This window comes from Paraburkholderia bannensis (genome assembly GCF_014200455.1).
GTDB classification, from domain to species: Bacteria; Pseudomonadota; Gammaproteobacteria; order Burkholderiales; family Burkholderiaceae; genus Paraburkholderia; species Paraburkholderia bannensis_A.
In genome coordinates this window covers 1-228,504 of record NZ_JACHBW010000011.1, presented here as the reverse complement: position 1 = coordinate 228,504, position 228,504 = coordinate 1, and the positions used below count along the sequence as shown (strand labels likewise).

206 protein-coding genes and 13 pseudogenes (1 of these 219 only partly in view) are annotated in these 228,504 nt (G+C 63.0%); 134 read left to right on the top strand and 85 right to left on the bottom strand.

Going from position 1 to position 228,504, the window contains the following annotated elements:
* Positions 1-965, bottom strand: the 5' portion of a protein-coding gene (locus tag F4827_RS19860; RefSeq protein ID WP_183726225.1) for a CynX/NimT family MFS transporter. The gene continues 268 nt to the left of window position 1, outside the view; only the first 965 of its 1,233 coding nucleotides appear in the window; its start codon is at positions 963-965; its stop codon lies beyond the left edge, outside the window.
* Positions 966-1,424: 459 nt separating this feature from the next.
* On the opposite strand from F4827_RS19860, the gene F4827_RS19855 reads away from it, so the two are divergent.
* Complete coding sequence (locus F4827_RS19855) at positions 1,425-3,107, top strand: ABC-F family ATP-binding cassette domain-containing protein (RefSeq protein WP_183726223.1); 1,683 nt, start codon at positions 1,425-1,427, stop codon at positions 3,105-3,107.
* A gap of 31 nt (positions 3,108-3,138) precedes the next feature.
* Here the strand turns inward: F4827_RS19855 and F4827_RS19850 are convergent, their stop codons facing one another.
* Positions 3,139-4,212 carry an alkene reductase gene (locus tag F4827_RS19850; RefSeq protein ID WP_183726221.1) on the bottom strand — a complete coding sequence of 358 codons (1,074 nt, stop codon included), beginning with the start codon at positions 4,210-4,212 and terminating at the stop codon, positions 3,139-3,141.
* A gap of 106 nt (positions 4,213-4,318) precedes the next feature.
* On the opposite strand from F4827_RS19850, the gene F4827_RS19845 reads away from it, so the two are divergent.
* The gene (locus F4827_RS19845) at positions 4,319-5,206 is read left to right on the top strand and encodes a LysR family transcriptional regulator (protein WP_183726219.1); all 888 of its coding nucleotides are present in this window, start codon (positions 4,319-4,321) and stop codon (positions 5,204-5,206) included.
* 27 nt (positions 5,207-5,233) lie between these two features.
* Here the strand turns inward: F4827_RS19845 and F4827_RS19840 are convergent, their stop codons facing one another.
* The 4 genes from F4827_RS19840 to F4827_RS19825 form a co-directional block, all read right to left on the bottom strand.
* A complete protein-coding gene (locus F4827_RS19840) occupies positions 5,234-5,992 on the bottom strand; it encodes an amino acid ABC transporter ATP-binding protein (protein WP_183726217.1) in 759 nt (252 codons plus the stop codon).
* The gene (locus F4827_RS19835; protein ID WP_183726215.1) at positions 5,992-6,669 is read right to left on the bottom strand and encodes an amino acid ABC transporter permease; all 678 of its coding nucleotides are present in this window, start codon (positions 6,667-6,669) and stop codon (positions 5,992-5,994) included. The genes F4827_RS19840 and F4827_RS19835 overlap by 1 nt, the downstream gene beginning before the upstream one ends.
* Positions 6,670-6,682: 13 nt before the next feature.
* A complete protein-coding gene (locus F4827_RS19830) occupies positions 6,683-7,462 on the bottom strand; it encodes an amino acid ABC transporter substrate-binding protein (RefSeq protein WP_183726213.1) in 780 nt (259 codons plus the stop codon).
* A gap of 307 nt (positions 7,463-7,769) precedes the next feature.
* Positions 7,770-8,339: a thioredoxin gene (locus F4827_RS19825; RefSeq protein ID WP_183726211.1), complete on the bottom strand. Its 570-nt coding sequence runs from the start codon at positions 8,337-8,339 to the stop codon at positions 7,770-7,772.
* Between the two features lie 489 nt (positions 8,340-8,828).
* Here F4827_RS19825 and F4827_RS19820 point away from each other — a divergent pair, with 489 nt between their 5' ends.
* The 4 genes from F4827_RS19820 (at position 8,829) to katG (ending at position 11,975) form a co-directional block, all read left to right on the top strand.
* The gene (locus F4827_RS19820) at positions 8,829-9,086 is read left to right on the top strand and encodes a hypothetical protein (protein ID WP_233177908.1); all 258 of its coding nucleotides are present in this window, start codon (positions 8,829-8,831) and stop codon (positions 9,084-9,086) included.
* Between the two features lie 97 nt (positions 9,087-9,183).
* Positions 9,184-9,342 carry a hypothetical protein gene (locus F4827_RS19815; RefSeq protein WP_183726209.1) on the top strand — a complete coding sequence of 53 codons (159 nt, stop codon included), beginning with the start codon at positions 9,184-9,186 and terminating at the stop codon, positions 9,340-9,342.
* A gap of 54 nt (positions 9,343-9,396) precedes the next feature.
* On the top strand, positions 9,397-9,699 hold the full coding sequence (locus F4827_RS19810) for a hypothetical protein (protein WP_183726206.1): 303 nt from the start codon (positions 9,397-9,399) through the stop codon (positions 9,697-9,699).
* 101 nt (positions 9,700-9,800) lie between these two features.
* The gene (gene katG / locus F4827_RS19805; RefSeq protein WP_183726204.1) at positions 9,801-11,975 is read left to right on the top strand and encodes a catalase/peroxidase HPI; all 2,175 of its coding nucleotides are present in this window, start codon (positions 9,801-9,803) and stop codon (positions 11,973-11,975) included.
* A 31-nt stretch (positions 11,976-12,006) separates the two neighbouring features.
* On the opposite strand, the gene F4827_RS19800 is transcribed toward katG, so the two are convergent.
* The 4 genes from F4827_RS19800 to F4827_RS19785 all read right to left on the bottom strand — a co-directional run bounded on the left by F4827_RS19800 (position 12,007) and on the right by F4827_RS19785 (position 19,732).
* On the bottom strand, positions 12,007-12,516 hold the full coding sequence (locus tag F4827_RS19800; RefSeq protein ID WP_183726202.1) for a cupin domain-containing protein: 510 nt from the start codon (positions 12,514-12,516) through the stop codon (positions 12,007-12,009).
* 63 nt (positions 12,517-12,579) lie between these two features.
* On the bottom strand, positions 12,580-13,464 hold the full coding sequence (locus tag F4827_RS19795; protein ID WP_183726199.1) for a transglutaminase family protein: 885 nt from the start codon (positions 13,462-13,464) through the stop codon (positions 12,580-12,582).
* Positions 13,461-16,184: a circularly permuted type 2 ATP-grasp protein gene (locus tag F4827_RS19790; protein WP_183726197.1), complete on the bottom strand. Its 2,724-nt coding sequence runs from the start codon at positions 16,182-16,184 to the stop codon at positions 13,461-13,463. Before F4827_RS19790 ends, F4827_RS19795 begins: the two co-directional genes overlap by 4 nt.
* Positions 16,185-16,246: 62 nt before the next feature.
* Positions 16,247-19,732 (bottom strand): DUF2126 domain-containing protein, encoded by a 3,486-nt coding sequence (locus F4827_RS19785; protein WP_183726195.1) that lies wholly within the window; start codon positions 19,730-19,732, stop codon positions 16,247-16,249.
* Positions 19,733-19,926: 194 nt separating this feature from the next.
* Between F4827_RS19785 and F4827_RS19780 the strand changes: the two genes are divergently transcribed.
* The gene (locus F4827_RS19780; RefSeq protein WP_183726193.1) at positions 19,927-21,009 is read left to right on the top strand and encodes a putative zinc-binding metallopeptidase; all 1,083 of its coding nucleotides are present in this window, start codon (positions 19,927-19,929) and stop codon (positions 21,007-21,009) included.
* 17 nt (positions 21,010-21,026) lie between these two features.
* On the opposite strand, the gene F4827_RS19775 is transcribed toward F4827_RS19780, so the two are convergent.
* Both F4827_RS19775 and F4827_RS19770 read right to left on the bottom strand, forming a co-directional pair.
* Positions 21,027-22,004: an alpha-E domain-containing protein gene (locus tag F4827_RS19775; protein ID WP_183726191.1), complete on the bottom strand. Its 978-nt coding sequence runs from the start codon at positions 22,002-22,004 to the stop codon at positions 21,027-21,029.
* Positions 22,005-22,072: 68 nt separating this feature from the next.
* Positions 22,073-23,545, bottom strand: a complete 1,473-nt coding sequence (locus tag F4827_RS19770) for a circularly permuted type 2 ATP-grasp protein (protein WP_183726189.1) — start codon at positions 23,543-23,545, stop codon at positions 22,073-22,075.
* A gap of 451 nt (positions 23,546-23,996) precedes the next feature.
* Here F4827_RS19770 and F4827_RS19765 point away from each other — a divergent pair, with 451 nt between their 5' ends.
* The gene (locus tag F4827_RS19765; RefSeq protein ID WP_183726188.1) at positions 23,997-24,143 is read left to right on the top strand and encodes a hypothetical protein; all 147 of its coding nucleotides are present in this window, start codon (positions 23,997-23,999) and stop codon (positions 24,141-24,143) included.
* 265 nt (positions 24,144-24,408) lie between these two features.
* Here F4827_RS19765 and F4827_RS19760 read toward each other — a convergent pair whose 3' ends face one another.
* The 3 genes from F4827_RS19760 to F4827_RS19750 all read right to left on the bottom strand — a co-directional run bounded on the left by F4827_RS19760 (position 24,409) and on the right by F4827_RS19750 (position 28,692).
* Positions 24,409-24,819 (bottom strand): hypothetical protein, encoded by a 411-nt coding sequence (locus F4827_RS19760; RefSeq protein WP_183726186.1) that lies wholly within the window; start codon positions 24,817-24,819, stop codon positions 24,409-24,411.
* A 42-nt stretch (positions 24,820-24,861) separates the two neighbouring features.
* On the bottom strand, positions 24,862-26,913 hold the full coding sequence (tkt, locus tag F4827_RS19755) for a transketolase (RefSeq protein ID WP_260175310.1): 2,052 nt from the start codon (positions 26,911-26,913) through the stop codon (positions 24,862-24,864).
* Positions 26,914-27,363: 450 nt separating this feature from the next.
* Positions 27,364-28,692, bottom strand: a complete 1,329-nt coding sequence (locus F4827_RS19750; RefSeq protein WP_183726184.1) for a sensor domain-containing diguanylate cyclase — start codon at positions 28,690-28,692, stop codon at positions 27,364-27,366.
* 195 nt (positions 28,693-28,887) lie between these two features.
* On the opposite strand from F4827_RS19750, the gene F4827_RS19745 reads away from it, so the two are divergent.
* The 4 genes from F4827_RS19745 (at position 28,888) to infA (ending at position 31,648) form a co-directional block, all read left to right on the top strand.
* Positions 28,888-29,484, top strand: coding sequence for a TetR/AcrR family transcriptional regulator (locus tag F4827_RS19745; protein ID WP_183726183.1), 597 nt, complete (start codon positions 28,888-28,890; stop codon positions 29,482-29,484).
* Positions 29,485-29,625: 141 nt separating this feature from the next.
* Entirely contained in the window at positions 29,626-30,507 is an 882-nt protein-coding gene (locus F4827_RS19740; RefSeq protein WP_183726181.1) for an NAD(P)H-binding protein, read from the top strand.
* A gap of 222 nt (positions 30,508-30,729) precedes the next feature.
* Positions 30,730-30,933 carry a cold-shock protein gene (locus F4827_RS19735; RefSeq protein WP_167056900.1) on the top strand — a complete coding sequence of 68 codons (204 nt, stop codon included), beginning with the start codon at positions 30,730-30,732 and terminating at the stop codon, positions 30,931-30,933.
* A 454-nt stretch (positions 30,934-31,387) separates the two neighbouring features.
* Positions 31,388-31,648, top strand: coding sequence for a translation initiation factor IF-1 (gene infA / locus F4827_RS19730; protein WP_183726179.1), 261 nt, complete (start codon positions 31,388-31,390; stop codon positions 31,646-31,648).
* 382 nt (positions 31,649-32,030) lie between these two features.
* Here the strand turns inward: infA and F4827_RS19725 are convergent, their stop codons facing one another.
* Positions 32,031-32,942: a LysR family transcriptional regulator gene (locus F4827_RS19725; RefSeq protein ID WP_183726177.1), complete on the bottom strand. Its 912-nt coding sequence runs from the start codon at positions 32,940-32,942 to the stop codon at positions 32,031-32,033.
* Positions 32,943-33,161: 219 nt separating this feature from the next.
* On the opposite strand from F4827_RS19725, the gene F4827_RS19720 reads away from it, so the two are divergent.
* Positions 33,162-33,911 carry an SDR family NAD(P)-dependent oxidoreductase gene (locus tag F4827_RS19720; RefSeq protein WP_183726174.1) on the top strand — a complete coding sequence of 250 codons (750 nt, stop codon included), beginning with the start codon at positions 33,162-33,164 and terminating at the stop codon, positions 33,909-33,911.
* A gap of 292 nt (positions 33,912-34,203) precedes the next feature.
* Here the strand turns inward: F4827_RS19720 and F4827_RS19715 are convergent, their stop codons facing one another.
* Complete coding sequence (locus F4827_RS19715; protein ID WP_183726172.1) at positions 34,204-34,533, bottom strand: hypothetical protein; 330 nt, start codon at positions 34,531-34,533, stop codon at positions 34,204-34,206.
* Positions 34,534-34,871: 338 nt separating this feature from the next.
* Between F4827_RS19715 and F4827_RS19710 the strand changes: the two genes are divergently transcribed.
* The 4 genes from F4827_RS19710 to mhpT all read left to right on the top strand — a co-directional run bounded on the left by F4827_RS19710 (position 34,872) and on the right by mhpT (position 39,524).
* On the top strand, positions 34,872-35,963 hold the full coding sequence (locus tag F4827_RS19710) for a porin (protein ID WP_183726170.1): 1,092 nt from the start codon (positions 34,872-34,874) through the stop codon (positions 35,961-35,963).
* Between the two features lie 127 nt (positions 35,964-36,090).
* Entirely contained in the window at positions 36,091-37,719 is a 1,629-nt protein-coding gene (locus F4827_RS19705) for a tannase/feruloyl esterase family alpha/beta hydrolase (protein ID WP_183726168.1), read from the top strand.
* An 18-nt stretch (positions 37,720-37,737) separates the two neighbouring features.
* Positions 37,738-38,256, top strand: coding sequence for a DUF3237 domain-containing protein (locus F4827_RS19700; protein WP_183726166.1), 519 nt, complete (start codon positions 37,738-37,740; stop codon positions 38,254-38,256).
* 41 nt (positions 38,257-38,297) lie between these two features.
* The gene (gene mhpT, locus F4827_RS19695) at positions 38,298-39,524 is read left to right on the top strand and encodes a 3-(3-hydroxy-phenyl)propionate transporter MhpT (protein ID WP_183726164.1); all 1,227 of its coding nucleotides are present in this window, start codon (positions 38,298-38,300) and stop codon (positions 39,522-39,524) included.
* A 105-nt stretch (positions 39,525-39,629) separates the two neighbouring features.
* Here the strand turns inward: mhpT and F4827_RS19690 are convergent, their stop codons facing one another.
* The 4 genes and pseudogenes from F4827_RS19690 to F4827_RS19675 all read right to left on the bottom strand — a co-directional run bounded on the left by F4827_RS19690 (position 39,630) and on the right by F4827_RS19675 (position 44,279).
* Positions 39,630-40,139 carry a MarR family winged helix-turn-helix transcriptional regulator gene (locus F4827_RS19690; protein WP_183726162.1) on the bottom strand — a complete coding sequence of 170 codons (510 nt, stop codon included), beginning with the start codon at positions 40,137-40,139 and terminating at the stop codon, positions 39,630-39,632.
* A 230-nt stretch (positions 40,140-40,369) separates the two neighbouring features.
* Complete coding sequence (locus tag F4827_RS19685; RefSeq protein ID WP_183726160.1) at positions 40,370-41,686, bottom strand: sigma-54 dependent transcriptional regulator; 1,317 nt, start codon at positions 41,684-41,686, stop codon at positions 40,370-40,372.
* A 202-nt stretch (positions 41,687-41,888) separates the two neighbouring features.
* Positions 41,889-42,947: pseudogene (locus F4827_RS19680) on the bottom strand (glycosyltransferase family 2 protein); the annotation flags it as partial.
* A 75-nt stretch (positions 42,948-43,022) separates the two neighbouring features.
* Entirely contained in the window at positions 43,023-44,279 is a 1,257-nt protein-coding gene (locus tag F4827_RS19675) for a glycosyltransferase family 87 protein (RefSeq protein ID WP_183726155.1), read from the bottom strand.
* Between the two features lie 989 nt (positions 44,280-45,268).
* Here F4827_RS19675 and F4827_RS19670 point away from each other — a divergent pair.
* The 12 genes from F4827_RS19670 to F4827_RS19615 all read left to right on the top strand — a co-directional run bounded on the left by F4827_RS19670 (position 45,269) and on the right by F4827_RS19615 (position 56,119).
* On the top strand, positions 45,269-45,439 hold the full coding sequence (locus F4827_RS19670; RefSeq protein WP_183726153.1) for a Flp family type IVb pilin: 171 nt from the start codon (positions 45,269-45,271) through the stop codon (positions 45,437-45,439).
* Between the two features lie 86 nt (positions 45,440-45,525).
* Entirely contained in the window at positions 45,526-46,068 is a 543-nt protein-coding gene (locus tag F4827_RS19665; protein ID WP_183726151.1) for a prepilin peptidase, read from the top strand.
* A gap of 26 nt (positions 46,069-46,094) precedes the next feature.
* Positions 46,095-46,916 (top strand): Flp pilus assembly protein CpaB, encoded by an 822-nt coding sequence (gene cpaB, locus F4827_RS19660; RefSeq protein ID WP_183726149.1) that lies wholly within the window; start codon positions 46,095-46,097, stop codon positions 46,914-46,916.
* A 115-nt stretch (positions 46,917-47,031) separates the two neighbouring features.
* The gene (locus F4827_RS19655) at positions 47,032-48,714 is read left to right on the top strand and encodes a type II and III secretion system protein family protein (RefSeq protein ID WP_183726147.1); all 1,683 of its coding nucleotides are present in this window, start codon (positions 47,032-47,034) and stop codon (positions 48,712-48,714) included.
* Between the two features lie 18 nt (positions 48,715-48,732).
* Positions 48,733-49,059 (top strand): hypothetical protein, encoded by a 327-nt coding sequence (locus F4827_RS19650; protein ID WP_183726144.1) that lies wholly within the window; start codon positions 48,733-48,735, stop codon positions 49,057-49,059.
* Positions 49,060-49,131: 72 nt separating this feature from the next.
* The gene (locus F4827_RS19645) at positions 49,132-50,343 is read left to right on the top strand and encodes an AAA family ATPase (RefSeq protein WP_183726142.1); all 1,212 of its coding nucleotides are present in this window, start codon (positions 49,132-49,134) and stop codon (positions 50,341-50,343) included.
* The gene (locus tag F4827_RS19640) at positions 50,330-51,694 is read left to right on the top strand and encodes a CpaF family protein (protein ID WP_183726140.1); all 1,365 of its coding nucleotides are present in this window, start codon (positions 50,330-50,332) and stop codon (positions 51,692-51,694) included. Before F4827_RS19645 ends, F4827_RS19640 begins: the two co-directional genes overlap by 14 nt.
* A gap of 45 nt (positions 51,695-51,739) precedes the next feature.
* Complete coding sequence (locus F4827_RS19635; RefSeq protein WP_183726138.1) at positions 51,740-52,717, top strand: type II secretion system F family protein; 978 nt, start codon at positions 51,740-51,742, stop codon at positions 52,715-52,717.
* Between the two features lie 57 nt (positions 52,718-52,774).
* Positions 52,775-53,761 carry a type II secretion system F family protein gene (locus tag F4827_RS19630; protein ID WP_183726136.1) on the top strand — a complete coding sequence of 329 codons (987 nt, stop codon included), beginning with the start codon at positions 52,775-52,777 and terminating at the stop codon, positions 53,759-53,761.
* Between the two features lie 16 nt (positions 53,762-53,777).
* The gene (locus F4827_RS19625) at positions 53,778-54,251 is read left to right on the top strand and encodes a TadE/TadG family type IV pilus assembly protein (protein ID WP_183726134.1); all 474 of its coding nucleotides are present in this window, start codon (positions 53,778-53,780) and stop codon (positions 54,249-54,251) included.
* 32 nt (positions 54,252-54,283) lie between these two features.
* A complete protein-coding gene (locus F4827_RS19620; protein ID WP_183726132.1) occupies positions 54,284-54,721 on the top strand; it encodes a TadE family protein in 438 nt (145 codons plus the stop codon).
* 30 nt (positions 54,722-54,751) lie between these two features.
* Positions 54,752-56,119: a VWA domain-containing protein gene (locus tag F4827_RS19615; RefSeq protein WP_183726130.1), complete on the top strand. Its 1,368-nt coding sequence runs from the start codon at positions 54,752-54,754 to the stop codon at positions 56,117-56,119.
* A gap of 63 nt (positions 56,120-56,182) precedes the next feature.
* Here the strand turns inward: F4827_RS19615 and F4827_RS19610 are convergent, their stop codons facing one another.
* Positions 56,183-57,232, bottom strand: coding sequence for a polyamine ABC transporter substrate-binding protein (locus F4827_RS19610; RefSeq protein ID WP_409258825.1), 1,050 nt, complete (start codon positions 57,230-57,232; stop codon positions 56,183-56,185).
* Positions 57,233-57,901: 669 nt separating this feature from the next.
* Positions 57,902-59,029 (bottom strand): helix-turn-helix domain-containing protein, encoded by a 1,128-nt coding sequence (locus F4827_RS19605; protein WP_311673899.1) that lies wholly within the window; start codon positions 59,027-59,029, stop codon positions 57,902-57,904.
* Between the two features lie 39 nt (positions 59,030-59,068).
* Between F4827_RS19605 and F4827_RS19600 the strand changes: the two genes are divergently transcribed.
* The 3 genes from F4827_RS19600 (at position 59,069) to F4827_RS19590 (ending at position 62,472) form a co-directional block, all read left to right on the top strand.
* Positions 59,069-59,845, top strand: coding sequence for an SDR family NAD(P)-dependent oxidoreductase (locus F4827_RS19600; protein ID WP_183726126.1), 777 nt, complete (start codon positions 59,069-59,071; stop codon positions 59,843-59,845).
* A 66-nt stretch (positions 59,846-59,911) separates the two neighbouring features.
* Entirely contained in the window at positions 59,912-61,459 is a 1,548-nt protein-coding gene (locus tag F4827_RS19595) for an amino acid permease (protein WP_183726124.1), read from the top strand.
* Between the two features lie 218 nt (positions 61,460-61,677).
* Positions 61,678-62,472 (top strand): metallophosphoesterase, encoded by a 795-nt coding sequence (locus F4827_RS19590; RefSeq protein ID WP_260175309.1) that lies wholly within the window; start codon positions 61,678-61,680, stop codon positions 62,470-62,472.
* A gap of 13 nt (positions 62,473-62,485) precedes the next feature.
* Here the strand turns inward: F4827_RS19590 and F4827_RS19585 are convergent, their stop codons facing one another.
* Complete coding sequence (locus F4827_RS19585) at positions 62,486-63,196, bottom strand: FadR/GntR family transcriptional regulator (protein WP_183726122.1); 711 nt, start codon at positions 63,194-63,196, stop codon at positions 62,486-62,488.
* Positions 63,197-63,454: 258 nt separating this feature from the next.
* Here F4827_RS19585 and F4827_RS19580 point away from each other — a divergent pair, with 258 nt between their 5' ends.
* Genes F4827_RS19580 through F4827_RS19570 form a run of 3 tightly spaced genes read left to right on the top strand, consistent with a single transcriptional unit; the run spans position 63,455 to position 66,382 of the window.
* Positions 63,455-64,786 (top strand): C4-dicarboxylate transporter DctA, encoded by a 1,332-nt coding sequence (locus tag F4827_RS19580; protein ID WP_183726120.1) that lies wholly within the window; start codon positions 63,455-63,457, stop codon positions 64,784-64,786.
* Between the two features lie 38 nt (positions 64,787-64,824).
* Positions 64,825-65,844, top strand: a complete 1,020-nt coding sequence (gene alc, locus F4827_RS19575) for an allantoicase (RefSeq protein WP_183726118.1) — start codon at positions 64,825-64,827, stop codon at positions 65,842-65,844.
* Positions 65,845-65,857: 13 nt separating this feature from the next.
* Positions 65,858-66,382 carry an ureidoglycolate lyase gene (locus tag F4827_RS19570; protein ID WP_183726116.1) on the top strand — a complete coding sequence of 175 codons (525 nt, stop codon included), beginning with the start codon at positions 65,858-65,860 and terminating at the stop codon, positions 66,380-66,382.
* Between the two features lie 27 nt (positions 66,383-66,409).
* Here F4827_RS19570 and F4827_RS19565 read toward each other — a convergent pair whose 3' ends face one another.
* Positions 66,410-67,192, bottom strand: coding sequence for a substrate-binding domain-containing protein (locus tag F4827_RS19565; protein WP_183726114.1), 783 nt, complete (start codon positions 67,190-67,192; stop codon positions 66,410-66,412).
* A gap of 260 nt (positions 67,193-67,452) precedes the next feature.
* Between F4827_RS19565 and F4827_RS19560 the strand changes: the two genes are divergently transcribed.
* The 4 genes from F4827_RS19560 to dsdA all read left to right on the top strand — a co-directional run bounded on the left by F4827_RS19560 (position 67,453) and on the right by dsdA (position 72,709).
* Entirely contained in the window at positions 67,453-68,715 is a 1,263-nt protein-coding gene (locus F4827_RS19560) for an MFS transporter (protein ID WP_260175308.1), read from the top strand.
* 61 nt (positions 68,716-68,776) lie between these two features.
* Positions 68,777-69,688: a LysR family transcriptional regulator gene (locus tag F4827_RS19555; protein WP_233177903.1), complete on the top strand. Its 912-nt coding sequence runs from the start codon at positions 68,777-68,779 to the stop codon at positions 69,686-69,688.
* A gap of 115 nt (positions 69,689-69,803) precedes the next feature.
* Positions 69,804-71,333 carry an amidase gene (locus tag F4827_RS19550; protein ID WP_183726110.1) on the top strand — a complete coding sequence of 510 codons (1,530 nt, stop codon included), beginning with the start codon at positions 69,804-69,806 and terminating at the stop codon, positions 71,331-71,333.
* Positions 71,334-71,347: 14 nt separating this feature from the next.
* Complete coding sequence (dsdA, locus tag F4827_RS19545; RefSeq protein WP_183726107.1) at positions 71,348-72,709, top strand: D-serine ammonia-lyase; 1,362 nt, start codon at positions 71,348-71,350, stop codon at positions 72,707-72,709.
* Between the two features lie 24 nt (positions 72,710-72,733).
* Here dsdA and F4827_RS19540 read toward each other — a convergent pair whose 3' ends face one another.
* Positions 72,734-74,284, bottom strand: a complete 1,551-nt coding sequence (locus F4827_RS19540; protein WP_183726105.1) for a methyl-accepting chemotaxis protein — start codon at positions 74,282-74,284, stop codon at positions 72,734-72,736.
* 403 nt (positions 74,285-74,687) lie between these two features.
* On the opposite strand from F4827_RS19540, the gene F4827_RS19535 reads away from it, so the two are divergent.
* The 3 genes from F4827_RS19535 to F4827_RS19525 are packed head-to-tail and all read left to right on the top strand — an operon-like array spanning position 74,688 to position 77,054.
* Positions 74,688-75,290 (top strand): DUF1326 domain-containing protein, encoded by a 603-nt coding sequence (locus F4827_RS19535; protein ID WP_183726103.1) that lies wholly within the window; start codon positions 74,688-74,690, stop codon positions 75,288-75,290.
* A 40-nt stretch (positions 75,291-75,330) separates the two neighbouring features.
* Entirely contained in the window at positions 75,331-76,122 is a 792-nt protein-coding gene (locus tag F4827_RS19530; protein ID WP_183726101.1) for a DUF2182 domain-containing protein, read from the top strand.
* Between the two features lie 17 nt (positions 76,123-76,139).
* Positions 76,140-77,054, top strand: a complete 915-nt coding sequence (locus F4827_RS19525) for a DMT family transporter (RefSeq protein WP_183726099.1) — start codon at positions 76,140-76,142, stop codon at positions 77,052-77,054.
* A 34-nt stretch (positions 77,055-77,088) separates the two neighbouring features.
* Here F4827_RS19525 and F4827_RS35425 read toward each other — a convergent pair.
* From F4827_RS35425 to F4827_RS19500, 6 genes and pseudogenes are all read right to left on the bottom strand, one after another.
* Positions 77,089-77,244, bottom strand: a pseudogene (locus F4827_RS35425) (transposase); the annotation flags it as partial.
* A 178-nt stretch (positions 77,245-77,422) separates the two neighbouring features.
* On the bottom strand, positions 77,423-78,286 hold the full coding sequence (locus tag F4827_RS19520) for a hypothetical protein (protein WP_183726096.1): 864 nt from the start codon (positions 78,284-78,286) through the stop codon (positions 77,423-77,425).
* Positions 78,283-78,765 carry a hypothetical protein gene (locus tag F4827_RS19515; RefSeq protein ID WP_183726094.1) on the bottom strand — a complete coding sequence of 161 codons (483 nt, stop codon included), beginning with the start codon at positions 78,763-78,765 and terminating at the stop codon, positions 78,283-78,285. The genes F4827_RS19520 and F4827_RS19515 overlap by 4 nt, the downstream gene beginning before the upstream one ends.
* 65 nt (positions 78,766-78,830) lie before the next feature.
* Positions 78,831-79,673 carry a type VI secretion system Vgr family protein gene (locus F4827_RS19510; RefSeq protein WP_184123825.1) on the bottom strand — a complete coding sequence of 281 codons (843 nt, stop codon included), beginning with the start codon at positions 79,671-79,673 and terminating at the stop codon, positions 78,831-78,833.
* A gap of 67 nt (positions 79,674-79,740) precedes the next feature.
* Positions 79,741-81,228, bottom strand: a complete 1,488-nt coding sequence (locus F4827_RS19505; RefSeq protein ID WP_183726090.1) for a type VI secretion system Vgr family protein — start codon at positions 81,226-81,228, stop codon at positions 79,741-79,743.
* Positions 81,225-81,437, bottom strand: coding sequence for a PAAR domain-containing protein (locus tag F4827_RS19500; RefSeq protein ID WP_311673948.1), 213 nt, complete (start codon positions 81,435-81,437; stop codon positions 81,225-81,227). Before F4827_RS19500 ends, F4827_RS19505 begins: the two co-directional genes overlap by 4 nt.
* Positions 81,438-82,112: 675 nt before the next feature.
* Between F4827_RS19500 and F4827_RS19495 the strand changes: the two genes are divergently transcribed.
* On the top strand, positions 82,113-82,448 hold the full coding sequence (locus tag F4827_RS19495; RefSeq protein ID WP_183726086.1) for a hypothetical protein: 336 nt from the start codon (positions 82,113-82,115) through the stop codon (positions 82,446-82,448).
* Here F4827_RS19495 and F4827_RS19490 read toward each other — a convergent pair.
* A complete protein-coding gene (locus F4827_RS19490) occupies positions 82,445-85,642 on the bottom strand; it encodes an EAL domain-containing protein (protein ID WP_183726084.1) in 3,198 nt (1,065 codons plus the stop codon). The two genes, F4827_RS19495 and F4827_RS19490, sit on opposite strands and share 4 nt — an antisense overlap.
* A gap of 511 nt (positions 85,643-86,153) precedes the next feature.
* Here F4827_RS19490 and F4827_RS19485 point away from each other — a divergent pair.
* Positions 86,154-86,375: a hypothetical protein gene (locus F4827_RS19485; protein ID WP_183726082.1), complete on the top strand. Its 222-nt coding sequence runs from the start codon at positions 86,154-86,156 to the stop codon at positions 86,373-86,375.
* A gap of 25 nt (positions 86,376-86,400) precedes the next feature.
* Here F4827_RS19485 and F4827_RS19480 read toward each other — a convergent pair whose 3' ends face one another.
* Positions 86,401-87,201, bottom strand: coding sequence for a PhzF family phenazine biosynthesis protein (locus F4827_RS19480; protein WP_183726080.1), 801 nt, complete (start codon positions 87,199-87,201; stop codon positions 86,401-86,403).
* 187 nt (positions 87,202-87,388) lie between these two features.
* Entirely contained in the window at positions 87,389-88,363 is a 975-nt protein-coding gene (locus F4827_RS19475) for an AraC family transcriptional regulator (RefSeq protein ID WP_183726078.1), read from the bottom strand.
* A gap of 111 nt (positions 88,364-88,474) precedes the next feature.
* Between F4827_RS19475 and F4827_RS19470 the strand changes: the two genes are divergently transcribed.
* Both F4827_RS19470 and F4827_RS19465 read left to right on the top strand, forming a co-directional pair.
* Positions 88,475-89,896: a cytochrome P450 gene (locus tag F4827_RS19470; protein ID WP_183726076.1), complete on the top strand. Its 1,422-nt coding sequence runs from the start codon at positions 88,475-88,477 to the stop codon at positions 89,894-89,896.
* A 42-nt stretch (positions 89,897-89,938) separates the two neighbouring features.
* Positions 89,939-91,309: pseudogene (locus F4827_RS19465) on the top strand (NRAMP family divalent metal transporter).
* A 125-nt stretch (positions 91,310-91,434) separates the two neighbouring features.
* On the opposite strand, the gene F4827_RS19460 reads toward F4827_RS19465, so the two are convergent.
* Complete coding sequence (locus F4827_RS19460; RefSeq protein ID WP_260184604.1) at positions 91,435-91,845, bottom strand: DUF4148 domain-containing protein; 411 nt, start codon at positions 91,843-91,845, stop codon at positions 91,435-91,437.
* 271 nt (positions 91,846-92,116) lie between these two features.
* The gene (locus tag F4827_RS19455) at positions 92,117-93,271 is read right to left on the bottom strand and encodes a porin (RefSeq protein WP_183726072.1); all 1,155 of its coding nucleotides are present in this window, start codon (positions 93,269-93,271) and stop codon (positions 92,117-92,119) included.
* Positions 93,272-94,244: 973 nt separating this feature from the next.
* On the opposite strand from F4827_RS19455, the gene F4827_RS19450 reads away from it, so the two are divergent.
* A complete protein-coding gene (locus F4827_RS19450; protein WP_183726331.1) occupies positions 94,245-96,656 on the top strand; it encodes a penicillin acylase family protein in 2,412 nt (803 codons plus the stop codon).
* 27 nt (positions 96,657-96,683) lie between these two features.
* Here F4827_RS19450 and F4827_RS19445 read toward each other — a convergent pair whose 3' ends face one another.
* Positions 96,684-97,658, bottom strand: coding sequence for a pentapeptide repeat-containing protein (locus F4827_RS19445; RefSeq protein WP_311673883.1), 975 nt, complete (start codon positions 97,656-97,658; stop codon positions 96,684-96,686).
* Positions 97,659-97,692: 34 nt separating this feature from the next.
* Between F4827_RS19445 and F4827_RS19440 the strand changes: the two genes are divergently transcribed.
* Together F4827_RS19440 and F4827_RS19435 are read left to right on the top strand one after the other, a co-directional pair.
* Complete coding sequence (locus F4827_RS19440) at positions 97,693-98,121, top strand: hypothetical protein (protein ID WP_183726070.1); 429 nt, start codon at positions 97,693-97,695, stop codon at positions 98,119-98,121.
* Between the two features lie 166 nt (positions 98,122-98,287).
* Positions 98,288-99,415 carry an aminotransferase class V-fold PLP-dependent enzyme gene (locus F4827_RS19435; protein WP_183726068.1) on the top strand — a complete coding sequence of 376 codons (1,128 nt, stop codon included), beginning with the start codon at positions 98,288-98,290 and terminating at the stop codon, positions 99,413-99,415.
* A 97-nt stretch (positions 99,416-99,512) separates the two neighbouring features.
* Here the strand turns inward: F4827_RS19435 and dinB are convergent, their stop codons facing one another.
* On the bottom strand, positions 99,513-100,673 hold the full coding sequence (dinB, locus tag F4827_RS19430) for a DNA polymerase IV (protein WP_183726066.1): 1,161 nt from the start codon (positions 100,671-100,673) through the stop codon (positions 99,513-99,515).
* 325 nt (positions 100,674-100,998) lie between these two features.
* Positions 100,999-102,390: a PLP-dependent aminotransferase family protein gene (locus F4827_RS19425; protein ID WP_183726063.1), complete on the bottom strand. Its 1,392-nt coding sequence runs from the start codon at positions 102,388-102,390 to the stop codon at positions 100,999-101,001.
* Between the two features lie 397 nt (positions 102,391-102,787).
* Here F4827_RS19425 and F4827_RS19420 point away from each other — a divergent pair, with 397 nt between their 5' ends.
* The 8 genes from F4827_RS19420 (at position 102,788) to F4827_RS19385 (ending at position 108,863) form a co-directional block, all read left to right on the top strand.
* Positions 102,788-103,270, top strand: coding sequence for an MSMEG_0572/Sll0783 family nitrogen starvation response protein (locus F4827_RS19420; RefSeq protein ID WP_183726061.1), 483 nt, complete (start codon positions 102,788-102,790; stop codon positions 103,268-103,270).
* Positions 103,271-103,281: 11 nt separating this feature from the next.
* On the top strand, positions 103,282-104,316 hold the full coding sequence (locus F4827_RS19415) for a Nit6803 family nitrilase (protein WP_183726058.1): 1,035 nt from the start codon (positions 103,282-103,284) through the stop codon (positions 104,314-104,316).
* Complete coding sequence (locus tag F4827_RS19410) at positions 104,267-105,388, top strand: MSMEG_0568 family radical SAM protein (RefSeq protein ID WP_183726056.1); 1,122 nt, start codon at positions 104,267-104,269, stop codon at positions 105,386-105,388. The genes F4827_RS19415 and F4827_RS19410 overlap by 50 nt, the downstream gene beginning before the upstream one ends.
* Complete coding sequence (locus tag F4827_RS19405; protein ID WP_260175307.1) at positions 105,385-105,909, top strand: MSMEG_0567/Sll0786 family nitrogen starvation N-acetyltransferase; 525 nt, start codon at positions 105,385-105,387, stop codon at positions 105,907-105,909. Before F4827_RS19410 ends, F4827_RS19405 begins: the two co-directional genes overlap by 4 nt.
* Positions 105,906-106,913 (top strand): sll0787 family AIR synthase-like protein, encoded by a 1,008-nt coding sequence (locus F4827_RS19400; RefSeq protein WP_183726052.1) that lies wholly within the window; start codon positions 105,906-105,908, stop codon positions 106,911-106,913. Before F4827_RS19405 ends, F4827_RS19400 begins: the two co-directional genes overlap by 4 nt.
* A gap of 18 nt (positions 106,914-106,931) precedes the next feature.
* On the top strand, positions 106,932-107,219 hold the full coding sequence (locus tag F4827_RS19395; protein WP_183726050.1) for an MSMEG_0570 family nitrogen starvation response protein: 288 nt from the start codon (positions 106,932-106,934) through the stop codon (positions 107,217-107,219).
* A gap of 31 nt (positions 107,220-107,250) precedes the next feature.
* Positions 107,251-108,555 (top strand): MSMEG_0569 family flavin-dependent oxidoreductase, encoded by a 1,305-nt coding sequence (locus F4827_RS19390; RefSeq protein WP_183726327.1) that lies wholly within the window; start codon positions 107,251-107,253, stop codon positions 108,553-108,555.
* 134 nt (positions 108,556-108,689) lie between these two features.
* Positions 108,690-108,863 (top strand): hypothetical protein, encoded by a 174-nt coding sequence (locus F4827_RS19385; RefSeq protein ID WP_183726048.1) that lies wholly within the window; start codon positions 108,690-108,692, stop codon positions 108,861-108,863.
* A gap of 147 nt (positions 108,864-109,010) precedes the next feature.
* Here the strand turns inward: F4827_RS19385 and F4827_RS19380 are convergent, their stop codons facing one another.
* From F4827_RS19380 to F4827_RS19360, 5 genes are all read right to left on the bottom strand, one after another.
* Positions 109,011-109,598 carry a TetR/AcrR family transcriptional regulator gene (locus F4827_RS19380; RefSeq protein WP_183726046.1) on the bottom strand — a complete coding sequence of 196 codons (588 nt, stop codon included), beginning with the start codon at positions 109,596-109,598 and terminating at the stop codon, positions 109,011-109,013.
* A 210-nt stretch (positions 109,599-109,808) separates the two neighbouring features.
* Positions 109,809-110,846 carry a LysR family transcriptional regulator gene (locus tag F4827_RS19375; RefSeq protein ID WP_183726044.1) on the bottom strand — a complete coding sequence of 346 codons (1,038 nt, stop codon included), beginning with the start codon at positions 110,844-110,846 and terminating at the stop codon, positions 109,809-109,811.
* A 135-nt stretch (positions 110,847-110,981) separates the two neighbouring features.
* The gene (locus F4827_RS19370; RefSeq protein ID WP_183726042.1) at positions 110,982-112,481 is read right to left on the bottom strand and encodes an efflux transporter outer membrane subunit; all 1,500 of its coding nucleotides are present in this window, start codon (positions 112,479-112,481) and stop codon (positions 110,982-110,984) included.
* Positions 112,478-115,654, bottom strand: coding sequence for an efflux RND transporter permease subunit (locus F4827_RS19365; RefSeq protein WP_183726040.1), 3,177 nt, complete (start codon positions 115,652-115,654; stop codon positions 112,478-112,480). Before F4827_RS19365 ends, F4827_RS19370 begins: the two co-directional genes overlap by 4 nt.
* Positions 115,651-116,901 carry an efflux RND transporter periplasmic adaptor subunit gene (locus F4827_RS19360; RefSeq protein WP_183726038.1) on the bottom strand — a complete coding sequence of 417 codons (1,251 nt, stop codon included), beginning with the start codon at positions 116,899-116,901 and terminating at the stop codon, positions 115,651-115,653. The genes F4827_RS19365 and F4827_RS19360 overlap by 4 nt, the downstream gene beginning before the upstream one ends.
* 198 nt (positions 116,902-117,099) lie before the next feature.
* Between F4827_RS19360 and F4827_RS19355 the strand changes: the two genes are divergently transcribed.
* Positions 117,100-117,699: a TetR/AcrR family transcriptional regulator gene (locus tag F4827_RS19355; RefSeq protein WP_311673872.1), complete on the top strand. Its 600-nt coding sequence runs from the start codon at positions 117,100-117,102 to the stop codon at positions 117,697-117,699.
* 10 nt (positions 117,700-117,709) lie between these two features.
* Here F4827_RS19355 and F4827_RS19350 read toward each other — a convergent pair whose 3' ends face one another.
* The 3 genes from F4827_RS19350 to F4827_RS19340 form a co-directional block, all read right to left on the bottom strand.
* Positions 117,710-117,922 carry a hypothetical protein gene (locus F4827_RS19350; protein WP_183726034.1) on the bottom strand — a complete coding sequence of 71 codons (213 nt, stop codon included), beginning with the start codon at positions 117,920-117,922 and terminating at the stop codon, positions 117,710-117,712.
* Between the two features lie 21 nt (positions 117,923-117,943).
* Positions 117,944-118,564, bottom strand: a complete 621-nt coding sequence (locus tag F4827_RS19345; RefSeq protein ID WP_409258824.1) for a DNA-3-methyladenine glycosylase I — start codon at positions 118,562-118,564, stop codon at positions 117,944-117,946.
* A gap of 145 nt (positions 118,565-118,709) precedes the next feature.
* The gene (locus tag F4827_RS19340) at positions 118,710-119,135 is read right to left on the bottom strand and encodes a DUF3331 domain-containing protein (protein ID WP_183726030.1); all 426 of its coding nucleotides are present in this window, start codon (positions 119,133-119,135) and stop codon (positions 118,710-118,712) included.
* A 564-nt stretch (positions 119,136-119,699) separates the two neighbouring features.
* Here F4827_RS19340 and F4827_RS19335 point away from each other — a divergent pair.
* Positions 119,700-119,984: a hypothetical protein gene (locus F4827_RS19335; RefSeq protein ID WP_183726028.1), complete on the top strand. Its 285-nt coding sequence runs from the start codon at positions 119,700-119,702 to the stop codon at positions 119,982-119,984.
* An 85-nt stretch (positions 119,985-120,069) separates the two neighbouring features.
* Here the strand turns inward: F4827_RS19335 and F4827_RS35845 are convergent, their stop codons facing one another.
* Entirely contained in the window at positions 120,070-121,260 is a 1,191-nt protein-coding gene (locus tag F4827_RS35845) for an MFS transporter (protein WP_311673868.1), read from the bottom strand.
* Positions 121,257-121,733: a MarR family winged helix-turn-helix transcriptional regulator gene (locus F4827_RS19325; protein WP_311673866.1), complete on the bottom strand. Its 477-nt coding sequence runs from the start codon at positions 121,731-121,733 to the stop codon at positions 121,257-121,259. The genes F4827_RS35845 and F4827_RS19325 overlap by 4 nt, the downstream gene beginning before the upstream one ends.
* Before the next feature lie 768 nt (positions 121,734-122,501).
* Here F4827_RS19325 and F4827_RS19320 point away from each other — a divergent pair.
* The 16 genes from F4827_RS19320 (at position 122,502) to F4827_RS19245 (ending at position 143,247) form a co-directional block, all read left to right on the top strand.
* Complete coding sequence (locus F4827_RS19320) at positions 122,502-123,200, top strand: energy transducer TonB (protein ID WP_409258823.1); 699 nt, start codon at positions 122,502-122,504, stop codon at positions 123,198-123,200.
* A gap of 79 nt (positions 123,201-123,279) precedes the next feature.
* Positions 123,280-124,221: a MotA/TolQ/ExbB proton channel family protein gene (locus tag F4827_RS19315; protein ID WP_183726020.1), complete on the top strand. Its 942-nt coding sequence runs from the start codon at positions 123,280-123,282 to the stop codon at positions 124,219-124,221.
* A 20-nt stretch (positions 124,222-124,241) separates the two neighbouring features.
* On the top strand, positions 124,242-124,667 hold the full coding sequence (locus F4827_RS19310) for a biopolymer transporter ExbD (RefSeq protein WP_167057183.1): 426 nt from the start codon (positions 124,242-124,244) through the stop codon (positions 124,665-124,667).
* Positions 124,668-124,771: 104 nt separating this feature from the next.
* Entirely contained in the window at positions 124,772-125,200 is a 429-nt protein-coding gene (locus tag F4827_RS19305; RefSeq protein WP_167057186.1) for a biopolymer transporter ExbD, read from the top strand.
* 8 nt (positions 125,201-125,208) lie between these two features.
* Complete coding sequence (locus F4827_RS19300) at positions 125,209-126,402, top strand: hypothetical protein (protein WP_409258818.1); 1,194 nt, start codon at positions 125,209-125,211, stop codon at positions 126,400-126,402.
* 146 nt (positions 126,403-126,548) lie between these two features.
* Positions 126,549-127,124, top strand: coding sequence for a helix-turn-helix domain-containing protein (locus F4827_RS19295; protein WP_183726018.1), 576 nt, complete (start codon positions 126,549-126,551; stop codon positions 127,122-127,124).
* Between the two features lie 380 nt (positions 127,125-127,504).
* Positions 127,505-130,219 carry a TonB-dependent receptor gene (locus F4827_RS19290; protein WP_183726016.1) on the top strand — a complete coding sequence of 905 codons (2,715 nt, stop codon included), beginning with the start codon at positions 127,505-127,507 and terminating at the stop codon, positions 130,217-130,219.
* A 121-nt stretch (positions 130,220-130,340) separates the two neighbouring features.
* Positions 130,341-132,272, top strand: a complete 1,932-nt coding sequence (locus F4827_RS19285) for an extracellular solute-binding protein (RefSeq protein ID WP_409258817.1) — start codon at positions 130,341-130,343, stop codon at positions 132,270-132,272.
* An 8-nt stretch (positions 132,273-132,280) separates the two neighbouring features.
* A complete protein-coding gene (locus tag F4827_RS19280; RefSeq protein WP_183726012.1) occupies positions 132,281-133,336 on the top strand; it encodes a microcin C ABC transporter permease YejB in 1,056 nt (351 codons plus the stop codon).
* Positions 133,290-134,402 carry an ABC transporter permease gene (locus F4827_RS19275; protein WP_183726010.1) on the top strand — a complete coding sequence of 371 codons (1,113 nt, stop codon included), beginning with the start codon at positions 133,290-133,292 and terminating at the stop codon, positions 134,400-134,402. Before F4827_RS19280 ends, F4827_RS19275 begins: the two co-directional genes overlap by 47 nt.
* The gene (locus F4827_RS19270) at positions 134,402-136,033 is read left to right on the top strand and encodes an ABC transporter ATP-binding protein (protein ID WP_183726008.1); all 1,632 of its coding nucleotides are present in this window, start codon (positions 134,402-134,404) and stop codon (positions 136,031-136,033) included. Before F4827_RS19275 ends, F4827_RS19270 begins: the two co-directional genes overlap by 1 nt.
* Positions 136,030-137,466, top strand: a complete 1,437-nt coding sequence (locus F4827_RS19265) for a TldD/PmbA family protein (RefSeq protein ID WP_183726006.1) — start codon at positions 136,030-136,032, stop codon at positions 137,464-137,466. Before F4827_RS19270 ends, F4827_RS19265 begins: the two co-directional genes overlap by 4 nt.
* The gene (locus tag F4827_RS19260) at positions 137,463-138,827 is read left to right on the top strand and encodes a TldD/PmbA family protein (protein ID WP_409258816.1); all 1,365 of its coding nucleotides are present in this window, start codon (positions 137,463-137,465) and stop codon (positions 138,825-138,827) included. Before F4827_RS19265 ends, F4827_RS19260 begins: the two co-directional genes overlap by 4 nt.
* Before the next feature lie 113 nt (positions 138,828-138,940).
* Positions 138,941-139,510 (top strand): GNAT family N-acetyltransferase, encoded by a 570-nt coding sequence (locus F4827_RS19255; protein ID WP_183726004.1) that lies wholly within the window; start codon positions 138,941-138,943, stop codon positions 139,508-139,510.
* Positions 139,507-140,091 carry a GNAT family N-acetyltransferase gene (locus F4827_RS19250; RefSeq protein WP_183726001.1) on the top strand — a complete coding sequence of 195 codons (585 nt, stop codon included), beginning with the start codon at positions 139,507-139,509 and terminating at the stop codon, positions 140,089-140,091. The genes F4827_RS19255 and F4827_RS19250 overlap by 4 nt, the downstream gene beginning before the upstream one ends.
* A gap of 15 nt (positions 140,092-140,106) precedes the next feature.
* Positions 140,107-143,247, top strand: coding sequence for a multidrug efflux RND transporter permease subunit (locus F4827_RS19245; protein WP_183725999.1), 3,141 nt, complete (start codon positions 140,107-140,109; stop codon positions 143,245-143,247).
* Between the two features lie 41 nt (positions 143,248-143,288).
* On the opposite strand, the gene F4827_RS19240 is transcribed toward F4827_RS19245, so the two are convergent.
* Entirely contained in the window at positions 143,289-143,861 is a 573-nt protein-coding gene (locus F4827_RS19240; RefSeq protein WP_183725997.1) for a cupin domain-containing protein, read from the bottom strand.
* A gap of 512 nt (positions 143,862-144,373) precedes the next feature.
* Between F4827_RS19240 and F4827_RS19235 the strand changes: the two genes are divergently transcribed.
* Both F4827_RS19235 and F4827_RS19230 read left to right on the top strand, forming a co-directional pair.
* Positions 144,374-145,441: an SGNH/GDSL hydrolase family protein gene (locus tag F4827_RS19235; protein WP_183725995.1), complete on the top strand. Its 1,068-nt coding sequence runs from the start codon at positions 144,374-144,376 to the stop codon at positions 145,439-145,441.
* Between the two features lie 80 nt (positions 145,442-145,521).
* Positions 145,522-145,851, top strand: coding sequence for a helicase (locus tag F4827_RS19230; RefSeq protein ID WP_183725993.1), 330 nt, complete (start codon positions 145,522-145,524; stop codon positions 145,849-145,851).
* On the opposite strand, the gene F4827_RS19225 is transcribed toward F4827_RS19230, so the two are convergent.
* From F4827_RS19225 to F4827_RS19215, 3 genes are all read right to left on the bottom strand, one after another.
* Positions 145,848-146,501 carry a hypothetical protein gene (locus F4827_RS19225; RefSeq protein WP_183725991.1) on the bottom strand — a complete coding sequence of 218 codons (654 nt, stop codon included), beginning with the start codon at positions 146,499-146,501 and terminating at the stop codon, positions 145,848-145,850. The genes F4827_RS19230 and F4827_RS19225 overlap by 4 nt on opposite strands.
* Before the next feature lie 10 nt (positions 146,502-146,511).
* Positions 146,512-146,874 carry a translation initiation factor Sui1 gene (locus F4827_RS19220; protein ID WP_183725989.1) on the bottom strand — a complete coding sequence of 121 codons (363 nt, stop codon included), beginning with the start codon at positions 146,872-146,874 and terminating at the stop codon, positions 146,512-146,514.
* Between the two features lie 120 nt (positions 146,875-146,994).
* Entirely contained in the window at positions 146,995-147,567 is a 573-nt protein-coding gene (locus F4827_RS19215; RefSeq protein ID WP_183725987.1) for a PadR family transcriptional regulator, read from the bottom strand.
* 146 nt (positions 147,568-147,713) lie between these two features.
* Here F4827_RS19215 and F4827_RS19210 point away from each other — a divergent pair, with 146 nt between their 5' ends.
* Together F4827_RS19210 and F4827_RS19205 are read left to right on the top strand one after the other, a co-directional pair.
* On the top strand, positions 147,714-149,738 hold the full coding sequence (locus F4827_RS19210) for an NADPH-dependent 2,4-dienoyl-CoA reductase (RefSeq protein ID WP_183725985.1): 2,025 nt from the start codon (positions 147,714-147,716) through the stop codon (positions 149,736-149,738).
* Between the two features lie 36 nt (positions 149,739-149,774).
* Complete coding sequence (locus tag F4827_RS19205) at positions 149,775-150,209, top strand: nuclear transport factor 2 family protein (RefSeq protein ID WP_183725983.1); 435 nt, start codon at positions 149,775-149,777, stop codon at positions 150,207-150,209.
* A gap of 21 nt (positions 150,210-150,230) precedes the next feature.
* Here F4827_RS19205 and F4827_RS19200 read toward each other — a convergent pair whose 3' ends face one another.
* Positions 150,231-151,226 carry an Ig-like domain-containing protein gene (locus F4827_RS19200; RefSeq protein ID WP_260175305.1) on the bottom strand — a complete coding sequence of 332 codons (996 nt, stop codon included), beginning with the start codon at positions 151,224-151,226 and terminating at the stop codon, positions 150,231-150,233.
* A gap of 146 nt (positions 151,227-151,372) precedes the next feature.
* Between F4827_RS19200 and F4827_RS19195 the strand changes: the two genes are divergently transcribed.
* Both F4827_RS19195 and F4827_RS35415 read left to right on the top strand, forming a co-directional pair.
* A complete protein-coding gene (locus tag F4827_RS19195; protein WP_183725980.1) occupies positions 151,373-152,851 on the top strand; it encodes an MFS transporter in 1,479 nt (492 codons plus the stop codon).
* Positions 152,852-152,984: 133 nt separating this feature from the next.
* Positions 152,985-153,104, top strand: a pseudogene (locus F4827_RS35415) (DMSO reductase); the annotation flags it as partial.
* A 52-nt stretch (positions 153,105-153,156) separates the two neighbouring features.
* On the opposite strand, the pseudogene F4827_RS19190 reads toward F4827_RS35415, so the two are convergent.
* Positions 153,157-153,984 (bottom strand): annotated as a pseudogene (locus F4827_RS19190) (LysR substrate-binding domain-containing protein); the annotation flags it as partial.
* A 120-nt stretch (positions 153,985-154,104) separates the two neighbouring features.
* On the opposite strand from F4827_RS19190, the gene F4827_RS19185 reads away from it, so the two are divergent.
* The gene (locus F4827_RS19185; RefSeq protein WP_183725976.1) at positions 154,105-154,764 is read left to right on the top strand and encodes an ureidoglycolate lyase; all 660 of its coding nucleotides are present in this window, start codon (positions 154,105-154,107) and stop codon (positions 154,762-154,764) included.
* On the opposite strand, the pseudogene F4827_RS19180 reads toward F4827_RS19185, so the two are convergent.
* Positions 154,745-154,960, bottom strand: a pseudogene (locus F4827_RS19180) (hypothetical protein); the annotation flags it as partial. The gene F4827_RS19185 and the pseudogene F4827_RS19180 overlap by 20 nt on opposite strands.
* A gap of 58 nt (positions 154,961-155,018) precedes the next feature.
* Complete coding sequence (locus F4827_RS19175; RefSeq protein ID WP_183725972.1) at positions 155,019-155,219, bottom strand: hypothetical protein; 201 nt, start codon at positions 155,217-155,219, stop codon at positions 155,019-155,021.
* A gap of 228 nt (positions 155,220-155,447) precedes the next feature.
* On the opposite strand from F4827_RS19175, the gene katE reads away from it, so the two are divergent.
* Complete coding sequence (gene katE, locus F4827_RS19170; RefSeq protein WP_183725970.1) at positions 155,448-157,565, top strand: catalase HPII; 2,118 nt, start codon at positions 155,448-155,450, stop codon at positions 157,563-157,565.
* A 157-nt stretch (positions 157,566-157,722) separates the two neighbouring features.
* On the opposite strand, the gene F4827_RS19165 is transcribed toward katE, so the two are convergent.
* Both F4827_RS19165 and F4827_RS35410 read right to left on the bottom strand, forming a co-directional pair.
* Complete coding sequence (locus F4827_RS19165; protein WP_183725968.1) at positions 157,723-158,769, bottom strand: acyl-CoA dehydrogenase family protein; 1,047 nt, start codon at positions 158,767-158,769, stop codon at positions 157,723-157,725.
* 140 nt (positions 158,770-158,909) lie between these two features.
* Positions 158,910-159,104 (bottom strand): annotated as a pseudogene (locus tag F4827_RS35410) (PRC-barrel domain-containing protein); the annotation flags it as partial.
* Between the two features lie 560 nt (positions 159,105-159,664).
* Here F4827_RS35410 and F4827_RS35985 point away from each other — a divergent pair.
* The 6 genes from F4827_RS35985 to F4827_RS19125 all read left to right on the top strand — a co-directional run bounded on the left by F4827_RS35985 (position 159,665) and on the right by F4827_RS19125 (position 166,164).
* Positions 159,665-159,769 (top strand): hypothetical protein, encoded by a 105-nt coding sequence (locus tag F4827_RS35985; protein WP_409258815.1) that lies wholly within the window; start codon positions 159,665-159,667, stop codon positions 159,767-159,769.
* 470 nt (positions 159,770-160,239) lie between these two features.
* Positions 160,240-161,166, top strand: coding sequence for a LysR family transcriptional regulator (locus F4827_RS19145; protein WP_183725959.1), 927 nt, complete (start codon positions 160,240-160,242; stop codon positions 161,164-161,166).
* A gap of 678 nt (positions 161,167-161,844) precedes the next feature.
* Positions 161,845-162,792, top strand: a complete 948-nt coding sequence (locus tag F4827_RS19140) for a cupin domain-containing protein (protein WP_183725957.1) — start codon at positions 161,845-161,847, stop codon at positions 162,790-162,792.
* Between the two features lie 555 nt (positions 162,793-163,347).
* The gene (locus F4827_RS19130; protein ID WP_183725955.1) at positions 163,348-164,523 is read left to right on the top strand and encodes a porin; all 1,176 of its coding nucleotides are present in this window, start codon (positions 163,348-163,350) and stop codon (positions 164,521-164,523) included.
* Positions 164,524-164,780: 257 nt separating this feature from the next.
* A complete protein-coding gene (locus tag F4827_RS35405; protein WP_260175304.1) occupies positions 164,781-164,909 on the top strand; it encodes a hypothetical protein in 129 nt (42 codons plus the stop codon).
* Positions 164,910-165,192: 283 nt separating this feature from the next.
* On the top strand, positions 165,193-166,164 hold the full coding sequence (locus tag F4827_RS19125) for an FUSC family protein (protein WP_183725953.1): 972 nt from the start codon (positions 165,193-165,195) through the stop codon (positions 166,162-166,164).
* 33 nt (positions 166,165-166,197) lie between these two features.
* On the opposite strand, the gene F4827_RS19120 is transcribed toward F4827_RS19125, so the two are convergent.
* Together F4827_RS19120 and F4827_RS35980 are read right to left on the bottom strand one after the other, a co-directional pair.
* Positions 166,198-166,515, bottom strand: a complete 318-nt coding sequence (locus tag F4827_RS19120; RefSeq protein ID WP_183725951.1) for a DUF4148 domain-containing protein — start codon at positions 166,513-166,515, stop codon at positions 166,198-166,200.
* 631 nt (positions 166,516-167,146) lie between these two features.
* Positions 167,147-167,287: a hypothetical protein gene (locus F4827_RS35980; protein ID WP_183725947.1), complete on the bottom strand. Its 141-nt coding sequence runs from the start codon at positions 167,285-167,287 to the stop codon at positions 167,147-167,149.
* On the opposite strand from F4827_RS35980, the pseudogene F4827_RS35975 reads away from it, so the two are divergent.
* A pseudogene (locus F4827_RS35975) lies at positions 167,274-167,456 on the top strand (PAS domain-containing protein); the annotation flags it as partial. The gene F4827_RS35980 and the pseudogene F4827_RS35975 sit on opposite strands and share 14 nt — an antisense overlap.
* 301 nt (positions 167,457-167,757) lie before the next feature.
* Here the strand turns inward: F4827_RS35975 and F4827_RS19100 are convergent.
* The 4 genes and pseudogenes from F4827_RS19100 to F4827_RS19085 all read right to left on the bottom strand — a co-directional run.
* Positions 167,758-167,856, bottom strand: a pseudogene (locus F4827_RS19100) (IS5/IS1182 family transposase); the annotation flags it as partial.
* A 121-nt stretch (positions 167,857-167,977) separates the two neighbouring features.
* Positions 167,978-168,220, bottom strand: a complete 243-nt coding sequence (locus F4827_RS19095) for a hypothetical protein (protein WP_183725945.1) — start codon at positions 168,218-168,220, stop codon at positions 167,978-167,980.
* Positions 168,221-168,271: 51 nt separating this feature from the next.
* On the bottom strand, positions 168,272-169,276 hold the full coding sequence (locus tag F4827_RS19090; RefSeq protein ID WP_183725943.1) for a hypothetical protein: 1,005 nt from the start codon (positions 169,274-169,276) through the stop codon (positions 168,272-168,274).
* A 49-nt stretch (positions 169,277-169,325) separates the two neighbouring features.
* Positions 169,326-169,919 (bottom strand): YSC84-related protein, encoded by a 594-nt coding sequence (locus F4827_RS19085; RefSeq protein ID WP_183725941.1) that lies wholly within the window; start codon positions 169,917-169,919, stop codon positions 169,326-169,328.
* Between the two features lie 230 nt (positions 169,920-170,149).
* Here F4827_RS19085 and F4827_RS19080 point away from each other — a divergent pair, with 230 nt between their 5' ends.
* Positions 170,150-171,715 (top strand): PAS domain S-box protein, encoded by a 1,566-nt coding sequence (locus F4827_RS19080; RefSeq protein ID WP_183725939.1) that lies wholly within the window; start codon positions 170,150-170,152, stop codon positions 171,713-171,715.
* Positions 171,716-171,859: 144 nt separating this feature from the next.
* The gene (locus F4827_RS19075; protein WP_183725937.1) at positions 171,860-172,042 is read left to right on the top strand and encodes a CsbD family protein; all 183 of its coding nucleotides are present in this window, start codon (positions 171,860-171,862) and stop codon (positions 172,040-172,042) included.
* 309 nt (positions 172,043-172,351) lie between these two features.
* Here the strand turns inward: F4827_RS19075 and F4827_RS19070 are convergent, their stop codons facing one another.
* The 6 genes from F4827_RS19070 to F4827_RS19050 form a co-directional block, all read right to left on the bottom strand.
* Entirely contained in the window at positions 172,352-173,032 is a 681-nt protein-coding gene (locus F4827_RS19070; protein WP_260175328.1) for a hypothetical protein, read from the bottom strand.
* A complete protein-coding gene (locus tag F4827_RS35400) occupies positions 172,930-173,223 on the bottom strand; it encodes a hypothetical protein (protein ID WP_260175303.1) in 294 nt (97 codons plus the stop codon). Before F4827_RS35400 ends, F4827_RS19070 begins: the two co-directional genes overlap by 103 nt.
* A 170-nt stretch (positions 173,224-173,393) precedes the next feature.
* Positions 173,394-173,702 (bottom strand): hypothetical protein, encoded by a 309-nt coding sequence (locus F4827_RS35395; protein WP_260175302.1) that lies wholly within the window; start codon positions 173,700-173,702, stop codon positions 173,394-173,396.
* Positions 173,703-173,807: 105 nt separating this feature from the next.
* A complete protein-coding gene (locus F4827_RS19060) occupies positions 173,808-174,143 on the bottom strand; it encodes a hypothetical protein (RefSeq protein WP_260184602.1) in 336 nt (111 codons plus the stop codon).
* Positions 174,144-174,169: 26 nt separating this feature from the next.
* Entirely contained in the window at positions 174,170-174,583 is a 414-nt protein-coding gene (locus F4827_RS19055) for an Hsp20/alpha crystallin family protein (RefSeq protein WP_183725933.1), read from the bottom strand.
* 39 nt (positions 174,584-174,622) lie between these two features.
* Positions 174,623-175,063, bottom strand: a complete 441-nt coding sequence (locus F4827_RS19050) for an Hsp20/alpha crystallin family protein (RefSeq protein ID WP_183725931.1) — start codon at positions 175,061-175,063, stop codon at positions 174,623-174,625.
* Positions 175,064-175,259: 196 nt separating this feature from the next.
* Between F4827_RS19050 and F4827_RS19045 the strand changes: the two genes are divergently transcribed.
* The 5 genes from F4827_RS19045 to F4827_RS19025 all read left to right on the top strand — a co-directional run bounded on the left by F4827_RS19045 (position 175,260) and on the right by F4827_RS19025 (position 178,884).
* Positions 175,260-175,898 (top strand): diguanylate cyclase, encoded by a 639-nt coding sequence (locus F4827_RS19045; RefSeq protein WP_183725929.1) that lies wholly within the window; start codon positions 175,260-175,262, stop codon positions 175,896-175,898.
* Between the two features lie 171 nt (positions 175,899-176,069).
* The gene (gene groES / locus F4827_RS19040; protein ID WP_183725927.1) at positions 176,070-176,390 is read left to right on the top strand and encodes a co-chaperone GroES; all 321 of its coding nucleotides are present in this window, start codon (positions 176,070-176,072) and stop codon (positions 176,388-176,390) included.
* A 75-nt stretch (positions 176,391-176,465) separates the two neighbouring features.
* Positions 176,466-178,088, top strand: coding sequence for a chaperonin GroEL (gene groL / locus F4827_RS19035; protein WP_183725925.1), 1,623 nt, complete (start codon positions 176,466-176,468; stop codon positions 178,086-178,088).
* Positions 178,089-178,196: 108 nt separating this feature from the next.
* The gene (locus tag F4827_RS19030) at positions 178,197-178,451 is read left to right on the top strand and encodes a hypothetical protein (RefSeq protein ID WP_183725923.1); all 255 of its coding nucleotides are present in this window, start codon (positions 178,197-178,199) and stop codon (positions 178,449-178,451) included.
* A 37-nt stretch (positions 178,452-178,488) separates the two neighbouring features.
* Positions 178,489-178,884 (top strand): hypothetical protein, encoded by a 396-nt coding sequence (locus F4827_RS19025; RefSeq protein ID WP_183725921.1) that lies wholly within the window; start codon positions 178,489-178,491, stop codon positions 178,882-178,884.
* 55 nt (positions 178,885-178,939) lie between these two features.
* On the opposite strand, the gene F4827_RS19020 is transcribed toward F4827_RS19025, so the two are convergent.
* A complete protein-coding gene (locus F4827_RS19020; protein ID WP_260175301.1) occupies positions 178,940-180,022 on the bottom strand; it encodes a diguanylate cyclase in 1,083 nt (360 codons plus the stop codon).
* Between the two features lie 335 nt (positions 180,023-180,357).
* On the opposite strand from F4827_RS19020, the gene F4827_RS19015 reads away from it, so the two are divergent.
* From F4827_RS19015 to F4827_RS19005, 3 genes are all read left to right on the top strand, one after another.
* Entirely contained in the window at positions 180,358-180,795 is a 438-nt protein-coding gene (locus F4827_RS19015) for an Hsp20/alpha crystallin family protein (RefSeq protein ID WP_183725919.1), read from the top strand.
* Positions 180,796-180,824: 29 nt separating this feature from the next.
* Complete coding sequence (locus tag F4827_RS19010) at positions 180,825-181,238, top strand: Hsp20/alpha crystallin family protein (protein WP_183725917.1); 414 nt, start codon at positions 180,825-180,827, stop codon at positions 181,236-181,238.
* 154 nt (positions 181,239-181,392) lie between these two features.
* Positions 181,393-181,962: an Hsp20/alpha crystallin family protein gene (locus F4827_RS19005; RefSeq protein ID WP_183725915.1), complete on the top strand. Its 570-nt coding sequence runs from the start codon at positions 181,393-181,395 to the stop codon at positions 181,960-181,962.
* A 116-nt stretch (positions 181,963-182,078) separates the two neighbouring features.
* Here F4827_RS19005 and F4827_RS19000 read toward each other — a convergent pair whose 3' ends face one another.
* Positions 182,079-182,336, bottom strand: a complete 258-nt coding sequence (locus tag F4827_RS19000; RefSeq protein ID WP_183725913.1) for a hypothetical protein — start codon at positions 182,334-182,336, stop codon at positions 182,079-182,081.
* Positions 182,337-182,372: 36 nt separating this feature from the next.
* Positions 182,373-182,876, bottom strand: coding sequence for a hypothetical protein (locus tag F4827_RS18995; protein ID WP_183725911.1), 504 nt, complete (start codon positions 182,874-182,876; stop codon positions 182,373-182,375).
* Positions 182,877-183,257: 381 nt separating this feature from the next.
* Here F4827_RS18995 and F4827_RS18990 point away from each other — a divergent pair, with 381 nt between their 5' ends.
* Entirely contained in the window at positions 183,258-183,500 is a 243-nt protein-coding gene (locus F4827_RS18990) for a hypothetical protein (RefSeq protein ID WP_183725909.1), read from the top strand.
* Entirely contained in the window at positions 183,497-184,960 is a 1,464-nt protein-coding gene (locus F4827_RS18985) for a UvrD-helicase domain-containing protein (protein ID WP_183725907.1), read from the top strand. Before F4827_RS18990 ends, F4827_RS18985 begins: the two co-directional genes overlap by 4 nt.
* A gap of 311 nt (positions 184,961-185,271) precedes the next feature.
* Here F4827_RS18985 and F4827_RS18980 read toward each other — a convergent pair whose 3' ends face one another.
* The gene (locus F4827_RS18980) at positions 185,272-186,540 is read right to left on the bottom strand and encodes a hypothetical protein (RefSeq protein WP_260184601.1); all 1,269 of its coding nucleotides are present in this window, start codon (positions 186,538-186,540) and stop codon (positions 185,272-185,274) included.
* Positions 186,541-187,021: 481 nt separating this feature from the next.
* On the opposite strand from F4827_RS18980, the gene F4827_RS18975 reads away from it, so the two are divergent.
* From F4827_RS18975 to F4827_RS18940, 8 genes are all read left to right on the top strand, one after another.
* On the top strand, positions 187,022-187,966 hold the full coding sequence (locus F4827_RS18975; protein ID WP_183725903.1) for a dihydrodipicolinate synthase family protein: 945 nt from the start codon (positions 187,022-187,024) through the stop codon (positions 187,964-187,966).
* Between the two features lie 297 nt (positions 187,967-188,263).
* Positions 188,264-189,415, top strand: a complete 1,152-nt coding sequence (locus F4827_RS18970; RefSeq protein WP_183725901.1) for a branched-chain amino acid ABC transporter substrate-binding protein — start codon at positions 188,264-188,266, stop codon at positions 189,413-189,415.
* An 87-nt stretch (positions 189,416-189,502) separates the two neighbouring features.
* Entirely contained in the window at positions 189,503-190,471 is a 969-nt protein-coding gene (locus F4827_RS18965) for a 4-hydroxyproline epimerase (RefSeq protein ID WP_311673944.1), read from the top strand.
* A complete protein-coding gene (locus tag F4827_RS18960) occupies positions 190,453-191,634 on the top strand; it encodes an FAD-binding oxidoreductase (protein WP_183725897.1) in 1,182 nt (393 codons plus the stop codon). Before F4827_RS18965 ends, F4827_RS18960 begins: the two co-directional genes overlap by 19 nt.
* The gene (locus F4827_RS18955; protein WP_183725895.1) at positions 191,627-191,893 is read left to right on the top strand and encodes a 2Fe-2S iron-sulfur cluster-binding protein; all 267 of its coding nucleotides are present in this window, start codon (positions 191,627-191,629) and stop codon (positions 191,891-191,893) included. The genes F4827_RS18960 and F4827_RS18955 overlap by 8 nt, the downstream gene beginning before the upstream one ends.
* The gene (locus tag F4827_RS18950; RefSeq protein WP_183725893.1) at positions 191,890-193,158 is read left to right on the top strand and encodes an FAD-dependent oxidoreductase; all 1,269 of its coding nucleotides are present in this window, start codon (positions 191,890-191,892) and stop codon (positions 193,156-193,158) included. Before F4827_RS18955 ends, F4827_RS18950 begins: the two co-directional genes overlap by 4 nt.
* Positions 193,159-193,266: 108 nt before the next feature.
* Positions 193,267-194,040, top strand: coding sequence for an AraC family transcriptional regulator (locus F4827_RS18945; protein WP_260175299.1), 774 nt, complete (start codon positions 193,267-193,269; stop codon positions 194,038-194,040).
* A 314-nt stretch (positions 194,041-194,354) separates the two neighbouring features.
* Positions 194,355-195,983 (top strand): aldehyde dehydrogenase (NADP(+)), encoded by a 1,629-nt coding sequence (locus F4827_RS18940; RefSeq protein WP_183725891.1) that lies wholly within the window; start codon positions 194,355-194,357, stop codon positions 195,981-195,983.
* A gap of 296 nt (positions 195,984-196,279) precedes the next feature.
* Here F4827_RS18940 and F4827_RS18930 read toward each other — a convergent pair whose 3' ends face one another.
* On the bottom strand, positions 196,280-196,537 hold the full coding sequence (locus F4827_RS18930; protein ID WP_183725889.1) for a hypothetical protein: 258 nt from the start codon (positions 196,535-196,537) through the stop codon (positions 196,280-196,282).
* 265 nt (positions 196,538-196,802) lie between these two features.
* Here F4827_RS18930 and F4827_RS18925 point away from each other — a divergent pair, with 265 nt between their 5' ends.
* The 5 genes from F4827_RS18925 to F4827_RS18905 all read left to right on the top strand — a co-directional run bounded on the left by F4827_RS18925 (position 196,803) and on the right by F4827_RS18905 (position 202,319).
* The gene (locus F4827_RS18925) at positions 196,803-197,621 is read left to right on the top strand and encodes an IclR family transcriptional regulator (RefSeq protein WP_183725887.1); all 819 of its coding nucleotides are present in this window, start codon (positions 196,803-196,805) and stop codon (positions 197,619-197,621) included.
* A gap of 88 nt (positions 197,622-197,709) precedes the next feature.
* Positions 197,710-198,426 carry an amino acid ABC transporter permease gene (locus F4827_RS18920; protein ID WP_183725885.1) on the top strand — a complete coding sequence of 239 codons (717 nt, stop codon included), beginning with the start codon at positions 197,710-197,712 and terminating at the stop codon, positions 198,424-198,426.
* Between the two features lie 131 nt (positions 198,427-198,557).
* Entirely contained in the window at positions 198,558-199,415 is an 858-nt protein-coding gene (locus F4827_RS18915; protein ID WP_183725883.1) for an ABC transporter substrate-binding protein, read from the top strand.
* A gap of 256 nt (positions 199,416-199,671) precedes the next feature.
* The gene (locus F4827_RS18910; protein WP_183725881.1) at positions 199,672-201,777 is read left to right on the top strand and encodes a bifunctional diguanylate cyclase/phosphodiesterase; all 2,106 of its coding nucleotides are present in this window, start codon (positions 199,672-199,674) and stop codon (positions 201,775-201,777) included.
* A 191-nt stretch (positions 201,778-201,968) separates the two neighbouring features.
* Positions 201,969-202,319, top strand: coding sequence for a PilZ domain-containing protein (locus F4827_RS18905; RefSeq protein WP_260175298.1), 351 nt, complete (start codon positions 201,969-201,971; stop codon positions 202,317-202,319).
* A gap of 32 nt (positions 202,320-202,351) precedes the next feature.
* Here F4827_RS18905 and F4827_RS18900 read toward each other — a convergent pair whose 3' ends face one another.
* On the bottom strand, positions 202,352-203,323 hold the full coding sequence (locus tag F4827_RS18900; RefSeq protein ID WP_183725877.1) for a Dyp-type peroxidase: 972 nt from the start codon (positions 203,321-203,323) through the stop codon (positions 202,352-202,354).
* 302 nt (positions 203,324-203,625) lie between these two features.
* On the opposite strand from F4827_RS18900, the gene F4827_RS18895 reads away from it, so the two are divergent.
* The 3 genes from F4827_RS18895 (at position 203,626) to F4827_RS35385 (ending at position 206,618) form a co-directional block, all read left to right on the top strand.
* Positions 203,626-205,086, top strand: coding sequence for an MFS transporter (locus tag F4827_RS18895; protein ID WP_183725875.1), 1,461 nt, complete (start codon positions 203,626-203,628; stop codon positions 205,084-205,086).
* A 69-nt stretch (positions 205,087-205,155) separates the two neighbouring features.
* Positions 205,156-205,977, top strand: coding sequence for an MFS transporter (locus tag F4827_RS35390; RefSeq protein ID WP_260175297.1), 822 nt, complete (start codon positions 205,156-205,158; stop codon positions 205,975-205,977).
* Positions 205,953-206,618: a hypothetical protein gene (locus F4827_RS35385; RefSeq protein ID WP_260175296.1), complete on the top strand. Its 666-nt coding sequence runs from the start codon at positions 205,953-205,955 to the stop codon at positions 206,616-206,618. Before F4827_RS35390 ends, F4827_RS35385 begins: the two co-directional genes overlap by 25 nt.
* A 6-nt stretch (positions 206,619-206,624) precedes the next feature.
* Here F4827_RS35385 and F4827_RS18885 read toward each other — a convergent pair whose 3' ends face one another.
* A complete protein-coding gene (locus F4827_RS18885; RefSeq protein ID WP_183725872.1) occupies positions 206,625-207,533 on the bottom strand; it encodes a LysR family transcriptional regulator in 909 nt (302 codons plus the stop codon).
* Between the two features lie 288 nt (positions 207,534-207,821).
* Between F4827_RS18885 and F4827_RS18880 the strand changes: the two genes are divergently transcribed.
* From F4827_RS18880 to F4827_RS18855, 6 genes are all read left to right on the top strand, one after another.
* Positions 207,822-210,098 carry a TonB-dependent siderophore receptor gene (locus F4827_RS18880; RefSeq protein ID WP_409258822.1) on the top strand — a complete coding sequence of 759 codons (2,277 nt, stop codon included), beginning with the start codon at positions 207,822-207,824 and terminating at the stop codon, positions 210,096-210,098.
* A gap of 22 nt (positions 210,099-210,120) precedes the next feature.
* Entirely contained in the window at positions 210,121-211,086 is a 966-nt protein-coding gene (locus F4827_RS18875) for an ABC transporter substrate-binding protein (RefSeq protein WP_183725870.1), read from the top strand.
* A complete protein-coding gene (gene pnuC, locus F4827_RS18870; RefSeq protein ID WP_183725868.1) occupies positions 211,073-211,720 on the top strand; it encodes a nicotinamide riboside transporter PnuC in 648 nt (215 codons plus the stop codon). Before F4827_RS18875 ends, pnuC begins: the two co-directional genes overlap by 14 nt.
* A gap of 23 nt (positions 211,721-211,743) precedes the next feature.
* Positions 211,744-212,931 carry a phosphotransferase enzyme family protein gene (locus F4827_RS18865; protein ID WP_183725866.1) on the top strand — a complete coding sequence of 396 codons (1,188 nt, stop codon included), beginning with the start codon at positions 211,744-211,746 and terminating at the stop codon, positions 212,929-212,931.
* On the top strand, positions 212,928-213,836 hold the full coding sequence (locus F4827_RS18860) for a sulfurtransferase (protein ID WP_183725865.1): 909 nt from the start codon (positions 212,928-212,930) through the stop codon (positions 213,834-213,836). The genes F4827_RS18865 and F4827_RS18860 overlap by 4 nt, the downstream gene beginning before the upstream one ends.
* A gap of 103 nt (positions 213,837-213,939) precedes the next feature.
* Positions 213,940-214,125: a hypothetical protein gene (locus tag F4827_RS18855; RefSeq protein ID WP_183725864.1), complete on the top strand. Its 186-nt coding sequence runs from the start codon at positions 213,940-213,942 to the stop codon at positions 214,123-214,125.
* Between the two features lie 9 nt (positions 214,126-214,134).
* On the opposite strand, the gene F4827_RS18850 is transcribed toward F4827_RS18855, so the two are convergent.
* Positions 214,135-214,569, bottom strand: a complete 435-nt coding sequence (locus F4827_RS18850) for a DUF6691 family protein (RefSeq protein WP_183725863.1) — start codon at positions 214,567-214,569, stop codon at positions 214,135-214,137.
* The gene (locus tag F4827_RS18845) at positions 214,566-215,012 is read right to left on the bottom strand and encodes a YeeE/YedE family protein (protein ID WP_183725862.1); all 447 of its coding nucleotides are present in this window, start codon (positions 215,010-215,012) and stop codon (positions 214,566-214,568) included. The genes F4827_RS18850 and F4827_RS18845 overlap by 4 nt, the downstream gene beginning before the upstream one ends.
* Positions 215,013-215,262: 250 nt before the next feature.
* Here F4827_RS18845 and F4827_RS18840 point away from each other — a divergent pair, with 250 nt between their 5' ends.
* The 6 genes and pseudogenes from F4827_RS18840 to F4827_RS18815 all read left to right on the top strand — a co-directional run.
* Complete coding sequence (locus F4827_RS18840; protein WP_183725861.1) at positions 215,263-215,730, top strand: rhodanese-like domain-containing protein; 468 nt, start codon at positions 215,263-215,265, stop codon at positions 215,728-215,730.
* A gap of 88 nt (positions 215,731-215,818) precedes the next feature.
* Positions 215,819-216,790 (top strand): serine O-acetyltransferase EpsC, encoded by a 972-nt coding sequence (epsC, locus tag F4827_RS18835; RefSeq protein WP_183725860.1) that lies wholly within the window; start codon positions 215,819-215,821, stop codon positions 216,788-216,790.
* Positions 216,787-217,041 carry a helix-turn-helix domain-containing protein gene (locus F4827_RS18830; protein WP_183725858.1) on the top strand — a complete coding sequence of 85 codons (255 nt, stop codon included), beginning with the start codon at positions 216,787-216,789 and terminating at the stop codon, positions 217,039-217,041. Before epsC ends, F4827_RS18830 begins: the two co-directional genes overlap by 4 nt.
* A gap of 203 nt (positions 217,042-217,244) precedes the next feature.
* Positions 217,245-218,177, top strand: a complete 933-nt coding sequence (locus tag F4827_RS18825; RefSeq protein WP_167057710.1) for a family 2A encapsulin nanocompartment shell protein — start codon at positions 217,245-217,247, stop codon at positions 218,175-218,177.
* Positions 218,152-220,155 carry a family 2A encapsulin nanocompartment cargo protein cysteine desulfurase gene (locus tag F4827_RS18820; protein ID WP_183725856.1) on the top strand — a complete coding sequence of 668 codons (2,004 nt, stop codon included), beginning with the start codon at positions 218,152-218,154 and terminating at the stop codon, positions 220,153-220,155. The genes F4827_RS18825 and F4827_RS18820 overlap by 26 nt, the downstream gene beginning before the upstream one ends.
* A gap of 494 nt (positions 220,156-220,649) precedes the next feature.
* Positions 220,650-220,871: pseudogene (locus F4827_RS18815) on the top strand (transposase); the annotation flags it as partial.
* Positions 220,872-221,048: 177 nt separating this feature from the next.
* Here F4827_RS18815 and F4827_RS18810 read toward each other — a convergent pair.
* The 4 genes and pseudogenes from F4827_RS18810 to F4827_RS18800 all read right to left on the bottom strand — a co-directional run bounded on the left by F4827_RS18810 (position 221,049) and on the right by F4827_RS18800 (position 225,283).
* A complete protein-coding gene (locus tag F4827_RS18810; RefSeq protein ID WP_183725854.1) occupies positions 221,049-221,288 on the bottom strand; it encodes a hypothetical protein in 240 nt (79 codons plus the stop codon).
* Between the two features lie 532 nt (positions 221,289-221,820).
* The gene (locus F4827_RS35380; RefSeq protein ID WP_260175319.1) at positions 221,821-222,156 is read right to left on the bottom strand and encodes an OmpA family protein; all 336 of its coding nucleotides are present in this window, start codon (positions 222,154-222,156) and stop codon (positions 221,821-221,823) included.
* 639 nt (positions 222,157-222,795) lie between these two features.
* Positions 222,796-223,404, bottom strand: a pseudogene (locus F4827_RS18805) (IS110 family transposase); the annotation flags it as partial.
* 163 nt (positions 223,405-223,567) lie between these two features.
* Positions 223,568-225,283: pseudogene (locus F4827_RS18800) on the bottom strand (phage integrase family protein).
* A gap of 257 nt (positions 225,284-225,540) precedes the next feature.
* Between F4827_RS18800 and F4827_RS35375 the strand changes: the two are divergent.
* The 4 genes and pseudogenes from F4827_RS35375 to F4827_RS18785 form a co-directional block, all read left to right on the top strand.
* Positions 225,541-225,762, top strand: a pseudogene (locus F4827_RS35375) (IS66 family transposase); the annotation flags it as partial.
* A gap of 108 nt (positions 225,763-225,870) precedes the next feature.
* On the top strand, positions 225,871-226,110 hold the full coding sequence (locus tag F4827_RS35370) for a hypothetical protein (RefSeq protein ID WP_260175295.1): 240 nt from the start codon (positions 225,871-225,873) through the stop codon (positions 226,108-226,110).
* A gap of 539 nt (positions 226,111-226,649) precedes the next feature.
* Positions 226,650-227,816: a hypothetical protein gene (locus F4827_RS18790; protein WP_183725850.1), complete on the top strand. Its 1,167-nt coding sequence runs from the start codon at positions 226,650-226,652 to the stop codon at positions 227,814-227,816.
* Positions 227,817-227,944: 128 nt separating this feature from the next.
* The gene (locus F4827_RS18785; RefSeq protein WP_221303732.1) at positions 227,945-228,334 is read left to right on the top strand and encodes a hypothetical protein; all 390 of its coding nucleotides are present in this window, start codon (positions 227,945-227,947) and stop codon (positions 228,332-228,334) included.
* The last annotated feature ends 170 nt before the right edge of the window (positions 228,335-228,504 follow it).

Genomic DNA, 228,504 nt, shown 5'->3' with positions numbered 1-228,504 from the left:
CCCAGTCCCGCCGGGATCACCCACAGCAGCGCCAGTTGCGGGCAATACGCAAGGCCCAGCGTGCCAGCCACGGTGCAGGCCGCCGCGACCATCACCACGCGCTCGGGCCGACGCGTCGTGGCGAGCAGATTCGGCACCACGAGGTTGTGCGCGAGCCCGACGAGGCTATACAGCGCGAGCATCGCGCCCGCGTGGGCGGGGGCGACGTGGGCTGTCTGCACCAGCATCGTCGGCAGCCAGGCGAGCAGGGCGTACATCACCCACGCGCCGCCCGCGAACACGACCACCAGCGCCCAGGTTTGCGGCCAGCGCAACGCCAGCCGCGCGAGCCCGCCGTCGCGTGCGCCCCGTACTGCGGTTCGCGGCCGGTGCAGCAGGAGCCAGGGCAGCGCTGCCGCCACGGCCAGCAGCGACCACGCGCCCACCGACACGCGCCAGCCGAACAGATGCGCGACGGGCACCGCGAGCAGCGAGGGCGCCGCCGCGCCGACGGCCGACATGATGCAGTAGGCGGCCGTCATCGCGCCAATGCGTTGCGGCAGATAGCGCTTGATCGTGGCGGGCAGCAGCACGTTGGCCATGCCCATGCCGCCGAGCGCGATCAGCGAAAACATGCCCAGGCTCCAGACCGACCCGGACAGCCACGCGCGGCCCATGTCGCCCGCGCAGACCAGCAGCATGGCCAGCGCGATGCCGCGCTCCAGGCCGAGCCGCCGGTTGATGGCCGGCGCACAGCAGCCGAATACCGAAAACGCCAGCGCCGGCAGCGAACCGAGCACGCCCTGGGCTTGTGGTGAAACCAGATAACTCTTGCAGATGAGATCGTAGATCGGCGAGAGCGCAGCGACGGCCGCGCGCAGATTGGCGGCGACCAGCAGGATGCCGATCAGGGCGAGCAGGCTGTGGGCCGTGCGCCGGGTGGGGACGGCGGTTTGCGCCCGGGGCGGCAGGAGGCGGGTATTCATCGCAGGTCTTGCTTTGCCGCGGCGCGATACCGCGGCTTCCGTACTGAAGCCCGCAGTGTATGGAATTAACCAGGTAGTTACCGATAGGGGTTTACGTGGAGGCTTTTTTTCGGTTTAAATACCGCAATTGAGCATTGCGAAAGCAGTAATAAACGCGATTTTTCAACGGGGTTGGTATTCTCGTTGCGGTGCTCCTTGATTTGCGAATATTAACTATTTGGTGAGAATTAAAATAGAACGGCAAAGCGGGGAGCTGCAGGGAGCCGTTTTTTAGAGGGGGTGGGTTAGCGAAAGGCGGCTGAACCTGTCCCGACCCTTTCGTGACTCTGTCCTGACCCTGCATTCGCAAGGCCTCGCGCGCCGGCGTCCGCGCCCGCTGCAGGCCCGCCGCCCCCACAAAAACCCCAGCCCTCGCCGCCCATTGGGCTATCATGCGTGTCCTCTCCGAAGTAGCCCCTTATGATTTCCGTCCGTAACGTCACCCTGCGCCGCGGCGTCAACGTCGTACTCGACAACGCGTCCGTCACCTTCACCCCCGGCGAAAAAATTGGCCTGGTTGGCCGCAACGGCGCCGGCAAGTCGTCCTTCTTCGGCCTGCTCAACGGCACGCTGCACGAAGACAGCGGCGAGTTCTCGATTCCCGCCGCGTGGAAGATGGGCCAGGTCGCGCAGGACATGCCGGAGACGGAGCAAAGTGCGACCGCGTTCGTCATCGAGGGTGACACCGTCATGCTGGCCGCGCAGGCCGAAGTGGCCGCCGCCGAGGCCAGCGACGACGGCATGCGCATGGCGCACGCCTATATGGCCCTGCACGATGCCGGCGCGCATGACGCCACCGCACGCGCCCAGGCGCTGATCCTGGGGCTGGGCTTCAGCGCCGCGCAGCTCGATCAGCCGGTCAACAGTTTCTCGGGCGGCTGGCGCATGCGGCTGCAACTGGCGCGCGCGCTCATGTGCCCGTCCGACCTGCTGTTGCTCGACGAACCAACCAACCATTTGGACCTCGACGCGCTGGTGTGGCTGGAAGCCTGGCTCAAGCGCTATCAGGGCACCATGGTCGTGATCAGCCACGACCGCGAATTCCTCGACGCGGTGACGCAGGTGACGGTGCACGTCGATAACGCCAAGCTCGTGCGTTACGGCGGCAACTACAGCAAGTTCGAAGAAATGCGCGCCGAGCAGATGGCCTTGCAGCAGGCCTCGATGGCCCGTCAGGCGGACAAGATCGCCCACCTGCAGAAGTTCATCGACCGTTTCAAGGCCACGGCCTCGAAGGCGAAGCAGGCGCAGAGCCGGGTCAAGGCGCTCGAACGCATGGAGAAGATTGCCCCCGTGCTGGCCGATGCGGAGTTCAGCTTCGAGTTCAAGGAGCCGCTCAACACGCCGAACCCGCTGTTGTCGATGCTGGACGCGAGCTTCGGCTACCCGGCGCCAGCCGACGCGCCGGCGGGCACGCCGCCGACGGTCATCGTGCGCGGCATCAACCGGTCCGTGCTGGCGGGGCAGCGCATCGGCATTCTAGGCGCCAACGGTCAGGGCAAGTCGACGCTGGTGAAGACGGTGGCGCACGAGCTGAAGCCGATTGGCGGCGAGATCAGCGAAGGCAAGGGCCTGAACATCGGCTACTTCGCGCAGCAGGAACTCGACGTGTTGCGTCCGCTCGACACGCCGATGGAACACATGATCCGCCTTGCCAAGGACACGCCGCCGGGCATGCGCGCGCCCGGCCAGAGCGGTACGGAGCAATCACTGCGTACCTTCCTGGGCACTTTCAACTTCAGCGGCGACATGGTCCATCAGGCGGTCGGCACCATGAGCGGCGGCGAGAAGGCGCGCCTCGTGCTGTGCATGATCGTGTGGCAGCGTCCTAATCTGCTGGTGCTCGACGAGCCGACCAACCACCTCGACCTGTCCACACGCGAAGCGCTGGGCGTGGCGCTCAACGAGTTCGAAGGCACCGTGCTGCTGGTCAGCCACGACCGCTCCCTGTTGCGCGCGGTATGCGACGAGTTCTGGCTCGTCACCAAAGGCGGCGTCGAACCCTTCGACGGCGACCTCGACGATTACCAGCAGTTTCTGCGCGAAGAAGCCCGTCGCATGCGCGAGGAGGCGGCGGCCGGGGAGCAGAAGGTCTGCGCCTGAGGCCAGCGCCCGCCAGGCGCGAGATGGCGACTCACTCGACAGGGGCTTCGCTCAAGGTCGGATAGTCCGTATAAAACTTTTCCGTGCCGCCAAAAAAGCCTTCCCGGCGCGCTTCGTTCAGCGGCGCATTCGTCTTGATGCGTTCGACGAAATCCGGATTCGCCAGCACCATCGCGCCGTAGGATTCGAGATCCGCAATCTGCGAGGCGATATCCGCGCCCACCTGCTCGCGCGCTTTGCCGGGACGATTCAGCATCAACGTACCGGTCCACAGTCTGCGAATGTCTGCGAGCAGCGGCTCGTCGCCTTGATGGGCGATGTGCAGCCACGCCAGCCCCAGCTTGTTGAGTTCGCTCACGAGGTAACGGTAAAGCGCAGGTCCTTGCGCGCCTTCGTCGATGCCCCACAGCGCCATGCCCGGAGACAGGCGAATCGCGGTGCGATCCGCGCCGATCTCGTGCGCGATCGCCGTTGCGACTTCGATCGCGAAGCGCGCGCGATTCTCGATGGAACCGCCGTATTGATCGGTGCGCGTATTGGCACTCGGGGCAAAGAACTGTTGAACCAGATAGGCGTTGGCGCCGTGAATCTCGACGCCGTCCGCGCCGGCCTCGATCGCGCGGCGTGCGGCGAAGGCAAAATCGGCGACCGTCTGCTGGATCTCCTCGACGCTCATTGCGCGCGGCACCGGAATATCCTGCATGCCCGTCGCCGTGAACATCCCCGCGCCCGGCGCGATGGCCGACGGCGCAACAGCCGCACGGTGATGAGGCGTGTTGTCGGGATGGGACATGCGCCCGGCGTGCATCAACTGGATGAACAGGTGGCCGCCTTTCGCATGCACGGCGTTGGCGATGTTTTTCCAGCCTGCGACGTGTGCGTCGGTGTAGATGCCCGGCGTCGAGAGGTAGCCCTGGCCGTCGGCCGAGGGCTGCGTGCCTTCCGTGATGATCATGCCCATGCTTGCGCGTTGCGCGTAATACTCGACGGCCAGCGCGCCGGGCGTGCCGTCGTACTGGGCGCGCGAGCGGGTCATCGGGGCCATGACCAGGCGGTTCTTCAGGGTATATCGGCCAACATTAACGGGTTCGAATAAGGTGCTCACGATGAGTTCCTCGAATGGAGTGGAGACGCAACCATCATCGTCTGCTTCGCAAAAGAGATAAACCCGGTGTATCGGATATCATTGATCCATCAATGGAGCAATGCAGATGGACGATTACCTCAATGACATGGCCTTGTTCGTGGAGGTCGTCAAAGCCAAAGGCTTTCGCCACGCCGCCGAGGCGGTGGGCATACCGAATTCGACGCTGTCGCGAAGAATTTCCGCGCTGGAGAAAAGCATCGGCTTGCGTCTGCTGCACCGGACCACGCGCAGGATCGAATTGACCGAGGCCGGGCAGCTTTACTTCGAGCGCTGCAAGCGCATCGTCGAAGAAGCGCGGCTTGCGCACGAGCAACTTGGCGAAATGCTTGCGCAGCCTGGCGGCGTGCTGCGCGTGTCGATGCCGGTGGATTTCGGCGTCACCTATCTCGCGCCGCTGCTGGTGGAGTTTGCCGCGATATATCCCGGCATCAGCTTCGATCTCGACCTCACCTCACGGCGTATCGATCTCGTGAGCGAGCGTTTTGACGTGGCGCTGCGGATCGGCGAACCGGAAGACTCGCAATTGATTGCGCGGCCGCTGGCTTCACTCAAGCCGTATCTGTTTGCTTCGCCCGGTTATCTGCAGCGCGCAGGCGAGCCCGCCAAGCCCGCCGATCTCGTCAATCATGAATGTCTGACGATTCTTAAGGCATCCGAATGGACAATGCATGCGGATCAAGCTTCAAACAGGCGTTCGATCACGGTGCCTGTGAGTGGGCGCTTCGCGCTCAACAGCGTCGCCATGATTCGCCGCCTGGCGGTGCTTGATAGAGGCATCGTGCTGATGCCGCAGGATGTCGTTGCCGACGATCTGGCCAGCGGAGCGTTGCGCCCCGTGCTGCCGGGTTGGCACGGCGACGCCGTGCCGATCTACGCGATCACGGAGACCCGGCTTTTACCTGCCAAGGTTCAGCGCTTTATCGAATTTCTGCAAGCGCGCCTGGCGCGGTAGGGCGCGCAGGCGTTCACGACAAAGCGTTCACGAAAGCGTGTTCGTCTGCGTCAGCGTGGAAACGAATCGCGCCGTGCGCGCGTCGCGCGGCCGCGCAAACAGTTCGCTCGATGGCCCGGCTTCGACGATCGCACCATCCTTGAGAAACACGGCATCGTGCGCAATCGACGCCGCGAGGCGCAGATCGTGCGTGGCCATCAGCATCGTCGTGCCTTCCTGCGCCAGTTTCCGCAGCACGTCCACGACTTCGGCGGACAGTTCGGGATCGAGCGCGGAAGTAGGCTCATCGCACAGCAGTACCTGAGGCGAGGGGGCCAGCGCGCGGGCGATGGCCACGCGCTGTTGCTGGCCACCCGAAAGCGTCGAAGGCCATGCATCGGCCTTGCTCGCAATGCCGACTTTGTCCAGCAGCGCTTGCGCCCTTTCGCGCGCCCGCGTGCGGTCCCACTTGAGCACGGTGACGAGCCCCTCCATCACGTTCTCGATCACGGTGAGATGCGGAAAGAGCTGAAAGTTCTGGAACACCATGCCCGTGTGCCGACGCACGGCGGCGATTTCCGCGTGCGAAACGTTACGCCCAGGCGTGAAGTCGATACGCGCATCGCCAATGGCGAGCGAACCCTCATCCGGCATTTCCAGCAGATTGATGCAGCGTAGCAGGGTGCTCTTGCCGCTGCCCGAAGGGCCGATCAACGCCGTGACGCTGCCGGCGTCAAGCGTCAGATCGATTGCGTTGAGCACACGATGCTCGCCGAATGATTTGCCAAGGTGTTCGAGCCGGATCATCAGCGCCCCGCCGAGAACAGGGCATGGCGGCCAAAACGCGCTTCGAGCCGTCCTTGCGCATGCGAGAGTACGGAACTGAAAACCAGGTAGATCAATGCGGCCTCGGAATAAAGAATCAGCGGCTCGTAGGTGACTGCGGCAATGCGCTGCGCAGCCTGAAAGATCTCGGGCACCGTAAGCACTGCCGCAAGCGAGGTGTCCTTCACGAGCGAAATAAACGAATTCGACAGCGCCGGCAGCGCCACGCGCGTGGCCTGAGGAAGAATCACCCGGCGCAGCGCCTGTGCGCGCGTCATGTTCATCGAATAGGCGGCTTCCCATTGTCCGCGCGGTATCGATTCGATCACGCCGCGAATGACCTCGGCGTTATAGGCGCCCACGTTGAGTGAGAAGCCGATGATCGCGGCCGTCAGCGGATCGAGCACAATGCCAACGTTCGGGAGTCCGTAGAAGATGACGAACAACTGAACAAGCAGCGGCGAACCGCGAAACAGCCAGATATAGAACCGCACGATCGCCACGAGCCAGCGCGGCCCGAACAGGCGCGCGAGCGCTGCGAAAAAGGCCAGCACGATCCCGAATGCGAACGATGCCAGGGTAAGCGGGACGGTGAAAACCAGTCCCGCGTAAAGCAGGGGCCATAGCGATTGCCCCATCAGATGCAGCCATGCCGGCATCGCTCAACCCGCCTTATTGCGAAACGTCTTTGCCGAAGTACTTCTGCGAAATGCGCGCATAGGTGCCATCGGCCTTGATGTCGGCGAGCGCCTTGTCGATGGCTTCGCGCAGTTCCGGGTTGCCCTTGCGGATCAGCACGCCCGATTGATCGTCGGCGGAACTGGTGTCGGTGGCGGCGATCTTCAGCTTCGCATCCGGCTTGTGCTTCTGGAAGTCCAGGAAGGACAACGAGTCGTTCACCGTGGCGTCGACGCGGCCCGAAGTCAGCAGATCGATCGATTCGTTGAAGCCCTGCACCGGCACGACATCGGCGCCATGCGAAGCGGCGAGCTTGCCGAAGTTGCTGGTCAACGTATTGGCCGATTTTTTGCCCTTCAGGTCGTCGAAGGAATGAATCGTCGTATTGTCCGAACGCACGATCAGCACGGCATGCGTGGCGATATACGGCGTCGAGAAATCGTATTTGGCCTTGCGCGCGTCGGTGATCGAGACTTCGTTGATGACGGCGTCGTAGCGGTTCACGTCGAGGCCGGCGATCAGGCCGTCCCACTTGCCCTCGACGAATTGCGGCTTGACGCCCAGACGCTGCGCGATGGCGGAAGCGATATCCACATCGAAGCCGGTCAGTTTGCCCGTCTCGTCGTGATAGGTGAAGGGTGCGTAAGTGCCTTCCGTGCCGACACGGAACACGCCGGAAGACTTGATCTGGGCGAGTTCATCGGCGGCGAATGCCGGCGCGGCGGCAACCGCCGACAGGAGTGCGGCGAGCAGTACTGAGCGAATGGCTTTCATGGTCGAAACTCGCGAGTGGGTTGACTTTTTAAACGGTCTTTGACGAGTCTTTGACAGGTCTTCGATACCGGGCTCGTTTAACGAGTCGTCAGATTCTACTGATCGCGCGTCCAGGCACAAAAGCGATGATTCGCTATAGATATACACGGGTGGAATATAACGGAGAAAACGTCGCCCCGGCGAAGGGGCGGCGCGAGAGCGAATGCACGAGTTGCGTGGCGACATGCTGCCGACCTGCTTCTGTGCGATTAAATTCCACTTCGTGCCCGGCGATCGTGCCTGGCGAAATACGCACGTTCACGCGCCTTTAGCGCAAACGCGCGGCCCACGCCGCCACTTCATCGCCGCTGCCGATTTTCGGATCGACAATACCGTCGATCATGAAGTTGGGCGATACATGAATGCCATTCTGGCGCGCGTACTTCGCGTGCCATTTCACTTCGCTGTCGAGACCGGGAATGGCGAACGCTTCGCGCAAGGCGAGGCCGCTATAGCGCTCGATGCGCGCGATGATGTCGTTGGGCGTCGCGTCCATATTGGCGCCGCCGCAATGGCGCTCGAACTCGAATTCCTCGCGATGCGCCGCCACGGCGGCCATCACTGCCTTTGCGCTTTCCTTGCCGCCGGGCAGGGTCGAAGCCGCGAGAATGCAGCGCACGATAACGCCTGAATACATGTGCCACGGTTGCGATTGCAGGCGGATCTTCACAGTGACACGCCCGGCTCCGGCAGTTTCCAGCAGCGCGTCGAGCTTGCCGAAGGCGCGGACCGAGAACGGGCAGGTCGGCTCCAGAAAGACTTCGAAAATGTGCGGGCCGTGGCCCCACGTGAGCGGATCGGCGTGCCAGGCGGGTGGGGTGGAATCGGATTGGGTCATGGTTTTTCCGGTTGTTGTGTCGCTGCGGGTAGGGATTCGGCATTCTCGCTGCTGCGGGCGCAGAACGCCGGGAAGCAGGCTTCTACGCTCTGTTTTTCCGTCCTTTGTGGCGAACCGACGCCCGAACATCCGGTGCTGTTTTGACCGGATTTTTTTCTTTCTGTAGCTAAAACGTGTGCATCAGCCCGTATCTCTCACACGCTCAGGAAGCCCTGACAGAACATTGGGGAAACTCCTGGCTAGGGGGTCATAAAAACCAAGATTTAACAAAGTTAGAATGAAATCTCTAGATCGGCGAAGGTGGCGTTCGGAGATCGGGTAAGCGGGCAGTTAGCAGACACAACGCAGACACAACGCAGATTCCTGCGCTCGCAAACGACGCATGCCGGTCATAGGCCGCAGTGGCAGCGGCCGCGCTTGTTGATGACTCTGATGGAGGCAAGTCATGAGTAATCCTGATCAAAATCACGCTGCCACCTCGCACGATGCATGGCTTTCCATGCACACGATGGCTGGCGCAGCGCGTTCGATGTTGGCGAAGGTGACGCCATGCTGAGCCATCACGAGCTCTCCACTCTGCTGCTGGTCAAGGATGCGACCGAGCATATCGGGCCTGACTGTCTCGAACTGGGCGCGCTGCGCGATCTGCAACTGGTCGAGATCGAACCGCCGGAATCGGGCCAGCCGCTGCTGCGCGTGACCCAGCGTGGTGATGCGGTGCTGCGGGCCTTCGCGCGCGGGGCCTGATCGCGTTGACTGCCGGTCCCTGTCGCGGTGAATGCAGACCGTGGCAGCAGACCCGCATAACCGGCGCATAACCGACGGATAACCCGAGGAGGCTGAAGTGGAACAGTCCTGGCTGGGTATGGGCGTGGGCACGGTCGTGCTCTTCATCGCGACGATCGGCGTGGTCGCGCATTATCGCCGCGAGCGCCGGCGCGCCGATCTTTTACGCAATCTCGACCATCACGAATGGTGGCAGTGGTCGCGCTCGCGTCGTTAGTGCGCGGCGTTGAATCGACACCAGCCAATCGATACCAACAACGGGGAATCCATCGTGAGCTTTGAATTTGCAGAGCGCGATCTGCTGCATATCCGCAATGTTCTCGGCTATCTCGAACGCTCGGCCGATTTCGTGCGCCAGACCGAAGCCAACGCCGTGATCGGTCTGGGCTACTGGCGCGCGCGAGTGCGGGCGATTCAGGTCATGCCGCAATTGCCGATGCATATCGACAAACAGGCGAAGGAACTGCTGCGCCGTCTCGATCAGCTCGACAGCACCCGCAAGGAAAACCAGCCGGCTTCGAAGGAGAAGAGCCGCGCCGCGCCACAGACGCGCTCTCTGGCTTCGATGTATTGAGGCGCTGGCGTGCGCCTATCGCCCGGATACAGACGTTCAATTGGGGTCAATCTGCCGTAACGGATATATTAGGGCGTTTCCCCCACGCGAATGGAGTACACATGAGCACGCCCATCGATACACCCACGCCCGATGAAGCCAAATGCCCGTTCCATGCCGCTGCCAAGCCGATTGCCGGCGGCGGCACTGCAAACCTCGACTGGTGGCCCAACCAGTTGCGCGTCGATTTGCTCAACCAGCATTCCAACCGTTCGAACCCGCTCGGCGAAGATTTCGATTACCGCGCTGAATTCAGGAAGCTCGACTACAGCGCACTGAAGGCCGATCTGCGCCAGCTGCTGACCGACTCGCAGGAGTGGTGGCCGGCCGACTGGGGCAGCTACGCGGGTCTGTTTATCCGCATGGCCTGGCATAGCGCCGGCACCTACCGCATGGCCGATGGCCGTGGCGGCGCGGGCCGTGGCCAGCAGCGCTTCGCGCCGCTCAATTCCTGGCCCGACAACGTCAGCCTCGACAAGGCGCGCCGTCTGCTGTGGCCGCTCAAGCAGAAGTACGGCCAGAAGATTTCCTGGGCCGACCTGATCGTGCTGGCCGGCAACGTTGCACTGGAAAACGCGGGCTTTCGCACCTTCGGCTTCGCGGCAGGCCGCGAAGACGTCTGGGAACCGGACATGGATGTGAACTGGGGCACGGAAAAGAAGTGGCTCACGCACCGCAATCCGGAAACGCTCGCGAAGAGCCCGCTCTCGGCCACGGAAATGGGCCTGATCTATGTGAACCCGGAAGGTCCGAACGCCAGCGGCGACCCGGCATCGGCGGCGCCCGCGATTCGCGCGACTTTCGGCAACATGGCGATGGACGATGAGGAAATCGTCGCGCTGATCGCCGGCGGCCACACGCTGGGCAAGACCCACGGCGCGGGCCCGGCAGAGAACGTCGGCCCGGAACCGGAAGGCTCGCCGCTCGAAGCGCAGGGCCTGGGCTGGCATAGCGGCTATGGTTCGGGTGCAGGCGCGGACGCGATCACCTCGGGTCTGGAAGTGGTCTGGACGCAGACGCCCACGCAGTGGAGCAACTACTTCTTCGAAAACCTCTTCAAGTACGAATGGACGCAGACGCGCAGCCCCGCGGGCGCGATCCAGTTCGAAGCCAAGGACGCGCCGGAGATCATCCCCGATCCGTTCGACCCGTCGAAAAAGCGCAAGCCGACCATGCTGGTCACCGACCTCACGCTGCGCTTCGACCCGGAATTCGAGAAAATCTCGCGCCGTTTCCTCAACGATCCGCAGGCCTTCAGCGAAGCCTTCGCGCGTGCGTGGTTCAAGCTCACGCACCGCGATATGGGCCCGAAGGCGCGTTACCTCGGCCCGGAAGTGCCGTCGGAAGATCTGCTCTGGCAAGATCCGCTGCCCGCGCCGATCCACCACCCGAGCGCGGCCGATATCGCCGATCTGAAGGCGAAGATCGCGCAATCGGGTCTCTCGGTGAGCGAACTGGTCTCGGTCGCGTGGGCGTCGGCGTCGACGTTCCGTGGCGGCGACAAGCGCGGCGGCGCGAATGGCGCACGCATTGCGCTCGCTCCGCAGAAGGACTGGGCCGTCAACAAGGCCGCGGTTGCCGTGCTGCCCACGCTGCAGGCGATCCAGCAGGCGTCGGGCAAGGCGTCGCTGGCTGACGTGATCGTGCTCGCCGGTGTGGTCGGTATCGAGCAGGCTGCGCAGGCGGCGGGCGTGAAGGTGTCGGTGCCGTTCGTGGCGGGCCGCGTGGATGCGCGCCAGGATCAGACCGATGTGGAATCGGTGAACGTGCTCGAACCGAAGGCCGATGGCTTCCGCAACTATCGCGAGGTGCAGGATGGCCCGTCGACGGAATCGCTGCTGATCGACAAGGCCCAGCAACTCACGCTGACGGCCCCGGAACTGACCGTGCTGATCGGCGGCCTGCGCGTGCTGGGTGCGAATGCCGATGGCAGCAAGGACGGCGTGCTGACCGACAAGCCCGGCGTGCTTAGCAACGACTTCTTCGTCAACCTGCTGGATATGGGCACGCAGTGGAAGGCAGTGGATGCCTCCCAGGAGCGCTTCGAAGGACGCGACCGCAAGAGCGGCGAGGTGAAGTACACCGGCACGCGCGCGGATCTGGTGTTTGGTTCGAACGCGGTGCTGCGCGCGCTCGCGGAAGTCTATGCGAGCGCGGATGCGAAGGAGAAGTTCGTGAAGGACTTCGTTGCCGCCTGGACCAAGGTGATGAACGCGGATCGTTTCGATCTGGCGTAAGCGCTCGCTTTGGCGAGGGTCGCAGCCAGCGTTATTCGAGTGGCTCGACCTTCGCCTTGCCATCATGTGGACCGATGGGCCTCTCAGGCCAATCGGTCCATTTATCTTTGCGCGTCGCTTCGTAAGCCGTGTTGAGCGGATAGCGAATGCGGTTCTCCTCCTTCGTGGTTTCGCCGATCACGATCAGGCGCACTTCCTCGCTCGTGTTGTTCAGGAACGTGTGACAGATGCCGGTGCCCGCGGGAAATCCCACGGAGTCGCCGGGCTGAAGGCGGTGCAGATGACCGTCGATCCACACATCGGGCGTGCCCTCGACTACATACGCGAATTCTTCTTCCGCGCTTTCCGCGTGCGGATAGGAAGTTCTGCGGCCCGGCAGCAGCCGCACATGATGAATGCCAATGCGCGTGAGACCAAGCTTTCTGGCCAACGGCGCGCCAAGGCCCATCAATTCCGCGTTGTTCTCCTTATCGTCCTCATAGCGGCCGGCTTGCGGGTTCTCTAGCTCGGTCCAGTGCCTTATAAAGCTGGGGCGTTGCATAGGGTCGTCTCCTGTGGGGGCGTGAGGCAGTATTGCACAGGCTTTGCCGCGCCCTTTTTTGCCTTATTCCGCCTTCACCTGCACCGCCACCTCGACCTGATGTGCGCCGCCGCCCAGAATCACACCGCGCAACAGCGACACATCTGTGTAATCGCGGCCAATCGCCAGCGTCACATGCCCTTGATCGACGAGCACGTCATTGGTCGGATCGAGATCGACCCAGCCGAGCGTCGGCGCAAAGAGCGATACCCAGGCATGCGAGGCATCCGCGCCGATCATCGGCGGCGCGCCCGCTGGCGGATCGTTGCGCAGATAGCCGCTGACATAACGCGCCGCCAGGCCGAGCGAACGCAGACAGCCGATCATCACCTGAGCGAAATCCTGGCACACGCCGTGCCGCAATTCGAAGGCGCGCGCTGCGGGGGTGTCGAAGGCCGTTGCCGTGGGCTTGTAGTCGAAATCCGCGTGAATGCGCTGCATCAGATCGATCGCACCTTCGAGCACACTGGCGCGAGGCGCGAAACTTTCGAGCGCGTATGCCCGCAGCGCTGGCAGCAAGGCAATATTCGGCGACGCAAAACAAAATTCGGACTCCGGATGAAACGCGCCGCCCGCTTCATAACGCAGCGCGTGCGCCACGCTCTCCCATGCGGGCGTAGCGGCGGCGTCCAGCGTCTCATGGCGCGGCCTCAGCAGCACCGTGGTTTCGCTCGTCATCTGCAGATCGCTATGCGGCGCATCGAACGAGAAGTACAAGACTTCGTTGCCGAACGCATCGCTGCGGCTGGTCTGGTATGAGGGCGCGGGCTCGATGGCCGAGCGGTGCGCGAGCACGCTTTGCCACGGCAATTCGAGCGGCGTGATCGTGGCGAGGTGCTGGGCCGTCTCGACCGGCGTGGAATAGCGATAAGTCGTGCGGTGCGTGACCGTCAGGCGCGTGTCGCTCATGACCACACCTGCGCGGCGGCCGGCGTGGCGTGGCTGAACCAGCGCGCGCTGATTTCGTTCGAGGTGGCCGCCATGCGCGCGGCCAGGCTGTCACAAAGCGCGACCAGCGCGGGATAGCGGTCGTCGTCGCCGGGCTCGCAGAGTGCTTCCAGCGTGGGCAGCGCCTCGATGGGCGCGAGCTGCGAAGCGAACGGCTCGCGGCGCGGGCCGCCCGCCGCCTGGGCGATCTCGTCCAGGCGCGTGCGCAGGCGTCCATACACGCCGTAGAGTCCGCGCGGATTGGTGGGATCGGTCACGATCAGGTCGAGCAGGGCGGGCACTTCGAGGCGTCCAGGGTAGAGCGAGCGATAGGTGAGCGTGCTGTCGAATAGTTGCAGCATGACGTCGAAACCGGCCGGCGTGGCGAGCGTGCGCTCCTGCGCGGCGATGCGCAGCATCGTGGCCATGGCGGCGACCCGTTCGATATGGCGGCCTGCAAACAGCAGGCGCCATGCTTCGTCGCGGGTCATGCGGTCGCCCTGGCAGCCGCTGATCGCGCTCAGTTGCGTGCTGAGCGTGTCGAGTGCGCGGATCAGCGCCATGCGGTCGTAGGGCGAAGGGCGGCGCAGCGGCGTGACGGCGTCGGCGCGCGCGGATGTCGATGCCGCTGCGGGCGAAAGCGACAATGCCGCCAGCGCGTCGCGGAAGTCGTTGCGCGAGGCCAGCACGTTGCGCCAGTGGTCGCTCGACAGGCGGCCGCGAATTTCCCCGCACGCGTAGGCCTGGCCCGCGAGTGTCTGGCCGATGCTCGCGTTGCCGCCATGGCCCGCGTTTTCATGCAGATTGGCGACGAGCACGCGCTCGAAGGCGTCGAGGCCGCGTCGCACATCGCCGCTCGCCGATGGCACGAGGCCGCTTGCGGCGGCCAGTTCGATGAAGGTGCCCGACAGCTCGCCCGCGTCGCTGCCTTCCAGCGAGCCGAGGATCAGGCGGCACAGGCGCACGCCGTTTTCCGCGCGCTCGCCGTAGCGGCCCGCCCAGAACAGGTTTTCGGCGGCGCGGCTGGGTACGCGCCGCTGTTCGCGGCGCAGGTCGCCGGGCTTCATGGGTCTCGGCAGCAGCGAGAATGCCGTGCCGGGCTGGCTCGACAGCACCCAGGTATCGACGCTGCTGCCGCCCGCCTGCATCGAGACCGATTCCTGATGCTTGCCCGTCGGTTGCCCGCTCAGTTCCGCCGCGAGGCGCGTGAAGCCGCCCGGCAGCACGCGCCAGCCGCACTCCGGATCGGCGATGGCGTAGACGCGCAGCACGGCGGGCCGCGCGCCCAGCATGCCCGCGCCGCTCTCGTAGCGCGGCGTGTAGCTGTAGCGCAGCGGCTGCTGGATCGTGAAGGCGTCGGGCAACTGCCCGATGCGCTCGCGCCAGGCGTCGAGCGATTGCGGCCCGGCGGCGAGCCCCGGTGCCGTGCTGGTCGCACCCGCTGCGCTCGTTACGCTTGTTACGCTGGCTACGCCCCCCTGGCCGCGCGGCCAGGTCGGCAGCAGCAGGGCCTCGCTCAATTGCGTCTGCGCGTCGCGCCAGGCGGCGTCCTCGCCGCACCACCAGGTCGCCACCCCCGGCAGCGCCAGCGCTTCGCCCAGCAGCGCCTGCGCCATCGCGGGCATGAAGCCGTGCAGCGCGGGCGATTCGGCAAAGCCCGCGCCCGGCACGTTCGACACCATCACGTTGCCCGCGCGCATTACCTGCAGCAGGCCCGGCACGCCGATGGTGGAATCCGCGCGCAATTCGACCGGGTCGCAGAAGGTGTCGTCCAGCCGTCGCAGCACCGCATGCACGCGCTCCAGGCCGCCGAGCGTCTTGAGGTACAGCATGTCGTTGCGAACCGTCAGGTCCTTGCCCTCGACCAGCGTCAGGCCGAGGTAGCGCGCGAGAAAGACGTGCTCGAAATAAGTCTCGCTGTACGGCCCTGGCGTGAGCAGCACGATATGCGGCGAGGCGTTCGCGCCGCGTCCGTCGTCGGGGCCGTTGCGCATGAGCGCGCGCGCCGCCGCCGCGAGCGTGGCGACGAGTTGCGAATACGTGGGCGCGAGCCGGTGCACGCGCATGGCGCGAAACGGCTCGGCGAACAGGCTGGAAACGATCAGGCGGTTTTCGAGCAGATAGCCAAGGCCCGAAGGCGCCTCCGTGCGATGCGACACCACGGTCCACTGGCCCTCGGGCGAGCGCGCCAGATCCAGCGCGACGATCTGCAGATATTGACGGTCGGGCGGCACGAAGCCTTTCACCGCGCGCAGATAGCCGGGATGGCCGAACACCAGCGCGGGCGGCAGCAGGCCGCGCGCGAGCAGGGTTTGCGGCCCATAGACATCGGCGACGATCTCGTTGAGCAGGCGCGCGCGCTGCACCACGCCGCGCTCGATCAGCGCCCATTCGTCCTCGCCGATCAGAAGCGGCAGCACGTCGAGCGCCCACGGACGCGGGCCGCCGCGATCGGCATAGACGTTGTAGGTGATGTCGTTTTCGCGGACCTGGCGCGCCACCGAGGCCGCCGCGCTGTCCAGACCCGCCACGCCCTCCTTGTCGAGCAGACCGAAGAACTGCTGCCACGGCTCGCGCAGCCCGCCGTCCGGGGTGCTCAGTTCGTCCCAGTGGCCGCTGCGCACGGGCAGCGTGCGCAGCGGCGCGCGGCCCTCTTCGTCATGGGCGGCGGCATCGAACGGCAGGGTGGTCTGGATCGGCAAGATGAGGTGACGCGCCCGTCTTCCGGGCGCGTTCGCAGTGGGGCTAAATGGTTGAAGCGGTGTTAAGGCAGCCGCAAATCCAGCGTGAACGGAAATTCGAGGCTGCGCGTGGGCGGCGCGGCATCGAAGGCGCCCGGCGTGTGCCCGCTCGTGAAGAAGCGCGCGCGCCGCCGGCTTTCCGCCTCGTAGGCGTTGACCGGGAGCGTCTCATAACTGCGGCCGCCCGGATGCGCAACATGATACTGGCAACCGCCGATCGCGCGGCCACTCCAGCTATCGACGATATCGATGGTGAGCGGCGCATGCACGCCGATGGTCGGGTGCAGCGACGCCGACTGCTGCCACGCGCGGTAGCGCACGCCCGCCACGCTCTCGCCCGCGCGCCCGGTCGGTTGCAGCGGCAGCGCGTGCCCGTTGACGGTGACGAGATGACGGCTCTCGTTGATGCCCAGCACGCTCACCTCCAGCCGCTCCACCGACGAATCGACATAACGCACCGTGCCGCCCGCCGAGCCTTCCTCGCCCATCACGTGCCACGGTTCGAGCGCGTGGCGCAGCGTGAGCGCGATGCCGCTCGTGTGCAGCTCGCCCACCAGCGGGAAGCGGAATTCGAAGTGCGGCGCGAACCAGGCGGGATCGAGCGCGAAGCCCGCCGCCGTGGTTTCCGCGAGCACATCGTCGAAGTCCATCTTCACGAAGGTCGAGAGCATGAAGCGATCATGAAGGGCGGTGCCCCAGCGCGCGAGGCGCTGCGTATAGGGCCTGGCCCAGAAACGCGCCACCAGCGCGCGCAGCAGCAGTTGCTGAGCGAGGCTCATGCGCGCGTGCGGCGGCATTTCGAAGCCGCGCAGCTCCAGCAGACCCAGGCGGCCCGTGGGGCCATCGGGCGAATAGAGCTTGTCGATGCAGAATTCGGCGCGGTGCGTGTTGCCTGTCACGTCGATGAGGATGTTGCGCAGCGCGCGGTCGATCAGCCAGGGCGGCACGCGTGCGGCGCCGTCGCTGTCACCGCTTCCACCCGCGGCTTCCCCATAGCCGCGCAGCAGATCGACCTGGCGCTGGATTTCGGCGAAGGCGATGTCGAGCTCGTAGACCTGGTCGTTGCGCGCCTCGTCCACGCGCGGCGCCTGGCTGGTCGGGCCGATAAAGAGACCCGAGAACAGGTAGGACAGCGACGGATGGTTGTGCCAGTAGGCCACCAGGCTCGCGAGCAGGTCGGGGCGCCGCAGGAACGGGCTGTCGTCGGGCGTCGCGCCGCCAAGGACCAGGTGATTGCCGCCGCCTGTGCCGGTGTGGCGGCCGTCGATCATGAACTTTTCGGTGGACAGCGCGGTTTCGTGCGCGGCCTGGTAGAGAAATTCGGTGCGCTCGACCAGTTCGTCCCAGCTCGACGACGGGTGAATGTTCACCTCGATCACGCCGGGGTCGGGCGTGACCTGCAGCATTTTCAACCGCGGGTCGCGCGGCGGCGGGTAGCCTTCGATCACGACGGGCAGCGCGAGATCGGCAGCGGTGGCCTCCACGGCGGCGAGCAGGTCGAGGTAGTCGTCGAGCGCGGCGAGCGGCGGCATGAAGACGTGAAGCTGACCTTGCGCCTGGCCGAAGGAGGCGTTTTCCACTTGCGGGCCGGCCGCGCGGGCGGGGTTGCGTACTTCGACGCACACCGCCGTGCGGTGGATCCAGGAGGCCGATTCGCCCCGCGCGGGCAGGCGGGCGGCGTCGGCGCTGTGCGCGTCCGGTGCGTCTGGTGCGTAGGCCTCGGCCAGGGCAGCGGGATCCGCGCAACCTGCCGACCCCGCCTCAGCGCTGACTTCCCGATACTGCATGCGCAATTGCGCAGCGCTGCGCAAGGGCGCGGGCGCGGCGAACGGATCGTGCGCATGCTGCCACGGATAATCGGCCGCCGAGACCCACGGCAGCGAATCGAGCGGCAGCCGGTAACCCATCGGCGAATCGCCGGGGATCAGGTACATGCGATCGTCACGGAAGAACCACGGGCCGCTGACCCAGCGCGGGCCTTGCAGTGCAGGCTGCGGATGATGTTCGCGCGCGAGCGGCAGCACGTAGCCCGTGACCGAGTCGAGCCCCGCGTCGAACACGCGGCGCAGGCGTACGCGCTCCATCTCGTCGTCCAGGCGCGAGTCGAACGGATCGACGTTCACCGGCAGGCGGCGTTCGCGCCACAGGTAGTACCAGGTGTCCTCGTAGCCGGGCTGAACGTGCAGCGGATCGACGGCGAGCTTCGCGGCGAGGTGGGTGAGAAAGCGCTGCGCGTCGGCGGCGGTGTGGTGGGTGCTGCTGCGTTCGTCGGCGAACAGTGACGGATCATGCCAGCACGCCTCGCCATCCGCGCGCCAGTAGAGCGAGAGCGCCCAGCGCGGCAATTGCTCGCCCGGATACCACTTGCCCTGGCCGATATGCAGGAAGCCGTGCGCGCCGTATTGCCTGCGCAGCTTGTCCATCAGCGCGATGGCGTAGCGGCGCTTGGTCGGGCCGAGTGCGTCGGTGTTCCATTCGGGCGCGTCGCGGTCGTTCGCGGCCACGAAGGTGGGCTCGCCGCCCATCGTCAGGCGCACGTCCGACGCTTCGAGCGCGGCGTCCACCTGCGCGCCCATCGCCTGCATCTGCGCCCATTGTGCGTCGGTGTAAGGCAGCGTCACGCGCGGCGTTTCCTGCACGCGCGTAATCGTCATCGAATGCGAGAACTCGACTTCGCAATCGTCCAGCGACCCCGAGATCGGCGCGGCGCTGCCCGGCTCCGGCGTGCAGGCCACGGGAATATGGCCTTCGCCCGCCAGCAGCCCGGAGGTGGGATCGAGGCCGATCCAGCCCGCGCCCGGCAGATAGACCTCGCACCAGGCGTGCAGATCGGTGAAATCGCTCTCGGCGCCCTGAGGGCCGTCGATCGCCTTGACGTCGGGCGTGAGCTGCAGGAGGTAGCCCGAAACGAAGCGGGCTGCCAGGCCCAGTTGCCGCAGCGTCTGCACCAGCAGCCAGCCGGAGTCGCGGCAGGAGCCCGAGCCCGTTTCCAGCGTTTCCTCGGGCGTCTGCACGCCCGGCTCCATGCGGATGAGGTAGCCGATCTCGCGCTGCAGCCGCTGGTTCAGCTCGACCAGAAAATCCACCGTGGCGCGCGGCGAGCGGTCGATACTCTCGACAAAGGCGGCGAAACGCGGCGTCGGCTCGCTGCGTACCCGATACGGCGCGAGTTCGGCGGCCAGGTCCGGTGCGTAGGCGAAGGGGAACTGCTCGGCGCTCGGGTCGAGGAAAAAGTCGAACGGGTTGTAGACCGCCATTTCCGCGACCAGATCGATCGTGACGCGGAATTCGCGCGTCGGCTCCGGAAAGGCGAGCCGCGCCTGATAGTTGGCGAACGGGTCCTGCTGCCAGTTCACAAAATGATCGGCCGGCTCCACGCGCATCGAATACGAGAGGATCGGCGTGCGGCAGTGCGGCGCGGGGCGCAGACGCACCACATGGGGCGCGAGATGCACGAGCCGGTCATAGCGATACTGCGTGACATGGTTTAACGCGACACGGATGGACACACCCGACTCCTCGTTCGACAGGGATGGAATGGAAAACTGTACGCGCGCTCATGATGCGCACGCCGCGAGTGGTGGTGATGACAGCGGATAATGCGATGACGAAGGCGGCCACGGCGGCCACGGCGGCCACGAATGCGCGGCACGGGGCGTGCTGTACTGCGCGAGCCGATCTTGGTAATCACAGGAAAGCGGACATGAAGACGTTTCACTGCGACCACTGCAATCAACTGGTGTTCTTCGAAAACGACCGCTGCGAGCGCTGCGATTCGCGCCTGGGCTATGTGCCGCAAAGCGGCGAGATGCACGCCTTCGAGGACGCGGGCGAGGGGCGCTGGCGCAGTCTGCACGCGCGAGCGAATGGCGCGTTGTTTCGTCAATGTCATAACTACGCGGTCGAGAACGTCTGCAACGGCATGATCCCCGACGACGAGGCGCACGCCGCCGACACACTCTGCCGAGCCTGCCAGTTCACGCGCACCATCCCCAATCTCACGCGGCCCGAAAACCGGCTCTACTGGTATCGGCTGGAAGTGGCGAAGCGGCGTCTGCTCTACACGCTGGGCGCGCTGGGCCTGCCGCTGGCCACCCGCGCGGAAGACCCCGAACACGGCCTGCAATTCGAGTTTCTCGAAGCACTGGACGATGGCCAGCAGGTGCTGACCGGGCACGATCACGGCCTCATCACCATGAACATCGCCGAGGCCGACGACGCGCATCGCGAAAGCACGCGCGTCTGGCTGCACGAGCCGTATCGCACCTTGCTGGGGCATTTCCGGCATGAAGTCGGCCATTATTATTTCGATCTGCTGGTGGCCGAAGCGGGCGCTTGCGCGCGCTGGATCGAGCCCTTTCGCGCCTGCTTCGGCGATGAGCGCGCCGATTACGCCGCCGCGCTCGCCGCGCATTACGCCGACGGTCCCGCTCCCGACTGGGCCGAGCGCCACGTGAGCGCCTACGCGTCGGCGCATCCGTGGGAGGACTGGGCGGAAACCTGGGCGCACTATCTGCATCTGGTCGATACGCTCGATACGGCGGCGGCCTGCGGCGTGTCGCTCCTGCCCGTCAGCCCCGACGAACCGGTGCTGCTCGACCAGACGCCGGTTGACGAAGCGAGCTTCGACAGCCTGATGGCACGCTGGTTTGCGCTGACCTACGCGCTCAACAGCCTGAACCGCAGCCTGGGCATGCCGGACGGTTATCCGTTCACGCTGGCGCCCCCCGTCATCGACAAATTGCGTTTTGTTCATCGCGTGATCTCGGCGGCGGCGCGGCACTGATCGGCTGGGCGCGCGCGTCAGGCGGCGGCCGCGACCGGCTCGGGAATCGCCGGGCGCACCAGATCGCGGCCCACGCGGCGCGCCAGTTCGTTCACGCGTGCGATCAGGGCGTTGAGCCAGGCGCGCAGGACGCTGCTGCCCTGGGCGTTCGCGAACCATTCCTCCAGCGGCGCTTGACGCACTTCTTCGCATAGCTGCTGCGCGAGGCGTTCGGTTTGCGCCGATTGACCGTTGCGCAGCCGCACGCTCAGGCGGCGGATCTCTTCAAGGCTGGCGGCAAGCGAGCCCGTCCACTCCTGGCACTGGATCAGCAATGCGGCAATGCGCGCGGGCGCGATGGCGTCGCGATAGATCTCGCGGTAGGCGTCGTGTGCGCAGACGGCGCGCAGCAGCGCGTTCGCACCGTGGTAGTCGAATCCGTGTGCCGTTCCTAACGTCTCGCAATGTGCTTCGAGCGTGCGCGCCATGTGATCCGCGCGCTCTATGTATCCGCCCAGATGCAGGAAGGCCGCCGGCTCGTTCTGCACGGGCGCGGCCAGTTGCACGCCGCGCGCCAGATGCAGGCGCTGCCTGACCCATTCGAAGAAGGCGTAGGGATCGTGCACGTGCAGATTGTCAGCGACGAGTCGTTGCAGATCGAGCCAGGTGGCGTTGAGCGATTCCCACAACTCGGCGCTCAGGCAGCCGCGCACCGCGCGTGCGTTTTCGCGCGCGAATCGCAGGCTGCTGACGATCGACGCAGGATTCGCCGCGTCGGCGGCAAGAAAGGCGATCACCTCACGCGGCTCGATGTCGTGGTGCGAGAGCCGGTAGTGATCGGCGAGCCCCACGGTCGAGAGGATCGTGAGCCAGCCGTTCGCCGCCGGTCGCGCGGCATCGTCGGGCGCGGGCAGCAGCGAGCGCTGATAACAGGCGTCCAGCAGCCGCGCGAGATGGTCGGCGCGCGCGGTATGACGGGTCATCCAGAACAGATGTTCGGCAGTGCGGCTCAGCATGAGGCCTCCGGTGTGGCGCGTGCGTTCGGACTAGTTTCGGATTGCTGGTCGAGTCGGTCGCCGGGCGCCTAGCGTTCGAGCACCCAGGTGTCCTTGGTGCCGCCGCCCTGCGATGAATTGACGACCAGCGATCCTTCGCGCAGCGCCACGCGGGTGAGGCCGCCCGGCACCATGCGCACTTCCTGGCCCGACAGCACGAAAGGTCGCAGATCGATATGGCGCGGGGCGATGCCGCTCTCGACCCAGGTCGGGCAAGTGGATAGCGAAAGCGTTGGCTGCGCGATGTATTTGTCCGGATGCGCGACCAGCACCGCCCGGAAGTCCTCGATTTCCGCGCGCGTCGCAGCCGGGCCGATCAACATGCCGTAGCCGCCCGCGCCATGCGTTTCCTTGACGACGAGTTCAGGCAGATGGTCGAGCACGTAGCGTAGATCGTCGGGCTTGCGGCACATCCATGTGGGCACGTTGTTCAAGAGCGGCTCTTCGCCCAGATAGAAACGCACCATGTCGGGCACGTAGGGGTAGATCGACTTGTCGTCGGCAACGCCGGTGCCCACCGCATTGCAGAGCGTGACATTGCCCTTGCGATAGACATCCATCAGGCCCGCCGCGCCCAGCGTCGAATCGGCGCGGAAGGCGAGCGGATCGAGAAAATCGTCGTCGACGCGCCGGTAGATCACGTCCACGCGCTGCGGCCCCTGGGTCGTGCGCATGTAGAGATGATCGTTTTCGACGAACAGATCCTGGCCTTCGACGAGTTCAATGCCCATCTGCTGCGCCAGAAACGCGTGCTCGAAATACGCCGAGTTGTACATGCCGGGCGTGAGCAGCACGACCGTGGGATTGTCCGTGCCGCTGGGCGCGGCGGCGCGCAGCGTGTCGAGCAGCAGATCGGGATAGTGAGCGACGGGCGCGATGCGGTTGCGCACGAACAGATCGGGAAAGAGCCGCATCATCATCTTGCGGTTTTCCAGCATGTACGACACGCCCGAGGGCACGCGCAGATTGTCTTCGAGCACGTAGAATTCGCCCTCGCCGGCGCGCACGATATCGATGCCGGCGATGTGGGCGTAGATGTCGCGCGCGACGTTGACGCCCTGCATTTCAGGGCGATATTGCGCGTTGCGCAGGATCTGATCGGCGGGGACGATGCCCGCGCGCACGATGTCCTGGCCGTGATAGATGTCGTGAATGAAGCGATTGAGCGCGTTCACGCGCTGGCGCAAGCCGCTTTCGAGCTTGGTCCATTCCTCACGCTGGAAGATGCGCGGAATCACGTCGAAGGGAATCGTGCGTTCCGTACCCGCGCCGGTGACGTCCTTCTCGCCATAGACGGCGAAGGTGATGCCCACGCGGCGGAAGATCGTATCCGCTTCCGCGCGCTTCTTGTGCATCTGCTGCTCGCTCTGCGCGCGCATCCACGCGAGGAATTCGCGGTAGTGCGCGCGCGGCTCGCCGGTTTCGGCAAAGGCCGTGGCGGCCACGCCCCGCACATCGAATTCCCCGTACTCGAACATCTCGTTGAAGAATGTTTGCGTCATATCCGTCTTCCGTCCGCGGCTCTCGTTCGCCGCGCCCGGCAGGTCTGCGCTGCCAGGCGTCGGCTTGTTGTGCGCAAGCGTGCTGCTCTCGATCGGTGACGCCAGAATTTCGCCGACGTGATGAACGCGTGATTCACGCGTGGTTCACCCACAAGTCGGCAAATTCGCCTGATCGAACTGGGGCGCATGACGTCTCGACAGGCAGGCCATGCGCGTTGCAGCAATCCGCTACGCTGGGTGATCGGGCAGGAAGGGTCAATGCAACTTCCATGCCGATGCGCGACGCATCGAAGCGATTGGCCTCGCGAGCGTTCAGCGCACGCGAAGCACTAAATCGATGCGCGATGAGGCGGCGAGAGCGAGGAGAGCCGGACTGCCATGCGCGAAAATGGTGCGCGCGGTCACGCCGGTGGAGGGGCAGATGGGAAGGTTTGGAATCGCAGGAGCGTTCATGAGTGGCAAAGAAACGAATAAGCGGCGCGATGGCTGGCGCCCGGTGCGCGCGATCGTTGGCCTCGATGCGCGTTTTGTTGTCGACATGATTGAAGCGCGCAATCTGTTTCAGCGTGATGACAGGCGCGTGACTGTGATGTTATAGAGCCGTTTCGGAAAAGGCAGGCGTGGGTTGGTGAGCCCAAGTCCTTTCGTTAACGAAAGCTCTGGTCTTTGGCCTCGCGCTGGACACGCTCGAAACTATGCTGGGGCAGCGGGCTGGCGGGATGAGCGTGCGGATTCTGCGCGGCGCGGGCGTCGAAACCGGCGCTGAAGCGTTCGTAGCATCGCAAGCCGAAGTGGCGGTGCAGGCTGGCGGGCGCATCAAGATGCAGCGACTTATTGATTCGACCGATACAGGGCGATTGCCCTCACCCATCATCCAGCGTCACCGCCAATGTCCCGGCCTCGCCTTGCACCCCGGCATAGAGGTCAACTTCATGCGCCAGTTGCGACTGGATCGTCTCGCGCAGGCGCGCAATGAACGACGCGCCGAATTCTGAGATCGCAGCGGCGCGCGGCCCGTCGTCCAGCGTCGCCAGCTTGCGCAGTTCGTCGGCGGGCAGCGCGACGTAGAGATCGAGCGGGAAGGGCGGTTCCATGGCATCGCCGCCTTTTGAAGGCGATTGCGGGGCGCGAATGCGCAGGCCCGGTTCGAGATGGGTTACCAGTTCGAGCCACAACTCGTAGCGCGGCGCTTCATGCAGCGCCGCGCGCGCCTGATTCAGCAGGACAGGTTCGATCGCCTTGACCTGAGCGATTTCCTTTTCGGTCAGCGGCATCGCTAGCCTCCTGCAGTCGGCACTTCCCGATTCCAGCAACAGTCACACGGCGATATCTTTCAGAATCTCGCGTGCGGCGCGCACGACCGTATCGGTGGTGACGCCGAATTTGTCGTACACGTCCTGGATTTTTCCGGACTCGCCGAAGCTGTGCATGCCGACAAATCTGCCTTCGGGGCCAATATACCTGTCCCAGCCCATTTCCACCGCAGCCTCCACCGCCACCCGTACCGGCGATTCGCCCAATACTGCGCGTTTGTAATCCTTGTCCTGTTCTTCGAACAACAGGCGGCAGGGCATGGAGACGACCGCCGTGGGTATGCCCTCGCCCTGCAAGACCTTGCGCGCCTCGACCGCGAGTTGCAGTTCCGAACCCGTTGCCATCAGCGTGACCTGACGCGGGCCGCCTTCGGCTTCGTGGAGGACGTATGCGCCGCGCGCGCTGCGGTTTTCGCCTTGCGCCTCGTTGCGCAGCAGCGGCAAGGGCTGGCGCGAGAGGGCCAGCAGCGCGGCGCGGCGCGGCTGGTCCAGAATCAGCTCCCAGCACTCCGCGGTTTCGATCGCATCGCCTGGCCGATACACCGCAAGCTGCGGAATCGCGCGCAAGGCGGCCAGATGTTCGACCGGCTGGTGCGTCGGGCCGTCCTCGCCCAGGCCGATCGAGTCGTGGGTCATCACATAGATCGTTCGCACGCGCATCATGGCGCTCAGGCGGATCGCCGGGCGGCAATAGTCGGAAAAGCACAGGAAGGTGCCGCCGTAGGGGATCAGGCCGCCGTGCAGCGCGATGCCGTTCATCGCGGCGGCCATGCCGTGTTCGCGCACGCCGTAATGAACGTAAGAGCCGGCGTATTGGCCCGGTTTGATCTCGACTTGCTGTTTTGTTTTGGTGTTGTTCGACGGCGTGAGGTCGGCGGAGCCGCCCAGTAATTCGGGGATCGCTTCGAACAGATGATCGAGCACATCGCCACTGGCCTTGCGCGTGGCGGTGGCTTTGCCGTCGGCGATAAAGGCTTGCCGTGCCGCCACAATCGCCTTCTTCCAGCCCTCGGGCAGTTTGCCTGAAGTGCGGCGCTCGAATTCGCTGCGCAGTTCCGGCGGGGCCTGTTCGACGCGTTTGGCCCAAGCGAGCCGCGTGTCGCGGCCGCGTGCGCCCACTGCGCGCCACGCGTGCAACAGATCGTCGGGAATTTCAAACGGCGGCGAAGACCAGTCGAGAATCTTGCGCGCGCCCGCGATTTCAGCCTCGCCGGGCGCGTCGCTATGCGCCTTCTGTGTGCCAGCCCTGGTCGGAAAGCCGAAGCCGATAATGGTTTTGCAGGCGATCAGCGTCGGGCGATCGGCCGTGGCGCGCGCGGTTTCGATGGCCTGGCGAATCGCATCGGTGTCGTGGCCGTCGATTTCGAGCACATGCCAGCCCGAAGCGTGAAAGCGCTCGATCTCGTTATCGGAGACCGCGAGACTCGTTGCGCCGTCGATCGATATCGAATTGTTGTCCCAGAACGCGATCAGGCGTCCAAGCTTGAGATGCCCGGCCAGCGAAATGGCTTCCTGGCTGATGCCTTCCATCAGACAGCCGTCGCCAAGAAACACGTAGGTATGGTGATTGACCAGATCGTCGCCAAAATGTGCGTTCATGATGCGCTCGGCCAGCGCCATGCCGACCGATTCCGCAATGCCCTGCCCGAGCGGTCCGGTGGTCAGTTCGATTCCTTCGGAATGCGAATATTCCGGGTGTCCCGCGGTCTTGCTGCCCACCTGGCGAAAGCGCTTGATCTGATCGATCGTCATGTCCTGGTAGCCGGTCAGATAGAGCAGGCTATAGAGCAGCATCGATGCGTGTCCATTCGACAGCACGAAACGATCGCGATCGAGCCAGTGCGGATCGGATGCATCGAATTGCATGAAGTCCTTGAAGAGGACGGTCGCTACATCGGCGAGTCCCATCGGCGCGCCGGGGTGGCCGCTATTGGCTTGCTGTACCGCATCCATCGACAGAAAGCGGATGCAGTTCGCCATCGCGCGCAGATGCGGGTCGCGCGGCGCAGGGACAGGATGCGATGGCGTGGGAGTGGGAGTCGCTTGCTCGGTCATGGGGCTTCCTTGTTGCGGGTTTGCAGACATGTTCGCGGTCGATGCAATGCAGAATCTCGCCGCAATTTCCATACCGTAGCGCAAGGCGCCAATGGCTTCACGCAGCGTGGCATGGCTTTCATTGTCGCGCTGTTTTGTGGAAGCAGCGACAAAGCGGCACATCGATTGCGCAACGCTGGTGAGTAGCGCGAGAAACATGCGTCAGGCGGCGCGCTGCACGGGAATGAAGCGCCTTCATGGCTCTACCGGGTTCGCTGCACATGGGCATGCGCGCGAGTCCCGTGCCTGAGTCGCGATCAAGACGGCAGCACCGCCCCCTACCGTGCAGCTCTTGCTGGGATAGTCTCGATCCCGCCCGCCTGATATGCGCGTGCGCCACCTGGTTCAGTTCCGGGCGATAAAACGGGTACTGATTGCGACCCTGTTCCGAGCCTGTTCACCTTGTCAGTTTCAGCCCGTTTCGACACGATTGCGGCCCGATTTTTTCGCGCGGTAGAGCGCGCGATCCGCGCGTTTCATCAGCGCTTCCACGTCGTGTTCGCCAGCCTCGCGCGTGACCACGCCAATGCTGACGGTGAAAGGAATCGGCTTGACGCGCCAGTCGTGTTCGAAATCCTGGCGCTCGAAGCGCTGGCGCAGTTGCTCCGCGATTGCATGGGCCTGCGCGGCGTCGGCACCGGGTAGCGCGGCGACGAATTCCTCGCCGCCCCAACGCGCGAAGAGGCTGGGTTCACCGGTCTGGTTCACACCCACGTTCGCGAGCACGCACAATACTTCGTCGCCGACGTGGTGACCGTAGTTGTCGTTGATCTCCTTGAAGTAATCGATGTCCAGAATGAAGACCGACAGCGCATCCTGGGTGCGCTGCATTTTTTCGACGAACTCAAGGAATTCGCGGCGATTCGGCAGCCCGGTCAATGCATCGGTGACGGCCTGCTTTTTCAGGCGATCCATCAGTTGTGCGCGATCGGTGATATCGCGCACGACCGCGGTGAATTCGGTGTGGCCGTCGACATCGATTTTGGAGATCGCAATCTCGACCGGGATGATCGATCCGTTGCGATGCCGCCCGAACACGCTATTGCTCGCATCCATGCGCGGCGGGCTCATCTGGCGCAGTTCCGTGAGCGGCGAATCGGCGAATTTGCGGACATTCTGCGAATGGTGCGCGCGCACCGTTTCTGGCAGGAGCGTTTCGATACGCTGGCCCAGTATTTCGGCGGCTGAGTAGCCGAACAGATTCTCCGCCGCGCGATTGAAAAGCGTGATCTTGTGCGATTGATCGATCGTGACGATTGCATCGTAGGCCGAATCAACCACTGCGCGATAGCGCGCGGCGTTGGTGGCGCTTTCAGCCGCGCTGCGGGGCGATGGCGGCGCGATCGCTACGGTGGTGAAGAGTATTTCCAGCGGGGTCGCGCTGTCGTTCGCGCACGCAGGCGGCGTGGGCTGGATGAGCGGGGTGAGCGGCGTGAGCGAATAGCGCCAGCTTTGGGTGCTCGTATGGACGGTGCCGATGTGTTCAGTGCCGCGCATGGCGTCAGAAGCGAAGCACGCCTGGAGTGTGTCGTGAAAGCCTGGCCACAATGCGGGCGGCACGAGCGTTTCGAGCGGAGCCGGGAACGAGCCAGGCCCGGTTTGTTGCGTCAGCAACAGCTTGAAGAAGTGCTGGTTCGCGGTGGTAGCGATCAACTCGCCGCGCCCGTCGCGCCGAACGATGGCGACGCCAACGGCGATGTCTTCCTCCTGTTGAGGCGATGTGAGGGGCGGTTCAGTCATGCGCTAACCCTACAAAAGCGTTACCCGGCATTTATCAGATGTTTCTGGCGCATTGTTGCACAGCCAGGGGGGACGCACCTTTCGCGCCCGAGCGGGCCGCAACTTTTTTCGCGGATTGTCTGAAGGCGGCCCTTGCATTTCAATTAGATGATGACTACCATCTAATTAAGGTTGATCCACGGAGTGTTGCTCGCCATGAGGAAGTCGAAAGTCGAAACCGCCGAAACCCATCGCCGCATCGTCGAGGTTGCGGCCGGGATGTTTCGCGCCAACGGAATCCATGCGACGGGCCTGGCCGACATCATGGCGGCCGCGGGGCTGTCGCACGGTGGTTTCTATCGCCATTTCGAATCGAAGGACCAGTTGGTGGCCGAGGCTTGCGAGGCCGGCACCTCAGGCATTCTGGCGGCGCTCGAAGCGGCCGCTGGGGAGCGGGTGGGGGCTGACGGAGTTCGCGCCATCGTGGATGCCTATCTTTCCCCCGCGCATCGCGATACCGCCGCCAGAGGCTGTCCGCTTGCCGGGATGGGAAGCGAACTCGCGCGCGGCGGCCCCGGCACGCGGGCTGCCGCATCGCGCAGCGCAGACGAACTGATCGCACTAATCGCTGGGCGCATTGGCGGCATGGGAGAGGGCGACGATGCGCAGCGCGAAGCGAGCCGTGCACGCGCCGTTTTCGCGCTCTCGACGATGATCGGCGCGCTCACGCTTGCGCGCATTGCGACCGATCCACAGACATCCGCGACCTTGCTGGCCGACGTTCGCCAGCAACTCGCCGCTATCGAAGTTTAAGAAGAGGGCGGCGTATGCCCTCGTAGTTCGCTCCAGAAAGTGCATATGCACATATTAGCGCGGGACCATGTGGGCGCATGAAATCGCCGCGCCTGACCTACTCGATGCAGCTCTTTTGAACCCCTGTAACGGAGAATCGACATGCAACAGCGCAAGTACCTCATCACCGGCGCCACGGGCAAGACCGGCGTTCATACCGTCAACAATCTGCTCGCAGCCGGGCATGCCGTACGCGCCATGGTGCGCAAGGAAGACGCGCGAAGCGCTGGGCTGCGCGCGGCGGGCGCGGAAGTGGTGGTCGGCGATCTGCTCGATCACGATGACCTGATTCGCGCGACTTCGGGTATGACGGGGGCGTATCTCTGCTATCCGGTGCGGCCCGGTTTCATCCAGGGCACCGCCTATTTCGCCGATGCCGCACGCCGCGCCGGTCTGGAGGTGGTGGTGGAGATGTCGCAGATTTCCGCCCGCGAGCACGCGAAGAGTCATGCCGCGCGCGATCACTGGATCGCGGAACGCGTGCTTGACTGGTCCGGCGTGCCAACCATCCATATCCGCCCCACATTCTTTTCCGAATGGCTGATCTTCCCCTGGGTGCGCGACACCATCGTCAAGGAGGGCAAGATCGCGCTGCCCTATGGCGAAGGGCGTCACGCGCCGATTGCCGCCCAGGATCAGGCGCGCTTCATCGCCGCCGTGCTCACGCAGCCGCAGGGCCATATCGGCAAGGCGTATGAATTGTGCGGCCCGGTCGAAATGGACCATCACGGCATCGCGGACGAACTCGGCAAGGTGATCGGCAGAAAGATCGTGTACAGCCCGGTCACGCTCGATGCCTACCGCGCGCATCTGCAAAAGTACGATCTGCCCGAATTCACCATCCAGCATTTCCTCGAAGTGGCCGTCGACTATCAAAACGGCGTGTTCAAGGGTACGGATCGCGTGATCGGGGAAGTGACGGGCACGCCGCCCCAGACGGTGGCCGAGTTCGTACACGCTCACCGCACGCTTTTTGAGGCATGATTTATGATCTGGAGGGTTGACTGGATGAACGGATACGAGACCCGCTGGAACGAAAGTACTTGACGCGTTGCAAAATAGCGCGTAAGTTCAATCTGCTAATTTTCCAGCTGTGTCTGCTCATCAATTGCCGCTCTTTTCGGCATTCGTTGACCTCTCCCGCTCGATATTTGTATTCGCCCGCTCCTGGGCGCGTGTGTTTTTATTCGTTTTGAGGATTTTTTAGTGGAAACCGGTACCGTCAAATGGTTTAACGACAGCAAGGGCTTTGGCTTTATCACTCCGGACAAGGGTGGCGACGATCTGTTCGCTCACTTCTCGGAAGTGCGCGGCACGGGCTTCAAGACCCTCGCTGAAGGCCAGAAGGTCAGCTACGAAGTCAAGAAGGGCCCGAAGGGTCTGCAGGCTTCGAACATCACCCCGCTGTAAGCTGTTTGCAGCGCTGCCGCCCCCCGGCTAGTTCTCGGACTGGCCCCCTCGGCGGTGCGAATGCTCTGTCTCATACCGTGGCAGTCGTATGCCACGCGTATCTCGTGTGTCCCGCATTGGTGTTCACTGCGCTCGCAGACGGACATCCTGCGGGCATGCGCGTTCGATGTTCGTCTTTGCGGATTGACTCAGGCGAACGCCGACGATCCGTGTCCCCGGTTGGCTCATCAAGAGCACGCATTGTCCTGTGCATTGGCATATTGCTTGTCGCGGTGTCGGATCGTCTGACTCTGGCGCGCCAAGGGCTACGTCGTTTTCTGTTCCCGACTGTCGCGGCTGATGCCGGCCTTCAGGGTCGCCGGCGGTGCGTCAGGATCTGGCCGATGGCGTTTGTACGGGGTCACTATCTGCGCTGCGCGTAAGCGCGGCATTGTGTATTTCAGGAGGATTGGATTTGGCGAAGGAAGAACTGCTTGAACTCGACGGTGTCGTCGACGAAGTGCTGCCGGACAGCAAGTATCGCGTGACGCTGGAGAATGGCGTTGTCGTGAACGCGTATGCATCGGGCCGCATGCGCAAGAACCACATCCGTATTATCGCTGGCGACCGGGTTACGCTTGAGTTGTCGGTCTACGACCTGACCAAGGGCCGTATCAACTTCCGGCACAAGGATGCGAGCGGCTCGGCTCCGCGCCCCGCCATGCGCCGCAGGTAAAAGCTTTCGGCTGGATTGCTCACGGACGCGCCCGGGCGCGCCACTCAGGTGCCACTGCGCACCGCGCACCGTGACCTTCCGCCAGACTGACGCACGAAGCGGATCGCGATGATCCGCATTGCGTGCGCATTGAACATCTTCAGAAAGCAGGTTGCGTCGACCCGATCGGCACGGCCTCGCGTCAATTGCAGCAGAGCGTGCGCAAGCCGCGGTCCTCTTGCTTGTCCTCTCGCTTGTCTTCTTGCTGCCGGCTGTAGTCCCGGAATCGACAGATAGCACGCGTCATCCAGATGCGCGGGCAGGTTGTGCGCCTGAGCGTCCCGGGCAATCGCTTTCTGTCCTGCCCCGGACGTGATCCAGCTCGCAGCGCCATCGTTGCCCGCTAGCCGATACCGCGAACCCGGGCGGGAAAGCATTCGAGCAGCCAGTCGATGAAAACGCGCAGGCGATGCGTCACGTAGCGGTTCTGCGGATACACCACATGAAACGGATAGGGCGATGGTCGCCACTTCTTCAGGATTTCCACGAGCGATCCATCCTGAAGTGCGCCATTGACCGCGTGCGCAAAGGTTTGAACGATGCCTAGCCCGGCGACGCAGGCGGCCAGATGCGCATTGCTTTCATTGATGCCGATACGATACTCGATCTTTATTTCGGTCCGCTCGCCTTTGTGCTCGAATCGCAGCGGCACGGCCCTGCCGGTCTGCGTGGAAATATAGCCAACCAGGCGATGGCCGTTTTTCAGCTCGTCCGGATACGCGGGCACGCCATACTGCTTGAGATAAGCGGGCGTGGCGCACGTCACCATCACGGCCTCGCCGATACTTCGCGCGACCAGCGATGAATTGTCCAGTTGTCCGCCGCGAATGACGCAGTCCACGTTATCGCCGATCAGATCCACGGCGCGATCGGCGACGCCCAGATCGATGCGGATGTCTGGATAGCGGGCCATGAAATCCGGCAGCAGGGGAATCAACACTGCTCGTGCGCTCAGCCCGCCGATATCGATGCGCAGATTGCCACGCGGCTTGCCACGCGCGACGCTGAACGAAGAATCAATGTCTTGGAGGTCGCGCAGCACGCGCGTGGCTTTTGCATAGTAATCCTGACCTTCCGGCGTCACGGTAACTTTGCGCGTGGTGCGCTGGAGCAGCTTGACGCCAAGATGCGCCTCCAGATCCTGCACCAGCTTGCTTATAGTGGCGTTGGGCATATCCAGCGATTCAGCCGCGCGCGTAAAGCTGCCTGCTTCCACCACACGACTGAACGCGCGCATTGCCAGCAACTGATCCATTGCGAAGCCGCTCCCGGAAATCGACGTGAAGAATTCACCGTGGATTATACATGCGTGTGGATAGTCATTTATTTGATTCGATATTTATCAATAAATGCCAGGCCTCTACAGTGCTGTTCATGCGATGCACGACGGGCCGGGCAAGTGCAACCGACAAGCGCTTGCCATCGGGCCCGACGCATGAATGAACCCCTTCACGTAACGAAAACGGAGCAAATCATGAGCAAGCAACTCGATGGCAAGATCGCACTCGTCACTGGCGGCAGCACTGGCATCGGACTCGCCGCGGCGCAGGAACTGGCGAAGCAGGGCGCGCGCGTGTTTATCACCGGCCGCCGTCAGGCAGAACTCGACGCCGCCGTTGAAGCGATTGGCCCGGCAGCAACGGGCATTCGCGCCGACGCCTCTGTGCTGGCGGATCTCGACGAGGTCTATGCGCGGATCGCGCGGACTGCCGGCAAGCTCGACATTCTCTTCGCGAATGCAGGCGGCGGCGACATGTTGCCGCTTGGCGCGATCACCGAAGAGCATTTCGACCGCATCTTCGGCACCAATGTGCGCGGTGTGCTGTTCACCGTGCAGAAGGCGCTGCCGCTGCTGGTCGACGGCGCGTCGATCGTGCTGACCTCGTCCATCACGTCGGTCAAGGGCACGGCCAACTTCAGCGTCTATAGCGCGAGCAAGGCGGCCGTCCGCAATTTCGTGCGCTCGTGGGCGCTCGATCTGAAAGAACGTCGTATTCGCGTAAATGTCGTCAGCCCGGGCCCGATCCGCACACCGGGTCTTGGCGGACTCGTGCCCGATGAAGCGCGCCAGGGTTTGTTCGATGCGCTGGCTGCGCAAGTGCCGCTGGGCCGCATTGGCGAGCCGGAGGAAATCGCCCGGGCCGTGGCGTTCCTGGCCTCCGATGCGGCGAGTTTCATCAATGGCATCGAGCTGTTTGTCGATGGGGGGATGGCACAGGTGTAACGGTGTAACGGCCGGTTAGCGCGTCTAGTGGTTTGGGCCGGTGTCTCACCGGCCAACGAAACCCTATGTCCTCGGCCTCCTCTTTCGTTCCTTTGAAACGCTACTAACGGTCAACGTCACGCAACCCCGCCAATCTTGACACCACGAGTCAAACGCACCACAAACCCGTTTCGCAAAGCGCCGCAGAAGTACCACAACGCCAGGACGGGCCGCTACTCGAAAGCGTAGCGGCCCTTTCATGCTTGCACTGTGACGACAGCGAGGCGCCCGTTTTCAACTCGTCTCGCAAGCCTTAATGCCCCACCGGCGATACCACAGACGGGGTCGCCAGCGTGTTATTCGTCTTCGGCGCAGGTGTCGGCGTCGAGCTATTGTTCGGGCCGTTCTGCTGGCTTGAATTCGGCATTGCGCCGCCCATCCCGGCGTCGGAATTGGTGGCGCCAGGCATGCCATAACCGCTCGACGTGTCGTTCATCTGGTTCATCTGGTTCATCGCCGGGTTCGAGGTGCTGCCGTGGCTCGACCCACCGCTGCTGGTGCCTGCGCTCGTCTGGGCGAACGCGCCGCCCGATACTGCGAGAGCGGCGAGAGCCATGATCAATCTGCTGGTTGCCTTGCTCATGATCTGTTCCTCCATGAATGGACTGGAATATCGACGCAAGCGATTACCGCGTGCTTGACTCAGATAGCGCATCGCGCGTGCCACACGTATTTCCTCATTGCATTGGGCGAACGCTCTGCGAGCGATGGGTAGGTGTTTGCACGTAAACGCAGTTTCGTCGATTGCAAATCAGGTTACCTGATAATAAGATTGCTAAAAACTGAACGCCGACACCCACGCCACGCGTCTCTCAGGATGCCCTTGGCCTGAGTTCACCGTAGCGTGCTCAAGAGGCCAACGAGGACTGGTCATTCCTCGTCATAAAGTAGGAATACTGATTAAAAAAACACGGAGATCCAATGAAGAAGTTTGCCTGTATGGCGGCATGCGCAGTTGGCGCCAGTTTTGCCCACGCCCAAAGCAGCGTTACGCTCTATGGCCTTGTCGATGCAAGTCTCTTGTATCAGAACAAGAACGGCGGCCCTGGGGCCGGCGGCCCCTCGCCGCACAGCAACTTTCTTTTCAGCTCCGGCGGCAATAGCAGTAACCGTTGGGGCTTGCTGGGTCTGGAGGATCTGGGCGGCGGCGTGCGCGCGGGCTTTCAACTCGAAGGGCAATTCAGCATCGGTAGCGGCGCGATGTCGCCGTCCAATACGATCTTCGGGCACTACGCCAATGTGTTCGTGCGTTCGAGTTACGGTCAGATCACCGCGGGTCTCCAGCAGGATCCCGCGTACTACGCATTTGGCCGCGCCGATCCGCGCTCGCTCAAACAGGCCTTCAGCGCGGCGGGTTACTGGAACTTTCTGGAAGGCAAAAGCACAACCTCGGGCGTGACGGTGTATGAAGCCAACTCGGTTGGCTACACCTATAAAACCGATACCGTTTATCTCGGCGCGCTGTATCACTTCGGCAATGAAGCGGGCAGCCTCGCGCAGGGCAGAACCGTTTCGCTCGGCGCAGCATACGAAGACGCACACTTCATCGGCGAGGGTGCATTCGTGCAGAAGAACGATCAGTACGGCAATCGCGATCTGACCGTCTGGTCGCTGGGCGGCGGATACAAGCTCGGGCCGCTCACGTTCAAGGCGGCGTGGACCGATTACAACCAGCCCGAGGGCAACGCAATTACCCAGTTCGGCGTCACGGGTCCTTCCGATATCCGCGTCATTCAGGCCGGCGCGAACTGGTACGTAACACCGGCCAGCATGCTCACTTTCGCCTACTACTGGGCCGAAGATCGCAAGGACACACAAAACGCCACCAGCGCCTATGTGCTGAGCGAAGACTATTTCCTCTCCAAATCCACCGAACTCTATGGATTTGTCGGCCTGATGAACGCGAAGAAAATGGCGAACGGCTTGACCAATCTGATGACTGCGTCGCTCACGGGCGGCATGCCGGACACCAACACGGTGGCGGTCGGTGTGGGCATTTCCCATCGTTTCTAACGCCTGTTTCCAAAGCCTGCTGCTGTTTGATACGAGCGCGCCCGACACGCGCGCATGCATTCCTCTCGCAGGAGACATTCGATTGTCGCCCTTCAATCAACGAAAAATTCGATCTGGCGATTGCGCCGTGGCGTTGCTCTTGGCGCTCGCTGTTTGCCCTCAAGCCCGCGCGGCTGATGCAAATAGCTGTGCGCATCTCGCGCAGATTCATCTACCCGGCGGCGTCGTCACTTCGGCGAAATGGCAGGAAGCCGATGCGGCGTACCCAGGCAAGACGCTGCCCGCGCATTGTCTCGTCGATGGCGTGCTGGACCGACGCACCGGACAGCCTGCGCCGACCAACGGAACGGGTCCCGCAGCATCGAACGACCAATACGCAATCCATTTCGAATTGCGCCTGCCGCAGCAATGGGCGGGGCGCTTCTTCTATCAGGGCGGTGGCGGCAGCGATGGCATCGTCAATCCCGCGACTGGCGTGATCCCCTCATGGCGTGACGGACCGCGCGCTTTGTCGCGCGGCTTCGCCGTCGTCAGTTCGGACGCGGGCCATACGCAGGATCAGAACGCGGGCTTCGGCGTCGATCCCCAGGCACGGATCGACTATGGCTACGCTTCGATCGGCCGGGTTGCGGAAGTTGCGAAGCGTGTGATTCGCGATTTTTACGGCGAGCGGCCTAGATGGTCGTACTTCGCCGGCTGCTCGAAGGGCGGCCAGGAGGCATTGCAGGCGATGCAGCGGTACGGCTCCGAATTCGACGGCATCATTTCCGGCGATCCAGGTTACCGGCTTCCGCACGCTGCAATTGCGCAGGTGGCGGACACGCAGGCCTTTAGCCGTGCAGCACCGAAATCCGCCGACGGACGCGTCCAACTGGCGCGCGCCTTCTCGCAGCAAGACCTCGATCTGGTCGCCAGCGCCGTGCGTCATCAGTGCGGCGCGTCGGACGGTACGGACGATGGTTTCAATTACCGGCCCGACGTCTGCAAATTCGACCCCGTGGTTCTGCAATGCAGAGCGGGCAAGACCGATGAGTGCCTGAGCGCAAACCAGGTGCAGGCGCTGCATGCCGTGTTCGATGGCGCGAGAACGCCGGACGGCCACACGCTCTATACGCCATGGCCCTATGACAGCGGCATCGCGAGCGCGAACTGGCGCGAATGGAAACTCGGCGACGAGCAACATCCATCGCGTGCCGAGACGCTGGGCGCAGGCTCGATGCAGTACGTATTCTCGACGCCGCCGCGCAGCGCGTTCGATATCTACACGGTTTCGACTGCCGATCTCGAACAGTCTATCGACAGAAAGACCGCGGAATACGGCCAGTCTGCGGCCGAGTTCATGGATGCCGATTCGATCGATCTTGCAGCTTTCAGATCGCACGGCGGCAAGCTGCTGATTTACCACGGCGGCAGCGACCCGGTGTTTTCGGTTCTCGACACGATCGATTACTTCAAGCGCCTACAGGGCGCCTACGGCAGACATACCGCCGATTTCGCGCGCCTTTACGTCGTGCCCGGCATGAATCATTGCGCCGGCGGCGACTACGCGCTCGATAGTTTTGATTCGCTCGATGCGATGGTGAAGTGGGTGGAGCACGGCCAGGCGCCGCAAGCCATCGTGGCGCATGCCGGAGCATCGGCGGGATCGAAACTGCCCGCTGGCATGACGCGTCCGCTTTGTCCCTATCCGCAAGGCGCGAAATATCTGAAGGGCGACAGGAACGATGCGGGAAGTTTTGCCTGCGCCCGCCAATAAACTCCACGGAGACGCGTAATGAAGATTAGTCATCCTATGAAGTGTCTTGTGGCAACGTTGCCGCTCGTTCTTGGCTGCGTCGCGGGATCGGCAGCCGAAGCCCCCGCCCAACATGTCCCCACGGCGCAGCTCGTGATGGAAATTACGTGCGATCTTGCGCCGACGATCTCGCTTGGCACGTCGCCGATTGGCGAAAGGCGCATGGTGCCGATCGTGGGCGGGCGCTTTTCCGGTCCCGAAATCCACGGCGTGGTGCTGGCCGGCGGCGCCGACCGTCAACTCGTACGGCAGGACGGCTTCAAACAGTTGAGCGCGACCTATGAGCTGAAGACGGACGATGGCGCGGTCATCAGCGTCTCGAATCATGTGCTGGCGCCCGCACAACGCGCGCCGGGTCAGGCGGTGTTTTCAAATATCGATCTGGTTGCGCCGCAAGGCAAATACGGCTGGATCAATGACAACGTCTACGTCGGTACGCTCGACAGCCTGAGGCCGGAGCGCGATGCAGTCCTGATCCGCATCTACAGGCTGCAGTAGTCCGCTGCGCGTGGCTCGACTATAAAAACCAAGGAGATATCGTGTCGTCATCGACAACTCAGGCGCCGTCCAGCCGGACGGCCGCAACGGCGTGGGTGCTCGGACTCTGTCTGGTGGTCGCCGTGCTGGAAGGCCTCGACCTGCAGTCCACGGGCGTTGCAGCGCCGCGCATGGCGCGTGAATTTGGGCTTTCCGTGCGCCAGTTGGGCATTGCATTCAGCGCGGGCATGTTCGGACTGCTGCCCGGGGCGATGCTGGGCGGGCGTCTTGCCGACCTCGTTGGCCGCAAGCGCGTGCTGCTGATCTCGATGGTGGCCTTTGGCGCGTTCTCGCTGCTCACCGCGCAAACGTCCACCTTCGCGACCTTGCTGATTGCGCGCCTGTTGACGGGCCTGGGGCTGGGCGGCGCGATGCCGAATCTGATCGCGCTTTCGGCGGAAGCGGTGCCGCAGAGATTGCGCAACACGGCCGTGAGCATCATGTATTGCGGCATGCCGCTGGGCGGCGCGCTGGCCGCATTGATCGGCGTGCTCAGCGCGGGCGATACCGAGTGGCGGCATATTTTCTACGCTGGCGGTTTCGGGCCGCTCCTGATCGCGCCGGCTATTCTTGCCTGGCTACCCGAGTCGCGCGCGTACGCTGCCGCCAGTGCGAATGCGCAGGCCATGCATGGCGGACCGCCGTCGACATGGCGCGTGTTGTTCGGGGAAGGGCGTGCCACCGTGACGGCGCAAATCTGGATCAGTTTTTTCTGCACGCTGATTGTGTTGTATTTTCTGCTGAACTGGCTGCCTTCGCTGATCGTGAGTCGCGGCTTGACGCGCAGCCAGGCGGGAGTGACGCAGATTCTATTCAACGTCGGCAGTGTGATTGGCGTACTTGCGACCGGCACGTTGATGGACCGCGTGCGTCCGGTGCGCGTCGTGGGCGCCGTCTACGCCGGCATTGCCGTTTCGCTGTTCATGCTGGCGGGCGCGAGCAATATGCTGTGGCTTTCCTTATCGGTGCTGCTGGCCGGCATGGGCGTGGTGGGCGCGCAATCGATGCTTTACGCGCTGTCCGCCACGAGCTACGACACCGTCATGCGCGGGACGGGCGTGGGCGCGGCGGTCGCGGCGGGACGTATCGGGTCGATTGTCGGCCCGCTCGCGGCAGGGCAGTTGCTGGCGGGGGGAGCCAGCGCAACCACGGTGATCGCAGCGAGTATTCCGGTTACGGTGGCCGCCGCGATTGGAGCATTGCTCGCAGTGCGTCGATCAAAAACTTAGAGATGCAGATGGTTTTGGCGTGAGCGATTGACTTGCTCTTTGTATCGAACACCCATCGCAACGCCTGTCGTGCGATGGGTGTTTCGCATGGATCTCCAGCATCTCCTAGACCGCGCGCAGATTGCGCACGCAGGTATGCAGCAAGGTCTGAAGCGTTTGCGCGGTGGCGGGCGCGACGTCGTCCAGCATCGCGCGCTCCACCTGGTCGACCGCTTGATCGCAGGCGTCCAGCAGCGTCTTGCCCGCCTCGGTCAGCGAGAGCAGCACGACGCGACGGTTCATCGGGTCGGGCTCGCGCGCCACCCAGCCGCTCGCCTCCATCGTCTTCACGACTTCATTGGCGGATTGCGGCGTGATGAACGAACGCTCGGCAATCTGGGCATTCGACGAGCGTCCGCGTGCGCGCAACACCGACAACGCGGTGTATTGCGGCAGCGTCAGACCGTGCAGAACGAGCGCTTCGGTAAGCCGCCGCGAGATGACACGGTCGAGTTGCCCAATCAGATAACTCAGGCGCATCGGCGGTAGGGCGCGCTGCGCGACATCGGCGGCTGGCAATTGCGGCTTATTCGCCGGCGTGGCTGAGGCTTCGACGGTGGAGGATTTTCTGGCCATTGGTGATCAAAGGCAATTCAGGAGCAGGGAGGCGTCACGTCGTATTCTACTTTATATGTCAGGGAGCCTGATCCCCGATTGGATACAGACTGCTGGCGCTGCGGCGTGATATCAATTGGGCACGATTGAGCAGCGAGGGGAACGTGGCGAGGCAGGTGCGAAGGCTGCGAACGCGGCCTGCGTGGCCAGGCGGATGAGCCGCAGGCGAAGGATCAGGCGAAACCCGCTTTCTAGGCGTGGACGGGCTTTTTCGCGTTGCCTGCGCCTTGCGCTGCGGTTGTTGCAGAAGCATGGGTTTGGACGTGGGCCACATGTAAAGCATCGCCCAGCGAGTCTGGCATCGCGTTCAAACCGAGATCGGCTGCGGTAATGACGGGGTTTTCGGCCATGACGAGGGTGCGGCGAATGCAATTGAACAGCTCGCGCACATTCCCGGGCCAGTCGTATTGGCGCAAGGCGGCCAGCGCATCGGCGGAAAAGCCGCGAATCTTGTGCTGCGCTTCTTTTTTGTAGAGCGTGAGCGCGTGCTGGGCGAGCATTTCAATATCGGTTCCGCGCTCGCGCAGCGGCGGCTTGGTAACCTTCAGCACGCAAAGCCGGTGATAAAGATCGGCGCGAAATTTTCCTTGCGCCACGGCCGCTTCCAGATCCACATGCGTCGCCGAGATAATGCGCACGTCCACTTTAATGGGCGTATTGCTGCCAAGACGCTCGAACGTGCCCTCCTGAAGAAAGCGCAGCAGGACCGCCTGGCACGAGTAAGGCATATCGCCGATTTCGTCGAGAAATAGCGTACCGTGCGCGGCCGATTCGATGCGGCCGATTTTCTGCTGCAATGCGCCCGTAAATGCACCGCGTTCGTGGCCGAACAATTCGGCTTGCAGCAGCGTAGTGGGAATCGCCGCACAATTGATCGCCACATAGGGCAGACGCGCACGCGGCGAGCGATTATGAATCGCGCGCGCGGCGAGTTCCTTGCCGGTGCCCGATTCACCGCAGATAAACACCGGCGCAGGCGTGCGTGCGCATTTTTGAATGCCGCGGTAAAGCTCCTGCATGGCATCGCATTCGCCAATCATGTCGAACTGCCCTTGAGCGCGACGGCTGCTGATACGGCGAGGCTCGTCCTGAGGGGCTGACGATGCGTCGCGCAGCGTCGCCAGACCATAGGCGTGGCCGATTGCGAACAGCAGGCTTTGTTCGGGGTAGGGCGAAGTGATGAAGTCGTAGCAGTGGTCGACGATAAATTGCCGGGTGGCGGCGCCATCGGCCTGGCCGGGCTGCACCAGCGCGATCCACGTGACTTTCGCGCGGCGCACGTATTTTTGCAGCGCACCCAGTTGCTCCGGCGTGGCGTCTTGAGGCAGTTCGATCAGGCCGACTCGCGGCGCGGCCTTCGTGGGCGTGTCGGGGGCCGCTTCCGTGTCCGTTGCCACCACAACCTGCCATGCGGCCGCAGTGAGCAATTCGACGATACGGTTTGCCGGATTGCCCGACACATAAAGGACCTGACGTTCCGCCGCCGATTGCGCCGCTGAGGTATTCATGTTTCCTCCCAGAAACATACTTGGCCTGCTCCATCCGGAATCCAACGTGTTTACCCGGTGATAACCCAAATGGTGCGGTGCCACAGAACTACCTTAATGCATGGGGGGCGCACTTTCAATCAGATCAAAACCGTATCAAGTTTTCAGTTTGTATTTTTCGCGGAGCGATTGTTGAGGTGGCACTTAATTCACATGCGAGCTTGCGCCCCGCTGTGCGCACACGCGAGGCCGTGCGCCGGCGCGCGAAATCCAGCTTCACGACCTGTGCGCTACGCGTTCCCGAGCGTCGAACCGGCAGCGCGCTCACCTTATTGCTTGACTGATAGCGCCGCCGCACCAGATACACGGGGCGGCCCTTGGTTTCGTGGTAAATGCGCCCGACGTATTCACCCACCACGCCAATGCCGATCAGCTCGATTCCGCCCATGAACAGCAGCACGGTTAGCAGCGACGCGTAGCCTGGCACCGGATTGCCGAACAGCATGGTGCGTCCGACGATAAAGCCGCCATACAGGAAGGCTCCCGCCGCGATGCTCAGGCCGATATAGGTCCAGCTGCGCAGCGGCACGGTGCTAAAGCTCGTGATGCCTTCCAGCGCGAAATTCCATAGCCGCCAACCGGAGAACTTCGAATGTCCGGCGCTGCGCGCCTCGCGCTCGTAATCGACGATGACGGTGCGGTAACCGAGCCAGGCGAACAGCCCCTTCATGAAGCGCCGGCGTTCGGGAAGCCGCCGCAGGGCGTTGACGACTTCGCGATCCATCAAGCGGAAATCGCCGACGTTCTCGGGCAGCTTGACGTCGGAGAGCGCGTTGTGCACCCGGTAATAAAGCCCGGCGGCCGTGCGCTTGCTCCAGGTATCGCAGGCGCGGTTGGTACGGCGCGCGGCGACGACGTCGGCGCCTGCGCGCCAATGCTCGATCATCACCGGGATGAGGCTGGGCGGATCCTGGAGATCGGCGTCGATTGGAATCACGGCGTCGCCGAAAGCCTCGTCGATACCGGCGGTTAAAGCCGCTTCCTTGCCGAAGTTGCGCGTCAGATCGATCACGCGGATACGGCTGTCGCGGGCGCGCGCGGCCACGAGCCGGTCGAGCGTGTCATCGCTGCTGCCGTCATTGATGCAGACGATTTCGAAATGCGTCGACGCCATGCCTTCCAGCACCGGCACGATCGCTTCAAAAAAGCGCTCGACAGCGTCGCCTTCGTTATAGAAGGGCGCCACGATCGAAACCAATGGCTTGTTGTTGCGTGTGGTCATGACAAGTCCCCCGGTTCAAGCTGCGCGGCGCGAAGCCGCGTCTTTTTGCTTCTGGATACGGATTTTCCAATTCGATCAGGCACCCGCTCGTGACACTGCGAACCCGCCGGGCTCGCGCACGCGGCGCAGAATCATCAGTAACACGAGCAGCAGCACGATCGGACCGATTTGCGGCAACTCCGTAAAGCGATTGAACAGTTCGAAGAGCGGCAACAGCCACGCAAGCACGATGACCGTTTGTTCTCCGCGCAACCATCCCGCCCGCAGGCCGGTGGCCAGCAGCCATGCGAGCGTGATGCCCAGCCAGGCCAGTTCGTAGTGCCACACATACGGGTTGGCGATCAGCGTGGCGAGCGCGAGGGTGGCGGCACGCGCACCGGCGTCGTGCGTCTTGTGCCAGACATGGCAGGCCGATGCGATTGCCAGCGTGGCAACGGCACCCTGAAGCAGATACGCAAGCGGCAGCGGCACGTCGCCCAGGCGCAGCGCAGCGAACGAGGTGGGCGAAGCGAGCCAGAAGGCCGCGCTATGTTCGAGGATGAGACTGCGCGCGAGATCTGCCGCGAGAAAAGAGAGTTTGACCGTATGCAACCCGCACACGGCAATGCTCAGGCCCGCGCAGGTGAGGGCGGTTGCGGCGGCGCTGGCGAACGCGCGCCAGGCGCGCGTCGCGATCAGTACGAACGGAAAAATCATTGCCATCTGCGGCTTGATGCAGAGTAGTCCGATGCAGATGCCGGCGCGCACGGGATAGCGTTCGACCCAGCGCACCGCGAAGGCTGCCAGCGAGGCCGTGAGCAGCGAATTCTGCCCGAACAGCGCGGCGACGAACACGCAGGGGGAGGTGGCCAGCAAGAGCACGGCGAGCCGCGCGTTGCCGCTCCAGCGAGCCAGTCGCGACAGCGCCAGCGCGCCCTTGACATAGGCATACAGGCTCGCACCGACAAAGAGCGCGTACGACAACAGAAACGGCAACAGCGCGAGCGGTGTGACCAGAACCAGGAAAGTGGGCGGATAGAGCCAAGGCAGAAACGAGTCTTTCACAAAGCTGCCGGAAAGCGCTCGCTCCACTGCAGAGAAAGACGTGAAGTTATAGACCTGGGCTGCCGTGCCGTGGAGCATGACGTGCGACGCGCTCCAGAAGACCGCGAAGTCGCCTGCCGGTTTAGCCGTTTCCGCCGCGAGAAAACCGTGCGTGACGCGCGCCCACATGCCAAGAAAAGCGACGTAGAGAATGCAGATCGTCACGCTGTACACGACGAATCGCTCGTGCGTCAGCCAGCCTTGCACGCGATTGCCGGCGCTGCGCGCCGCTTGAATCGGTAAATCCATGGCCCTGCCCCCGAATGGTCTGCCGGCCCGTAGCAACGTGTGCTCTGGCCGTGCGACTTGTTTAGCGTTGCTATTGCTTTATTGACTGATCGTGCCTTCGCAGATGGGCGGTTTCGTCACTCTGAATGGGTAACCGGACCGTCAACCGCTGCGCATGCAAGTGCCCCCGATCGATTATGTGTAGAAACCGAGGCGCCTTTCAAGCGGGCATATTCCAGCAGCTCCAACGCCAGGACCCGGAAAAGCGGCTGTTGGCTCTTTTCGCCTCATTTATCAGTTCAAACCCGGTGCGATGTTTCAGTGTTGTATCAACCGGGTACGGCTTTGCGGGAGGGTGTCCTGGAAGGCTCGAAACGGCAGCGTGAAGAGAGCCCAGGGAATGTCCTGGTCAGCGGTTCGCAAGCCCTTTATTGACAAGGCTGAGCCCGCCTGGAAGCCCAATCATGGATGCCAGGCGCATGTATCAGATGAGTAACACTTTTAGTTGACAGCCTCAGGCATGAAAAAATTACCGATCTACCTCGAAGCTAGTATTGACAGGCTTGGCGGGGAGCTGGCCCGTACCTTGCCTATGACTGGTTACGCAAGTCGAGCGGTATCGAGATCGCAACAGGTTCCACAGGCTTGACGTACAGCACCGGCAAAGACCGGATGACAAGAAAGACGGGGTAAATCGGGGTATAAAAAATGAGCTACGGGGCTTTTATTCGTTTCCTCTTTTCCTGTCGTTGCGCGCCAGCACGTTGGACGCTGGCCGCACGGCGGACCATACACCTTCACACATGCATCGGCGGGGCGCTTCATTGGACGCCCGCCGTTGCGATGTGCGCCATTGCGGCAACCGCGATCGTATCGCCGGGCTGCCAGCACAGGACCGCTCTACCGCGTTAAACCTGCGCGTCCAGGTCCACCCAGTCACTTGAAGTCGTTCATCCCCTCGCGCCAATTCCGGCAAGAGGATTTATGTAGTCATCCTAATGGAGTCAATCATGAAGAACATCATCGCCAAGGCAAGCCAGTTCATCCGTGACGAAGACGGCATCAGCGCCATCGAATACGCACTGCTCGGTTCGCTGATCGCGCTCGCCATCATCGCGGCCGTCACGGGGCTCGCTGGCAAGATCTCGACCGCTTTCAACACGATCGGCGACTCGATCTGAGTTGTGAGGCGGCGGACGAATCGCCGTTCGCGATTCGTCCGCTCCTCCAGCGCTCAACGTCAACACGATACGAGAAGAGGGCCGCGATGTTTGTCGAGCACCTTCCACCGCAACCCATTCCGCTGTGCGTGGTTCTGCTGGTCATCGTGACGGCCAGTACGGATCTCGTCGCGCGGCGCATTCCCAACCGCATCGTTCTGGGCGGCCTGATCGTCGCGCTGCTCGCGCAATTCTGGTTGTTCGGTCTGTACAAGGGCGGGGTAGCCTGGCTCGAAGGCGCGCTTGTGGGTTTCGGGCTGCTTTTACCGTTTTACCTGGTGCGCGGCATGGCCGCGGGCGACGTCAAGCTGATGATGACGATAGGCGCCTGGGTTGGTCCCGTCTTCGCATTGCACATCGTACTTGTCGCGCTTTTGATCGGCGGCCTGTGGTCGGTCGTGGTGATTCTGAAGCGGGGCAGGTCAAGAGATTTGATGCGGTTGATCCGCAACCCATGCGCGCGCTGGCTGCCCGGCGTGGCGTGGACCGGGGGCGCATGGCGCGCGCAGACGGCCCCGCTGGGCACCTTGCCTTATGGCGTGGCGATTGCGGGCGCAACCATCGGCGTGTTGTTCGCCGCCGTCTACTAGCTGGCGAGATAACAAGGAGCTTTGCCATGAAGAACAGTCGCGCAGTGGTCATGTTTGTGGTCGCCCTGGCGGCGGGCCTGGCAGCCGCGCTTTCGGCGTCACGCTGGCTCGTGCAGACCTCGACGAGCGGCGTGACGTCGGTTGCGGTCGCCAACCAGGATTTGAGCCTGGGCGAGCCGATCGAACCGAACATGATCCATACGACCAGCTGGCCGGCTGGCAGCGTGCCGGCCGGGGCCTTCAGCGACGCGAAGCTGCTGGAAGGCCGTGTCGTGCGCACAAGCGTATCGAAGGGCGAACCGGTGATCGAGTCGCAGCTTGCGCCCGCCGGCACCAAGGGCGGTCTGTCCGCCGTCATTGCCGATGGCAAGCGCGCGATCACCGTGCGCGTCAACGATGTGGTCGGCGTGGCGGGATTCGCACTACCAGGTAATTACGTCGATGTGATTGTCAACACGCAGGCGCCAGGCCACACCGATCAACTGAGCATCTCCAAGACGGTGCTCGAAAAGATTCTGGTGCTGGCGGTCGCGCAGCAGGTGAGCCGCGAAGACACCGCGCCGAAGGTGGTGGATGCCGTCACGCTGGAGGTCACGCCGCAACAGGCCGAGAAACTCGATCTGGCGCGCAGCGTGGGCACCCTGTCGCTCGTGTTGCGCAACCAGATCGACGAGAAGCGGCTTACGACGGACGGCGCGACCAAGGATACGTTGCTGGGCATCGCCGCGCCGGTGGCGGCCCCGGCACCCGTAAAGACCACGCGCGTGCGCTACGCCGAACACCACGCGCCCAAGCGCGACTGTATCGGCGTGATTTCCGGCGTCACCAGCACCCAGGAGTGCTTCTGAACGCGGTTGCAGAACAAGACAAAGATCACGACGTGCGACCGGGCACGCCAGCAAGAAGCTCGATAAAAACAGACAAACAGATAAACAAACAGACACGAAGCGGGGGCATTCCGTCATGAATACAGCACTGCAACACCCAACGCGGCGCCGTGCCTTGCGTCGCACACCGCTTGCCATGGCCGTCACGGCCTGGGTGAGCGCCGGGCTGCTGATCGCTCAGCCGGCACGCGCAACGGATGGGGACGAGAACGCCCAGCCCGCGAAGAGCGCCGCCGCGCCCGCAACGCTAGGGCGTGGTCCGATGCAGATGACCATCAGCATGACGCCGGTTGCCGCCAACCCGACGGCGCCCTCGGCTGCACCCTCGGGGCCGCTGCGCGGGCCAAACTGCACTGGCCCGATCCGCGGCGAAAATACCGTGGTGGTGCCGCTGGGTAAATCCGTACTCGTGCCGCTCGACGAACCGGTCCTCAACCGCACGCTGGGCAATCCGAACGTTGCGCAGGCAACCATGCTCTCGCCACGCACGCTCTATCTGGTGGGGCAGTCGGTGGGCACGACCAATATGATCGTGCAGGGCCGGGGCGGCTCGTGTCAGATCATCGATGTCGTCGTCAACGCCGACGCCGGTGGGCTGATGGCGTCGCTCGCGCAATTGCTGCCCAACGAGCACAACGTGCGGGTGTCGACGGCGGGTGACAACCTCGTGCTGTCCGGTCGCGTTTCGACTGCGCAGGCGGCGCAGCAGATCGTCGAGATCGCCAAGGTCTACAGTGCGCACGCCGCGGGCGGCGATAGCAAGAGCGGCGGCGGTGGCGGCGTGCTCAATATGCTGAGCGTCGATTCCCCCCAGCAGGTGATGCTCGAAGTGAAAGTCGCGGAAGTCGACAAGACGCTGATCGATCAGCTCGGCGCGGCGGTCAATATCCAGGGCGGCTTTGGCTCATGGACCGGCGCGCTGGTGAGCAACCTGCTGGCCGGCGTATCGAGCGCCATCGGCCTGAGCAAGGCGAACAACAAACCCTTGTCGATTGCCGTCGATGCGCAAAAGACCGATAGCCTCGTCAAGGTTCTCGCCGAGCCGAACCTGGTCACCATCAGCGGCCAGGAGGCCACTTTCCTCGCGGGCGGCAAGGTGTTCATTCCGGTGCCGCAAAGCTCTGGCGGAACATCCAGTTCCATCATCCTGCAGCAGGAGGAATTCGGTATCGGCCTGAAGTTCACGCCCACCGTGCTGGGCAACGGCAAGATCAATCTGCGCGTTGCGCCGGAAGTCTCCGAACTGTCTTCCACGGGCGTCACGCTAAGCGCCGCCAATGCGGGCAGCGTGTCGATTCTGCCGCTCATCACGACGCGCCGTGCCTCCACCACCGTGCAGATGAACGATGGCGAATCCTTCGCAATCGGCGGTCTCATCAAGAACAACGTGACCGGCTCGCTGAAGGCGGTGCCGGGCTTGGGCGAAGTGCCGGTTCTTGGCGCGCTGTTGCGCAGCACGTCGTTCCAGCAGGACCGCACGGAACTGGTGTTCGTCATCACGCCGCATCTCGTCAAGCCGCTGCCCAACGCGAACCTGCCGCTGCCGACCGATAGCTTCGTGCAGCCCAGTGAAGCCGATGTCTACGCGACCGGCAACATGGAAGGACGTGGCGCCGCGCGCACCAACGCAACGCCTGCCGCTCCCGCCGCACCGGTCACGCCAGCGCCCGCGCAGGGCGCGCAACCGTCCGCCGCCATCGGCGCACCCGCCAACATGGCGGGCGCCGCGGCGCAAGCCGACGCCACCATCAAGCAGTGATGGGAACAGGGGAATCTCATGAAACTCGAAAGCCTTCGCATCGCTCGCTCACTCGCGCCGCTTGCACGCCTCGCACCACTCGCAGCGGCCTGTGGCCTGCTGGGCGGTTGCATGACCAGCACGCCGGTCTGGGACGCGCACTTCGGCGAGGCCGTGCGCACGCTCACGCAGGCGCAGATCATCGACCCGCATGCCGCCGAGCACAACCCCTCGACGCAGGGCGTGGACGGCCAGTCGGCGGTCTCGGCGATGACCCAGTACGACAAACTGTTCTCGGCGCCGCCGGTTTCGTCGAATCCTTACGCGATCGGGGTAAGTAGCGGTGTGGGTTCAACCGGTCAGTAATGCGAATCGATGTGATCGAGATCGCATGATCCGACCGTTGAAGGACGCAGCATCTGAATAAAGGTACATGCCATGATCGACATTCTCACCCTCTCGACGGATGCCGCCAGGCTCGCGCAGATCATGGATCTGGTGGCCGGATGCGGCAACTATCGCACCACGCGCGTCGTGGGCGACGCCTCCGTGTTGCTCGAACGCGGCGACAGCCTGGATCTGTTCGATATGCTGATTGTCGACGCGGCCTCGATCGACGACTATTCGCTCGATTCCACCGCGCGCCTGTGCCGCGAGCACAAACATCTGACCTGCATCCTGATCGCGCCCGACGCATCGCAGGACACCTTGATTGCGGCGATGCGCGCGGGCTTTCGCGACGTGCTCAGCTGGCCGCTCGAACGACGCTCGCTGGAAGAGGCGCTGTTGCGCGCGCAGACGCAGCACAGCCAGCGCAACGCGCGCGAGACGCAGCTCGTATCGTTTGTTTCCTGCAAGGGCGGCGTGGGCACGAGTTTCATCGCCAGCAATGTGGCGCATGCGCTCTCGACCCAGCGCGGCAAGCGCGTGCTGCTGGTCGACCTGTGCCAGCTTTTCGGCGATGCCGCATTCCTCGTGACCGATGAAACGCCGCCTTCCACCCTGCCGCAAATGTGCGCGCAGGTCGAACGCATGGACGGCGCATTCTTCGGCGCAAGCGTCGTGCATGTGAGCGATAGTTTCGACATTCTCGCGGGCGCGGGCGATCCGGTGAAAGCCGCGGATATCAAGCTCGACCGGCTCGAATGGATCCTTGGTCTGGCCGTGCCGCGTTATGACTTCGTGATTGTCGATGTCGGGCAAACGCTCAACCCGCTGTCCATCCTCGCGCTCGATCGCAGTACGCAGATCCACCTCGTCCTGCAGGCCACGATGCCGGGCGTGCGCGCCGCAAGGCGGCTGCAGGAGATGCTGGTTTCGCTGGGTTATACACCGAGCCAGTTGCGCCTGTTGCTGAACCGCTTTACGCGCCAGGACGAACGCACGCGCGCCGCACTCGAACAGATGCTGGGCATGCGGGCGCATCACGTGATTCCGGAAGATGCGCGCGCCGTGCTGGCGGCCGTGAATCAGGGGATGCCGATTGCGAAGGCCGGTGGCGGCGCGGTCGCGCGCGGCATCAAGGAGATCGCGGCGCAGATTGCCGGCAATGGCGCTGCCCCGGCTCGCGAGCAAGCCAAGGCCCGATCGCTGTTCGCGCGTTTGCGCGGCGACGTCGTTCAGACAGGAGCCCGTCATGTCGCTTCGTGATCACATCAGCGCACAACGCGCACCGCACATCGAGCGTAGCGAATCCCACAACGGCTCGGCCGGTCTGCTGCGGGCCGCATATCAGAAGCTCAAGCGCGACATTCATCAGGCGGTGCTGGAGCGCGTCGAACTGGAGCGTCTTGCACGGCTGCCCTCCGATCAGGTGCGCCAGGAAATTGCCACGCTGATCGCGCGCATTCTGGAAGATCAGAAAGCGCCAGCCAACGATCTAGAACGACGCCAGCTCGTCACCGACGTCTACGATGAAATGTTCGGCTTTGGCCCGCTCGAAGTGCTGCTGCGCGATCCCACGATCTCGGACATTCTCGTCAACACCGGCAGCCAGATCTATATCGAGCGCAAAGGGCGGCTTGAATTGAGCGACGTGACCTTCTACGACGATGCGCATTTGATGAAGGTGATCGAAAAAATCGTCTCGCGCGTGGGCCGCCGTATCGACGAATCGAGTCCGATGGTCGATGCGCGGCTGCCCGACGGCTCGCGTCTGAACGCGATCATTCCACCGGCAGCCGTAGACGGTCCGCTCATTTCCATTCGCCGCTTTTCGGCTACGCCCTTGCAGGTTTGCGACCTGATCGCGCTGCAAACGCTCACGCCGCCGATGGCGGAAGTGCTCGACGGACTCGCGCGCGCGAAGATCAATATTCTGGTGTCGGGCGGCACGGGAAGCGGAAAAACAACCTTGCTCAATCTGCTTTCGGGTTTCATTCCCGCCGATGAGCGCATCGTGACGATTGAAGATGCGGCGGAACTGCAATTGCGCCAGCCGCATGTGTTGCGGCTCGAAACGCGTCCCGAGAATATCGAGGGACGCGGCGAGATCACCCAGCGCACGCTCGTCAAGAACGCGCTGCGTATGCGCCCCGACCGCATCATCCTCGGCGAAGTGCGCGGCGCGGAAGCGCTCGACATGCTCAATGCAATGAATACGGGCCACGAGGGGTCGCTCGCCACCATTCACGCGAACACGCCGCGCGACGCGCTCACGCGTCTGGAGAACATGATCGGCATGGGAGGGCTGGCGCTGCCGCCCAGGACGATGCGCCAACAGATTGCCTCGGCGATTACGGTGGTGGTGCAGGTGGCGCGCCTGACCGACGGGCGGCGCAAGATCATCAGCCTTTCGGAGCTGACCGGCATGGAAGGCGACATGATCAATATGCAGGAGATCTTCACCTTCCGGCGCAGCGGTGTCGATACGAACGGCAACGTGCGTGGCGCGTTCCAGGCAACCGGCGTACGGCCCAAGTTTTCAGAGCGGCTGGAAGCGTTTGGCGTGCGTCTGGCCGATGCAACCTACGATCCAACACGGCGCTTCGAAGCCAGCTGAGCGGTATTCCCTGAACCTGTCATGGCCATGTGAGCGGAGACCTGCATGAGTCCGATCTTCTACGCGAGCGTCATTTTGCTCTTCGTCGCCGTCGTGCTGGCGATGGAGGGCGCGTATATCTGGTGGAACAGCCGCCACGGTCCGCTTGCGCGTCGTCTGGAGTCGCGCATCCGCACGATCTCCGCGGGCGCGCTGGCCAGCAGCGAGCGCCTGTCGATCCTCAAGCAGCGCCAGCTTGGCGATGCGACGCCGCTCGAACGCGCGTTGAAACTCTTGCCGCGCGTGCAGGGTATCGACCGGTTCCTGCAGCAGGCGGGCATGCAATGGTCGGTCGCGGGCCTCGTGACGACGTGCGCGGTCATTCCGCCGCTGGTCTTTTCGCTCGCGATGTTCTCGTCGGCGCCGCTGCCCGTGATTGCGATGCTTGCGCTGCTTTCTGCGTCGCTGCCGGTGCTCTATGTGCGCCGCCGGCGGGCGAAGCGGCTGCGCCAGCTCGAAAGGCAGTTGCCGGAAGCGTGCGACATGCTGGCGCGCGCCCTGCGCGCGGGACACGCATTCAGCCTCGCGATCGACATGGTCGGCACTGAATTCGCCGAGCCGATGGGCGGCGAATTTCGCACCACCTTCGACGAGATCAATTACGGCGTCTCGCTCAACGAAGCGCTCGCCAATCTGGCGAAGCGCGTACCGATCCGCGATCTGCGCTATTTCGTGATCGCCGTGCTGATCCAGCGCGAGACGGGCGGCAATCTTGCCGAGGTGCTCGACGGCATCACCGCGCTGATCCGCGAGCGTTTCAAACTGTTCGACAAGGTCCGCGTGCTCTCCGCCGAAGGCAGGTTGTCCGCATGGGTGCTCGGCTTGTTGCCGTTTATCGTCGGCACCTTGATGCTGTTTCTGAATCCCGGCTTTCTGGAGGTGCTCTGGAAGGATCCGATGGGACTGAAGATGACGGTGGCGGCGCTGTCCAGCATGGCGGCAGGCGTGTTGTGGATGTCGCGAGTCGTGGCATTGCGCGTGTAGCAAGGCAGGAAGCCAGACAAGAAACGTGGCAAGAGACCGGCGAACAAGGGAGAGGACATGCAAGTGCTGAACATGAACCAGATCGTGATGCTGACCGGCGTGTTCGCGGTAGTCTTTCTGATCGTGCTGGCGTCGATGCTTGCGTATTCATCGAAGGACGGGCGTCGCCGTATCGAACAGCTTGGCGCTTCGCGGGGCCATCCGGCGAATCCGGCCGGCGACGCAAGCCAGCCCGCGGCCGGACAGGGCAGCAAATGGCTCGAAACGATCGCCGAAATCTCGCAGCCCATTTCGAAGCTGTCCATCCCCAAGGAAGGCTGGGAAGGCTCGGTGGCGCGCCTGAAACTCGTCAATGCAGGCTGGCGCACGTCTAATGCGGTAGCGATATTCTTTGCCGCCAAGACCGTGCTCGCGCTGGTGTTGCCGCTACCTGCGCTCGTCTGGCTCGTCGGCACTTCGCTTGAGACCAACACCACCGTGTTCTGGATGATTCTGGTTGCGCTCGCTACTATCGGCTTCTATCTGCCCAATCTGGTGCTCTCGCGCAGGGTCTCGACGCGGCAGCGCGCGATCTTCGAAGATTTCCCGGACGCGCTCGACCTGCTGACGGTGTGCGTGGAAGCGGGTCTCGGCCTCGATGCCGCGCTGATGCGCGTGGCCAGGGAGATCCAGCTTGGCAGCCCGATAGTTGCGAGCGAACTCGAATTGATGCTGCTGGAATTGCGCTCGGGTTTTGCGAAAGCGACGGCTTTGCGCAATTTCTCGCTTCGCACCGGCGTTGAGGATATCGAATCGTTTAGCACCTTGCTGATTCAGGCCGATCGATTCGGCACGGGAATTGGGGCATCGCTGCGCGTGCTGTCCGACACGCTGCGCACGCGGCGGCGCATGCGGGCCGAGGAGCAGGCCGCAAAAATAGCCCTGAAACTGCTGGTGCCGCTGCTGTTCTGCATATTCCCCGCGCTGATGGTGGTGCTCGCCGGGCCTGCGTTCATCAATATTTATCGCACCTTGCTGCCGAGCCTGCCGGGTGCGGGCGGATAAAGTCGGGGAGCACGACATGAAAGCGAAACGTCAGCGAGGAACGGCGGCTGTGGAGTTCGCGCTCGGCTTGCCGGTGCTGCTGTTCATGATGTTTTCCATCGTGCAGGCCGGATGGTGGATGAGCAACTATGTTGTCCTGAACAATGCGGTTTCGGCAGGAGCACGGTTGCTCGCATCGGAGCGTGGTTTTGCAACGCCCTACACGGATACCGCGGGCGCGGTCGCATCGGCAACAGGAAGTCTGTCGGGCACGCAGACCGTCACGGTCGCGGTGGTCTCGTTGGGCGTTACCACGACGTGCAGCGGCAAAACCGCCGATGTCAGCTGCGCTGCGGCGCTGGGCACGCTCAGCCAGCCGCCGGCGGCGGGAACGCTGGCGAGCGTGTCGATCAGCTATCAATTTGCCGCGCCCTTTGGCGGCTCGCTGTTCAACCTGGGATCGATCATGCCATCGAGTATCAGCGCGAACGCCTCGGTGGTTGTGCAATGAGGCGCGGCCCTGAATGCAGGCGGGAGGGTGCCATGCAACGCAACAGGCAGAAAGGCGTGGTTGCAGTGGAACTGGCGCTTGCAGCGCCGGTGCTGATTGCCATCGTGCTGGGCATCGCGCAGTTCGGCTGGTTGTTAGGGAATTCGGTGATGGTCGCGAGCGCCGCTTCGGCGGCCGCGCAGAACTTTGCATTCCAGCGCGGCACGACCACGCCCTATAGCTCGACGAAAACGCAGATGACCGCGTCGTCGTCATGGCTCAAATCGCAGAATCTCACGCTCACGACGGCGGTCAACGGAACGCCGTGCAGCAGCGATACATCGTGCGCGACGGCGCTGACCAATGGCACGGGGCAAGCCGCCGCCGTCACCGTTGCGTATGCGTTCACGCCCTTGCTGAGCGGTTCGATATTCGGAATTTCCGCGATGCCGGCCACGCTGAGCACCACCGCCGTCGCACGCGTGCAGTAAAACAACAACACATTCATGCCGGGGGACATCATGAACAGAATGCCAGGCCGATATTCGCGGCGTAACGCGCAACGCGGCGCGGTTTCCGTGATGGTTGCGTTGTCATTGATCGTACTGCTGGGGTTCGCCGCGCTGTCGATCGATATCGGCTATATCGCTTTCAGCCAGCGCCGCCTGCAGGCGGGCACCGACGCCGCCGCGATGGCGGGTGCGATGGATTTGTGGAAAAGCGCCTCGTCGACCGCCTTTGCAGACGCCAGGGCCTACGCGGCTGGACAAGGCAACAACACGCTGCCCAATGGCGTGACGGTCACCAGCACCACGATTCAAGGCCTTTCGCTGAGTGCGAGCAGCGTGCCGTTGCCGGCTTCCCAAGCCGTATCGACTTACAACGGCATCCAGGTCACACAACAGGCGAGCGTGCCGCTGTTCTTTGCGCGCCTGTTCGGCATTACCAGCAAGACGATTTCCGCCACCTCGAAGGCGGGCGCGGGCTTTGGCGCCGTACCGTACAACGTCATGATCGTGCTGGACACCACGCGCTCGATGGCTACGACAACCGATAGCAACTGCAAGAATTCGAGCGGTGTGCCGCTGACCCGCCTGGCCTGTGCCCAGGCCGGTGCGCTACAACTGCTGAGCGGGCTTTCGCTTGCGGGTGACAATGTTGGCCTGATGGTGTTCCCGCCGATCAGCCCGTCTGCCTCGGGTTATAGCTTTTCGTGCTCGTCGACGGAGCCGTCGGTGGTCTCGACTGGCCAGAACGGCTATTCGGCCGTGGGCGCCTCTGGTTCCAACGCGACCTACCAGATTTCTCCGCTGGGCGGCGGCTATCTCAGTGGCGGACAGTTGAGCACGAGCTCGGGCGTCGTGCAAGCGCTGGGCGGCGCATCCAGCAAATGCGGCGGCATTAGCGCGCCAGGCGGGCTGGGCACGTTCTACGCGCAGGCCATCACCGCGGCCAATGCGGCGCTGACGACTTTCTCGCAGAGCCAGAGCCCGGCTGGCAAGAACGCCATCGTGCTGCTGAGCGACGGCATCGCAACGGCCGACACGTCGCAGCTCGGCAATGTCTATGGGAAATCCGGCGGATCGAGCTATGTGTACGGCAGCGAGTGCCAGGCCGCGATCAACGCGGCGTCCACCGCCAAGGGTAGCGGTACGACCGTCTACGCCGTGGCCTACCTGGGTGGGGAGGGCGCGAGCGCGCCCTCTTGCAGCGACGGTTCAGATGCGCTCACGGCCTGCGGCACCATGCAGTCGATCGCGACCAGTCAATCCGATTTCTTTTCGGACACCTGCACGAATGCGGGCAGCACGCAAAGCCTGAACCAGATATTTTCGAGTATCGCCTATAGCTTGACCAAGGCGCGGCTGATTCCGCCCAACGCGACGTGATTGCGGCGTCGCGCGGGCGAAAACCAGGCGCGCGAAGGTACGCGAGAGTACACGCCTGGCCGCTCAAACACCCGATTTAAGCTGCGCCCACAAGCGGTTCTGCAAGCGCATGATGGCGGGTGGTTGGGGGCGCATGACCGTCATCTTGTCGAGCGCTTCGTCGGACGGGAACGTGGCAGGATCTTTCGTTATCGCTGCCTGAACCAGCGGCAGCGACGCCCGGTTCGCAGTCGGATAGAACACTTCATTGGTAATGGCCGCGCTCGTTTTGGGATCTTCGATGTAATTGATCCATTTGAGTGCGGCTTCCGGGTGCGGCGCGTCTTTGGGAATGGCCATCATGTCGAACCAGACGAGGCCGCCTTCCTGCGGATTCACGAACTGGATCTGGTAGCTGCGCTTCGCTTCCACCGCGCGTCTGCGCGCGATTCCCGCATCGCCCGAATACGCCACGGCCACGCACATGTCGTTGTTCGCAAGATCGTTGATGTAACCCGACGAATTGAACTGCGTGATGTAGGGCCGCACTTTCTTCAAGACTTCATACGCGGCCATATAGTCGGCGGGATTCGTGCTGTTGGGGTTGCGGTGCAGGTATTGCAGCACGGCTGGAAAGACATCGGATGCGGAATCGAGAAACGACACGCCGCAACTCTTGAGCTTCGATAGATTCTCGGGATCGAACACCAGCGCCCACGAATCGGCCGGCAGCGCCCCGCCCAATGCCTTCTGCACTTCCTGCGTGTTGTATGCGATGCCATCCGTGCCCCATGCCCAGGGCACGCCATATTGATTGCCGGGGTCGGCGTCGCTCACCAGTTTCATGAGGTGAGGGTCGAGATTGGCGAGATTCGGCAATTGAGATTTGTCGAGCTTTCGATAGACACCCGCTTCGATCTGTCTGGCCAGATACGCGGACGAAGGCACCACCACGTCATAACCGGAACTGCCGGAGAGCAGCTTGGCCTGCAGGGTGTCGTCGCTGTCGTAACTGTCGTAGCGCACCTTGATGCCCGTCTGCTTCTCGAAGCTGGGGATGGTGTCGTGCGCAATATAGTCGGACCAGTTATAGACGTTGACCTGGTCGTCCTGCGCGCGCGCGGTTGGCGCCATGAGGGCGGAAAAAATCGAAACGAGCGCGATGCGCTGCATGGTCTGATGGAGTTTCATCCTGCTTCCCATTGAGTTGGTCGGGGACGGCATGCGCGTCCCCGCGCCCGGCGTCTGTCGCAACAGACGAGGCGTACCTGGTTGCCGCTGGACGACAGCGGGCATGCCGCTCGCCGGTCGAGACCGGCGTGACGTGACTTCAAGCGGCGCGAGGTGATGCGCGAGGGGAAAGAAGCAGGCTAGGGCTTGGGCAGCAAGGAGGCGATTTCATCCTTGCGAACGCCGATGACATCGCACGTCATGGCCGAGTTATGGCGGCGCACGGAGCGAATCGAAATGACAGTGTCGATCGAGAAATAACTGCAAGGCCGCGCGGAAATGCACGAACCTGAAGAAATGGCACTGCGCATGGCGAGAAACCCGCCATGTCCTCGATCGTACTGTATCAAGGGGCCACGAAATTTCATGATCTAAGGCGCACGGTATGAAGCGTATGAGCGTCAGACTGTTTGTAGGTTTGCCGACTCAAGCGCGCTGAGGAGGCCTCAGGTAAGCGCAGCGCTTTTATAGCGGCGATTTCATGGTACCCCCACCAATAAAGGTGTCAATGGGGGGCGACCACAACGCTGCGCCCAGGTGATCTTCATTGACTGACTGGGTGCGCCAGCAATACTAGGCCCGATACCTGCGCCACGTTTCACTCGGCAACTCGCCAAATTGCTCGCGATATTCACTGGCGAAATTGCCGAAATGCCAGAAACCCCAGCGCGTCGCGACCTCGGTAACGGTCGCGGCGTGTAGGAGATCCCGGCGAACTCGCGCAAGCCGGATGGCACGCATATAGGCCAATGGGCTGATGCCCGTCGTTTCTTCGAAAGCATATTGCAAGGTGCGGCGGCTCGCGTGCATGCGGGCACACAGCTCGGCGACGGAAAGCGGACAATCGGGCGACCCTTCGACGATGTCCCGCACGCTGCGCACCAGTTGCCAGTTTCTCGCGATGCGCGCTTCGCCGCGCTCGGGCTGCGGGACATGCGCAAAGTCGGCGAGCGCTTCGTTCAGCCCATAAACGATGGACTTTTCGAACGACACGACACTCGCGCGATCGCCAAGCACGTGTGGCGCGCCAGCCACGTGATCGAGCAGGATTCTCAACACCTCGCGAAACGGCTCCAGTTGCGTGGGCGCGATATTCACCACGCCCGATCGCGCGCCGATGCGTGCAACGATCGATTCCAGTTGCGCGCGCGTGATCGGGTCCGCGACGGCTGCGGGTTCGATTTCGAGGTTGACGAAGACGTGCTGATCCGGCGAGAGGAATTCGAAGCCGTCTTTGCCCGAAAAAACATGCAGCGCGTCGAGATGGCTGGTTTGGCCCGACAGCAGCGAATGCCCTTCAAGATGGAAGGGAATGCCCACTGCAAACTTGCGTGTATCGACATGGCCACGCTGGTAGACGCTGCGATTGAGCTTCTCCACCAGCACCTTCACCGCGCCCGCCATGAATGAAGTCACCGAGCCGTCGAAAGGGCCGCGAGAGAGCTGGCAATAGCTCTGGTTCCATGTGTCGAGCAGCGCCGCCTGTTCGTCGACGCTGCGGCAACTTCGAAACTGGATGGCCTCGTGTGGCCAGTGGCCCGCTTCCATTAAGTCTCCCTGGAAAACCTTGAAAGCGCGATTGGACCGTGCGCCTCGCGTTCGTGCATCGCAACACTGCTGCTCGCTATCTTCGCGATTCCTGATTTTTACGGCAATTTTATTTTTTTGCCAAATTTGGATAGTTGCCCTTTTTTGGCGCACCTAACTTGGGCATACGGTGGGAACGCACAGGAGCCAGAGATGAGTGAAAAGGCAGGAAAGCTGGAAGGCAAGGTCGCGATCGTATCGGGCGGCGCGACGGGGGCAGGCGGCGCGTCGTCGTTGCTGTTTGCCCGCGAAGGTGCTCGGGTGGCCGTCGTGGACGTCAATCGCGGCGCTGGCGAGGAGATCGTCGCGCGTATCCGCGCGCAAGGCGGCGTGGCCGAACTGTTCGTCGCGGACGTCTCGCAACGCTCGGCGGTGGAAGACGCGGTGGCAGGCATCATCGCGAAGTTCGGCCGTATCGATACCTTGTTCAATCACGCCGGCAGCATCGTGGTGAAGCCGTTTCTGGACACCAGCGACGAAGAATACGACTGGCTCATGAATGTCAACGTGAAGAGCATGTTCATGATGACGCGAGCGGTGCTGCCGCATATGCTCGCAGCGGGCCACGGCTCGATCGTGTGCACGGCGTCGATTTCATCGGTCGCAGCCACGCCGCTGGAAGTGCTCTATTGCACGACCAAGGGCGCCTGTGCAATGTTCGCGCGCGCGATTGCCGTGGAGTATCGCGATCGCGGCATACGCTGCAACGCCGTGTGCCCAGGCTTTATCAACACGCCTCACGGGCAACGTGAAATCAGTGCGCTCGCCCAGTACGGCTTCGATGCCAGCGAAGCGGCGCTATCGCTGCAACAGGGCCGCTTATGCAAGCCGGAAGAGGTGGCGCAGGCCGCCTTGTTCCTCGCCAGCGACGATGCAAGTTTTGTCAACGGCGCACATCTCTACGTCGACAATTGCTTTACGGCTGCGTGATACGGAATCCTTAGGATAAGGATAACGAGTTCGACGCTTCAACTACCTCGCTTGAAGGAACGTCAAATGGACGCGAATACACTCGAACCAGCGGCTGGGCAATCCGGGCATGCCGACCAGGATGTCTCACTATTGCACAAAATGGGCTACGCCCAGGAGCTCTCGCGCCGTATGGGCGCATTCTCCAACTTTGCAGTGTCGTTTTCGCTAATCTGCATTTTGTCTGGCGGCATTACATCCTTCCAGATGGGTTTCTCCGCGGCGGGCGGCGCATCGATCGGGCTGGGCTGGCCGCTCGGTTCGCTGTTTGCGCTGGTGGTAGCCGCGGCGATGGCACAGATCGCATCGTCATATCCGACCGCAGGCGGTCTCTATCACTGGGGCTCGATTCTGGGCGGCAAAACGTGGGGCTGGCTCACCGCCTGGCTGAATCTGCTAGGCCTGGTCTTCGTGGTCGCGGCGATCAATTACGGTACGTACGATCCGTTCTTTCGCACGCTGATTGCGCCTATGTTCGGCGTTAAACCCGAGTCGCTCGGCTGGTGGGATCAGACGATATTTCTCACGCTCATTACGGCATCCCAGGCGTTTCTGAATCATCGCGGCATTCGCATCACCAGCAAGATCACCGATCTGTCCGGCTATCTGATTTTCGTCGTCACGGTAGTGCTGGTGGTCTCGTTGCTCGCATATTCGCCGGTCAAGATCGATCTTTCGCGTCTCTACACGTTCACAAACTTTACCGGCACCGACGGCGGCGCATGGCCCAAACAGACCATGGCGATGGCGTTTCTTTCCGGCCTGCTGTTGACCGCGTACACGATTACCGGTTTCGACGCGTCCGCGCACACCTCGGAGGAAACTCATCAGGCAGCGCGCAATGTGCCGCGCGGCATCGTTGGTTCGGTTTTCTGGTCGACGACGTTCGGTTATGTGATGGTTTGTGCGTTCGTGCTGGTGATGCCGGATCTGGGTGCCGCGGTCAAGCAGGGTACGGGATTTTTCGAGGCGATTCTCGCGCCGATTCCCACGCCGTTACGCATTGTCATCGAACTGCTGATGTTCTTCATCAACTACGCGTGTGGGCTGGCAGCGGTCACGTCGACCTCACGCATGATGTTTGCCTTCGCACGCGATGGCGGTCTGCCGGGATCGAAGTGGCTTCGCAAGGTCAACCCGGCTCATCGCACGCCGGGCGCGGCAATCTGGACGTCGGCTGTACTCGCCATTGCCGCGACGCTTTATGGCGACGCCTTCACGGTGCTCAGCGCCGGCAGCGCGGTTTTTCTGTTCGTCTCGTACGCCATGCCGATCGCCGCGGGCATCTTTGCGGAAGGCCGCACGTGGACGGAAAAAGGGCCGTTCCAGTTGGGCAAGCTGTCGAAGCCGTTCGCGATTGCGGCCGTTGTGGGCGCGCTGATTCTCGCTTATGTGGGCATCCAGCCGCCGAACGAAAAAGTCCTGTATCTGATCGGCGGGCTGCTGGTCGTGCTGCTGGCGATCTGGTATCTGGGCGGCGTGCGCAACCGCTTTGCCGGTCCGCCGATTGCGCAATCTTCGCGTGAACGCGAACAGCGTTTGAGCCTGGCCGAACGGGAAATCGGCGTGGAATGAGGTCTTGACGCAAACGTTGCGAGGGCGCTGCGATAGCGCTGCATGGTGGAGGTTGATTGTCGTTCAACCATGCAGCGCCAGCGTTGAAATGCAGACGCATGGTGTCCGTAAGCCAATTGCTTGCACGTCCTTACCACTGGTTACACATATAACAAGTTCGCCCTCATTTTCGGGCGGCGGCTGAAATATGATGGTCCGATTGTCGACGAGAGACGAGAATGGGCCCGAACAGTCATCATCAGCCACTCCTGAAGCGCCTCGGCTTGCGCGGCATGCATGCCCTGCAGCAAGGGGTGGCGCGCGCACGCGCAGCGTACGAGGATTCGTGCGAATCCGAGGTCGTGCATCACGAGGCTAACGCGCGCGGCCGCGATTTCGTGGTCGGCGATATTCATGGCTGCATGACGGCGTTCGAACAATTGCTCGCTGAAATCGATTTCGATACGCAACGCGATCGCATGTTTTCCGTCGGCGACCTGATCGATCGCGGCGAACAAAGCGAACGCGCGTTGGGCTTGCTGGAAAACGACTGGTTTTATCCGGTGCTCGGCAATCACGAAGAAGCGTTGTGCGCGGTCGTGGATGGACGCTTGCCGCGCCATCGCTGGTACGAGTTGGGTGGCGAATGGGCGCAAGCGTTGTCCGACGGCGAACTCGCCGGTTACGCCGCGAGGCTGCGCAATCTGCCGCTCGTGCGCATCGTGGGCGAAGGCCCGCAGCGCTTCAACGTCTTGCACGCCGAGTTTCGCGGCAACGACGAACAACTCTCCGCAGGCAATTTCGAAGCCACAGTGCGTCGGCGCATGTTGTGGGGCCGCGATCTGGCCTTTAGCGTCGCGCCGTCGCGGCAGGATCTGTCGATCACGTATTGCGGCCACACGACGATGCGCGAAGTCCGCCAGATTGGCGCGCATAGGTATATCGATACCGGCGCATGCAGCCCCGGCGGCAAACTCACGCTGGTTGAACCCGCTACCGGACGTCTGTGGTCGAGCGTCACGCTCAGCGCGTGATAACCGCAACCCCTCAGACCTGATCCACCACCGCGCGCCCCGGCACCGGAAAATGCACGCCCGCGCGCTGCGCGGCCGCCGTAATATGCGCCTCGATCGCCTCGCCCGCGATCGCCGGATCGCGCGTCCTGAGCGCCGCCACAATGGCGCTGTGCTCCCGATAAGTCGATAAAACCAGCTCACGCCGATAGAACGGCATGCGTTGGCTTTCCTTCATGATGTCTGCGCTGCTGCGCAGGATCGATTCAATCGCCGCGTTGCCCGCGAGCGTCACGATACGCATATGGAAATCGAAGTCGAGCTGTGAGGCTTCGTCGAGCTCGTCATGGCTGAGCGCCGTGTGCAAGGCCTCCACATTCGCTTCGAACCAGGCGAGGTCGGCGTCGCCAATCGCCAGCGCGGCCATGCGTGCGGCAAAGCCTTCGAGCGCGTAGCGCATCTGGTAGGTATCGGGCAACGAAGTCTGGTCGGCGAATCGCCACGGATGCGCGCTGGCGGCCTGGGCGCTCGTCACGTACACGCCTTTGCCCGCGCGGATCGTCAACATGCCGAGCGCTTCGAGCGTCGACAAGGCTTCGCGCAGCGACGCGCGGCTGATCTCCAGTTCCTCGGAAAGCTGGCGCTGGGCCGGCAAGAGGCTGCCGACCGGATACAGGCCGTCTTCAATCCGTGCGCGGATCGTGGCGATGGCGGCGTCGGTGACGGTGTGCGGAACGTTGTTCATTGGTTAGCGGGCGCTCGCGTGGTCTGACCGGTATTGTAGTCCGCCTCAAGACGGTGCATGCGCCGTCCGTCTCATGTTGCCCACCCCGGCGAGGGTAAACACTTTTTTTTGACGCCTTGACTCCACTATATCGGCTTCCTACTATCCGCTATAACAAAACTGGTCAGACCAGTCGGAACAGTTGGCCACTCCCTGCGGCTTTGCATGGGACGGGGCAAGGCGCTCTAACGCCGCGTCCCATCGACAAAGGAGAAAGTCGTGACGAAGTTCTTCAATTCGCTGTTTGGCCGGGTGGTGATAGCGCTCGTCGTCGGTATTGCCGTCGGGGCGATCTTCCCCCATTTCGCCCAGTCGCTTAGACCGCTCGGCGATGGCTTTATCAAGCTCATCAAGATGGTGATCGGGCCGATTGTGTTTTGCGTGGTCGTGAGCGGCATGGCGCACGCGGGCGATCTCAGGAAGGTCGGGCGGGTGGGCCTTAAATCGGTGATTTACTTCGAGGCGATGACGACGATCGCGCTGGTGATCGGCGCGGTGCTCGCGTATGTGACGCGACCGGGCGCGGGCATGAACGTGAATCTGCATTCGCTCGACGCGCAATCGCTGACGACGTACACCGAAAATGCAAAAAGCCTTAAGGATACCGCAGCATTTTTGCTGAAGATCATTCCCGATACGGCATTCGACGCCTTCGCGAAGGGCGATATCCTGCAGATCCTCGTGTTCTCCGTGCTGTTTGGCAGCGCGCTTTCGCTGCTCGGTCCCAAGGCGCAGCGCGTGAACAGCATCATCGACGAACTCGCGCAGGTGTTCTTCCGCATCATGGGCTTCATCATCAAGCTCGCGCCGTTCGGCGTGCTGGGTGCGATTGCCTTCACGACCGGTACCTATGGCGTGGCCTCGCTCAAGCAACTCGGCCTGCTGGTGTTCGTGTTCTACGCCAGCTGCATCGTGTTCGTCGCGGTGGTGCTGGGCGTGGTGATGCGCCTCGCGGGCTTCAACATTTTCAAGCTGATCCGCTACCTGCGCGAGGAACTGTCGATCGTGCTGGGCACGGCATCGTCGGACGCGGTGCTGCCGCAGGTGATGCGCAAGCTCGAATTCATGGGCGTGAAGGACTCCACCGTGGGCCTCGTCATTCCCACCGGCTATTCGTTCAATCTGGACGGCTTTTCGATCTACCTCACGCTGGCCGTGATCTTTATCGCCCAGGCGACCAACACGCCGCTCTCGCTGCATGACCTGATTGTCGTGGTGCTGGTGTCGCTCGTGACCTCGAAGGGCGCGCACGGCATTCCCGGCTCGGCCATCGTGATTCTTGCCGCCACGCTCTCCGCGATTCCCGCGATCCCGGTGCTGGGCCTCGTGCTGATCCTGCCGGTGGACTGGTTCGTTGGCATCGCTCGCGCCATCACCAACCTGATCGGCAACTGCGTCGCCACGATGGTGGTCGCGGTATGGGAGCGCGATATCGATAAGGCGCGCGCCGAGCGGGTGCTCAATTTCGAGGAAGGTTATCTCTACGTGGCGGGCGGCGACGATGCCGCCGCACACGACGGCGTGCTCGGCGGCAATCCCGCTCACGCTTGATTCGAACCCCTGAACATCTCTCTTCGCACTCGACCATCATGGCTATTCCGACACTCGATCCCCATGCACCGGCCTTCACGCGCCGCTATATGAATCTCGCGGATTCGCGTCTGGGCGCGCAGGCACTGCTCGCAAGCGACGAGTTTTTCGCGCCCAAGGAACGCATGCTGGAGCCGCAGGCCGCTGTCTTTATTCCCGGCAAATACGACGATCACGGCAAATGGATGGACGGCTGGGAAACGCGCCGCAAGCGCACCACGGGCCACGACTTCTGCATCGTGCGTCTGGCGCGTCCGGGCGTGATTTACGGCGTCGATCTCGATACGAGCCACTTCACCGGCAACTTTCCGCCGGCCGCCTCCATCGAGGCCTGCTATGCCGATACGGCTGGCGACGATGTACCGCCCGAAAGCGCCGACTGGCAAACCGTTGTTCCCGCAACGACCTTGCAAGGCAACCAGCACCATTACATCGAAGTGAGCGACACGCGCGCCTTCACCCATCTGCGCGTGAATCTCTATCCGGATGGCGGCCTCGCGCGCCTGCGCGTCTATGGCCAGCCCAAACGCGACTGGAGCCGCGTGGAGAAGGGCAGTCTCGTCGATCTCGCGGCGGTCGAAAACGGCGCATACCTGGTGGCGGCTAACAATCAGCACTTCGGCATGGCGTCGACGCTGCTGATGCCGGGCCGTGGCGTCAACATGGGCGACGGCTGGGAAACGCGTCGCCGCCGCGAGCCGGGCAACGACTGGGCCATCGTGGCGCTTGCGCGTCCCGGCATCATTCACAAGATCGAAGTGGATACGGCGCACTTCAAGGGCAATTATCCCGATCGCTGCTCGCTGCAGGCCGCGACCGTGACGGGCGGCACCGACGATTCGCTCGTCACGCAGGCGATGTTCTGGCCCACGCTGCTCGGCGAACAGAAGCTGGAGATGGACAAGCAGCACCTCTTCGAAAGCGGTCTTGCGGCGCTGGGACCGGTCACGCATGTGCGCTTCAATATCTATCCGGACGGCGGCGTCTCGCGCCTGCGCCTGTGGGGCGAACTCGCCTGAACGGAGGATGGCGATGGATACCACGTTAAGCACGGCTTGCCTGACGCTGGAGCCGCTCACGCGCGAAGCGTTCGCGCCGTTCGGCGACGTGATCGAACTTGACGGTGCGCGCCATTTTCCGATCAACGGCGGCACGACCGAGCGCTTTCACGACCTCGCGACCCTCGACGTGTGCGAGGCGGGCGGCAAGCCGCTCGTCAGCGTGTTTCGTGCGCAACCGCGCACGTGGCCCGTGCCGATTGCGATGATGGAGCGCCATCCCTATGGCAGCCAGGCCTTCGTGCCGCTAGGCAGCGCGCGCTATGCCGTGGTGGTCGCGCCCGCGGGTGAATTCGACCCGGCGCGCCTGCGCGCGTTCTGGGTGGACGGCACGCAGGGTGTCAACTATGCGAAGGGCGTCTGGCACCATCCCTTGCTGGCCTTCGATCGCGTGAGCGATTTTCTTGTCATCGATCGCGGCGGCACACAGCCGAATTGCGATGAGATTGACCTGGATATTGCGCTGGAATTGCGCGAACCGCTCGCGCCTGCCCATTGAGGCGCGAGTGGCGGCGCGCGTTTGCGTTCAGTGGGCCGGAACGGAATCGAGGCCCGTCGACTGCACAACGGCTTGAGCACCCGGAGAAGCCATGTAGTCCAGCAGCGCTTTGGCTTCTGCGGGATGCTTCGCCTCGACCGGAATACCGGCGGCATACCGCGTGACCGACTGGACCGACTCGGGAATCTTGCCGACGAAGGTCGCGCCCTTCACCGGCAGCAATTCGCTGACCTGCTGAAAGCCAATTTCGTATTCGCCATTCGCCACCACCGAGGCAACCGGAATGCGCGGCACCATCTTCGCTTTCGGCTTCACCTGATCCTCGACCCCCAGCCGCTCGAACAACTCGCGTTCGATATAGACGCCGCTCGCGCTATCCGAATACGCAATCGACTTGGCGTGCAGCAGCGTTTGCCTGAGCGCATCGACGCTGCCGATATCGGGCTTCGGCGCGCCTTCGCGCACCACCATGCCGATGCGCGAATCCGCGAGTTCGACGCGCGAATCCGCTCGCACCTTACCCTGCTTGATCAGATCGTCGAGCGCGTAGCCGACCATGATCACCACGTCCGCCGACTCGCCGCGCGCGAGCCGTTGGGGAATGGCCTCGGGCGATTTGCCCATGGACGGCCCGAGCGTCGTGTCGAGCGTGTTGCCCGTGCTTGCCGCGAATCTTGGGCCGAGCAGTTTGTAGGCTGCCGTGAAGCCGCCGGAGGTCATGACGTGAAGTTCTTCGCCATAGGCATTGGCCGCAAGCGCGGTGCTGGCGGCAAGGGTCAGCGCAATCAGTTTGGGCAAAAGCGATTTCATGATCGTTCGATGTGATGGCGAGCAAGGGGAGAGAGAGCTTCCAATTATCTGCCAGCATGCGAGCCCGTGGCTAGCGTCATGCTGCCGTTGCCGACGTGCGTGCGCGAGCGCTTCCGATGACTTTTCGCGAACGCTGGCATCGGAATATGTCACTTGTCGCCCCTTTTGTGGCTACTTAGGATCAAACCGACTAGTCGCAGTGGGAGCGCCCGGCATAGCCGACGCGGGCCCGGTCTTTACTCTCTCGGCAGGTGCTCAGCATGATCGACCCCAATAAAAGCAGGCGCGCCAGCTTCGCGGTTTTCGCGCTGCTCTATTTCGGCTACTGCATTTCGTATATCGATCGCTCGGCGATTGCGCTCTCGCTCGTGGCGATCGGCAAGGAATTCCACGTGGGCTCCGCGGCGCTTGGCGTCGTCATGAGCACGTTCTATATCAGCTATGCCGCCATGCAGATTCCGGGCGGCTGGCTCGCGGACCGCTGGGGCAGCAAGAAGGTGATCGTCGTTTCGGTGGCGTTCTGGTCCGTGTTTACGCTGATGACGGGGCTGGCGTGGTCGCTCGTCTCGCTGATCGCGATCCGTTTTATCTTCGGTCTCGGCGAGGGCGGCTATCCGGGCGCGGCGGTCAAGGGCGTGACCGAATCGGTGGCGCGTGCGGATCGTCCGAAAATGACCGCGCTGCTGATGTCCTCGAATTATGTCGGCAGCTTTATTGCGCCGCTTGCGATTGCGCCGCTAATCCTGCTGCTGGGCTGGCGGCATGCATTCGTGGTGGCGGGGTGCGCGGGTCTCGTGTTCGCCCTGTTCTATCTGTTCGCGGTAAAAGACACGCACCAGACGCGCGAATCGACCGGCCGCTCCTCGCGCATCGACGGCGCGGCCACGCGCGCGCTGCTCAAGATGCCGCTCATGTGGAAGATCCTGCTGACCTGGTTCGGCATGGGTATCGTCAATAAAGGCCTCGACGCGTGGATGCCCGCGTATCTGCTCACCGAACGTCATCTCGACCTCAAGGCCGTCGGCATGCTTACGCCGTTGCCCTTCGTCGCGGCGAGCATCTCGACCGCGCTGGGTGGCTGGATTCTCACGCGCTGGTTCGATGGGCGCGAGAAATGGCTGATGGCGGCGTGCTGCGCGATTTCGGGCTTCTTCCTCTACGAGATGTACACGGCGCAAACGGTCACCGGCGTCATCGCCTGTCAGTCGATCGTGTACTTTTTCAAATCCTTCGTGTTTGCAGGGGTGTTTGCGCTGCCGGCGAAATTCCTGCCGCAAAAACTCATCGGCACGGGGGCGGGGATGGTCAACTTCGGCGGTCAGGTGGCGGGATTTGTTGCGCCTGCAGTCATCGGTGTGCTGGTATCGGTGACGGGCAATTACAACGCGGTGTTTGGCTTCCTGATCGTGGCGACGGTGTTCGCGCTCTTGACGAGTCTGTCGATCCGTCTCGTACCGCAAGCCGATACAGCGGATTCCGCGGATTCAGCGGATCCCCGACTGCCCGCGCCGCGCAAAGCCTGAGCGCTTGCTTCGTTGAACAGGCGCTATGATGGAACATTACGCGTCTTCCCATCGACCCATCATGAGCGCCCGTATTCTTCAGGAAGCCGCCGTCCGTTACTTCCTCGAAGTGGTCAACACCGGTTCCGTCGCCGATGCCGCCAGTCGTCTGAATGTGGTGCCATCGGCGGTAAGCCGGCAGATTGCGCGGCTGGAGAGCGAACTCGGCACGCCGCTGTTCGTGCGGCAATCGCGCGGCATGGTGCCCAGTAAAGCGGGCGAAATGCTTGCGGCCTATGCGCGCCGCTCCCAGCTCGACGCCGAACAGATCTCGCTGGAAATCGACGCGCTGCGCGGCGAAGCCGAACGCACGATCGGCATTGCCTGCACGGAAGGATTCGCCGCCACCTTTTTGCCGCGCGCGATGGCGGAGTTTCGCCGGACCGTTGCGCCCGCATCGTTCGAGGTGGTGGTGGATACGGCAGCGGGCGTGACGCAGCGCGTGCGCGAGGCCGAATGTGATATCGGCCTCACGTTCAGCTTCGGGCCCGAAAAAGATATCCATACGGCGTTTTCTGCGCCTTCGCCCATCTTCGCGATCGTCGCGTCGAGCCATCCGCTTGCGCGCTCGGCGCAGGTCTCGTTCCGTGAATTGCTGGCGTTTCCGCTCGCCTTGCCGGGCGTGCATTCGACGCTTTACAAGCTGATCGACATCTATTGCAGCCGTGAAGGCGTGGCCTGCAAGAGCGTGCTGAGCAGCGCCACACTGGAAACGCTGCTGGGTTTTACGCTTGCAAGCGACGCGGTGACCTTCAGCGGCGAACTGTTCGTGCGCCCGCGCCTGGCCGCCGGCGAACTGGTTGCGCTGCCGGTGCCGGAACTCGCGACCAGCGAACGCGCCGTCGAAATCCAGACGCTCGCGCGGCGCGCCTTGCCGCCGCTGCTGCAGTCGTTTATCGGGCGCTTGAGCGCCGAGCTGTCACCGTCCGAATAGCGGTGAGCAAAAGTGCATTCACGCTTCGATAATCATCACTGGTCGTGGCCTTGCTCGTCGTCTACATTGGGCGCACCGTTGCATGTTTGCTGCTTAAAGGACTGAGGACTGCCCGATGAACGACCGTCACGAACTTACCCGTCAGAGTGCCGTTGCGTTGCGCGCGCTATTGCAGGCGCGCGAAATCTCCGCGGTCGAATTGCTCGATGCCTGCATCGCGCGAATCGAAACGCTCAATCCCTACGTCAATGCCATCACGGCAACGAGTTTCGATCGCGCGCGTCTTGAAGCTCGCGCGGCCGATGCGGCGCTCGCACGCGGCGACGCCGTGGGCGTCCTGCACGGCCTGCCCATCGGCATCAAGGACCTGGAAGAGACCGAAGGCCTGCTGACCACCTATGGCTCGCCGCTCTACCGCTCGAACGTGCCGGCGCAGGACAACACGCTGGTGCGCCGCCTGCGCGCGGCGGGCGCGATCGTCGTCGGTAAAACCAATGTGCCGGAAATGGGCGCGGGCGCGAACAGCTTCAACCCCGTGTGGGGCGCGACGGGCAATCCATTCGATCCGCGTCTGAATGCGGGCGGCTCGTCGGGCGGCTCGGCGGCGGCGCTTGCGCTCGATATGGTGCCGCTCGCCAGCGGCTCGGACACCGGCGGCTCGCTGCGCATTCCTGCAGCCAAATGCGGCGTGGTGGGATTGCGCACCTCGCCGGGACTCGTGCCCAGCGATCGCAAGCCACTGGGCTGGACGCCGATTGCGGTGGTCGGCCCGATGGGCCGCAACGTTGAAGACACCTGGCTGCAACTCGCGGCGACGGTGGGCCAATCGGGCAGCGATCCGCTCGGTTATCCGTTCGCCATGAGTGCGACGATGGATGGCCGCGCACCCACGGATCTGTCGACGCTGCGGGTTGGCTACACGGAAGATTTTGGCGTGTGCGAAGTCGATGACGAGATTCGCGCCGTGTTTCGCCGCAAGATCGATTTTCTGCGCGGCCAGGTGGCGCTTTGCGAGCCGATTGAAGTGGACTTCGCCGGCGCGCACGCCTGCTTCGATGTGCTACGCGCCGAAGCCTTCGTCGCGGGCCTGCAAAAGGCCTATGAAACCAATCCCGATCTGCTCGGGCCGAATCCGCGTGCGAACTACGAAATGGGCATCAACCTGGGTCTCGCCGATTGCGTGCGCGCCCATGCCGACCAGACGCGGCTGTTTCGCCGCTTCCAGACGCTGTTCGAGCGCTACGACGTCATTCTTTCGCCCACCACGCCGGTTTCGCCGTTCCCGTGGACGCAGCCGTATCTGAAATCGGTGAATGGCGTGGCGCTGGAGAATTACTATCGCTGGCTCTCGCTGACCTATGTGGTGACGCTCGCCACGAATCCAGCCTTGTCGCTGCCGTGCGGCCTGGATCATCGCGGCATGCCGTTTGGCTTGCAGATGATCGGCGCATTCCGTGGCGATCTTGCGCTGCTCGATGCGGCACGCGCATTCGAAACGCTGTTCGAGGCGTCGGACGAAACGCGCCGCCCGATTCCCGATGCCGCGAAATTGCGCGCATCGAACGTGGACCTCAAGTCCATCGTCACGCATGCGCCGGTGCTCGATGCCGTGTCGTCTCCCCATGCTTGCACTTCCGCTGTCTGACCTGAAAATAGCTAATGACCGATTCCATCTACGGCAAGCCGCTCGAAACGTGGCTGCGCGAATATCCGCTTCTGCGAGCGCTGATGGCGCTCGAACCCGTCGAGTGGTTCAACCCGGCCGTCGCGCCGTTGAGCGTTGCGCGCGATGACATCGAACTCGACGCCACGGATATCGCCGATGCCAGCGCGCGCCTGCAACGCTTTGCACCGCTGCTCGCCGAGTCCTTCGCCGATGTGCGCGAGGCGGGCGGCATCATCGAATCGCCGCTGACCGAAGTGCCCGCATTCGCCGCTGCGCTGAGCCAACGCTACGATGTAGCAACGCCGCAACGCCTGTTGCTCAAGCAGGATAGCCATCTGCCGATCTCCGGTTCGATCAAGGCGCGCGGCGGCATCTATGAAGTGCTGTTTCACGCGGAGCAACTCGCGCTGCGCCACGGCCTGCTCAAAGAGGGCGACGATTACCGCGTGCTCGCCAGCGACGCCTGCCGCGCGCTGTTTCGCGAGCACAGCATCGCAGTGGGATCGACGGGCAATCTGGGCATGTCGATTGGCATCGCGAGCGCGACGCTGGGCTTCACGACCACCGTGCATATGTCCGCCGACGCGCGCCAATGGAAGAAGGACCGCCTGCGCGCGCATGGCGTAACCGTGGTGGAGTACGCGGGCGATTACGGCGAAGCGATCGAAAGCGGGCGACGTCTGGCGGAAAACGATCCGATGTGCCATTTCGTCGACGATGAAAACTCAACCACGCTGTTCCTCGGCTATGCGGTGGCGGGCGAGCGCCTGAAGCGTCAACTCGACGCTGCGAATGTGCGCGTGGACGCGCAGCATCCCTTGTTTGTGTATCTGCCGTGCGGTGTGGGGGGCGGCCCCGGCGGCGTGGCGTTTGGCCTGAAACTGGCATTGGGCGACGCGGTACGCTGCATTTTTGCGGAGCCCACTCACTCGCCGTGCATGCTGATGGGCGTGCTCACCGGACTGCACGAGCAGCTTGCGGTGCAGGACTTCGGGATCGACAACGTCACGGCCGCCGACGGCCTGGCAGTGGGGCGTCCTTCGGGCTTCGTAGGACGCGCGATGCAGCGCATGATCGACGGCTATTACACCGTTGAGGATGCCGAACTTTATGCGCTGCTCGCGCTGATGGCGCAAACCGAGGATATCCGGCTGGAGCCTTCCGCGCTGGCGGGCGCACCGGGCTTCGCGCGCGTCACGAAAGAGCAGCAAGGCTATCGCGCGCGTATGAATCTCGACGATGCAACCTTGCGCAACGCCACGCACGTTATCTGGGCGACGGGCGGGGGCATGGTGCCGCAAGCGGAGATGAGCGCGTATCTGGAAGCGGGCAGGCAGGCGCTGGCGAAGGCCTGATCGCGCTTCCTGCTCCTGAGCGGATCAAGCCGAAAATACCGCCACCGCGCCTTGCAGACGCATCGCCTGTTCGTCGAGCGCATGCGCGGCGGCGGCGGCTTCTTCCACCAGCGCCGCGTTCTGCTGCGTGACCTGATCCATCTGCGAAATGGCCTGATTGACCTGTTCGAGGCCGCGGCTCTGCTCGTTGGAAGCCTGCGCGATGGCCTCGAACACCTGTTTCGCCGAAGCGATATCGGCGCGCAGACGTACCATTGTCGCGCCGACATCATGCGCGCGCGTCACGCCGCCCGAGATCGACGCCGTCGAATGCTCGATCAATTCCTTGATCTCCTTCGCGGCCGTCGAGGAACGCTGCGCGAGCGAGCGCACTTCCGACGCGACCACCGCAAAACCGCGTCCTTCGGTGCCCGCGCGCGCGGCTTCCACGGCGGCGTTGAGCGCGAGAATATTGGTCTGGAACGCGATGCCTTCGATGATCGCCGTGATGGACGCGATTTTCTCCGCGCTGCCGGATGCCTCGTTCATCGTCTCGATCATTTGCGCCGACAGGCTATTGCCCGCATTCACGGCGTCCATCGCGCGCACGATCACCTCGCAGGCGTGGCGCGCGTTGTCGGCATTCTGGCGCACGGCTTCGGTCAGCTCGTGGGTGGTCGCGGAGGTTTCTTCGAGCGCGGCGGCCTGCTGCTCGGTGCGTGAAGAAAGATCCGTATTGCCCGCCGCGATTTGCGCGGCGCCCACCTTCACGGCTTCCACTCCATGTGTGACCGAACCGACGATGGTCTGCAACGACGTCTGCATCGCATCCATGGCGGCCAGCAGGCGGCCGGTTTCATCGGTGCGGTTGCGCTCGATGCGGCTGTCCAGACGACCCGCGGCGATGGCCTGCGCGGTTTCGACTGCGCGCGCGAGCGGATCGCGAATCGCGCCCACCAGCCAGCGGCCGGCCAGCGCCGCGCACAACACGGCCAGTGCCGCCGCGAGCGCAACGCTCGTGTAGATCGTGTGGCGCAGCGAAGCGAGTTCGGCGGTGCGGGTATCGATGCGCTCGCGCTCGGCTTTCTCCAGCGCATCGACGGCGGTAATCATGTCGCCGGTACCCAGGAAACTGCCGAAACCCTCGGTAAGTGCGCTCAATTGCGCGATGGTGGCGCTGCCCTCGTTGACATGCGTGCGCATCGCCAGCATCGGATCGACGACTTTGGCCTCCCACGCGTCGTACTGCGTGACGGCGGTATCGACCAGTTGATTGCGCGTGGCGTCGCTGGCGTCCAGCGCCTTGATCGCATCCATGCGCTTGCGGAAGTCGCCGATGTGATCGACCTTCCACTTCAGGTGGCCGGGCTGGCCGTCGAGGTTATAGGCCAGCAGCGCCCAGATGATGTTGAGGTAATCGGCGCTCGCGTCCTTGACGAGCAATTGCGCCTGCACGGACACGGCGTTTTGCCGCTGCTTCTGGTCGATGGCGTCCAGGCCGTACCAGCACACCGCCGAACTCACGAGAAAGACTGCGATAACGACGCAGAACGCCGTGGTCAACTTCTTGCCGATCGAAAGGTTCTGCATCTTCATGGTGACGTCGAAATCGTGGAAATGCCACGCGCATCCGTCCAGCGGGATTGTTGTTGTAATACGGTATACCATAATAATAGCGTGGACAAGTGCTCTGGCTATATGGAATACCACTATGGTCGGAGGAGGGACTTGGACGCGCGGGCGGCCTCGTCCGACGCGACAGGAGCGTCATGGTGTGCCATAGCCTGGGCACGCATAATGCGCCTTGCATACCCCTGGCCGCTTTCTACAATACAGAGCGACACGCGGCTTTTGCATTGGCAGGGCTTCCCGGGTTTCATCCGATCAGTTCTCCGCACGCCTTATCTCTTCTCGCCACCCATTCGCTATTCAGTTCTGTCCGGCGCTGCCCATTTGAGGGGTAGCCGGACTTGTTCGACCGTGTCCAACGGAGGCAATCATGAGCTACCACCTTGAAGGCCGTCTGCTAGAGGTTTGCAACTGTCGCGTGCTGTGTCCCTGCTGGATCGGCGAAGATCCCGATTTCGGCACCTGCCAGTCCATCGTTTCATGGCACTTCGACAAAGGCACGATCGACGGCGTCGATGTCGCGGGCAACACGATCGCCGCCGTTTGCCAGATCCCCGGCAATGTCCTGCAAGGCGACTGGTCGGTGGCGATCTACATCAGCGAGCACGCCACCGATGACCAGGAGGCGGCGCTCCTTAAGGTCTACACCGGGCAGGCGGGCGGCCCGGTCGCCGATCTCGCGAAGCTGATCGGCAAGGTGGTTTCGGTGGAACGCGTGCCGATCCAGTTCGATGTCGACGGCGGCAAGGGTACGCTCAAGATCGGCCAGGATTACCACGCCGATCTCGTGCCCTACACGGGGCCCAATGGCGCGACCACGACCTTGACCGACACGGTGTTTTCCACGGTTCCCGGCGCGCCGGTGTTCGTCGGCAAGGCGCCGGTCTATCGGTCGATGAACAAGGCCCTCGGTATCGACCTGAGCCTGAAGGATCACAACGCGTTGCAGAGCACGTTCCGCTTCGACGCCTGACGCCGCGCGCACGCTTGCTTCTGGAAAGCACGAGTCGACCATGCCCGCCGCCGCGCGTCATCGACGCATCTTCCTGCCCGTGCTCGGCGCGATGGTGCTGCTCGCGTGGATCACCTTGTGGCTGTGGGCGCGCAGCCCCTACGGCCGCTATCTGGATCATGGCGATGCGCTCTCGTCGGGGCCGGGCGCGGGTTTGTGCCGCGCCATTCCTGGCGGCTCGCCGGTACTGCAAGCGCTGCTCTACGCGCTCTCATGGACGCTCATGATCATGGCGATGATGCTGCCCACCACGCTTTCGCTCTTTGGCGTGGTGGAGCGCATCGTTGCGGGGCGGCCCGACCGTTTGCGCGTGCTGTGCCTGCTGTCTATCGGCTACGTCGCGGTGTGGAGCGCGTTTGGCTTGCTCGCGCATGGGCTGCACACGCTGCTGCTCGACGGTGTGGCGCGACTGCCCGCGATGCTCGGCAATGGCTGGCTGATCGGGGCGGCGACCCTGGCGCTGGCGGGCGCGTTCCAGTTCAGCAAACTCAAGTACCGATGTCTGGAGCAATGCCGCGCGCCGCTGGGCTTCGTGATCGGCCATTGGCGCGGCCGCGCGGCGGGTCGTGAGGCGTTCGTTCTGGGCCTGCATCATGGGCTCTTTTGCGTGGGATGCTGCTGGGCGCTGATGCTGCTGATGTTCGTCGTCGGCGCGGGCAGTCTTGGCTGGATGCTGGTGCTCGCGTGCGTGATGGCCGTCGAGAAGAATATCGCCTGGGGCCAGCGCCTGAGCGCGCCGCTAGGCGCCGCGTTGCTGGTGTGGTCCGCGCTGCTGGTTGCGGCGCACGCCTGAATCGCTTGCGAATTCGAATGAACGCGCGTAGGGACCGTTTGCCGCCTGCCGCCCGTACCGCGTTGCTCACGTGCGTTGCGATGGTGGCGTTCGCATCCAATTCGCTGTTATGCCGGTTGGCCTTGCAGCATGCGAGCATTGACGCGGCGAGTTTCGCCAGCGTCAGGCTGATTTGCGGAGCGGCCATGTTGAGCGTGCTCGCGCATCTGGGTCCAGGCTGCGCGCAGCAGCCGAAGGCGGACTGGCTGGCGGCAACGATGCTGTTCGCCTATGTCGCGTTCTTCTCGTTCGCCTACCTGAGCATGAGCGCGGCGACGGGCGCATTGATCCTGTTCGGCGCGGTCCAGCTGACCATGTTCGCGGCGGGCCTGCGCGCCGGCGAGCAGTTCGCGCCGCTCGCATGGCTGGGTCTCGCGCTGGCGCTCGCGGGGCTGCTCTACCTGGTTTCGCCCGGCCTCACCGCGCCGCGGCCATTGGGCGCGATCCTGATGAGCGCGGCGGGCGCTGCGTGGGGCGTGTATTCGTTGCGCGGGCGAGGCGTTGCCGATCCGCTGGCGGCCACGGCGGGCAACTTCCTGCGCGCGGCTCCGATGGCGCTGATCCTGAGCCTGCTGTTGCATAGCCGCTTTCACGCCGCGCCGGCCGGCGTCGCACTGGCGATGGCGTCGGGTGCTCTCACATCGGGCATGGGTTATGTGATCTGGTATGCGGCGCTCAAGGGTCTTTCTTCGATGCGTGCTGCGACCGTGCAACTGTCCGTGCCCCCGATCGCCGCGTTCGGTGCCGCGGTGTTTTTGTCGGAAGAGATTTCTATGCGGCTGGTGTGTGCATCCATCGCGATTCTTGGCGGCATTGCGCTCGCGCTCGCCGGCCGCACGCAGGCCAGACGCGCAATGCCGGTTGCCGGTGAGCAGCGCAAGCCAGGGCATTAAACTCAATCAATCTGGCGGTGCGCACGCAATAGACGAAACCAGGTTCGCGCGGCAGGTCTTCCCACGGAATTCCCGTTTGCAGGACATACAGGAGGCCTTTCAATGCTGAGCGGTCGTCGACCGTACGTCGGCGATCGCCTTTGGGTGATGGTTCGAGAACAGGCATCGATGGTTCCTGTGCGGCCCACATGGCATTACTGATGTTTCGTCTTGCCCTTTCGCCCGGATAGGGCGTTCATGTTTTAAGGGCAAGGGTGTGTTGGCGACGCTAAATCCATGCGCAATCGTGTAATAAGCGAGAGACCCACTCCCGATCTTTTGGCAATCGCTTCCACGACCTGTGTAACCTTCCTCATTGGTTTGCCTCCTTACCGTTCCCGTATGCCGCGCGCGCTCGCGCCGCTGCTTCGTCGCGTTTCTGCTTGCGCATTTCGGGCGTGAGGTAGGGATAGGCGCGGCGAATCGGCATCCGCCACAGCCTCATTTTGAAACTTATATTCGTCTCCAAAATTTGAAAAAACTGATTTCTCAAATGACGAAAATTTTCCGAATATTTGATAATTTTTACTTAACGGTTTATCGTCACGCAAAATCAACATCGCCTCCTCAAGAATAGCCATGATTGCGCTATTTTTTGATTCGACTTCCTGATTAGCCATTTCCGTTGACTCCGAGTTTTCCGAGGATTTGCTCGTATTTTCTTGTGCATACACCGGGATTGAGAAAAAAGAATGATTAGGATCACGCCAATACTGCTTGACTGCATCCTCAGTCGCATATGCATCCTCTTCATGATAGTGGCTACGGTAGCCGGGTTCGTATTGCCCCATCAACTGCGCCTGTTCTGGAGTCACGCTACGCAGCTTGCAGACCTCGGCCTGCACCTTGTCAGCATCCGCAAACATAGGATCGAATAGCTTAAATCCAGGCGAACTAACTTTCTCGGCGACAATAAACCACCAGTAATAGAAAATTAGCATAGGGTGAACTCCAATCTTGACAAGATTGTCGTTGGGAAACGGTGTTTTCTCTGCAATCACCTTGATCGATTCAAGTGCGGAATATTTGAACATCGTCGAAATACCCGGAAGCTGCACATAATCATCAGGATAGGTGAAGAAAAGCGACATCATCCAAAAGGTCTGCTGACAGTGCCGCGACTCATGGTAGATCGTTGCCGCCAGATCACGTAGTTTGTCGTCAACTGCATTGCGGGCAATCGTCTTCCTCATGTCCCCTTCTGCCTCATCGATTGCACTAACTCCACCAAACAGGCGATCAATTGTCGGTTGCGCAATACCCATGCGCCACTGGCGGGCGACAAATTCGGTGGCTGGCTCTGCGACGTTGCGCCTGTCCCCGGCGTAGAAACTGTCTTGCCACCAACCTGCGTCGTCCGCTTCACGACGGAGGCTGCTGGCAGTGGTGGAGGTTGGCCCGCGTCGCGATAGACGGTTGTATTGACCAGCCCGATTACGTTTTCAGGCTCGCTCTGCGACATCAGTTCGATCACGCCGAACGCCGTCGCGTTACTCGTGACCAACTGCATTTCGCCCAACACATTTGTTACCCCTTGAATAACCTGTCCATTATCCAGCGCTAGCCGGTAAGGCTGGTTGGCTATGGCGAAGCCGCCCTGGTTTTCCAACAAAACATGATGCGCCGCTAGCTTGCCGGGGTTCTCCGGTGTCACAGGAGAATCAATCGGCATGGCTCGTGGGTCGTCAATTGCATGGTTCGCCGCGCGCACAAGAAATTTGCCGTTTGTGTAACCCGTCACGCCCTCGGGCGAAACCGCCACAACGTGCCGTTACATTGGATATCAACGCCTCTTAGGGCCGCTAGCCGTAATATGCCGTCCGTGCTGGTAATCGACATATCTCCCTGTGAAACTTGGGAAAGTGGGCCGTTAAGTGACTCAATATGCACCGGGCCGGGCGTGATGAACGTCAATGCCTTTTGCGCATATAACGCGATTTTCTCCCGCACGGACGCGAAGAACGATCTACCGGCTGCGATAGAGACATGACCGCCAGTCGTCATCGCCGTATGGTGTTCGCTCGCAAAGTGCGTTGAACCCGCCGCCGTAGCGTGCAAGTTGGCGGCGCTTGCAATCGCGATATCCGGGTCATCAAATTCAGGGAAATCGTCCGGTTGCGTAGCGGCGCTACCTTTAAGGCTGGCATTGGCGCTCTTTAGCTTGCTGGAGACTTCCGCTTGATCCTTGAGCGCTTCCTGTGCGCCGTGGCGCTGCGCTTCCTGCGCCGCGCTTTCGTGGATATCGCGCGCCGCCGTCAAGCGTGCGATTGCCTCGCCATTTTCCTTTACCTTGCCTTTCGCGCTGGTGCGCCCAAACGTGGTAAGTAGCAATCCTGGCGCGGCCCAAACGGCACCGTGCTTGTCGGTTCGCAGTTCAAACCCTTCGCCGCGTGCGTCCTGCCGCCCCACGTGACCGTCGATTCGGGTGATATAACCCAGGCTCACACTCGATTTGCCGTGGTCGCTCGCCAGTTGCACCTGCATGCGGTCCTGCGTATCGTCCAGCGCGAGATGGTTGGTCTGTGTCCCCAAACCCAGACTCTTGCTCACCATTCCGCTCAGTGCATGATTGACGGGCATTTCCCACGGCACGGGATTGTTTTCATCGACAACGAATGCAGTGATAACGGCTTATCAGGATCACCATTCACGTAGTCGACCAGCACCTGTTGCCCGCATCGCGCATGGTTGACCGTTCCCATGCCATTGCCATGCCATGCCACGCCGTCGCGAGGCGTACCCAGATGGCCGACTTGCCATCATATTTACCGTCACGGTCCCAGATGAATTGCACCAGCGCGCGGTTATATTTATCCACACACATTTCGGCATGATCCGGACCGATGATGACGGCGTATTCCTGGCCACCAATTACTGGACGCGGTGTCACCTGCGGCATGCGGTACCGCTCACGTAGCGGTTGCATGACGAATGACGCGCTGATGTCATAGACGCGTTCGGTGCTGGACAGGGTGCCCGTCGCGCGTATGTCCATATCGCAACTCAGTACGAGATATTCGCAATTAGCCGCGTGATACAGGTAGTGCGTGACGGAGAGTGTCTTGCCGACCTCGACACCGCGCAACGCGCCTTTAGCGCTCGCGCGCGAACCGACGGAGGTGCGCGATTCGAGTTTGACGCGCGCAAAATGGCGTGCCTCCTCGCGCCAGTTCGTTTCGTCATAGGGCGCGTCACGCCGCGTGGCGGGCTGGGCAAAGTCGGCGTGCGTGTATATCTCATGATCGGCGTTAGCCGTCTTACGCGGTTTATCGTAGGTTTCCCGGAAGGGCGTAGCGTATGGCACAAGGCGCGGCGCGCTGTGGCTGTGATCCTGCACGGTCACGCGGCCCGGCGTCACCGCGCTTGCGTAAGTCATCGCAGTAATAGGTTCTTCGTTGATGTGGCCGCCGCCCGCGTGATACCGCAGAGTTTCATAAGCGCGTTCGTGCTTGCGATACGCGTGCGGATTGTCGGCGATCACCAGCACATGACTTTGCTCGCGGTGTTCGATCCAGACAACGTAGCCCCATTCCTCGCACAGCCGCATGAAGAAGTTCCAGTCGCTCTCCCACGCCTGGCGGATATAGTCGCGTTGCGGGTAGTAGTCCGGATTGATTCGCCATTCGATCTGCCCGTACGGTCTGATGACCTCATGCAGGATATCGGCAATCGAGCCCTTGAAAAACCGTGAATTCTCTTGCAGTGTCGCGAGCCAGAACGAAGGATGGACGATGAATTCGTAGACGGTGTTCGGGCCTTCGTCGCCCAGAACGCGGGCATTCCCGATAATGCCGTTAATATGGCGCACGCCTGCGCCGCTGCTCCACGTCAAGCGATATTTGCCGTCCACAACGCCGATCCGCTCAAGATCAATCGTTAGCCATATCTCCGTGCCAGCAATGCGGTCGAGGTCTATGCGCTCGCGTTCGTCTTCGTCAAAGATTGCGGGCAGCGGGTTTGCAGGTTTGCCCGCTTCGACGCCGTATTCAAAGCGTTGTCCGATGCCGTCGTACCCACTAATACGTTGCGGCGTCAGCACGCATTCTTCGTATTTCCGGCCGCGCGAGTCGAACGTTGGCCGCGTCGGCAATTCGGGCCCGCGCATCGTGAGCATTTGCCAGTACCGCGCGTTCATCTTTGCGCCTCCATGAGCGTGGCACCGCATTCGGTCCTGTCACCGATAAGCGCCACCAGAACGCCGCCATGCGTGCGCGGTCCGCTTGCCCTGATTGAAAAATCGCCGCCGCATTTCGGGCATCGGACCCGATGACCGTCAAGCGCAACGCCGCGCCCCCTATGCGTTAAATTCGGCGCAGCCTCAATGACCGTTCCGCCGTGGTCCATTGTATCGCCCAGGCGCGCGACTTCACGCCCGGTATTCGCGTCTCGCATATCCCGTCTCCTATCAAGAGCGGCAAGGAGTGCCGCGTGCATACGCCAGGATGGGCGCGAAGAGGCTTAAGTCATATCCGAAAAATCCGAAATTGGGGATTCGATTTAAAGATTGATGGATTAAATAAGCAAGAAAATTTATACGATTTGATATTCGGCAAAATCTTGTTTAGTATCGTGATTTATTGTGGGAGCCGTAATTTTTTACCCAAATAGATAAAGTCGTATCAATAAGGATAATGCCGTTCGGTTTCCGGCTTCGACGCTGTGGAGTTCATTGGATACGGCGTGAATTGACGCAGCAGGCGCGCGTAATAGATCGCGTGCTATACGGAAACCGCACTCCCCGGGCCATAAACCCCGTAACCGTGTGTGTTGCCGCTCGCCTTTGGGCGTGTTCACGATTTATGATGGCCGGATTGGCTCTGTCCCCACTGCGCGCAGCCGCGTCTCCACGAAGTCGAGTAGAAGGGGTACGCTTGAGAGTACGCCGCCGAACCCCATTTAACTCTCGTGAACCAGCGAATCCGTCCCCCTTTGCCCCCGACATGGCCATTCCCGCCGAGTCGCGACGTTACAGGTCGCGCCTTTGGCGATCTCGTTGCGCTGCAGTATCGCGGCGCGAACGTGTGGCTCTGGAAGTGCCGCTGCGGGTCGCATCTGAGCGCAGCGCTCGCCGCGGTTGAAAGCGGCCAGACGCGCGATTGCGGCTGCGGCGAGCAGCGCCGCGTCTGGCGCTCCCGGCCCGGCTCGCCGTCGCTCAAGGGCGGCGAGGTCTTCGGGCAGTTGACGACCGAACGCTACGCCGGTGACGGTTTGTGGGTGTGCCGCTGCGAGTGCGGCAGTGAAGTGAGCGTGAGCGCCGGACGCCTGCGCCTCGGCCAGGCGCGTTCGTGCGGCCGCTGCTTTGGTGCTTCGAATGGCGCTTCCAACGGCGCTTCTAACGGCGCTTCCAACGGCTAGACCGCTTCGTCCACACAGGCGTCGGCGCGTGATTTCAGCCAGTCCGCGAGCGCTTCGTGCCGCAACGGCCTTGCAAAGAGAAAGCCCTGCAACTCGTCGCAGCCAATGCGCCTGAGCGCCTCGGCTTCGTGAGCCTGCTCGACGCCTTCGGCCACTACCCGCAAACCCAGTTCGTGGCCAAGCTCGACAATGGCCCGGATCACCGCCAGATCGGCGCTGGCTTCCAGCCGGCCATGCACGAAGGCGCGATCGATCTTGAGCCGGTCGAGCGGGAAGCGATGCAGATAGCTCAGGCTCGAATAGCCCGTGCCGAAGTCGTCGAGCGACAGCTTCACGCCCAGCGCGCGAATTTCGTTGACCACGCCCAGATAGCGATCGACGCTTTCCATCAGCACCGTTTCGGTGATTTCCAGTTCGAGACTGCCTGCTTCGACGCGATGGGCTGCGAGGCTGTCGCGCAGTCGGTTCACCAGTTGTGCATCGTCGCGCAGTTGCACCACGGAAAGATTGATCGACACGCGTATTTCCGGCAATCCGGCCGCGCGCCAGCGCGCGATCTGGCGGCACGCTTCGTCGATCACCCATGCGCCGATCGGCACGATGAGCCGCGTGTCCTCCGCGATCGGAATGAAGTCCGTCGGCGACACCGTTCCCAGATGCGGATGCTCCCAGCGCAGCAGCGCTTCCACGCTCGTCAGTTCGCCGCTCGCGGCATGCACGCAGGGTTGCCAGGCGAGCCATAGCTCGTCGCGCTCGATCGCCGAGCGCAGATGCGTTTCCAGTTCCAGCCGATGGCGCGTGCTTTCCGCCATTTCGCGCGAGAAGAACTTGACCAGATTGCGCCCGGCCGATTTGGCGCGATACATGGCGGCATCGGCGTTCTGCATCAGCGTTTCGATATCGTCGCCGTCCTCCGGATACAGCGCGATGCCGATGCTGCACGCCACCTGCAAGGTGCTGCCGCCGATCATGTGAGGCTCGCGCATCAGCGGCAGAAGACGCTCGTCGATCAATCGCGCGACGTCGGTGGCTTCGCCTGCATCGCCGAGCAGCACTGTGAATTCGTCGCCGCCCAGACGGCTGACCGTATCGCCCGCGCGCACCGATTGCAGCAGCCGCCGCGAGACCGAGCGCAACAGGCCGTCGCCCGCGTGATGGCCAAAGGTGTCGTTGATGTCCTTGAAGCGGTCGAGGTCGATAAAGAGCACCGCAACGCGCCCGCGCGTGAGCCGCGCCTGTTCGATGGCGTTGCCCAGGCGCTTCGTGAAGAGCGCGCGGTTGGGCAACTCGGTGAGCACGTCGTGCTCGGCGAGGAACTGGATGCGCGCTTCGCTTTTCTTGCGGTCGGTGATGTCGATCAGCGTGCAGATGTAATGCGAGACATTGCCGCGCTTGTCGCGCACGGCGCTGATCATGAGCCAGGCGGGATAGTCGCCGCCGGCGCGTCGGCGCACCACGGCTTCGCCATTCCAGACGCTGGCGATATCGACCAGCGCGGTCAGTTGCGCCATCAACGGTTCGCCATTGCCGCTGGCGACGATGAATTGCGGCAGCTTGCCGCTGATGATGCCCGCGCGATAGCCCGTTGCGCGGTAGAACGAGGCGTTGGCGGTCAGCAGGCGGCGCTCGCTGTCGAGAATGAGGATGGCTTCCGAAGACGCTTCGAACACCTTGGCCCACAGTTCCAGACGCTGTTCCATCATCTTGATCTGGTTGATCGGCGTGAAGGCGGTGAGGACGGCGTCGCGGCCCTGGAAGGTGAGGCGGCGAGCGGAGAGCATGGCCCATGTGGGCTCGACGCTGGCCATCCAGCGCACTTCGAATTCGTCGATCGCGCCGCGATCGGAAAGTTGCTGAAAAAAGCGCGCCCGCACGGCGGAATCGAGTCCGTACGCCCACGGGTCGGAGGTGCAGCCGTTGAGCCAGTACAGCGCGGGATGATTGGCGTGCAGCACTTCGTGGCCCGGTACGGCCGTGACCATCATCGGCACCGGCGTGGCTTCCACCAGGGCGTGCTGCGCTTCCGAGGCGCGCGCCGTGGCGGCGAGTTCCTTTTGCACGTCGCGTTCGTGATCGAGCTGCGCCAGCATGTCGTTGAAGCCGCTCACCAGCTGGCCGATTTCATCCTGGCTATGCCATGTTGCGCGCTGGCGGTGATCGCCCGTGCGCCGTACGGTATCCATCACGCGCGCGAGATGGCGTAACGGCCGCGAGATCTGCTGCGCGACCAGATAGACCATCGAGAGAATGCCGCACAACAGGAACAGGGCAGTGCCCAGATGCAGCCACATGCGCGAAAAGAGGCCGCTCACGCGCGTTTGCAGCAGCTTGTCGAGTTCCGCTCCGGTGGCGCGCCAGGCGTCGCCCACGCGCGCGACCAGCGCCTGCTGGGCCGCATCGGCCGCCGCACGTGTGGCATCGTCCGCGCCGCCGTTGGCGACGGCAAGATGCGCCGCGCCACGGTACGTTTCGATTGCAGCGAGCAACTGCGCGACCGGCATGGCGAGCGCGAGCTTCACGTCTTCGTTGGCCGCGCCCGCTTCGGCAAAGTCGGAGCGCAGCCCTTGCGCAACGGCGTCGAGCTGGCCTTCGAGCACGAGATAGCGCGTGCTCAGTTCGCGCTGCTTCTGCGCATCGCGGCTGCCTTCGTGCAGACGATGGCCGATGCCGTCCACGGCGTCGAGCAGGGCGGGGTAGCGCAGGACCGACAGCGACATCGAGTAATAGCTGTCGAGATCCGGGTCGAGAATGAGGTTCGACTGATTGCCCACGCGCGTGATCAGATCGCGGCAGGCTTCGAGCGCATCGCGTACGGCTGCGGAGTCAGCCGCGCGCGGTGCACGCGAGAGCGCGTCGAGCGCGCTGCGCAAGCGTGCATTCAAGTCGTCGCTTTGCATGTTGGCGCCGTACTGCTGTTCGGCGCGAGCGAGCGCGGTGCGGGTTTGCTCGATGTGTGGAGGGTCGAAGCTGCCGCCCGCGCCACGCATGGCGACATCGACGAGCGTTTCTCGCACCGTCGCCAGATAGGTATTGCCGATGATTTCCTTTTGCGAGAAGTCGATCGAAATATATTTTTCGTGAATCAGGATGCTGCTGATATAGACGACCGCGCTCAGATCGAGCAGATAGATCAGCAGCAGCTTGCGGCCCACGCGCAAGCGCCCGAGCAGTCGGATAAACGGATTGTGCTTCATCGCATGCGCCAGGATGACACGAGGGGTTACGCCGCATTCTGAACGGTAAATCGACGTGGTCAATATCAGTGCCATGTTTTAGAGCGCGGCTTACTACTGCGTAACGGCAACTTCGCGCGCGCGCTTGAGCGGGATGAGCTGGATTCACCGTGCTGGCGTGCAGATTCTTCGCGTTGGTGCGCCCATGCACTGACATGACGCGCTATCGAAGGCAAGCGCGGAGGCGATTTGTTGCTTTCGCAACAAGCTGCGATGGTCGGTTGGCGCGTGCAGGCATCGCGCCCAATCGTTGCGCATGCATTAATCTTTCATATAACTTTCATGATTGCCCGCCACACTGCGCGTTTATTACAATGCTTTCATCTGCCGGGCTTTTCATGACAGCTCGACTACAAGGCGCGTCACGGCATCCAGTAAGGCAGGGGGCGATGCCGCCGGGCGATTGCAGGGGCGCCGCGACAGCGGGTGATAGACTTCTGCGATTGAATCAACCGCAAATCGGCAAGACAGGATGGACGAAGCAACAACCGGCGCCCCGGCAGATGGCGAATACCTGGCAATCTGCCGCGAAAACAACCCGCTTTCCGCCGCCGCGAACGGCCACGAGCAGGTCTTCCCGCGCGCGCAAATGACGGTGAAGGATGGCTGGGCGACCTTCCATCGCGATGGCCAGGAAATCTGGAACTGCAACGCGCGCTACGCGGCGGCGAATTTCGTGCTGGAGAAGCTTTAGGGCGCGGCGGCGGAACGCGTCGCGGTTACGCATCCGGGACTTCGATCGTCCCCTCCAGGTATTGAACCGCGCGGCCTGAGATATGCACACGGTCGGCGTCCACGCGACAGTAGAGCAAGCCGCCCCGACGCGACGCCTGCATCGCTACGAGATCGGATTGACCCAGACGCTGCGACCACAACGGTGCGAGCGCGGCATGGATCGAGCCGGTGACGGGATCTTCGTCGCCGCCGTTGGCGGGCCAGAAATAACGCGAGACGAAATCGTGCTCATCGCCGGGAGCGGTGACGACGACATCGAGCGGTCCCAATGCCTTTAGTCGATCGAGTGCGGGCACGACCGATCGCACGTCCTGCTCGCAGGCGTAGATCGCCACATAGGCTTGCTGACTGATCAGCAGTTCCAGCGGCTCGATCGACAATCCTTGCAGCAGCGCAGCCGGGATCTCGGTCAACGGTTCGGGGCATCGCTGCGGGAAACTCATTTCGATCAGGCCGTTTGCGGTGCGGCGGACCGTGAGCCTGCCGACTGCCGCCGCGACGAATTCGACCACTTCCAGATCGGCACAGCGCTTGAAGATCGCGTATGCGCTGGCCAGCGTGGCATGCCCGCAGAATGCGATTTCGGTGAGCGGCGAGAACCAGCGGATCTCGAACTGACCATTGGCATTCCTCAAGAAAAATGCCGTTTCGGAGAGATTGTTTTCTGCCGCGATGGCCTGCATCAAACTGTCGGGCAGCCAGCGTTCGAGCGGCACGACCGCTGCGTAGTTGCCCTTGAAGACCTGATCCGCAAATGCATCAATCTGATAGATCGGCAGTTTCATTTGACGTGCGCCCGTATGACGAAGGAAGAAGCCCGCGGCTGGCAGCGGTGTTCGTCACCCACGATATCAATGCGGCACGCCGTTGCACAGGTACAGTTTGCGATGATCGAAGCCAGCAATTGGCTCGTCGATCATGAGCGTGACGCTGGGCGCGTCGCCGACGCCCGGCTCTGGCGGCTGCGGGCCTTCACACCCACAAGCGATAGACCCAGAACGATTCGTCCTCGGCAAAGCGCCGCGCGAACTCGTTGGGAGAAAAGCCCGTGCTGCGTTTGACGGCACGGCTCAAATGCGCCTGATCGGCAAAGCCTTCGTCGTGCGCGATGGCTGCCCAATCCAGCGCCTCGCCGGCTTCATATTGCGCACGTACGTTGAAGAACAGGCCCTCCGTTTTGACGAGCGCTTGCCATTCGCGCAACGAGCGCCCGCTATACGCCTTGATGCGCCGTTCCACCTGCCGCGGGCTATGCGAGCGCCGCCATTCATGCGCCTGCCAGGCGAGCCGCCTGACCCAATAGCGGCCTGCCTCGCGCAGCGACGGAAGGATCGGACTCGCGCCGCTGAGCGCGCGCCAGCGCGGCGTCAGGTGATGCTGGAGCGCGGCGAGCGCTGCGGCGTCGCTGTCCGAATCGAGCAGCGCGTCGAATAGCGCGTGCCATGTGAGGCCGAGCAAGGCGCGCGCGTCGACGATCGCGTCCTGAATCGCGCCCAGATCGACCCCGAACAGGGCCTGCGCGGCATCCGCCTGGAAGCAGATCATGCCCATGCGGCCGTCGTTGCGCGCCCAGCATGTGCTGGGCCGGGAATGACTGCCCGATAGCACCACGGCCGCGTTGAACGGCGTCCAGATTGGGCCTTCACCTTCGCTTTTACCTTCACCGTCGCCGTAGCCGTCACCTTCGCCGCTCTGCTCGATGCGACCCGCATCGACGCCATGGAACCAGCTCAGGCTCACCATCGGCGTAGCAGGGAAATGCGTCAGACGTTGGGCGTCGCTCAGCTCGAAGCCGCGCGCATCGCGGCACAGCACGGCGACCACCGCGCCCTGCAGGCCGGGCGGCGCGAGATGAAGGCGCGCGTACGGCTGCCGCTCGCCCTGCGATACCCGCGGCGCGCGCGTGAGCGGATCGGGGTAGCCCGAAAGGGTTGGCATTGGATTCATGAGCGCGCAGTATAGGCAGGCGCAGTGAGACTGTCGATGTCGTTTGCGTTCAAGAAAACGCGCGCTTGCCGGTCCAGAATCGGGTCCATGATCATCAGGACTCGTGAAGCCATGACTATGCCCTCTGAGCATCAATGCCCGTTTCATCGCAGTTCGCCGCCGGATGCGGCGCCGGTGGGTTCCCGCCAAACCTGGCCGCCAGGTCCCAGGACGGGCCTCACCGGCTGGCGTCTGTTGATCGCCATGTCGCGCGATTTGCCCGGCACGTTGGCCGCGTGGCAAAAGGCCTACGGAGATATCGTGCATCTGCGTATCTGGCCCGAGCATGAGGTCGTGGTCGCCGATCCGCAACTCGCGCGCGAGCTGCTCGTAACGCATCACGATGCATTGATACGCTGGGAGCGCGGCATCCGCGTATTCTCGCAGGTCCATGGGCATAGCGTGCTGACCGCCGAAGGCGAGGCCTGGCGTAGCCGCCGTCACGCCCTGGTTCCGGGGTTTTTGCCCAAGGCCGTGGAAGGCTTTTCGCCAACGATTGTGACTGCGGCCACGCAGGCGTTTGCGCGGTGGCCGGGCGAAGACGCCAACTGGCCCATTGAGAGCGCGCTCACGATGCTGACCATGGACGTGATCCTCCAGATGGTCTTCTCCAGCCACATCGGCGAGGACGTGCGCGTGGCAGAGCAGGCCATCCGCGTGACCAGCGCGGCCGCCAACGCGGAATTCTACTGGCCGGCGAGCATGCCGGACTGGATGCCGTGGAAACGAAACAAGCGCAAATCGCTAAGGACTCTGAAGGATCTGATCGAGCGGCATTTGCAGCACCGCCTGAAGCTGGCGCGCGAGGCCTGGCCCGACGATCTGCTGACCCGTCTGCTGCAATCGCGCGACGATGGCACGGCTTTATCGATGCAGAACGTGCGCGACGAATGCATGACGATCTTCCTCGCAGGGCACGAAACCACGGCAGCGACGCTGGTGTGGTGGGCGTGGTGCATGGCGTCGAATCCGGATGCGCAACGCAGCGCGCGCGAGGAAGTCCAGCGTGTGCTGCAAGGTCGCGCGCCGAGCGCCGAAACCCTGCCGCAACTGGCTTATCTGGTGCAGACGCTCAAGGAGACCTTGCGGCTCTACCCTGTTGCGCCGCTGCTCATTAGCCGACGCGCCACGCGCGCCGTGCAACTGGGCGAGTGGACCTTGCCTGCGCGTACGCTGTTCATGATCCCCGTGCATCTGATGCATCGCGATCCGCGATGGTTTGCCGATCCCGAAGCGTTCCGTCCCGAGCGTTTCGCGAGCGATGCGCCCGGGGTGCCCGAGCCGCCGCGCGGCGCGTATATCCCGTTTGGCGCGGGGCCGCGTGTGTGCCTGGGGCAGCATCTGGCGATGAACGAGATGACGGTGATTGCCGCCATGCTGCTGCAACGCTTTACGCTGTCCGTGCCTGCTGGCGCAGCACCGCCGCGCCCGGTGCTCAATGTGACGCTGCGGCCCGAACTGCCGATGCATCTGGCGATAATGCAACGGCGCTGATTGCGCAGAGTGGGTGCGTGAGCTGGCGTCCGCGCGCGAGCAATGCGCGAGCCTGCCGGATCAGCGCGCGTTCACTCGGGCGCTACAATCGCCCGACGCCTTGAAGAACCTTCGCATACGCCTGCCGCAACTACATCCTTTCAAAAAAGCATGGCCCGTTTCTCTTTGCACAATGCGAGCCTGGCTGCCGGGCTTACCCGGCTCGCGACATGGGGCCCAGGATTGCTCGTCATGCTGGCGGACTGCGATGCCGGCAATGTCGTGACGGCTGCGCAGGCGGGCGCGCAAGCGGGCCTGCGATTGTTGCCGGTGCTGCTGGCGCTCGTGCCGCTGCTGTACATGGTTCAGGAACTGACCGTGCGGCTGGGCATCTTTACCGGTCGTGGCTTCGGTGAACTGGTGCGCGCGCGGTATGGCCCGCTCTGTGCGGGCCTGGCTGCAGCCGGGCTGATCGTGGCGGTGGTCGGCTCGCTCGTGACCGAGTTCACCGGTGTAGCCGGTGTGGGCGAAATGTTTGGCGTATCGCGCGCCGTTTCACTGCCGCTTGCGGTGGCGGCGCTGTTTGGCATCGTGCTGACGGGCTCGCATCGGCGCGTCGACCGTATCGCCATTGCCATCGGCGTTTTCGATCTGGCGTTTTTCGCCGTCGCGTGGAGCGCTCGCCCGTAATTCCCTCTCATGGTGCGGGAAATGACGCAATTGCCGATTGGCGATCGCGAATTCGGCTACCTCGCGGCGGCGCTGATTGGCGCAACGTTCAATTCCTGGATGGTGTTCTATCAACAGGCCGCGGTGGCGGACACGGCCGGCGTGGCCGCGTCCGGCGCGAAGGATCTCACATCGGCAAGAATCGAAACCGCGGTGGGCGCGGTGCTGACGCAATTGCTGACGGGTGCTGTGCTGGTTGCGGCTGCAGCGACGTTGTCGGCGCATGGGCAGTCGCGCTCGCTGGGCAGCATCGGCGAAATCGGCAATGCGCTGGCGGCCGAACTCGGTCCATTTGCAGGGCGTCTTCTGTTTGGCGTGGGCGTGTTGGGCGCGGCGCTGGTGGCGGCCATCGTGAGTTCGCTGGCGCTTGCCTGGGGGCTTGGCGAAGTATTGGGCTACAAGAGCTCGCTCGAAGCGCGCCCGACGCGCGCGCCGTGGTTTTACGCGGCCTACGCGCTGTCCGTCGCGGGGAGCGCCTGTTTCGTGTGGCTTTCGCCGGATCTGGTCTCGCTGAACGTGGCGGCGCAGGTGGTCAATGCGTTGATGTTGCCGTTCGTGGTGGTGATGCTGGTGGCGCTTGGCGTGACGGTATTGCCCAAACCGCACCGGCCGCGGGGGCTTTATCCGTGGCTCGTGATCGCCGTGGGTTCGATCGTCAGCGCGGCAGGTGTCTGGGGCGCGATTCGGGGATGGCGTCCCATGTAGACTGAGGGCCTGACGCTTGCGCTGGTTCCCGGCATTCGAAATCGATATGACGCAACGCGCGGCATCTTCTGAATGCCGCGCGATGGCTGATGCTGGCGATGCGCCTTATTACACGGCGTACCCGATCAATTGCCGAAGTAGGTCGGCTTCATTCCCGGTGCGCCAGTGTGTGCGGGTTGTGCCGGTCGTGCGGGTTGCACGGGTGCACCCGCTGCGTCGGAACCCGACATCACGCCGCCGTATCCGCTGCTGGCTGGCGGCGTGTACTCGCCGCTGGCGACTTCACGCACCTGTTCCTGACCGACTCGCGCTTCGGCGGCCTGCAACTGGCGCGGATACGAGGCCTGATCGCCCACTGAAGTGTCGTAACCCGAATGCTCCAGACGCGCCTGGTCCTGTTTGACCTGCGCGCGCGTAAGCGCGTCGTTGCCGGCGAGACCGGGTTCGACGATCGGCGTCTGGGCCTGCGCGAGCGCGGCGAGCGGTACGGCAAAGAGTGCCGCGACCGCGGCAAGGTGCTTGATCGACTTCATCATCGTTCTCCTATGGAGTGGCGAAAGGTACGCTCACTAGAGCATGTGCTGTGCCACGACGGCGGCAATCGACGCAATCGACGCAAGCGACGAAACATGCCGCATGAAGATTCGATGCGCGCGCCACGAAATAGGGCGCAAGTATTGAGACATCGATGGATCCAGGCGCTTCGCGCGCGGACCATAAAAAACGCCCGCAGCGCTGGAAGCGTTGCGGGCGTCCTTGCACGTTGCGGCTGGACGAATTCAGCCGCACGCACATTCGAGGCTTCGCTTAGAAGCGGTGACGCAGGCCCAGGTTCACGAGGGTCTGCGAGCCCGTGCCGGCGTAGCCATACGAGCCGATCGACGCCTGCGCCGAGGTCACGAGGCCCGTGTCCGCGTCGCGCGTCGTTCCGCTTGCGTGCTGGTAAGCCGCCGTCACGTAGACATCGGTGCGCTTCGACAGGTTGTAGTCGCCGCCCAGCGAGAACTGATGGTAGTTCGCCGAGGTGTCGCCGCTTGCGTGCGTGTAGCTGTAGCCAGCGCCGACCAGCAGGGCCGGGGTTGCCTGGTATGCGAGGAAACCTTGAGCCGTGTTGTACTTCTGCTTGCTGTCGAACGCCGAGTTTGCGTCTGCAGCGTATTGGGCGTTGCTGTAGCCAGCGCCCAGGATGAACGAGCCGATCGTGTACTGCGCGGCCACGCGTGCGATCTGCAGCGAGTGCGCCGTTGCGTAGCCGTTGTTGATCGGGCCGTCGAACGTGCCGTCCGAGGTGCTCGACCAGGTGGTGCGCTCGCCTGCGCTGTTGGCCGCGTAGTAGTAGCCAGCGGCAACAGCCAGCGGGCCGTTGTTGTACGCGAGCGCTGCCGAGTACGACTGCTTCGAACCCGTCGAACCCGCCACGCCGCCGAACGAGTACATGACTTCAGCCTGCAGGCCGCGATAGATCGGCGATGCGTACTTGACTGCGTTGTTCACGCGGAAGCTGTTGTCGTAGTTGTCGACGTCGCCGGCCGTGGCGAACACCGAGCCGAAGTAGTTGTCGGCGGTGATGCCCTGGATCAGGTCGACCAGCGGGTCATACTGACGGCCCAGCGTAACCGTACCGAACTGGTCGCTGGCAAGACCGACAAACGACTGGCGGCCGAACAGCGCGCCGCCTTGGCCCGAAGCGCCCGTCGACGGGTTGAAGCCGCTTTCGAGCTGGAAGATTGCCTTCAGGCCGCCGCCCAGGTCTTCCGAGCCCTTCACGCCCCAGCGCGAACCGGCCAGGTTGCCGTAGCTGCTGTTGCCCAGCGCCCAGAGGTTCTTGCTGCCGCTTGCGTGGCTGACGTAGGTGAGCGAGGTATCGACAACACCGTAGAGCGTGACGCTCGATTGTGCGTGGGCGACACCGGCGATGCCGAACGCGGCAAACGCTGCGAGAGTAAGGGCGCGTGATTTCATCTGTAACTCCGATTTGTTGTGGAACTGCTTTTGATTCGAGGCCCGAAGGCTATATTGCGCATTGGTATCCATGCAAGACCCAATAAAAAATTCGTAGCAAAATTGTGACACCGCTGATAATCCAGCCCGATTGAAGCGAAGACGTTGCGGGCGCAATTAGTTTTATCGAATCAATGGTTTGAGCGAGAAAGGAGCACGTGCGGCGGGAGAATATTACGCGCCGGGAAGATTTAAGTATGAGCCGTAAGATTTGCGGCCGTTTAGGGCCGGGCCGCTCGGAGATTGCGGGTGTGTCGAGTATGACGAGGCGGCGAAAATGGCCTGAAACAGGGGAAATTTGCGACGAATACGCACAATGAAAAAAAGCCCCGCTGCAAGAGCGGGGCTATAAAGCGTGGATAACTGTTTGAAACAAAAACAGTTGGGCGCATTGTATGGCAAGCGAATCTACGTATAAATTCAATTTCAGCAATAATCTGGTGACGGAAATGCGGTGGTGCGTAATCGTCAATTGTGCGCTCCGCTACTTTCCAGTGTGTTTGGGTGCGGGCTGGCCGATGCCGCGAATTAGTCATCTCATTGCGGTGTCATGCCATGACTTGCCACGCTTGATCGCTATGCGCTGATGGATTGCGAATGTCGAACGCGCCGTAGCGGATGTCCCGTGTGATTTTGCGTATTGGTCATCGATCCGGATGGCGATGTCGAACACGCAAGGCGCGGCAAATGCGTTGCGGGTAACGGCTTAAGCTGCCCGCCGCTTTCGGCTATAGTGAGCCGGCCGTAAGCGTTGAGCGAACGCCGGTCTGCGGGGCGCGATTGCGTAAGTTTCGCGCCGCCACACAACATCGACCCTTCCAAGTAGGCCCAAACCGTGTCGCGCGCCATTCACAAAGATCCTGTCGGGCCTGGCTTCCGCAAGCGGCGCCGAACCTGGCCGAAGGTCGTGCTGGTTGTCGTCATCGTCGTTCTGATGGCTATCGTTCAGGCAGGCTGGCTGATACTGCGTGCCAGCCTGCCTGAGCTGGACGGCACACAGCCCGCGCCGCTTGGCGCAGCGGTGACGATTCAACGCGACGCGCTGGGCGTGCCGACGGTGGAAGGCCTCACGCGCGGCGATGTTGCCTATGCGAGCGGCTTTCTTCATGCGCAGGACCGCTTCTTCCAGATGGATCTGCTGCGGCGGGTGGCGGCCGGCGAGATGGGTGCGCTCATCGGGGCAGCGGCGCTCCCGCTGGACCGGCGTGATCGGCCCTTGCGGTTTCGGGTGCACGCGCAGGCCGCGCTGGCCGCATTGCCTGCGGATCAGCGGCAACTGATCGAACGCTACACGGCGGGTGTCAACGATGGCCTTCGGTCCCTGCGGGCGCGGCCGTTCGAATACTGGTTGCTGCGCACGCAACCGGCGCCCTGGCGCGCCGAGGATACGCTGCTTGTGGTGTACGCGATGTACTTCGATCTGCAATACGAGCAGGTCAGTCGCGAGCTATCGCGAGCGGCGTTGCGCGAGCGCGTTCCCGCCGATCTGCTCGCGTTCCTGCTGCCGCGGACCAGCCACTGGGATGCGCCGCTCGATGGTGCAAGCGGTGCAAGCGGTGAAAGCGGCCCCGCTGAAACCGTCGCCGTGCCGGCATCGCCGCCGTGGCTGCGCGCTGAACGGTCCGCCATGGAAACTGAACCCGACGCTGGGTCGCAGGCATCAACACTGCTGGCTGGCGTGCCGGGTTTCGTCGACGCGGGGGCGGTGAGTTCGATGATCGGCAGCAACAGTTTCGCGGTCGACGGAGCGCACGGCACGCAAGGCGGCGCGCTGGTCGCGAGCGACATGCACCTGGGCCTGTCATTGCCGAACATCTGGTACAGGATCTCGCTGGTGTATCCCGCGCCCGATGGGGGCACGCGGCGCATCACGGGCGTGAGCCTGCCGGGTGCGCCGCTCGTGGTGGCGGGCAGCAACGGCCATATCGCGTGGGCGTTCACGAACAGCTACGGCCGCTTCGTCGATCTGATCGAATTGCAGCGCGATCCCGCCAGGCCGCAGCGCTACCATGTACCTGGCGGCGCGTGGGAGACCGCACAGGTGATCCACGAGCGCCTCGATGTAAAAGGCGGCGTGAGCGTCGATTTGCCGGTTACGCAAACGCGCTGGGGACCGCAACTCGTGGTCGGCAAGCACGCGTATGCGCTGCATTGGGTCGCGCAGGACCCGCAGGCGGTCAATCTGAATCTGGTGAATCTCGAAGGCCTCAAGAACGTGGCCGACGCCATCCACGCCGCCCCAACCTTCGGGCTGCCGACGCAGAACTTCACGGTGGCCGACGCGCAAGCTCATATCGGCTGGACGCTGGCCGGGCCGCTGCCACACTTTGTCGATCCGAACGCGAGCGCCGCAGCATTCGATGGATTGCCATTTAGTTCGGATACCTATGCAGGGTGGCAAGGCTATCTGTCCGTCGACGCCTATCCGGTGCTTCTGAATCCTGCCATCGGCCGTCTCTGGACCGCGAACAATCGCACCTTGCCTCTGAGCGAAGCGGTGCGGATTGGCGATGCGGGCACCGACCTGGGCGCGCGCGCCACGCAGATCCGCAACGACCTGCTGGCACTGTCGCGCGCCAGCGAACGCGACTTGCTGGCGGTGCAGACCGACGACCGCGCCGTCTGGATCGAATACTGGCGACGGGTTGTACTCGAAGCGCTGGACGCACGCGCGCTGGACGGGCATCCGGAGCGTGCGGAATTCCGGCGGCTGGTCGAGGGCTGGAACGGGCATGCGGATGTTGACGCCGTGGGCTACCGCTTGGTGCGAGCGTGCTATTTTTCGCTGTACGAAGCATGGTTCGGCGCGCTCGACAAGGATCTCGGCGCGGTCGCGCCCGAACTCAGCTATCGCGCGGCCAACACCCGCAACGGCGCGACGATGGAAATACTCGCCAGTCATCATGCGTGGATACCCGCTGGTTTTGCGGACTGGCGCGCCTTCATGCTCGACCGCATCGATCACTCGATCGCCCAGTTGCCGAAGGGCACGAGTCTCGCGCAAGCGCGTTGGGGCGAGCACAACCGCTCGACTATCGCACATCCATTCGCGCGCATGCTGCCAACGTGGCTACCCTGGGTGCGCGGCTGGCTCAGCGCACCGCCCGATCCGCTGCCCGGCGACATCAATATGCCGCGCGTGCAGTTACCGGCGTTTGGCGCATCGGAGCGTTTCGTGGTGTCGCCAGGACGTGAAAAGGAGGGCATCTTCGAGATGCCGGGCGGGCAGTCGGGCCATCCCATGTCGCCTTACTTCATCGCGGGGCATGAAGCGTGGGTGCATGGCGCTGCCACGCCCTTTCTGCCGGGCCCGACGGTGCATACTCTGACGCTGCGCGCCGAGTAAGTGCAAATCAGCGCGGAGCCTGGCGGATCACATCACCCGCACGCCGCAGTCGCCAACCAGCGCGACCGCCTGATCGACGGACATTATCGTGCCTTTGAGATGCTGCAGCACGTCGGTCAGGCGCAAACCGCTCAGGTCTACCGAGCGCAGGTCCGCGCCGTCAAAGCGGCTGTTGCGCAGGAGGGCGTTTCGCAGGCTGCCGCCTTCGAAAACCGCATCGCGGAAGTCGCAGTTGGACAGATCGGCATCGGAGAAATTCAATCCTTCGAGCGTCTGTTTGCGAAACGAGAGTCCCCGCAGATCGGCCCCGACCAGCAGCGAATCGTGAAAGACCAGCCCTAGCGTGCGGGCATCGACAAAGCGCGCGCCAGTGAGTTTCACGCCAGTAAATGTCGCCGATGCGAGTTTTGCGCCGGTCCAGTCGCAATTGTTCAGGTCGCTCTGGCAAAAGCGCGCGTCGCTCGCATTGGCGTAGCGCAAGCGGGCTGCGGAGCCTTTGCATGCCAGCCAGCGGCTTCTCGATAGATCGCAATGTTCGAGGATGGTTTGCGCGAAGCTGCAGCGCGTGAATCGCGCGCCCCGGAAGTCTAGCCTGGAGAGGTCTTCGCCGCTGAAATCGCAGTGCTCGAAGATCGGCGCGTCGCCGCATTCGCGAAGCAGGCGGGCGAGGCTGTCGCGCTCGAAGGTCAACTCGCTGAAGCGCTTTCCCTCTGCGGCGGCCGGTTCTGTGGTGTTGCTGCGCATCTGTGCAGACTCCTCATGGCGAGGGGCGCGCGGCGTTATGTCCACAGCGCGTCCCCTCAACTTGGTCAAAGTAAGGTTGACGCCGCGGCGTAGTAAGAACCCAGCAAGAAGCAAGCTAGAAGCAAGCAAGAAGCCAGCAAGGAATCTTGCAACTGGGCGCAGGAGATACCAACCTGCCACTCTATTTTCGGCGGAGAGGATTTTATCGTCCTCGCGCGGCAGGCGACAAGAGCGGGAGTCATCCCATTGCCGCTGCAACAGGCTATGCTGCGGGTTCGCTCAGGAGAAAGACATGGCAGAAAACTGGCAATTCCAGATCCGGATTAAGGTCACGCCCGAACTGGCCGAGCTGCTTCGTTCGAACGCTCCAGGCAAGCAGCGCGATCTACTCGACGCGCTCCTGCGCGAAGGCAACGCCACATTGAAGTGCCAGTACGATGCATTCGCCGATTATGTGGCTGAAGCGGAGCATGCAGGCCGTGAGCACTATCCGCTTTATCAGTGGACCAAAGATACGATCGACAACCCCACGAAAAAAGCCAAATATCTGCAGTCCTTCACGGTGTATGTGGACGGCAGCGAGGTCTATGACAAGGACTGCGCCGACTGGCTGCAGGCGCGCCTTTCAGCACTGGCCGAGGAGGGCGAGGTGGGCATCGAAAGCGTCAGCCGCTACGACACGAACCCGGCCAATAATCCGCAACCGCCCGCGCATGGGTGATTCAGATGGCGCTGCGTTCTGCTGCATCGCATCATCGCCACGGCCTGGCCGGCTTTCGATAGAATCGGTTTTCGTCGGCGCAGAACAAGCAAATTTGCATGGTTGGCGCGGTATCGGTGCACTCGCTGCCGCGGCCCACAATGTTCATCCCATATCGGAGGCGAGCGTGCCAGGTTTACTCCCCAATGTCGATCGCGAGGGGCTCCTCGAATATTCAGTGGTCTACACCGACCGCTCGATCAATCATATGTCGCAGCTGTTCCAGGGCGTCATGCGCGACCTGTCCGCTTCACTGAAAAAAGTCTATAACGCGAAGGCCGTTGCTATCGTGCCGGGCAGCGGGACCTTCGGCATGGAGGCGGTGGCGCGGCAGTTTGCGACCGACAAAAAGTGTCTGGTCATCCGCAATGGCTGGTTCAGTTTCCGCTGGACGCAGATCTTCGACATGGGCAACATCCCGTCGGAATCGATCGTGCTGAAGGCGCGTCCACTCGAAGAGGGCAGGCAGGCCGCCTGGGCGCCGCCGCCCATCGACGAAGTGGTCGCGGCCATCAAGGCAAACAAGCCGGATCTGGTGTTCGCGCCGCACGTCGAAACCGCAGCCGGCATGCTGCTGCCCGACACGTATCTGCGTGCGGTGGCCGATGCCGTGCACGCGGTGGGCGGCATGTTCGTACTCGATTGCATCGCCTCCGGCACGATCTGGGTGGACATGGAAGCCACTGGCGTCGATATCCTGATCAGTGCGCCGCAGAAGGGCTGGAGCGCGTCGCCGTGCTGCGGGCTCGTGATGTTCAGCCCGCTCGCGCGCGAACGAATCGATTCGACCACGAGCACCAGCTTCGCCTGCGATCTGCGCAAATGGCTGCAGATCATGGAGACCTACGAGGGCGGCGGTTTTGCCTATCACGCCACGATGCCCACGGACAGCCTTGCAATATTGCGCGACGTGATGAAGGAAACCGAGGCCTACGGCTTCGAAAAGGTGCGCACGGAGCAACTCGAACTTGGCAGGCGTATTCGTGCGCTGCTGACCGAAAAGGGCTTCAGGAGCGTGGCGGCAGAGGGCTTTCAGGCGCCGGGCGTGGTGGTCAGCTATACCGACGACGACGGCATTCGCTCCGGCAAGAAGTTTGCCGACGCCGGTTTGCAGATCGCGGCCGGCGTTCCCCTGCAATGCGATGAACCGGCAGACTTCAAGACCTTCCGCATTGGGCTTTTCGGCCTGGACAAACTGCACGACATCGAAGGCGCGGTCGCGAGATTTGCCAAGGCGCTGAACAGTTTCGAATGAATCGATTAAAGCGATTAAAGCGATTAAAGCGATTAAAGCGATTAAAGCGATTGGGGCGATTCGATCGATTCAATCGCAATGTGCTGGCGCATGCCGGTTAGCCGTCGAACGGCAACTCGCATTGCGTCGGCACTTTCGCCGGTGTCTCGCCCGTGGCAGGTTCGAGAGAACCGATGCGCACCCCGATAAGGCGAATACGCCGGTCCAGCGTCACCCGCTTCAAACACTCTCCCACCGCGCGCCGTATGGAAGCTGCATCCGCTACCGGCTCTGGCAGCGACAGATCGCGCGTGACGATCTTGAAGTCCGCGAACTTGATTTTCAGGCCCACCGTGCGGCCGCGATAACCCTTGCGTTGCAGGTCTTCGGTGACGCGTTCGCACAGACGCGTGAGCGCCGGCGTCAGCGTGGCGCGGTCGCGGGTGACGTGCATATCGCGCTCGAAGGTGGTTTCGCGGCTCATCGATTTCGGCTCCGACGACACCACCACTTCACGCTCATCGAGCCCGCGCGCGACGCTGGCCAGCCACGCCGCGTAGGTGCGCCCGAAATGCTCCTGCAACAGCCCCGGGTCCGCTGCGGCCAGATCGCCGATCGTACCGATGCCGATGCTCGCCAGCCGGTCGCTTGCACGCGGGCCAATGCCATTGACCTTTTTCGCGGCCAGCGGCCAGATACGCGATTCGAGATCGTCCATCGAAAGAATCGTGAGCCCGTCGGGTTTGTCCAGTTCTGAACCGATCTTGGCAAGCAGCTTGTTGGGCGCAATCGCAATCGAGCAGGTGAGGCCGGTTGCTTCGCGCACCGCATCCTTGATGCGCTGGCCCAGCTCGCGCGATTCGCCTTCGACGTGAGTGAGATCGACGTAGATTTCGTCGATGCCGCGATCTTCGATCTGATCGGTAAAGGTGTGGACCGCGTCCTTGAAGAGGCGCGAGTAACGCCGATACGAATCGAAATCGGTCGGTAAAAGAATGGCGTCCGGCGCGAGTTGGGCGGCTTTCATCATGCCCATCGCGGAAAACACGCCGAACGCACGCGCTTCGTAGGTGGATGTGGTCACGACGCCGCGCCCGGCGTAGTCGCGCAACTTTGCGAAGCGGCGCGTGCCGTCGGCCAGCAGTTCCGGCGCGGCATTGCGGCCCCCGCCGATGACGACGGGTTTGCCGCGCAATTCAGGGTAGCGGAGCAGTTCTACGGAAGCGTAGAAAGCGTCCATGTCGACATGCGCGATGCGACGAGACGGTGGGGTGCTCACGTCGGCTGTCTGCCTGATGTCATGACGAAGCAGGGGCTGTATATTTATACAGTATTTTACTGACAGCGTGGGGATTAGGCAAGTTGCGCGAAAGTGGGCGCGTTAATCAAACTATTCGTTTTGGCACGATTTAAAGGCCATTTGAGGATCGGCGTTTCAAGGAGGCCGTGGGCCTCGCGCCGTTGGCCTCGTTGCAGAGCTTGCGCATCGAGGTCGACAAGCGCTTGCTGGAGAGCCGGCCTATTGCACTTGAAGCGGTGAGCCAGCATGTGGGTTGCACGGGTTTGCGCGATACCAGCTTGTGGTGTTGCCGTCATAGGCCGCGTTACAACATCGGCGAGTGCAGATGATCGGGATGATCGAGCATATCGGCCACCAGATGCAGCGAGTCTTCCATCGCCAGCACATCGCCCGGGCCGCCCAGACAGATCCGCACGGCGTTGGGCGGATTGCCGTCGGTGCTGAACGCCGCGCCCGACACCACGCCAATCTGCTTGGTGCGCAGATGCGACGCCAGTTCGGAAGCGCTCCAGCCCGTTTCCGTGGGCACCGTCAGCCAGAGGTGGAAGCAATCCTGCGAGGCCTCGATTTCACGACCGGCGAAGACTTGCGCGGCAATATGCTGGCGCACCGCGCATTCGGCGCGAATGGCTTCCAGCATCTGTTGCGCAAAACCGCTTTCGATCCAGCGCGCCGCCAGATACGACATATATGGGCTCGCCATCACCGTGGTGGCGCGCAACGACCCTGACAACCGTTCGGCATGGCGGGCGCTGGGCGCGACCACATAGGCCACACGCAATCCCGCGCCGAAGCACTTCGACATGCCGGTCACGTAGTAGGTCAACTCCGGCGCGAGCGTGGCGAGCGCGACGGGCGGCGTTTCGCACAGCATGCCGTAGGCGTCGTCCTCGATGATCGGTACGTCGTAGCGCAAGGCGATATCGGCGATATGCTCGCGGCGGTTCTGCGAAAGCGTGCGCGTGGTGGGGTTTTGCAGCGTGGGGTTGCAGTAGAGCACGCCCGGCTTGCGCGTCCTGCACAGCGCCTCGAAAGCATTGGCGTCGAGCCCTTCGTCGTCGCGCGGCAGCGGCGCGAGCGGCATGCCTAGCTGGTTGGCGATCACCTTGAGCCCCGGATATGCCAGGCAGTCCACACAAATAACCGTGCCAGGTTTCACCAGACGCAGCAGCAGCGCTACCAGCGCGTTGTGAATGCCGGGGCAGACCAGCACGGCATCGGCGCGATGCGACGGCACCGTATGGCGCAGCCACTGGCTGGCCACGCCGCGCTCGAATTGCGAGCCGCCAAAGTCCTGATAGCGCAGCAGCGACCACGCGTCGGCCGTGCCGATGATGCGCCCCGCCGATTGCGCGAGCAGTTCGGTCATCTCCGGAGGTTCGGGCGGCATGTTCATGGTCATTTCCAGCGCCGTGCCCGCGCTGAGCGGCAGCGCGGGCGGTCGCCCGCGCACATACGAGCCGCTGCCCGCGCGCGAATCGATCAGGCCGCGTTTGCGCGCTTCGGCATAGCCGCGCGCCAGCGTGGTGTAGTTGATCCTGAGGGCTTCCGAAAGATCGCGCAGCGCGGGCAGGCGGTCGCGCGGCCGTAGACGTCCGCTCGCCACGTCCTCTTCGATGAGATCGGGGATGGTCTGATAGACCGGCTTGTCGCTTTCCGAAAGCCGTTTGAGCCAATGCGCGGTGACGTTCGACATGGAATTTGACGGGTGCGTGCGCGTGAGACTACGCGGGAACAGGAGGAGGCGCGTTGAAATTTGCTCATTCATTCTAATGAGGATGTGCGCGAAAAATAAATCAATTGATCGCGCCATATCGCATTGAATGATCCGCTTTGATGCATGCGTGCACTGCATCGGCTACACCTTGCCCCACGGCAGGGCGCGCGCGCAAGCCCGCTATGTCGCTCGCGTGCCTTTGCGCACGGCGCGACGGGCGTCACAGAAAAAATCATTGCATGGATCATTCCAGCCACGCCGGATTGATCGGAACTTGATCGCATGCGGCGTGCCATTTGATGGCATGAGCGTTGCAAAAAGGAGTTTGCCGGCCACCGGTCGGACACGGTCCTCAATTCCTCCACGGAGTCACGCAATGCCCGCTATCACCATGCCTGCCCACAAGACCGGCGACTTCCTCGTCGATTACGAAGAGAAGGTGTTCGAGGACATCAAGGCGGAACCCGGCGAGAAAGCCCTCGTCACGTTCCATACGGTTGCGTTCGAAGGTTCCATTGGCTTCGTCAATATGCTTCAGGCCACGCGTTTGCAGCGCAAGGGCTTCGAGACCTCGATCCTGCTCTACGGCCCGGGCGTGATGCTGGGCGTCCAGCGCGGTTTTCCGACGCTGGGCGCGGAAGCCTTTCCGGGGCATCTGAACTTCAATAACCAGTTGATGAAATTCATGGCCGAAGGCGGCAAGGTCTACGCCTGCCGCTTCGCGCTGCAGGCGCTTTACGGGCAGACCGAAGCGGCGCTGATCGAGGGCGTGCGGGCGATCAATCCGCTCGACGTGCTCGATCTCAAGCTGCTGCATCGCAAGTCGAATGCGCTCGTGATCGATACCTGGACCGTCTGAGCGCGAGCGCCATGTCCACGTCATCCACTTCATCGGCGAGACGCATCGTGCGGGCGGCGGCGGTGCAGATCGCGCCCGATCTCGAATCGGGCATGGGCACGCTCGCGCGCGTGGGCGATTCGATCGTCGCCGCCGCGCGCGAAGGCGTGCAGCTTGTGGTGTTCCCCGAAACCTTTCTGCCGTACTACCCGTATTTTTCGTTCGTACTGCCGCCCGTGCAGTCGGGCGCGGCGCATCTGCGCCTCTACGAGGAAGCGGTGACGATACCGGGCCCCGTGACCGGGACGGTGGCCGCGCTTGCGCGCGAATACGGCATGGTGATCGTGCTTGGCGTCAACGAGCGCGATCACGGCAGCCTCTACAACACGCAACTGATTTTCGACGCCGACGGCCAGCTCAGGCTCAAGCGCCGCAAGATCACGCCCACCTTTCACGAACGCATGATCTGGGGGCAGGGCGACGCCGCCGGTCTCAAGGTCGTGCAGACGGCGGTGGGCCGCGTGGGTGCGCTGGCGTGCTGGGAGCACTACAACCCGCTGGCCCGCTATGCGTTGATGACCCAGCACGAAGAGATCCATTGCAGCCAGTTTCCCGGCTCGCTGGTCGGGCCGATCTTCGCCGAGCAGATCGAAGTGACGATCCGTCATCACGCGCTCGAATCGGGCTGTTTCGTTGTGAACGCAACGGGGTGGCTCAGCGACGCGCAGATCGAATCCATCACCAGCGACCCGAAGTTGCAAAAGGCGCTGCGCGGCGGCTGCAACACGGCCATCGTCTCGCCCGAAGGCCAGCATCTGGCCGCGCCGTTGCGCGAAGGCGAGGGCATGGTGATCGCCGATCTCGACATGGCGCTGATCACCAAGCGCAAACGCATGATGGATTCGGTGGGGCATTATGCGCGGCCCGAATTGCTGAGTCTCGCCATCAACGAGCGGCCTGCCGCGCCCGTATTTTCCTTCGACCAGGCGGGCGCCGTCCCGTCATGGAGTGTGAACGATGAATGCCAGCGTCAATCTGCCGGAATCGAAGCTACAGCTTTTGACTGAGCTTCAGTCGAGCGGCCTGCGGCTCGCCGCGCCGCAAGCGGACGGGCTTTCCCGCCGGGGCGGCGCGGGGCCGTCCGACCACAAGGCCGTCGTGATCGACGGCGTCACGCTGATGGTGCCGGTGCATACGCACGGCGCGCATCAATCCGCGTTCGTCGCCAACGAGCCCGATGCGCAGGGCGTGAGCGTGCTCACGCGCGGCAGCATTCCGATCGCGCAGATTGCCTTCGCGAAGACGCCACGCTTTTACAAGCTGCAAACGCTCGATGGCGTGCCGTACTCGCACATCGCCACGCTGCACGGCACCGACGTGCTCGCCACCACGGTCCTGCAAACCTGCATCCGCTACGAGAGCCGCAAGAAAGCCTGCAAATTCTGCGCGATCGGGCAATCGCTCGCCGCGGGGCGTACGGTTGCGCACAAGACGCCCGAGCAACTGGCCGAAGTCGCGCGTGCGGCCGTGCTGCTCGACCACGTCAGGCACATGGTGCTGACGACCGGCACGCCGCCCACGCCCGATCGCGGCGCGGCGGTGTTGAGCGAAAGCGCCCGTGCGATCCGCCGCGCGGTCGACCTGCCGATCCAGGCGCAATGCGAGCCGCCCGACGACGACGCCTGGTTCGCCCGCATGCGCGAGGCGGGCGTGGATACGCTGGGGATGCACCTGGAAGTGCTGGGCGAGGCCGAACGCGCGCAGTTGATGCCTGGCAAGGCGACGGTGCCAGTGAGCCGCTATATGCAGGCGTTCGAAGCGGCGGTGCGGGTGTTTGGACGCGGCCAGGTGAGCACGTATATTCTCGCGGGCCTGGGCGACCCGCCACAACGCATTCTGGAGACTGCGCGCCAGCTCGTGGCAATCGGCGTGTATCCCTTCGTCGTGCCGTTCGTGCCGATTTCCGGCACGCCGCTCGAAGATCACGCGCCGCCCACGCCCGAACTCATGCGCTCGATCCTCGCGCCGCTTGGCGCGATGGTGCGCGAAGCCGGTCTGCGTGCGACCGATATCAAGGCCGGTTGCGGCAAATGCGGTGCGTGTTCGTCCTTGCAGGCGTTCGAAAAGGTGGCGGCATGAATACGGGCGATACGCAGGACATCGTGGTGCGCTGGGCACGCGAAGCGTGGGAAATCGACGGCGCGCTGGCGTTGCGGCGCAAGGTCTTCTGCGACGAGCAGGGCATTTTCGAGCACAACGACCGCGACGCCATCGACACCCATGCGCAATTGCTCGTCGCGGTCTGCGCGGCGAACGTGGTGGGCACCGTGCGCATTCACCGCCGTGACGCAGACGATCGCGGCAACGCCTGGTACGGCTCACGCCTTGCCGTGAGCGCAGCGTACCGGCGACATGGCGGCATCGGTGCGATGTTGATCCGGCTCGCGGTGAGCAGCGCGCACGCGCTTGGCTGCGAGGTGTTTCTCGCTCACGTGCAGGCACAGAATGCGCCGCTGTTTCAGCGGCTTCATTGGAGCACGCTCGAAGAGACGATGGTGTTCGGGCGGGCGCATCATCTGATGCAGGCGGATCTCGAACATTACCCGCCCTGCGCGACGCCGTACGAGGGCTTCGTGGTCGACCAGCGGAGGGCCGCATGACGCTCGATGAAATCGTGGCGAGTGTGCGTGCAAGCCGCGGCGTGGCGCACAAGACCGATATCGCGCCTGTGCTCGCAGCGCTTTGCGGTGACGACGCCACGCGCAGCGACGCCGCGGCGGTCATGGGCGCAGGCGACGATTGTGCCGCCTTGCCCGATGGCGATGGCTGGTTGCTGTTCGCCGCCGAAGGCATGGTGGGCGATCTGATCGAAGCGATGCCCTGGTTTGCCGGGTATTGCTCGGTGCTCGTGAACGTGAGCGATGTGTGCGCGATGGGCGGCCGCCCGCTGGCGGTCGTCGACGTGATCTGGAGCAATGGCCTCGCGCCCGCCGCGCCGGTGCTGGAAGGCATGGCGGCAGCAGCGCGGCAACTGGGCGTGCCGATTGTCGGCGGCCATAGCAACGCGCGCAGCGAGCGTACGCAACTCGCGGTGGCCATCCTGGGCCGCGCCAAACGGCTCCTGTCCAGCTTCGCCGCGCGCCCGGGCGAGCGGCTGATGATGGCCGTCGATCTGCGCGGCGCGTTCGTCGAACCTTATCCGTACTGGAACGCCGCCACCGAAGCGCCCGCTGCGCGCATTCGCGGCGATCTCGCGCTGCTGTCCGAGATCGCCGGGGAAGGGCTGTGCGAGGCCGCGAAGGACATCAGCATGGCCGGCATCGCGGGCACGGCGATGATGCTTGCGGAGTGCTCGCAGGTGGGCGCGCGCATCGATCTCGAACGCGTGCCGCGTCCCGCCGACGTCGACCTGTTGCGCTGGATGCAGGTCTTCCCGAGCTTCGGCTATCTGTTGAGCGTCGCGCCGCATCACGTGGATGCGGTGCGCGCACGCTTCGAAGGCCGGGGCATTGTGTGCGATGAAATCGGCGAGATTCACGCGGAGCCGACCATCGATTTGAGCTGGCGAGGGCAGACGCGCACGGCCTGGCGGCTCGACGAGCAAGCGTTCATCGTGCCTGCGGATCGGCGGGCCACGCGTGCGCTCTACGTAACGGCAAACTGAATTCATCAGGAGAACGATATGCCTGTCACGCATTTCGTGGTGCGCTGGCCGGACGGCGAGGAAGAGCGCTGCTATTCCCCCTCGTCGATTGTGCGGGAGTATCTGCGTCCGGGCGACTATCCGCTCGACGTTTTTCTCGATCGTACGCGTGATGCGCTGGCCGCCGCTTCCGAGCGCGTGCGCGAGAAGTTCGGCTATGCATGCTCGTCGGCGCTCGATCAATGGGCGGCTATCGAACGCCGCGCCGAGCCGTTCCGGGCGAACGGTGCACAGCTCGCGCAGGTCACAGTCGTGCGCGTCGATTGATATTCACAAGGAGAATCGCATGTCTGCTGGTATGCATGAGGGGCAGCCTGGGAGTGCGCGCCAGGCGCAATCGCCGCGGCTGCCCGCCGCCGATGAGCATTTCAGCGTCGTCATCGTCGGCGGGGGGCAGGCCGGCCTGTCGATGAGCTATTGCCTCAAACAGCGCGGCATCGACCACGTTGTGCTCGAGAAGCACACCGTCACGCACACCTGGCGCGCGCAGCGCTGGGACGCGTTTTGCCTCGTCACGCCGAACTGGCAATGCGCGCTACCCGACTACCCGTATCGCGGCAACGATCCGCACGGCTTCATGAAGAAGGACGAAATCATCGCGTGGCTGGACGGATTCGTGCGCCATGTCGACGCGCCCGTGCGCGAGGGCGTGGCGGTAACGCGCCTGGCGCGGCGAGACCAGGGCGGCTTCGTGCTGCAGACGAGCCAGGGGATGTTGAGCGCCGATCAGGTGGTGGTCGCTTCGGGCGGCTATCACACGCCCATTGTGCCGCGCATGGCCGAGCGCCTGCCCGCGTCCATCACCCAGATCCAGTCATCCGAATATCGCAATGCCGGGGCTTTGCCGGAGGGCGCGGTGCTGGTGGTAGGCTCGGGGCAGTCGGGTGCGCAGATCGCGGAGGATCTGCATCTGGCTGGCCGCAAGGTGGTGCTCGCGGTGGGGGAAGCGCCGCGTTGCGCGCGCTTTTATCGTGGCCGCGACGTGGTCGACTGGCTCGCGGAGATGAAGTACTACGACATGCCGGTGGAGGATCATCCCTTGCGGGAGGGGGTGCGCGACAATACCAACCACTATGTCACGGGCCGCGACGGCGGCCGCGATATCGATCTGCGCCGGTTTGCGAGCGAGGGGATGGAGCTTTACGGCGCGCTCGACGATTATTCAGGAGGCGCGCTGCGTTTCAAAGCGAATCTGCGCGCCAACCTCGATAGCGCCGACGACACCTATAACCGGATCAACGCGTCAATCGACAAATTCATCGCGCAGAAGGGTATCGAAGCGCCCGCAGGGCAGGCGTATCGGCCGGTGTGGACGCCGCCGCAGGAGCGCACCGCGCTCGATCTCGCCGCCAGCGGCATCGGCAGCATCATCTGGTGCATCGGCTTTCATCCGGATTTCAGCTGGATCGATTTGCCCATCTTCAACGGACGCGGTTATCCGGGTCACAAGCGCGGCGTCACCACGCAGGAAAACCTCTATTTTCTGGGATTGCCGTGGCTGCACACCTGGGGATCGGGCCGTTTCTCGGGTGTCGCGCGCGATGCCGCGTATCTGGCCGATCGTATCGTTGCTGGCGCAACGGTCGATGCGCCGGCGGCGTGATTCGCTTGGCTCACGCAAATCAGCAAAGTCATCACCACCGAAAGCGAAACGATCGAGCCCAGGGGCGAGAACAGGATCACGCGTGAAGTGATGCTCGCCTCGCGCCGGTCGACAATTTCCCGACGGAAATGGTGATGAGCGTGGAGGACCGGGTGGACGCCGCGCTGGCCGGACTGGATCAGGGCGAATTCGCGACGGCGCCGTCGCTGCCTGCCATCGCTGCATGGGCACCGTTTGAAACGGCGCGCGGCGCGCTCGTGCCGCAGCTTGAGCTGACCAAGCCTGGCGCGCGCTACAACGTCAATTGATCGCGCGGTAGACGCAAGCGAGGTAATGAAGCCGGATGCCCCGGGCTGTGAATCGCGCGGGGCATCGGTTTTTCCCGGGACGAACAATCCATTGATGTGTCGATACACACCATGCGGCGCAAGTCGCTCGCCGGAACGCGCGATGGTCTAGGCCGCGGCGCCTGGCGACTTTTTGGCGGGAAAGAGGGCGATCAATTCGGCCGAAACGGAGTTGAGGATCTGGCGGGAAAGCTTGGGATCCGCGACGGCGCGCGACAGACCCAGTGCGCCAACGTAAGCGCTGTAGATCAGCAGCGCCTTGGCGCGCCGGTTGCCTTCCGTGTCTTCGGGCATCTGGCTTTCGAGCAGGGCGAGCCGGTTTTCCAGGCGCTCGGTGTAGACCTCGCGGGCGCCTTCCGTGCTGCGCGCCGTGTCGTTGAGCAGGGCCGAGAGCGGGCAGCCGCCGGTGACGTTGTCCCGGTGCGCTTCCGACAGGTACGTCTGGATGCCCTTCTTCAAATTGGGCTGCGCGGTCAGGGCCGATTGCTCCATCTCCTCGCACGCAGCCGCAATCGCCTCGACCACGAGATCGTCGCGCGAGGCGAAATGCTTGTAGAAGCCGCCGACGGTCATACCGGCCTCTTTCATGATGTCGGCGACGCTGATGCCTTCCAGGCCGAGCTCACGAAATCGGCGCGCCGCCACATCGACGATGCGCTGATGCGATTCAGCTTTTTCTGCTTGGGAAGATCCCATATTGCCCTCCTGGCCAAAGATCGCTGAGGATAACCATGATAATCCACATGTCGGCTCCCCGCAGGTCCGCTATATGGCCCGCGAGTTTTATCGTCAAATCGGGTCAAATGATTATACTGCCTCGAAAACGGCGGGTTGGCGGCGCCCGTGATACGCGTCATGCGTATCATCGCGTGCGTCGATGATGCGCAAGCCGAGGCTGGAAAGCGCTCAATCAAGCAGCAGGCCGGGCGCGCGGATTGCCTCCACCAAAGAGTCATCTACGAGATTCATGTTGGGTGCTTGCCAATGCTCTATTTTCTCGAAGGTGCGATCCGGGCAGGTCCGATTGAGCGAAGTCACGCCGCACATCAGCGGGCAATCAGCGAATGTCGTCACGACCCAATCGACAAACGCGCGCACCTTCGGCGAAAGGTGGCGGCTCTGCGGATAGACAATCGAGATGGGCAATGGCAGTGGCTTCCATTCCGGCAGGACTTCGATCAATTGTCCGGCCTTCAGTTGCGGCAGGATCATGAAGCGCGGCGCCTGCATCAGTCCCAGGCCTTTGAGGCCGCACATGACGTAGGACTCCGCTTCGTTCACTGAAATCGTGCCTTTGACCGCAACCTGCATTTCGCGGCCGCCAACCATGAAAGTCCAGTTCAGAATCCGGCCAGAGCGGGTAGAAAAATAGTTGATCCCGCGGTGCGTCTTGAGGTCGTCGAGCGTACGCGGGACACCCTGTTTTTCGAGGTAGGAAGGCGACGCAACGGTCATGCAATCGAACACGCCAATGCGCCTGGAGACGAGCGCGGAATGGTTCAGATCGCCCACGTGCACGGCGCAGTCGGCTTCTTTTTCCAGAACATCCGTATGCCGGTCCGTCAAACCCAGTTGAAGATCGATCTCTGGAAATTGCCCATGAAAGTCGCGTAGCCGGGGCAGGATGATCTGGCGGGCGACTGCGCCCTGCATGCCGATACGCAGTTTGCCGCGTGGCCGCTTTTCCACCTTTTGAAACGCGGCTTCGGTGTCTTCCACTTCGGCGAGGATTCTGAGGCAGTGCTCGTAGTAGGCCGCGCCGTCCGTCGTCAGCGAGAGGCTGCGCGTCGTGCGATTCAGGAGCCGCGTACCCAGATGATCTTCCAGACTCTGGATCATCGTGGTGACTGTTGGCCGATTCATCCCGAGCGAAGTCGCCGCGCGCGCAAAGCTGCTGAAATCGACGATACGGGTGAATACCTGCATGGCTTGAATACGGTCCACGTTGCCCCCTCCATCAATCGGATGCTCAAACGGCGTAATGCTCGCGTTGCCGGCCGTTCATAGCCAACGCTTTGCTTGGTCCGTTCGTGACTGGCGTATCGAAACCGATGCGCCAGTCGCGATGCCGATATCGCGTCAGCCCTTTGGCGCCGTGGATTGCGCGGCCTGTTGCACGGCCGGCTGCGGCGCATCCCACCCGCCGCCAAGCGCCCGGAACGTCCGTACGGCGGCTCTGGCGGCATCCGCTTTGGTTGCGTCCAGCTCATCGCGTGCAACCAGAAGCTGCCGGTCCGCGTCCAGCACATCGGTGAGCGTGATGGAACCCGCTCGATACGCTTTCTCCGAAAGATCGCGTGCCCTGGTCAAGGCCGTGACTTCCTGCTGGATCTCCTGAGCGCGAATTTCCGATTGCGAGAGCGCCATGAAAGCATTCTCGACGTCTTCGGTCGCCTTGAGCGCGGCTTCCTTGTATTGCGCCAGCGCTTCGGCATTGGCGCCGCGCGCCTGCTTCACTTCGGCGTCCACTTTGCCGAAATCGAACAGCCGCCACTGGAGTGCGCCTGTCCCCACCGGCTCGAAGGACTTCGCGCTGAACAGGTGATTGGTCGAAATGCTGTCGAAGCCCAGTGCGCCGGAAAGCGAGATCTTCGGGTAGTAATCGGCGATGGCTACGCCGATATTTTCGTTGGTGGCGGCCAGGTGACGCTCCGCCGCGATGATGTCCGGGCGGCGGCGCAGCACGTCGACGGCTTGATCGCCGGTGCCGATGGCGGGCACTTCGGGGATGATGGCGGCGTGGGTGTTGAGTTCCGCCGCATACGTCCCGGGTTGCGCGCCCATCAGCACGTCCAGGCGGTTCAATTGCGCTTCGAGCGCAATACGCAGCGCGGGCAGGCTGGCGCGCGCCTGGCGAAGCAGCGCCTCGGCCTGGGCCACTTCGCGTTCATCGGCCGCGCCCGCCTGCTTGCGGGCCTGCACGAGGGTGAGCAGATGCGCATCGGTGTCGATCTGGTCCTGCGTGACCGCCACTTGTGCCTGCAAGCCTCGCACCTGCAGATAGGCGTCCGCCGCGTCGGCGGCTACCGTGATGCGCGTGCCGAGCTGGCCAGCCTCTGCCGCCTGCTCTTCGTCGAGCGCGGCAGTGTGGGCGCGTCGCAGTCCGCCTGCCAGATCGATTTCCCAACTGGCCGTTGCGCCCACAACGTATTGTTTCTGGTCGCGGCTGTAGTTGGGAAACGCGCTCGCGAGCGTGCCAAGCGGGCTGGTCGTGCTCTGATGCTCCACCGTGGCGGAGCCGCCCGCATCGACGGTCGGCAGCAGTTGTGCGCCTGCCGCCTGCGCCGCCGCACGCGCCTGGCTCACCCGCGCAATCGCAGCCTGAAGGCCGAGGTTCTGGTCGAGCGCGCGCTGCACGACCTTTTCCAGCATCGGATCGTTGAAGCCCGTCCACCAGTTGTCGAGCTTGGGCGCGGGAAGCGTCGTCTGCCGGTTGGCCACCGCTTCGGTGTTATGAAACGGCGCCATGTCGGTTGTGGGCGCAACGTAGTTCGGGCCGACGGCGCATCCCACCAGACCGGCGCTGACGATCAGGCTGCCGATTAGCGTTTTTGCGGTTTTTGCCATGAAGTGATTCATCGTGCTTCTCCACTACCGAGCTTGCGGTGCAGCGCAGGTGCCCGCTTGACGCCGAGCTTGCGAACAAAGGCATAAAACGCCGGGGTGAACGCGAGGCCGAAGATCGTCACGCCGAGCATCCCGAAGAACACCGTGGTGCCCAGCGACTGACGCATTTCCGAACCGGCTCCGCTCGCAATCGCAAGCGGCGCGACCCCGGCGATAAACGCCAGCGAGGTCATCAGGATCGGACGCAGGCGCACCTGGGCGGCATGCGTGGCCGCGTCTTCCGCGCCCACGCCGTCCTCGTCCTGGCGTTGCCTGGCGAATTCCACGATCAGGATCGCGTTTTTCGCCGCCAGTCCCACCAGCACCACGAAGCCGATCTGCGCCAGGATGTCGATCGGCATGCCGCGCATATTCAGCCCGATGGCCGCCGCAAACAGACACATCGGCACGATCAGCACGATCGCCAGCGGCGTTTTCCAGCTTTCATACTGGGCCGCGAGCACGAGGAACACGAACAGCGCCGATGCCGCGAAGATCACGAGCGGCGACATTTTTTGCTCTTCCTGCTGGTGCGCGAGGTCGGTCCATTCGAACGAAACGCCGTTCGGGAGGACTTCGTTGGCCAGTTGTTCCATGCGCTTCATTGCATCGCCCGACGACTCGCCCGGTGCCGCCGCGCCCATGATTTCAGCCGCGGGATAGAGGTTGTAACGCGGCACACGGTAGGGCGCGGTGTTGTCCCTGAATGTCGCCACCGTGCCGATGGGCACCATTTCGCCCGAAGCATTGCGCACCTTCAAGCGGCCCAGATCATCGGGAGTCCTGCGGAATGCTTCATCGCCCTGAACACGGACCTGATAGGTGCGGCCCAGATAGTTGAAGTCATTCACATACTGCGAACCGAGGTACAGCTCCATGGTCGAGAACACATCGGCGGGCGTGAGGCCAACCTTTTCGGCCTTCAGGCGATCGACATCGGCATAGACGGACGGTGCGCCGGCGTTATAGAGCGTGAATACACCGCCAAAAGCCTTGTCCTTGTTCGCCGCCGCCACCAACGCATTGGCTGCGGCTGCGAGCGCCTGCGGGCCAACGCCTGCACGGTCCTCCAGCATCATCTTGAAGCCGCCCGCCGCGCCCAGCCCCTGAACCGGCGGCGGATTCACGACGATCACGACGGCGTCCTTGACGCCTGCCAGGCGTTGACGCAGCGTCACCAGCATGGTTGCGGCATTCACACCGGGGATGTGCTCGCCGTACAGCGAGGGCAGGCCGGTAAAGATCGTGCCGACATTCGGTGCAATCGTGCCGGTCGTCACGTCGAAGCCCGTCACCGGCGACGTATGGTCGATGCCGCGGGTCTTGAGCGCGATGTCGTTCACTTCGCGCACGACCTTGTCCGTGCGTTCGAGGCTGGAACCCGGCGGCAGCAGCACGATGATGGCCTGATAGCCGATGTCCTGCTCGGGAATGAAGCCGGTGGGCATTCTGCCCATCTGGATGCCGGTTGCGACGATCAGCCCGGCATAGACGATAAGCATGACCGTGGTGGCGCGAACGAAGCGTCCGGTGATCTTGCCGTAGCGTCCAGAGAGCCATTCGAACGAGGCATTGAAGCGGCCAAACACAGCATGATGCACACGGCCGGGCAGCGTCGAACCGCCGTGGGTCTTTTCCATGTCATGCGGCTTGAGCAGCACCGCGCACAACGCCGGGCTCAGGGTGAGCGAGACGAAGCAAGAGATGACCGTGGAAGCCGCAATGGTGATGGCAAACTGTTTGAAAAACAGGCCCGAAATGCCGGACATCAACGCTGCGGGGCCAAACACCGCGCAAAGCGTGAGTGCAATCGCGATCAGCGCGGTCGACACCTCGTTCATGGTTTGATGCGCGGCTTCGCGCGGCGTCATGCCGAGCGCCATGTTGCGCTCGACGTTTTCGACCACGACGATGGCGTCGTCCACCACGATGCCCACCGCAAGCACGATCCCGAACAGCGACAGATTATTGATCGATGCGCCGAAGAGCGAAAGGATCGTGAACGTTCCCAGCAGCGAAACCGGAATCGCCACCACCGGAATAATCGTTGCGCGCCAGTTTTGCAGGAACAGATACACCACGCCCACCACCAGCAGAATCGCAATCGCAATGGTCTTGATCACTTCTTCGATCGACTGGCCGACAAACGTGGTGGGGTCGTAGATCTTCATGTAATCGACGCCCGGAGGAAACTGCTTTTTCAGCTCCGCCATCTTGTCCCACACGGCGTGTTCGACCTGCACCACGTTTGCATCGGGCGTGGCGACCACGAACCAGGGCGCGGCTGCTGCGCGGTCGGCATAAGCCTTCGAACCATAATCGACCGAGCCAAGTTCGACGCGGCCGATGTCGCGAATACGCGTGACGCGGCCATCGGCGTCGGATTTCACCACTACGTCGCCGAACTGCTCGGGCGTGCTCAGGCGGCCCAGCGCCTCGACATTGATCTGATAGGCGCCGTTGCTCGTGATCGGCGGCTGATTGAGCACGCCCGCCGAAACCGGCGCATTTTGCGCCCGCAGTGCGCCCAGAACGTCGCTCGCGCTGATGTTATAAGCTGCGGCTTTGTCCGGATCGATCCAGATGCGCATCGCGTACTGACGCTCGCCGAACAGCTGGAAGTCCGACACGCCCGGCAAACGCGCGATCTGGTCGCGTACCTTCAGCATGTAATTGGACAGATATTCGGGGCTGCGCGAGCCGTCCGGCGAATAGACGTGCACGCCCAGCAGCAGCGCATCGATGGTCTTCTTCACCTGTACGCCTTGAAGCTGCACGTCCGGCGGCAGGCGCGAGAGCGTATCTTCAACGCGATTGCGCGTGAGCATCAGCGCAACGTTTGGATCGGTGCCCACCTTGAAGATGACCGTGATCTTCAACTGGCCGTTGCCGGTGGACTGGCTCGAAATATAGTCCATGTTTTCGACGCCGTTGACGGCCTGCTCCAGCGGCGTGGCCACCGTACGAGCGATGGTGTCCGCCGAAGCGCCGGGATACGACGTGGTGATCTGCACGGTCGTCGGCACTATGTTGGGATATTGCGCGACGGGCAGAGAAAACATCGTCACCAGACCGATCAGGACAGCGAAGATATTGAGCACCGCGGCAAAGCGCGGATGTTCAATAAAAAAATGCGTGAGTTTCATGATTTGGCTCCGCCATCGTCTTGCGACGACGTGAACTCGATGGTTCCGGCATGCGCAGACACCTTCGAACCCGGCCTGACTTTGGGCAGACCGTCGATGATCACCTTGTCGGTGGGCGCAAGACCCGCGCGTATCACGCGCAGGCCGCCGCGCAGATCGCCAATCTCGACCTTCCTCGGCGTGGCCACGTCGTCGGGGCCAACCACGAAGACCATATGATCGGTCTGATCGGCCAGCACGGCTGCATCGGGCACGAGCAGCGCGGGCTGCGGTGCGGACGTCGCCAGACGCACGCGCGCGAAGCCGCCGGGCGTCAGTGAGAGATCGGCGTTGGGAATGGTCGCGCGGGCGTGGATCGTGCCGCTCGAACGGTCGAGCGCGTTGTCGATGAAATTGAGCGTGCCCTCGCGCGTGAAGCCGGTCGCGCCGGTGGGCGAGATGTTGACCTTGTCGGCCAACGGGCCTTGTTGATTGGCGCGCGATTGCTGGAAAGCCGCGTAGTCGTTTTCGCTCATGTCGAAGTCCAGATAGACCGGATCGAGCGAGACGATGGTGGCGAGCAGCGTGGTGGGGCTGCTGCCCGCGCGGCTGCCGGAAACCAGATTGCCGGTCGAAACCAGGTGCGTGCCCATGCGGCCCGTGAACGGAGCCTTGATCGCGCAGCGGTCCAGATCGAATTTCGCGTCGCGCACGAGCGCATTGGCGTTATCGACTGCTGCTTGCGCCGCGTGTTGTTCGGCGACGCGCTGATCGACATTTTCCACCGTGCCGGCTTGCGCTTGTTGCAGTTGCTGGGCGCGCGCCAATTCCCGCGTGGCCAGCGCGAGGCGCGCATTGGCCGATTCGAGTTGCGCGGTCGCTTCGCTGAGCTTGATCTGATAGGGCTCGGGGTCGATTTCGAAAAGCAGGTCGCCCTTATGGACGATATCGCCGTCCTTGAAATGAATCTGCGTCAGCGTGCCGCCCACCTGGGCGCGAATCTCAACGCGATTGACCGCCGAGAATTGTCCGAGGAAACCAAGGCGCGTTTCGATGTCGTGCTGCAGCGGTGCGCTGATCGCAACCGGCGGCGCGGGCGGCGCGGCCGCCGCTTCAGTGTGTGAGCTGCGCAGATGCCACGCCGCAGCAGCTACGGCAACGATGACCGCCAGGGCGACGGGCTTGCCAATCCAACGCGGGGAGCCGGAGTTTGCCGGAGTCGTGGGTACGACGACCCTTTCCTCGGCTTGATCAACGGGCTGATTCATAGTGATCCTAAGTAGGTGAACGTGTTGGGCGCCGGGTGAGTGCTTACGCAGGTGATCGCGTACTGCCCGAGCCCAACTCCGCGTTAGATGACTGACCTTGACTATCTGCAATCAAGATAATGTGTATAATCCAGAATGTCAAGGCTACGAACCAGCGCTGCCAGTGCGGCGAGGAGTAAGACCATGAAAAAGTCGAAAGTGGAGACGGCGCAAACGCGCAGGCGCATCGTCCAGGCTGCGGCGCAGGCATTCAGGAGCAACGGAATTCACGCCACTGGCGTGGCGGAAATCATGTCGGCGGCGGGCTTGACGCACGGCGCGTTCTACCGCCATTTCGTGTCCAAGGAACATCTCGTTGCGGAGGCGTGCGCGGCGGGCATGGAGTCCACGCGCGACGCCATCGACGCCTCGGTCAGAAATGGGGAGCAGGCATTTCTCGATCATTTCGAAGCCCAACTTCTGGATCAGAGCGCGCAACCCTGTCTGGGCGAATGCCCCTTGATCGCCATGGGCAGCGAGTTGGCCCGTGCGGATAAGGAGACCCGGCACGCAGCGACGCGCGGATATCGCGAACTGATCAAGACCATGGCGGCCCACGGCGCATCGGACGAAGGGGCGGCTATGTTCGTGTTCTCCGCGATTCTGGGGGCTGCCACGGTATCCCGGATCGTCGATGACCCGGATCTGGCCGCGCGCATTCTTGCCGAGGCGAAGCAGCGCATCGCTGTGTTCTGGTCAGGCGCTTGCGAACGGGATACGACAGTCGGGCAAGGTATGCCAGAACGTGAAAATCGATAAGAATAACGAACTAATAGTGCCAGGAAATTCGCGTCGAAACGACGGCTGGATTACGTGTCCCGGCCAGCGCCAGCAGCGCACCCGGCACGGCCGGGTTGTGGCCGGTGATGCGGTTGAATGCGACCGGGAGGTAGCAGAAGACCGCGAAGGTGCCGAGCTGCGCCAGCACCGTGGCAAGCAGCGTCAGGCCAACGCGCCAATCCGCACGGCGACATCGGCGCATCGCGCTGCGTGGAGCGCGAACTCACGCCGTCCACACTCCCGAACTGCCGCGTCGATGACTATCGATCAGGTGCGTATCCACGATGCCGACCGCTTCCATGAGCGCAAACATCGTCGTGGGGCCGACGAATTTGAAGCCGCGCTTGCGCAACGCCTTGCTCAGCGCAATGGATTCTTCGGACGACGTGGGGATCTCGGCGATCGTGCGCGGTGCGGGTGTGATGGCGGGCTTGAATGACCAGACGAATTCCACCAGGCCGCCATCCTCGCGCAGCGCAATGGCTGCGCGGGCGTTGTTGATCGTAGCGTCGATTTTCGCCCGGTTCCGGATGATGCCGGCATCCGCGAGCAGGCGCTCGACGTCGTGTGCGCCAAACTTCGCGACGATATCCGGTTCGAAATTGCGGAAGGCCTGGCGCAACGCATCGCGCTTTTGCAACACAATCAGCCACGACAGGCCGGACTGAAACGCTTCGAGGCTGATGCGCTCGAACAGTCCGCGTTCGTCGCGCACCGGCATGCCCCATTCGGAATCGTAGTACTCGCGCAGCAAGGTATTGCCGACTGCCCACGGCGGGCGCTTCAAACCATCATCGCAAAGGACTGCATTGCCCGTTGCGTTGCCGGTCGTGATCGCTTCGATGGCGGCTTCGCTCAGTGCCTTCTCTTTCAAGTCTTGCCTCGCGAGCGGGGAATGCTGTTGATGTTTGGGTCGGCGCGGCGGCATGGTTTGCCGCCGATACGCCGCATCGGGGCATCGTACCATCGGAGCGCAACGGCAGAACTGCTCAGTCGAGCCGATATTCCACTGCAGACGCAAGAATCAGCTGGCCGTCGTTGAAGGGCACCATATAGCGGCCACTGGTCGGCCGATAGACGACATCGCCGGGCTGTATTTCGAGGCCCGTTGCCGCACATAGCGTGCGCGTGCGCGCATGGCACATACGCCAGATCTGCTCGCCATAGCAGCCCGAGCGCGAATCGCTCCAGCGAACTGCAATCGTACGCGTCGTGAGCTGGCCGATCACGACGGCGGGGAAGCCTGGTTTGTTGCCGGTGGCTTCGGCGCTTTCAATGCGTCCTGACACGCGCCGGCCCTTCGTGCGTCCCCGGTGGGCGGTACGCACGAAGGGCTTGACGACGGGCGGCTTCGGTGGAAGCAGCAGGTCCAGCAGGGCATGTTCGAATAGCTGTTGCTCAGTCGTCTGGTGCATGGCTGTTCTCTTTCCAAAGCGCCGAAGAAGGCCGCGAGCGCTCGACGGGACGGTGCTTCGGCGCTTTGTTCGTGGGTCTGGCCTGTCGGCGAGGCGGTGATACACGCCGCGACGTTCGGGGTGTCGAAGGCCGTTCGATATGATAAGCATTCCACGCTGGCCGATAAACACGGTGATCCTGAATTCACTATTCAGATGCGCTCGACAATGACGATGGTGTGAATCGTTGTGCCCGCCACCGTTGCGCAGCGTCGTGCGTGGCCATGCCTGCCGATGTGCGCTTCGGAAGGCCCGGTGTGGATCGATCATCGCGTGGGCGAGCCATTCCTCCGGCCATCCTGTAGTGTGACTAAATAATATGGATAACTATGTAATAAAGGCTGGCGAGGGAGCATTCCGGCGCCGCTCCCGGGCAGTCCAGCACGCCTGCGGCCCGCGATTGCGAGGCGTATCTGGCACTATTTTCGCGTGGAGGCGCACGGGGAGCGGCCCATCCAAACTTGCGGTTTTGCGAAATACTGTATAAATTAACAGTATGTGTATACGTCCAGTATGGAGGGTTACATGAAATCGCTCATCCGCATTGTGAATGAAGAGGATCGTCAGACCGTGGAGTGGTTGGTCGCGAATGTGGGCGCTGCGCGCGTGGAGGCCGCAGTCGCGCGCCTGGCCAGTGGCGGGCGGCGGCCGTTCGTTTCCGCGCTGTGCCGCTATCTCGGCGCATGGCCGCCGGCACAGCGCCGAGGGATTGCGGGCGAGTCGGCGCATACGGCGGTCGGCGATCTGCATCTCGCGCGTATCCGCCAGTTCCTCGCGCAGAGCAACGCCGCGAAGCTGCGAGCAGGCTGACGGGGTGGAGAAAGTGCGTCGCGTGCCTTCTTCAGATTAATTTGCAGTGCATAGTGAGCGGGTCAACGCCCAGGCAATGGGACGCTTAGTTCGCCGGCGCGGCTGCGCTGCGCTGACGCCGGCCTTCGCAGATGCCCAGCGTGAAGAGCGCTAGCGACGCACTCGCAATGGCGAGCGGCCACATCAGCACGTCGTTGCCAAACGCTTTCATCGCGGCGCTTGCAACTAGCGGTCCGACTATCGAACTGGCGGTAAATGTCAGGGAGATCAGCCGCATGTTGCGAATGAGTGCGGTTTTGTCGCTGCATGCGGCGGCGTACATCCCCAACGTGATAAACGCGCTATTCATGCTGCCGGCGGCGAAGCCGCACGCCGGCAGCATCCATGTCGCCGTTTGAGCGAGCGCGAAGGCGGCCAGCGCCAACGTGCTGAGTATCGCGCAGACGACCACGGTGAAAGCCAGGCCAACGCGGTCGGCCATCCAGCCAACCGGGTATTGCAACGCCATGCCACCCAGTCCCAGCCAGGACAGGAGGACGACGGCCTGTGTCGCATTCATCGAGCGTGCAGCGGCGTAGAGCGGGAACAGGCCATAGAGCGCGCCGTCGCTCAAGCCGCCCACCGCAACCACGATCATGCCGGAATAGACAAGTGCGTCGAGCGGAGCGCCACGCGCTTTTTTCTGACCGTCTGCCTCGGTTGCAGCCGGTCGGACTGAATGCGTCGATGCAGTGAGCCAGAGCGGGATGGCCGCTGCGCACGTGAACGACACACCGGCCGTTATCGTCATGTTCCCACCCGGTCCGCACCATGCCGCCAGCGCAGGGGCGATGACTCCGGCGCTGGCAATCAGGGTTTCGTGCACGCCCACCACGCGCCCGCTGAGTCCTTCGGGGACGAGACTATATAGCCACGATTCGTTGGCAATCCAGCGCAATCCAATTCCCAATCCGCTCAGAACGCCCGGCACGATCCAGAGCGGCCACCACAGCCAGTTGGCCGCCAGGAACGCTGCGACGCTGGCGGCGAGGCCAAGCGTCACGGTGCGCTTCGCGCCGGATCGCGCAACCAGAGCCGGAGCCAACACCAGGCCCGCGAGCATGCCCGCCCATTGTGAAGCCGCGAAGATGCCGGCGCGCTGCGCATCCAGTCCTTGATGCGCAAGCCAGACCGGCAGCACGATAAAGCCGATGCCAAACTGGCCGATCTGCGCGAAAGTCGACACACCAGTGAGCGCGGCGATGGCCGGCCAGCGCACCGGCGTTGCCGGTTTCACGGTTCGCCCCGGGATGGCATGGGCAACCCTTCCCCGCGGCATTCAATGGGGCAACCGGCCTTCAGGCACGGCCCCTCGTCGCAAAAGCGGCATAGCTGCATGGCATGTGATGGATCGCGCGTCTCGTGCCAGAGCATCTTGATCAGCATGCCTTCGAGCGCCGCGCGATCTTTCGGCTCAAGGTGGCCCACGATGCGCGCCAGCATGGCTTCCCGCGCACGCTGCAGGCGCTTGACCTCACGCCGGCCGGCAGCGCTTAGCGCGATTGACACGGAGCGTTTGTCGGCGCCCGCGAGTTTCTCGACCAGACCTGCTTCGACCAGACCCGCCACCGCGCGCACGGCCGCGGGATGCGAAAGCGCGACGGACTCGCGCAGCAACTCGATAGACGCGCCCGGATACTGGCCAATGGCATTCAGCATGGCCCGCGCCGTGGCGCCGGCAAGAGCGGGGAGGGTATTGAGCGCGTACAACTCATCCGTTACGAGAACGGCGAGCGCGCCAAGGAGGTTTTCCGTACGCTGCGTCATGTGGCACCTGAATATATGCATTGCACACATATGCAGTGTGCACATATTGTGGGCGAATGGCAAGCGACGGCTATTTATCGGAATGCGAAGTAATTTTATAGGTCGATCTGGCGGATTGCCCCGACTTTGTCTGTCTTTGTCCGTTTATTGGTATTTACCCTTATAGAAGGGGTTTAAATGGCGTTTAATGTGATTCGCATGCACCAATATGTGGCGCTTTATGTGACATGCACCAATTTGTTTAATGAAGCGGAAGTGAATTGATTTTGAAATTTAATTGCTTTCTATTTGTAAGATTAAAGCGATGCTGCATCTAAAATAAAATCTGGTCAATGGCCGAAACCCTTTTCTGACGGGATTTCTCGCGTTTTAGAGGGGTTTTATAAACGTCGTATTCCCGCATCAAAAAAAGTTTGCTAGCAAGTTTTTTACTTGCTATCTTGCACTCCACCAAACGGAATGTGCGTTTCGCCACACAATTGTCACTGTGCTATGCCGTGACACGAGAGTGAGGTGGCCGGGGCGCCAATCCTGCAAACAGTCCGCTGCTATTGCGCGGATTGTCGTTGTAGTGATCCTGTCTGACGTACGACATTAGATTCGTTCTGCAAATGAAGTGAATTGCCCGGTGTGATGGGCTGCGTCCGCTCGTCGGTACGGTCCGGCGCCGCAGAGAATGGGGGCATTGCGCCCAAGGGAGCGATGGTGGTGATGAAAGGGGAAGTGAGTTTGCAACAGGCGGGCGTCGTGCGGCCCGCCCGGCCGCGCGAGTTTGGCCGCAAGCAGCAGAATCCGGTGCGCCGCTTCGGCGGTATTGCGATCGTCCTGCTGCTCCATATCGTATTGATCTATGCGTTGATCAATGGCCTGGCGACCAAGGTTGTGCAGGTGATCCAGCATCCCATCGAAACGAAGATCATCAAACCGGTGACGCCTCCGCCTCCGCCGCCGTTGCCCACCGTGCAGCTGCCGCCGCCGAAGTTCGCGCCGCCGCCGCCGCCGTTCGTGCCGCCGCCCGAGGTGCCGGTGCAGGCGCCGCCACAGGCCACCATTACGCATGCGGCGACGCCCACGCCCAGCGCGCCCGTAACTGCGCCGCCCGCGCCGCCCGCACCCGCTGCGCCGGCCAAACCGGTCAGTCATGAAGTGGGCGTGGTGTGCCCGAACTCGGATCAGATCCGCTCGAGCATCAAATATCCGCAGCAGGCGCAGGAAAACAATGTGACGGGCGATGTGCTCGTCGAGTTCGTCGTCGATCCGCAAGGCCACGTCACGAACGAACGCATTGCGAAGTCCTCCGACGACGAAAGTCTCGATCGGGCGGCCTTCAACGCAGTCAAGCAGTTCAACTGCATTTCGCAGGGGCAGCCGGTCCGCGTGCAGGTGCCGTTCTCCTTCAACCTCAACTGAGGCAAGGCACGTACCGCAGCATTCGGGTGGCGATTTATCAGTCACGATTCGTAAGTTGTACAAATGAACTGGAGCAGGCATGAAGAAGCGTTCTTTCGCCGCACTGGCGGCCAGCATGGTGATCGCCGTAGCCGCGGTTGACACCGTTGTACTACCCACGCTTGCCCATGCACAGGCAAGCGACACACGCGCCGCAAGCGCCGCCACCGCGACCCCCGCGGCCACGGATGCGGCCAGCAACGCGGCCACCACTTCAGCGGCGCCCGCGCCTGCACCGGCAGCCACGGCGGCCGATCAACCGCCGCCCGCGCCCGCCACGTCCGAGAGCAACCCCTATGGCCTCGGCGCGCTGTGGAAAAACGGCGACTTCGTCGCGCGTTTCGTGCTGTTGCTGCTCGTGATCATGTCGATGGGCAGCTGGTACATCATGGTCACCAAGTTCCTCGAACAGGCCCGTGCGAACCGCCGCGCCAAATCGGCGGACGAGCAGATCTGGAACGCGCCCACGCTTGCCGATGGCGCGAAGCAGCTTGAAGAAACCTCGCCGTTCCGCTTTATCGCCGAATCGGCTATCGAAGCGGGCGAGCATCACGACGAGGCATTGCTCGAAGCGGTCGATCGCAATACGTGGATCGACGTGTCGGTCGAGCGCTCGATCACGAGCGTCTCCAACCGCCTCCAGGATGGCTTGGCGTTCCTCGGTACGGTGGGTTCCACCGCGCCGTTCGTCGGCCTGTTCGGCACGGTCTGGGGCATCTATCACGCGCTGACGGCCATCGGCATCGCCGGCCAGGCTTCGATCGACAAGGTGGCGGGCCCGGTGGGCGAGGCGCTCATCATGACGGCGATCGGCCTCGCGGTCGCTGTGCCGGCAGTGCTTGGCTACAACTTCCTCGTGCGCCGTAACAAGGCCGTGATGGAGCGTGTGCGGGCCTTTGGCGCCCAGTTGCATGCGGTGCTGCTCGCAGGCGGCAAGCGCAACGCCCGTCCCGTGTCGCGCAATGTCGCGATGGCCGAATAATCCAGCGAGCGAGGTACGCCATGGCCATGAGCGTGGGACAGGAGGGCGGCGAGGACGAAGTCATCTCCGCCATCAATACGACGCCGCTCGTCGACGTGATGCTGGTTTTGCTGATCATTTTCCTGATCACGATTCCGGTGGTGACGCATACCGTGCCCGTGCAGTTGCCCAAGGAAACGGTGCAGCCGCTGCAGACCACGCCAAAGAGCGTCGAAATCGCCATCAATCGCGACGGCAACTTCTTCTGGAACGAGGCGCTGGTCGATGCGCCCACGATGCTCGCGCGGCTGAAATCGGTCTCGCAGCAGACGCCCCAGCCGGAAGTGCATGTCCGTGGCGATCAGGGTACGCGCTACGAGTTCATCGGCCGCGTGCTCACCGCGTGCGAGCGCGCGGGCATCGCCAAGGTTTCGTTCATCACCGAGCCGCCGCCGCGCGGCGGCTGATCGGGCGGATATCAGGCGGTTGGGCGCGGCGGCACCCCGTGCGGGTGCGCTCCACCGAGTCAATGCAGTAGCTAGATGCCCGTTTCGCGGGGCAGGGGAAAGTCATGGGTATGAACGTGTCTTCGGGCGGCGGTGGCGAGCCGGAGGTGATGGTGGACATCAACACCACGCCGCTCATCGACGTGATGCTGGTGCTGCTGATCATGCTGATCATCACCATTCCGATCCAGATGCATTCGATCAAGATGAATCTGCCGGTGGGCAATCCGCCGCCGCCGATCACGCAGCCGCAGATCGTGCAGATCGACATCGATTTCGACGGGACGACGACGTGGAACGGCCAGCCCGTGCCCACACAGGCGGATCTGGAGTCGCGGCTCTCGCAGGCGGCGGCGCAAGCCGACCAGCCGGAGATCCATCTACGGCCGAACCGGCTCGTGCCGTATCGCGACGTGGCTGCCGTGATGGCGGCGGCGCAGCGTGTGGGCGCGACGAAGATCGGTTTGATCGGCAATGAACAGTACATGCAGTGAGGGATGACGTGACGCGCATAGCACATCGATTCAGACTGGCGCTGCTGGGCGCAGCCCTTGGCGTCGCGCCGTTCGCCATCCACAACGCGCAGGCGCAGGCGCTGCGTCCCGAGGTGGCGAAGCCGCTCAACGACGCGCAGACGCTCTACCGGGCGCGTCGCTATTCCGAAGCGCTCGCGAAGATTTCGCAGGCCGCCGCCGTGCCTGCCCACACCGACTACGAAACCGTCACCATCGAAGAGATGCGCGGCGCGACGGCAGCTGCAGCGGGCGACAACGCCACCGCGGAGCACGCGTATGAAACGCTGCTGGCGAGCGGCCAGCTCAAGGGCGAGGACGGCCAGCGCACAGCGGCGGCGCTTGCCGGGCTGTACTTCCAGCAAAAGGAATACGGTAAGGCGATCAGCGCCGCGCAGCGTTACCAGAAGCTGGGCGGCGGCGATCCGCAGATGCAGACCTTGCTGATCGAGTCGTACTATCTGTCGGGCAACAACGCAGGTGCGCTTGCGCTGCTCAAATCGAGCGTTGACGCGCAGACGCATGCGGGCCACACGCCGGACGAGGCGCAACTGCAATTGCTGGGCACCGTCGCGCAGCGCGCCAACGATCCGGCGGCGTATCGCGGCGCACTGGAAAAACTGGTGGCCTTTCACCCAAAGCCGGAATACTGGACCGATCTGATTCACGCGATCCGCAGCAAGCCGGGCTATCTGTCCGCGCTCGATGTGGATGTCTATCGTCTGCGCCGCGCCGCCGGGTCGCTCGCAAGCGCGGACGACTACATGGAGATGACGCAGTTGGCGATCGTGTCCGGATCGGTTGCGGAAGGTAAGCAGATCGTCGATCAGGGCTTCGCCAGCGGCGTACTGGGGCATGACGCCCAGGCCGATCGCGAGCGGCGCTTGCAGGCCCTCGCGGCGAAGCGCGCCAGCGCGCCTGCCGATCCGCAGAATCCGGTCGCGCCGTTCGACGTGGGCTTTAACCAGGTGTTCGCGGGCCAGCAGCAGGCGGGTTTTGCGGCGATGGACGCAGCGCTTGCGAAGGGCGTCGATCACCCGGATATGGCGCGTTTGCGGCTGGGCGAAGCGTATTACTTTGCCGGCCAGAAAGCGCGTGCGGTCACGGCGTTCAAGGCGGTTAAAGGCACCGATGGCGCGGCCGATCTGGCGCAGCTCTGGTTGTTGATTGCTACGAAATCCTGATTCGTCGTTGTCTGCTTTCTCTGGCCGGGAATTCAATCGAATTGAAAGGAAGGCGCGTCTTTTAACGTCGCCTGTGGGAGGTGTTGCGCCAATAAAACGTTGTTCTATCTAATCAAACAATTTTTGATCCGCTATTTTGTCTTGCTATGGTTTCATCACTGAACGACAAGGCATATGTTGCAGCAATAACAGGCCGCCGGATTCGCACCCTGCGCCAGCGGCTCAGGCTCACTCTGGATGAAACGGCGGCGCAGGCGGGAATTTCCAAGCCTTATCTCTCGCAGGTGGAACGTGGACACGCGACGCCTTCGCTGCGCGCGTTGATCGGCATTGCGCGGGCGCTGGGCGTGAGCTTGCAGTATTTCGTCGGCACCCAGGGCGAGGCGCAGGTGGTGCGTCGCGCCGAGCGGATGACGTTTGCGGATTTCAACGGCTCGGATCATCAATATGGGCATTTGACGAAGCCAGACGGCAATCTCAGCCTTGCCGCGCAGCTCGTGAAGGTCCCGGCGGGCGCAAAGCATTTCCAGGTTGCCGCGCAGTCGGCGGAAGAATTCATGTACGTATTGAGCGGCGAGGTGTCGCTCACGCTCGAAGGCGCCACATTCGTGCTGCGCGCCGGCGATACGGCGCATTTCGAATCGGCAGGGCCGCATGGGTGGGCCAATCCGTCCGAAACGGAAAGCGTATTCGTGTGGGTGGCAACGCCCAGACTGAGCTAGCAGTTGTCGTTGGCGCAGACAATTCGCGCCTCAAGCGAACGAATAACATTAGTAGTACAGAAATAAAAGAGACTTTATCCACGCGGCACATAAAAGGTGCAACAGGGGAGCCGCGTGGAACGAAGGCGCCCGCAATGAACGTCATGGAAGTTATGAATGTTCGATGCTTCGATTGCATGGCGCAAACGCTGTGAAAGCCGTTAGTAGTCCAATTTTAAAGTGAAGTGTGAGCGGATCGTCCTGGCGCGCATGACCGCGCGTTCAGGACGATTCACGCAAAGGGGCGCGACGCGACAGCGTCGTCAATCGATGGCGAGGTCCAAAAGACCTCGCTGAGCATGGCGCAAGTGGGCGTGACTGACGAGTGAGAAGGGGAAAACGTGAAACAGAGGGTTTTGGCGCTAGCCATCAAAAGGATAATTTGGGCTGAACTCGCACTATCGGCGGCTATTGCGGCGCCTGTGTTCGCGCAAAGCCAGCCTGCCGCATCGAGCGGCGCAACGAGTGGTGCAACGGCCGCTGCTCCGGCGGGCGCGTCTGACGCCGCAGCGACAGCGGGCGCCACATCGGCCACCGCCACCAAGTCGAACGGCGAGAACGTCGCGCAGCTCAAGAAGTTCGAGGTGACCGGCTCGCTGATCCGCCAGTCCGACAAGACCGGCTTCCAGCAGGTGCAGACGATCACGCCGCAGCAGATCCAGAATTCCGGCGCGACGAGCGTATCGGAATATATGCGCACGATCTCGGCGAACTCGGCCAATAGCTGGGGCGAATCGAACGACGACAGCTTCGCGGCGGGCGGTGCGGGTATCGCACTGCGCGGCCTGAGCGAGAAATACACGCTCGTGCTGATCGATGGCCAGCGCGTCGCGCCATATGGCTTCGCCGTGAACGGCACCGATACCTTCTTCGACCTCAACGCCATTCCTCTGAACGCCGTCGAGCGCATCGAAGTCGTCAAGACGGGCGCGGTTTCGCAGTACGGTTCGGACGCTATCGCGGGCGTCGTGAACATCATCACGAAGCATGATTTTCAGGGCCTGCAACTCGACGGCAGCTATGGCGGCGCGACGCAAGGCGGCGCGGGCACGACCAAGTTCGGCATTCTCGGCGGCTTCGGCAACCTCACGAGCGACCGCTTCAACGTGACGGCAACCGCGAGCTACTACAAGTCGAACGGCTTCACGCTGGCGGATCGCGATACCACCAAGAACCAGGATTTCAGCAACAAGGGCTACGGCGGTTCGGTCATGTCGCCGTCGTACTGGCTCAATCCGACCACCGGCCTCGCCCAGGCGCTGAGCCCCTGCACGGGCTCGCTCCAGCCGTTCGGCAGCAACGTGATCGCCACGTCCACGGGAGCGGCCTCGGGCGGCACGGTGTGCGGTCACAACACCGCCGAATCCGGTTCGATCGATCCGTGGACCGAGCGCTGGAACGCCAAGGTCCATGCCGACTTCAAGGTCAACGACAGCACCACCGCGTGGGCCGACCTGTGGGAAAGCAACATCAAGACGGTCACGAACGACTTCACTTCGTACCTCGGCAACAAGACGGTCTACAACCCGGCCACGGGCACGCTCTCAGCGTGGCAGGCGATCGTGCCGGCCAGCAATCCGTATAACCCGTTCGGCACGGATGCAACGCTATTCACGTGGCTGCCGAACACCGTTTCCGATACCACCGAAGCGAACTTCTATCGCGCGGCCATGGGTATCAAGGGCAACTTCTCGCTCTCGAAGCAGGACTGGGACTGGGCGCTGTCGTATGGCCACTCGCAGAGCACCGTGACCAACACCACGACCGGCCAGCTCAGCGTGGCGGGCGTGGACTCGATGCTCGCGAACGGCACTTACGATTTCGCCAATCCGTCGGCTACACCCAACGGCCTGAACGGCGTATTCACGGACACCAACAACATCGCGGTTTCCAAGCTCGATGTCGTCGATGCCACGTTGTCCACGCCCAACCTGTTCCATATCCCGACCGGCGACGTGGGCCTCGGTCTCGGCAGCCAGTTCACGCACCAGAGCGAGCGTATCGCCCAGGGCGCGAACACCAACGATGGTTCGGTGCTCAACCCGACGCTGCAATCGGTGGACGGCGAGCGCAACGTCGCGGCCGTGTACTACCAGGTGGACATCCCGCTCTGGCAAAAGATGCTGACGTTCAGCCAGTCGGGCCGCTATGACCACTACAGCGACTTCGGCGGCGCATTCTCGCCGCGCTTCGCGCTGCGCTTCCAGCCGATCGAGCAGTTGACGATGTACGGCTCGTTCAACCGCGGTTTCCGTGCGCCGACTTTTGTCGAGAACACCAACTCGACGAGCACCGGCATCTCGCCGGTTGGCCCGAACGGCGCGGACGAAACCGTTGTGACGACCGGCAACACCAGCCTTCAGCCAGAACGCACGAAGAATTACAACATCGGCTTCCAGCTTTCGCCGGCGCGCGGCACCGATATCGGCTTCGACTTCTACAAGATCCACGTCGATCACGCGATTGGCGCAGTCGTCGATACGGCCAAGACCGTCTATAACCCGGATGGTTCGATCGCCTACATGGTGGAGCCGTACCAGAACCTCGGTTCGTTCGATACTTCGGGCTTCGAAACCACCTTCAGCCAGTCGGTCAATACGCAGATCGGCCGTTTCACGCTGTCGGCGGACTGGGCCTATGTGTGGCACTTCAAGATGGACGGCATCGGCTCGGAGACCGGTACGGTTGACGGCGCCGGCAACGACTCGACGCTCGCCCAGCCGTTCGGCGGCTCGTTCCCGCGCTGGAAGGGCACGACCGATCTGTCGTGGAACTGGCACAAGTGGAACGGCACGCTCGAATGGCAGTACGTGGGTCCGTATTCGGATGCGCTCGGCCTGAACTATTCGACGGCTTCGTATAGCCAGTTCAACCTGAACGTCGCATACTCGGGCTTCAAGCACTGGACCATCTACGGCGGCATCAACAACATCTTCAACAAGGCGCCGCCGTACGATCCGCTCTGGCTGGGTGCGATCGACCAGACGGGTTACGACCAGTCGCTCTACAACTACATCGGCCGTTACATCCAGATCGGCGCGACGTACAAGTTCTAAACGCAGCACGAGTTGAAGTGAGCGCAGGAACGGGCCGGACAACCGGCCCTGTCCTTACCCAGGACGCACCGAAGGCCGCGACGCGAAGCTGTCCTCGCGTCGCGCGCCCCCAACGCAAACCATGCGGACCGAAAGACCGAAGATGAGACTCACGAACTGTGCACGTGCCGTGACCGCGGCGTGCGCGTTTGCAGCGGCGTTCGTGCCCGCGCTGATACCGGCGGCGCAGGCGGCCACGGCGATCGCGCAGTACGATGCGCCGAAGTACCCGCCCGATTTCACGCACTTCGATTACGCCGATCCCGGCGCGCCTACCGACGGCAGCCTGAGCTTCCAGAATTTCAACGAAGCGCAGAGTTACGACTCGCTCAATCCGTTCCTCGTGCGCGGCGCGCCCGCGCCGGACATCCAGAGCCTGATGTTCGATACGCTGATGCAGCGCAGCTGGGACGAACTCGCCTCCGAATATCCGCTGATCGCGCAAAGCGTCGACGTGGCGCCCGATCTCAGCTCGGCGACTTTTCATATCGATCCGCGTGCGCGTTTTTCCAATGGCGATCCCATCACCGCAGCGGACGTCAAATATTCGTTCGATATCCTGACCAGCCCGCGGGCGTCGCCGTTATTCAACGCGCAATTTTCGGTGATCAGGCGCGCCGTGGTGGTCGACGAGAAAACCGTGCGCTTCGAATTCCGGCGCGCCGAACGCGACGCGCCGCTGATTGCGGGCGATTTGCCGATCTTCTCGCCAAAGTGGGCCAAGAAAGCCGACGGCTCCACCATTGCCTTCGACCAGCTCTCGAATGTGCCGCCGATTGCGAGCGGCGCGTATCTGATCGAATCGCGCAAGAACGACAAGCAGATCGTCTACCGCCGCAACCCGCAATATTGGGCCGCCGATCTGCCCACCCGGCGCGGCATGTTCCGCTTCCAGCGCATCGTCTTCAATCTGTATGTCGATCAATACACGATGCTCGAAGCTTTCAAGGCGGGCGACACCGATGTGCGGGTCGAATACAGCGCGACGCAATGGGCGCGCAAATATGTGGGCAAGAATTTCAGCAACGGCATGCTGGAGAAGCGCAATTTCGCCACCAGTCCCGCGCAGTTCCAGGGCATGCTCATCAACACGCGCAAGGACCGTTTCAAGGACGTGCGCGTGCGTCATGCGCTTTCGCTCGCGTTCGACTACGACTGGATGAACCGCATGATGTTCTACGGGCAGTACACGCGCCTGAAGAGCTATTTCGACGTGAGTCCGTTCGCGGCCACGGGTCTGCCTTCGCCGCAGGAACTCGCGCTGCTCGAACCGTATCGCGCGAGCCTGCCGCCTGAAGTATTCGGCCCGATGATCCAGTTGCCGAATACGCTGCCGCCCAATTCGCTGCGCGGCAATCTGCGCGAAGCGCGCGATCTGCTTGCGCAGGCCGGCTGGCACTATCGCGACGGCGTGTTGCGCAACGATGCTGGTGAAGCGTTCACCATCGAGATCATCGACGACGATCCCGGCATGGACCGTCTGATCCTGCCGTATACACAGGCGCTGGGCATGCTCGGCATCCAGGCGCATCTGCACGAGATCGACAGCGCGCTCTATCAGAAGCGCATCGATAATTTCGACTACGACATGACCACCTATATTTACGCGCCCACCACGATTCCGGGCGCGGAACTGCTGCGCCGTTTCGGCAGCGCGGCGGCCAGCCAGGTGGGCTCCGAAAACTATCCGGGCGTGCGCATGCCGGTGGTCGACAAGCTGGTGGACGCCGTGCAGAAAGCCGATACGCTCGCGCAGCTGCAAACCGCCACGCATGCGCTCGATCGCGTGTTGATGAACGAGTATTACCTCGTGCCCGAGTATTACGCGCCCAACGAGCGCATTGCCTTCAAGACCACCATTGGCCGCCCGAAGATCAACCCGGTAACCTATGTGCCCGAAGAGTGGGTAATCGATTACTGGTTCCGCAAACCGGGCGCGCCTGACCCGGCGCGCAACGGCGCGCAAGAAGCGCACGCCACGCAAGCCACGCAAGCGGCAGCGGCCGCAAAGTAAGGAGCAGCATGTACGCCTATATTCTCAGACGTCTTTTGCTGATGGTGCCCACCATCCTCGGCGTGGTGACGGTCACGTTCATCGTCACGCAGTTCGTCCCGGGCGGCCCGGTCGAGCAGGTGCTCACGCAATTGCGTCACGGCAGCGGCGCGCGCGGCGGCGAAGTGGGCGCGGGCGCGGGCGGCTATCACGGCAGCCAGGGCGTGGACCCGCAGCAGATCGAACAGATCAAGAAGCAGTTCGGCTTCGACAAGCCGCCGCTCACGCGCTATTTCATGATGCTCAAGGACTACGCCAGCTTCGATCTGGGCCAGTCCTACTATCAGCACGCGAGCGTGTGGCAGGTGATCCGCGCCAAGCTGCCGGTGTCGATCTCGCTGGGCTTATGGACGGTGATGCTCACGTATCTGATATCGGTGCCGCTGGGCATTGCGAAGGCGGTGCGCAACGGCTCGCGCTTCGACACCGTCACGAGCGTGCTGGTGCTCGCGGGCTACGCGATTCCGGGCTTCGTGCTGGGCGTGCTGCTGCTGATGCTGTTTGGCGGCGGCACCTTCTGGCAGGTGTTTCCGATGCGCGGCCTGACCTCCGATAACTTCGACGACCTGAGCGCCATCGGCAAGCTGCTCGACTATCTGTGGCATATCGTGCTGCCGGTCACGGCATCGGTGGTGGGCAACTTCGCCATCGTTACCATCCTCACCAAGAACACCTTTCTGGAGGAGATCGGCCGCCAGTACGTATTGACCGCACGCGCCAAGGGCGCACCCGAGCGCGACGTGCTGTGGAAGCACGTGTTGCGCAACGCGGCGATTCCGCTCGTCACGGGTTTGCCCGCCGCATTCGTGGGCGCGTTCCTGAACGGCAATCTCCTGATCGAAACGCTCTTTTCGCTCGACGGCATGGGGCAGCTTTCGTATGACTCGGTGATCCGCCGCGATTACCCCGTCGTGCTCGGCTCGCTCTTTCTTTTCACGCTGATCGCTCTCGTCACCAAACTCATTGCCGATGTCTGCTATGTCCTCGTCGACCCCCGCATCCAGTTCCACCGGCTGGACCGCTGATTCCGCAGCGATCGCGCACGCGAAGCCGGTTTCGCCGTGGCGCCGCACCTGGCTGCGCTTTCGCGCGCAGCGGCTTGGCTACTGGAGCCTCGTGATCTTCATGGCGCTGTTCGTCGTCAGCCTGTTTGGCGAAGTGCTGTCGAACGACCGGCCGCTCGTGGTGCGCTATGACGGGCACTACTATTTCCCGATCGTGAAGGACTACCCGGAAACGCTGTTTGGCGGCGATTTCCCGGCGCAGACCAATTATCTCGATCCGTATATCCGCTCGCGGCTGACCACGCACGGCAATTTCGCGCTCTATCCGCCCAATCATTACCGTTACGACACGATCGACTATTTCGCCGCGCGCCCGTACCCCGCGCCGCCCTCGGCGAGCAACTGGCTGGGCACCGACCAGTTTGGCCGCGACGTACTTTCGCGCCTGCTTTACGGCTTCCGTTTATCGGTGCTGATGGCGTTCGCGCTCACGGTCTCGGGCGTGCTGCTCGGCGTGCTCACGGGCGCGGTGCAGGGCTTCTATGGCGGGCGCACCGATCTGATCGGCCAGCGCCTGATCGAGATCTGGAGTTCGCTGCCGGATCTCTATCTGCTGATTATCTTCGCGTCGATCTTCGAGCCGTCGTTGTGGCTGCTGTTCATTTTGCTTTCGATGTTCGGCTGGCTGGTACTGTCCGATTACGTGCGCGCCGAATTCCTGCGCAACCGCTCGCTCGATTACGTGAAGGCGGCGCGCACGATGGGCTTGTCGAACTGGCAGATCATGTGGCGTCACGTCCTGCCCAATAGCCTCACGCCGGTCATCACGTTCCTGCCGTTTCGCATGAGCGCGGCGATTCTCTCGCTTACCAGCCTGGATTTTCTCGGTCTGGGCGTGCCGCCGCCGATGCCGAGCCTCGGTGAACTGCTGCAGGAGGGCAAGAATAATCTCGACGCCTGGTGGATTTCGATTTCGGCCTTTGCGGCGTTGGTCATCACGCTGCTGCTGCTGACCTTTATGGGCGACGCGCTGCGCAATGCGCTCGATACGCGCACACGCGGCTCGGCTTTCGGCGGAGGCAAATGATGAGCGCACCGTTGCTGGATATTCAGGATTTTTCGGTGCGCTTCGGCGACCGGCTTGCCGTGCGCGATTTGAGTCTCGCGATCGGGCGCGGCGAGCGCGTGGCGCTGGTGGGCGAATCGGGCTCGGGCAAGAGCGTCACGGCCTTGTCGATTCTCGGCCTCGTCGCCCAGGCGCAGTTGAGCGGGCGCATGCTGTTCGACGGCGTGGATCTGCTGCAGCAGACGCAACGGCAGATGCGCGGCATTCGCGGCGGCGACATCGCGATGGTGTTTCAGGAGCCGATGACGGCGCTCAATCCGCTGTTCACCATCGGCAAGCAGATCGCCGAGAGCCTGCGTCTGCACGAAGGCTTGCGTCCGAACGCGGCGCGCGCGCGGGGCATCGAACTGTTGCGGCGCACCGGCATTCCCGAGCCGGAACGGCGCATCGACAGCTTCCCGCATCAGCTTTCAGGCGGCCAGCGGCAACGCGCGATGATCGCGATGGCGCTGGCCTGCCGCCCGCGCCTGCTGCTCGCCGACGAACCCACCACGGCGCTCGATGTGACGGTTCGTCAGCAGATCGTCGATCTGTTGCTGGAATTGCAGGAGCAGGAAGCGGCGGCGCGCGGCATGGCCGTGCTGCTCATCACGCACGACCTGAACCTGGTGCGCCGTTTCGCGCAGCGCGTGGCGGTGATGGAGAAGGGCGTGCTGGTGGAGACCAACACCACCGATGCGCTATTTTCGAATCCGCAGCATCCCTACACGCGCCGTCTGCTCGACAGCGAGCCGGCGCGCGCGGTGCAGCCGGTCGCGGCGGACGCGCCGGTGATTCTCGACGTCAAGGATCTGGCCGTCGATTACCGCACGGCGGGCAAGGGCTGGCGCTCCTTGTTCGGCAGTTCGGCGTTTCGCGCGGTGCAGGATGCCAATCTCACGCTGCGGCGCGGCGAAACGCTGGGGGTGGTCGGCGAATCGGGCTCGGGCAAATCCACGCTCGCATCGACGGTGCTAGGCTTGCAGGGCGCCGCGGCGGGCGAGGTCCGCATCGACGGCCAGCCGCTGGCCTCGTTGAAAGGCGCGCAGGCGCGCCAGGCGCTGTATCGGCGCATGCAGGTGGTGTTTCAGGACCCGTTTGGCTCGCTGTCGCCGCGCATGACGATCGAGCAGATCGTGGGCGAGGGACTCACGGTGCATCAGCCGTCGATGCAGGCAGACGCGAAGCGCCGCCGCATCGGCGGGCTGCTCGAAGAAGTGGGATTGCCCGCCGAAGCGATGATCCGCTATCCGCATGAGTTCTCGGGCGGCCAGCGCCAGCGCATCGCGATTGCGCGGGCGCTGGCGGTCGAACCCGAGTTGATCGTGCTCGACGAACCCACCAGCGCGCTGGACGTATCGATCCAGAAGCAGGTGCTGGCGTTGCTCACCGACCTGCAGAAGCGGTATCGTCTGAGTTATCTGTTCATTACGCACGATCTGGCGGTGATGCGCGCGATGGCGCACCGCGTGATCGTCATGAAAGGCGGGCGCATCGTCGAGCAGGGCGACACGCTGGCCGTGCTCGATGCACCCGCCCACCCCTACACGCAATCGCTGCTCGCGGCTTCGCTGCTGCAGGGTCCGGCTGTACTCAAGGAGAACGTTGCATGATGGAAGAACGCTGGACCCTGGCCGCGCGCGGATTGCGCAGCGCGGCCGACTTCTGGTCGGTGCGCTTCGTCGATGAACGCACCGACGACCATTGCGTGCGCAACGACGTGGCGCTGCCCGCGCGCCAGGTGCGAGAACGCGGCGCGATGGTCACGGCGTGGGCCGGCGCGGGCGCGGGCTATGCCGCCACCGCCGATCTTTCCGCGGCCGGTTTGCAGCGCGCGCTGGAGATTGCCACGGCACGCGCCCAGGCGGGCGCATCGCACGCGCTGATCGACCATCGCCGGATTGAACGACCCGCGCAAAGCGGCAGCTATGTGTCGCCGAATGCGCAAGCTGCGCTGCCGTCGCGGCGCGAATGGCTCGAACGGCTGGCGCACGAATGCGCGGCCGCCAATGTCGATGCGCGCATCGTCGAGCGCATTGCGGGCATGCAGGTCACGCAAAGCGACCAGCTCTATCTGACGAGCGATGGCGTGCGCATCGACCAGCAGTTCCGTTTTCTGATGCCGAGCCTTTCCGCCGTCGCGCACGCCGATGGCGACACCCAGGAGCGCACGCTCAACGGCCATTACGGCACGCTGGCGCAGGGCGGCATGGAGATTCTGGCGCGCTATGGTTTCGATGGCTCTGGCGCGCGCGTGGCCGACGAAGCGCTGCAACTGCTCGCCGCGCCCAATTGCCCGAGCGGGCGGCGCGATCTGCTGCTCATGCCCGACCAGATGATGTTGCAGATCCACGAGTCGATCGGCCATCCGCTCGAACTCGACCGCATTCTGGGCGACGAGCGCAATTTCGCGGGCTGGAGCTTCGTGAAGCCGGAGATGTTCGGCCACTACCAGTATGGATCGGCGCTGCTCAACGTCACCTTCGATCCCGACTTGCGCGAGGAAGCCGCCGCTTACGCCTTCGACGACGACGGCAGCGCGGCCAGCAAGCAATATCTGATTCGCGCGGGCGTGCTGGAGCGTGCGCTTGGCGGCGCGCTCTCGCAGCAGCGCGCGGGGTTGCCCGGCGTGGCGAATTCGCGTGCGGCCAACTGGAACCGGCCGCCCATCGACCGCATGGCGAACCTCAACATCGAACCGGGCGATCAGTCGCTCGACCAGATGATCGCGGGCATCGAGCACGGCATCCTGATGAAGACCAATACCTCGTGGTCGATCGACGACCATCGCAACAAATTCCAGTTTGGCTGCGAATTCGGCCAGCTGATCGAAAACGGCAAGCTCACGCAGGTGGTCAAGCGGCCCGGCTATCGCGGCATTTCCGCGAGCTTCTGGCGCGGGCTGTCGGCGGTCGGCGATGCTTCCACACGTGGCGTGTTCGGCACGCCGATGTGCGGCAAGGGCGAACCCGCCCAGGTGATCCGCGTGGGCCATGCCTCGCCCGCCTGCGTGTTTTCCGATGTCGAAGTGTTTGGAGGGGCATGATGGCCGAATTGCTTTCCACTCGCGGTATCGAGGCCATCGACTGGCACGCGCATTTCACCATGCTCGCCGAGGCGATCGAGCGCCTGTGCCGTCCCGGCGAAACCGTGCTGAGCGCCTTCGCGGGCGAGCAGTCCGATTTCATCCGCTTCAATGCGGGCAAGGTGCGTCAGAGCGGCCAGGTGGAGCAGGGGCGTCTCACGCTGCGCCTCGTGCACGGCGCGCGTCAGGCGTATTTCACCTTCGACCTGGGCGGCGATGCGCATGCCGATGTGAGCGACGTGTCCGACGCGCTGGCGTCGTTGCGCGAAAGCCTGCTCGATGCGCCCGACGATCCGCATCTGTTGTTCGACACGAGTACGTGGACGCGCAGCACGCGCCGCGATGGCCGTTTGCCCGATCCGCAGGCGCTGGTCGAACTCGTCGCGCAGGCGGCAAAAGGGCTGGATTTCGTGGGCTTTTATGCGGGCGGCACGCTCGCGCGCGGCTTCGCATCGACCACGGGCAGCCGCGGCTGGTACGAAGTCGAGAACTTCAATTTCAGCTGGTCGCTCTATCAGCCCAACGGCCGCGCGATCAAGACGAGCTACGCGGGCGACGCCTGGGACGATGCTGTGTTCGTCGATAAGGTGCGTACGGCGGCGCAGCGTCTGCCCGTGCTGCTGCGCGCGCCGCGTGTGCTCACGCCCGGCGGCTATCGCGCGTGGCTCGCACCTGCTGCGCTTTCCGAACTCGTGGAAGCGGCGTCGTGGAACGGCTTTTCGGCGCGCGCCCAGGCGTCGTCCACCAGCCCGCTTTACAAGCTCAATACCGACGCGGCCGCCTTTGATGCGCGCGTGTCGCTGGTCGAATCGCTGGACCTTGGCATCGCGCCCGGGTTCAACGACGACGGCTATCTGCGTGCAAGCGTGCCGCTGATCGATGCCGGGCGCAGCGTGGGACGGCTCGTCAGTGCGCGTTCGGCGCGCGAGTACGGGCTCGAACCCAACGGCGCGCTGCCGCAGGAAATGCCCACGTCGCTGTCGATGGCGGGCGGCGACCTCGCGCAGGACGACGTGCTTGCGCGGATCGGCACGGGGCTCTATATCGGCAATCTCTGGTACGTGAATTTTTCGGACCGCATGAATTGCCGCCTGACCGGCATGACGCGCTTCGCGACCTTCTGGGTGGAGGACGGCGAGATCGTCGCGCCCGTCGACGCCATGCGCTTCGACGACAACCTCTACGGCCTGCTCGGCGAGCGGCTCGAAGCGCTCGGTGCGCAGCCCGAGTTGCTGCTCTCGGATTCCACCTGGGGACAGCGCGCGACCGGCGGCCTGCAATTGCCGGGCGCGCTCGTGAAGTCGTTCGAACTTGTGCTGTAGCGCGCGAAGTGGCGCGGCGCGTGCTTCGAGAGGGCGCGCGCCTGCGCGCCAATCGAGTGACGGAATCGCAGTCAGCAAACGCAGAGAAAACGAACAACAACAAGGATGCGCCGATGTCGAACAACACAATTCAGGAGGCGGGAGTTGGCGGCGACGCGCTCACGCTGCGCGGCATTCGCGCGAGCGACGCCGCGCAGTTGCACGCGCTGATCTATGCGCCGTCGATGGCGCGCGGCGACCCGCAGACGCCGTTCCGCACGCTGGCATCGACACGCGAATGGATCGAAAAGCGCCCGCCACAACTGGTGATGATCGGCGCGTTTGCGGGCGAGCGCCTCGTGGGCGGAGGGCAGGTCGACATCGGCAAGACGCGCCGCGCGCATGTGGCGGAAATCGGCATAGGCGTGCATGGCGACTGGCGCCGGCGCGGCGTGGCCACGCGTCTGGTGGACGAAATGCTCGATCTGGCCGACAACTGGCTCGGCCTGCGCCGGCTCGAACTCAGGGTGTTCGTCGATAACGATGCGGCCATCGCGCTTTATCACAAACGCGGCTTCGAGATTGAAGGGCGGCTGCGCGGCCATACGTTGCGCGACGGCGCGTATGTGGACGCCTATCTGATGGCGCGTCTGCGCGCGCCGCTTCCGTATGTTGAAAGCCTGGCGGGGAGTGACGCATCATGAATCGCCGCACCGATGCCTTCACGGCCCGCAGCGCCTTCGCGCAGAGCGTGCGTTTGCGCGCCGCCGAACTCGACGACTGCCAGGCGATGGCCGATCTGATGAATCTCCCCGGCGTGCGGCGCGGCACGCTTTCGCACGGCTATCGCACCGCCGAAGGACTCCGCGCATGGCTCGAAAACAGCAAGGTTGACAGAACGTCGATCGTCGCCGAACACGAGGGACGCGTGATCGGCCAGGCGGAGTTGATGGCGCATGACGGGCGGCGTTCACATTGCGCCTCGCTTGGCATTGGCGTGCACGACGCGTTTCAGGGGCGTGGCGTGGGCGCGTTGCTGATGGGCGCGCTGATCGACGCCGCCGATACCGCGTTCGGCCTGCGCCGTATCGAGCTTCAGGTCTTCGCGGACAATGCGCCCGCGATCGGGCTGTATCGCCGCTTTGGTTTTGAAGTGGAGGCGCGTGCGCGGGCCTATGCGATCCGCGACGGGGCATTGCACGATGTGCTCCACATGGCGCGGCTTGCGCCTGCGCCTGCATTCGCCGGTGCAGCTGAGCACATCGAGCCTCCCATCGCTTTCTGACCCAGGACGCCACGCGTGCCTTTCTTTTTTATCGACAGACCGGTGTTCGCGTGGGTGATCGCGCTGGCGGTCATGGTGGCGGGCGCCTTCGCCATCACGCAATTGCCGGTGGCGCAATACCCGCGTCTTTCGCCACCGCGCATCGTGGTGATCGCGTCCTATCCGGGCGCGTCGGCGCAAACCGTGGACGACAACGTCGCCAGCATCATCGAGGAAAGTCTCGACGGTGCGGACGGCATGCTTTATTACGAAACCACCAGCGACGGTCTCGGCAATCTGGAGATCGACGTGACGTTCGCGCCGGCGACCAATCCGGATATTGCGCTGGTCGATGTGCAGAACCGCATCAAGCAGATCGAAGCCCGTTTGCCGCAAGCGGTCGTGCAGCAGGGCGTGAACGCCGTGAAGGCGTCCAATACGTTCCTGATGCTGGTGGCGCTCACTTCGACGGACGGCTCGCGCGACTCCGCGCAGCTCGCGGACTATCTCAACCGTTATCTGCTACGCGAACTCAAACGCGCGCCCGGCGTGGGCGAGGCGGAACTGTGGGACTCGGACGAAGCCATGCGCATCTGGGTCGATCCGTGGCGCCTGCGCGAATACGGTCTCACCGCAGGCGAGGTGACGAGCGCGATCACGGCGCAGAACGCACCGGTCACGGCGGGCACGATCGGCGATGCGCCGTTTGCGCCCGGCCAGCAGACCAGCGCTTCGGTCGATGTGACGGGGCAGCTCGATACGCCGCAGCAGTTCGGCGATATCGTGCTCAAGGCCAAGCCCGATGGCTCGATCGTGCACATGCGCGACATCGCGCGCGTGGAGCTGGGCCGCAGCGACTATTCGTTCTTCTCGCGGTTGAACGGGCGGCCTGCCGCGACGGTGGGCATTCAGCTCGGGCCGCGCGGCAATGCGCTCGAAACCTCGGACGCGATTCGTGCGCGGCTTGCTGAATTGTCGAAGCATCTGCCGCCGGGCGTCGCCGTGGAAATCCCGTTCGACAGCGCTCATTTCGTGCGCGTGGCGATCCGCGAAGTGGTGATCACGCTGCTCGAAGCCATCGTGCTGGTGTTCTGCGTGATGTGGCTGTTCCTGCGCGATCTGCGGGCGACGCTGGTGCCCACCGTCGTGATCCCGGTCACGCTGATGGGCGCGTTTCTCGCGCTCTATATGGGCGGCATGTCGATCAATGTGTTCACGCTTTTCGGGCTCGTGCTGGCGATCGGTATTCTGGTCGATGACGCCATCGTGGTGGTGGAGAGCGTGCACCGCGCGATGCACGAAGAAGGGCTCGCGCCGCGCGAGGCGACCCGGCGCGCCATGTCGCGCATCGGCGGGGCGATCGTCGGCGTGACGGCGGTGCTCACGGCCGTGTTCGTGCCGATGGCGTTCTTCACCGGCAATGTGGGCGGCATCTATCGACAGTTCGCAGTGGCGATGATTGCATCGATGCTGGTGTCGTCGTTCATGGCGCTCTCGCTTACGCCTGCGTTGTGCGCGAGCATGCTCAGGAAACCGAAGCATATCGAGGCGCATGGCACGTCGCGCGCCGCGCGTGTGTCGCGTGGGTATCGTGGCCTCGTGCTGAAGCTGTTGCGTCGCAGCCGCCGCGTGCTGGCGATCTACGTGTTGCTGATTGGCGCGGTGGCGTGGCTCTACTGGCAGATGCCGCAAGGCTTCCTGCCCGCCGAGGACGAAGGCCAGCTACAGGTGATGATCCAGCTGCCCGCGGGCGCGACCCAGGCCCGTACGCTGGCGGTCGTGCAGCGCGTGGAGCAGATCCTGCGCAATGAAAGCGCCGTCGATAACGTGACGAGCGTGGTGGGCTGGAGCTTCGCGGGCAGTGGACAGAACGTGGGCATGGCGTTCGTCGATCTCAAGGACTGGGAGCATCGTTCGATGAGCGCGCAGGTCTTGCGCGACCGGCTCAACGACAGGTTCGGCGCGATTCTCGACGGCGACGTGGAGGCCACGCTGCCTTCGCCGGTGCCCGGTATCGGCCATGCGGAAGGCTTCACGTTCCGGCTGGAGGATCGCGGCGGCGTGGGCATGGAGGCGCTGAAGGCGGCACGCGGCCAGTTGATCGATGCGGCTGCGAAAAGCCCGGTGCTGGCGGGCGTGCATTCGGAGGATCTGCCGGACGCGCCGCGCGTCGCGCTCGATATCGACCGCGCGAAGGCTTACGCGTTCGGCGTGCCGTTTGGCAATATCGCCGATCTGCTGAGCACCACCTTCGGCTCGACCTATGTGGACGACTTCCCGGCGGGCGGGCGCATGCGCCGCGTGATCGTGTCCGCCGATGCGGGCGCGCGCATGGCCGACCGGCAACTGCTCGACCTGCCGGTGCAGACGGGCACCGGCTCGACGGTGGCGCTTTCGGCGCTGGCGACGACGCGCTGGACGCGCGGGCCGGTGATGCTCACGCGCTACAACGGCTATCCGTCGCTCGACGTGAGCGGGCGCGAGTCGTCTGGCCACAGTTCGGGTGACGCCATGGCGGAGATGGAGCGGCTGGCCGGCGATCTGCCCTCGGGCGTCGCCTACGAATGGACCGACACCGCCTTCGAGCAGATCGAGGCCGCGCGCGATACGCCCTTGCTGCTGGGCCTATCGGTACTGGCGGTGTTCATGGTGCTGGCCGCGCTGTACGAAAGCTGGATCACGCCCGCCGCGGTGCTGCTGGTGGTGCCGCTGGGCACGCTCGGCGCAGTCGTGGCGATGCTGATGCGGGGGCTGCCCAACGACATCTACTTCAAGGTGGGGCTCGTAACGGTGGTCGGGCTGACGGCCAAGAACGCGATCCTGATCGTGCAGGCGGCGAACGCCAGGCGTCTACGCGGTCTGCGCGCGGGCCCGGCCGTGGTGGCCGCGTGCGCGGAGCGGCTCAGGCCGATCGTGATGACATCGGCGGCCTTCGTGCTGGGCGTCGTGCCGCTGGCGCTTTCGCACAGCGCGGGCGCGGAGAGCCGCCATTCGATCGGCACGGGTGTGCTGGGCGGCGTGCTGGCGGCGACGGCGCTCGGGCTGGTGTTTGCTCCGGTGCTGTATTGCGCGGTGGCCACGCGCCCGCCCAAGCGCATCGCGGGGAGGTCGGGCGGGCTGCGCGGCAGACGCAGATCCGCGCGAGGCGAACCTGCCTTCGAGGAAAGTACCCATTGATCCGCTCGCGTGCGTGAGCGCAGCTTGCGCCGCGCACGCACTCAGAAAAGCCGTGGCGTGCCCACCCAGACCAGCACGGCTTCCTCGTCGCGCAAATTCGTCCAGCTGTGCGGCACCGTCGATTCGTAATGGGCGCTATCGCCCGCTCCTAGCAGGAACGATTTGCCTTCCAGCGTGATCGTCACTTCGCCGCTGAGCACGTGGACGAATTCCTCGCCCGCATGCGTGGTGACCTCGCTGCGCTGCTGGCCCGGCGGCAAACGCACGAGTATCGCTTCGAGCTGGCGTCCGCCCGACTGGTTGGAAAGACGCGCGAACAGATTGGTCGAATCGGCGAAGGCGAAGTACTGCAGATCTTTATGGCGTCGCACGCAGCCTTCTTCGGTGGGCGTATCGACGAAATAGCTGACCGGCACGCCCAGCGCCTTGGCGATGCTCACCAGCGAGGTGATCGACGGGCTGGCGTGATCGCGCTCGACCTGCGAGAGAAAGGGTTTGGAAAGCTGCGAGAGGGTCGCGATATCGTCGAGGGTGCGGCCCTGCCGCTGGCGCAGCGACCGGATCTTGCTGCCGACGGAGACGACATTCTGGGTTTCGACGGTTTTCGATGCCATGGTCAAAGGCGGGTCTTTTGTAATGGAAGCGCGGGTTTCGCACCGGCATTGATGACTGTATGCGGGGCGAATTCATCTGATGAATGCGCAAATTCAACATTCATTTAAAGCCAGGTCTCCATAAAGCGCTTTTCCACCGATCCAGGCCATTCACGTGCGCGCTAGTCCCCGTGCGGCGCAACGAGTTTGTTTCGGTGTCCAGGTTATCTGTTTTGTTAAAAGGCTACTGATAATAGCATTGCCAGTCTGTTTTCAGAAAAGAGGATCTTCGGCCCGGTCGCGTCAGGGGATTATTCGAATGCATATCGAATGCAAATGGGATTGATGAATATTTAGAAATATATCGAGCAACTCAATACGGGAAGTTGACGAAAGAGTTTGATTCGCGGCGGCACTTACTGATTCGCATATTTACCGGTCAGCGCGCGCCGATCGCAAACTCTGGCCGCCCTGATACCAGGAAGCGAGCGGCGCGGTTATGCTTCGATACCGTCCAATCTTAGGAGCGTCCCATGCAGACAGTCCGTCGTTTCGCGTGCCTTGCGCTGGCAGCCGGTGTCATTAGCCTGTCCTTCACGTCGAACGCATTGGCGGATTCGTCCGCGTCGCAGCGAGGCCGTTACCAGGTCGTGTCGTTCGGCGATAGTCTTTCAGACGTTGGCACGTACGCGTATGCCCGCCAGTTTGGCGGTGGAACCTACACGACCAATCCAGGTGCGATTTCCGTAGCGCTCGTCGCGCAGCACTATGGTTCGAGCCTGGCGCCCGCATTGACGGGCGGCTTCGGCCAGCCGGGTGTGGTGCATCCCGATGGAACCGGCTATGCGCAAGGCGGCGCGCGAGTGGCCGCGCCGCCGAACCCAGGCGATGCGACCGGCGATACCGGCGAGTTGCAGACGCCGCTGACTTCGCAGGTTTCGGCCTATCTTCAGGCCCATACGCGTTTCAACGGTCAGCAACTCGTGCTGATGCAGGGCGGCGCGAACGACTTGCAGGATGCCTATGCGGCATGGGCGGGCATGGTGGCGAACGGCGGCAATCCCAACGCCTCCTTGCAGGCCGTCTTGCCTTCGCTGAAGCAGGCGGCGCAGCAACTGGGGGAACTGGTGCATAACGTGCAACAGCACGGCGCGACCCATATCGTGGTGCAGAACGTGCCCGATATCAGCAAGGCGCCGATTGCCAACCTGCTTGATCAACAATTGCCGGGCTCGGCGAAAGTGCTTCGGCGCATGGCCCAGGCATTCAACGCCGCGCTGGATGACGCGCTGCCCGCCTCGCCTGCCGTGCTGCGCATCGACGCCTTCACGTTCATCGACGAGGTATCGAAGAACTATCGCCAACTGGGCTTTCGCTACGACGGCAGCGTCGGCACCAACGTAGCCTGCGCGCCCGCCAGTCTGCCCGCGGCATTCCAGGCCGACGACGCCAGCGCGCTTTTCTGTTCGCGCGCGACCTATGTTTCACCGCATGCCGACGAGATCTATATGTTCGCCGACGCCTATCATCCGGGCACGCATCTGCAACGGCTCATCGCCGATTACGTCGTGGCCCAGATCGATCCGTGGTTGCACAAATAGCCGCTAAATACCGTGGAAGAGCGGGCCTGGCCCGCTCTGACGCGCTGTTAGAATGGCTCCCTTTTTTGTGGGAGAGGCAAATGTCCTGGTTCATTTACGAAGTGCCCGAATTCAACGAAGACGCTGCGCGCATCGAGCCCTTCAGCGATCTGCGCAGCCGCGTCGTCAAGCTCAGCGGCCAGGCGATGGCCGACGAGCTGGAGAGCGTGCGCGAGAACGCTGCGTCGACGGCGAACACGCCCACGCGTGCGCTGCCTGGCGCGGAGAATCCGCACGTATTCCCGATCCCCTATGCCGACTCGATGATCCTGGTCGGCTTTATTTTCGAACTGGCGCGAGAGGGGCGGCAACTGGTGGTGTCGCCCGTGGAAATGCCCTGGCTCAAAGACGCCGTCCAGGCAGCGAGCTAGGCCGCGAGATTGTCTTCGCAATCCTTCCAGTAGCGCAGCGGATCCTGGTGCTGCGGATAGTTGGCGTCGAGCCACACGGACAGCTTGTGCCAGTCTGGATGGTGCGTTCCCGTTTTCGCCGACCAGGTTGCGGATCGCTCCAGAATCCGGTTGGTTTCGCGGTCGCGCACGATCAGGCTGCCCAGCCCGCTGGTGCTGTTGGCCTGCGCTTCGAGCTGGTATCTGGGCAGGATTCTGACTTCGGCGTCTTCGGCCCAGCCGTACAGTGCGCGAACCACGCCAGCGGCATCGCGCAACTCGATCGGGCCGCTCGGCGGGCGAACCGCTGACCAGCCTTCGGGAAATTCGGCAACGACCTCATGGGTGCCTTCCCGCACCCACTTCATGCGCCACGCGCGCGCCATCGCCTCGCGCATGGCGGAGACCGACTTATAGCCCGCAGGCAGTTCGATCCCTGCCGGCAACGTAATGAGGTTGTCTTTCCAGAGCCGGGATTCGTCGTCGGGAAGCGGGGGGCGTTTCACCTCGGCAAAAGGCGAGGCTTCGAACGGGTTCTCGGGCCGGCTCGACGTTTTGACGCTCGTAGCGGGCAGTCCTTCGAAAAGCCGTTCGGCATCCAGACGCGTGAGTTTCGGTTTTGCTTTCTTCATGTGTTCCTCTTCAGCCGCCGGCCCGCTTTACGCTATGGCCGGCTTTTTTGAGCGCGTCCATGACGCGCTCGCAATGGTCGCCCTGTATTTCGATGACGCCGTCTTTGACCGTACCGCCCGATCCGCAGGCCGTACGCAACTGTTTGCCCAATGCGGCCAGCGCATCGGGATCGAGCGCCAGGCCTTTGACGATGGTGACGCTCTTGCCGCCCCGGCCCTTGGTCTCGCGGCTGACGCGGGCGATGCCGTCGCCTGCCGGGCACGCCCTGGCCGTTGCCTTGCAGACGCATTGCGCCAGCGGGCGTCTGCATTCGGGGCACATGCGGCCGCCCTCCGTCGAATAGACGAGGCCGCTTTTTGAACTGCTATTCATGATGGGATGACCTGACGCTTTGAAAGCCGATAATCGGCGAGTTTAGCCGACAGCGCCTGTTATACCGCCATCGACCGCAAGCGTGGACGGCTGGCCCGGCTCTGCTTGCCAATCTCGTGACTATTTCCGCTTTGGCCTGTTTCGTTCCGGTCTGCTCGTGCGAAGTGGCATTTGCAACGCGGCCTGTGCCTCCTTCAGTAACTCAAGCCAGTTTTCCTCGTAGCGAACCCCGGCGCGCAAAACCAGATGGTGCAGGGCGGTTTCGCGATCCTGCGGCTCGGTGGGGAAGTCTTTTTGCTCGATTTCCCGGTATAGCGCGAGTTTCGCTTCATGCAGGCCGATACGTCGGCGAACTTCTTCGTCCAGTCCGGTCGGCCCGACGGCGGCTTCGGCGCGCAGGCGAACCATGAATTCATCGCGCAGTGCGGCTGGCTCGTCTTCCTGCGCGACCCAGGCCCTCAACTCATCGCGCCCGGCCGCCAGGATCCGGTATGCGCGTTTGCGCCCCCGGGTGGATTGCTCCGGAAGCGATTCGATCAGACCCGCTTCCTCCAGACGCGCCAGTTCCCGATAGATCTGCTGATGGGTAGCGTGCCAGAAATAGCCGATCGAACGGTCGAAGCGGGCAGCCAGTTCCGATCCGGAGCAGGACCGTTCGACCAGCGCGGTAAGCAAGGCGTGCGGAAGCGACATCGATGCAGATCAGTTGGCACATCGGCCCGAAAATCGGGGCAGGGAGGGTCGAATAGAGGAGGTTTTCGAAATTCTCGCATCTGCTTGACTCTCCATGCAACTGGTTGCATTATCGAGCGCACCTTAATGCAACCAGTTGCATAAACATGACAAATCCCTATCCCCACTTGCTGCGTCCGCTCGACCTGGGCTTCACGACCCTCAAAAACCGCGTGTTGATGGGCTCCATGCACGTTGGCCTCGAAGAAGCGCCGAACGGTTTCGAGCGCATGGCCGCGTTCTATGCGGAGCGTGCGCGCGGCGAAGCGGGGCTGATCGTGACGGGCGGCATCGCGCCGAACGAACGCGCGCGCCCCATGCACGGCGGCGCCATGCTGACGACCGAGGAGGAGGCCGGGCGGCACCGCGTCATCACGCGCGCCGTGCACGCCGAAGGCGGCAAGATCGCCATGCAGATCCTGCATTTCGGCCGCTATTCGTATCAGCCGATGCTGGTTGCGCCCAGTGCGCTGCAAGCCCCCATTAACCCGTTCAAGCCTCACGCGTTGAGCGACGAAGAGGTCGAGGAGACCATCGACGACTTCGTGCGCTGCGCGGCGCTGGCGCAGCACGCGGGCTACGACGGCGTGGAAATCATGGGCTCCGAGGGCTACCTCATCAACGAGTTCATTGCGAGTCGCACCAATCATCGTACCGATCGCTGGGGCGGCAGCTATGAGAACCGCATGCGTTTTCCCGTGGAGATCGTGCGGCGTGTGCGCGAGCGCGCCGGCAGCCAGTTCATCATCATTTACCGGCTGTCGATGCTCGATCTGGTGGAGGGCGGCTCGACCCTGGAGGAAGTGATCCAGCTGGCCCAGGCCATCGAGCAGGCGGGCGCGACCATCATCAACACCGGCATTGGCTGGCACGAGGCGCGCATTCCCACCATCGCCACCAAGGTGCCGCGCGGCGCGTGGGCCTGGGTTACGCAGCAACTGATGGGCAAGGTGTCGGTGCCGCTGGTGGCCACCAACCGCATCAACACGCCCGAACTCGCCGAACAGCTACTCGCCGATGGCGTGTGCGATATGGTGTCGATGGCGCGTCCGTTCCTTGCCGACGCCGATTTCGTGCGCAAGGCGCGCGAGGGCCGCGCCGATGAGATCAATACCTGCATCGGCTGCAATCAGGCCTGTCTCGACCACACCTTCGCGGGCAAGGTGACGTCCTGCCTCGTCAATCCGCGCGCGTGCCACGAGACGGAAATCGTCATCAAGCCGGCCACGCAGACCCGGCGTGTCGCCATCGTGGGCGCGGGGCCGGCCGGTCTCGCCTGTGCGGTGACGGCGGCCAGCCGTGGGCATAAGGTCACGCTCTTTGAAGCGGGTCACGAGATTGGCGGCCAGTTCAATATCGCCAAAGAAGTGCCGGGCAAGGAGGAATTCAACGAAACGCTGCGTTACTTCCGTCGCCAGATCGAATTGACCGGCGTCGAGTTGCGACTGGACACGCGCGCGAGCGCCGAAGCCCTGCTGCAGGAAGGCTTCGATGAAATCGTCGTGGCGACGGGCGTGCTGCCGCGTGAACTGCACATCGATGGCGCGCAGCATGCCAAGGTGCTGGGCTATCTCGACGTATTGCGCGACGGCAGGCAGGTGGGTTCGAACGTGGCGATTGTGGGCGCGGGGGGCATTGGCTTCGACGTGGCCGAATACCTTGTGCATGAGGGCAAATCAGCGAGTCTCGATGCGCAAAAGTTCTTCGCCGAATGGGGCGTGGATACGCATTACACCGAACGCGGCGGCCTGCGCCGCGCTGCGCCCGGGCCGGCTGCGCGCAAAGTCCATCTGCTTCAGCGCCGCGCTTCGAAGGTTGGCGACAATCTCGGCAAGACGACGGGCTGGATTCACCGCACGGCATTGAAGGTGCGCGGCGTCGGCATGTCGTCTTCGGTGGAGTATCGGCGCATCGACGATGAAGGTCTGCATGTGAGCATCGACGGCGTACCGCAGACGCTCGCCGTGGATAACGTCGTGATCTGCGCAGGGCAGGAGCCGCTGCGCGAACTGGCCGATCAACTGGAGGCCGCGGGCCGCAAGGTTCACGTGATCGGCGGCGCCGCGAAGGCGGCGGAACTCGACGCGAAACGCGCCATTCACGAAGGCACCACGCTGGCCGCTTCGCTATAGGCACGCAGTCGTCCTCACATTCAATCCGGAGTCCATATGAACGACGCAGCACTGAATCTGCCGCCCGCCGTGGCGCGCTCGCTGGCGATCTGGCACGAACTCGTGGTCAGCAAGGATCTTGGCAGGCTGGAGTCGATCGTTCATCCCGATGCCGTGTTCCGCTCGCCGATGGCATTCAAGCCGTACGGTCCCGCGCCCGCGTTGCTGATGGCGTTGCGCACGGTGATCACGATTTTCGAGGACTTTACCTATCACCGCCAGTTCAGCAGCGCCGATGGCCACGACATCGTGCTGGAATTCAGCGCGACGGTGCAGGACAAGCAGCTCAAGGGCATCGATATGATCCGCTTCGACGAAACGGGGCGCATTGTCGAGTTCGAGGTGATGATTCGCCCATTCAATGCGCTGCAGGTGCTGGGCGCGGAAATGGGCGCCCGTCTTGCGCAGTTCCTGCCGGCTTACAAGGTGTAGGCGAGGCTTTGAAGCGCAGCGTTACGCGTGCGGCTGCTCAAGCCACGCGCGCTCATGCGGATCCGAGGTGGTGAACGACCACTGCAGATCGAAGGGCGCGTTTGCTACGCCGTATTGCTGCGTGAGCCGGCCGGTTGCATGCACCGTGTAGGTCGTTTGCGGGCGCAATGGCGAGAATGGCGTACAGACGGCCGTGTTGCGCCCGGCATCGGCGGCGCTCAGGGGCGCGATCTGGCAGCGCACTTTCTTGCCATGGCCGTCGCGTAGCTCGAAGGTGGCGAGTTCGATGTGGGCGTTGGTGCCGCCCGAGAGCGTGATGGGGTAGCCGAGCACCGCGCCGCGATAGCGCGTGTCGGGGCCCATCGGGTCCGGCTGCTCGATGTCCTGCCACGCGAGCGGCGCGTCCTTCTGCCCGTCGTAGGGATAGGCCACGAGTTCGGTGGCGCCGATGGCGGGCTGCGGGTCCGCGAAATCGACCACGATGATCTCGCTATTGCCCGAAGCGACCGCTTCGCCAGCGCGGGCCCAGTCGTAGAGCATCGCGCCGCGATGGTAGGGCGAATCGAAAATCTCCGCGATTGGCCGCTGCGGCGCGCGCTGTCCGCCGTAGACGGCGAACACTTCGCTGGCGCCCGCGGTCTGCGTATGCAAACGCACGCGCGCGGTCACGTCGGCGGCTGAAAAACCGGGCAAGCCGGCGCTTTCCTCGTGGCCCGTTGCGCGATTCGTTTGCAGATACGAGGCGTGCGCGGCGGCCGCTTTGGCGACCAGCGGATCGGATGCGAGCGCGCCCAGACCCAGTTCCGCGCGCCGCGCATTGAGGTACGCGATGGCGGAGGTTTCATCCTTGCTGGCGAGCCCGGCTAGTGCCGCGTTGCCGGGCGCAGCGTGCAGCGTGATGCGCGGCCCGGTGTACGTCGGTTCGGATGCCTGATGCACGGCGGGTTGGGTGGCGCATCCGGCGAATTGCGCCAGGGCGAGGGAAATCAGGGCGGTAGAAAGCGGCAGGCGGTACATCGATTCTTCAGTTCATATCGACGCTTTGAGCGTCCTTCACTGCATATCGGCACAAAAGCCCGCGAGTTTAGGGCATCGCGGGCGGGTTGACTTGCCTCGCCGGCGCGAACAGACTCTGCTCACCATCGATCTGCACGGGAGCGGACTTGGCCCACCCCGATCTTCTCGATCGCGCCCCGAAGGCCGCGCGCGTGATCGCCGCGCAAGCCAGCCCGTGCGACAAGCTCGTCATCCACGCGCAGCCCACCCGCGTCGATCGCCCGTGCCGGCACAAGCGACTCGCGCTCGCCGCGACCATCCTGGGTTCGAGCATGGCCTTTATCGACGGCTCGGTCGTCAACGTGGCGTTGCCGTCGATTCAGCGCGAACTGGGTGCGAGCGTCGCGGCGATGCAGTGGGTCGTCGATGCGTATCTGCTGTTTCTCGGCTCGCTGGTGCTGGTTGGCGGGTCGATGGGCGACCTGCTCGGGCGTCGTACGGTTTTCATCGTTGGCATCGCGTTGTTTACGCTGGCGTCGGCGGCATGCGGATTCGCGCCGGACGCGGCCGCGCTGATCGCCGCGCGTGCAGTGCAAGGCGTCGGCGCGGCGCTGCTCGTGCCCAGCAGTCTTTCGATCATCGGCGCGGTCTTCGACGATACATCGCGCGGGCGGGCCATCGGCACCTGGGCGGGCGTGGGCGCGATCACTTCGGCGGTGGGGCCGGTGGCGGGCGGCTGGCTCGTCGACGCTTTTTCGTGGCGCGCGATCTTTTTTCTGAACGTGCCGCTTGCCGCGCTGACGATTGCGCTGGCCTTAACGTCGGTGCCCAACAGTCACAAGCTGGATGCGTCGCGGCAACTCGACTGGCCCGGCGCGATCACCGCCGCCGCCGGGCTGGCGGCGCTCACCTTCGGGCTGACGCAGGCATCGACGCGCGGCTTCGCTCATCCGCTCGTGCCCGGCGCAATCGGCACGGGCGTGCTCGTGCTTGGCGCCTTCGTGGCGATCGAATCGCGCAGCGCCAACCCCATGATGCCGCTCGATGTGTTCCGCTCGCGCGATTTCGTCGCCGCCAATCTCGTCACGCTGCTGCTTTACTTCGGGCTGGGTGGCGCGTTCTTTTTTCTGCCGTTCGCACTGATTCGTGCGCTTGGCTTTAGCGCGACCGATGCGGGCGCGGCACTGCTGCCGGTGCCGGTCGCGATAGGCCTGCTATCGCGCTTCACGGGCGGCCTGACGAACCGCTTCGGTTCGCGTGCGCTGTTGACGGCCGGGCCGGGTATCGCGGGCATCGGCTTCGCATTGCTGGCGTTGCCTTTCGTGCGCGCCGGCTATTGGGCCGGTTTCTTCCCGGCGCTCGTGATACTGGGGCTGGGCATGACGATCACGGTCGCGCCGCTGACGACGGTGGTGATGGGCGCGGTGTCGAGCGAGCGCACCGGCGTCGCCTCCGGCATCAACAATGCCGTGGCGCGCGTAGCCGGGCTGCTGGCGATTGCGGTGCTGGGCATCGTGTTCGTATGGACGCTCGCGTCGCGCTCCGATGCATACGCCATCCTGGAGGCGATGCGCGCCGTCGCCCTTGTCTGCGCGGCGGGTGCATTCGCAGCTGCGGCGATTGCTGCGTTCCTGATGCACCCGTAAGAATCGCCCCGGCAATGATGCGTCACGCCACTGCAGCACTGGCGTGCATCTGCGCGATGGCGAACTGCGCTATATCGGCGGCAATCGCGATCATCCGCTCAATCTGTTTCCGCAAAATCATCTGTGGTGGGACGTATTTACGCTGGCGAGCGCGTGCGCGGCGGCGGCTATTCAGTACGCCGGCCTCGTGGCGGAGCGCTGGTTTTTCTTTGCCGCGGCGCGGCACCCGCAGAATCTTGACCATCAGCGTTGATAGCGGGTTCCTGGAGGCTTGCGGCGAGGGCGGCGACACCCAGGAAGGTCTGCACGATTCCCCGCTTGCGCTGACTGTGAAGGCAGACCACCGAATCGATATTGCAGCCGCGTAGTTCATCGACGGGGATCGCGATGGTGCGCTTGCTCTCGGGCACCTCGCGCTCAAGCACGAACCCGATGCCGAGTCCCTGCCTGACGGCTTCGATCACCGCTTCGCGGCTTCCCAATTGCATGGCCGTCACAAGCTGAGCCTTGGCGCGCCGGGCGGCTTCGTCGACCATCCGCTGGGTATTGGAACCCGCTTCGCGTCGAATCACGGGAAAGGCAGCCAGATCGGCAAGCGAGACGCTCGCACAACGCGCGAGCGCGTGGCCCTTTGGTACGAGTGCCCGCATGTCCTGTTGCGCAATGGGGATCGAGGCCACGCGCGGGTCGCTTTTGGCATTGCCGATCACGGCCGCGTCGACGCGATATTCGATCAGATCGTCCCAAACCTCGCGCTGGCTGCCAAATGAAATGGAGATCTCGATCTCGGGATAGTGCTTGCGAAATGCGGCCACGACCTGAAGCACGACCTGCGGCCCGTCGGCGGCGAGCTTGAGGCTGCCGTGGCGGAACATCGTCGCCTGGCTCACCATGTCCTCGATCTGTTCCTCGGTCGAAAACATCTGCCGGGTCAGGTCGAAGAGCGGCCTGGCGGCTTCGGTGAGGTGGACGCCCTCGTTCGTGCGTACGAACAGCGCCTGCTTGCAGTCCTCTTCGAGATTGCGGATCTGCGTCGTAATGGCTGGCTGTGTCAGACCCAGCAGACTCGCGGCGCGGGTGAAGCTGCCCTCGCGAGCGACCGCGTCGAACGCCCTGAGCTGGAAATAGCGCATGGCCATCGTCGGTTCTCAAGATATAAATATGAATGTTCAAATATAGCATTCATATTAATTTGACTGACGATGTCGCGGCGTCCTAAGCTCATGATCCACTGGATCACTCATGAGATGGGTATGAGCAAAGCAATCGATTACCTCAACCCCGGCCTTCCTCGCGGCCTGCGTCGCGTGACGATGCCCGTCGTCGATGCGACGCCTGCAACGCTGGCAGGATACGGCAAGCTGGTTGCAGACCCGGCTGAATGCGAGGTCGAAATCGTGCCATGGCCCGCTACGGGAAAAAGACCGATCGATCCCGGTACGGGGGACGAAGGCGGGACCACTGAAGGCGTGTTTGTCAGCGAATGGCGCGGCGACATCCTCTATGGCAGCAACGAAGCCGTTGGCGGCCATTACGTTCTTGCGTATGCGACTGACCCGCAAGACGCGCGCGAAGATGCAACGCACAGGCCGGATCGCATGTTGCTTTGGCATGCGAACTATCATCCGGACGGCGGTCAACTGTTCTTTCCGCTCGATAACAAGCCCTTCTATGTGCCGCTGTCATTGCCGGGCGACGATATCACGCCCGAGAAATTTGTCTGTTTTCGCTTTGATGGGCGGCAAGGGCTCTATATCCACCCAAACATCTGGCACGAAGGCGTCTTCACGCTGGAAGGCACCCAGCGATTCTTCGACAAACAAGGTGCTGTGCATGCGCGCGTGTCGGTTGAATTCGCGGCGGAGTTTGGATGTCTGCTGGAAGCGCCTGTGGTCAACCGCCCAGCGCAATGATCGTCATTGTCAGCACGGCTCCCAGCAGCGTCATGGCGAAGCCCGCCTTCATCGCGCCCGCGCCGGTATAGCGGCCGAGCGCAAAGCCGGCGGCGAACAGCATGGCCAGCGTCAGCACGCGTGAAATGACGAGCGCGGCGATCAGATCCTTTACGAGAATGAACGGCAGCGCGACCGGAAAGGTTGAGGCGACGACCGTGTTGAGGACGGGTTCGCATTTTTCCGGCATGGGCGGATGCCGCTACGCTGGCGAATCACGAATGCGAATACTGGTCCGGATGCGGCGAATGTCGGCTGGTATGGCGACGATGGGCTTGTTTGCGGGTGGGTTTGCTGGCGTGGTGTGACTGAGGCGTGCTCTGACCTTCGCCGAAGTAATAGGTTTGCGATGCCTGGGCGTAGTCGATGGCCGGCAGGAGGAGAGCGATCAATAACAGCGTTTTGGGTGACTTCATGGCTTGGCCTTTGTGAAGCACGGGCTTGATTGCGCGACGTGCACCTGGCGCAGCATACAACACAGACGCCCGCGCTCGACTGCCAGATAAGAACCCACACGTGTCGGTTATATTTTCCATAGGCAGCGCAACTCGCGTTACGCCCAGACTTTCAGCGGTCATGTTCTCACCTGACGGCACAACGGCACAGGGATTGCGCTTCTGCAGACTTACCCTCAGGAGCCACGCATGCCACATCGCAATCGTCCCCAAAGCAAAAAGACCGCACAAGCCCATCAGCCCAATGACCCCGATGCCAAGTCGCAAAGCCTCGAACTCTTTCGCGCCTACCCCGAAGGCGAGGCGCTTCGTACCAATCAGGGCGTAAAGATCGCCGATAACCAGAACAGCCTGCGAGCGGGCACGCGTGGCCCAACCTTGCTCGAAGACTTCATCATGCGCGAGAAGATCACGCATTTCGATCACGAACGCATTCCCGAGCGGATCGTGCACGCGCGCGGTTCGGCGGCGCACGGCTATTTCCAGGTCTACGAATCTCAGGCCGCCATCACACGCGCGCACTTCCTGCAGGACCCATCGAAGACTACGCCTGTTTATGTACGCTTTTCGACGGTGCAAGGGCCGCGCGGCTCGGCGGATACCGTGCGCGACGTGCGCGGCTTTGCCACCAGGTTCTATACCGAAGAGGGCAATTTCGATCTGGTGGGCAATAACATGCCGGTGTTCTTTATCCAGGACGCAATCAAGTTTCCCGACTTCGTACACGCGGTGAAGCCCGAAGCGCCTAATGAAATGCCCACCGGCGCCTCCGCGCACGACACGTTCTGGGACTTCGTTTCGCTGGTGCCGGAAAGCGCGCACATGGTGATCTGGGCCATGTCCGATCGCGCGATCCCGAAAAGCTTGCGTACGATGGAAGGCTTTGGCGTGCACACGTTCCGGCTGATCGACGCAAAAGGACGCGCACGTTTCGTGAAATGGCACTGGCGTCCGGTGCTGGGTTCATATTCGCTGCTCTGGGACGAAGCGCAGAAAATCGCCGGTAAGGACCCCGATTTTCATCGGCGCGATCTTTGGGAAGCGATCGAACGCGGTGATTATCCGGAGTACGAATTAGGCGTGCAGATCGTTGAGGAAGCCGACGAGCACAAGTTCGACTTCGATCTGCTCGATCCGACCAAGCTGATTCCCGAAGAACTGGTGCCTGTCAAGCTGATCGGCAAGATGACGCTCAATCGCAACCCGGACAATTTCTTCGCCGAAACCGAACAGGTGGCCTTTCATCCGGGCCATATCGTGCCCGGCATCGATTTCACCAATGATCCGCTTTTGCAGGGGCGTTTGTTCTCTTATACCGATACGCAGATCAGCCGTCTTGGCGGACCGAATTTCCACGAAATTCCGATCAATCGCCCGGTGTGCCCTTTCCAGAACAATCAACGCGACGGGATGCATCGACAGACCATCAACGTGGGCGACGCGTCTTACGAGCCGAATTCAGTGGGCGAGGGCTGGCCGAAAGAAACCGCGCCGAAGGACGGCGGTTTCGAAAGCTATCAGGAGCGCATGGATGGTGTGAAGATCCGCGTGCGCAGCGAGTCGTTCGCCGATCACTTTTCGCAGGCGACGTTGTTTTATCAGAGCATGTCGGAACCGGAGAAAGCGCATATCCTCGCGGCGTATTCGTTCGAACTCGGCAAGGTCAAGCGGCCGGAGATACGCGAGCGCGTGGTCAATGAGATCCTCGTGAATATCGACGCGGATCTGGCTGGCAGCGTAGCCCAGGCGCTGGGACTGCCCAGGCCCAAGGCGGGAGCGAAGCGTCGCAAGCCAACGCTTGCGGCCTCGCCCGCGCTGAGTCTGCTCAATCGCGTGAAGCCTGGCATTGCCACGCGCAAGATCGCGATGCTAAGCGCGCCAGGGGGCGACGCCGCGACGCTCAAACAATTGCGCGATGCGTTCGCCAGGGAGGGCGCGAGTGCATGGTTGATCGCCCCGACGCTCGAACCCATCGACGGTCTGGTGCCTGACGCGACCATCGCCGGCATGCCTTCGGTGATGTTCGATGCGGTATTTGTCGTTGGCGGCGAGAAGGCGGCGCAAGCGCTCGTGCAATCGGGCGATGCGCGTCACTTCGTCAACGAGGCGTTCAAGCATCTCAAGGCGATTGGCGCGGTGGATACAGGGCGTTTGCTATTGAGCGCCGCACAGTTGCCCGATCACGCCGACGGCGTGGCCCAAGGCGATGCCGCCGATCTCAAGCGCGTACTGGCGGCCTTCATTGAGGCCGCCGGACAGCATCGCGTGTGGTCGCGTGCAGCGCTTGCCGAAACGGTTCCCGCGTGAGTCGTTGAGCGCGACAGCGCGGCGGTCGGTTCAGCGCGGCCGCCGCGCCGCGCGATGTCGCGTGACTTGGCGTCAGACCGGGAGATCGTCACGCAGACTTCGCCAGGTGCGTCGTCGAACTGGGGTGCGAGCCCGATCCACGGCGCCCGGCGAAGTATTACAGGGGCCAATCGTCGCGCGCATCGAGGGTGGCTGCGAGTTGGACCAGATCGGCTTCGGCGTGGCTTTGCCGCAAGAAGACCGGCAGGTCGGCGGCCATGCGTGCGAAGCGCGCGTCCTGGCAAAAAGGGCCTGCGCCCAGACCGCGCGCGCAAGCGTGCAGCACGCTTTGCACCGCGCTTTCGACCACGCCGCGCGTGCGTAGCGCAAGCTGCATGGCGGCCGCAGGCATGGCGTCGGGCGAGGAGTCGATCTGCTGGGCGCTCTCTTGCAGGTACGCGCGTGCGGCGGCCAATGCCACATCCGCTGCTCCGAGGTGCGCGCGCAAATGCGGGTTGTCGCGGCGCTGCGCCGCCTCCCGAAGGCGAGTGGCCAGCGCAATCGCGCCGCCGTACCAGCAGGCCGCGATGCCCGCGCCGCCGTGCCAGAAGCCGGTGCGCTGAACATAGGCGCCGCTTGCGCCGACCAGCGTGGCGTGGGCCTGGTCGAAATCGACCTCCACACTTTGCGTCGCCGCCATGCCCACGGCTGCCCAGCCGCGCGTGCTCACGTTCACGCCAGGTTGATCCAGCTTCACGGCGGCAAGCCAGTCCGCGCCTTGTGCGTCGACGCAGGTAACGAGTGCGTGCGAGACGATGTGCGCACCCGAACACCAGGCCTTGGTGCCACTCAGCCGCACCTGCGCGCCTTCGCGCGATGCAAAGCGCAGTTCATTTTGGCGCGAGCGTGCGGCCCAGACGGCCCAGATCGCGTCCTGGCGCTCCGACTCTGGCTCAAACGTTTCACACTCAAGCTCCGCGAGGATCGCCAGCGCGTCGGCGTGAGCTTCGTAGACCTTGATGAGCGAGAGATCGCGGGCGGCGACATCGGCAAGGAACTGCCAGCGCGCGAGCGTGTTCCCACCGCCCGGCGAGGGCAGCGCCGGGAAGGCCGCAACCAGCCGCCGCGATGCTAGCCCGAGCGTCTGCGCGTCCAGCGGCAGCGTTTCTTCGGCGAGTAAAGCGGACAGCGCCGTGCGCCAGTGCGCAGAAAGCGCGCGCGCCATTACAGCTTCACGCCGCCGGCTTCGGGCGGCTCCAGCGGTTCGTCGCAGGCTGCGCCCGTTTCGATGCGCTTCGCGTGCGCGAGGGGATCGCTTTGCCAGTGCGGGGTGGTGTGAAAGTACGCGTGGACCTGAGTGGTGGCGTAGGCAATGCGCCCGTGCTGCACATCGAGCATGACTTCCTTGATCTTGCCGAGATCCTCGTCATCCGAACTCAGCACGCGGTTACCTTCCAGCGTGTTCGCCGCCATGATGGCCGGGCCGGGACCCGCGGCGGTCTCGCTGCCTCTGCCGACAATGCGTGCACCGCTTTGCTGGGACTGGGGAGTGTTTGCCATGATGGCCTCCTGCAATGGAATCGGCTTTAGTGGGACTGACTGCTTGAGCAAGTCGTGCGCCCGGCGGGATCGGGATGATCTGCACGCCCGGCATCGCAATTGCTCTGTATTCCCCATGAGTTCCCCATGAGCGGGCAATAAAAAGCCGATTTGCAGCCTTGCGCATGCAGATGACCGGTATTCCTCGCGACGTGCGCGCCGACTTGAAAAGTTTGCGGCATTAAAAATCTAATTCCTGATGATGAAGTCTATTTTTTTAAATTAGAATAAATAAAAATCAAATATTTTTGCTTGATTGTAAGCGAGATGAATTGTCAGGAATTTCGCGTAGCGCATTCGAGTTACGTAGCTCGGGACTTTGCAGTCAATCCGCTGCCGCCAACCATGCATCGATCCTGCAGTCCGGAGCGTTCGATTCGAGAATGGCGGGATCGGCAACTTTGTCTCCGCATCGCAGCATGGCGCGAATGATGTGCTGAGCCTCGCGCAAACCGGCTACGAAAACAGCATCCTCGCGACGCAGGTCTACGGATCGGGCAACGACGGATACGTGACGCAGAATGGTATTGGCAATAGCGTTACCCTTGGCACAGCAAGGTAACGGCAATTATGCAAACATCCGCCTGACCGGCTCCAACAATACCGCAACGGTGAACCAGCGTTAATTTTTGCTGATGCTGATACTGATGGCGGGCCGGAGCGGCATCGCTCTGGCCCGCCTTCTGGCCGCTGATTGATACTGCGGTTGCAGCGTGCCGCGCCGAAATAAATTCATCGTGTTCCCATGCGTTGCTTTACACCGGCTATCACGTCTGCCTCGGTCGTCACATGCCGGTTGTCCGCGCAGGACTGTGCGCTTGTGACTGGAGCATTGAGGGCAATCTGAGGCGCAAGCTCGAACCGTTCAACCGATGCTTCGATGTTGAGCAAAATACCCGGCTGCCATTCTTCTGATAGCGGCATATCGCCAGGCGCGACGCCCGGCCAGCATTGGTAAATAGCCGCATTTGGCATCACAGAAGATCAGCTTTGCAAAAATAGGATGGCTCTGATGCTCGCAGGGACGTACACTCGCGGCGGAGCTTTTTTGCCGTAAGCTTCGACTGTACGCTCCTGTTTTCTGGACACCCACCTGATGGACTACTTCTCCGCGATGCGGGCGTTTCGCTACGCAGCCGAACTGGGCAGCTTCAGTCAGGCGGCCGCAAAACTCGGCGTCAAAACCTCAACCGTCTCCCGTAGCGTTAGGGATCTCGAACAAGATCTTGCGATCGCACTCTTCAACCGGTCGACACGCGGCCTGGTTCTGACCGAAGGCGGTCGGGTGTTTTACGAGCAAACGCTGCAGGTCCTGCAGAGCCTCGAAGAAGCACGAGCGGTCACGGCGGCCTTGAATAGCTCGCCGCGCGGCCTCTTGCGTGTGACCATGCCCACGGCGTTCGGCCGGCGCCACATCATCCGCCATCTGCCCGAATTTCTGGAGCGCTTCCCCAAAATCGACGTCGACGCTGTCATGACCGACGAAGTCCTCAAGATCATCGACTCGGGCATCGATCTGGCCATCCGGATCGGCGCCTTGCCCGACTCGCAACTCATGGCGCGCCGACTGGCGCCGCACCGGCGCGTCGTCTGCGCCAGCCCGCGGTACGTGGCCCGGACCGGAACCCCGTCTTCTCCTGAGGATCTGTCGACACATGTGACGCTGCGCTTTCCGCTTGCGGCGGACGACCGCTGGATCTTCGTCGACCGAACCGCCAGGGCAGAGGCCAGTCAGCTCACGGTGCGCCTGGGAGGGCGAATTCGCGCGGACGACACGGAAGCGCTTCTCGACCTTGCAATCGCCGGTTGCGGTGCCGCATTGCTGCCAACCTGGGCGATTGGCGACGCCGTGCGCAACGGGCAACTCGTCAGGCTGCTACCGGAGTGGGAGGTCCAACCCACAGCCGCTACGCCAGCGATCTGGGCAGTTTATCCGCCCAAGAAAACGGTCTCGACGAAAGTACGCGCCTTTATCGACTTCTATGCGGAATTATTCAGCAAAGAAGACTATTGGGACCTTTAATTGCTGGCGGCGCTTGTCTTCGCGTAACGCCGAGCAAAGGGGGCGAAATAACGAGGCTTAAGGGACGGGCCAGGCTATGGCCATGCAAGGTACGTCTTGAAAGCATTCATGAATGCCCTTCAGAATTCATCGGGATCTCGATAAATTGCAGCTGCAAATACTGACAATATTTTCGCTGCATTTATAGCAAGAAAAACAGAGCCGATCGATCAATAGCGTTATCCAAGTTGCGCAATGCTGCTTTTCCCAATGGCATGGCGTCTATCATGGCGAGGCGCTAGCGCGGCAGCCTGTCTTCGAAGGTCGTTCTGGGCCTTCACATAGGCCTTGCCGAGGATGTCGAGGGTGTGTTCCTGCTGGAGACGGTTCTCCTTTCCTTCGATGCCGTTGGCCCTTGCCCGCAAAGCAGATCTCTGGCGCTAGCTGTTGTTCTTGCCTTTTGTCGGAATCTCGCCGATTCGACTGCAATTCGGTACGCACAGGAAGCGTTCTAGCCAAAGGCTACTACCGCGTTTCCTGTCACGCTATCCCCTTTGCGCAAAGCTGATTTTTCGTTGGCGCAGTTCTGGCCGGCCGGCGATCTCCCTATATTGACATCGACACTGCGTCCGTCTGTCACACACGTGCGCGACACGCAATGTTTGCGACCGCATTTAAACGTTAGTAAGGATGTCTCCCATGCTCGAAAAAACCGCTATTTCCTCTCTTCGTCTCGACGACGATGCCGCGATGCGCGACGCTGAATATTTTGAATACACCAGCTCGGCCAACCCGATCGGCGCGAAACTGATTTCGCGCGTGCCGTATCATTCGTTCCATTCCGAGCTCTACGACAGCGGTTCGACACGTATTGTGCCGCTTGATCTCTCGAAGGATCTGGGCGTTGATTACCCGGCGACCGGCCCCGGCCTGCTGGCGAATTTCCTGCGTATCGAAGGGGGCGAAAAGCTTTCGCTCAATCCGAACGCTACCTCACAGGTCTTCTACGTGCTGGAAGGTAAGGGCACGGTCTCGCAGGCCGAGTCGGCGTTCAGCTTCTCCGAGGGCGACTTCTTCGCGCTGCCCGGCGGTGACGAAGCTGTGTTGGCCGCTGATGCCACGGCGCGCATCTACTATGTCAACGATGGCCCGCTGCTCAACTACCTGGGCACGCAGGTGTCGCGCCAACGTTTCCAGCCCACCCTCTATCCGGCTGACCGCGCGAAGGAGGAACTCAAGAAGGTCGCAGCGGCACCGGGCGCTAGCCAGCGCAATCGGATCAGCGTGTTGCTCGGAAACGCTAATTTCCCGCAGACGCGTACCGTTACCCACTCGATGTGGGCCATGTTCGGCGTGGTGGCGCCCCATACGGTGCAAAAGCCGCATCGCCATCAGTCGATCGCACTCGACTTCATTCCGGATTGCAAGCCTGGTGTCTACACCCTGGTTGGCACGGAGATCGACGAGGAAGGCAACATTGTCGATCCGGTGCGCGTCGACTGGACGCCCGGGATGGCATTCGTCACGCCTCCGGGTTACTGGCATGCACACTTCAACGAGTCGGATGAGGTCGCATACGTCATTCCGCTTCAGGATGCCGGTCTGCAGACTTATCTGCGTTCGCTCGACATTCGTTTCGCACGCTAAAGCATAGACGTAGCACACGAGAAGTCCGGCCCGCCGGACTTCTCGTGCCAACCGTTCGTCCACGGCAGACAAATCCGCGATCAGCCAAAGCGCTGATTTCGTGACGTCGCGACACCTAACCGACATTTTCGGGTGACGACGTTAACTTCCAGCAAGGTGCCGCACGGTTATGCAAGGCTCGCCGTGGCGCGGCAGCAAGGATTTCGGTGGTCTCTGCGTACTGTCCTACGGGTGGGACATGCTGGTCGTGACAGTGTGCGCGCCAGTTTTCTATTACCGGGGCGCGGGCGCGGGTTACCGTACTGAATACCTCGATGGGATTGAGCGTCTGATTGAATTAGACATTTCCAGAAATTCTGGCAATTGAAAAGAGCCTTGTTTGGCCGGAGTTTTCGCCGAATGTGCCGTACGCCACGCATGAGAAATATACAACAGCGATTAAAGAACGCTGTGCAGAAAAAATGCAACGGACTATTCTCCCGGTGAAGTTCACCTGTTCTATTTTTGTGAAGAATTGAACGAGTTGGGACGTATTTAATTATGGTCAGGACGAAAATGAAGAAAGTCGCAATCTCGGCTGCTGTAGCTGCGCTTTTCGGTGTTGCTGCGTCATCGGCTTTTGCACAAAGTTCAGTCACGCTGTACGGTCTGGTTGACAACGCTATCCGTTATCAAACCAACGCCGCCCCCGGCGGCGGTGATCAGGTTTCCATGACCTCGGGCCCGGAAACTCACAGCCGTTGGGGCTTGAGGGGATCCGAGGATCTGGGGAACGGGCTCTCCGCGATCTTCCGCCTGGAAAACGGTTTCGAAGCATTTGATGGACAACTCCACCAGGCTAACACGTTGTTCAGCCGGCAGGCCTTCGTGGGGCTGTCGAGCGACAAGTGGGGCGCACTGACCTTTGGCAAGCAATATGCGCCCGCTTACGATACCCTGGGCGATATTTTCGACCCGTTGACGGTGGGTAACTACTGGCAAAACAGCTGGATGTACAACGGTATCGGCAGTTATCTGGAAGTCAACAACTCGGTCAAGTACAAGGGCACGTTTGACAACCTCGCGATCGACGCCCTTTACGGCTTCGGTAACCAGCCCGGTGCAGTGGGTCTCGGAGCGACCTATGCCGTGGAATTGACGTACTCGTATGGTCCCGCCATGCTGAACGCCGGCTTCCAGCAGGTCTCCGTGCCGACATCTGCGACCGGCTCATCTGTTGGCAACAATATCGGCAGTGCAATCAATGGCGGCAAGACCAATTTCTTTCACATCAGTGGCGCGTATCAGGTCAACCACGATGTCCGCCTGCTCGCCGGCTGGCTGCACGGGCAGGACCAGACGGGGTTGACCGACTACAATATGCAGCAAAATGGGGCGCCGCAACTTCATGGTTACAGCCCTGACCGTATCGACGATACGTATTATGTCGGTGCCAACTGGCAAGCTAGCGCTCCGCTGCTGTTCACGTTTGCGTATTACTACGGCAAGACGCGCAATGCGCTTCTGCTCGACGGTCACCTTGGAAGGGGCGTGAACCAGTCGGCCAGTATTCTCGCCGAGTACTCGTTCTCGAAGCATACGGAAGTCTACGCAATCACCGACTGGTCACGCGGCACCGGTGCCTTCGCTGCCGACTATCCGGGTGGAGTCGATGCCGCCAACGTACCGACCAACTCGATTGGTAGAACGAATCAACTGGGTGTGGCGGTCGGGCTTCGCAAGATGTTCTAGCATGTCCTGTACTCCCCGGCTTGACCCGCGCCGGGGAGAGCTGGCCTGTGCACGCCCAGGCGGTGACACCGCAGAAGGCGATCTAACCCATACCGCAGGTGTCGCTTGAGTTGTAAAGGCCTTCAGGCATGAAAGGCTCGATCAGGTCAGCGCGTTGATCCGCTCGATTTCGCAGTGCGCCGGCAGCCATTGTCCCTGCAGCCGGATGCCGTCGCGCTCGCCTTCATAAGCTGTGCGATGGCGTGGAGTTTTCCATCATGAGCGAGCCACAGGCAATGAGCGAGCGGGTGATTCAGGACGTGGTCGCTGCTTTTTTTTCATGCGCATCAGGATGGCAGAAGGGGGTGGCCGAAGCGGTCGCAGAAGGAATCGCCGCATCAGCGTAATTTTGATCGGTTATGATCGGGCAAACCCGGGCCGCCTGCTGCGCGTCGTACCCTCGACGCCGTTGGTGCGCGCGCCGGAAGTACGTTGCGCCGGGCGCACGCCATACCGGAGATCCCGGCATGAGTGCGCATAAAGCGTCCACACAATGCCGGGCTGTCATGCCCGAGAGTCGGCCACGGTCACAAGCCGGGTTGCCGACACGTACGGATATCGTCGACCATGATCGCCGCCTGCTCACGCGCGTTGAATCGCGCACTTGTCCAGGACCCTGAATTCGCGCGTTTGCGCGCAGCCGCGCGTTCGACGCTAGCTTGTCTGCTGACGGCGGGTGTCGGAGTGCTGTGGGCTCTCCAGCATCACGAAGCGCCGACGCTTGCGGTGCCCGGCGCGTTGTTCGCGATGATTGCGCCTTTATTTCTTCGTGAAGCGCGCTGGTCTAGCTGGCTCACCTCGCTCCTCATTCTCTATTTCTGCACCTGCGCTTCCTTTGGCGCTGCGGCCGCGGTTGCCTCGCAACCTTTGCTGCGCGGCGCCGGGGCACTGCTCGTGGTGTTCGTTGGCATGCTGTGCCAACCGTTAGGCGTGCGTGCGGTGGGCGCCGCGCTGCTCACGCTGGTTTCCTTTTACCTCGGCCTGTACCTGCATCCTTCCCATGCACAGCTCATGGAAATGCTCGCCGCGATGGCCATGGTGCCGATCATCCTCGCGCTCGTCGGCCGCGTCGTCATTCCGGTGGAACGAGACTGCGCGGTGCCGCCTTCGTTCACGCTCGCGCATCGGCTTCGCCTGCTTGCATGGCGGCCGGCCCTGGTCGCCACCGCCGCGGCACTGCTCGCCATGCTGGCAGGCGGCGAATTGTCGGAAGATCGCTCGATGTGGGCGGTCATCAGCACGTTCGTCGTTTTTTTTGGGACGACTTCGTATCAGGGCACGCGCGCTCGCGTCATGAAGCGCATTGCGGGCACGTCGGCCGGCGCGGCGGCCAGCGTGCTGCTCATTGCCTTATGCGGCCACCAACCCTGGGTGCTCGTGGCCGCGACGGCACTATCGGTTTTCGGCTGGGCCTATCACATTCTTCATGAGTATGGGAGGGGCGTGTTCTTTATCACCATGGTCGTCGGGCTCGTTTATGCCCAGCTCGGTTTCGACATCGTGCCGCTTGCGAAATTGCGTATCGAGGAAGTATTCGCCGGGTGCTTCGTTGCGCTCGCCGCAGCCATGGTGCTGATGCCATCCTCTACCGCACGGACGTGAGCGACGAACCTGCGCGTATCGCGCTGCTGCACTTTAGTGGTGCTGGTAAATCGGCGCAGAGTAGGACGAGAGCCGAACGTCGTGCGGCGCACCGGCGTCCGACGACGCGTTGGTGGCGCCACCATAACCGCTCGTATTGCCGTTCGTCGCGGCAACCTTGGCTTCTGCGGCCTGAATGTCTGCCGGGTAGTTGGGGTCTTCGCCACGGGCCGGGTTGTAGCCGGCTTTTTCAAGCTGGACCAACTCGGCGCGAACTTGCGCACGGGTGATCTGGCTATTCGACTGGGCGAACGAGGTAAGCGGTGCGACGATAGCAACTGCGACTGCAACGGACTGGATCAGCGATTTCATGATTAACTCTTTCCCATAGGTTTTTTGTGGGCCCCGCGGGCAACGCGATGGCGCTCCATAAAAGTCTAAGCTCACGAGTGGGTTTGGGTTAACCCTCAATTGCCGATAGCATTATTCCGGAATCAAACAGAGTCATATCCCCGGGGTACTTCCCCAGCGTTCTGCCGGTCGGTCTGATGGCAGCCGCCGAAGTCAAAATGCTTTCATTCAGGCATCCTGCGGATTCGATGAACCGCCCGATCGATCGCATGCCGCGAGCGTGGCGCCCGCGCGCGTCAGCAAGAGCCGCACCGCTCCGCGGTCGTCTGCGCACCGCTGGCTCGTGATCAGATTCTTCGCTGCCAGCACGGGAACCCCGTGGGAGATATGGCTGCTGTCCCAGTCGAGGCGTCGGGCCAGTTCCGTGCAGGTGAGAGGGGCAGAGCCTGCCTGCCAGGCAGAGCATGGCGCGCGCATGCGCTAGTGATACGCCAGGCGCGTGCTGGACGTCATCGGTGAGCGCGATGTTCTGGCTCAGCCGTTGCGCGTTGATAGCGAGCAGGGCGCCGCGCTCAAGCAGGACCGCGTGGCGAGCGTCCGTCACCACGAGGCGGCTCGCGACGCCGCGTTGGTACTGCGCCTGCGCGCTCGCCTAGGCGAACGACACGGCCTCGATCCTCTGCGTTTGCAGGTTCGTCTCTTCTTCGAGGTCCTGCAAGCTGTTGCCCGTCACGGCCACGTCACGTACCGCGTCGAGTACGGACTGGTTGTAGTGCTCAATCAGGGCATTCATCGAAGTCTCGGGGTACACGCGTGATGAGCTTGTCGGCCAACCACACAATCTGATCCGCCATCCAGACGTGCCGTCTGCGGCCTTTGCGGATAGGTGGGCGACGATCAAGGCTGGCCGCTCGTGGTCTGCGCTTGCGAAGAACCGCCGCAAGAATGGCGACTTCTATCGGGTACGCGCAAACGTCACGCCGATCGTTGAAAGAGGGGCGACAGTTGGTTATCTCAGCGTGCGCACGAAACCTTCACGCGATGAAGTGCGCGATACCGAGGCGCTTTATGCCGAACGGCGCAACGGCATTGCGGCGAACCGATTCCTTATTCACGGCGAAGTTCGCAGGCGCGGCATGGGTGGAATGTTCGACGCGATGATGCGCCTGGCTGGTGGCAAACAATCTGTGCTGGTCAGCGTCGCGGGAATGAGCGTCCCGTTGCTCGCGGGTCTGCTGTTCAGCGAACCCATGCATGGATGCAGCCCGGAAGGCTCGGTACGCTCGCCGTATCAATGCTTGCGCGTGCCCAGTCAGTCTGGTGATGCTCGCGCAGTCGACGAAGCATCGCCAGATGCAGTTTAGGTTTTCGACCGGAACGCCCTTTCGGAACGAAGAAAGTCGTCTAATACTATGCGTGGTTCCGCGGCTCCAGAGGAACCGTGTTCTGAGCACGTAGTCTCACGGGGGGCAGGTACCGCCACTCAATGAGATTGCTCTTCGCGAGCGCTATTCTGTGCGGCGGCAGCTTTCTCCTTTTTCCTGGCCTCATGATGGCCGACCGCACATCCCAAGGCAGCGCCGGCGATGGCATGGTGGCCGGCGACATGGCCCGCTACGCCCCCTACCGCAGCGCCTTTGAGGCAACCACTGCCATACGCGGCTGACGTCGAGACCAGCACCGAAACGACGGTGAGCAGGGAAAAAATGGCAGTACGTGTTTTCATCGGCAATCCTCTTTTATCATTAAACACGCTGTTCGAGCCTTCACGCCTGGCTCAGTGAATGGTTTCTTCAACGGCTGGCGCAGGTACTTCACTGCTCGTACGTTCTCCGAACAGGCCTGCAACCGTCGCGACAACTGCGCCGAGCAGCAGAACAATGGCGGCCGTCCACGCCACCCGGCTCACACCGGCCGATGCCGCGTCGCCAGCCTCGCGGGCCTTCTGTTCGCCCGTTTGCTCCAGTTCGTGCAATTGCTGCAGAGCCTGGTTGTAAGTCTGTTCATAGTTATCGGCGATCTGTTCGGCGTCCTGCCGGGATTTGCCGGTGCGAGCGACGATGATGTTCACGAGCGCATCGCGGTCAGACGCATCCATCGCGGGTTGGGCCTTCTGTTTCAGCCGCGCGAAAAAATCCTTCAGATCAGAACCGGACGACCGCGGGTTGGCAGCAGCATTGCTTGCAGTCGAGGCGGCATCCGCGGCTGCGGAGCTTGCGGCCGAAGCAAGTTGTGAAGGGGCGAGTGCGGATTTGCCCGACTGACTCAGCAGGGTTTCGATATTCGCCTCGACATCGTCGATATTCGGCGAAATGCCATTCCTGCGCAGCGCTGCCGTGGCGCCCGATGCGACCGTCGGCGCCACGGCGGCGATTCCCTGACCGGCAAGGGACAGGCCGCGGCCCGCTACATCCGACACGGTGCCGATCGCGCCGCTGGCCACGCTTGAAACCAGATAAGCGGTGGTAAGCGTGGTCAACGACCAGCACAAAAAGCCATGCAGTGCACCTTGACGCGGCGCGGAGCGGCCGGCGAAGAACCCGCCAGCCACCAGCGCCAGCAGCGTTGAGACAGCGACCCAGATGCTGGCGGCCGTACCGAATCCGCTGAACGGGTTGCGGTTGCCGAGCGGGTCGAAGGCGCTCGCACCAATCGCGGTGCCGAGCACGGCGAGAAACAGATAGGTGGTCATCGCAATGACAAAGCCGACGAACACCGCGCTCCACGAGAGGCGCGCCGGAATCAGGGGGACGGGTTGGTGGATCGAATCAAACTGGTTCATCAGAAAGCTCCATGAATGTTCGTGTGGGAAGCAAGGCCAGCCTGTTCGACTAGCGCTTCACACGGGTGACCTTCGTGCCTTCGATTGAGACGCCAGCCATCAATCCAGCGTTGGTCAGCACGAAGACCTCGATCGGACTGGTTGCGCTCGAAGTGTCGAGTTCACCGTTCGCGCCGACCTTGAACACAGCCACGGTGGCATCCGCGCCGGCTGCCCAGCCGTCCAGATGCCTGAAGCGGGTGAGCGAGTCTTCGGTAAGGAATGCGAATATCAGTGCTTTCGACTGCACACCGATCTGCGGACCAAAGGAGCCGCCTGCGGTGCTGTAATAACCCTCGGTGCGTCCGCCGACGCGCAATGCGCCTTCGCCGTACTGCGCACCCACGAGGAAGCCTGCCGAGGCCACGGACGGAAACACGAGCGCGCCGTGCGATTTGCCGATCAGCTCCCTGGACCCTTTCACCGTTGCGTAAAGCCGCTCGATGGTCGCGTTGACGTCGGCGTCGATCGCGCGATCATGCTCTGTGATCGACGCTGCTGTGTGCGCACCCGACGGTCTGGTCGTGGTGCAGGCGCCGAGGCAAAGCACGCCGATAGCGGCGCCGCCTGCTGCAATAAACTGTCTTTTGCCCGGTCTGAACATTTTTTCTCCCCAGCATGGCATCAGGTATGGCATCAGGTTGAAACGGAAACGATGCACAGTGTAGGCAGGGGGCGGGCGATGGCGGATGATGCATTCGCACCTTGGCGCCTGGTGCGAATGACAGGGTGGGGCAGGCTTTGCAGTGCGGCGAAGCTGGTGTCAAACTCCGCTTAGCCGACCGCCGCCGTGTGGGCGAGGCGGGCGCCTGGGTGAAATGGGAGAAAACGAAGATGAGCGATGCCCTTGATGATCGTGAGGCCGCTGCGCAGGCACTGACCGACGATAAGGTGCTGCGTAAGCAGACCGACCGCAAGCAGTTGCATCAGATCATAAGCGGCCTGACCGAAGGCGTCATTCTGGTGGAACCGGACCAGACGATCGTGTGGGCCAATCAGGCCGCACTCGAAATGCACGGCGCGCAAGAGCTGGCTGATCTCGGGACGAATGTCGACGAGTATCGCGAACGGTTCCGGCTGCGCTACCGCAATAACCATCCGGTGCAGCCCGGCAGCTATCCGATCGACCGGGTGATCGCGGGCGAAAGCTTTAGCGACGTCATCGTCGAAGTCAGCCGGACCGACGATGAAGAGTCGCATTGGGTTCACCGCATTCGCAGCCTCGTGCTGACCAACGCGAACGACGAACCCGATTGCCTTGCGCTGATCCTTCACGACGCGAGCGACTGGGCGAGCGCCGAGCAGCGTTTCGAGAGAACGTTCAACGCCAATCCCGCTCCCGCACTGATTTGCCGACTGCAGGATCAACGCTATATCAAGGTCAATCAGGGTTTTCTGGAGATGACCGGATATGTGCGCGAAGACGTCATTGGCCGATCGGTGTTTGAACTCGACGTGTTCGAAGCCGCCGAACGGCGCGAGCTTGCCATCGAGCGTTTGAGAGAGGGGGCGACCATCCCCCAGATGGAGGCGATACTGAAATTGCCGGAGGGCATTTCGAAGTTTGTGGTGGTTGCCGGGCAGCCGATCGAAATAGGTGATGAGGCCTGTATGCTGTTCACCTTCATGGATCTGGAGCCGCGCAAGCGGGCGGAGACGGCGCTCAAGCAGAGCGAGGAGCGCTTTGAGCGCTCGTTCCGGATGAACCCGATTCCAACGGTGCTCTACGCGGCCGATGGCGGCATGACGCTCGATATCAACGATGCATTCACGACCACGACGGGCTTCAGCACCGAACAGATTGTAGGCAAGCGTATCGATGAAGTGAAGTTGTGGATCGATGACGCGGACGTGAAGATCGCCGATTTGCTGCAACAGTCCGGCAGTCTGCGCAGCGTCGAATTCCGGATCCGCGCCGAAGACGGGAGCGTGCTCGATTGTCTCGTCTCGGCGGAGCCCGTGACCATTCACGGCACGGAGTGTGTCCTGATGGCGATACTGGACATCACCGACCGCAAGCGTTCAGAAATGGAGTTGGTGTCTGCGATCGAGACGGTCATGCAGGACGCCTCGTGGTTCAGCCGGACTCTGATCGAGAAGCTCGCAAATGTTCGCCGCGCCAATGCGCCGGATGCCGGCGCTCATTTGTCGGATCTGACTGCGCGAGAATGCGAGGTCTTCGAGCAATTGTGCAGAGGACTCTCGGATAAGGACATCGCGAAAGCGTTGGGTCTGTCGCCTGCCACGGTACGCAACCACGTGGCCACGATCTACGCGAAGCTCGACGTCCATAGTCGGGCGGAAGCCATCGTGTGGGCGCAAAGCCGTGGGCATTTCGGCAAGGCGGCTACGGCGGCACGTCAGAGCGGCGGTTCTGCGAGGCGTGGGAAGGGCCAGTGACGCGGCTTCCTCGTGTGGCAAATGCACTGGTTCAGATGATGCATTCGCTTCTGTTGCGCTGTGCCGGATGTGGCGATACTGGATTTAGTCCGTAGCGAGTTGCGCGACGGATGCAGACAACCCATCTTTAACCTGGAGGTAATCATGGACAAAAATCGTATCGAAGGCGCTGCCAGGCAGGTGAAGGGATCGATCAAGGAAGCGATCGGCAAAGTGACGGGGGACCGCGCGACCCAGGCGGAAGGGGTTGCCGAGAAAACCGCCGGCAAGGTCCAGGCGAATGTCGGCAAGGTGGCCGATAACGTCAAGGACAAGCTGAAGAAGTGATGTGCACTGACTGAAGCGCCGAGCCCTGTGTACTGTGTACGCACTACGCACGCAAGGCGTTTCGTGGTCAGGCGCTTCGCTGTCTGACTGTCTGCCAGGTAGCGGTGACTGTGGGCTTATCAGCTCAAGTCATTGCTACCCTGGCAGGCAGTCGCATTGCGAGCGCTGCGCATGAGCGGCGAAAGGCCTTTGCACCAGCCAGGACATTGCCGCTCAGGTAGTCGGGTCGAGTTGCGAAGGCCTGACCTTTGCTCGGATATCGTCGGTCTCTTTCAAAGCTGGTAAAGGCTGCTGGGTGCCATGACAAATTTACTGCTCGCGTTGGAGCGAGGTACGTGTTTGGCGATCCACGTCGCGGTTGACCGGCAGGCCTACAGCCGAGAGCAGGCATCGAGCCTGCGCGAAGCCGCTCTCGGGATAGCGCTCGAAAATCTGGTTGAACTCATCGACAAGCGGACGGGCACGCTCGGGAACGGGCGCGTCCGGCCCAAGCATCAAGGCGGTTTGTCCGAACTTGACTGGTCCGGCCTTTATCAGGGCGCGTAGCCTGGAATTCGCGCCGCCACGCCCGAATAGCTCCACGCCGTACGCGCGGATCATGGCGCGCACGATCGCTTCAGCAGCGGGCGTGAGCGGCGGCATAGCTTCGACCAGGCGCAAATGCGGTGAGCGCACATCCGGCCCGGTGAAACGTTCGATATTGTCGATATCGGCTTCCAGACGCTGTACCGGCAGATCCGCGCTGAAGAGCAGGAGCCGGATACGTTCATAAAGCACGTCTTTGTCGGGATCGATGACTACGATGTCCGTCATTCTCTTTTCCTCGAAGTAGCTTGAACACAGATGGTTCCGCAGGCTTGGCGCAGCAGCATCGGATCGACGATCAATCAAGTCGCGTTTTTTCGCCTCGAGTGCGCTCGGCGTTCGCTGAATGGGAGCGAGGTCCGTCGTACATACCGGTCCGACACGACTGAGCGTTGCTGTATCCATGCGAGCGCGAGTTCCAACGCTTTATCGCATGCCTCCCCGGGGTTCGCGAAGTTCCCGTCCACGCCGAGCGTGCGCGTGTCGCCAGCCCGATCGGTGACGATCGCTGCTGCTGCGTAACGGCCCGTCCCGGTAGCGGTGACTACCGGCCGGACCTCGCAGCCGTGATACTCGATGACTTTGTCGACATTCATATCGCACCTCCGGCAGGTGACTACTTCCAACGCGCCGCGGCGACGCAGTTTCTTTTATTGTTCGATGCGACACACGGCATCTAACATTCAAGCACAGGCTTAGGCTGCGCGTCCTGCGGCCACACATCAAGGCGAGGAAGACAAGCCTGGCGTTGCGATCGCGCTGCCATTCAACCTGCGCGTCCCGGCACCATGATATCCGTGGCCTGGCTGCCGGGCAGGGTGGGAATATCCGATCGTTCGCCTCCCCGCTTGCCGGTCGTCCCTCGGCCTTGACGGGACGCACCGCCCGGGTGGAGCGCGTCGAGGAACATTTGGCCCTTCCCGGTAAGGTATGCGCGTCGCGCGCCTGCGCCGCAGTGTTCCAGCATGACCAGCTGGCGTTCGAGCAGCGCGTCCAGCTCGGCGCGATCCATGTCGAGCTGGTCCGGCGCCTGACGAACCAGCATCAGGGTCGCAAATTCGTGTGGACTGAGCATTTTCTTCTCCCGTCAAGCAGGGGCCGGAAACAAGGGGCGCCCTGCAGAAAAACGAAACGTAGTGCAAGCCAGACAGGGGCTGCGCCACCATGCAACGTGGCACTGTCACGCGACGAATCGCGCCGGCGAACCCGTATCGTTCAGACAGCCCGCGTTGATCGCGCGTATCGCGTACTCGATCGTCTCCCGGTGCGCCTCGTCCGCGCTTCTGCAGTGCTGGGCGTAGCGCGGCAGATGCCAGTCCGCGACCGTGTGCTGCGCACGCCGGATGCGCACAGTGGCCATGTACCTGTCTGGCCAGCCTGCCGGCAACCCGCAGTGTCTGACCGCAAACGCGAAGGTCTCGATCATGAAGCCCTTCCAGCTTTGGCTGCGTACGTTGTCCATAAAATTCTCCGCATGACTGGTGACGCGGCACAGGCCGTGCGTGCCACGCTGCATAAGCGGGCCTTCTTCCGTGCGGATGCCTAACCAACGTTCACTTGAATGCGTCGCGGCTTCGCATTTTCACGGCGAGGTATCGTCAGTTTCAGCACGCCGTCGCGCAACTGCGCATCGATGCGCGAGACGTCGAAATCCGGGCTGAGCGTAAAGGCGCGCCAGAAGTGCGGGTGGCGCACTTCTCCATGCTGCAGGCGCAGCCCGGATGGCGTCGGGATCACTGCCTCGGCCTCGATGTTCAGGCTGCTATCCTGCACCCTCACGTCGAGCTTTTCGCGCGGCACACCCGGCAGGTCTGCAAAAAGCGTGATGCCGTGACTGTCTTCGACGATGTCTACCGCAGGTGCGATACGGAAAGGTGGTTTCGCAGCATGCGCAGCCTCGTGCGAGGCAACATCGGCGTGTGATTCGCGGCTGATCAGTTCAGTGCTGTCGTTCATGATGTCCTCCGTGCTTTCTCGTACTCATCGCCGCCAGACTCATTGGACGGCGATGGCGCGTGGCTTTGATGCCTCGGAACGTCCAACGCTCACCGTCAGACAACCGTTCACGTAGCGCGCACTGACCTTGTCGGGGTCCGCGTGCTGAGGCAACTCGATCACTCGGCGGAACGCTCCCATGAAGCGCTCGCGGGCGTACACGCGCGTTTCGTCCCCGCTTCCCGTCTCGCCAGGGCTGCGTTCGCCGCTGATGGTGAGCAGTCCCTTGTCTATCGAGACGTCGATCGACGCCGGATCGAGTCCAGGCGCGAACGCGACGATCTCGATGCTGTCGTCGGTACTGCCAACGTTGACGGGAGGAAAGGTTTCGCTGCGCGTAGCGCGCAGGCTTGCGGGAAATCCCGCGAAGGCGCTGGCGATCTGCCGTTGCAGGCGGTCGAATTCGCCAAGCAGATCGGTGCTGTAGAAAAAGTCGCTCATGACTGGCTCCCTGAAACGGGGCCGCGCACGCGAGACGAATGGAACCACGCGCTCCAGTCCGCCTGCCCGTGGGAAACCCCGCCGACAAACAAATCGAAACACGCAGCGCTTGATTGCGACTGCCTGAGCGATGCTTAAAATAGCGCAAGGACCGGAAATTTCAAGTAGCCCTGCAACATGTCAACCGGGAGGTTTCATGGACCTTTTCGACAGGCTTCAGGAGCAGATCGACGTCGTGCGTTTGCCGCTCTTTGCGGTCACTGTCACGGCGGCGGCGCGGGTGAATACGCCACTCATCGCAATACTTCACTGGCACGGATTCCGGCGCGCCACGCCGCTTGTCCTGCCGGGCATCGAGATCCCGCCGCGACCGGTTCCCGTGTCGGTTGTCCGGATCGACGCACCGTGGCACAACTTCGAGACCGTGGACGCCATGCTGCTGGATGCGGCCTGGCAATCCGGCGCGTGGGACATCGAGCGCATCGAGCGGCGCGGCTGCAACACCATCGGCGCCAGCGCAGCCGAGGCGCTTGCCTGCCGGCAGGCGTTTGGCGACTACGAAGGGGATGAAGCGTGCAACACGAGGCTTCTCGATGACGAAACGGATCGCGCCGAGCTGATGCAGCTTGCGGCGCGCAGCGGCTATCTGCGCTGGCTTTTCCGCCCGGTCAAGGGCGGCCTGTGGGGCTTGCTCAATGAACCGGACGATACCGTGGATCCCGATGGTGGTCGCCGGCCGCCGTGTCCCGTCCTGCCTGTGCCACGCCGCCGCGAAGGGCGTGGCCGCACGGTTTATCGCCTTGGTGCGGTGCATCGTATCCTGCTGCCGGATTGAAACAATTTGTTACAAATAGGCGATTTCACACCCCCTTGAAGCAGGCGAGCAACGCCCCTACTTCGATTCCCGCCAGATTCTGGCACGGCTGTACCGCAGCGCTGTGCGCGTTGCGGCGCCTCGCAGCCGGATTCCTTCATTGGTGATCCTTTAATCGCTCAGGAGATGAGAATGCAGATTCGTCCCCTCTACGACCGGGTTATCGTCAAGCGAATCGAGACGCAGCGGACGACGGCCTCGGGCATCGTGATTCCCGATTCGGCGGCAGAAAAGCCCGAACAGGGCGAAGTCATCGCGGTCGGCAGCGGCCGGCTGCTGCAGGATGGAACGCTTCGCGCGCTCCAGCTCAAGGTTGGTGATCGGGTCCTCTTCGGCAAATACGCAGGCCAGACCGTCAAGGTCGATGGCGAGGAACTGCTCGTCATGCGCGAGGAGGACGTCATGGGCGTCCTCGACACCGACGACGCCAGCGCCGCCCGCAAGGCCGCCTGAACTTTCGACCGGTCGCGGACACCCGCGCGGTCGTTCGCGACGTGTTGAGTCAACGACTTTACCCGGAGCAAAAACATGAGTGCCAAAGACGTCAAATTCCATGACAGCGCCCGCGCCCGCATCGTCAAGGGCGTGAACGTGCTCGCCGATGCCGTGAAAGTCACGCTCGGACCCAAAGGCCGCAACGTGCTGATCGAGCGCAGCTTCGGCGCGCCCACCATCACGAAGGATGGGGTGTCGGTCGCGAAAGAAATCGAGCTGAAGGACCGCTTCGAGAACATGGGCGCGCAGATCGTCAAGCAGGTTGCATCGAAAACCGCAGATGTGGCCGGGGACGGCACCACCACGGCAACCGTGCTTGCCCAGGCGATCGTGCAGGAAGGGATGAAGCATGTCGCCGCGGGCATGAATCCGATGGACCTGAAGCGCGGTATCGACAAGGCGGTCGCCGCCGTGCTCGACGAACTGCGCAAGCTGTCCAAGCCGATCTCAACGAACCGTGAAATCGCCCAGGTCGGCTCCATCTCGGCGAACTCTGACGAGGCAATCGGGAAAATCATTGCTGACGCGATGGAGAAAGTCGGCAAGGAAGGTGTCATCACCGTCGAGGATGGCAAGTCACTGGAGAACGAGCTGGACGTGGTCGAGGGCATGCAGTTCGACCGCGGCTATGTGAGTCCCTATTTCATCAACGATCCGGACAAGCAGGCCGCGTATCTCGACGACGCCCTGATCCTGCTGCACGACAAGAAGATCTCGAACATCCGTGACCTGCTGCCGGTGCTCGAAGCGACCTCGAAGGCGGGCAAGCCCCTGCTTATCGTCGCGGAAGATATCGATGGTGAAGCACTGGCCACGCTTGTGGTGAACGCAATGCGCGGCATCCTCAAGGTCGCCGCCGTCAAGGCGCCGGGCTTTGGCGACCGCCGCAAGGCCATGCTTGAAGACATTGCGATCCTCACGGGCGCGACCGTCATCTCGGAAGAAACCGGCAAGCAACTGCAGAAGACGACGCTCGACGACCTCGGGCGTGCAAAACGCGTCGAAGTCCGCAAGGACGACACGATCATCATCGATGGGGCGGGCGACGAGCAGCGCATTGAAGCGCGCGTGAAGTCGATCCGTGCGCAGATCGAGGAAACGACGAGCGACTACGATCGCGAGAAGCTGCAGGAGCGCGTCGCGAAGCTCGCAGGCGGCGTGGCCGTGATCAAGGTCGGTGCGGCCACCGAGGTCGAGATGAAGGAGAAGAAGGACCGCGTCGACGACGCGCTGCACGCTACGCGCGCGGCGGTCGAGGAAGGCATCGTGCCGGGCGGTGGCGTTGCGCTCATACGCGCGCGTTCGGCCGTGACGAGCCTCAAGGGAGTCAACAGCGATCAGGACGCGGGCATCCAGATCGTGCTGCGCGCACTCGAAGCGCCGCTGCGCGTGATCGCCTCAAACGCTGGCGATGAGCCTTCCGTGGTCATCGCGAAGGTGCTCGAAGGCAAGGGCAACTTCGGCTATAACGCGGCCACCGGTGAATACGGCGATCTCGTCGAGGCAGGCGTGGTCGATCCCACCAAGGTCACGCGCACGGCGCTACAGAACGCCGCGTCGATTGCCGGGCTGATCCTGACGACCGATGCGACGGTCGCGGAAGCACCGAAGGACGACAAGCCCGCGCAGGCACCGACGCCAGAGCTGGAGTACTGACCCAACTGTAGTTCCTGCATGCGCCGGCTAATAGTCGCGGCCGGCGCAATCCATTCGGCGTCGCACGTCGCCCCCGTCATGCGGCGCCGTTTTTTTTCGATGACGACCATGAAACTGGAACTCTCCATCGACTCGAAGCCGCTGACCATTGAAATTGATGATGTCATTGCGGGACTGCTTGCGGCTCGCCTGAACCTTCCGGCCGGGGTCAATCAGGAAGTGCTGCTCGCTGGCTATCTTAGCGAGAAGGGGGAGCCGTGGACTCTAGACGAAGATCATATGCGTCGTCGTGTCCTTCGCCGGTTGATTCTGGATATCGCGGACCCTGCACTCGTGATAAAGCATCTGATGGCTGATAAATGAGCCGGGCTGTGAGTTATTCCACCTGATCAACATCACGATGTCCGGCTTTTCTGGTCTTCCCACGCGCTCATCGGGTCGACTTCCCAATGGGGTGCTCAGTCTGGACTATCTCAAGTTTCTGCAACTGTCGGTGAATCCGGAGCTTGCCGATGCGAGGATACGGGATGCTGCTGCGCTGGAGCACGCCATGGCCGCTGTGCGCAGTGGATCAATGCGCACGGAGCATCCAGCCATGAAGGTTTTCTTTGATGGCTGTCAGTTCTGGCTTGCCAGCCATTTCCACCGCTATGAGGCAGCACGCCGTCTAGGTGCACGGCATCAGGAATTCTGGTGTGAGATTCAGCCTGGATCGAAGGACGACGCGTTGCGATATGCGTCGAAACATTCAGGCATCCCATGTTTATGTCGCGACCATTCGTGCGCGACGGGCTGACTGCCGACCATCACCTCGTCGAGTCCGGCTGCCGCCCGGTTCCCTTTCGAGCGCATCAGGGTGCGGTTCCCGATTCGCAGCCAGATAGACAGGGCTTGCAGCCTGCAACGACGAGGTTGCGTCCGCGGCGCTTCGCGTCATAGAGCGCAGCGTCGGCGTCACTGATAAGGGTGTCCGGATCCGGCGTTCCGTGTTTGACGGACGTCACTCCAACGCTCGCCGTCACCGCGATAACCTCGCCCTGAACTTCCACGGGTGTGTCGCCAATCGTGCGGCGGATTTTTTCGGCTACGTGTGTCGCATGGTCGAGCGGCGTGCCCGGCAGCAGCAGCGCGAATTCCTCGCCGCCGAAGCGCCCGAAGATGTCTTCTTTTCGCACCACGCCCGCTACACGCTGCGCCATGGTGCGCAACACGGTGTCGCCGGCCACGTGGCCGAAATCGTCGTTGATTTTCTTGAAGTGATCGAGATCGAACAGCAGCACCGAAAGCTCGCCGCCGTAACGCTGCCAGCGCGAGAATTCCTCGGCCAGACGTGTCTCGAAGTAGCGGCGATTGCCTATGCCGGTCAGACCATCGCGGTTGGCATATTCACGCAGCCTGGAGACGGCATCCTCGCGCTCTCGCTGCATCACGCTCACGTGGGTCACGTCGGTGATCGTCACGCACACGGCGATCACTTCGCGATCGCGCAGAAGCGGGATGAAGGTACAGTCCTGCTGCATGTAATCGACGCCGCCCGTAATGGGCCGGTCGTGATCGAAGCGGAACAGGTAGGGGCGCTGCTCCCACGAGCTGAAGGCAAAGCCGCCAAGCTGGAATACGCTTTCAACCTTGCGCTCAAGCCAGGCACGCGGCAGTTCGGGAAAGCGCTCAAACACCGGGCGGCCGATCACGTCTTCGGCGTCAACGCCGCTGTGATCCTGCATGAACCGATTCCACAACAGAACATTGAGGTTACGGTCGAGTACGAAGATCCCAAGGTTCAGCCGCTCCACAACAAGCTGGGTCAGCAAGGCATCGCCCTGAAGCGCATCCGGAATCGATTGCTCGTTAGCGACACCGGCTTTATCGTTTTCTGGGTAGCGAATCATCTGTATCGCTCTGGTAAAAGAGTGCGTGCATGCGCGTGTCTGCAAGCGCCTCTGATCGCGCCTTCGGACGCGTTGTGCTGTTCAGGGGGCACCATCTATGGGCTCCGCCGGCGAGATTCAAGAGCCAGAAGAGCGTTCCATGGTCTCTTTTGTACCTGCGATTGAGCGGGCGCGCGCCCTTGTGCACAGCCTGCACACCTCTGCTCCGGGCACCCCTTGAAATTTTTCATTCTTGCGCTATTTTAACGATCGTCCAGCAGCCGCGATAAGCGCTGCGTGTTTCGATTTGTTTGTTTGCGGGTTTCCTGCGGACGGGCGGACTGGAGCGCGTGGTTCCATTCGTCCTTCCGTGGCGGCCCCGGTTTTCAAGGAGCCAGACCATGAGCGATCCCTTCTTCAGCAACGACCTGCTCGCCGAGTTCGACCGGCTGCAACGGCAGGTAGCGAGTCTTCTTCCAGGGTTGCCCTCAAGCCTGCGCGCGACGCGCAGCGAGACCTTTCCGCTTCTCAACATTGGCGGCACGGACGACAGCGTTGAAGTCGTCGCATTCGCTCCCGGCATCGATGCTTCCAGGCTCGATATCACGATCGACAAGGGACTCTTGACGATCAGTGGTGAACGCAAGCCTGCGCAAGCGCAGGGCGATGAGGCCCGGGTATATGCGCGGGAGCGGTTCATGGGCGCATTCCGGCGGGTCATTGAACTGCCGGAGCATGCCGATCCCGATAAGGTCACCGCGCGTTACACAAACGGATGTCTGACTATCAGTATTGGACGTCTGGAGGCTTCCCGGCCGCGTGCGATCTCAGTCCAGTAATTCATGAAACCAGCAATAAGGAGTCACTCATGAACGTTAGCACCGATCTCGCCCCTCGCCAGTCCAGCAACGGCACCGCAGCGCCGACCGGTGCGCAGGCGGCCAGGCAGGTAACCCGGGTCGCGCCGCCGGTCGACATCCTGGAAGACAGCCAGGGCATTACGCTATTTGCCGATCTGCCGGGTGTGCCCCGGGAAAAACTGGATGTGCGGGTGCAGGACGGCAGTTTGACCATCGAGGCGGAAGCCGTCATCCCGTCGCCAGCCGGTTTGCGACTCCAGCACGGCGAAGTGCGGCACCCGCATTTCTGGCGCGCATTCAAGATCGGTCCGGACTTCGACGTTGCTGGCATCGATGCGCAGTTGCGAGACGGGGTTCTCAAGCTGACCATTCCGCGACGGGAGCAGGCGAAGCCGCGCCGTATCGAAGTGAGCGTGGATTAACAAGTTGCGCGGCAGGTCCGAACATTGTTCCACTGCATTGCCCGCTCCGTTGATGCCGGGTTCGTCGCCAGGCGTGTTTCGGGGCGGGGCGCAGGTACCAGGTCGGCGATCGAATTGCCTGCGATCTTCGTCCCCTGTTTTGGAGGCCTGTACCATGAGTCTTGAGCCGAACAAATGGAATCCCTTCAAATTTCTGCGAGGGAGAACGGGCGAGTCCGACGCCGAGCGGCTTGAAAGCTCTCGGACAAACGCAAGAGAGCAGTCGAGAATCCCGTTGTCAGACGTTGCACGGGTGTTGCTGCGTGAACCATGGCGCGCGATCGAGGAATTGATCCACGATCCCGTTGACGGACGCAGTGCGTTGGAGCGGTGGTTCGGTGATTTCAGTCCTTCGCGCTTTCAGCCCCGCATTGATGTCGTGGATGAAGGACCGGTTCTTCGCGTTACGGCTGAACTGCCTGGCATTGAGCGCGAGGACGTACAGGTGAGCGTCGAGGGCGGTGCAATCGTGCTGCGCGGCGAGAAGAAGCAGGATGTGCACAGGGAAGAAAATGGTTGCTACAGGCTGGAGAGAGCCTATGGACGCTTCGAACGCACGATTCCGATGCCCGAGTACTCCGATCCAGGTCGAGCCCTCGCGAAATTCGATAACGGTGTCCTCACTTTGACCATTCCGAAAACGGAGCCTGTGCAGGCAGCCAGCACCCCGATCGATATCGCCTGACTTCCGGCGCCACTCAATCCGCCATCCGTACCCGGGTACCGGGAGCGGCTGCCGCGCCCAGTGGTCTTCCTCGCGCCTGATCCCGGCTTCCCTTGCCGTTTGTCCTGTCCGAAATATCAAAAGCACCGGCTCTCGCCGGTGCTTTGTTTCCAGCACTCCTGAGGCCGATCAGATGAGCGGATCGTGCGCGTTGCCACCGCTGTGGAGGCCACCATCACCTCGGGTCCGGGGCCGTCGCCGGTTACGCCACGAGGATCTGCGCGCCGGTCGTAGCCGAAAGTGGAATATGTACAGTCATGTTCATCGCCTGATTGGTCGTGGCCGAAGAACATCAGCACCGGGCATGCCCGCGATCCGCCGTCGGTCGAAACCATCGAAAATCGCCGGGGCGGCCCACGGGTCGATCGAAGCTATTGCACTTTCGCGTCCTCCCGCTTCGCTTTCTCCATCGCCTCCGGTTCCAGCTCTTCCGCGGAGCGGTTGAGGTGAACAAACACGCCCCAGGCTGCCAGAAGCGCGGCGGTGGCAACAATCAGCTCCGCGGCATACCGTAGTTCGGATGGCTGCTGATGTAGCGCCTTGAATGTTGCAACAAGGCCCTCTATGGCCAGCGCGACGACCACTACAACGAGGAAGCGGGACATGAATCGCCGGACACGTGTCGGTCCGCTGACGTCAGCCTCGCGGATCACTTCCTCTTCCACAATGGTCTCGGCGATCTGTATGGCGACGACAGCGCCGGCTAGCAGCCCTATCGCCTCAATGATGGACTGCGCGCTCATCTGATCCCACTGACCCGCGAACGCCGCCCATCCAGTTCGTGCGGCAATCGCAATCAGCATCAGCGCCGCGACAGTGAAAAGGGCTGCCATGAGCGCATGGACGATCGTAAAGCAGCGCCAAAGAACGTTCATTGTGTGGCTCCATTGAGATATCTGAAGGCGTGAGGTATTGCCGTGCTCGATGCTTCAATCGTCACTTGACCGAGTGTGGCCACGCGCTCAAGTATCGAATGCTTTGGTGCGTGTCACCTTGCAACTTCCGGGCAGGTAGAACCGGACGGTTGTAGAACTTTCGGTTGCGCTGTACGGGCGAGCCGGGATCGACACGACGCCGGAGTTTGACGAATGGAGGCGATGGATCGGGTAGCCCATGACCACCACCTTGCAAGACGTCACGCCGACGCGAAGCGTGTAGTCCTGCGACGCATGGCACTCGGAGCAGAAAGCGTGCCGCAATGTACAGCGAGGCGCATGCGAGAATGCCGTACCCGTCCTCCCTCTGAAGGAACTGCAATGTCCATTGATCCGGCAGACCTCGAAATTGCCACCCTGCAAGCGGAGAAAAGTTTGCTCGTCCATGAACTGCGGATGGCCCATCACATCATCCGTAATGCCCTGGCTGTCATGACGACAGCGCAGCAAGTCGCCTGGGCCGGGATGAATGCACGCGACGGCGTCGACGGCGAGGGCGCCACCCGCGCTGCGGAGCGCGATGCCTTGCTGGCCCAGCCGCGTATGGCGGTTGGATCGGCATGAGCCGGGCATTCGCTCCGACTGCAGAGCAGGTTATCGCGGTAGATGCCGCCCACCGCGGCGGCAACCTCAAGATCAAGGCCTACGCGGGGGCTGGCAAAACCTCGACCCTTGGTCTGGTCGCGCAACGGCTGGAAGGGCGTCGCGGACTCTATCTGGCATTCAATCGTGCCATCGCGGATGCGGCGGCGCGCCGGTTTCCGGCGCACGTCGCCTCGCGCACGATGCACGCTCATGCGTGGTCCGCAGTCGACGCGCAGCTCAGAAGCCGGGGCAATCTGGAACCCGAGCCACCGCATAGGCTGGCTGCGCGCTTCGGTATCGGCGCAATCGAGGCGCGCACGGTGACCGGGCGGCGCGTGGAGATTCTGCCGTTCGAGACCGGACGTCTGATTGCCGATGCGCTCGGGCGCTTCTGCCGTTCGGCCGACACGGAGCCGGACGTGCGTCACGTGGTGGTTGACGAAAAGATCGACGAGGCGGTTGCTGCCGAATTGCGCGCCTGGCTGCTGCCTGCGGTTCGCCGGCTTTGGGAGGAGAGCGTAGCGGCCGGCTCCCGCAGTGCGGTCTCACCCGACGTCGTGCTCAAGCTTTGGGCAATGTCCGAGCCGCGGATCGAAGCCGATTTCATCCTGTTTGACGAGGCGCAGGATAGCGACGCCGTCATGCTGTCCGTGCTTGCGCGACAGCGCCACGCGCAGGTGATCTACGTGGGCGATCCGTACCAGCAGATCTATGAGTGGCGTGGCGCGATCAATGCCATGTCGCAGATCGCTGCTCCCGAATGCGCGCTCACGGAATCGTTCCGGTTTGGCACGAGCATCGCCGCACTGGCCAGCCGTCTGCTCAGCCGCCTCGGCGAGCCTGTGCCGCTGCGCGGTCAGAGCGCCATCGGTTCCATGCTGGTCGAGGATCCTTCGATCGCGCCCCCGGTCGATGCCGTGCTGTGCCGCAAGAACGTGACGGCGATCTGGCAACTGGCCGCCGGGCTGGAGGCCGGGCACCGTCCGGCGATCAGGATGAGCGCCGCCGAGATCACGGCGTTCGCCGATGGCGCCGATCTCTTGCTGGCCGGGCAGCGCGCATTCAAGCCAGCGGCGTTTTCCCTGTTCGAAAACTGGGCTGATGCGCAGGCGTTCTCGCGCACGCCGTTCGGCCAGGATTTAGTGCCGCTGGTGCAGATCGTCGACGAACTGGGCACCGGTTATCTGCGATCGCTTGCGCAGCACAGTGCGTCCGGTCAGCTGGCGGATTACGTCATTTCAACGGTGCATCGGGCCAAGGGACTGGAGTGGAAGCGGGTGAGGGTAGCGAACGACTTCCGCTTTCGTGGTGCCGATGGCAGTCCGGTTCCCGAGGAGGACGAGATCCGTCTGCTGTACGTCGCACTCACGCGCGCGCAGCATGTGCTGGACATTTCCGGAATGCGCGACGATCTTGTGCGACTGATTACCCGTCGTTGAGCATCCGACCGTGAGCGGCAGCCGCGCCGTAGGCTGCCCCAAAGCGCGCCCGTTAAAGAGAAAGCCCGCCAATTGTGCGGGCTGAATTCATATCCGGAAACACGGAGGAGACAAATCGAATCGTTTTTTGTACGTGGCCCAAGTCGCCGGGTACATCAAGAAGACGAGAAAAGCGATTCGCAGCCATTTTCACGCACGACCACGTGCTTTTCGACTCGCGGCGCACGTCGCGCGAAGGCTTCGTTGCCCCCGGCACGGCACGCCCGGCACGGCGGCCTTTTCTGAGAACCGGCGTCGCCCGCCGTGGCTGCCTACGGCGAAATTTTAGCCGCCGCTGTCTTCCGTTGGCTGGCAAGCTCCGCCGATGAATAGTAAATCAGCGGATTCGGCATGCGTGTCGGCGTGGCGCAGGTTTCGATTGCGTGTGCTTGCGGCGGCGGGCAGGCGGCCAGATCGTCCATCAAGGCCTGGGTGCGCTCCTGATAGCGCGCAGCGGTTTCACCCGACGATGGCAGGCCGCCCGGCGTAATCAGCCGCATTTCGATCTTGCGGATCGGCGCTGCCGCAGCAAAGGTACTCTGGTATTGCAGCACGACGCGCCGGCTGCTCAAGTCGACGGTGGCAAGCACCACGCGCATGGGCACCGGGATGATGGCCCCCGAGCGATAACGCAGCAGCACGTAGGGAACGAAACGTTGCGGCAGTTGCAGGTCGACGCGCATGCCGGTGTCCGCGCGCACGCGCAGCACCGTGCCGTCCGGAATGTAGCGCTGGGTTCGCCAGCCGCGTGTGACGCGTTGAGCGCCGACGCATGGCGCGTAGAAGAATTCGATTTTGTCCGCGTCGTGGCCGGTGTAGATCATCGCGCCATCGTTACGCGCCGATAACGACTTGATGCCGATATTGCCGCCACGGGAAGAAACGGCGGCAAGCGTGCCGCCGCGCACGAATACGCCCGTGTAAGGAAACCATGTCGTGCGCTGGTTTGCCACCGCGCCAAAGGGCTTGCATGCCGTCGACATCGTCTCGCCCTGCATATCGGCGGGCCCAGCAACGGGTTCGCCGGAACGCACATCCAGCAGGCGCAGTTTGCCGGGTGCATCGATGGCAAAGGTCGCCTTCGCATCCAGCGAGTAGTATGCGCCAGCCTGATTGTGGCCCGTGAATAGCTGGCTGGCCAGTGGCGAAAGGTTGGCGACTTCGGGCTCAAGAGACTGGGACTGCGTCGGCGTCGCCGGCGCGCAAGCGGCAAGCGCGAGCGCCACGCCCGCCGCCAGGGCGACCGTGCAACGGGTGGCCACTGGCGGTCGCCGGAGCGACGGTTGCAACGCCTGGCGCGTGCTTGCGAGGAGCAGGCCGGTCAACGAGTGGAATCGTCTGAGGGAAGGAGAGGGGAAGGGATTTAGGCGTGCGCTCATTTCCGCCTCGAAGTGGGTAGCGGGAACGTCATTGTCCAGGAACACGCGAATCGACGACGGCTGTTTGCCCAAACGATGCAGTGAGCACGGGGCGTGGCCTTCCGGATGCTGCGCCGCGTGTCTGGATAAGCAATTTGGACTCCAGATGAAAGGCATGAGCATGGACGCGATCTTGCTGGGCACTGACATCGTCGGCGTGAGTGTTGCGCTGCATCTGCAGGCGCGCGGTGTTGCCTTGCACACGAAAATGCGGACAGGTCCAAATCGCCGGTTTTGACGACGTTTTTGCACCCGGCTTCACGCGTGCCACGACATCATCAGGAGGAGCCTGTCCAAGACGCGTATCTCTACGATCACGTGCGCACGCCTCGCGTCAAAGGCTGCGCGGACGAATGCCTGCACCAAATCACGCCGATCCCGCGCGCAGCCCAGACGCTTGCGGCGCCGAGCGAGCGTAGCCCATGCCCCTATGCAGAAATCGTCATCAGAACCGGGCTACGGAAACAAGACGGCCATTTTTGCCTTGCCTACGATTACCGCCATGAACACAGTCGCGGAATTCGGCTCAGCTACGAGGCGGCGTGTTCTACGAGCGAGCAATCCGCCTTGCGGCTTCCAGATTATTGAGGATCCATAGAACACCATGAGCAACAACATCTTCACGGGTACGATTCCGGCCCTCATGACGCCGTGCACGGCAGAGCGCACGCCTGATTTCGACGCGCTCGTCGCCAAGGGGCGCGAGTTGATCGATATCGGCATGTCGGCGGTCGTTTACTGCGGCTCGATGGGCGACTGGCCGCTGCTGAGTGAAGCGCAGCGTCAGGAAGGCGTGGCGCGTCTGGTAGCGGCCGGCATTCCGACCATCGTCGGTACGGGTGCGGTCAACTCGAAAGAAGCGGTTTCTCATGCTGCGCACGCGGCGAAGGTGGGGGCCGGCGGCTTGATGGTGATCCCACGCGTGCTGTCGCGTGGCGCGAGCGCCGCGGCGCAGAAAGCGCATTTCGCTGCGATTCTCGAAGCCGCGCCCGCGCTGCCCGCCGTGATCTACAACAGCCCATACTATGGCTTCGCCACACGCGCCGACCTGTTCTTCGAACTGCGCGCGAAGTATCCGAATCTGATTGGCTTCAAGGAATTTGGCGGCGCTGCGGACATGCGTTACGCCGCCGAGCACATCACCAGCCAGGACGACAGCGTCACGCTGATGGCAGGCGTCGATACGCAGGTTTTCCATGGCTTCGTGAATTGCGGCGCGACGGGCGCAATCACTGGCATCGGCAATGCGCTGCCGCGTGAAGTCCTGCAACTGGTCGACCTGTGCCGCAAGGCAGCCAAGGGGGATGTCACCGCGCGTCGCCAGGCGCGCGAACTGGAATCCGCGCTCGCGGTGCTGTCGTCGTTCGACGAAGGCGCCGATCTGGTTCTCTACTACAAGTATCTGATGGTCCTGAACGGCGCGACGGAATACACGCTGCATTTCAACGAGACCGATGTCCTGAGCGACGCGCAGCGCAACTATGCCCAAACCCAGTATGCGTTGTTCCGCAACTGGTACGCGGGCTGGTCCAAAGAGGTGAGTGCCTGAGGCCTTGGCGCCACAGACCGTCCTCGCAACCGCCGCAATGCAGCAAACGAAAGCGCCCAGTGGGCGCTTTTTTTGTCGGCTTCATTAAGGACATGCTGATCGGCGCTATGCCGATTTCTGCATTTCTACTGTCGAATTTCGTCAAGACTCCTCGGTTTTTGGAATCTTATATTGCTCTCAGCCCACTACCGGTCAAGCCGGAACAGCGCGAGGCGAGTACCCGCAACACCCATTGCGCCACTGAGCCAATAAGGCTGCCGGGCACGGGGTTTTCCATTATCGAGGAGCACGACAACAATGCAATTTCAGCGCACGGCTATTTCCAGCGCGTTGGTCATGGGCCTGGCCCTGGCTGGCGCACCTTGCTCCTTTGCGGCATCGCCGGTCGATATCAAGATCGGTTTTGCAGCGCCGCTCACGGGCGGTCAGGCGCACTACGGCGCGGATTTCCGCAGCGGCGTTCAACTCGCGATCGAGGACATGAACGCGACCAATCCCGTCATCGGCGGCAAGCCCGTGCGTTTCGTGCTGGACGCCCAGGACGATCAGGCCGACCCGCGCACCGGCACCACCGTCGCGCAGAAGCTGGTGGACGATGGCGTGGTCGCGGTGATCGGCCACTACAACTCGGGCACCAGCATTCCGGCCGCGCCGATCTACGCGAAAGCGGGCACGCCGCAGATCGCGATGGCGACATCGCCCACCTATACGCGTCTGGGTCTGCCCACCACGTTCCGTCTGCTGACGTCGGATACGCAGCTTGGCAGCGTGCTGGGCGATTACGCCGTGAAGGGCCTCAAATTCAAGCGCCTCGCGATCGTCGACGACCGTACCGCATACGGCCAGGGCGTGGCGCAAGAGTTCACCAAGGCTGCCAGGGCAGCGGGCGCAACGGTCGTGGACGAAGAATATACGAGCGACAAGGCGGTGGATTTCCGTGCGATTCTCACCAAAATCAAGGCCTCGAATCCCGATGCCGTCTTCTACGGCGGCGCCGATACGCAGGCCGCGCCGATGCTCAAGCAGATGCGCTCGCTGGCGATCAAATCCGTGCTGATCGGCCCGGATATGCTGCAGTCCGATAATCTCATCAAGGTGGCGGGCGAGGCTTCGGAAGGGACGCTAGCCGCATCGGAAGGCAGCCCGCTGGCGCAGATGCCGGGCGGCAAGGCCTTCGGCGAGCGCTATGCGAAGCGCTTCAACCAGCCCGTGGAGTTGTACGCGCCGTATGCCTACGACGGCACCATGGCCGTGTTCAACGCGATGAAGAAGTCCGACTCCACCGATCCGCACGTCTTTCTCACCGCGCTGAAGGCGACCAACATGAAGGGCGTCACCACCAGCGAGCTGGCCTACGATCAGTATGGCGATCTCAAGTATGGCGGCGTGACTGTGTACAAGGTCGTCAACGGCGCATGGAAGCCGTTGCAGACCGTGGGCACGAAATAAAGGCGGCAAGGCGGCCCGCGCCCTGTGCAGAAATCGTCATCGCTGCGGGGCCGTTCGAGCAAGACGGCCTTGCGGGCGATGCCTACGATTGTCGACATGAACACCGTTACCGTTATCGACTCCCATACCGGCGGCGAGCCTACGCGGCTCGTCGTTGAAGGCGGCCCCGATCTGGGCCGTGGCCCGCTCGCTGAGCGGCTTGAAATCTTTCGGCGCGATTTCGCTCATGTGCGCGCCGGCGTGGTCAACGAGCCGCGCGGCTCCGATGTGATGGTCGGCGCGCTGCTCTGCGAACCGCACGATCCCAGTTGCTCGGCCGGGGTGATTTTCTTCAATAACGTGGGTTTTCTCGGCATGTGCGGGCACGGCACGATCGGTTTGATCGTTTCGCTTGCGCATCTGGGCCGCATCGCGCCTGGCGTGCATCGCGTCGAAACCCCCGTGGGCGTGGTCGAAGCCGAATTGCACCACGACGGCAGCGTGAGCGTGCATAACGTCCCCGCTTACCGTTATCGCTCGGAGGTGCCGCTGGACGTGCCGGGCCTCGGCCGCGTGCATGGCGATATCGCGTGGGGCGGCAACTGGTTCTTCCTCGTTGCCGATCACGGCCAGACGCTCGATTTCGCCCACGTCGAATCGCTTACAGACGCTGCATGGAAGATCCGCGCCGCGCTCGAAGCCAATCGCATCACGGGCGAAGACGGCGCGCTGATCGACCATATCGAACTGTTCGCGGATTCCAGCGTGGCTGGCATCGATAGCCGCAACTTCGTGCTGTGCCCCGGCAAGGCCTACGACCGCTCGCCGTGCGGCACCGGCACCAGCGCGAAAATCGCCTGTCTGGCGGCCGATGCCGTGCTCGCGCCCGGCGCGCTCTGGCGTCAGGAAAGCATCATCGGCAGCGTGTTCGAGGCGAGTTACGAGCCTTGCGAAGACGCGCAAGACACGGGCCGCGCATACGTGCGCCCGAGCATTCGCGGCAGCGCCCACGTGAGCGCCGAAGCGAAGCTGATCTTCGCCGCCGACGATCCTTTCGCATGGGGCATCCGCGCGTGAGCAAGCCTTTGCATTCGAGTCCCGATGTGATCGTGGTGGGCGCGGGCATCGTCGGTGCGGCTTGCGCGCACGAACTGGCGCAGCAGGGCGCGGACGTGCTGGTGCTCGACCGCGCGGGCGTGGGCGGCGGCGTGAGCGCGGCGGGCATGGGCCATCTGGTGCTGATGGACGACAGCCCCGCCGAGTTTGCGTTGTCGGCATGGTCGCGAGATTTATGGCTCGATCTCGCGCCGCGCTTGACGCAGCGCGAGGCGTTCGCGCGTTGCGGCACGCTCTGGGTGGCCGTGGATGACGAAGAATACGAACTCGCGCAAACACGTCGGCAGGCGCTGACGGGTGCTGGCGTGGCGTGCACACTGCTCGACGCCCAGCAGGTGCGCGAAGCCGAGCCAGCCTTGCGCGAAGGCCTGCGCGGCGGCATGCTGCTCCCCGACGACGCCGTGGTCTATGCACCGGCCGCCGCCGCGTGGCTGCTCGCGCAACCGGTGAAAGGGCGTGTGACATGCCGGCTCGATACACAGGTAGCGCGCGTGGATCGTCAGGGCGTTGTGCTGGCCGATGGCGAAACGCTTGCGACGGGCGCCGTGCTGCTGGCCAACGGCCTGCAGGCCGCCGATCTGTTGCCCGGCCTGCCGATGCAGGAAAAAAAAGGACACCTGATCATTACCGATCGCTATCCGGGCACGATCCGCCATCAGATTCTGGAACTCGGCTATATCAAGAGCGCACATAACGCGAGCGGCACGTCGGTGGCCTTCAATGTGCAGCCGCGCCCGACCGGGCAGATCCTGATCGGATCGTCGCGCCAGTTCGATAGTGTCGATCCGGCCATCGAGCCCGGGATCCTCGCGCGTATGCTGCGCCGTGCCGCACAATTCCTGCCGGAATTGCCGACGCTCAACGCCATTCGCGCGTGGACCGGCTTTCGCCCCGCAACGAGCGATGGCTTGCCGCTGATCGGCCCAGCCGGGCCATTTGCCAGCGAAACCTGTCATCGGTCCACGTGGCTCGCGACGGGGCATGAGGGCCTGGGCGTGACGACCGCGCTCGCCACCGGCAAGCTGATCGCCGCGCAGATGCTCGGGCTGGGCGATGTATTGCCGATCGATCCTGCGCCGTATCGACCCGCGCGCTTCGAAGAAGCCGGAGTCAGCCATGTCTGAAATGTTGACGCTCGATGTGGACGGACGCAGCGTGCAGGTCGCGCGCGGCAGTGCCGTGGTGGCCGCCATCGCGATCGCAACCGGCAACGCCGGCGTAGTGACGCGCGAATCGGTGCGCGGCGCGCAACGCGGGCCGCTGTGCGGCATGGGCGTGTGCCAGGAGTGCCGCGTGACGATAGATGGCGTGCGCCATCGGCTTGCCTGTCAGACACTCTGTGCGCAAGGCATGGACATCAGGACGGCGAGGTCTGCGGTATGAATTTCGATATCCTTATTATTGGCGCAGGACCGGCCGGTTTGAATGCTGCGAGGGTAGCCGCGCAGGCGGGCGTGACGGTCGGCATTGTCGACGACAACGCGCTGCCCGGCGGCCAGATCTGGCGTCAAGGGCCGCAATATCTAGCCAAAGGCCGGGCGCGCATTGCTATCGACGCGATTCACGGCGCTGCGAACATCACCTGGCTGAACGGGACGCGTGTCTTGCAGGCTCGGGGCGCTGGCCGCCTGCTGGTGGAAGACGCTGAACGAGGCTTTATCGTCGGCTACGGCAAGCTGATCGTCGCGACCGGCGCGCGCGAGCGTTTTCTTCCGTATCCGGGCTGGACGCTGCCGGGCGTGACTGGAGCAGGGGGCTTGCAGGCGCTCATCAAGAGCGGCATGCCGGTGCGCGGCGAACGCATCGTGATCGCCGGTACAGGGCCGCTTCTGTGGGCTGCCGCAGTGACAGCGCACGAACAGGGCGCGCAGATTGCGGCGATTGTCGAACAGTCGTCGGCGCAGGCGGTGCGCGGTTTTGCGGCGTCGCTCATCCGCACGCCGGCCAAACTCGTTCAGGCAGCGCGCATGCGTTTCGATCTGCGCGCGACGCCGTATCTTTGTGGCGCGCACGTGTGTGCCGCACAGGGCGACGGGAAGCTTGCACAGGTAACGGTGCGGCAAGGGGCCAGGCAAATTCAGATCGACTGCGATCGGCTCGCGTGCGCCTACGGACTCGTGCCCAATACCGTGCTGGGTACGGCGCTGGGCTGCCGTAGCGAGGAAACGCAGGGCGTTGCCGCAATCGTCGTCGACGATCTGCAGGCAAGCACCCAGCCCGATGTCTATGCTGCGGGCGAAGCCACGGGCGTGGGCGGGATGGAACTGGCTGCGCTCGAAGGGCAAATTGCGGCACATGCCGCGCTCGGCAACGTCACGCAGGCGCGGGCGCTGTTTGGCGAGCGTGAGCGTTACCGTCGCTTCGCTGTGCGGATGCACGCGGCCTTCGCGCTCGATCCGCAATTGCGCGGCCTCGCCACGCCCGATACCGTGCTATGTCGCTGCGAAGACGTGCGTTTCGCGGATGCCGCGCAGCATCGCAACTGGCGAGATGCCAAACTGCACACGCGCTGCGGCATGGGGCCGTGCCAGGGCAAGATCTGCGGCGAAGCCGCCGCGTTCTGTCTGGGCTGGTCGCGCAACGGACCGCGTGCGCCATTCTCGCCCGCGCGCATCGGCACCTTGATGGAGACGCAAACGCAGGCCTGAAGCGCTCACGCGGGCGGTGCAAAAAACGCCTTCCGTATTTCTTTGCAGGTGGGCAAGCGCGGGTGACGAAGGCATAATCGAGCCGATCCCGACTTGCCACGCCTTGCGATGCCCGACCTGCTCCTGCCCGCCCTCGGCGCAAAAACGACGTTTCCGGAGATGGTGGCGCATTTCTCCCTGCTCGAACCGTTGTTCGACGCCATGCCCGATGTGGTTTTCTTCGTGAAGGATCACGAGGCGCGCTACGTGATCGTCAACGCCACACTGGCGACGCGCTGCGGCTGCAAGGATCGCCGCGCATTGCTGGGCAAAACGGCGGCTGAGGTGTTTCCCTCGCGCTTCGGTCACATCTACATGGAGCAGGACGAAGCGGTGGTGCGCGATAACAGCCGCCTGATCGACCAGCTCGAACTGCATCTCTATCCGGGGCGGCAGCCCGGCTGGTGCCTCACCTCCAAGGTTCCACTGCACGACGCACAAGGTCGCGTGCTGGGCGTCGCGGGTATCTCGCGCGATCTGCAGGCAGCGGAGGGCACGCATCCGGCCTATCAGCGCGTGGCCCTCGCAGCGAAATATATCCAGGACAACTACGCGCAGCCGCTGAAGCTGTCGAATCTGGCGACGCTGATCGATATGTCGGTGGCACAGGTCGAACGCTATTTCCACAAGGTCTTTCATCTCACGCCGCGTCAAATGCTGCTGAAGACACGCCTGGACGCAGCATCCGAACTGCTCGCAAGCGATTCGACGATCACCGAAATCGCCACACGTTGCGGCTATAACGATCACAGCGCATTTACGCGTCAATTCAAGGCGACCGTGGGACTGACGCCAAGTCAATATCGTGCGCTGCTGCATCCTCAAGCGACGCCGGCCGAATAAGAATACCTGGCGTTCTCGCAAGTTTCACGCTCGAAAATCCAGATGTTGTCCCCGATAGCGCCGGTGCGCGTCATTCGCTCATGCACGCCGATATCGATCATTGTGCTGAATTCGTCACGCTCAGACGAGAAAGCCCTCAAGCCTGACCGAATATGGACAGCGATACTTCTTCGCATCGCTGCCGATCTGGTGCGATGTATTTAACGAAGGCAATCTGCGTCTCGATGAAGACGACGAGTAACGCCTCTCCATCGCACTTGACTCGGTGATTGAACCGCGCCACGCCGGCCCGCTTTTCCATTGCAGGAAGCACCATGAGCGAAAGCACTTTTAGCATTGCCGGACAGTCGTTGATCGGCGCGGCAAGCATGAACGGCGAAAACGGCGTTTTTAAAGGCGTCAACGCGCGCACGGGCGAAGCGCTCGAACCTGCTTTCGGTGGCGCAAGCGCCAGCGATCTCGCGCGCGCCTGCGCACTTGCCGAGGCGGCGTTCGATCTTTATCGGGAAACCTCGCTCGAAGCGCGTGCCGTATTTCTCGAAACGATAGGACAACAGATCGAATCGATCGGTGACGCCCTGATCGAACGCTGCATGGCCGAAACCGGCTTGCCGCGCGCGCGCCTCGAAGGCGAACGCGCCCGCACGACCGGGCAGCTCAAACTGTTCGCGGCGGTGCTGCGTCAGGGCGACTACGTCGATGCGCGCATCGATCCGGCGCAGCCTGAACGCAAGCCCATGCCGCGCGTGGACCTGCGTCTGCGCAATATCGCCGTGGGTCCGGTGGCGGTGTTTGGCGCATCGAATTTTCCGTTGGCGTTTTCGGTGGCTGGCGGTGATACGGCTTCCGCGCTTGCGGCGGGTTGCCCGGTGGTCGTGAAAGCGCACAGTGCGCATCCGGGCACTTCCGAACTCGTCGGACGCGCGATCCAGCGTGCCGTGGCGCAATGTGGCTTGCCAGAAGGCGTGTTTTCGCTGCTGTTCGATAGCGGCATCGACATTGGCCGTGCCCTCGTAGCCGATCCGCGCATCAAGGCCGTGGGTTTCACGGGTTCGCGCGCGGCGGGCGTCGCGCTGATGAAGATCGCGAACGCGCGCAAGGAGCCGATCCCGGTCTACGCGGAAATGAGCGCGATCAATCCGGTCGTGCTGTTGCCGCATGCCCTGGCCGCGCGCGGCGAGCTGATCGCGCGTCAGTTCGCGGCGGCGCTTACGCTGGGTGCAGGGCAGTTCTGCACGAATCCGGGCCTCGTGCTGGCAGTGGAGGGTGAAACGCTGCGCGCATTCGAACTGGCCGCAGGCGCGGCCCTGGCCGATGCGGCGGCGCAAACGATGCTCACGCCCCGCATTCATGCGAACTACTGCGCAGGCGTTGAGCGTTTGTCCCGCACCGCGCAGGTCGAAAGTCTCGCAGCCAGCGAGCAAGACAATAAGCAAGACAAAATGCAGGGCGGCCCTTTCGACGCCCAGCCCGCGCTCTTCGCCGCATCGGCACAAGCCTTTCTCGCCGATGAAGCCTTGCGCGCCGAAGTCTTCGGCCCGGCTTCGCTGATCGTGCGCTGTTCGGACCTGAACGAACTGCACGCCGTGCTGGATTCGATCGAAGGTCAGTTGACCGTGTCGGTGCATCTGGAACCAGCCGATCACGAGGCTTGCCGTACGATACTCCCCACCCTTGAGCGCAAGGCCGGCCGCGTGCTCGCCAACGGCCTCGGCACCGGCGTGGAGGTCGGTTACGCGATGGTGCATGGCGGCCCGTTCCCGGCGACCTCGGACGCACGCACCACGTCGGTCGGCGGCCGCGCCATCGAGCGCTTCCTGCGCCCCGTTTCGTACCAGGACTGGCCTGACGATCTGCTGCCCGCCGCCTTGCGCGGGGCCAACCCACAACGTCTCGCGCGCCGCGTGAACGGCGTGCTCCGCCGTGAGGATTGCGGCCACTGACTACGCGGCCGGCGAGGCACGCGCCGAGCGTCTATTCGAAGCGATTGTCGATCAAGGGGCAACACTGCCGTCCCAGCGCCGCTTCGAGGCTCGCGAGCGCAGCGAACGCCGTGGCGTTCGCTTGCCCCTCGTGCTCTAAAACGATGTGCTCAAGCTTCTGGATTGAAGCTCTCTCAGGTTCTTTTTTCTTGACCCGGCCGACGGCCTGTATACCAGGCTCTCTATTTGAATCGGCCGATGTCGGTTCTCTCAGGTTCTTTTATTGAATTCGCCGACACCCTCTTTATTTCAACGCGCTAAGCCTCCAACGAACCGATCAGACGGTCTATTTCACCGAGCTGTCCTTTCGATAGTTGATGGCTTTGCGCAATATCCCGCAAGCGTTTGCGCCAGTACGACGGCGGCAAACCCAGTTCCTTCATGTCCTGCGCAGACAATCTTCCGAGCATCGAGCTGATGTGCCGGATATCGTCATGGGCGAGTTTGTGCGAATGAGCACCCGATGATTTCGGGCTCGCGCCGACTTGAAGGCCCCCTTTAGACATGATTCCCATTGTTTTCGCCTCGGAAAGCGGTGACGCGCATGCCATGCGCATATCGCCGGCGTTGTGACGTCCTGTTGCTATCTATTCGGGTCGAGCGCCGGATCAAGTGACTCGCGCATCGAACGGATGCCAGATTTATTTTCGTTCGGCTATACCGAACGCCGTTCGGTAGTGTTATTTATGGTAGGTTCCACATTGACGGCTGTCAATAAAGACCATGCACAGCGAGCCGAGGTTTTGATCGGTCCAGCGACGGGAAGAACGCGAAATAAAAATGACACAAGCAGCTCAAACCACCGAAGATCGCTACGCACTTCGCAGTGTCAGCCGTGCGCTGGACGTGCTGGAAGCCTTGGGGACCAGTGGCAGCGAAGGGCTAACGGTTGCGGAAATCGCCACCATCATCGGCGTTTCAAAAAGCACGGCGTTCGCGCTGCTGCAAACGCTGCTTGCGCGCAGCTATGTCATCGACGTGCGGCTGGGCGGTTCGCGCCGCTACCGGCTGGGCTTTGCGCTGGTGCATCTGGGCGATCGCGCGGCGGCCGATACGGGCGTCTCGCAGGTGGCCATGCCGGTGCTGCGGGAGCTGACCGACGAGACCGGCCTCACGTCGCGGCTCGCGGTGCTCGACGACGACGGTTACGCCGTGGCGATCAATCGCGTTGATGCACCGGGCATCGTGCGCATCGCCTCCGCGCTGGGGCAACGCGAACTGCCGCATTGCTCGGCGCTCGGCAAATCGCTGATGGCGCTGCTGCCGCCAGCGCGCGTCGTCAAGCTGCTCGCGCATACCGGCATGCCGGCCCGCACGCAATACACGCGCGTGACGCCCGCCGAACTGATGAAGGATCTGATCCTCGTTGCCGAACGCGGCTATGCATTCGACGACGAAGAAGACAATATCGGCGTGGTCTGCGTGGGTGCGGCGATTACCAACCGCGACGGCGAAGGCGTCGCGGCAATCAGCGTGACCACGCTCAAGTCCGGCCTGAGCGACGAAGATCTGCATGCGCTTGGCCGCACGCTGCGCGCTTATGCCGAACGCATCAGCAGCAAGCTCGGCGCGCAGCCGCAGCTTGTTGTACGCGACTGAAGTGCGCGACTGACGTACTCGACTGACGCCTTTTCGATCACTGCACGCTGATCTTCGAACCCGCACCTGCGAGACGGGCGGAACCATCATGCCGACTACCCTTCTGGAACTGTTCGATCTTCACGGCGCGAGCGGCTATCTGCCCGATTTGCTGCGCGGCGCGCTCACGAGCCTCGAACTGACGTTCTGCATCCTGGCGCTGAGCCTGCCTTTCGGCCTCGTGCTCGCCATCGCCAGAATCAGTCACAGTGCCGTGCTGCGCACGCTTGCCGCCGCCTATATCGAGCTGATTCGCGGTACGCCGGCGCTGTTGCAGCTGTTCTATATTTATTTCGTGCTGCCGTCGTTCGGGCTTCGTTTTGATCCCTTCATCGCCGGCGTGACAGGGTTGTCGATCAATTACTCGGCCTATCTTGCCGAGGTGTATCGCGCCGGCATCAAGGCGGTGCCGAAGAGCCAGGTGGAGGCCGCGAAAGCACTGGGCATGTCCGGCGGCCAGACGCTCAAGCTGGTCGTGCTGCCGCAGGCGCTGCGCATCGTGGTGCCGCCGCTCGGCAATTACGCCATTTCGCTTTTCAAGGACACGTCGCTGGTGTCGATCGTGACCGTCAAGGAACTGATGTTCACGGGGCAAATTATTTCGTCGACGAATTTTCAGTACGCCACCGTCTTTACGATTATCGGCGCGATATATTTGGCGTTCTCGTGGCCCAGTGCGCTCGTCGTGCGCTGGCTGGAGCGTAAGATGGGCACGCCGCGCGTGGCAGATTCGTCGTCTGGACGGCGATGGCCGCTGAGAAGTTGAGTGCACGTCGAGTGCGGGCCGAATGAGAAAAGAAGGCTGTAATAAAAAACACGTAGTCAAAGCGTGTAATAAGACCGAAATTACGATTGTTTCATTACGTCGTTAATACATAATCACACTGGGGGTGTTTCATGCGCAAATTCGTGCTGGCGCTCGTCGCCATTCTGGGCGGGCTGGGGCCTTTGTCCAGCGCCTACGCGGACGACAATGGGGGCATTGTCGGCGTGAGTTTCCAGGGCGGAGACGGTTCCTATACACGCGCGGTCCGCAATGGCGTGACGCTGGCGATTGCCGCGGATCCGCCGTCGACGTTCCTCGATGACAAGACGCATCAGTTCGACGGCGCGGACGTGCGCATCTTCAAGGAAATTACGAAGCGCCTCGGCATCACGAAAGTCACCTGGAACATCATGCCTTTCGACGCGATGATTCCGTCGCTGCTTTCCAGCCGCACCGACATCATCGTCGACAATCTGCACGCCAACGCGCAGCGCCTGCGCGTGGTGTCGTTTACGAGTCCCGCTTACTGGTACGGCTCGGCCATCGCCACGCAACGCGGCAATCCCTTGAAGATTCATAGCTGGGACGATTTCGCGGGACGCACCGTCGGCACCTTGCGCGGCAGTATCAATCACCAGTTGCTTGGCGAGCGCAAGGACCTCAAGGAACTCAAGCTCTACACCAGCAGCGAGGCCGAATTCGCCGATCTGATCGCGGGCCGCATCGACGTCGCCATGGAAGACGGCATCAAGATCAGCATGTTCCTCAAGCAGCATCCCTCGTCGGCGATCGAAATGGTGAGCGACTACAAGCCCTTGCCGCAGGAATACGGCTACGCGCGTTACGCGCTGCGCAAGGGCGATGTCGATCTGAATCACGCCGTATCGCGTGCGCTCGACGAAATGCGCGCCGACGGCACGCTCGCCTCGATCATCCAGCAGTTCGGCTATAGCGACCGCAATCTGTGGTTTTTCCCGGTGAAAAACTGATCCGTGCGGCCGCACGAAATTTGCCGTAACGCGATGATGGATTGATCGTGCATTTATGCCCTTCAGATTTTTCCGCATCGACCGTTATCCAGTAGTCGTAACGCATCGATGCGTTCTTTCGACACATGAAGACCACGCCGCGCTGAGAGACGCGGCGTGTGCATGCCGGATCGGCGTGAAGCCGGGCGGTGTTTGCACGACATAGAAACATAAACAGAATGACGCGCCATGGAAACAGGCGCGCAAAGGGCCACGAATGAACGGTGTCTACAACCCGCTATTGACGTGCCTGTCCGTGGTCGTTGCCTTTCTTGCGTCGTATACGGCGTTGGAGGGCGCTGCCACGCTCAGTAGCGTGACCAGCAGCCGCTGGCGCCACGTCTGGCTCGCGGGCAGTGCGTGCGCGATGGGCATCGGCATCTGGTCGATGCACTTCATCGGCATGATCGCACTCACGCTGCCGATTGCGGTAGGGTACGACCTCGACGTGACCGCCGCGTCGCTGGCGCTGGCGGTGCTGGCGGCCCTGGTGGCGCTTGCCACCGTGAGCCGCGGCTGTCTCTCGGCGCGCCGGCTGCTCGTGGCAGGCGCCGTGATGGGGATGGGCGTGGCGGCCATGCACTACACCGGCATGCTCGCCATGCGCATGTCGCCGTCCATCGATTACGATCCCGCGCGCGTGGCGTTATCGGTGGCGATTGCGACCGGCGCGTCCATCGGCGCACTCTGGCTCGCGTTTCATCTGCGCGACTCGCGCCGCGAAAATATCGTCTGGAAACGGCTGGGCGCGGCAGCGGTGATGGCGTTCGCCATTTCAGGCATGCACTACACCGGCATGAGCGCCGCGACTTTCGCGGACGCCAGCCGATGCCTGAGCGCGCACAAGGTCGATGCCAGCGCGCTCGCGCTGATCGTGGGCGTGGCGTCGACGGTCGTGCTGATCGGCACCTTGTGGATCTTCGGCACGCAGGCGAACCGTCTGTCCGCCTCGCTCGACCGCGCCACTCATACGATTCGTCGCCTTGGCACTCACGACGCGCTCACCGATCTGCCCAACCGCGCTTATCTGATGGCGCGCGCGAAAGAACTCGCGCAGCGCGGCGCGCTTGCCGTGCTGTTCGTCGACCTCGATGGCTTCAAGGTGGTCAACGATACGCTCGGTCACAAGATCGGCGACGATCTGTTGCGCCAGGCGGCCGCGCGCATCGCGCAGTGCGCGCACGAGGGCGATCTGGTGGCCCGGCTGGGCGGCGACGAATTCGTGGTTGTGACGGCCGGATCGCCGCGCACGCGCGGCAATGCGTCTGGCCGTCATATCGGCAATATCGGCGATGCGGCGGAAACCGTCGCGCGGCGCATACTCGCGAGCCTCGCCGAAGAGTTCGTGTTGTCCGAAGCGCTGCCCGTGCGGATTGGCGCGAGCATCGGCATTGCGCTCTCGCAGCACGAAAGGGCATCGCTCGACACCTTGCTGAGCCACGCCGATTGCGCGATGTACGCGGCCAAGCGCAGCGGCCGCAACACCTTCCGCTGCTTCGAGGACAGCATGGGCCGCTCAACGCTGCGCTCGCTCCATATCCAGCGCGACCTGCACGTGGCGCTCGCGCGCGAACAGTTCGATCTGGTATTCCAGCCGAAATACACCGTCGACGGAAAGGCGATGACTGGCGCGCAAGCGCTGCTGCGCTGGAACCATCCGGTGCTCGGCGACGTGCCGCCGCTCGAATTCATTCCCATCGCCGAACGCGCGGGCTTGATGATCGCCATCGGCGACTGGGTGTTGCGCCGCATCTGTGCGCATCTGCTCGAATGGGAGCACGAAGCGCCGGGCCCGATGTCGATAGCGATCAATCTCTCGCCGATGCAATTCAATCTGCCGCGTATCGTCGAGCGAATCGACGCCATCGTGACGGCGGCGGGCGTGCCGCCGGAGCGGTTCATGTTCGGGATCAGCGAAGCCACCGCGATGCAGGACGTGGATCGCACGCGCGAGGTGGTGCAGGCGCTGCGCGATCGCGGCTATGCGGTCGCGATCGACGACTTCGGTACGGCACTGTCGAGCCTTGGCCACCTGCAGGATTTTCGCGTCGATCAGATCAAGATCGATCGCGCCTTCGTGAGCGGACTCGACGACGCCTCGTCGCGCAGTTCGGCGCTGCTATCGGCGGTTATGGCGCTCGCGCGCGTGCTCGGCATCGAAGTAGTGGCTGAGGGCGTCGAGACCGTTGCGCAGTCGCTCAAGCTGCTTGCGCTCGATTGCGACCAGATGCAGGGCTTTCTATGCGGATCGCCGCTTGCGGGCGACGAATTCAGACGCGCGATGTCCGGTCCGTCCACGGTCTCGCTCGCATTGAAGAACTAGTTGCGCGCGCATCGTTTAATCCGATGATGCGCAATTGCAGGTATTCGAGTTGACAAGTTACAATCCGGGCGCTGCTTCGCCATTAAATAAATATTTCCTTTTAGGGAAAACCGAGGGCAGGACTTTATCGAAGTCCATTGAAGCGACCAGCGCACGATAAAAATAAATCTTGAGAAACTGGTGTTATTCATATGGCGAGTGAACGCGATTTTCGGCGGGACGTCCGCACACCCATGTTGTTCGGCCCACTCCTGCTCAATAAGGACGGCAGGGCGCTCGCTCAGGTCGCCGACCTGAGTTCGCACGGGGCGCTGCTGCATGCGCGCAGCGGCCTGTTCTCGCGCGGCGAGACGGTTGCGGGCTGGCTGCAGTCGTCCGCCATCGACCACGACGACGAAATCGTCGTCGTGGTGGCGCTGGAAGTGCGCTGGATCGCGGAGGATCACGAACGCGGCTGGAGCCGTGTGGGCTGCGAAATGCGGCCGCTCGATGCCCGCTCGAAAGCGCGCTTGCATTCGCTCATCGCCAAAGCCGGGCCGTAAGCGGCGCTGCACGCGGCGTTGTCAGCCCGCTTCTACGGCGCGAGATTGCCGAGAAATGCACGCGCCGGGGCGAAAAACGTCGCGCCGGTCACCGCTTTGGAGAAGTCCAGAATCCGGTCGTGCAGCGGCGGCGGATCGCCGATGAACATGCGCTCCAGCATTCTCTCGATCACCCAGAGATGCCGCGAATAGCCGATGAAGTAGGTGCCATATTCGTTGCGTCCGGGGCTGGCGAACGGCATGTTGTCGCGCAGGATATCGTGCTCGCCGTCGGCGTCCTCGATCGTGCAGAGCGTCTTGTGCGACTTCTGCCCTTCGGTGGCGTCCGGCAATTCCGTATTGTCGAATTTGGTGCGGCCAATAATGGCTTCCTGCGTCTGCACGCTTTGCGCTTTCCACTCTGCCATGTCGTGCAGATACTTCTGGATCACGATATAACTGCCGCCCGCGTAATCGGGATCTTCGTCGGCAACGAGGGTCGCGAGGGGCAGATCGAGCCCGTCCGGATTCGCCGTGCCATCGACGAATTGCAATAAATCGCGTCCGTCGAAATAGCGGAACCCCGCCACGTCGTCGACCACCTCGACCGCGCCGCCGAAAGCCTCCAGCAGGATCTGTTCGAAGGCGACGATCACGTCCATCGACGCCGCGCGAATGTGATAAAGCAGATCGCCCGCAGTGGAGACCGCTGTGTGTGTCGCGCCGCGCACTTCCTTGAAAGGCGCGAGTTCCTTTGGCGGCGGCTTCGCGGTGAGCGGCCCCCACGCACGATGCGAGATGCCGACATTGCAGGTGAACAGCCCGCCTTGCGCGCGAATGCGAATGTCCTTGATGAGATCGTCGGTGCTGGCGAGCACCGATTGCGCGGTGGCAATCGACGCGCTGTCGTGCTTCACGTTCAGTACCAGAAACGCAGCCGCCGCGGTGAGGGGGGCGTCGATGGATTGGGGCTCGGTATCCAGCGCGCGCTGTGGATCCGTAACCGGCGATGACGGCGGGTTCATGAAGCCTCCTTCCGCAAGGTGGACAACTCCTGCACCATAGCACCGATGCGTTCGAGCGTCGATTTGCGTGCAGCAGCGTTTTTGTACGAGCATTCGGCGCGATGGCCTGCACATGCATGTGTTCGCATCTATCCCGTATGTGTTGGCAGCAGCTTTGCGATCCGCACGGATAAACCTGGCGGATCTGCTTTTCAGCCAATATTCCCGCGATATCGATAAGGTTCCGAGAACTCGTTCGTTGTGCTGGATGAATCGGCCTCGTATAACTGCACGCTGTTCTTGCCGTCATCCAGGGGTTTATCTTGAGCACTCTCGATATCGATCCGGTTGCGTCCGCACCCATTCGCAGCGCCAGCGATGTTTCCCGCCTGATCAACGCCAGCACGGCACGCGCAAGCCACGCGCGCGTGATCGTGCTGCTCGCGCTGGGCGGCGTGTTTCTCGACGCCTACGATCTGACGACGCTGTCGTATGGCATTCAGGACGTGGTGCGCGAGTTCAATCTCACGCCTGCGCTGACCGGCTTCGTCACCTCGTCGATCATGATCGGCACCATTCTGGGCAGCCTGGTCGGCGGCTGGTTCACCGATCGTATCGGCCGCTACCAGGTGTTCATGGCCGACATGCTGTTCTTCGTGGTCGCGGCCATTGCCGCAGGGCTCGCGCCCAACGTGTGGGTGCTGATTGCCGCGCGTTTCGTGATGGGCCTGGGTGTGGGCATCGATCTGCCGGTGGCGATGGCGTTTCTGTCCGAGTTCTCGAAGTTTCAGGGCAGCGGCAACAAGGCCTCGCGCCTCGCGGCCTGGTGCCCGATGTGGTACGCCGCGTCTTCGGTGTGCTTTTTGATCGTGTTCGCGCTGTATTTTCTGCTGCCGCAGGAGCACGCGGGCTGGTTGTGGCGCGCATCGCTGATCTTCGGCGCGGTGCCCGCGCTCATCATCATCGCCGTGCGCAGCCGTTTCATGAACGAATCGCCGCTGTGGGCAGCGAATCAGGGCAAGCTCGACGACGCGGTGCGCATTCTGCGCGAGTCATACGGAATTCACGCGCACAAGGCCGATGCCGCGCCAGCATCGTATCGCGCCGCCGGCCAGCCGGCTGTGAGTTTTCGCGTGCTGTTCCAGCGGCCCTATCTGTCCCGCACGGTCGTCGCGAGCGTGATGAATCTGTGCATTCCGTTCGAATACACGGCGATCGCGTTCTTCCTGCCCTCGATCCTCTCGCAGTTCCTCGGCGCCGGGGTCTTCGAGACTCTTTCGGCGTCGCTCGCGCTCAACGTGCTGTTCGCGCTGACGGGCGGCTTGCTCGGCATGCGGCTCGCCCATACGCGGCCTTCGCGTCATGTCGCGCTGGCGGGCTTTGCGCTGCAATTCGTGGCGCTGGTGGCGCTCGCGCTGCTAGGCCACCCGCAGACGGCGCTGGGGATCGGCATCGCGCTGGCGGGGCTGGGCGCGTGGCTGTTCGCCGAAGGGTTTGGTCCTGGCGCGCAGATGATGATCTACCCGGCGCTCTCTTACCCCACCTCGATTCGCGGCACGGGGCTGGGCTTTGGCCGCGCGCTCACGGGCATCGGCAGCGCGGTGGCGCTGTTCGTACTGCCGATTCTCAACGCACGGCTGGGCACGGATATGTTCTGGGTCGTCGCGCTGGCGGCGGTCATCCCCATCGGCTTTCTCGCGCTCGTGAAGTACGAGCCGACTGAGCACGATATTGACGACGAAGACGCCCACGCACATGAACGATTGCTCGATGAACGCGTTTGAGGTGTCTAGCGCGTTTAGCGCGTTTAGCGTGTTTAACGTGTTTCAAGCGCCGCGTGCGGGGCGCACAGCATGACGCAGGCTGAATTCGACACCCATCACGCGCGGCCGGTTCTGGGCATTTGCGTGGCGATGGGCTTTACCACGCTGCTCGACCAGACGATCTTCGGCCTGGCGTTGCCGCGTCTGCGCGACAGCCTGCATGCGTCGCCCGATGAATTGCAGTTGATCGTGTCGGTCTACTCGATCGCCTTCGGCATTGCGCTCGTTCCCGCAGGGCGGCTTGGCGATCTGATCGGGCGGCGCTTGCTGTTTCTCGTCGGCCTGGCGATGTTCAGCGGCTTTAGCCTCGTGGGCGGTCTCGCCGCAAGCGCGCAAGTGGTGATCGTCGCACGCGTGCTGCAAGGCGTGGGCGCGGGCATGATCAACACCCAGGTGCTGGGACTGATCCAGGATCTGTTTCGCGGCGACGCTCAGGCGAGGGCGCTTGGCCGTTATGCCTCGGCGGGTGGACTCGCGGGGTTGGCCGGCCCCGTGCTGGGCGGCCTGCTTCTCGCACTCACTCCGGTAGAGGTCGGTTGGCGGCTGCTTTTTCTCGTCAACGTGCCGTTTGGCATCGTCATTTTCTATCTGGCTTTAAGGTATTTGCCGCGCAGGCGCCGTTCGAACGCGCGATTTACCATCGATGCGCTCGGGCTGCTGTTGCTGAGTGCCGTGACATTGTTCTCGATGCTCGCCACGCTGCAGGGCGGGGATGGGCTGCTGTCCGCACGCAGTTGTGTGGTGAGCGCAATCGCCGGTGCGGTGCTGTTCCTGCTCTGGGAGCGGCGTTATCAACGCCAGGGCGGCGTTATCAACGCCAGGGCGGCGTGCCGATTCTGGGCGCGGGCCTGACCGGCTCGCCCGGCTACGTGCTGGGTACGCTCGTCGCGATGTTCCAGTTCGCGGGCGGCACCACCTTCGGCATGGTCACGACGCTGTTTTTTCTCGACGGCCTGAAAACCGGCCCATTGCTGTTCGCGTTGCTGTCGATTGCGCCCGCCGTGGGCATGATGGTGTCGTCTGCGCGTAGCTGGCGGTTTGCCGCGCGCTTTGGCCGCCCCGGCGTGGTTGCGGCGATTGCGGCCTATATGGCGGCGCTGATGGTGCTCGGCGTGGGTGTGATGCGGTTGCCGGTGATCGGCATGTTGCTGCTGTATCCGGTGATTGGCTTGCTGCTGGGCGCGTTTGGCGGGCTCATTCATGCGCCGAACCAGGCGATGGCGCTGGCGGAAATCGGTGCAGGCGAGGGGCGCGGAACGGCTGCCGGTTTTTTTCAGTTGTCACAGCGGATGGCGTCGTCGGTGGGCATGTCGTGGGGGATCGGCCTTTTTCTGGGCGGCGCGAAGGCGCACGGCGGCTTGCTCGCGTGGCGTCTGGCCTTTGGCGAGGCGCTGATCCTGATCCTGGGCCTGCTGGGCGGCGCGCTGGCGGCTGCGCTGGGCGACTGGATGCGCAGGCGGCGTCAGGCCGCACGATACGCGTGGGTGCGTTAGGCAATGCTACAGGGCTGGAGTGAGCACGTCTTCCGTGGCATCGGCGTGCGGCAGCAGATCCGCAAAACTGGCGACGAAATTCGCCACGATCGAATCGACGCCCGCGTCGCGCCACGTCAGGCCGACATCCCAACGCGCGTCGGCGTCCTGGATCGGCAGGCAAACGACTTTATCTCCGGGCGACTGCAGCGCCGATTCGTGCATAATCGACACCCCCAGTCCCGCGCCAACCAGCGAGAGGATGGTAAGCGACTCGTTCGCGTGCTGCACGAAGCGCGGCTCGAAACGTCGCGATGCGCAAAAACGCACGATGTGGTCGTGCAGGCCGGGCGCGCGCGAGCGTTGCAGCATCAGAAACGGCAACGCCTGCAAGGCGTCTAGCGCGGGGGCTTCGAAGCCCTTGATGGTGGGTGCGAGCGCGCGCGGCACCACCAGCGCGAGCCGGTCGGAAAGCAGACGCCGGTGGGCGAGACCCGCCTGCACCGGCAGACGCACGAAACCCGCCTGAAGGCTGCCTTCGAGCAGCCGCTTCATCTGTTCCGCCGACGACAGATCATGCAGCGCGACCTCGACTTCGGGAAAGCGCTCGCGAAAGCGCGGCAGCACGCGCGAGACCGTCTCCACCGTCGAAAAGCTATAGCCGATCGCGAGCCGCCCGACTTCGCCGCGCGCGGCGCGCTTGCCTTGCGAGAAAACGCGTTCGGCCTGCTCGACGAGGGGCCGCGCCTCGCCAAGGAAATAGCGGCCCAGCTCGGTCAGTTCCGTGCCGTGACGGTCGCGCCTGAAAAGCGGCGCGCCGAGGTCGTCTTCGAGACGCTTGATCTGCTTGGTGAGCGCGGGCTGGGAGAGATTGAGCGTCTGCGAGGCGAAGCCGAAATGCAGCGAATCCGCCAGCGTGACGAAGGATTTAAGCAAATGGAAGTTCATATCCGCGAGTTATCACCGCCTGGAAAACATGTCATTGGACCGCGCGGCGCGGCTATGGTCGAATTCGATCTCGTGAAGATTTCGCGCAGTATAGCGGGCGCTTTTACGTCGGAGTGCCATGTAATTCTTATATGGAATGACGTGATTTGAATATTCGAAAAACCGTATGCGGATGCATTGAAATACGTGTCAACGCAACGGTGCCGTCGCTCGTTCAAGGGCGGATTGACTAGCAGGTAATACATGAAAAGATTGTGGGGAGAAACACGCGGGGCGATGGCGTCGCGTGGCGGGGCGCGCACTTTTGTGCGTCCGGTGGGGTTGAGTCTGGGGCTGGGATTGAGCTTGATGGCGCTGCATCCGCTGGCCATCGCGGCGCAACAGGCGGCAAACGCAGCAGCAGAAGCCGATGCAGCACCGGCGACAGCAGCAGCACCTGCAACAACAACAGCAACGCCCGCGCGCGACGCACAGGTCTTGCCGACCGTCACCGTCAACGGCGCGAATGGCAATGGCTGGCGCGCCCGCACGGCGTCGGTGGGCGGTTACGAGAACGCGCCGCTGCGCGACACGCCGGCTTCGATCACCGTGGTCACGCGCGCACAGCTCGACGACCAGCAGGCCAAACGCCTGAGCGATGTGGTGCGCAACGACGCATCGGTGAATAACGACTACGCGCCAGTCGGTTACTACGAAGGCTTTTCGATTCGCGGTTTCGCGCTCGATCCGGCCAGCGCTTACCGTCTCGACGGCCTCACGCTCTCGGGCGAGCAGAACGTCGCGCTGGAAAACAAGGAGCGCGTGGAGATACTCAAGGGTCTCGCGGGTATCGACAGCGGCGTGATCGCGCCAGGCGGCGTGGTCAACTACGTGAGCAAGCGGCCCGAAAACGTGGCGAGCGTGACGGCGGGCGTGGACAGCCGCGGCTCGACTTCGGCGGCGGTGGATCTGGGGCGGCGCTTCGGCCCCGACGATCAGTTCGGCCTGCGCGTGAATGCCGCCAAAGAGAACATGCACTCGTATATCGACGGCACCAACGGACGCCGCAGCTTCGGCTCGATTGCAGCGGACTGGAACATCAACCCGCAGGCCAGCCTGCAACTGAATGCGGAATTCCAGCAGTGGATCCAGCGCTCGGCTTCGGGCTACCAGTTGCTGGGCGGCACGGTCGTGCCCTCGTCGGTATCGTCGTCGAAACTGCTGGGCGCGCAGTCGTGGGCCAAGCCCGTGACGACGGACGCGCTCAACATCAACGGCCGCTTCGACTACGCCTTCAACGACAGCTGGCGCGCCTACGTCACGGCGGGGCGCAGCCGCACGATGATCGACGATAACGTCGCCTTCGTATACGGCTGCTATTACGCGGCGAGCTGCAGCGCGGGCACCACCTCGCCATACTTCTTCGGCGCGAACGGCGACTACGATGTCTACGACTATCGCAGCCCCGGCGAATACCGCCGCAACGACGAAATGCGCGCCGCCATCGACGGCAGGTTCAGCACGGGCGCATTGCGTCACGACTTGCTGTTCGGCACCAGCGCGCTGCATCGCGTGGTGCATCTGTCCGATGCGGTCTACGACTACGTGGGCAGCGAAAACATCTACGGGCCCGATCAAGACTTCTCGCCGTCGCCCAATTCGCCGGGCGTGTCGTATCCGCAGCTCGACGCCTGGCAGTACTCGGTGTTCGCCAGCGACCGCGTGAGCCTGGGCGAGCACTGGCAGGTGCTGGCGGGCGGCCGCGCGGTGTTCCTGCGCCAGAAGGCATGGACGAGCCAGGACGGCCCCGAGAGCGGCACCGATCGATCCGCGTTGCTGCCGCAGGTCGCGCTGGTCTACAAACCGGTCGCGCCCTTATCGATTTACGCGTCGTACAGCAAGGATCTGTCGCTGGGCGACCAGGCGCCGGTGCGGGCGAGCAATGCCTATTCGTTCCTGCCGCCGGTGGAGTCGCATCAGTACGAGATCGGCGCGAAATACGACTGGGCGAATCGCCTGAGCCTCACGGCAGCGGTGTTTTCGATCACGAAGCCGTTCGAGTATGCGCAGCCCGATGCCTCGGCGTCGGGCTACACCTTCGTGCAGCACGGCACGGAGCGGCATGACGGGATCGAACTTTCGGCTGCCGGGCGCGTGAGCGAGCGCCTCACGGTGACGGCCAGCGTCGCGGCGATTCGCGCGCGCGCCTACGATTCGGGCACGCCCGCTTACGAGGGGCATCAGGTCATCAACGTGCCGGCGCTGCATGCGGCGCTCAACGCCGATTGGGCGGTGCCGGGCCTTGCGGGCTTCGATCTGCTGGGCGGCCTCGAATACAGTTCGAGCCGCAACGCCAACGAAGAAGGCACGGCGCGCGTGCCGGGCTGGATCGTGGTCAACGCGGGCGCGCGCTATACGACGAAGATCGCCGGCCATCGCACGGTGGTGCGCCTGTGGGTCGACAACCTTTTCAACCGCTACTACTGGCGCGATGCGGGCGAGCAGCAGGGCGACGCCTATCTGTTCCTCGGCGCGCCGCGCACCGCGCGCCTGTCCGTGACTTACGACTTCTGAACGCATCTGTGGAGACCCTCGCATGACCCGTATCACCCTGATGCTCGAATACTTTCACCCGTGGACCAACGCCGCGGGCTTCTATCTCGCGCGCGACGAAGGTTGGTTCGCCGAAGCGGGGCTCGACCTGGAGATCGTCGTGCCCGATCCGGCGCGCGGCGACGCACTTGCGCATCTCGCGCGGCACGAGGTGGATTTTGGCGTGTTTCCGAGCAATCGCCTGTTCGTGCAGCGCGAGGCGGGCCGTCCGCTGGTCGGCATCGCGGCAGTCAATCACCGCGCGCTGGAAACGATCCAGACCGTGGCCGCCACCGGCATCGAGCGTCCGCGCGATCTGGCGGGCCGCCGCCTGGCGCTGAACCCCACGCCGCGCGGGCTGGCGATGGTGCGTCACCTCGTGGCGCACGACGGCGGCGACCCGGACGCCATCACCATCGTCGACAGCGGCGTGCGCGAGCTTGCGCCGGAAAGCTTTATCGATGGCGAGGCCGATGCCTCGTTCGGCAGCTACTGGGCGTGGGATACGCTGCTGCAGACGGGCGTGCCCGATGCGCAGCGCCGTATCTGGCCGGTCGATGAAATCGGCGCGCCCGCTTACCATAGCTATCTGCTCGGCGCGCACGAGGACACGCTGGAGACGCGCGGCGAGATCGTGCGCGGCTTCCTGGCGGCCGCGCGGCGCGGTTATCTGGCGGTGACGCAGGAGCCTGAACGCGCGCTGCCGTCGCTGGAACGGGTGATTCCGTACTTCCCGCGTTCGCTGCTGGCGCGCTCGCTGCCGCTGATCGCCTCGACGTGGACGCACGAGGGCGAGTGGGGCGTGCAGCGCGACGCGCTGCTGCATCCCTACGCGCAGTGGCTCCACCAGCACGGCGTGCTGCGCGGCGCCTCGCAGAGCACACACGCGTTCACGAACGCGTTTCTACCCGACGATGCCAGTCGCCAGATTCACGCCACGGAAATTGCTATCCATCATGTCTCCACTTGAAATCGTCGGCGTCATCGTCAGCGCTTTGGCAATCTGGCTCACGGCGCGCCGCAAGATGCTGTGCTGGCCGGTCGGGCTGGCCTCGGTCGCGCTCTACGGCTGGATCTTCTTCGACGCGAAACTCTATTCCGATGCGCTCTTGCAGGCCGCGTTCGCGCTGCTCCAGCTCTACGGATGGCAGCGCTGGTACGCGCAACGGCGCGGCCAGCAGCCGGGCGATGAGCTGCGGTCAGACGAGGCCGTCGCTCCAGTCGTTCCTGTCGTTCCAGTCGGCAACCTGCCTTTCGCGCGCATCGTGCCGGACCTGCTCGCGGCGGTGGTATTGAGCGCGCTGCTTGGCGCGGCCATGGCGCATTTCACCGATGCAGCGCTGCCCTGGGTCGATGCCTCGCTCACGGCCTTCAGCCTCGTCGCCCAATACTGGACCGGGCGGCGCTATATCGCCTCCTGGACGCTGTGGATCGTGGTCGACGTGATCTATGTCGGCATGTTCGTATTCAAGGGGCTGTACCTCACCTCGGGCCTCTACGCCCTGTTCCTGGTGCTGGCGGCGCTCGGCTGGCGCGACTGGTCGCGCGCGCTGCGTGCATCCGGTGCGCAGGCGGCTTACGCTGCTTCGGAGAACCGCGTCTGATGCCTCATGCAGCGATCCCGCCGATGACTTCCGATACATCAAACGACACCCCGAACGACACCCCGCACGCCGCGCCGCAATTCACCGTCGACGGCGAGAAAACCGTGCGCGACTGGCCGCTCATCACGCGCGACGAGGTCGAGCGCCTGCTGGCGGACTATGCCGGTCTTGCGCCGCTCGCGAAGATTGCCTGGCACAGCCCGCGGCCGTTTTCGTCGGCGGTGCTCGCGCACACGCTCGATGGCCGCGCGTGGTTCGTCAAGCGCCATCACGCCCGCCTGCGCAGCGCGGCGGGGCTGGCCGAAGAACACGCGTTCATCGCTCACCTGGGCAGCCGCGGCCTGCCGGTCGCCGACGTGCTCGCGGATCGGGCGGGCCGCACGGCCATCACGCGCGACGACTGGACCTGGGAGGTGCACGCCGCCGCGCCCGGTATGGATGCGTATCGCGGCGTGATGTCGTGGAAGCCGTTTTTCGATGCGAGCCATGCGTGGTCGGCAGGTCGCACGCTCGCGCGCCTGCATCTGGCGGCGGCCGACTACGACGCGCCCGCGCGCACGTTGCAGCCGCTGTTGTCGAGCTTTCGGGTGATCGGCTCGCCCTCGCTCGAACCGGCGCTGGAGCAGTGGGTGCAGGCCCAGCCAGGTCTCGCGCGTTCGCTGGCGAAGCACGACTGGCGCGCCGATATCGCCGAAATCATCGCACCCGCGCACGCGCGGCTCGCGCCCTTGTTGCCCGCGTTGCGCCCGCTCTGGACCCACGGCGACTGGCACGCCTCGAACCTGCTGTGGACCGACGCCACGCCCGGCGCGCAGGTGCGTGCCGTCCTCGACTTCGGTTTGTCGGATCGCACCTGCGCCGTCTACGACCTCGCGCTCGCCATCGAACGCAACGCCATCGACTGGCTGGCGGCCCCGGCGGCTTGCGCGGTGGAGTACGCGCACATCGCCGCGCTGCTCGACGGCTACGAATCGCTCGCGCCCTTGAGCGACGCCGGATACGAAGCGTTGATCGCGCTGCTGCCCATCGTGCATACGGAGTTCGCGCTGCTCGAAGTCGAATATTTCGACGATATCCTCGGCGACGAGGCTGGCGTTGCGGCGGCCTACGACGGCTATCTGCTGGGACACGCGCGCTGGTTCGCGCAGGACGACGGGCAACGGCTGCTGGCGTGGCTACGTTCGCGCCGCCGCGAGGAGGACCGGGCATGAGCAATCAGCAGCACGATGACGCGGCGCGCCGCGCTCATATCCTGATCGAGGCGGCGGAACTGGCCGCGCGTCTGGGCGAGCCGGGGCTCGTCGTACTCGATGCGCAGGTGGAGTTAGCTTCGCCGCGTTTCGATGGCGATTATCGGGTCGCAAGCGGTTACGACGGCTGGCTCGCGCAGCGTGTGCCGGGCTCGCGCCACGCCGATCTCACCGAAGCCCTTGCCGCGCCGCACGCGGCGCTTTCGTTCATGCGCCCCGCGCCGCAAGCGCTCGCGCAGGGGCTTGCGGCGCTGGGCGTCGGACCGGCTTCGCCGGTCGCGATCTACGACCGCAGCGATGGTTTCTGGGCCGCGCGGCTCTGGTGGATGCTGCGCTGGATCGGCATCGAGGCCCGCGTGCTCGACGGCGGCTGGCGCGCATGGTGCGAGGCCGGGCTGCCGGTCGAGAGCGGGCCGCCCCATGCGACGCCAGCAGCAGCGAGCTTCGAAGTGCACGCCCGCCCTGGCATGTGGGCCGACCGGGCCGATATCGAAGCCATCGTCGCGGGCCGCACGCGCACCGCGCTCGTGTGCGCGCTTTCAGCCGATATGTTCACGGGGAAAGCCGCTAGCCGCTACGCCCGGCGCGGGCATATTCCCGGCAGTGTGAATCTGCCTGCGCGCAACCTGTTCGATGCGGGCGGGCGTTATGCATCGGTATCGGCGCTACGCGTTGCGTTCGGTGCGCTCGCGTCGGAACAAGCGGTTTGCGTCTACTGCGGCGGCGGCATTTCCGCGGCCGTGGATGCGCTTGCGCTCACCCTGACGGGCCACGACGCCGTATCGATCTACGACGGCTCCCTGCAGGAATGGGCCGCTGATCCCGCCTTGCCGATGGTGACAACGCCGACGCCGACGCCGACGTAGGGCATCGGTCGACCGACCTGCTAAGCATCGGAGAAATGCTTGGTTGGCTGTTGCGCAGGCGCTGACTAGATTGGTCGATATGCCATCCCGCGAGGACATCGTCATGTCGAATCCCATCGCCTGGCGCCTGTGGAATATCTTCAGGCGCGACCCCATCGAAGCCCGGGCGCAACGCCCGGACGCCCACGAGCAGGCCGAGCGTGCCGCGCTCTATGCGAGCCACGGCTACTTCCATTCCAGCTTCACGCCGCTGCTCTTTCCCTTTGTGCCGGAGATCCCGCTCGACTAGGCGCGCCGCCTATGGCCGGGTTTGCGTGCGCCCGGCCGTGCGGCGATAAATCCACCAGCCCGCGATCATCGACGGCAGGAAATAGAGCGCCTCGATGTTCGGATGCGCGAGCAGCGCGATCGCGGGGCCGGGGCAATAGCCCGCCGCGCCCCAGCCGATTCCGAAGATCGCCGCGCCCGCGATCAGCTTGCCGTCGATGGCCCTGGTGTCCGGCAGCGAAAACCGCTCGGCCAGCACCGGCTTTTTGTGGCCCAGGATGAAATGGAACGCGAGGGTGGCGATGGTCACCGCGCCGCCCAGCACGAACAGCAGGCTGCCGTCCCACGCGCCCAGCACGTCGAGAAAACCCAGCACTTTTTGTGGGCGCGTCATGCCCGAAAGCGCGAGACCGCCGCCAAACAGCAGGCCGCTCGCAAGACTTGCCAGCAGTGTCAGCGGGTTCATTGCAGCCCCAGTACGTGGCGCACGACGAACGTCGTGGCGATTGCCGTGACGAGGAATACGCCGGTGGCAAGCGCCGATCGACGCGAAAAGCGGGCCAGTCCGCAGACGCCGTGTCCGCTCGTGCAGCCGTGCGCGAGCGCGGTGCCATAGCCGGTCAGGAGCCCCGCAACGATTAACAGCGCCGGCGGAAAGCCCACCCGGGCTTGCGGCGCGAGATCGGCATGGCCGAACACGCGGGCCAGCGCATAACAGGCGGCGGCGCCCGCGACCAGGCCGAGCAGGAATGCGGCCCGCCAGGCGCGCTCGCGGCGTTCGCCCCAGATCAACTGGCGTGCGATGCCGCTGATGCCGGCGATCCTGCCATTGAGCCAGAGCAGCAAGGACGCCGCGAGGCCGATCAGCAGGCCTCCGGCGAGCGCGCTGTAAGGAGTCAGATGGGTCATGGCGATAAAAGGGCGCAAAAACGGGCGCAAAAGCGATAGCGCATCATACGGCACGTCGCGTAACCCCACGGCATTGAAACAGAATCGAAACAGCATCGAAGCAGGCTGCTCATTTAATTAGCAGATTTTGTTGGTTGGAAGCAGCGTCGGGCAACCGCATAGTGGACTCCTGCCGTCTATAGACGGCGGACGAAGTCGAACCGAAGCGCGCCGGTGGCAACGCGGCGGCTTCGAGCACATGGAGACATCTATGACGGTCGAGATTCTGGAAAAGCCGCTGCATGCCGATCTGGCAGCCGCGCAGCAGGCGGCGCAGGCCGCCGGTCTGCCCTATGCGGGCAGCGTGACGCCGCGCCAGGCGTGGAGCCTGCATCAGGCGGGCGAAGCTGTGCTGGTGGACGTGCGCACGGCGGAAGAACATCGTTTCGTGGGGCACGTGCCTGACACGCTGCATGTCGCCTGGGCGACCGGCACGAGCCTCACGCGCAATCCGCGCTTCGTACGCGAACTCGAAGCCAGAACGGGCAAGCACGCCGTGGTGCTGCTGCTGTGCCGCAGCGGCAATCGATCGGCGCAGGCCGCCGAGGCCGCGGCGAAGGCGGGATTTACCCACGTGTTCAACGTGAGCGAAGGATTCGAAGGCGAGCTGGATGCGTCGGGGCAGCGGGGCAGACAAAACGGCTGGCGTTTTCACGGCTTGCCGTGGAAGCAGGATTAAGCCGGCCTCGTCAACCTGACAACCGCCGCAGGGAACGCGCTGCAACGGGTGTGGCGCGGCCAGGCTTGTAAAACGGGGAGTAACGAGCGTGACTGTGTTTCGTGTAGCGGAAATCGTAGAGACGCTGCAAACCGTGCGCCAGCAGTGGCGCGAGGTGCAGCAGCGTTCGCTGGAACCGGGTGGCCGCGAGTTGCCGGCGCGCGAGGCGCTGGCGGAGATCGTGGATACGCTCAAGGGCGTACTGTTTCCCATGCGGCTCGGGCCGCCCGAACTTCGGCAGGAGAGCGAAAACTTCTATGTAGGCCACGCGCTCGACGCTGGCCTGCACAAACTGCTGTCCCAGGCGCGGCTGGAATTACGCTATCGCGCGCGTCGCGACGAGCCCGACCACGATGAAATCGACCAGCGCGCCGAAGCGGCGATTCATGCCTTTGCGCAACGTCTGCCGTCGATCCGCGTGCTGCTCGACAGCGACGTGCTGGCGGCTTTCGATGGCGATCCGGCGGCGGGCAGCGTCGACGAGGTGCTGCTCTGCTATCCCGGCGTGCTGGCGATGATCCATCATCGTTTCGCGCACGAACTCTATCGGCTGGGCTTGCCGCTGCTTGCGCGCATCATCTCGGAGCTGGCGCATGCGGCCACCGGCATCGACATTCATCCGGGCGCGCAGATCGGCTCCAACTTCTTTATCGATCACGGCACTGGCGTGGTGATTGGCGAAACGGCAGTGATTGGCGAGCGCGTACGGGTCTATCAGGCCGTGACGCTGGGCGCGAAGCGCTTCCCGCGCGATGCGGCGGGCAAGCTGGAAAAAGGACTCGCTCGCCATCCGATCGTCGAGGACGATGTGGTCATCTACGCGGGCGCAACCATCCTGGGCCGCGTCACGCTGGGGCGCGGCGCGGTGATCGGCGGCAATGTGTGGCTCACCGAAAGCGTGCCGCCGGGCGCGCACATCACGCAGGCGATTTCGCGCAACGAGACGCGCCAGCCCGATCCCACACGCGCCGCCAGGCCGGCGAAGGAAGCCGGAACGCAGCCCGCGGGCATCGCATCATGAACGCCATCGTGCAGGATTTCGGCGTGGCCGTGCGGCGGCTGCGCGAGTCGCGCGCGTGGTCGCAGGAGCGGCTCGCGGAGCATGCGGGGCTCAATCGCACCTATGTCGGCGAGATCGAACGGGGCACGGTGATCGCCTCCATTGTCACGGTCGAAAAAATCGCTCTGGCGCTGGATATGAGCGTCGCCGATCTGCTGGGCGCGCTCGTTGGCAGTGCGTATCTTTCGCCGCGCTCGTCGCTCAATCTCTAGCCAATAATCCGCTATAGCCGTCATTTCCACGCTGAGGTATCGGCGTGGCAGGCACCTGCGCGCCTGCACATTGAAGCGTGCCAGACGTTTGGTGTCTATAGCAGGTTGAGCCGGCGATCAGGGGCCTGAATAATCACCACGCGTAATCATCTCTTTTCATAAGCAAAGCTGTTTTCGTTCTAAGCAACCGGAGTCCTCATTCAATGTCCACGAATTTGAACGGCCAGAACGCGCTCGGCGATAACGCCGCGCGGCAATTGGCGAATGCCACCAAGACCGTCCCCCAGCTGTCCACCATCACGCCGCGCTGGCTGACGCATCTGCTGCAATGGGTCCCGGTCGAAGCTGGTATCTATCGCCTGAACCAGGTGAAGGACCCGGAAGCCGTGCGCGCGACCTGCACCGCGCGCGAGGACGAAGGCACGCTGCCGACCACCTTTGTGCCTTACGAGGAAAATCCGCGCGAGTATTTCCTCAATGCCGTGAGCACTGTGCTCGACGTGCATACGCGCATCTCCGATTTGTATAGCAGTCCGCACGATCAGATCAAGGAGCAGTTGCGTCTCACGATCGAGACCATCAAGGAGCTGCAGGAAAGCCAGTTGATCAACAACCCCGACTACGGCCTGCTTGCCAATGTCGAGGAAGAGCAGCGCATTTTCCCGCTGACCGGCGCGCCCACGCCCGACGATCTCGACGAACTGCTTACCAAGGTCTGGAAAGAACCGGCGTTCTTCCTCACGCACCCGCTGGGCATCGCGGCGTTCGCGCGCGAATGCACGCGCCGTGGCGTGCCGCCGCCCACGGTCAGCCTGTTTGGTTCGCAGTTCATCACCTGGCGCGGCATTCCGCTGATTCCGTCCGACAAGGTGCCGGTCGCCGACGGCAAAACCAAGATCCTGCTGCTGCGCGTGGGCGACAAGCGCCAGGGCGTGGTCGGGCTGTATCAGCCGGGCGTGGCGGGCGAACAGGGGCCGGGGCTGTCGGTACGTTTCATGGGCATCAACAATCAGGCGATCGCCTCGTATCTGATCTCGCTGTATTGCTCGCTCGCCGTGCATTCGCCGGACGCGCTCGCGGTTCTCGATGAAGTGGAAATCGGCAAGTACCATGACTATGCAGACACCTACCGGTAATCCCGTGCCTCTGCCTGGCGGCTTGCCCGATCCGGCCCAGCTTGCCCAGCTGGCGAACGCGTTCTTCAGCGCGCCGCCGGGTGGCGTGGGCGCGCTTCATCAGCCGGGCGCACCCCAGATCGCAGCCGGTAGCGGCGCGACGGGGGGGGTACCGGGCGCGTTGCCGGCCGCCGCGCCTGCGCTCGCGTCGGTGAGCAACCTCGCGCCGCCGGGCTCGCCGCTGGCGGGGCCGGGCGGCACGGGCACCGGTGTGCCTGGGCTGACACTGCCGCAAGGCCGCGTGCCGGGCGCCAACCTGCTGCCGGGTGCGCCCACGCATGTGCTCTCGCTGGGCAACCGCGCACCGGCACTCGCGCCGCATGCCGCCGCGCAGAATGGCCTGCCCGATCAGGCGGTATCGGTGTTGCCCGCACTCGAACCGCGCGCGGGCGGCGCAGCGCTCGGTGTGCCGAAGCAGGGCGGGGCGAGCGCGTCGCCGTTCTATTTTCTCGACGACGCATTGCGCGCGGGTTCGCCCGCCGCGGCTCATGTGGCCACGCAGTACGATGCGCCCGCGCTGCATGCCGATCCGCGCGCTTTCGGCCTGCCCACGCAAGACGATCTGCGCGATCTGCTGCCGTTGCATCGCGAAGGGCTACGCGCAAACGACGCACGTGATCTTCACCCAGCGCAAAGCTCGCACTACGCGCTCGACGAAGCGCGTGCAGCGGCGCATCCGCGCGATCAGGCGCGCACCGCGCCATTTGCCGCCGTGCGCGCGCCCTTCGACGTGGATGCGGTGCGCCGCGATTTCCCCATCCTCGCCGAGCGCGTGAACGGCCGTCCGCTGGTCTGGCTCGACAATGCCGCTACCACGCACAAGCCGCGGGCCGTGATCGAGCGCCTTGCGTATTTCTACGAGCACGAGAACTCCAACATCCATCGCGCGGCGCATACGCTGGCGGGTCGCGCGACGGATGCCTACGAGCAGGCGCGCGAGACGGTGCAGCGCTTTATCGGCGCGGCCTCGCCCGATGAAATCGTGTTCGTGCGCGGCACCACCGAGGCGATCAATCTGATCGCGAAGTCCTGGGGCGAGGAGAACGTGGGGCCAGGCGACGAGATCGTCGTTTCGCACCTCGAACATCACGCCAACATCGTGCCGTGGCAGCAGCTTGCCGCGCGTAAGGGCGCGACGCTGCGGGTGATACCCGTTGACGAATCGGGCCAGGTGCGGCTCGATGAATGCCGCAAGCTGTTCAACGAGCGCACGAAGATTGCGGCCGTCACCCAGGTATCGAACGCGCTGGGCACGGTCGTGCCGGTCGCGCAGATCGTGCAGATGGCCCACGCCGTAGGCGCGAAGGCGCTGGTGGACGGCGCGCAGTCGATCTCGCATCTGCGTGTGGACGTGCGCGCGCTGGACGCAGACTTCTTCGTGTTCTCGGGCCACAAGATCTATGGTCCGACCGGCATCGGCGTGGTCTACGGCAAGCGCGAGGTGCTCGAAACGATGCCGCCCTGGCAGGGCGGCGGCAACATGATCGCCGACGTCACCTTCGAGCGCACGCTGTTCCAGCCGCCGCCCGCGCGCTTCGAAGCGGGCACTGGCAATATCGCCGACGCCGTGGGGCTGGGCGCCGCGCTCGACTACGTCACTCGCATCGGCATCGAGAATATCGCGCGTTACGAGCACGATCTGCTCGCCTACGCTACGAGTGTGCTTGCGCCCGTCCCCGGCGTGCGTCTGGTGGGCACGGCCCGCGACAAGGCGAGCGTGCTGTCGTTCGTGCTGCGCGGGTATCAGACCGAGGAAGTGGGCCGCGCACTCAGCGAAGAGGGCATCGCGGTACGTTCCGGCCATCATTGCGCGCAGCCGATCCTGCGGCGCTTCGGTCTGGAGGCAACGGTGCGGCCGTCGCTGGCGTTCTATAACACCTGCGATGAAGTGGATGCGCTGGTGTCGGTGGTGCGACGACTGGCGGCGCGGCGCGGTTGAATCCGGTAGCCGTGGCCGGTGGTCGCGGTGCTGGCGTCGACTTCGGCGGCGTTCGACGGGTGCGAAAAGTGGTCTCGACGCTCGGGATGCGTTCGTTGCCGGCGCTGTCGGGCACGGTTGTGGCGTGGCGCCCGAGAACACGGAGCGCTTGAATGTGGGATTGAATGACGCTATGTGAGCGCAAGGGCCGGTCTGATGATCGGCCTTTGCTTTTTTATTGGATTTCATTTCATAAACACACGATGCGTTATCTTCATTGCGGCTCCAGCAGTTCGCCACGCAGTGGACCGGGCAATACAATCATGAGCGCCCCAACATGGGCCTTGGTGGGGTAACACCGAAACAGCGGCTGATGCCGCCGCATAGCATCTACTTCTGACTCTCGTTAAGAGCGGGGGGATTACCCACCCAAAGTGCTCCCCAGTGCCCCTTGTCCCGGATGGTTACACCATACGCCAGAACTGCACGGCGCGGGACCGTGAGGCACCGGCTATATCGTACCGGTCGCGAACGCCATCGAGAGCCTCAACATGCAACTGCGCAAGATCATCAAGACGCGAGGGCACTTCCCCAATGACGAAGCAGCGATCAAGCTGCTCTGGCTGGCACTGCGAAATATGCTAACGAAATCCGTGCGGGCGACCTTCAACTGGAAATCTGCCATGAACCAGTTCGCGATTCTGTCCGAGGAGCGCTTCACCGCCGCCCGTGGGTGAGTTTTTAAAACCGCCTTGCAAAAAAAATGCGGACAGGTTCCGCACTCAGGGCCCGCGCTTCGTTTACCTCTGTTTTCCCTTTTTCCCTTTGGCGGCCCGGCGTGGCCCAGTGACCGCCTTCTTCGCCGGCGAAGCGTCCGCCCCACTTTGCCACGCTGTGACGCTGATCCATCGGCGCTAACAGCTGAACGATCCATCCTCTTTTTTGACGGCGTGCTCGAACGCCATGACCGCGGCGAGACCGCCGGGAGAGCTGCGCTCGTCGGCGGGCGGCAGGACGCAGATCGCGGGGGCAGGCAGCCTCAGTGCGGCGGCCGGAATGTCATCGCCGACATCACTTTCCTCCATCAGGCGATGAAGCGCCGGGGTAGATTCGTACAGCATGACGTCGCGTCGCCAGAACGCCAGATTAAGCATGTCGATGGCGGAGCCCTGTGCCGTATTCGGCTCCTTTGGTGCCGCCCCTCTGTGAAGTCCAGACGACTCCCCCGGAGGAACGCCGCGAAGCGCTTCACGAAGTCGAGCACGGCCAGTCACGATCGGCAACGCACCTTCCCATCATCGATCCGGGCTTGCCCGCAGTGCGCCATACGGCGTCCCAGCATTCGACAGCACCAGCCGCGCGAAAGCGTACCGGTGCTAGCAACCCCTCGAAGGCCGGTCCGTACGCGCGCTGCGTGGCGTCGATTGCCCGGTTCAGTTCGAGAGCAAATCGAGCAGCGGCTGGTCCGTTTCGTGTCGCTCCTGATTGCGCAGCCTTGACAGCCCGGAGTCTAGCGTTTATCGGCATGATGCACGCTCCATCTGGTGGGTGCAGGGAACAATCGGGGAGTCGATCTCACGTTCAGGATTCCTACCGGTCCTGCTTTACCATGACGGTCACGACGATTCCCCCAGCCCGACCCGGTTCGTGGCCCGTGGTCGCACTTCCATCCATGTGCGCGTCCGTTCAGGGTGCGGGCTCCACGATGATCTCGACGCGCCGGTTACGCGCACGCCCTTCACGGGTCCGGTTGTCGTCAAGCGGAGACATTTCACCCTGACCGCCCGCGTTCATGCGCCCAGGTGCGACGCCAGCCAGTACAAGCGCCTGCATGACGGCCTGTGCGCGCTGCGTGGAGAGCGACAGGTTGGAAACGCCTGGCGTGGGGTCGGGCGCGACGTTATCGGTGTAGCCCGTCAGCCTGATCTGCACGCGTGAACCCGCTGCGGCGAGCGTCCTGCCGATCTGTGCGATGACGGGCACGGAAGAGGGGGACAGGGTGGCCTGCCCGGGCCCGAACATGCCTTCAATAAGGATCACGAGCGACGACATGCCGGCGTTCGTGCGCAGCGTGATGCTGTGGCTGGCGATCTCGCCAGACAACCCGCCGTCGATCGCGTGAACGATGCCGGCAAGCGGACTGGCCGGTGTTACGACGCTACCCGCTGCGCCCACATGGATCCGGTACGCGAGTGCTGACAGCAACGCCGCAGCGATCACGCCGGCGACGAACCAGCACGCGCGTGCGCCCCACCTTCGCCGGACGGGGACCGTCTGCGCGGTTTCGCGATATTTCACATCGACGAAGTCGTCAGGTGAAAGCGGTGCCGCTGCTTGAGCGCCACGCGGGCGTGCCGTGGTTTCGATGGTGGGCCCGGTTGCCCGTGCGCCGTGATGTACAGATTCCACATTGCGGCACAACGTGGTTTCCTCCGGCTGCTGGCTGGGTGAGCCCACCGGGGCATTCTTGCTGCCACGAACCGTCCCAGTGTCCTGGTGCGGCGCCTGTGCATGGCGTTCCGTACAGGTGTTCGCAGCGGTATTCCCCGCTGGGCTCGCCGCCACGAGCCGGGCCCGCATCGCCTCCAGCCGCCTGATGCCGTCTGACTGTTGAGGCGCGTGCAAAACTGACCGTGGGTCAGGATTCAGTCGGCGTTGACAGCTTTGACGTGGAACCAGTCCGAGAAACGACGCAAACTCGCGGCCAGATTTAAACGTTTTGGCGTCCCCGATTGTAGCCACCAGCGCCGTTGCCGTGAGTCTACCGATGCCAGGCACCTCAGCGATCGCCCGGCAGGCCGCTTCGTGCTTGTGCCATGCTCCTATCTGCTTTTCAAGCTGGTCGATATTCTGCTCGATCCCGTCGACGCGCCTCAGCTGGTCCTGCAGGCAGGAGATCATGATTCCCGGCAGGGTGTCCCCAAGTTCAACCATGCGTGCGCGGATCTCATTGAGTCCTGCGACACGACCGGTGCGGAACGATGCACCGAACTCGTATAGCAATCCCCGCAACTGGTTCACCTGCATCGTCCGGAATTTGACGAGCAGCGAGCGCATCCTGTGAAGACCGAGCATGGCCTGCTGGTCTTCCGTCTTCGTTGCTACGGTTCGCATCCCCGGTTGCTGGATCGCCGTCCAGATCGCCCGAGCATCTGCTGCGTCGGTCTTGTTCGTCTGCACGAACGGCCGAATGAACTTCGCATGCAACAGCACCACTTCGTGCCCGAGCGCCTGGATCTTGCGGGCCCACCAGTGCGCACTGCCGCACGCAGCAAAGCACGTCTGTCATAAACGCATCTAACGATCAGTTGCGGTAATCCTTTGCGAACAGCCTGACGGCTGCATCCGTCTGCAGGGTGTCGGATTTCCAGCGCGAGCGAGCTGCCTCCTACGCGCTCTCGGGAGAGGTGAGCCGATTCGGGAGTCGCAGTCGTTACTTGCGGCCCGAAAACGCATCCCCGATCTGCCGCGCGCGCTTGACCTCGTCGCTGTGCAGATAGATCGATGTTGTTGACACCGAGGCGTGTCGCAGGTTGTCCCGCACGGTCGTCAGCTCCGCACCGCGGCCGAGCGCGTGGGTGGCATGCGTATGCCGCATCCAGTGCAGACTCGCGCGGCGCAGCTTCTCCGCGAGCGGCGTGTGATCGGCCTCGATCGCTGTTGCGGCGAGCAGGAAGAAACGCCGCATCACCATCCACAGGCGCACACTGCTGATCGCGTTGCCACTGTCCGCCTCGAGACTGCCGATGATGGGCGTGTCCGGCCGCCAGTGCCGCTGCGTGACTGGCAGCCCGCGTTCAGCCAGATAGCGCGCAAGCGCGTCCCACGCGAGCGGCGGCAGCGCGACGCGCGCCAGTTTCTTCCCTTTGCCTGTCACGCGTAGCCAGTGATCGCCGCGCGGATCGGTTTCGACGTGCCCGAGCGTGGCGCAGACGAGTTCACTGGCACGCAGACCCGTCGCGTAGCCGAAATCGAGCAGAAAGCGCACACGTTGCGCCGCCGGCGCCGACCAGCCGTGGGACCACTCCAGTCCATCCGCGATCGTGCGTGTGAGCGCCCATTCGCCCTCGGCAAATGCGTGAGATGCATCGAGCACACCCGGCCCACTAGCATCCCACACCTTCACCCCCGCAAACGGATTGGCCAGCACATAACGCTGCTCGATGAGCCAGTGGAACAGGGCGCCCAGGATTGACAGCGCGTGCGCGACCGAGCGCGCGGAGAGGCTCCCGTTGAACGGCCGCCAGTCGGGTTAGCTTCGTGGGCGCACCGGCCCGACCCAGCGGCCGCGCGGCGAGGGATGGCGCAGGAAGGCACGGTAGGCTATGGCATCCTCGGTCGTGAGCGAGGACAGTGCCCGGCCGCGCTCGACGATCGCCCACAGGATCAGCCGCTCGGCTTCCTTGCGGTAGGTGCGTTGCGTCGCAGGTGACTCGAGCAAGGCAAGCCAGGTCTGGACGGCCTGATAGTCGTTGGTCGCATCGAGCGTGCAGGTGGCGGGGGGGGCACGGAAGGTGCCTTCGGAGCCATCAACCTCGTTTGGCAGGCTGATCGATTCCCATGGCACGATGGGACTTTGCCGGCTGGCGACGATCAGCGCACGCGCCTTCTCGGTGAGCGCCGGCCACGCGGCGAAGAACGCCTCGATTGCCTGCGCGTTCGCCGCGCCCAGCCCAGGCACGACTTTCCACCACTGGCGGCGGCGCGGAATGCGCACGGTGAGATCGGCGAGCGTCGTGATGCCATACGCCTGCAGCGCCCGCACGGCACGCGGTGCAAACCATTGGGCGATGTCGTCGGCGATCTGGGGCTCGGGTGGGCGTGTGGTGCGGAGGGCTTCGATCGCCTGGGCGACCGCTTTCGCTTGCTGCGTCCGCTCTTGCGCAGGATGATCGAGCAGGGTGGCCAGATCGTCACGGTGTGCAGCACGCGCGAGCGCGACCAGCCGGCGCCGGATCCGGCCGAGCACGCCGCGTGCCGATTTGCCGTCACCCAGCGCCGAAGGCAGATAGCGCTCGACCGCGGGACGCACGGCCACGCCGGCGTACCACGCGCGTAGGACGGCCAGTTCGGCAGCATCGGGGAAACCGGACGAATCGTTATCGTCAGGACGGGGCGGAGCGGGCAGCGGGATGTGACGCGTTTTCATATATTTGAGTTTAATCGATAAACGCATACCTTATGATAAGAATACTTATCTTAATAGCATGATGAAGTGCCGATTTTTCGGGGAAAATTGGCGTCTCGGGCAGAACTCTGACCTGCTGTTTCGCTCTCGTGACCAAGTTTCGCTTCTTCGAAAAGGCGAGCGCGGGATGATGCGGCGATCGAGTAATACTATGCTTTCCCGCGGCCGGAATCAAAGGCTTAAGGCGGGTAGCGTTTCGCCTCGTGTTTTCTTTGGCTATGCGGAAGGGCAATCAGACCATTCTCGCCCAGCGTATACGCCACGCTAACAGAGGCGTTGCGCCGCTACGCAGGACCTCTACTAAGCTGCACGCGGATGATACGCCGATCCCAGGACTCTCACGGGGCCACAGGAAGACCCGCACGGCCGGCTATGGGTCTACGTGCGCGACGCAACCGGCTTCGGGCTGGTTCGCGTACTCGCCGAACCGGCAGGGCATCCATCTACAAACCCATCTCGCCAGCTTCAAAGAAATTCTACAAGCGGTCGCCTACGCCCAATGCGATCGGGAGCTTCTGCAGCCGACAGCAGAAGAGGCGTCGTGGCTCATGAACGCGGATACGCAAGAAGCAACCGATCAGCGGAGCGATGTGGTTTGCCGAATGCATTTCGGCTGCTCGTGGGATGCCTACCTGCAGATTTCCGTCAATCAGGACGCCGTCGCCGCGCAAACGTCGCTTGAATCTGCGAAACGTCAAAACCAACGGGAAGAAGCTAGCCTCAAACACGCCGCGATGCAGCGCGAACCGGTGCTAGCTAGGCTGTCAGTGCTTGGCGCGTTGCGATGATCGTCGATCGCATGAAGTTATGAACTGTAAGACAGAATGAAGATCCTAATGTATCCAACCGCGTTCACGGGAGCGCTATTTCGCGACATCCGACACTGAGCGCCGCGGGCAGCGGAAGGCGGTTACGCGATGGATCGACGTGAGCGGCAAATATCAAACCGAGTTATGCATTAAGGTGAGCAAGACGAACTGAATTCTTGCTCATTGGAGATATATATGCATATTGGATCGATAACAACTTTGGCTCTATCGAGCCTTTGCGTAACGTGTTTGACGGTGGCAGCGATTCAGCGCGCCGGATCCTGGACGTGGGCAGGGGGGCGCCTCCGTAGGCGCCATCTGGCTTTTGCAGGTACTTTGATAGACTGGCTGCGCGGATGTCGTGCTCGGCCAATCTATTTGCGTCAAGAATTGCATCTGGCAGCGAAATGACGGGGATATGTAGTCGGGGCCCGCAGGTCAGCCGTTTCAATGACAGTGCGGTGATCACCGTCCGCTGTGAACAGGCCGCTGCCCCTGTTCCTATACCAGAACGAGACATGAACCAACACGACCAGAGCGAAACGCGCGATATGGCAACCAATCCGATGGCCGAACTTCGCTGGCTCACGCCCGAACTTGCAGCTTTTCAGGCGGACGAGAAACTGCACGCCAAGATTCCGCAGGGCATTGTCAAACGCAGCGAGGCGTTAGCAGGATGCTTTTTAGAATCGGGAGCCATCCTGCCCGGCTCGCTGCTTGAAAAGTCGGAGTTTGCTTCGGCGACGCAATGGGCGCTTTACTGGTGCATCGCGGCGTCGTCGTCGTATGTATGTGGCGACCCGCGTAGCGGAATAAACGGAGAAGATTGGCAGACGAAGGAGTTTGTTAGCAAGCTCACGATGCTCATGACTCTCATGAAATACATACCGAACGGGAGCGCACCGCTTGAGCTCGTGCTGAGCGAGATTTGGGCACACAAAATGCCGGGGAGCAAGGAAGCGACGCTGGGAGCAGATCTGCTGCTTGTCCTAGATTTGGGTAACGATGACGAACCTCTTAAGCCGCGTATCCAATTGTTCTGGCTTCAGGGAAAAGCGGTCAAATACGTATTGAAGGAGCAAGAGGCAGTTTACAAGCTCCACTATGACCAGTACAACGACACCGTCGGCTACCAGTCTGAGCGACTTCGTCTGCAACACAAACCGGAAGAAGGCTCGTTTGCTTTCTACGCGCAGTATGCGCACCAGATTCCATTCGTGCCAGTGACGCCGGTGAGCAGGCTTACTGAAGCCCCAGCAAGTGTGACGGCGGATTTGCGAGAGATTGCCGTGCGTTTCGCCGAATGGCTTGTCGAGCGCACGCTCGATCCCAGTGCGCCTTCGTCACGCGAGACACCTCACGAGCCGCGCGGGGCCTTTGCAAGCGAAGAGGACGTCATAACTTTCCTGGAGAATGCCGCAAGACTTAGCCCTGATGCCGAGTTTGCACCGTATTCTATGGTTTGCCTGTCGGCGCGGGGCGCAGCACCTCGTGTCGAATCGGTTGCCAAGCGCATCATGAAGCATTTTGACGCGCAGATTTTGGCGATGCGTAATCGCACGCTGGCAGCGATTTCGACGGCGAATTCGGTTGGGGGTGATGTTGCCGATGTCGGGCAGGACGATCAACCGGATGATGGCACCGAGAATAAACCGACTGGCGGGAAACGCGATTTCAAGCCGTAGTAATTCGTGGCGTGGCGCGGACTATCAGTGTCTTTGACGACGCCCACGATCTCGCAAAAAGCGCGTAGCGTTTTACGCGATTTTTTGCCTTAATTGGCTGTTTTGAAGAAAAGTATATGGCTGGGACTATGCAGGACTCGCACAAAAATGTTGAAGTGGCCGAAGGCGATCAAAGCGCTGAAGATCATGCCGTCAAGGCATGCTGCGGTCATCCCGGAATAGGGCCGCTCCTTCTGGCACTGTTCGAAATTGCGATGTTCGTCTCCCTGTATCAGATCAACTTCAACAAGCTGCCATTCACCCGCTTCATGGGAGCGATGGTCGCTAGAGCTTTCGTAGCGGGATTGACTTCGCTCATGGGCATGATCTGGGCCGGTCGTCTTCTGCAGCGCACGAAACGACGATCAATGTTAGTTCAAGGCCCAGCATTCGTCGCTATTGGCGCCCATAGCATCCTCTGTATCCCGGCATGCATATGGTTGTTGGCGGTGACATCCCACTTTCTGAGGTCAGGTTGAGGTAAATGAGTGGTTCAATTCGGACAGGCGCAAATCGCGCCAGAAAATCATGAAGAATCAAAAATTCGGGGCAGTGTGAACCGCCCCGGGTTTTGTGGAGGCTCCAACTCTTGAGAGAATGGAGCCATGAACAAGAAGGTAACCAAGTTTTCCCCGGAAGTCCGAGAGCG

What these genes read in the sequence shown, in the direction of transcription:
- F4827_RS19855 (WP_183726223.1), top strand. Translation starts at nt 1,425, where the DNA reads ATGATTTCCGTCCGTAACGTCACCCTGCGCCGCGGCGTCAACGTCGTA.
- F4827_RS19845 (WP_183726219.1), top strand. Translation starts at nt 4,319, where the DNA reads ATGGACGATTACCTCAATGACATGGCCTTGTTCGTGGAGGTCGTCAAA.
- F4827_RS19840 (WP_183726217.1), bottom strand. Translation starts at nt 5,992, where the DNA reads ATGATCCGGCTCGAACACCTTGGCAAATCATTCGGCGAGCATCGTGTG.
- F4827_RS19835 (WP_183726215.1), bottom strand. Translation starts at nt 6,669, where the DNA reads ATGCCGGCATGGCTGCATCTGATGGGGCAATCGCTATGGCCCCTGCTT.
- F4827_RS19830 (WP_183726213.1), bottom strand. Translation starts at nt 7,462, where the DNA reads ATGAAAGCCATTCGCTCAGTACTGCTCGCCGCACTCCTGTCGGCGGTT.
- F4827_RS19825 (WP_183726211.1), bottom strand. Translation starts at nt 8,339, where the DNA reads ATGACCCAATCCGATTCCACCCCACCCGCCTGGCACGCCGATCCGCTC.
- F4827_RS19820 (WP_233177908.1), top strand. Translation starts at nt 8,829, where the DNA reads ATGGCTTTCCATGCACACGATGGCTGGCGCAGCGCGTTCGATGTTGGC.
- katG (WP_183726204.1), top strand. Translation starts at nt 9,801, where the DNA reads ATGAGCACGCCCATCGATACACCCACGCCCGATGAAGCCAAATGCCCG.
- F4827_RS19800 (WP_183726202.1), bottom strand. Translation starts at nt 12,516, where the DNA reads ATGCAACGCCCCAGCTTTATAAGGCACTGGACCGAGCTAGAGAACCCG.
- F4827_RS19795 (WP_183726199.1), bottom strand. Translation starts at nt 13,464, where the DNA reads ATGAGCGACACGCGCCTGACGGTCACGCACCGCACGACTTATCGCTAT.
- F4827_RS19780 (WP_183726193.1), top strand. Translation starts at nt 19,927, where the DNA reads ATGAAGACGTTTCACTGCGACCACTGCAATCAACTGGTGTTCTTCGAA.
- F4827_RS19775 (WP_183726191.1), bottom strand. Translation starts at nt 22,004, where the DNA reads ATGCTGAGCCGCACTGCCGAACATCTGTTCTGGATGACCCGTCATACC.
- F4827_RS19770 (WP_183726189.1), bottom strand. Translation starts at nt 23,545, where the DNA reads ATGACGCAAACATTCTTCAACGAGATGTTCGAGTACGGGGAATTCGAT.
- F4827_RS19765 (WP_183726188.1), top strand. Translation starts at nt 23,997, where the DNA reads ATGAGTGGCAAAGAAACGAATAAGCGGCGCGATGGCTGGCGCCCGGTG.
- F4827_RS19760 (WP_183726186.1), bottom strand. Translation starts at nt 24,819, where the DNA reads ATGCCGCTGACCGAAAAGGAAATCGCTCAGGTCAAGGCGATCGAACCT.
- tkt (WP_260175310.1), bottom strand. Translation starts at nt 26,913, where the DNA reads ATGACCGAGCAAGCGACTCCCACTCCCACGCCATCGCATCCTGTCCCT.
- F4827_RS19750 (WP_183726184.1), bottom strand. Translation starts at nt 28,692, where the DNA reads ATGACTGAACCGCCCCTCACATCGCCTCAACAGGAGGAAGACATCGCC.
- F4827_RS19745 (WP_183726183.1), top strand. Translation starts at nt 28,888, where the DNA reads ATGAGGAAGTCGAAAGTCGAAACCGCCGAAACCCATCGCCGCATCGTC.
- F4827_RS19740 (WP_183726181.1), top strand. Translation starts at nt 29,626, where the DNA reads ATGCAACAGCGCAAGTACCTCATCACCGGCGCCACGGGCAAGACCGGC.
- F4827_RS19725 (WP_183726177.1), bottom strand. Translation starts at nt 32,942, where the DNA reads ATGGATCAGTTGCTGGCAATGCGCGCGTTCAGTCGTGTGGTGGAAGCA.
- F4827_RS19720 (WP_183726174.1), top strand. Translation starts at nt 33,162, where the DNA reads ATGAGCAAGCAACTCGATGGCAAGATCGCACTCGTCACTGGCGGCAGC.
- F4827_RS19715 (WP_183726172.1), bottom strand. Translation starts at nt 34,533, where the DNA reads ATGAGCAAGGCAACCAGCAGATTGATCATGGCTCTCGCCGCTCTCGCA.
- F4827_RS19710 (WP_183726170.1), top strand. Translation starts at nt 34,872, where the DNA reads ATGAAGAAGTTTGCCTGTATGGCGGCATGCGCAGTTGGCGCCAGTTTT.
- F4827_RS19700 (WP_183726166.1), top strand. Translation starts at nt 37,738, where the DNA reads ATGAAGATTAGTCATCCTATGAAGTGTCTTGTGGCAACGTTGCCGCTC.
- F4827_RS19690 (WP_183726162.1), bottom strand. Translation starts at nt 40,139, where the DNA reads ATGGCCAGAAAATCCTCCACCGTCGAAGCCTCAGCCACGCCGGCGAAT.
- F4827_RS19685 (WP_183726160.1), bottom strand. Translation starts at nt 41,686, where the DNA reads ATGAATACCTCAGCGGCGCAATCGGCGGCGGAACGTCAGGTCCTTTAT.
- F4827_RS19675 (WP_183726155.1), bottom strand. Translation starts at nt 44,279, where the DNA reads ATGGATTTACCGATTCAAGCGGCGCGCAGCGCCGGCAATCGCGTGCAA.
- F4827_RS19670 (WP_183726153.1), top strand. Translation starts at nt 45,269, where the DNA reads ATGAAGAACATCATCGCCAAGGCAAGCCAGTTCATCCGTGACGAAGAC.
- F4827_RS19665 (WP_183726151.1), top strand. Translation starts at nt 45,526, where the DNA reads ATGTTTGTCGAGCACCTTCCACCGCAACCCATTCCGCTGTGCGTGGTT.
- cpaB (WP_183726149.1), top strand. Translation starts at nt 46,095, where the DNA reads ATGAAGAACAGTCGCGCAGTGGTCATGTTTGTGGTCGCCCTGGCGGCG.
- F4827_RS19655 (WP_183726147.1), top strand. Translation starts at nt 47,032, where the DNA reads ATGAATACAGCACTGCAACACCCAACGCGGCGCCGTGCCTTGCGTCGC.
- F4827_RS19650 (WP_183726144.1), top strand. Translation starts at nt 48,733, where the DNA reads ATGAAACTCGAAAGCCTTCGCATCGCTCGCTCACTCGCGCCGCTTGCA.
- F4827_RS19645 (WP_183726142.1), top strand. Translation starts at nt 49,132, where the DNA reads ATGATCGACATTCTCACCCTCTCGACGGATGCCGCCAGGCTCGCGCAG.
- F4827_RS19640 (WP_183726140.1), top strand. Translation starts at nt 50,330, where the DNA reads ATGTCGCTTCGTGATCACATCAGCGCACAACGCGCACCGCACATCGAG.
- F4827_RS19635 (WP_183726138.1), top strand. Translation starts at nt 51,740, where the DNA reads ATGAGTCCGATCTTCTACGCGAGCGTCATTTTGCTCTTCGTCGCCGTC.
- F4827_RS19630 (WP_183726136.1), top strand. Translation starts at nt 52,775, where the DNA reads ATGCAAGTGCTGAACATGAACCAGATCGTGATGCTGACCGGCGTGTTC.
- F4827_RS19625 (WP_183726134.1), top strand. Translation starts at nt 53,778, where the DNA reads ATGAAAGCGAAACGTCAGCGAGGAACGGCGGCTGTGGAGTTCGCGCTC.
- F4827_RS19620 (WP_183726132.1), top strand. Translation starts at nt 54,284, where the DNA reads ATGCAACGCAACAGGCAGAAAGGCGTGGTTGCAGTGGAACTGGCGCTT.
- F4827_RS19615 (WP_183726130.1), top strand. Translation starts at nt 54,752, where the DNA reads ATGAACAGAATGCCAGGCCGATATTCGCGGCGTAACGCGCAACGCGGC.
- F4827_RS19610 (WP_409258825.1), bottom strand. Translation starts at nt 57,232, where the DNA reads ATGGCGCCAACCGCGCGCGCGCAGGACGACCAGGTCAACGTCTATAAC.
- F4827_RS19600 (WP_183726126.1), top strand. Translation starts at nt 59,069, where the DNA reads ATGAGTGAAAAGGCAGGAAAGCTGGAAGGCAAGGTCGCGATCGTATCG.
- F4827_RS19595 (WP_183726124.1), top strand. Translation starts at nt 59,912, where the DNA reads ATGGACGCGAATACACTCGAACCAGCGGCTGGGCAATCCGGGCATGCC.
- F4827_RS19590 (WP_260175309.1), top strand. Translation starts at nt 61,678, where the DNA reads ATGGGCCCGAACAGTCATCATCAGCCACTCCTGAAGCGCCTCGGCTTG.
- F4827_RS19585 (WP_183726122.1), bottom strand. Translation starts at nt 63,196, where the DNA reads ATGAACAACGTTCCGCACACCGTCACCGACGCCGCCATCGCCACGATC.
- alc (WP_183726118.1), top strand. Translation starts at nt 64,825, where the DNA reads ATGGCTATTCCGACACTCGATCCCCATGCACCGGCCTTCACGCGCCGC.
- F4827_RS19570 (WP_183726116.1), top strand. Translation starts at nt 65,858, where the DNA reads ATGGATACCACGTTAAGCACGGCTTGCCTGACGCTGGAGCCGCTCACG.
- F4827_RS19565 (WP_183726114.1), bottom strand. Translation starts at nt 67,192, where the DNA reads ATGAAATCGCTTTTGCCCAAACTGATTGCGCTGACCCTTGCCGCCAGC.
- F4827_RS19560 (WP_260175308.1), top strand. Translation starts at nt 67,453, where the DNA reads ATGATCGACCCCAATAAAAGCAGGCGCGCCAGCTTCGCGGTTTTCGCG.
- F4827_RS19555 (WP_233177903.1), top strand. Translation starts at nt 68,777, where the DNA reads ATGAGCGCCCGTATTCTTCAGGAAGCCGCCGTCCGTTACTTCCTCGAA.
- F4827_RS19550 (WP_183726110.1), top strand. Translation starts at nt 69,804, where the DNA reads ATGAACGACCGTCACGAACTTACCCGTCAGAGTGCCGTTGCGTTGCGC.
- dsdA (WP_183726107.1), top strand. Translation starts at nt 71,348, where the DNA reads ATGACCGATTCCATCTACGGCAAGCCGCTCGAAACGTGGCTGCGCGAA.
- F4827_RS19540 (WP_183726105.1), bottom strand. Translation starts at nt 74,284, where the DNA reads ATGAAGATGCAGAACCTTTCGATCGGCAAGAAGTTGACCACGGCGTTC.
- F4827_RS19535 (WP_183726103.1), top strand. Translation starts at nt 74,688, where the DNA reads ATGAGCTACCACCTTGAAGGCCGTCTGCTAGAGGTTTGCAACTGTCGC.
- F4827_RS19530 (WP_183726101.1), top strand. Translation starts at nt 75,331, where the DNA reads ATGCCCGCCGCCGCGCGTCATCGACGCATCTTCCTGCCCGTGCTCGGC.
- F4827_RS19525 (WP_183726099.1), top strand. Translation starts at nt 76,140, where the DNA reads ATGAACGCGCGTAGGGACCGTTTGCCGCCTGCCGCCCGTACCGCGTTG.
- F4827_RS19520 (WP_183726096.1), bottom strand. Translation starts at nt 78,286, where the DNA reads ATGAGGAAGACGATTGCCCGCAATGCAGTTGACGACAAACTACGTGAT.
- F4827_RS19515 (WP_183726094.1), bottom strand. Translation starts at nt 78,765, where the DNA reads ATGCCGATTGATTCTCCTGTGACACCGGAGAACCCCGGCAAGCTAGCG.
- F4827_RS19510 (WP_184123825.1), bottom strand. Translation starts at nt 79,673, where the DNA reads ATGCCCGTCAATCATGCACTGAGCGGAATGGTGAGCAAGAGTCTGGGT.
- F4827_RS19505 (WP_183726090.1), bottom strand. Translation starts at nt 81,228, where the DNA reads ATGAACGCGCGGTACTGGCAAATGCTCACGATGCGCGGGCCCGAATTG.
- F4827_RS19500 (WP_311673948.1), bottom strand. Translation starts at nt 81,437, where the DNA reads ATGGACCACGGCGGAACGGTCATTGAGGCTGCGCCGAATTTAACGCAT.
- F4827_RS19490 (WP_183726084.1), bottom strand. Translation starts at nt 85,642, where the DNA reads ATGAAGCACAATCCGTTTATCCGACTGCTCGGGCGCTTGCGCGTGGGC.
- F4827_RS19485 (WP_183726082.1), top strand. Translation starts at nt 86,154, where the DNA reads ATGGACGAAGCAACAACCGGCGCCCCGGCAGATGGCGAATACCTGGCA.
- F4827_RS19480 (WP_183726080.1), bottom strand. Translation starts at nt 87,201, where the DNA reads ATGAAACTGCCGATCTATCAGATTGATGCATTTGCGGATCAGGTCTTC.
- F4827_RS19475 (WP_183726078.1), bottom strand. Translation starts at nt 88,363, where the DNA reads ATGAATCCAATGCCAACCCTTTCGGGCTACCCCGATCCGCTCACGCGC.
- F4827_RS19470 (WP_183726076.1), top strand. Translation starts at nt 88,475, where the DNA reads ATGACTATGCCCTCTGAGCATCAATGCCCGTTTCATCGCAGTTCGCCG.
- F4827_RS19460 (WP_260184604.1), bottom strand. Translation starts at nt 91,845, where the DNA reads ATGATGAAGTCGATCAAGCACCTTGCCGCGGTCGCGGCACTCTTTGCC.
- F4827_RS19455 (WP_183726072.1), bottom strand. Translation starts at nt 93,271, where the DNA reads ATGAAATCACGCGCCCTTACTCTCGCAGCGTTTGCCGCGTTCGGCATC.
- F4827_RS19450 (WP_183726331.1), top strand. Translation starts at nt 94,245, where the DNA reads ATGGCTATCGTTCAGGCAGGCTGGCTGATACTGCGTGCCAGCCTGCCT.
- F4827_RS19440 (WP_183726070.1), top strand. Translation starts at nt 97,693, where the DNA reads ATGGCAGAAAACTGGCAATTCCAGATCCGGATTAAGGTCACGCCCGAA.
- F4827_RS19425 (WP_183726063.1), bottom strand. Translation starts at nt 102,390, where the DNA reads ATGTCGAACGTCACCGCGCATTGGCTCAAACGGCTTTCGGAAAGCGAC.
- F4827_RS19420 (WP_183726061.1), top strand. Translation starts at nt 102,788, where the DNA reads ATGCCCGCTATCACCATGCCTGCCCACAAGACCGGCGACTTCCTCGTC.
- F4827_RS19415 (WP_183726058.1), top strand. Translation starts at nt 103,282, where the DNA reads ATGTCCACGTCATCCACTTCATCGGCGAGACGCATCGTGCGGGCGGCG.
- F4827_RS19410 (WP_183726056.1), top strand. Translation starts at nt 104,267, where the DNA reads ATGAATGCCAGCGTCAATCTGCCGGAATCGAAGCTACAGCTTTTGACT.
- F4827_RS19405 (WP_260175307.1), top strand. Translation starts at nt 105,385, where the DNA reads ATGAATACGGGCGATACGCAGGACATCGTGGTGCGCTGGGCACGCGAA.
- F4827_RS19400 (WP_183726052.1), top strand. Translation starts at nt 105,906, where the DNA reads ATGACGCTCGATGAAATCGTGGCGAGTGTGCGTGCAAGCCGCGGCGTG.
- F4827_RS19395 (WP_183726050.1), top strand. Translation starts at nt 106,932, where the DNA reads ATGCCTGTCACGCATTTCGTGGTGCGCTGGCCGGACGGCGAGGAAGAG.
- F4827_RS19390 (WP_183726327.1), top strand. Translation starts at nt 107,251, where the DNA reads ATGCATGAGGGGCAGCCTGGGAGTGCGCGCCAGGCGCAATCGCCGCGG.
- F4827_RS19385 (WP_183726048.1), top strand. Translation starts at nt 108,690, where the DNA reads ATGAGCGTGGAGGACCGGGTGGACGCCGCGCTGGCCGGACTGGATCAG.
- F4827_RS19380 (WP_183726046.1), bottom strand. Translation starts at nt 109,598, where the DNA reads ATGGGATCTTCCCAAGCAGAAAAAGCTGAATCGCATCAGCGCATCGTC.
- F4827_RS19370 (WP_183726042.1), bottom strand. Translation starts at nt 112,481, where the DNA reads ATGAATCACTTCATGGCAAAAACCGCAAAAACGCTAATCGGCAGCCTG.
- F4827_RS19365 (WP_183726040.1), bottom strand. Translation starts at nt 115,654, where the DNA reads ATGAAACTCACGCATTTTTTTATTGAACATCCGCGCTTTGCCGCGGTG.
- F4827_RS19360 (WP_183726038.1), bottom strand. Translation starts at nt 116,901, where the DNA reads ATGAATCAGCCCGTTGATCAAGCCGAGGAAAGGGTCGTCGTACCCACG.
- F4827_RS19350 (WP_183726034.1), bottom strand. Translation starts at nt 117,922, where the DNA reads ATGCGCCGATGTCGCCGTGCGGATTGGCGCGTTGGCCTGACGCTGCTT.
- F4827_RS19340 (WP_183726030.1), bottom strand. Translation starts at nt 119,135, where the DNA reads ATGCACCAGACGACTGAGCAACAGCTATTCGAACATGCCCTGCTGGAC.
- F4827_RS19335 (WP_183726028.1), top strand. Translation starts at nt 119,700, where the DNA reads ATGAAATCGCTCATCCGCATTGTGAATGAAGAGGATCGTCAGACCGTG.
- F4827_RS19320 (WP_409258823.1), top strand. Translation starts at nt 122,502, where the DNA reads ATGAAAGGGGAAGTGAGTTTGCAACAGGCGGGCGTCGTGCGGCCCGCC.
- F4827_RS19315 (WP_183726020.1), top strand. Translation starts at nt 123,280, where the DNA reads ATGAAGAAGCGTTCTTTCGCCGCACTGGCGGCCAGCATGGTGATCGCC.
- F4827_RS19310 (WP_167057183.1), top strand. Translation starts at nt 124,242, where the DNA reads ATGGCCATGAGCGTGGGACAGGAGGGCGGCGAGGACGAAGTCATCTCC.
- F4827_RS19305 (WP_167057186.1), top strand. Translation starts at nt 124,772, where the DNA reads ATGGGTATGAACGTGTCTTCGGGCGGCGGTGGCGAGCCGGAGGTGATG.
- F4827_RS19295 (WP_183726018.1), top strand. Translation starts at nt 126,549, where the DNA reads ATGGTTTCATCACTGAACGACAAGGCATATGTTGCAGCAATAACAGGC.
- F4827_RS19285 (WP_409258817.1), top strand. Translation starts at nt 130,341, where the DNA reads ATGCGGACCGAAAGACCGAAGATGAGACTCACGAACTGTGCACGTGCC.
- F4827_RS19280 (WP_183726012.1), top strand. Translation starts at nt 132,281, where the DNA reads ATGTACGCCTATATTCTCAGACGTCTTTTGCTGATGGTGCCCACCATC.
- F4827_RS19275 (WP_183726010.1), top strand. Translation starts at nt 133,290, where the DNA reads ATGTCCTCGTCGACCCCCGCATCCAGTTCCACCGGCTGGACCGCTGAT.
- F4827_RS19270 (WP_183726008.1), top strand. Translation starts at nt 134,402, where the DNA reads ATGAGCGCACCGTTGCTGGATATTCAGGATTTTTCGGTGCGCTTCGGC.
- F4827_RS19265 (WP_183726006.1), top strand. Translation starts at nt 136,030, where the DNA reads ATGATGGAAGAACGCTGGACCCTGGCCGCGCGCGGATTGCGCAGCGCG.
- F4827_RS19260 (WP_409258816.1), top strand. Translation starts at nt 137,463, where the DNA reads ATGATGGCCGAATTGCTTTCCACTCGCGGTATCGAGGCCATCGACTGG.
- F4827_RS19255 (WP_183726004.1), top strand. Translation starts at nt 138,941, where the DNA reads ATGTCGAACAACACAATTCAGGAGGCGGGAGTTGGCGGCGACGCGCTC.
- F4827_RS19250 (WP_183726001.1), top strand. Translation starts at nt 139,507, where the DNA reads ATGAATCGCCGCACCGATGCCTTCACGGCCCGCAGCGCCTTCGCGCAG.
- F4827_RS19240 (WP_183725997.1), bottom strand. Translation starts at nt 143,861, where the DNA reads ATGGCATCGAAAACCGTCGAAACCCAGAATGTCGTCTCCGTCGGCAGC.
- F4827_RS19235 (WP_183725995.1), top strand. Translation starts at nt 144,374, where the DNA reads ATGCAGACAGTCCGTCGTTTCGCGTGCCTTGCGCTGGCAGCCGGTGTC.
- F4827_RS19230 (WP_183725993.1), top strand. Translation starts at nt 145,522, where the DNA reads ATGTCCTGGTTCATTTACGAAGTGCCCGAATTCAACGAAGACGCTGCG.
- F4827_RS19225 (WP_183725991.1), bottom strand. Translation starts at nt 146,501, where the DNA reads ATGAAGAAAGCAAAACCGAAACTCACGCGTCTGGATGCCGAACGGCTT.
- F4827_RS19220 (WP_183725989.1), bottom strand. Translation starts at nt 146,874, where the DNA reads ATGAATAGCAGTTCAAAAAGCGGCCTCGTCTATTCGACGGAGGGCGGC.
- F4827_RS19215 (WP_183725987.1), bottom strand. Translation starts at nt 147,567, where the DNA reads ATGTCGCTTCCGCACGCCTTGCTTACCGCGCTGGTCGAACGGTCCTGC.
- F4827_RS19210 (WP_183725985.1), top strand. Translation starts at nt 147,714, where the DNA reads ATGACAAATCCCTATCCCCACTTGCTGCGTCCGCTCGACCTGGGCTTC.
- F4827_RS19205 (WP_183725983.1), top strand. Translation starts at nt 149,775, where the DNA reads ATGAACGACGCAGCACTGAATCTGCCGCCCGCCGTGGCGCGCTCGCTG.
- F4827_RS19200 (WP_260175305.1), bottom strand. Translation starts at nt 151,226, where the DNA reads ATGTACCGCCTGCCGCTTTCTACCGCCCTGATTTCCCTCGCCCTGGCG.
- F4827_RS19185 (WP_183725976.1), top strand. Translation starts at nt 154,105, where the DNA reads ATGAGCAAAGCAATCGATTACCTCAACCCCGGCCTTCCTCGCGGCCTG.
- F4827_RS19175 (WP_183725972.1), bottom strand. Translation starts at nt 155,219, where the DNA reads ATGAAGTCACCCAAAACGCTGTTATTGATCGCTCTCCTCCTGCCGGCC.
- katE (WP_183725970.1), top strand. Translation starts at nt 155,448, where the DNA reads ATGCCACATCGCAATCGTCCCCAAAGCAAAAAGACCGCACAAGCCCAT.
- F4827_RS19165 (WP_183725968.1), bottom strand. Translation starts at nt 158,769, where the DNA reads ATGGCGCGCGCGCTTTCTGCGCACTGGCGCACGGCGCTGTCCGCTTTA.
- F4827_RS35985 (WP_409258815.1), top strand. Translation starts at nt 159,665, where the DNA reads ATGGTATTGGCAATAGCGTTACCCTTGGCACAGCAAGGTAACGGCAAT.
- F4827_RS19145 (WP_183725959.1), top strand. Translation starts at nt 160,240, where the DNA reads ATGGACTACTTCTCCGCGATGCGGGCGTTTCGCTACGCAGCCGAACTG.
- F4827_RS19140 (WP_183725957.1), top strand. Translation starts at nt 161,845, where the DNA reads ATGCTCGAAAAAACCGCTATTTCCTCTCTTCGTCTCGACGACGATGCC.
- F4827_RS19130 (WP_183725955.1), top strand. Translation starts at nt 163,348, where the DNA reads ATGAAGAAAGTCGCAATCTCGGCTGCTGTAGCTGCGCTTTTCGGTGTT.
- F4827_RS35405 (WP_260175304.1), top strand. Translation starts at nt 164,781, where the DNA reads ATGAGCGAGCCACAGGCAATGAGCGAGCGGGTGATTCAGGACGTGGTC.
- F4827_RS19120 (WP_183725951.1), bottom strand. Translation starts at nt 166,515, where the DNA reads ATGAAATCGCTGATCCAGTCCGTTGCAGTCGCAGTTGCTATCGTCGCA.
- F4827_RS35980 (WP_183725947.1), bottom strand. Translation starts at nt 167,287, where the DNA reads ATGAATGCCCTGATTGAGCACTACAACCAGTCCGTACTCGACGCGGTA.
- F4827_RS19095 (WP_183725945.1), bottom strand. Translation starts at nt 168,220, where the DNA reads ATGAAAACACGTACTGCCATTTTTTCCCTGCTCACCGTCGTTTCGGTG.
- F4827_RS19090 (WP_183725943.1), bottom strand. Translation starts at nt 169,276, where the DNA reads ATGAACCAGTTTGATTCGATCCACCAACCCGTCCCCCTGATTCCGGCG.
- F4827_RS19085 (WP_183725941.1), bottom strand. Translation starts at nt 169,919, where the DNA reads ATGTTCAGACCGGGCAAAAGACAGTTTATTGCAGCAGGCGGCGCCGCT.
- F4827_RS19080 (WP_183725939.1), top strand. Translation starts at nt 170,150, where the DNA reads ATGAGCGATGCCCTTGATGATCGTGAGGCCGCTGCGCAGGCACTGACC.
- F4827_RS19075 (WP_183725937.1), top strand. Translation starts at nt 171,860, where the DNA reads ATGGACAAAAATCGTATCGAAGGCGCTGCCAGGCAGGTGAAGGGATCG.
- F4827_RS19070 (WP_260175328.1), bottom strand. Translation starts at nt 173,032, where the DNA reads ATGGATACAGCAACGCTCAGTCGTGTCGGACCGGTATGTACGACGGAC.
- F4827_RS35400 (WP_260175303.1), bottom strand. Translation starts at nt 173,223, where the DNA reads ATGAATGTCGACAAAGTCATCGAGTATCACGGCTGCGAGGTCCGGCCG.
- F4827_RS35395 (WP_260175302.1), bottom strand. Translation starts at nt 173,702, where the DNA reads ATGCTCAGTCCACACGAATTTGCGACCCTGATGCTGGTTCGTCAGGCG.
- F4827_RS19060 (WP_260184602.1), bottom strand. Translation starts at nt 174,143, where the DNA reads ATGCAGCGTGGCACGCACGGCCTGTGCCGCGTCACCAGTCATGCGGAG.
- F4827_RS19055 (WP_183725933.1), bottom strand. Translation starts at nt 174,583, where the DNA reads ATGAACGACAGCACTGAACTGATCAGCCGCGAATCACACGCCGATGTT.
- F4827_RS19050 (WP_183725931.1), bottom strand. Translation starts at nt 175,063, where the DNA reads ATGAGCGACTTTTTCTACAGCACCGATCTGCTTGGCGAATTCGACCGC.
- F4827_RS19045 (WP_183725929.1), top strand. Translation starts at nt 175,260, where the DNA reads ATGGACCTTTTCGACAGGCTTCAGGAGCAGATCGACGTCGTGCGTTTG.
- groES (WP_183725927.1), top strand. Translation starts at nt 176,070, where the DNA reads ATGCAGATTCGTCCCCTCTACGACCGGGTTATCGTCAAGCGAATCGAG.
- groL (WP_183725925.1), top strand. Translation starts at nt 176,466, where the DNA reads ATGAGTGCCAAAGACGTCAAATTCCATGACAGCGCCCGCGCCCGCATC.
- F4827_RS19030 (WP_183725923.1), top strand. Translation starts at nt 178,197, where the DNA reads ATGAAACTGGAACTCTCCATCGACTCGAAGCCGCTGACCATTGAAATT.
- F4827_RS19025 (WP_183725921.1), top strand. Translation starts at nt 178,489, where the DNA reads ATGTCCGGCTTTTCTGGTCTTCCCACGCGCTCATCGGGTCGACTTCCC.
- F4827_RS19015 (WP_183725919.1), top strand. Translation starts at nt 180,358, where the DNA reads ATGAGCGATCCCTTCTTCAGCAACGACCTGCTCGCCGAGTTCGACCGG.
- F4827_RS19010 (WP_183725917.1), top strand. Translation starts at nt 180,825, where the DNA reads ATGAACGTTAGCACCGATCTCGCCCCTCGCCAGTCCAGCAACGGCACC.
- F4827_RS19005 (WP_183725915.1), top strand. Translation starts at nt 181,393, where the DNA reads ATGAGTCTTGAGCCGAACAAATGGAATCCCTTCAAATTTCTGCGAGGG.
- F4827_RS19000 (WP_183725913.1), bottom strand. Translation starts at nt 182,336, where the DNA reads ATGGTTTCGACCGACGGCGGATCGCGGGCATGCCCGGTGCTGATGTTC.
- F4827_RS18995 (WP_183725911.1), bottom strand. Translation starts at nt 182,876, where the DNA reads ATGAACGTTCTTTGGCGCTGCTTTACGATCGTCCATGCGCTCATGGCA.
- F4827_RS18990 (WP_183725909.1), top strand. Translation starts at nt 183,258, where the DNA reads ATGTCCATTGATCCGGCAGACCTCGAAATTGCCACCCTGCAAGCGGAG.
- F4827_RS18985 (WP_183725907.1), top strand. Translation starts at nt 183,497, where the DNA reads ATGAGCCGGGCATTCGCTCCGACTGCAGAGCAGGTTATCGCGGTAGAT.
- F4827_RS18980 (WP_260184601.1), bottom strand. Translation starts at nt 186,540, where the DNA reads ATGCTCATGCCTTTCATCTGGAGTCCAAATTGCTTATCCAGACACGCG.
- F4827_RS18975 (WP_183725903.1), top strand. Translation starts at nt 187,022, where the DNA reads ATGAGCAACAACATCTTCACGGGTACGATTCCGGCCCTCATGACGCCG.
- F4827_RS18970 (WP_183725901.1), top strand. Translation starts at nt 188,264, where the DNA reads ATGCAATTTCAGCGCACGGCTATTTCCAGCGCGTTGGTCATGGGCCTG.
- F4827_RS18960 (WP_183725897.1), top strand. Translation starts at nt 190,453, where the DNA reads ATGGGGCATCCGCGCGTGAGCAAGCCTTTGCATTCGAGTCCCGATGTG.
- F4827_RS18955 (WP_183725895.1), top strand. Translation starts at nt 191,627, where the DNA reads ATGTCTGAAATGTTGACGCTCGATGTGGACGGACGCAGCGTGCAGGTC.
- F4827_RS18950 (WP_183725893.1), top strand. Translation starts at nt 191,890, where the DNA reads ATGAATTTCGATATCCTTATTATTGGCGCAGGACCGGCCGGTTTGAAT.
- F4827_RS18945 (WP_260175299.1), top strand. Translation starts at nt 193,267, where the DNA reads ATGCCCGACCTGCTCCTGCCCGCCCTCGGCGCAAAAACGACGTTTCCG.
- F4827_RS18940 (WP_183725891.1), top strand. Translation starts at nt 194,355, where the DNA reads ATGAGCGAAAGCACTTTTAGCATTGCCGGACAGTCGTTGATCGGCGCG.
- F4827_RS18930 (WP_183725889.1), bottom strand. Translation starts at nt 196,537, where the DNA reads ATGGGAATCATGTCTAAAGGGGGCCTTCAAGTCGGCGCGAGCCCGAAA.
- F4827_RS18925 (WP_183725887.1), top strand. Translation starts at nt 196,803, where the DNA reads ATGACACAAGCAGCTCAAACCACCGAAGATCGCTACGCACTTCGCAGT.
- F4827_RS18920 (WP_183725885.1), top strand. Translation starts at nt 197,710, where the DNA reads ATGCCGACTACCCTTCTGGAACTGTTCGATCTTCACGGCGCGAGCGGC.
- F4827_RS18915 (WP_183725883.1), top strand. Translation starts at nt 198,558, where the DNA reads ATGCGCAAATTCGTGCTGGCGCTCGTCGCCATTCTGGGCGGGCTGGGG.
- F4827_RS18910 (WP_183725881.1), top strand. Translation starts at nt 199,672, where the DNA reads ATGAACGGTGTCTACAACCCGCTATTGACGTGCCTGTCCGTGGTCGTT.
- F4827_RS18905 (WP_260175298.1), top strand. Translation starts at nt 201,969, where the DNA reads ATGGCGAGTGAACGCGATTTTCGGCGGGACGTCCGCACACCCATGTTG.
- F4827_RS18900 (WP_183725877.1), bottom strand. Translation starts at nt 203,323, where the DNA reads ATGAACCCGCCGTCATCGCCGGTTACGGATCCACAGCGCGCGCTGGAT.
- F4827_RS35390 (WP_260175297.1), top strand. Translation starts at nt 205,156, where the DNA reads ATGACGCAGGCTGAATTCGACACCCATCACGCGCGGCCGGTTCTGGGC.
- F4827_RS18880 (WP_409258822.1), top strand. Translation starts at nt 207,822, where the DNA reads ATGGCGTCGCGTGGCGGGGCGCGCACTTTTGTGCGTCCGGTGGGGTTG.
- F4827_RS18875 (WP_183725870.1), top strand. Translation starts at nt 210,121, where the DNA reads ATGACCCGTATCACCCTGATGCTCGAATACTTTCACCCGTGGACCAAC.
- pnuC (WP_183725868.1), top strand. Translation starts at nt 211,073, where the DNA reads ATGTCTCCACTTGAAATCGTCGGCGTCATCGTCAGCGCTTTGGCAATC.
- F4827_RS18865 (WP_183725866.1), top strand. Translation starts at nt 211,744, where the DNA reads ATGACTTCCGATACATCAAACGACACCCCGAACGACACCCCGCACGCC.
- F4827_RS18860 (WP_183725865.1), top strand. Translation starts at nt 212,928, where the DNA reads ATGAGCAATCAGCAGCACGATGACGCGGCGCGCCGCGCTCATATCCTG.
- F4827_RS18855 (WP_183725864.1), top strand. Translation starts at nt 213,940, where the DNA reads ATGTCGAATCCCATCGCCTGGCGCCTGTGGAATATCTTCAGGCGCGAC.
- F4827_RS18850 (WP_183725863.1), bottom strand. Translation starts at nt 214,569, where the DNA reads ATGAACCCGCTGACACTGCTGGCAAGTCTTGCGAGCGGCCTGCTGTTT.
- F4827_RS18845 (WP_183725862.1), bottom strand. Translation starts at nt 215,012, where the DNA reads ATGACCCATCTGACTCCTTACAGCGCGCTCGCCGGAGGCCTGCTGATC.
- F4827_RS18840 (WP_183725861.1), top strand. Translation starts at nt 215,263, where the DNA reads ATGACGGTCGAGATTCTGGAAAAGCCGCTGCATGCCGATCTGGCAGCC.
- F4827_RS18830 (WP_183725858.1), top strand. Translation starts at nt 216,787, where the DNA reads ATGAACGCCATCGTGCAGGATTTCGGCGTGGCCGTGCGGCGGCTGCGC.
- F4827_RS18825 (WP_167057710.1), top strand. Translation starts at nt 217,245, where the DNA reads ATGTCCACGAATTTGAACGGCCAGAACGCGCTCGGCGATAACGCCGCG.
- F4827_RS18820 (WP_183725856.1), top strand. Translation starts at nt 218,152, where the DNA reads ATGACTATGCAGACACCTACCGGTAATCCCGTGCCTCTGCCTGGCGGC.
- F4827_RS18810 (WP_183725854.1), bottom strand. Translation starts at nt 221,288, where the DNA reads ATGCTTAATCTGGCGTTCTGGCGACGCGACGTCATGCTGTACGAATCT.
- F4827_RS35380 (WP_260175319.1), bottom strand. Translation starts at nt 222,156, where the DNA reads ATGTTCGGGCCCGGGCAGGCCACCCTGTCCCCCTCTTCCGTGCCCGTC.
- F4827_RS35370 (WP_260175295.1), top strand. Translation starts at nt 225,871, where the DNA reads ATGAACGCGGATACGCAAGAAGCAACCGATCAGCGGAGCGATGTGGTT.
- F4827_RS18790 (WP_183725850.1), top strand. Translation starts at nt 226,650, where the DNA reads ATGAACCAACACGACCAGAGCGAAACGCGCGATATGGCAACCAATCCG.
- F4827_RS18785 (WP_221303732.1), top strand. Translation starts at nt 227,945, where the DNA reads ATGCAGGACTCGCACAAAAATGTTGAAGTGGCCGAAGGCGATCAAAGC.